The organism is Actinoallomurus sp. NPDC052274, from assembly GCF_040679475.1.
GTDB lineage: Bacteria > Actinomycetota > Actinomycetes > Streptosporangiales > Streptosporangiaceae > Actinoallomurus > Actinoallomurus liliacearum.
Window position 1 is genome coordinate 92,597 of the sequence record NZ_JBFAUT010000002.1, and the last position, 228,030, is coordinate 320,626.

A 228,030-nucleotide genomic window follows, 5' to 3' on the forward strand; every position below is an offset into this window, starting at 1 on the left:
GGCCACCCGGTTCGGCGCCGGTCCCGGCCTGGTGTCGTTGACCCTGCTGGTCTTCGGCGCCCTGGGCATGGTCGGCAACGCCGCCGGGGCCCGCGTCTACACCCGTCTGGGCGGCGGGCGCACCATCGCACTGGCGCTGGCCGGGCTGAGCGTCACCTTCCTGGCGCTGGCCGGCGTGCCCGCCCTGCCCGCGGCCGGTGTCACGGTGTTCGCCTTCTGGGCCTTCTTCAACACCTTGTTCATGGCCCCGCAGCAGGCCCGCCTGGTGGAGTTGCTGCCGGAGCAGCGCGGCATCCTGCTGGCCCTGAACGCCTCGGCCCTGTACCTGGGCATGAGCCTGGGCAGCCTGCTCGGCAGCGGCCTGCTGCCCGCCCTGGGCGGCCGCTGGCTCCCGGCCCTGGCGCTGCTGCCGCTGGCCCTGGCCGCCGGTGCGCACGCCGCCTCGCTGCGCCCGCGCCCCACCCGCGCGACGGCCCCGGCCGCCACCCCCGCCCCCGCACACCACTGACCTTCCACCGCCGGCGGCAACGGACCCCGCCCCACCCCTCTTCTCACGACCGAACTGCGAGGCCGAATCCCGTGACCACCCACGAACCGCACGACCGGACCATCCTGATCACCGGCGCCACCGACGGGCTCGGCCGCGCCCTGGCCCACCGCCTGGCCGCCCAGGGCGCCACCTTGATCCTGCACGGCCGCAACCCGGCCAAGGGCGAGGCACTGCTGACCGAACTACACGACCGGACCGGCAACGACCGGCTCACCTTCGAACAGGCCGACTTCGCCTCCATCGACCAGATCCGCGCCCTGGCCGACCGCCTGGCCGGCCGCGACCGGCTGGACGTACTGGTCAACAACGCCGGAATCGGCGTCGAGACGGCCCCCCAGCGCAGCGCCGACGGTCTGGAGCTGACCTTCCAGGTCGACTACCTGGCCACCTACATGCTCAGCTCCCTGCTCACCCCGCTACTGGCCCGCACCGCCGCCACGCGTTCGACCACCACCCACCCGGCCCCCGCCAGGATCGTCAACGTCAGCTCCGCAGGGCAGTCGCCCCTGGACTTCGACGACGTGCTGCTGGAGCGCCACTGGGACGGCGTGCAGGCCTACTGCCAGGCCAAACTCGCCCAGATCATGCTCACCTTCGACCACGCCGAACTCCTGCGCGACCACGGCGTCACCGTCAACGCCCTGCACCCCGCCTCCTACATGCCCACCAAGATCGTCACCCACCTGTTCACCGTGCAGAGCACCCTGGAGGAAGGCGTCACCCACACCGCCCGCCTGGTCACCGACCCCGCCCTGGCCGAGGTCACCGGCACCTACTTCAACCGGGCCCGCCCCGCCCGCGCCCACCACCAGGCCTACGACCCCGCTGCCCGCACCCGCCTGCGGGAGATCAGCCGGCGCCTCACCGGCGTGCCCTTCCCCACCACACCACTCCAGGCCGCCTGACCCTGCGCCCCCGCCGTCGGCGTCCGTGCTCCCCAGCGAGAACACGGACACCGGCGGCAGCACCACGTCCGGGATACCGATGAGGTGAGCGTCTTCCGCTGTTCCCGACCGTGGCACGTCTGACGTGGGTACCTGGCACAGATACGTAAATATCGCGGCAAGTGACCCATTGTTAGGGCCCTCTGCTCAATGGATATTTCCGAATCGATGGCCGAATAAGGCATCATCGATCAGACTGGGTAGTCGATGGCGAAGAGGTCGTTCACAGGAACGCTGCCCCGGAAAAGGCGATGGGGAGCAGTCCTATCGGACGACTCCCCTGCCTAAGCATCATGTGCTGCTGTGGCGCTCAGCTTAGGTTATTCCTGTTGACAAGCAATCCTGCTCGAGAGGTTCCGTATCAGATGGACGGCGAGGGCGCTCCGCAAGCCTCAGAGCTGCTAAGACCTCGTTTCATTTGGGGTGATCAGTAGGATCCTGCCGTGTCGATGGTGGAACGTCTGGTTCCTGATGAGTTGTGGGAGTTGTTCGAACGGGCCGTGCCGCCGAAGCCGACACGGCCCAGGGCGGTGGTCGGCGCCGGTACGACGATCGGCAGGTGCTGGCGGCGATCGTGTTCGTGGCGACCTCGGGCTGCACCTGGCGGCAGTTGCCGCCGGTCTTCGGGGCGTCGTGGCAGACGGTGTACCGGAGGTTCGCCGAGTGGAGCCGCGTCCGGGTGTGGGCGCATCATGGGGCGGGCAGCGGGACGCCGCCCGAGGTGATGCGACGCCTGCAGGGCCAGGACTGACCACCACGGTACAGGTGGCCGAGCGGCCAGTGGTTTACGGTCGCCTCGGTGTCCGCGTCGCCATCGCAGGCCGTCCCACTTGTTGAGTCGGACCCACCTCGTCTATTCACTGTCACAGATGTGACAGCCTTTCGGCCGGTGCCTATTCGCGCAGCCCGGCCATTGGTGGCGGAGACGGGAACGATCTCGGCCAATCGGCGACGATCATGAATAGCCGGGCTTCGGTCGGACATGTATGGATATGGCGCATCATAAGGAAGTCTTATGAGACAGCGTCTATTGATTGCTGTCGGATCGCTTTCCTGGAATGCCAAATCTGACATTGCCGGGTTTCGCCCTGTTGGTCGCAGGGGATCACATATCCGGACCATGCGACATGATCCATCAGTGGACCCACGAAGGGCTTCTGTTGGGCGTCGTGCGATCGAATCGGGATCTGGTTTCCATATGGACATTAACCATCATGTTCACTACTTGATGAAAGGGTATTTCATGAAGACGTCGAACTGCATGGCACTGACCTTGTCCGGCCTGACCCTCGCCAGTGCTGCTGCCATTACGGTGGGCGTGGCCACTCCTGCGGGCGCCGCCACGGTGGGCGTCGCATCGCAGCGGACCACCTCCCACTACGGCGATGACAATGACAGCGACAGCCGGTCCGAGGCCGAGGCGAAGCAGAAGTCGAAGAACGATAACGACAGCCGGTCCGAGGCCGAGGCGAAGCAGAAGTCGAAGAACGACAACGAGAACAAGAACAACAACTGGCAGAACCAGAAGGTCAAGATTAACAACAAGCAGAAGCAGAAGCAGGAGGCCGACTCAAAGAGCGACAATTGGAACTGGAGCTGGAACAAGAACAAGAACGAGAAGAAGGCGAAGCTCAAGGTCTGCGTCTTCTGGGGCAGTTGCAACTGGGATCCTCGGGTGGGTGTGCCGCCGGTCGTAGGGGCGCCGACTGGGCAGTGATCTGACTGTCGCCATGGGTGGTGGCGGCTCGAGCGGCCACACCGACATGAGTGCGGCCCGAGTGTCGCCTGACCATGAGCGGATCGCCGAGTGTGGGTTTCGGCTCACTCGCCTGTGCGTCGCCGCAGCCGGTCTTCGAGGATGGCGCACGATTGTGCGTCGGCCGCACCCTCGAAGCCGGCATCGAAGTTAGGCGGCCGCTTAGTAGTGCCTGAATCGTCGAGCATGAGTTGAGAAGGGTTGTTCTTCCATGGAGACATCGAAATATGTGGCAGCGGCCGTATCCGGCTTGACCCTCGCGGCCGCGGCGGCCACGGCGGTCGGTACCGCCATCCCGGCAAGTGCCACGACCGTGACGGCCACGTCTCAGCGGATGATCAGCGGAGGCGGTGGCGGCGGAGGCGGTGGTGGCGGCGGTGCGGCTGCTGCTGCCGCCGGTTGGGGCGCTGCCTCCGCGGCCGCCGCCGGCGGAGGCGGTGGTGGTGGCGGCGGCGGTGGTAGCCGCGACGGCCAACGGAAGCTCGTCATCATCGTGAAGCAAAAGCAGCAGCAGCAGTCGAGGAATGACAACGATAACGACAACAAGCAAAATCAGAAGAGCCACACGGAGAACCTGAACGCGCAGAGGCAGAAGGCAGATTCGAAGAGCAAAAACGACAACAAGAACGACAACAAGAACGAGAAGAGAAAGTCGTATTACGGCGGCGGGAGTAGTAGTAACGGGGTAGGGGCGCCGCAGGCGGAGGACGCCGATTAGAGTCGACGGCCTGGATGGCACTTTATGTGCGAGCGACATGAGGGGCCGGCATCGATCGTCGGTGCCGGCCCCTCATCGACCTTATCCGCCATCGCATGCGGCGCGGTGGGCGGTTCTGGAGCGTGCGGTCACGAAGCGGTGCCGCTGCGCTGCGCCTACTGCTTTGGGCTGCCGCCGTCTTCTTTCTTGGCGTTCCCGCCGTCGCCGTCGCCGTCGCCGTCGCCGGCGCCACCGCCACCTCCACCGCCGCCCCCGCCGGCTGCGCTGGAAGATGATGAGGAGACGCCGAATTTTTCGTCGTCAATTTTCTGGCGTTGCCTCTGATTGTTCTTCTGCTTCTGGTCTTGATCAGTCCACTGTCGCTGATTTTGATCGTTGTCGCTTTGACTGAAGTTGGAGATTCGGAATCTGTTGTTAATGATGATATTGTTTACGTGACGCTGTGGGTTGAAGTTGTGGTCAGTGTTCCAATTTCGGTTAGACCGGCAGCAATAGCTGTGAGTCGTCGTGGGCATCCGGACCGTTGATCCGGCGGTGGCCGGGTCTGCTGTGATCACTGCAAGAGCGGCACTCCCGGCAAGCGCCAGAGCGGGCATGGAGGCTTTCACTCCCCTACGAGTGGTCATGTTCCTCAATCTCCTTAGAAGGCATGAAGGCTGAATTAGTGACTCTCTTGGGGTGGGGTGGTGGTGGCGTATTTGAATCACCCGGTTTGTCATCCCCAGGGGAATACCGGTGAAACCAGCGGGTGTCAGAATTGGTGTCGAGTCGAGCTTCTCGACGGATATGCTTGAGGTCAAATCCTTCGATGGTATTCTTGCGCTTCCTTGCGCTGCTGTATGCAAATATGTCGGCATGCGCGTCGACTCTGAGCGGTCGCGCGGTCACAGAGCCAGAGGAGCGTGTCGGCTCGCGAAATCCTGGGCGGCCGATCCGGAGTCGGGCATCGGAGCCAGGCCCCGCCGACCGTCAGCGCCTCCTGTCGGTGCGTTATGACCTTCCCCGAGCGACTTCTGCCTGTGTGTGCGGATTCTCGATTTCCTGTTCCCGGCGCCGGCCCGCCGAAATCACCACCAGGGACCTTAGATCTCGTTTCATTTGGGGTGATCAGTAGGATCCTGCCGTGTTGATGGTGGAACGTCTGGTTCCTGATGAGTTGTGGGAGTTGTTCGAACGGGTCGTGCCGCCGAAGCCGACACGGCCCAGGGCGGTGGTCGGCGCCGGTACGACGATCGGCAGGCGCTGGCGGCGATCGTGTTCGTGGCGACCTCGGGCTGCACCTGGCGGCAGTTGCCGCCGGTCTTCGGGGCGTCCTGGCAGACGGTGTACCGGAGGTTCGCCGAGTGGAGCCGCGCCCGGGTGTGGGCGAAGCTGTATCGGGTGATCTTGGATGAACTCGGCGCCGGCGGGGACCTGGACTGGTCGCGGTGCGCGATCGACTCGGTCAGTGTCCGGGCCGCCAAAAAGGGGACCTGACGGGCCCGAATCCTGACGATCGCGGTAAGTATGGGTCGAAGATCCATGTGATCACTGAACGAGGCGGACTGCCGGTGGGTAGCGCACGTCGTCTCCTTCGCGTACGAAACCCCGATTTCGCCGTCGAGCCGGTGAGCGGATCTTCGGACGATCCGCCTGGAACGCTCGGCGGGAGAGTGGCATTATCGCGCCTCGTGTTGTTTTCGGGAGGTATGGGTGGTGCGGGTGCCGGCGGCCGGTGACGCTCGCCGGATCGGCCCGTACGCCGTGCTGACGGAGCTGGGCGCGGGCGGCATGGGACGCGTCCACCTGTGCCGGTCCGAGGGCGGTCGGTTGGTCGCCGTCAAGGTCGTACGGGAGGAGTTCGCCGACGACCCGGGCTTCCGGCGGCGGTTCCGGCGCGAGGTCGAGGCGGCCCGCGCGGTCAACGGCTTCTTCACCGCCCCGGTCGTCGACGCGGACGCCGACGGGCCGCTGCCCTGGCTGGCCACCGCGTACATCCCGGGTCCGTCGCTCGGGGACGCCGTCCGCGAGCACGGACCGCTGCCCGAGTCGGCCGTACGGGCACTGGGAGCCGGGCTGGCGGAGGCGCTCCTCGCCGTCCACGGCGCCGGGCTGGTCCACCGCGATCTGAAACCGGCGAACGTGCTGCTCGCCGCGGACGGTCCCCGCGTCATCGACTTCGGGATCAGTAAGGCCCTGGACGGCACGCAGCTGACCAGGACGGGAGGCCTGGTCGGCACGCCGGCGTACATGTCCCTTCTCGCTGGCGGGGTCCTGGTCTTCGCCGCGGCCGGAGCCGGGCCGTTCGGAGCGGGTGGCGCCCAGGACGTGCTCTACCGGGTCGTGTACGGGGAACCGGACCTGACCGGCGTTCCCGGCGGCCTGCGGGACGCCCTGGCCGAGTGTCTCGCCAGGGACCCTGCGGCGCGACCGACGCCCGAGGCGGTGCTCACCGCTCTGGCTCCGGCCGATCCGGCCGCCCTGGCCCTGCCGGCGCTGCGCGCGGACCAGGACCGACGTGCGGCCGAGGCGGCGGCCCTCTCCGCGACCACGCCCCCGTCGGACCCCTCGGACGCGACCGCCACGACGGTGCGGACACTGACCGGGCCACCGCCTCCCGGCCGGCGCCGCTTCCTCCGGCTGGCCGTCGGCACGGCGGGCGGGCTCGTCGTCGCCGGCGGTGTCACGGCGGCCGCCGCGTGGCCGACCGGCGGTCACGGGTCCCGCCGCCGACCCACCCCGCGCCGTACGCTCGCTGCGGCGCCCGCGCTGAGCTGGACGCTGCCCCGGTCGGGCGGCGCATTACCTCCGGCTCTTCGACGCTGCGACCGGCAAGCAGGCATGGGCGTGCCGGACGACCACCGAGGACGCGAGTCCGGACGTCTTCCAGGGCGACGCGTACTACCTCGACGCGGGCGTCGTCCACCGCGTCGACCTGCGAACCGGCCGGACCGCGGCGGTCACCGGAAGGCTGCCCGCCTCGTCGTACCTGAACTCGGTGACCAAGGATCTGCTCATCACCTCTGTGGTCGACGCGTCGGGAGGCACCGCCGGCCTCTACGCCTGGGGCCGTCGTTCGGGCGAGCAGGTCTGGCACCACCCGGCGACCACGGCGAACACCTCGGCGTTCTGGCGGATCGACACGATGGGGAGGTACCTCTTCGCCCGCTACGAACAGACCCTGCTCGCCTTCCACCTCCCCTGACCCGCGCCGACCGCGTCACACGGCCACTCGAGCCGTCAGCGGACGCACGTACCGGTCGAGACCGGGCGCGTACGGGTCCGGCCCGTCCTCGCGGAGGATTCCAGCTCCTCCGCTGTCAACGCATACCCGCCCATGGAATCCGCGCTGTTCGCGGCGAACACCATGCCGTAGACATCGCCGTCCGTAGCGAGGAGCGGAGCGCCCGGGACTCCCTGGGGAACCGCCGCGTCGATCGCGTAGACACGGCGGGTCACCCGGCCGTCGCCGTAGAGGTCCGGACCCTGCGCACGGAGTTCGGCGCGGATGCGGGCGTGTTCGGCCGACAGCGCGGTGCCGTTCCGTACGTAGCCGGCGACCACTGCGAGCTCGTCGTGAAAACCGATCGGCTGGAAGAAGTCCAGGGCTGGAGCGTCCAGGCCGGGAACGTCGAGAACGGCGAGGTCGCGGCGCGGGTCGTACAGGGTCACGGTGGCCCGGTGCCGTACCCCGTCCTCACCGATCGTGTCGAGTCCGCCTCGGACCCCAGAGACGTTGCGCGCCGTGGTGAGGACGTGTTCGGGCGCGTACACGAAACCGGTGCCCGCGATGGGCCGTCGGCACTTCGGTGCCGAGCCGACGATGCGCAAGATGCTGACCGATACCTTCTCCAGGACGAGAGACGTGGCGAAAGAGCCATCAGGCGAATCGGTCGGCGCGGCGGCCTGCGGTCGCCCCGTCGGCCGCGGCGGCCTGGCCGAGGTCTGCCGCCACAGGACGGACCCGAGTGCGGCGACCAAGAGGACGAAGGTCGACGACAGCGCGGCGAGCAGGAGCACGAGGCGCCGGGTCGGCCAGCCGGCGCCGGGCGAAGCGTCGTGCGCCCGTTCCGAGTGAGCCTCCGAGCCGTCGCCTCCCGACGGCTCGCCTTCCGGCCCGGGACCGTGGGTCACGGAGTGACGATAGCGCGTCGAAGAGGTGATCCAAAGGCTCGGTGACCGTCACCGAGGACCGGGAGGAATCCCACCAAGTCGCCTCCCGATCCCCGCCTTCACCGAGCGATCCGCCGGGCGTAGCCATCGCAGGGCTGCCGGCGTCAGCGCTGGGCCCGTCGCACCGGAGGCGACGGCGCAGACCCCGCTCACGCCGCCGTCGTCGTAGAGGTTGCCCCCGGTGACCAGCCCGTCCCCTTCGGATACGCCTTGGCGTACAACGCGTTGGAGTCGTCGCCGGTCGAGTACTGGCGAAGGAACATCGCGCAGGAATACGAACACCCGCGCGATCGGTCACAAGGAAGGTATTAGAGTTTTCCTCTCGTGCTCCTGATCGGCTCTGTGCGGGTTGCGCATTAATCCATCCGGATCTCGTAACCCGCATGGCGTCTCCGGGCGTCGGCGGGGGAGGCTCGGTGGGCGCGTACGAGGCTCGGCGCGGTTGTGGGCGTGTTCGGTCGACGGCGGGCATGGGGGGGCGAAGGCTGCCGGTAAGTGCGTTCGTCCACGTGTGGCCGGATCCGGACGTTCCCCGGAATGGACCGCGTCTACTCGGAACGCGCAACGGGCGTATGATCATCGGGCTCATCGAAGGAGTCCATTGCGCATTACTCCGCTATTCTCCAAGGCCGGTCTCGCCGTCGCTGCGGTGACACTCGCCATTCTTCCCGCTACCGCCGTCAACGCCGCCGGGAAGACACCATCCATCCTCACCTTGTCCGGCCTGCCGGCGACCATTGACTACGGACAATTCCAGCAGACGGTCCGTGGCACCCTGACGACCCGGGTTCCGGCCGGACAGACGCCAGAGCCGATCTCCGGCGCCACCATTCAGCTCTCGGAGGGACTGAATCAGGACGTGCTCCTGGGCACGGCCACGACCGACGAGAACGGTGACTTCTCGCTGCCGGTCACGTTGCCCGCGCCCGGTGTCGTACAGGCTTATTTCGCCGGCGACGACACCCATGCTCTGACGCGTTCGGGTTCCAAGGTCGCGCCGACCGCGACCCTGCCGACGAAGGTGACTCTCAGCGGCCCCGCCTCCGCCGAACCGAACGCGACCATCGACGTGACCGGACAGGTCACCGTCCACACGCCGGACGGCACCTGGGCTCCGGCGCCGTACGCGACGGTGAGTCCCTCGGGAACCGGCGTCGGCGGGTTCGTGAAGACCGGTGCCGACGGGCGGTTCTCGTTCACCGCGCAGGCGGCTCACGGTTACGCGCCGACGGCGCTCGTGTACACCGATGGAACGTTCGCCAGAATGACGCGTTCCGAGCCGCTGGTGACGCCGTACTCCTCTTACCCTGTGCAGATCAGGGGATTCGGCGGAAAGCAGGACCCGATGAATCCGGGGCACGTAGGCTTTTTCGCCGGCGTCTCTTACGAACCCGACGACGTGGGGACTGCGCCCTACCACGGGCCGGTGATCCTGCGGTATCTGCCGAAGGGTTCCAAGACCTGGATCCAAATGGCCACCCGCACCGCCACCGGGTCGTACGGTTCGGGGCAGGATTTTCAGGGCTCGGCGGATTTCGCGAATCTCTCGGGTTTCCTGCCCGGCGGCAAGGGTGTGCTCGCGGCCGGCGGAACCTGGGAGGTGCAGACGCCGGCGAACGGACCTTTCCTCGCCGGCACCAACCCCGACGGCGTATCCGCCACGCCGAGGATCTACGCGCCGACCTACGTCACCGGAAGTAAAGTGACCTCCCGTGCGGGGAAACGCTACCTGACTGGTTACCTCAACGACGATCACACCGTCGGACCGGTCCCGCGCATGAAGATCAAGGTGTATTACCAGAAGACGAAGTCGAGCACGCATAAATATCTCGGCTACGTCACCACGGGATCCGACGGCCGGTTCAGTTACAAGCTGACCGGTCACGCTCGCGGTTACTACCAGGCCGTCTTCGCGGGGGCCGCGATGCCCGGTGGAATGGACGTCGGTTACTTCTACTATTCGACCGGCGCACTCGTCTACTACCGGTGAGCCTGCGCGTTCGTTGCCAGTGAGAGTGGCCGCCGGCTCGTCCGGCGGCCACTCCGCCTGCCCATGTTCACCCTGTCCGCCGACGGGCGGGGGCGGCGGTGGTGGCGCGGAGGACGACTTCGCCGGGGACGCGCTCGACGCGGCTGCGGCGGGCGGGCTCGCGGATGGCGAGGTTCATGACGCGCTCGCCCATCTCCTCCAGGGGGAGGGCGACCGTGGTCAGGGGCGGAACGAGGTCGCGGACGATCGGGATGTCGTCGAAGCCGGCCAGCGAGACCTGGCCCGGCACGTCCACGCCGTGGTGGCGGAAGGCGGACAGCGCGCCGATCGCCATCACGTCGGTGAGGGCGAACACGCAGGTCGCCGTCAGGCCACGGCGGATCAGCTCGGTCGCGGCGGCGTATCCGCCGTCGCGGGTGAAGGACTCCTCGATGACGCGGTCGTCGGGTAGCGGCACGCCGGCCTCGGCCAGGGCGTCGCGGAAGCCGCCGAGCCGGTCGGCGACGGTCGTGAGCGTGCGCGGCCCGGTGAGCACCGCGAAGTCGCGATGGCCGAGGCCGAGCAGCGTACGGGCGAGGGCGGCGGCGCCCTCGCGGTTCTCCGGCTGCACGGTGTCGACGCGCAGGCTGCGGTGGCGGCTGAGGACGGCGACGCGGCCGCCGGCCCGCACGTACGGGTCGAGTTCGGCCCCCATCGAGCGCTCCCACGCGCGGTCCTCGAACCCGGATCCGATCAGTAGGATCGCCCGGGCCCGCTGGGCGCGGAGCATCGCGACGTAGTCGACCTCCCGGGCGGGGTCGCGGAACGTGCTGGCCAGCATGACGAGCAGCCCGTGCTCGGCGGCGGCGCGGGTCACGCCGCGGGCGATCGCCGCGAAGTACGGGTCGCTGACGTCGTGGCAGATCAGGCCGATGGCCTGGCTGGAGGCGCGGGCGAGCGCCTGGGCGTGCGCGTTCGGCGCGTAGGCGAGCTCGGACGCGGCGGCGAGCACGCGCTCCTTCAGGTCGGCGCGGACCTGGGTCGTGCCGTTGAGCACGCGGGAGGCGGTCGCGAGGGAGACCTCGGCGCGGCGGGCCACGTCCTGCAGCGTGACGTGCGCCCCTGTCGGGCTGCCCTCGTCCTCCGGTGTGTCGGTCTTCACCCGCGTGCGTCTGGTCGGCCGGTCCGGTCGGTGTTCCCCCATTTTTCGCCCTCCTGGCTCCAGCATGCCGTGAGCGTGCGACCCGGACGGCTGAAATCACCTCTTGACCGCACCGTACGCCGTCCCTACGGTAGCAGAAAGCGCTTTCAGAATGCGCTTTCTGAGAGCCCGAGCGCAGGGTCCGAGCACGGAGGAGCTCATGGTGAGTCAGAGCACCACACCCAGTGTTCCGGTGGCCGGAGTCGCCGAGCGTGACAGACCCGGGGCCGGCGAGCGGGTCCGCGACGCGGTCGTGCGGTCCTGGCGGCCGGTCGCGTTGCTTCTCGCCTGCCTGGTCGCCTGGTGGGCGATCACCGCGGCGAAGCTGATCGAGGCATACCTGGTGCCGTCGCCGGCCAAGACCTTGCAGGTCATGAGCGACAAGGCGGGCTACATCTGGCACCACACCTGGGTCACGACGTACGAGACGCTGCTGGGCTTCGTCATCGCGACGATCGTGGGCGTCCTCGCCGCCGTGATCATGGTGTACTCCTCGGCGGTCGAGCGGACGCTCTACCCGGTGCTGCTGTTCGCGCAGGTCATCCCGAAGGTCGCGATCGCGCCGCTGCTCGTCGTCTGGCTCGGTTTCGGCCTCGCGCCCAAGGTCGTCGTCGCCGTGCTCATCGCCTTCTTCCCCGTCGTCATCTCGATGGTCACCGGCCTGAAGGCGGTGGACCCGGAGATGGTCCAGCTGTCGGCGACGATGGGCGCCGGACCGCTTCAGACGTTCTCCAAGATCCGTTTTCCGGCCTCGCTGCCGCACCTGTTCTCCGGCCTGAAGGTCGCCGTGACGCTCGCCGTCACGGGCGCCGTCGTCGGCGAGTTCGTCGGGGCCAACGAAGGACTCGGGTACGTCATCCAGCAGGCCAACGGCAACCTCGACACCCCCATGCTCTTCGCCGGTCTGCTGGTGATGTCGCTGATCGGCGTCGTCCTGTTCGTGCTCGTGGAGTTCGCCGAGAAGCTTCTGCTGCCCTGGCACGCCAGCCGTCGCGGCACCGCCGTGACCACCACCTACTGACGGACGCCCCCCGGCTCCCCGACCGCCCCCCCGTCCCGCCGACCTGACGCGTACCTGACCTACCGACGGAGACGACATGAAACTGCGCAGCCTCGTCCTCACCCTGGTTCCGATCGTGGCGATCACCGCCGCGTGCGGGGGAGGGGGTGACAAGACCAGCAGTGCCTCGGGCAAGAAGCTGGACAAGGTCACGCTGACCCTGAACTGGTACCCCTACGGCGAGCACGCGCCGTTCTACTACGGCAAGAAGCAGGGCATCTTCGAGAAGCACGGCATCGACCTGGAGATCAAGGCGGGCCAGGGCTCGCAGAAGACGGTGCAGGCGACCGGCGCGGGCCAGACCGACTTCGGCTGGGCGGACACGCCGGCGCTGCTGGCGGGGGTGAGCCAGGGCCTGCCCGTCAAGAGCATCGGCGTCTACATGCAGACCACGCCGGCGGCCGTGCAGTTCTTCTCCGAGAAGGCGATCAAGACGCCGGCCGACCTGAAGGGCAAGCGCATCGCGGCCACCGCGGGTGACGCGCCGTCCCGGACGTTCCCGGCGTTCCTCAAGAAGAACGGCCTCGGCGAGTCGGATGTCCAGCTGCAGAACACCGACCCGGCGGGCAAGATGGCCGCGGTCATCTCCGGCAAGGTGGACGGCCTGATCGGCTACGCGAACGACCAGGGTCCGACGATGGCCGCCAAGGCCGGCAAACAGGTGTCCTACCTCAAGTTCGCCGACTTCGGGCTGAACTACTACTCCAACGGCCTGCTCGTCGGCGACCGCAAGCTCAAGAGCAGCGCGGACCTGGTCAAGCGCATGTCCGCGGCCACCAGCGAAGCGTGGGCGGCGGCCGAGAAGGACCCGGCGAACGCCGTCGCCGCCATGCAGGGCGCGTCCCAGCAGCTCCCGTCGCCGACGGTGCTGGCCGACCAGTTCAAGACGACGATGAGCCTCCTGCACACCGCCGCCACCCAGGGCAAGGCCCCGGGCATCAACACCGACGCCGACTGGCAGCAGACCATCAGCGTCTTCACGCAGAGCGGCCTGATCAGCAAGGCCGAGGCGCCGTCGGCGTACTGGGCCTCCTCCGCCGCGCCGCAGGGCTGACCGACCGGAAGGGGGACGACGATGGCCGGGCCCGGAAGCACACGGGAACGAGGACGAGTGACCGAGCGGAGCGAGGGAGCCGATAAGCAGAGCACCGTCGGTCGCGGGGCCGACGAAGGAGGTCCCGTGACCGAGCGAAGCGAGGGAACCGATAAGCACAGCGCCGTTGGTCACGGGGCCGACGGAGGAGGTCTCGTGACCGAACAGGAAGCCGGTCAGGGCGGGAGCGTCCGGCTGGAGGACGTGGCCGTACGGTTCCGTACGAAGAAGAAGGACGTCACGGCGCTGCGGGACGTGTCGCTCGACGTGGCCGCGGGCGAGTTCGTGGCCATCGTCGGCCCGTCGGGCTGCGGGAAGTCGACGCTGCTCAAGCTGGTCGCGGGGCTGCTCAAGCCGTCCTCCGGCGGCGTACGGCTGCGCGGCGAGCCGGTCACCGGCCCGCGCCACGACATCGGGTACGTCTTCCAGCGCGCCGCGCTGCTGGAGTGGCGCAGTGCCCGGCGCAACATCCTGCTCCAGGCGGAGATGCGCCGGATGCCCGCCGCCCGAGCCCGCGAGCGCACCGCGGAGCTCATCGCGATGACCGGGCTGACCGGGTTCGAGGACGCGTACCCGCACGAGCTGTCCGGCGGCATGCAGCAGCGGGTGGCGCTCTGCCGGGCGCTGCTGCACGAGCCGCCGGTCCTGCTGATGGACGAGCCGTTCGGCGCGCTCGACGCGCTCACTCGTGAGCAGCTGAACATCGAGTTGAACCGCATCTGGCGGGAGACGCGTACGACCGTCCTGCTGGTCACGCACTCGATCGCGGAGGCGGCCTACCTCGCCAACCGGATCGTCGTGATGACCGACCGGCCCGGCACGATCGCCGAGATCATCGACGTCGACCTGCCGGAGGAGCGGGACTACGCCGAGACCATGGCCCGTCCGGAGTTCGCCCGCGCCACCGGCCGGATCCGCGACCTGCTCGGCGCGGCCTCGGCCGCGGACTGACCCGTACGGCCGTCGACCGAACCCGCAGAGCCGTCGACCGAACGAGACCCGTAGAGGCGTCGGCTCGAACCGGTAGAGAGGAACACACAGGGATGGCACGCAGGTCCATCGGGATCGTCCTGAACGGCGTGACCGGCCGGATGGGGTACCGCCAGCACCTCGTCCGCTCGATTCTGGCGATCCGCGACCAGGGCGGGCTGACCACCGCCGACGGCACCGTGCTGTGGCCGGAACCGATCCTGGTCGGCCGCAGCGAGGTCAAGCTGCGCGCCATCGCCGAGCGGCACGGGCTGACGGAGTGGTCCACCGACCTCGGCGAGGCCCTCGCCCGGCCCGGCGTCGAGGTCTACTTCGACACCCAGATCACGGGTGCCCGTGCCGCGGCGGTCCGGACGGCGATCGAGGCGGGCAAGCACGTCTACACCGAGAAGCCGCTCGCCGAGGACGTCGAGGAGGCGCTCGAACTGGCCCGGCTCGCCGACGAGGCGGGCATCCGGCACGGCGTCGTACAGGACAAGCTCTTCCTGCCGGGCCTGCTCAAGCTCAAGCGGCTGGTCGACGGCGGTTTCTTCGGGCGGATCCTGTCGGTGCGCGGGGAGTTCGGCTACTGGGTGTTCGAGGGCGACTGGCAGGAGGCGCAGCGCCCGAGCTGGAACTACCGGGTGGAGGACGGCGGCGGGATCATCGCCGACATGTTCTGCCACTGGCGGTACGTCCTCGACAACGTCATCGCGCCGGTCCGCTCGGTGCAGGCGCTCGGCGCGATCCACATCCCCGAGCGGGTCGACGAGAACGGCAAGCCGTACGCCGCGACGGCGGACGACGCGGCGTACGGGATCTTCGAGCTCGAGGGCGGTGTCATCGCGCAGGTCAACTCCTCCTGGACGACGCGGGTGTTCCGCGACGAGCTGGTGGAGTTCCAGGTGGACGGCACCGAGGGCAGCGCGGTCGCCGGCCTGCGCCGCTGCCGGGTGCAGCACCGGTCGATGACGCCGAAGCCGGTCTGGAACCCGGACCTGCCCGCCACGGAGGACTTCCGCGCCCAGTGGCAGGAGGTGCCGGACAACACCGAGTTCGACAACGGGTTCAAGACGCAGTGGGAGCTGTTCCTGCGGCACGTCGCCGACGACGGCGCGTTCCCGTGGGACTTCTACGCGGGCGCGCGGGGCGTCCAGCTCGCCGAGCTGGGCCTGCGCTCCTGGAAGGAGGGCCGCCGCATCGAGGTCCCGGAGCTCGCCAAGTGAAGATCGACCTGCCCGAGGGCGGCTCGCTCGTCCCGTACACGCTGGGCGAGCCGCGCGCCTACCCGCCGCCGGCGGCGCCCGCCATGTCGCGCGTCGCGTACGCCGCCGGGCACGTCGTCGTCGACCCGCTCGCCGACCCGGAGGCCGTCGACTGGGAGACGACCCTGGCGTTCCGCCGGCACCTGTGGTCGTACGGGCTGGGCGTCGCGGAGGCGATGGACACCGCGCAGCGCGGCATGGGCCTCGACTGGCCGACGACGCGCGAACTCATCGCGCGCAGCGGCGCGGAGGCGCGGGCCTGCGGCGGGCGCATCGTCTGCGGCGCGGGCACCGACCAGCTCCCGCCCGGCCCGGCGCCCCTGGACCGGATCGTCGCGGCGTACGAGGAGCAGCTCGGCGTGATCGAGGCGGTCGGCGGGACGCCCGTCATCATGGCCAGCCGCCAGCTCGCCGCCTCGGCCACGGGGCCCGACGACTACGCCGAGGTGTACGGCCGGCTGCTCGGCCAGGTCGCGCGGCCCGCCGTGCTGCACTGGCTCGGCCCGATGTTCGACCCGGCCCTGGAGGGCTACTGGGGCTCGGCCGACCTGGACGCCGCCGCCGAGAGCGTGCTGGCGATCATCGCCGAGCACGCCGCCAGGGTCGACGGGATCAAGGTGTCGCTGCTGGACGCCGGCCGGGAGGTCGCGCTGCGCCGCCGCCTGCCCGCGGGCGTGCGGCTCTACACCGGCGACGATTTCAACTACCCGGAGCTGATCCGCGGCGACGACCACGGGCACAGCGACGCGCTGCTCGGCATCTTCGACCCGATCGCGCCCGTCGCGGCGGCCGCCCTCGGCGCGCTCGACGCCGGGGACCCGGAGGCGTACGAGCGGGTCTTCGCCCCGACCGTGCCGCTGGCCCGGCACATCTTCGCCGCCCCGACGTACTACTACAAGACGGGCGTCGTGTTCCTCGCCTGGCTCGCCGGGCACCAGGCGCACTTCCGCATGGTCGGCGGCCTGGAGAGCGCCCGCTCCGTCCCGCACATGGTCCGGCTGTTCACGCTGGCCGACCAGGCCGGCCTGCTGCCCGACCCGGACCTCGCGGTCGCCCGCATGCGCGCGTGGCTGACCGTCCAGGGGGTGACCTCATGAGTCCGGCGCGGTTCAGCCTGAACCAGTGGACGACGCGGTACTGGCCGTTGCCGGAGCTGGTCGCGGGGTGCGTCGCCGCCGGGGTGACCGGCGTCGGGCTCTGGCGCGAACCGGTCGCCGAGTACGGCCTGGCCCGTACGGCGAAGCTGGTCCGCGACGCCGGGCTGACCGTCACGTCGCTGTGCCGGGGCGGGTTCTTCCAGCTCCCCGACGCGATCGCGGAGAACCGGCGGGCCATCGAGGAGGCCGCCGAGCTGGGCGCCCCGGCGCTCGCGCTGGTCAGCGGCGGGCTGCCCGAGGGCTCGCGTGACCTCGACGGCGCGCGGCGGCGGGTGGCCGACGCGCTCGCCGAGCTGGCCCCGTACGCGGGGGAGTGCGGGGTACGGCTCGCCCTGGAGCCGCTGCACCCGATGTACTGCTCCGACCGCTGCGTGGTCTCGACGCTCGACCAGGCGCTCGACCTGGCCGCGCCGCACCCCGCCGCGCAGGTCGGCGTCATGGTCGACACCTACCACCTGTGGTGGGATCCGGGCGCGTACGCCGCCATCGCGCGGGCCGGGGCCGAGGACCGGATCGCGCTGTTCCAGGTGGCCGACTGGACGACGCCCCTTCCCGAGGGGGTCCTGACCGGGCGCGGGATGCTCGGTGACGGCTGCGTCGAGCTGCGCCGGTTCCGTACGGCCGTGGACGAGGCCGGCTACACGGGGCCGATCGAAGTCGAGATCTTCAACGACGACCTCTGGGCGATGCCGGGGGCGGAGGCGCTGTCGCTGTGCCTCGCCCGCTTCGCCGAGCACGTGACCTGAGCTCATCCGACCTGTCTGGAGCGCGCGAGCGCATCCTCCGCCGACCACACCCCCGAAGGAGGCCGCCGAATCCCTCTCTTGACCCTGTGACCGCCCTCACCTACGTTCGGGAAAGCGTTTGCAGAAAGCGCTTTCCGCCTATCGACCCCATGGGTGGCAGAATGACGAAGTTCAGATGGTGCCTTCTGACGACCGTCGCTCTACTCGCGGCTCTGTTCTCGGTGCCCCAGCAGGCCGCGCTCGCCGACGAAACTCCCGTCACCGACCCGATCCCCGAACGACCGATCACCTCCGACCTGGGGCTCGTCCTCCAGGAGTACGCGCAGTTCCCCAAGTCCGACCCGGTTCCCGCGCCCGTCGACGCCCGCCTCGTGCGCTGGGACCGGATCAACTACATCGGTGAGGTGCCGGACGGCTCCGGCCGCATGTACGTGCCGGACCTGAACGGCAACCTGTACATCGTCCGGAACGGCCAGCCGCACGTCTACCTCGACGTCAAGGCGCAGTTCGAGCAGTACTTCTTCTCCGGGCGCGGCCTCGGCCAGGGCTTCGGCATCGTCGCCTTCGACCCGGACTTCCGGACGAACGGGAAGTTCTACACCATCCACACGGAGCTGGCCTCCAGCACCACCAAGGTCCCCGACCTGACGCCGCAGGCGGGCACCATCTACCACGGTGTCATCGACGAGTGGACCGCCGACGATCCGAAGGCGGACACCTTCCACGGCACGCACCGTGAGGTCCTCCGGCTCGGCTTCGGCGGGCAGATCCACGGCATCCAGGAAATGGGTTTCAACCCGAACGCCAAGCGGGGCGACAAGGACTACGGCAAGCTCTACATCGCCGCCGGTGACGGCGGCATGGGCCAGGCCGCCGGCAACAACGACCCGCAGAACCTCGGCGTCCCGCAGGGCAAGCTCCTGCGGATCGACCCGCACGGGAACAACAGCGCGAACGGCAAGTACGGCATCCCGGCCGACAACCCGTTCGTCGGCAAGGCGGGCGCACTCGGGGAGATCTTCGCCCTCGGCTTCCGCGACCCGCACCGCTTCAGCTGGGACACCGGCGGCAGTCACCAGCTGTTCCTCGGCCACATCGGTGAGCACGCCATCGAGGGTGTCTGGGACATCCGCGCCGGCGACAACGCCGGCTGGCCGAACCGCGAGGGCCCGTACACCTTCGTGAAGAACGACCGCTGCGACCTGTACACGCTGCCCGAGGACGACGCGAAGTACGGCTACGACTACCCGGTGGCCGCCTACGACCACGACCCGCCGGCCGGCTGGAACTGCAGCAGCGACATCGGCAAGGCGATCTCCGGCGGGTACGTCTACCGCGGCCACAAGCTGCCCGAGCTGTACGGCAAGTACGTCTTCGGTGACCTGGTCGACGGCGCCGTCTACTACACCGAGCAGAGCCAGATGCGCCGCGGCGCCCCGCGGGCGGCGATCCACCAGCTCCAGACGTTCGACACGAACGGCAACCGGCTGACGATGCAGCAGTTCGCCGGCGACAAGCGCGTCGACCTGCGCTTCGGCCGCGACAGCAAGGGCGAGCTCTACCTGCTCTCCAAGGCGAACGGCAAGATCTGGAAGGTCGTCGGCACCCGGCACTTCGCCGCGGGTCCGGTCGGCCACACCCACGTGGGTGGCACGGCGGGCGCGAAGAACTGGGCGCCGGTCACCCCGTCGAAGTGGAAGTTCGCGGGGAACCAGGTGATCCTGGCCGAGGCCGGCACGGAGCGGCCCGGCCCGCGTCGCCCGTATGAGTACGCGGTGCTCGGCAAGGGGCCGAAGTTCGGCACCGAGCGGATCGACGCCGACGTGCGGATCGACACCCCGACGGACGTCACCAACCGCGATGTGATCATCGTGTTCGGCTATCAGTCGGACACGCAGTTCTACTACGCGCACCTGTCGCAGGACAATTCGATCTACCCGCACAACGGGATCTTCCTGGTCGACAACGCCGACCGGCTACGGATCGAGGACCAGTGGGACCCCCTGCGCTCGCGCGGCGCCGAGCCGTCGATCACCGACATGAAGTGGCATCACGTGACCGTGATCCGGCACGTGGACACCGGTGAGATCGCGGTGTACCTCGACCACTCCAAGGACCCGCGGATGACGGCGGTCGACAAGACCCTCGCGTCCGGCCGGGTCGGGTTCGGGTCGTTCGACAACACCGGCCGGGTCCGCAACTTCACGGTCACCGGCACGGCGGTCGGCGACTGACCGGGGGCCGGCCCGCCGCCCGCCGGTCCGGCGGCCGGGCGGCGGCCCGGGCCCCAGCGCACTCCCGGCGGTCACCGTCACCCCCCTGACGGTGGCCGCCGGGACCCCCAGACGCACGTGGAGGGAACGATGGGACATCTCAGCGCGGCCGTACGGTCCCGGCGCCTGGCGGCGGTCGCCGTCGCGGCCCTGGTCTGCGGGCCGCTCGCCGCGACCGCGGCCAAGGCGGACACCGGCGCGGCGCGGGGCCACGACCAGGCCCTGTCGAAGGTGCTGCCGAGCCTGCGCCCCAACCTGGTCTCGTACTACGACTTCGAGCACCCCGTGCCGGGCCACCCCGCGCAGGAGCGCGACCGCGGGTTCTCCGGCACGACCATCAACCTGATCAACGGCGGGGCCGCCATGCGCGTACGGGACAGCGCGTTCCCGGGCGGCGGCTACTCGATCCAGACGAAGCAGGTCAACCCGGCGGCCAAGGGCAACGACGACTGGAAGGCCGGGGTCTACTCGGCGACCGGCGTGCCGTCCCTGCACGCCTTCAGCGGCGCCAAGGAAGCCTCCATCATGGGCTGGTTCAAGATGACCGGCCCGAACCCGGCGCCCAACTCCGAGACGGCGAACCCGTCGGACTACTACAACGCGGTCGGGCTGGCGGGCCTGCTCAGCGGCGACTCGCAGGGCCATGACGTACGGGCGCTGCTCGAGGTGATCGACGTGTCGGGGACGATGCGCGTGGTCGCCCTCGGCCGCCGCATCGACGGCGGCAAGTCGCAGACGTTCGCCGCGAGCGAGGACTGGCAGAGCGTCCTGCCGATCGGCGAGTGGGTGTTCCTGGCGGCGTCGTACGACTACGACCACGGCACGATGAAGCTGTACAAGAACGGCAAGCCGCTGGACGGCTTCTACACGACGGCCGGCGACCCCTGGGAGGTCGGGACGCCGGGCAAGCACGTCACCTCGTCGGCCGACTCGCGCGGCATCAAGATCGGCGGGAGCTTCCCCCAGAACACCGCCGAGAAGAACGCCTGTGACTGCCGGCTCGACGGCCTGATGTTCCTCAACCGGGCCGTGACCGACAAGGAGGTCTGGCAGCAGTACCACCGGGCGGTGTCCGGCCGGCACTGATCATCCGAACCGCACCGAACCGCGCGGTGAGCCGCCCCCCGGCTCACCGCGCGTCGGCGTCGTCAGGGACGGCCGAAGCCGACGAGCTGGCCCTGCCAGTAGCCGGCGAGGGGGCTGACCATCACGTTCTCACCGGTGCGCGGGGCGTGGATGAAGTGACCGCTGTCGACCATCATCCCGACGTGCCCATTGCCGCTGAGGAAGACGAGGTCGCCGGGCTGCACGTCGCTCTGGGCGACGCGGTGGGTCGCGTTGTACTGGTCCGGGACGACGCGGGGGATGCTGACCCCGGCCGCGCGCCAGGACATCATCGTCAGCCCGGAGCAGTCATAGCCGTTCGGGCCGGTGCCGCCGTAGACGTACGGCTTGCCGAGCTGGGCGTAGGCGTAGTTCAGCGCGGTGCGCGCCGAGCCGGAGGCGGGACCGGTGTAGGTCCCACCGACCTTGCCGCCGGAGGCGGCCTTCGACTCGCCGGCCTGCTTGGACAGCTTCTGCTGCTTGGCGATCTGCTTCTCGAGCGACTGCTTCTGCGACTTGAGCTTCGCGGCCTTCTGCGAGATGTCCTGCACCGTGGCCTGCACCGCGGCGAGGTCGCGCCGGAGCCGCTGGGTGGAGGCGAGGAAGGCGGTCAGCTCCTGGCCCCGGTTGCTCGCCAGGTGCGTGAACGTCGACATCTGGTCGAGGGCCTGGTCGGGGTTCTTCGAGGCCAGCACGGCGGTGGCCGGGTCGGACTGGCCGGTCTTGTACTGGTTCGCAACGAGCTGTACGACGCGCGCGTGTAGCTGGTCGTACGTGGTCTGCTCGGCCTGCTTCTGCGCCTTCAGGACCTTGAGCCGCTTCTTGGCCGCGTCGAGCTCGGTCTTGGTCTTGTTGAACTGGTCGACCTTCTTGTCGAGCTGGGGATTGAGCTTGGCCAGCTCCTTCTTCGCGGCGGCCGCCGACGGTTTCGGGGCGGCGTCGGCGACGCCGGCCGTCGTCAGCGAAACGGTGATCGCCAGCGAGGCCGCGGCGCAGATCCGGAGCGATCGGCGGAACCGCGACCGGCCGGTGGCGCGCGTGGAGGTCATCGGGTTGGAGGGCGCCACAGAGTCCTACTCCTCTCCTTGCCGCCTACCGGGGCAGCGCGTCGGGCTCGGGCCGGAGCCGCCCGGCCGGAACCTCATTCGGCTCCGGACGCGCCTCGACAACTGATGATTCCCGGGTCCCAAGAGGGATTCGGCGGACGGCTGTGCTTCGTGTGAAGCCGGGGGCAGCCGGGCTTTCCGTAGTTTAGGGGTGATCGGGCGTCCTCTGCCAATCAACGTTTCGTTAACGTTTTACGGCGACGGCTCTTACTTTCCGCGAGAGTCGCGGTAGATCACGAATCGGACATATCGCGTCGGAACCGCTCAGGATCGGCCCGCCAGGGACCGGGGCTCCGCCGCCTCCGCCGCGGCGGATCCGGGCCGGCGGCCGCTCCGTACGAAGGTGAGGCGGACCAGGACCGGCGCGAGCGAGACGACGGCGAACAGCCGCAGGCTCTGCACGCTCGAGATCAGCCCGACGTCGGCGTTGGTCGCGACCGACGTCGCGAGCACCGCGTTGATGCCGCCGGGCGTCGTGGCGAGGTAGGCGTCGGCGAACGACAGCCGGGTCACCGCGGCGAGCAGCCACGCGAGCAGCGCGGAGGCGACGCTGACGGCGACCGTGCCGGCCACGATCCAGGGCAGTGCCCGGCGCGCGTGCCGGAGGGAGGGCCGGGTGAACCGCAGCCCGATCTCCAGCCCGATGCAGGCGAACACGAGCGTCTGCAGCAGGCCGGTCGGGCGGAACCCGTGCGCCGCGCCGGAGAACGTCGCCACCACGGTCACCAGCATCGGGCCGAGCACGACCGGCGCGGGCAGCCGCAGGCGCCGTCCCACCTGGACGCCGAGCACCGCGACGGCGCACAGCACCAGGAGGCCCGCCGGCTGGTCGGGCCCGCCGACCAGCCGCAGCATCTGCGGGCTCAGCGGCGAGCGCGGCTCACCGGCGCCCGACACCGCGGGCGCGGTCGGCCCGAGCAGCGGGACGACCAGCGGAGCGGTGGCCGCGACGATGCCGACTCGGGAGTACTGGGCGAGCGCCACCAGGCGGGTGTCCGCGCCGAGTTCGTCCGAGGCCGCGAGCATCGCGGCGGCGCCACCCGGCACCGTGGCCAGCGTCGCCGTCGGCCGGTCGAGGAGCCGGGACCGCTCCAGCAGCCGGGCCACCCCCACGCTCAGCAGGACGGTCGCCACGGTGACGACGACGAGGGGGAGCATCGACGGCGCGGCCGCGCGCAGCGCCGCCGGGTGGATGTACCCGCCCATCAGCACCCCGGCCAGCGCCTGCGACGCGCGGTACGCGGGCCGGGGGAGGGCGGTGGTGACCAGGCCCGACAGCGCGAGCGCGACACCGACCAGCAGTCCGGCGAGCAGGTACGGCGCCGGCACGCCGGCCGCGTGTGCCGCCGCCCCGGCCAGGAACGCGGCGCCGACGACGGCGCACCAGCCCCAGGCCGGACCGTGTCCCGCCGGCACGCCTGGCCGGCCGCCCGTGACCCGGGCGCGTACCCTCCCCATCGACGACACACGTTCAATCTGTCCGCCGATGCGGTCGTTGATGGTTATGCAGGCGAATGCAATGCCCCATGAATGCCGGGCCCGGTGGCGCGTCAGGCCAACGGCGGGTCGCTCAGCCCGCGCTCCCGGCAAAGTCCCGACGGAATGCCTGGTATTCAGTCATATCTAGCGTGATTCCGGAATTGCGGTGCTCGGGTCGGCGTGTCAAGCGCCGCATGTGATGCGGGCCGGGACCGCGGAACGAGGAGGGCACGGGGCGAGGCCGCTTGCGTCGGAATCTGCGTGCTTCGACGGCGACAGTCGCGGGACGGACTCCCCGCCGGGGCCGTTCCGGGCCCCGGCGTCGGGGGCCCGGAACGGGCTCGGCCGATCAAACTCGGCCGATTCTGCCGAGCGGTTCTCGCTCAGTGGGTGTTGCGGAGGATCACGTCGACCTTCGTGGTCTTTCCGACGTTCCCGGCCGCGTCGATGGCGCGGTACTCGATCGTGTGGTGGCCGTAACCGGGCGGCACGTTCTCCCAGGCCACCGCGCGAGCGGGCGTGCCGAGTTTGCCGTAGATGAGGTCGTCGACCTTGGTCCCCAGCGGCGTGAACCGGAACGGTGCGGTCGAGTCGGTCGGCCAGCCGAAGTAGCGGAACCAGCCGTCCCTGTCGACCTGGAACTCGGCCAGCGTGGCGCCGGTGGCGTCATCGGACGGGCTCAGCTTCATGGTGAACTCATTGTCGAAGACGTACTCCTTGCCCTGCTTGGCGGCCGGTGTGGAGAACACCGCGGAGACGGTCGGTCGCTGCGCGTCGACCGTCCAGGTGAGGGGCTCGGACGTGGCACCGGTGGCCGGGTCGACCGCACGGGCGGTGACCGTGTGCGTTCCGGAGGCGAGGTGCAACCGGCCCAGGTCGAGGTCGCGGTCGTTGCCCGGGGTCGTCACCTTCTTGCCGTCGAGGCTCCAGCGGACGGCGGGCACGGACGTCGCGGGGTGCGTCGTCTCGGCATAGATCACGTCGTTCGCGCCGACGGGGGCGCCGGTCGGCGTCGACTCGGTGAAGCCCGCCGCGGTGGTCTCCGTGGGGTTCGGCGCGGTCGTGTCGACCGTCCAGGTACGGGTCTGGGTGAGGGCGGCGGAGTCGCGGACGGCCGGGTCGCGGACGAAGTCGGTCGGGTCGACGATCTTGGCGGTCAGAGTGTGCGTGCCCGGCTTGATCGGTAGCCGCGACAGGTCGAGGTTGTGGTTGTCCCTGCCGCCCGCCACCTTCTTGCCGTCGAGGGCCCAGGTGATGTCGAGCGTGTGGTCGACGGGGTGCAGCGTCTCCAGCCAGACCACGCGGTCGGCGCCGATGGGGGCCGTGGTCGGGGTGTTGTCCTGGATCAGGTTGAGCTTGGCGGAGATCGCCTGGGTCATCCTCTCGCGCTCGACCTGGTCATAGGCGTATCCGAGGGTCTTCATCATCGAGTGCGCGCTGGGCCGCCAGACGCCCGTGGTGTCGTACATCCCGCCCTCGTAGCGGCCGATGGGCCCGCCCGACGTGCTCCGTTCGCCCAGCCAGCGGTACCACTTCGCCTTCTGCCGGCGCATCTGGTCCTCGGTGAGGAGGGTGTGGTGGATCGAGTCCGGCTCGCCGCCGGTGTAGGCCCCGCCGGGAACGCCTCGCTGGTAGTAGTTGTACTCGTCCTGGAGGCCGCCGAGCGAATGCCCGATCTCGTGCGGCATGATCAGCGACGACATGGCGTTGCTGCCCGACGCCGTGGCGTACGTCCCGCCCGCCCCGCCGTACGTGCCGCTGTTCGCCAGGGCCACGATCTGCCGGTTGGCGGCGCTGGTCCCGGTGACCATGTTCGCGTACTTCTGGGCGGCGGCGTTGTCCATCACCAGCAGCCGCTGGATGCCGGTGGACGAGCAGCCGCTCCAGAACTTCATGCTCAGCGGCGTGGTCCGCCTGGGCGCGTTCAGGTCGGGGTCGCAGCTCACTCCCGACTCGCCCGAGACGATCTCGACCCGGTAGACGTTGATGTAGCTGCGGTAGGACTTGAACGGCTCGAACGCGAACAGCGTGCTGATCTCCTGGTCGACGTCCTGCCGGTACTTCGGCATGTCGGCGTCGGTGTAGCCGTCGCCGAGGACCACGAGGTTGAACCGCTTCGCCGGAGCACCGGTGATCTGGACCGGTACGACTTCGGCCCTGCCGACGTCGGCGGCGCGAGCCTCTCGTACGTGCCCGGTGAGAGCCGGCGCGGCGAGCGCGATCATCGCTGTCGCCGCGACGACTGTACGCCTCAACATCAAGACCTCCCAAGGTGATCTTCACTCGTGGATCATGATGAATCACGAAGGAGGTCGAATGTCGTGTTTATGCGAAATTGGCCGGAAGTGGGGCTGGGGTCCCTTAGTGATGGTTTTCGGCCTCGGGGGAGCCGCCCATCATCTTCAGCATCGGGAGCCCGCCCGTACGGACGAACCGGACCAGCAGGACCGCCGCGAGGACGAGGAAGGCGATGTTCAGCCAGGTGGTGTAGTTCCAGGAGATCCCGTGCTCCATCACCGCGGCGTGCCGCTTCTCCGGGATCAGGCCGGTGACGCCGAAGAGCAGTTCGACCAGGTAGCCGGCGAGGACCATCGCCGCGTAGAAGGTCCCGGTGACGAACAGCGCCATCCGGGTGCCGTAGTACTTCCGGTAGATCAGGATGATCGGCAGGATGATCAGGTCGGCGAAGATGAAGGCGACCACGCCGCCGAAGCTGATCCCGCCCTTCCACAGCACCGCGGCCAGCGGGACGTTGCCGATCGAGCAGACGAAGCTGATCACCGCGACGAGCGGACCGACCAGCGGCCCCCACAGCTTCGCGGCGAGCGGATGGCCGACGAGGAAGAAGTGCCGCCAGAACGAGTCGGGCACCCACGCGGCGATCGCCCCGGCGATCAGCAGCCCGATGACCAGGTCCCGCAGGATCGCCGCCCACTCCATGACGAACACGTGCGCCACCGACGTGAAGCCCTCCCCGGACAGCAGCCGGCGCCGGAACGACCCCTGCCGCTGGACGGACATGTCCATCGCCGCGTGGCCCTCCATCGCGCCGGCGACGCCGCGCTCGGCCTGCTCGCGGGCGGCACGGAGCAGCCGCTCCCGGAGGAACAGCCGGAACAGCACCGCGAGGACCACGATCATGATCGGCCCGCCGACGAACTCCGCCGCGGTGAACCGCCAGCCCATCAGCAGCGCCAGGATGATGCCGAGTTCGACCACCAGGTTGGTCGAGGCGATCTCGAACGTCATCGCCGCGATGAAACTCGCGCCCTTGACGAACAGCGAGCGCGCCAGCGCGACCGCCGCGTACGAGCACGACGACGACGCCACGCCCAGCCCGGTGGCGGTCGCGAGCGTACGAGGCCGCCCGTCGCCGAGCAGCCGGACGATCGTCGATCGCCGCACCACCGCCTGGACGATCGCGGACAGCAGGAACCCCAGGATCAGCGCCCACAGGATCTCCCAGGTCATCGACCCGGTGATCGCCAGCGCGTGACCGATCGCGCTCATCGCCTTCCCTCCATCACCGAACGGTGGTGCCCCACCGAGGACACGCGGAACACGGGCGGATGAGGGGCGGCCGACCGTGATCGGCCGCCCCTACTGGTCACCTGTGCGTCAGCAGGTTCCGCATCATGGCGATCTCCGTGCTCTGCGAGCTGATGATCGAGCCGGCGAGGGCCTTGGCGTCGGCGTTCGAGCCCTGGGCCCGCTCGGTCCGGGCCATGGCGACGGCGCCCTGGTGATGTTTGATCATCATCTCCAGGAACGCCTGGTCGAAGGGTTTGCCGGACAGCGAGTCGAGCTTCTTCATGTCCCGCTCGGACATCATCCCCTCGCCCATGTGCATGCCGCCGGGCGAGGGCATGGCCGCTCCCCAGTCCTTCAGCCAGCCGGTCATCTTGTCGATCTCTGGCTGCTGGGCGTTCTCGATCTGGGCGGCGAGCCGCTTGACCTCGGGCGCGGACGCCTTCGTGGCGGCCTGCCGCGCCATGGTGACCGCCTGCCGGTGGTGCGGGATCATCATCTGCGCGAACATCACGTCCTGGGCGTCATGTCCGGCCGGGGCCGAGCTCATGCTCATGCCGGGCCCCATGGAGTGACCGTTCATGGAGTGGTGACCGGAGTCGTCGCCGTTGCCGCCGCACGCGGCGAGGGTGAGCGCGGCGGCCGGGATGACCAGCAGGAAGTGGACGCGTTTCATCGATCTTCTACCTTCCGTATTCGGACGTGCTGAGTGGGCGTGCGGGTCATCGGCGACCCGGACGCCTGTCACAGCCGGAGTACGGAGAGCTGGAAGATGGACGGTCGGGGCGGGGCCCGGCCCTGGGCCTCGTGTCCTCGTCCGAGCGGACGGCCCGGCGCACCGGACGCGTCGCGGCGCCCGACGAAGGCGGCGGCCAGGATCAGCAGCGTGGCCAGTACCAGCAGGGCCAGGCACATCTGGCCGCCGGGGTGGTCGTGCCGGCCGGACGGGGCGTGCGACGGCGCCGAGGCCGGGTGATGCCCGGCCTCGGCCTCCGGGTGATCCGTCCCGGACATGGCCATGAGGACGGCGGACGCGTGCGTGTCCGTCGGACCGGCCGTCGCCTGCAACCCGTGCATCGCGAACAGGCCGAGCAGCGTCAGAGCCAGGAGCAGCAGACCGCCCGGCGCCGAAGCGCCGGACCGGTGCTGCCCGCCGCCCAGGCCCCTGGCCCGCATCTCAGCGCGCCGCCTCGAAGCGGCGCAGCCGCAGGCTGTTGCTGACCACGAACACGCTGGAGAACGCCATCGCGGCACCGGCCAGCATCGGGTTGAGCAGGCCGGCGGCGGCCAGCGGCAGGGCGGCCACGTTGTAGGCGAAGGCCCAGAAGAGGTTGCCCTTGATCGTGCCCAGCGTCCGGCGGGACAGCCGGATGGCGTCCGCCGCGGCGCGCAGGTCGCCGCGCACCAGCGTGAGGTCGGCCGCCTCGATGGCCACGTCGGTGCCGGTGCCCATGGCCAGGCCCAGATCCGCCTGTGCCAGAGCCGCCGCGTCGTTGACACCGTCCCCGACCATCGCCACGACCTTACCCTCGCCCTGCAGCCGCTTGACGACGTCGACCTTGTCGGCGGGCAGCACCTCCGCGATCACCTCGTCGATGCCGGCCTCGACCGCGACCGCGCGGGCCGCCGCCTCGTTGTCGCCGGTCAGCAGGATCGGCGTCAGGCCGAGCCCGCGCAGCCGGGTGATCGCCTCGGCGCTGGTGTCCTTGATCGTGTCCGCGACGACCAGGACCGCGCGCGCCTCGCCGTCCCAGCCGACCGCGACGGCCGTCCGGCCCGCGGCCTCCGCCGCCGCCTTGGCGCGTTCGAGCTCGGCGGGCAGGTGCTGGGACCACTCCTCCAGCAGTCGCGTACGGCCGACCAGGACCGCGTGGCCGTCAACGACGCCCTGGACTCCGAGGCCCTCGACGTTGGCGAAGTCCTCCGGCCGGGGCAGCGCGCCGACCCGCTGCACGGCGCCCTTGGCGATCGCCTGGGCGATCGGGTGCTCGGAGGAGTCCTCCAGCGCACCGGCCAGCCGCAGCACCTCGTCGGCGTCCTGGCCCTCGGCGGTCACCACGTCGGTCAGCGTCATCCTGCCGGTCGTGACCGTGCCGGTCTTGTCCAGCACGATCGTGTCGAGCCGCCGGGTCGACTCCAGCACCTCGGGCCCCTTGATCAGGATGCCGAGCTGGGCGCCGCGCCCCGTACCGACCAGGAGGGCGGTCGGCGTGGCCAGGCCGAGCGCGCACGGGCAGGCGATGATGAGGACCGCGACCGCGGCGGTGAAGGCCGCCGCGACGCTGCCACCGGTGCCGAGCCAGAACCCGAGGGTGGCCACGGCGAGCGTGATGACGATCGGCACGAAGATCCCGGCGATCCGGTCGGCCAGGCGCTGCACCTGCGCCTTGCCGTTCTGCGCGTCCTCCACCAGCCGCGCCATCTGCGCGAGCTGCGTGTCGGAGCCGACCTTGGTCGCCTCGACGACGAGCCGGCCGCCCGCGTTCACGGTGGCGCCGACGACCGCGTCGCCGACCCCGACCTCGACGGGCACGGACTCGCCGGTGAGCATGCTCATGTCCACCGCGGAGCCGCCCTCGACCACGACGCCGTCCGTGGCGATCTTCTCGCCGGGCCGTACGACGAACCGGTCGCCGGTCTTGAGCTGCTCGACCGGGATCCGTTCCTCGCGGTCGCCGCGCAGGACGGCGACCTCCTTGGCGCCCATCTCCAGCAGCGCCCGCAGGGCGGCGCCGGCGCGGCGCTTCGACCGGGCCTCGAAGTAGCGCCCGGCCAGGATGAACACCGTCACCCCGGCGGCGACCTCCAGGTAGATGTTGCCGGCGCCGGAGGAGCGCTCGATCGTGAAGGTGAACGGGTGCCGCATGCCGGGCTCGCCGGCGTCACCGAAGAACAGCGCGTACAGCGACCAGCCGAACGCCGCGATCGTGCCCAGCGACACGAGCGTGTCCATCGTCGCCGTGCCGAGCTTGAGGTTCTTGTACGCCGCGCGGTGGAACGGCAGCGCGCCCCACACCAGCACCGGTGCCGCCAGGGTCAGCGACGCCCACTGCCAGTACCGGAACTGCAGCGCCGGGACCATCGCCAGCAGGATCACCGGGATCGCCAGCGCGGCGCTGATGACGAGCCGGTCGCGCAGCGCCCGTACGGGGGCGTCCTCGCTCGGCTCCTCCTCGGCCGGCTCCGCCGCGACGGGGAGGGCGGCGGTGTAGCCAGCCTTCTCCACCTGGGCGATCAGGTCCTCGGTGGTGAGATTCGGGCCGAAGCTGACACTGGCCTTCTCGGTGGCGTAGTTGACGGTCGCGGTGACGCCGTCGAGCTTGTTGAGGCGCTTCTCGACGCGGTTCGCGCACGAGGCACAGGTCATCCCGCCGATCGCCAGTTCGACTCGTTCGGGTGCCGTGCTCGTGGTGCTGCTCATCACCCCTCCTTGTCCGGGATGGTCGCGTTCTAGTGCTGGTGATCGCCGGAGGTCGTGTCGCTCGCGCCCGCCGTGACGGTGAACTCGGCGGTGTGCACCGTGCCCTCGTGCTGGAAGTCCAGGTAGAGACGGTAGGTGCCGACGGACGGTGCTTCGGCGTAGAAGGTGATGGCCGGCCCTGGCTTGGTCTTGCCGTCGCCGGGCTCGCCGTCCGGGTGGACGTGGAGGTAGGCCAGGTCGCCCTGCCGCAGCGCCACCAGATGTCCGTACGCGGCCAGGTAGGGCTGCAGATCGGTGACCGGCCGGCCGTCCCGGCTGATCGTCATGTCGAGCCGACTCGACCGGCCCGCGACCAGTGTCCCCGTCAGCGTCACGGTGTAACCGTCGACGGTGGCGGTGGTGGCCGGGGCGGGCAGCGGCCGGGGCGCGGCGTCGCCCGCGACGGTCTCGTCGATGCCGAGAGTCAGCGGATCGGCGCCGGTGGGTTTGAAATCGGCGAACGCGCGGTACGTGCCCGGCCCGCTCAGCGGGGAGGCGACCCGCCAGGTGCCGTCCGCGTCCATCGTCGGGTGCACGTGCCGGAAACCGGACAGGTCACGCCGAACGACGATGAGGTGCATCCGCTTGTCGTGCTGCGGGTCGAACGCCGTCACCGCCCGCCCGTTCGGCCCGACGATCCGGAAGGCGAACGTGTCCGTCGCGGCGGGCACCGTGGTGAGCGTGTAACCCCGGTCCGACACCAGCAGCCCGCCCGGCGCCATGCTCCCGTGACCGCCGTGCCCCGCTTCACCGTGTTCCATACCGCTGCTCTCCTTCATGCCGCCGTGTGCGGCGCTCGCTTTCGTCTCGGCCCCGACGGGGCCGGTCAGTCGACCGGCCCCCATCGCCGCGCCGAACACCACCGCCAGCCCGAGACCGAAGATTCCGAGCCTGGCCGGGACGTTCATCGCTGTTTCCTCCTCCGGCCGAGACTCAGGAATCGACGACTTCGTAGCCGGCCTCGTCCACCGCGTCCCGTACCGCCTTCTCGTCGAGCGGGGCGGCGCTGGAGACGGTGACCAGGCCCGAGGCCAGATCGACCTTGACGTCGGTGACGCCCTCGATGGAGCTGACCTCCTCCGTCACGCTCGAGACGCAGTGGCCGCACGTCATGCCCTTGACCTTGTACTCGGTGGTCGTCATCTCGTTCTCCTCACACGCTGTACGCCGTTCGTGACCGGATTTCCGGTCAGTCCTCAACTTATACCCACCCCCGGTAGGGCATGTCGGTGACCATAGCATACGGGCGGGGGGTATGCGCCAGTGTCGACGTACGGCCGACAGCGCCCCGGATCTCTGTCGCCAGAGCGACCAAAATCCGGGGCGAAGGATTCGCGATGGGGCTCAGCGGCGCCGCGGCGGAGCGTCACCGGGGGAGTGGGTCGATGCCTCGCGTGAACGTGCACCTTGACGTGGCCAAGATGCCGGCCGAGATCGAAGAGCAGCGCGTCGAGACGTGGGCGAGCGTGATGAGCCGCAGATCACGGCGCCGGCGCGACGCGTCACCTCCGTCAGACAGAATCGGCCCTCCGCACCGTTGCGGTGCGGAGGGCCGATCGAGTGGGCGTTCGCCCTTACAGAAGCGAGCGCAGCATGTCGACGTGCGCGGCGAACACCTTGCCGCCGTGGACGCGGTCGAGGTACTCGACGAGCTCGTCGTAGCTGTCGGCGGGCACCCAGACGGCCTGCTTGGCGTCGTCCTGGCCCTTCAGCGAAGGAAGCCGGTCGACGACACCCCCGTCCCCCACGCACGGCTTAGTGACCATCCACGACTCGTCGGATTCGCGGGGGTCGGGCACAGGGCGCGCCTCCGTCTCGGTCCACGAGGCGCCGGGAAGCTTCAGCCCCGTCTCCTCCCCCAGTTCGCGTACCGCGGTCTGGAGGGCGCTCTCGCCGGGATCGACGTAGCCGCCGGGCACCGCCCAGCCGTGGCCGTCGGCGCGTTCCACCATGACGATCCAGCGGCGGCCGTTCCGGTCGAACACGAACACCACCGCGTCGGCGGCCTTCGCCTCCCCCCAGTGCCCGAGCATGTACCGGCCCTGGCGCTTGCCGGTCGACTTGCCCGGCTTGACGGGGCGCCCGTTGATCACGTCGAAGTCGATCCAGGCGTCGAGCCGGCGCTTCACCCAGTCGATCTCGGTCACGTCCCTGGAGTCGGCCCAGCTCGCGCCGGCTTTGATGCCTTCGAGGACGCTCGGGTCTATGAAGGGCTCAGGAAGAATCATGATTGCCTCCTGGCAGTAGTCGGCAGGTAGCCGACATTCGGTGTCTTTTGGTTTCGTCTTGCCTCTGCCGCTCAAGTGCGACTAAGAGGACGGTCCGGTCTGCGCCGGTCTCTGCAACCCCCAACCGGTGCGCGGCCGAACCCCCTCGTGCCGAAACGTTGGCCTGGGGGGTGTGGATCGTTCGATTCGCAACACCCCCGGGCCAACGGGCTCCAGACCGCTCTTTCACCCCTCCCGGCGCGTTGAAGAACGTGGTGAGGAATCGGAGTCCCCGGACCGGCTCGGCCGCTTGTGGCGCACGTCACCGTCACAGGAAACGGGTGGCCGACATCTCTTGTTCGACCGGCTACCACAGCAAGGAGCACGCGATGACCGCTCGGTTGAACCTCTTCGGCAACCCGACCGCGACCGCGGCCAAGGCCGCGCAGCACTTCGGCTCGGCGAGCAAGACGATCCTCCAGGAGTCGACGCTGCCCGCCGCGACCCAGAAGCTGGTGCTGCTGCGCGCCAGCCAGATCAACGGCGACGGTTACGCCACCGATGTGTGGAGCAAGAACGCCGCGCACGCCGGGGAAGACGCGACCCGCGTCAACCTGGTCGCGGCCTGGCGTGAGTCCACGGTGTTCACCGAGGCCGAGCGCGCCGCCCTGGAACTGACCGAGCAGGGTACCCGCATCGCCGACGCGGCCGGTGGCGTCACCGACGAGGCCTGGGCGAACGCCGCCAAGCACCACGACGAGGACCAACTCGCGGATCTGGTGATGCTGATCGCCCTCATCAACGCCACCAACCGCATGGCCGTCATCGTCGGCCAGCGCGGCGGCGACTACCAGCCCGGCCACCTCGGGTGACCACGAGCACGGCCGCTTCATACGACGCCGCGCGAACCACCCGCACGATGCCCACCCCCCCAGAGTGAGGACCACGTCATGGAACCCCGTTTCGACCTGATGACCAATGAGCTCGGCGCCAAGATCGCCAAGCGGATCTACAACGTCGCCCTGGCGATCGTCCAGTCGCCGCTGCCCGAGGCCACCCAGAACCTGGTGATGCTGCGCGCCAGCCAGATCAACGGCTGCGGCTTCTGCGTCGACTACCACACCAAGGACGCCACCACCGCCGGAGAGGACTCGACCCGGCTGAACCTGGTCGCCGCCTGGCGCGAGTCGACGGTGTTCACCGAGGCCGAGCGCGCGGCGCTGGCGCTCACCGAGGAGGGCACCCGGATCGCCGACGCCCACCCCGGCGTGTCGGATGAGACCTGGGCGAAGGTGCGCGAGCACTACGACGACGATCAGATCGCCGCCCTGGTCTCCCTGATCGCCATGATCAACGCCAACAACCGGCTCAACGTGATCGTGCGCAACCCCGGCGGCTCCTACCAGCCCGGCCAGTTCGCTGGCATGGCCAACTGACCGGCAGACCGATCGCGGCCCGGCCCAGGATCACCCGATCCGGCCGGGCCGCACACCTCACGGGGTTGCCGAGATCGCCGACGAAAGAGCGGGGCGATGAGCGCCGACCGGGGTTACCGTCAGGGCATGCGAGCCGACGGGAATGACGCATGCGGGTCAGACCGCCGGGGGGGATCCTCGATCGAGTGTCGGTTCTCCACACGGTGTGGACGATGTCGAGGTGCTGGCCCCTTTCGCTCCCGACGCGGAGTGGCGGGCCGCGTTGAAGCGCGCGCCTCGTCGCTTCTTCATCCCCGACGCCGCGTTGGCGAGCGCCGATCGATGGATCGACAAGCGGGCCGATCCCCAGGCATGGGCGGCGGCGGTGGCGGACGACAGCCCCATCGTCACGCAGATCGACGACGGTGACACGCCACTGACCGCGGAGACCGCTCGGCGTGCGACGGAGCAGACCTGTGCGTGTTCGGCGCCCAGTGTGGTCTTCGCCGGTCTGGGGGCTCTCGACCTTCGTGCCCATCACCGGGTGCTGGAGGTCGGCACCGGAACGGGGTGGACGGCGGGTCTGCTCGCCGCACGTCTCGGCGACGCCGGTGTGACATCGATCGAAGTCGATCCCGCCCTGGCCGCGACCGCCGTCGCCAACCTGGACCGGGTCGGTTTGTCCCCCCGCCTGGTCGTCGGCGACGGTGCGGCGGGGTGGTCGGACGGCGCTCCGTTCGATCGAGTGCACGTCACCTGCGGGGTCCGGTCGGTTCCCGGCGCATGGATCGAACAGACCCGGCCGGGCGGCGTCATCGTGCTTCCCCTCGACGCCGAATTCGGGACCGGCCTCATCACCCGTCTTGACGTCCTCGACGACGGCACCGCGATCGGTCGGTTCGTCGGAGAAGCCTGGTACATGCGCATGCGCACGCAGCGTGACGTCCGGGCCGAGTGGCCGTGGAAGAACGAACTCGACGGTGAGATCTCCACGACCCGGTTGGACCCGCACACGATCGCCCCCGTCCACGGGGGAGCGGTCGGCGTGTGGCTGTCCGCGCGTCTTCGGAACGTGGATGCCCTGAGCTGGGCTCCCGATTCGGACGGTCTCATCGTGCACTGGCTGCTGGAGAGCGGCCCTCGCGCCGAGTCGTGGGCGGCCGTCGACTACAGGCCGGGAGCGGCACGGTTCGAGGTCGAGCAGTACGGTCCACGGCGGCTGTGGGATGAGGCAGAAGCGGCCTACCTCGGTTGGCTGCGCGCCGGACGTCCCGGTCTCGAACGTCTCGGCATCACCGTTACCGCCGGCGGAGACCAGCGGTTCTGGCTTGACTCACCTGACCGTCCGATCCGCTGATCGGCTCTCGGAGAGGCCACGCCAAAGGGTAGGCATCGCAAGGCGTGACACGTCCGCCGGCTGTGAGGGTGTCAGCCGAGGAGGTGGACGAGTCCGCCGGCCCAGGTGTTGAGGAAGCCGACGGCGCTGTGGGCGGCCCAGTGTTGGGTCAGGTACCCCACCGTCTCGACCAACGCGACCCACACGGCGACGACGAAGAGAGTCGAGCCCGTGGCGATGCCCCACGACTCGAGGTCCTCCTTGAGAGCGCTTCCTCCGACGTTGACGCCGAGCACGCCGAAGGCCGCGCCGCCGAGGACGGCTCCCGCGAAGAAGTCTCCGACGAGCGCTCCCACGAGCAATCCGGCCGGAAGGCCGACCACGAGCACGATCGCCTCGGTGAACAGCGGCAGCGCGACCACTCCCGCGCAGCGGGTGACCCTCATTCCGGCGACGGCCACGATGGCCGCGATGCCCAGGGGAAGCAGGAATGCTCCGGTGAGGTAGGACCCGCCCGCGGCGGGATGGGCGGTGCCCATTCCCAGGGTCAACGGCAGGAGGAACGCCAGCAGACCCAGCGTCGAGCGGACCATGAAAGGCCACCACCGCCGTGGCTCGGGGGCGTCCGCCGATCCGACATGCCCCGTCACTGCCAGGCGGTCCTCGCGGGTGTCGGCGGGAAGCTCCGGCGAGGTGGCCGATACGCCGGCCGCACCCTGCCCGGATGGGCTAACGTCCGTTGCCTCGCCGGGTCCGGCCTCGGTCGCGGGAGGCTGGGCCGGGACCGGCGTTCGCATGGCGTGGAGGCGGTCCAGGGCCTCCTCCGCCGAGGGGCGGTCGGTCGCGGCGGGCGCCAGGAGGTCTTCGATGAGCTCGGCCAGCGTCCCCGAAGCCGGTTCGAACAGCGGGCGCTCATAGAGCGTGGCGTGAACCGTCGCACCCGGATTGTCGCGGCGGAACGGCGCGTGTCCCCTGAGTCGATCAGGATGTTGCCCGGCTTGAGATCCCGGTGCAGTACGCCGTGGTCGTGCACGAACCGGAGAGCCGTGAGCAGTTGCTCCGCGAGTGCGGCGGTGCGTTCGTCGGTGAGCGGGCCGTCCCGGAAGACGGTCTCTTTGAGTGAGCGTCCCTCGATGAGGTCCATCACCAGCCAGGGGATGCCGTCGACGGTGATCAGGTCGCGTACGGACACGATGTTCGGATGCGCCGGCAGCCGGGCGAGCGTACGGCCCTCGCGGCGGGCGCGCGCCGCGGGCTCCTCAGGGATCTCCGCGGCGTCGGTCGCGGGGATGAGGAGTTGCTTCAGCGCGACGTCGATCTCCAGGTGCCGGTGGTGGGCGCGCCAGACCGTGCCCATCCCGCCGGAGCCGAGCTGTTCCTTGAGGACGAATCGGCCGTCGACCACATCTCCGGCGCGATACTCGCCTCCCACCCCGTACTCTCCTCCCGCCGCCCCGGACTCCGCCCCGCCGGAGTGCGTTACCGACCTTGCATCAGTGCGGTACCGCGCGCAAGGCCGTTGTCCGACGGCGAGCGGACCGTCATCGTTCCGCGACCTGTTCGGGTTCCGGTCGGTTCCCGGCGGGCACCGCCGCGACGAGCAGCAGAGGGACGGCGGCGAGGGCGAAGAGCGGGCCGGGGCCCGCCCAGGCGGAGCCGAGCGCGTAGGCGGAGTAGGTCAGCACCGCGACGACCTCCGATCCGAAGCCGGCGAGCGAGGTGACGGTCGCCCGGGACTCGTCGCCGATCTGGTCCTGCAGCCGCGCGTCGGCGTTGCTCATCGCCCACTCGAAGGCGCAGAAGGCGAGGGCGACGGGCGTCATCCCTGCCGTCCGGCCGCTCGCCGCGCCGAGGGCGAGGCATCCGGCGGCGAGGGCGAGGATGGGGGCGGTCCATCGCGTGCCGCGCCCGGCGAGCCAGCCGCCCGCCGTCATCCCGGTCATGACCAGCAGGACCAGCAGTGGCGCGACGGACGCGGGAGCGCCGGTCGACCGGGCGAGGAGGGGGACGTACTCGTCGAGGGCGCCGGCGACGCCCGTCAGCACCGAGACGATGAGCAGCGACCGGCGGACCGACGGCGCGCGGCGGACCTCGGCGAGGCCGTCCCGCACCACCTGCCGGTACTCCGGACCTCGCTCGGCGTGGCCCCGCGAGTCGGGCAGCGTGCGGGCGGCCGCCGCGCAGAGGAGGCAGGCGGCCACGCTCGCGACGCCCACGGCGGGGTATCCGCCGACGGCCAGGACCGGTCCGGCCAGCGCGGTCGCGGCCGACACCGCCAGCATGCCCATGGCGTGGGTCCGGCCGATGACGCGTGGATAGGCGTTCGACGCGCCGGACCGCGTCAGCTCCTCGTACACCAGGGCCTGGAGGGCGCCCGAGCGCAGTGCGCCGCCCGCGCCCCAGAGCACGAAGCCGAGCGCGAACGAGAGGTACGACGGGACGAACGTCCACAGCGCGAAGCCCGTGCCGGTGAGGAGCGGCGCGATCGTGAGCAGCGACCTGCGGGAGAAGAGATCCGCCCATATCCCCGTGGGGATCTCCAGCGCGAAGGAGTTCACCGACCAGATGACGAACAGCGACGAGATCGCGGCGGCGGACATCCCGGCCTTCGCGAACAGCACGGCGTAGACCGGGTACAGCAGGACGAAGTCCTCAAGGAACGCGTAGGCGTACAGCCTGCGCGCGAGTCTCGACGCAGTTGAAGATCAATGTCGTCGTCTCATGGCGGCAGCGTACGACCACGGCACCCCGGAGGAGAAGCCCTTTTCCCGCGATGATCGACTTTTCTGTCGGCGGGGCGGGCCACAATGCGAGGCATGCCCAGGAGCGCTACGCCGGTGACACCGCCGCCCGCGGCCTCTCCCACCGGTGAGACCAACCGCTACGTCGCGAAGGTCAAGACGTCCCTGACCCGGCGGTGGTCGCACACCCGGATGAAGGATCTGTACGAGCAGGCCGACTTGGCGAGGTACCTCTGGGCGCTGGAGCGGGAGACCGAGGCGCTGGAGATCCTGCGGTCCGTGACCTCGGCGGTGCCGGTGCCGGGCGCGTCGCCGAACTACAACGTCTGGTCGCCGGTCGTCACGATGGACGCGCTGGAGGCGCGGATCTGCCGGCTCGCGGGGGACGAGGCGGCGGCCGCGGTGCCGGTCGGGCGCATCCTGGCCGATCCCGGGCTCGCGCCGAACCGCGACTTCATCGTCGAGGAGATCGCCGACGCTCCGGCCGCGCTGGAGCGGGCGAACGCCGAGACGTCGGTGAAGTGGGCCTGCCACCGGCTGTCCCGGCACGTCGGTTCGCTCATCCACCTCCACGAGCTGGCCGTCGCCGGCCACCCGTACGGCGAGTGGTACGACGCCGCGGAGGTGGACCGGCTGATCGTCGAAGGACGGGCCCTCCTGGCCGCCCGGCTGTCGGCGGCCGCCTGACCCCCCGTCAGGCGGTGGCGGCGCCGCGCCGGGGGAGGTCGGGGACGCCGAGGCGCCGGTGCTCGATGTGGTTGATCGCCTCGTCCAGCAGCGTGGCGACGTGGTTGTCGTAGAGCTGGTAGACGATGCTGCGGCCGTGGCGGTCGCCGACGACCAGGCCGAGATGGCGCAGGTAGCGGAGCTGGTGGGAGACGGCGGAGCGCTCCATGTCGATGGCGTCGGCGAGCTCGCCGACGGAGCACGGGCCCTCCCGGAGGCGGCTGAGGATGCGCAGCCGGCTGGGGGTGGCCAGCGCCTGCATGGTCTCGGCGACGCTCTTGGCCAGGTCGGCGTCGATCGGCCCGGTCGGGGTCCTGTGTCCGTCAACGCCGTGTCCCATGTCGCCATGGTAACCACGGGGAATATGTGAACACCTATTCACGCGATCACTTATCATGGAGACGACCACGCGCCGGGAGAAGAGGAGCGGGCCACCGTGCCATCCGCCGTCGTCGAGCGTGACGAGGCCGCCGACCGGAGAGCGGCCAACCGGGCCATGGCCGTCTCGGCGGCCGGTCTGTCGGTGACCGCCCTCATCGAGATCGTCCTGGCCCTGGTCACCGGCTCGGTCGCGCTGCTCGGCGACGGCCTGCACAACCTGTCCGACGTGTCGACGTCGGCGGTGGTCTTCCTCGGCTTCTGGATCTCCCGGCGGCCCGCGACGGCCCGTTATCCGTACGGCTACGAGCGGGCGGAGGACCTGGCCGGGCTCGGTGTGGCGCTGGTGATCTGGGCGAGCGCGCTGTTCGCCGGGTACGAGAGCTACCACAAGCTCGTCGGCGGCACGGCGACGACCGACGCCGGGCTGGGCATGGTCGGTGCGGCGCTCGGCATCGTCGGCAACCAGATCGTCGCCCGGTACAAGCTGCGGGTCGGCCGCCGGATCCGGTCGGCGACGATGATCGCCGACGCCAAGCACTCCTGGCTCGACGCGATCTCCTCGCTGGGCGCGCTGGTCGGCCTCGCGCTCGTGGCCGCCGGGTACCGCTGGGGCGACCCCGTGGCCGGGCTGGCCGTCACGCTGTTCATCGGTCACGTCGGCGTGGAGGTCACCCGCGACCTCGTGCACCGCCTGATGGACGGCGTCGACCCCGACCACCTGGAGGCCGCGCGGACGGCCGCCGCCGGGGTTCCGGGCGTTGGCGCGGCCGAGGTCCGGGCGCGCTGGATGGGCCGGACCCTCGCCGTCGAGGTCGAGACCCGCCTCGACGACGGCCTCAGCCTCCTGGACGCCGACGGGATCAACGCCGAGGTGGAACGCGCGGTGCGCGTCGCCGTGCCCGACGCCGGTGACGTGCACGCCCACGCCCACGCCACCCGGTCGGCGGGCGTGGCCTGAGGGCGCCGGACGCCGTCCGAGATCGTCACTGGGTGTTTCCGCCTGGTTCGTGCGGGTACACGCAGCGCCGCGAAGGGGTGCAGGTAAAGACCCAGAAGGAGGCGAGTGATCGTGAGCGACACCGGCAAAGACCGCCCGCCGGAGCCCGACCGCGGCGTGGGCGCGCACTCCGGCCATGAGGCTCAGCCGCAGGAGCGCGTGGTCCCCGGCACGATGAGCGCGGGGGAGGGGTACGACACCGAGGCCGAGGGCACCCGGCAGGGCGATCCGCTGTCCGGCGTCGAGACCCGGCCCGGTACGGCCTCCCGCGAGGCGGGCCTGACCGACGAACACGCACCGGACACCAACCCCGACGGCACCCCGCGCCCCCGGGACTGAGGGGCCGCCCTCCGGGTGAACCCCGGGCCGCCGGCGGACGTCTTCTCTGCTGAAGCCACGGCGAGAGGCGGTTCGCATGGTGTCCAGACGTGCCTTCCTGTTCGGCGGCGCCGGGTTCGGCGCGGTGGCCGTCGCGGGAGGGGTCGGCGCCGTCCTCGTCGAGGAGGACGTGCTGCCGGGGAAGGTGTCCTTCGACCGGGCCCTCGGGCGCTGCGGGTCCCTGCCGTCCCCGCCGCGCACACCGGGCATCGTCCAGCAGCAGACCTTTCGCTCCCGCCGGCGCGGGACCGACGTCACGGCCGTCGTCGTGCTCCCCGCCGGCGTCCGGTCGCTGTGGCGCCTTCCGGTCGTGGTCGCCCTGCACGGCAACGGCGGCTCCGCGGTGTCGGCCGCGAACGGCCTCCGGCTCGACCGGTACCTGACCGACGTCGTGCGCACCCGCGCGGTCGCGCCGTTCGCGCTCGTCGCGGTGGACGGCGGCCCCGACACGTACTGGCACCGGAGGAAGAGCGGCGACGACCCGCTCGGCATGATCACTGAGGAACTGCTGCCCCGGCTGGGCCGGCAGGGCGCCTCGACGGACCGGTTCGGGGTGATCGGCTGGTCGATGGGCGGCTACGGCGCGCTCCTGCTGGCCGAGACGGTCGGCGCCCCCCGCATGGCCGCCGCCGTCGCCTCCTCACCGGCACTCTTCCCCTCCTACGACGACGCCCGCCGGACGAACCACCGGGCTTTCGACGACGCCGCCGACTTCGCGCGGAGTGACGTGTTCGCCGGACTCGGCCGGCTGAGGGGCGTGCCGACGCGAGTGGACTGCGGAACCAGCGACCCGTTCGCGCCGATGGTGCGCCGGTTCCGGAAGCGGCTGCGCCCCGAAGGGGGGATGAGCGGCGGGTGCCACGACGGCGCGTTCTGGCTGCGGCACCTGCCGGATCAGCTCGCCTTCCTCGGTGATCACCTCCGTTGAGAGACGTTCTCGGGACCCGAGCGTTCTCAGGACTCCAGCGTTCGGGTGACGGCGTAGGCGACCACCTCGGACAGGTCGCCGGTCCGCTGGTGAACGTCCCACTGCTGCTCGGAGCCGTTGCCCCGTTTGAGCACGCCGAGCAGGAGACCTTCGACCGTGATGAGGTCACCGGTCTCCGCCAGGACCGGCGCGGTGTGCTCGACCAGCGCCCGTACGACGGACTCGGCCGGCGCCGGACGGCCGGTGAGCGGGTGCACCAGGTCGTGCCGGAGCCCGGAGCGGGCCGCCCGCCAGGTGGCGAGCCTCAGCTGGGACGTGCGCACCGGCGGCGCCGGCTCACCGGCCCGCCAGGCCCGCGCGGCCGTCTCCACCAGCGCGCCGACCAGGGCGGCCACCAGCAGGGTGTCGTCCATCAGCAGGCAGACGTCGGCGACCCGGATCTCGACCGTGGGGTAGCGGCGGGACAGCCGGGCGTCGAAGTAGACCATCCCCTCGTCGAGGATCGCGCCGGTGTCCAGCATCTCCTCGACGGCCGACCGGTAGCACGCCGCCGTGCCGAACAGCTCGGTCGGGCCGGACGACGGCCAGCGCCCCATGACCTGCCGGCGGTAGCTGGCGTAACCGCTGTCCGTGCCCTGCCAGAACGGGGAGTTCGCGCTCAGCGCCAGCAGGGTCGGGAGCCAGGGACGGATCCGGTCGAGTACGGCGACGCCCTCCTCGGGGGACTCCACGGCGACGTGGACGTGGCACCCGCAGATCAGGTGCTCGGCGGCGGTGAGGGCGTACTCCCCGGCCATCCGCACGTAGCGCTCCTCGGGCGTGACCGTCGGCCGTACCGGCAGGGGGGAGGTTCCGAGCGCGGCGATCGCCACCCCCTGGTTCCGGGCGGCCGCCGCCGCGACGTGGCGTTGGACGCGGATCTGGTCGGCGAGTTCGGTCATGGACGAGCACGGGCGGGTGCCCGTCTCGAGTTGTTCGCTCTGCAACTCGTGCTGCAGCAGTCCCTCACCGCCGTGCGGCCCGCGCCGGAGTACGGCGTCGGCGGCGGCACGGGGCCTCCCACTGTTCGGGTCGACGAGGAGGAATTCCTCTTCCACCCCCACGGTTCGCGTATCCACTATGACCTACTGTGCTGTTTTCTGGCGGCAGAAAAGTAAAGCCATGGCATCTCCGTTTCTCCGGGTGCCAAAAAAGACATTCCCGTGATCATCGACCGGCCCCCTCCTCATGACGTCAGCGTAAATCGCGACAACGCTCCGCTAACCGGGTATCGACGGATTGGTGAGTTTGCCGGGGGATTCGGCCATTCACCGGTGATGTGAAGGCGTGACCGTTGAGGAACCTGAGCCGTGAGGGGCGGGACCCCGCGAACGCGGTTCACGATCGCGGCGTGCCCGGCACTCCCGGCCGACCGGGACAATCGACGGCATGCGGTTCGGCATCCTGGGTCCCCTGGAGGTACGGTCCGCCGACGGCGCGGCGATCCCCGTCGGCGGGCCCCGCCCGCGCGCGCTGCTGGTGCTGCTCCTCCTGCACGCGGGCCGGGTGGTCGGCATGGACCGGCTGGTCGACGGCCAGTACGGCGACGAGCCCCCGGCCGGCGCCGTCAACGCGGTCCAGGCGCAGGTGTCCCGGCTGCGGCGTCACCTGCCGCCGGGGACGCTGGAGTTCGACCGGACCGGCTACCGGCTGGCGGTCGACCCCGACGACGTGGACGCGCACCGTTTCGAGCGGCTGGCCCGCGACGGACGCGGACTCCTGAACGCGGGCACGTACGCGGACGCCGCCGCGGTCCTCAGCCGCGCGCTCGACCTGTGGCGCGGCCCGGCCCTGGCCGACCTGCCCCACGCGGACGCCGACCGGGCCCGGCTGGAGGAGCTGCGGCTCGCCACGGCGGAGGACCTCATCGAGGCCCAGCTCGCGCTGCCCGACCGCGCGCCGGTCGCCGAGCTGCGACGGCTGGTCGCCGAGCACCCGCTGCGGGAACGGCTCCGCGGGCAGCTGATGCGCGCCCTGCACGCGGCGGGACGGCCCGCCGAGGCCCTGGCGGTCTTCGAGGAGACCCGGCACCTGCTCGCCGACCAGCTCGGCGTCGACCCCTCCCCGGAGCTGTCGGCGATCCAGCTCGCCGTCCTGCGCGCGCAGCGGCCGGACCCGGTGCCGCGACGGCGGCCGACGGCACAGCTCACGAGCTTCGTCGGCCGCGACCGCGAGCTCACCCGGCTCGGCACGCTGCGCGACGCACGGCTGATCACCATCATCGGACCCGGCGGCGCCGGCAAGACCCGGCTGGCGATCGAGGCGACGGCCCGCGACGGGGCCGAGGTCGTCTTCGCCGACCTGTCCCCGGTGGAGGACGACGACCAGGTGCCGCACGCGGTCCTCGGCGCGCTCGGCCTGCGCGAGACGGGCCTGCAGTCGCTGGAGGCGCCGGACCCGGTCGGGCGCCTGGTCGCGGCGATCGGGGACCGGGAGCTGCTGCTGGTGCTCGACAACTGCGAGCAGGCCGTCACCGGCGCCGCCGCGCTGGCCCGCCGGGCGCTGGGCGAGTGCCCACGCCTGAGGGTCCTGGCGACGAGCCGCGAACCCCTCGGGATCACCGGTGAGACGCTCGTGCCGCTCGGGCCCCTGGACGTCCCGCCGCCGTCCTGCGCGCCCGCCGACGTGCCGGACTACCCGGCCGTCCGGCTGTTCGCCGACCGGGCGGCGGCCGTCCGGCCCGGCTTCGCGGTCGGGCCGGACAACGCGGAGGCGGTCGCGCGGATCTGCGCCGCGCTCGACGGGCTGCCGCTCGCCGTCGAGCTCGCGGCGGCCCGGCTGCGCACGTTCCCCGTCGAGGAGATCGCCCGCCGCCTCGCCGAGGACGACCGGTTCCGGCTGCTGTCGCGCGGCGACCGCACCGCGGCGGCCCGGCACCGGACGCTGCGCGCCGTGGTCGAGTGGAGCTGGGACCTGCTCACGCCGGACGAGCGGGCGGTGGCCCGGCGCTTCTCCGTCTTCTCGGGCGGCGCGTCACCGGACGCCGTCGAGGCGGTCTGCGGCGACGACGCCGCGGACACGCTGGCCGACCTGGTGGACAAGTCGTTCGTCGAGCCGGACGGCGTCCGCTACCGGATGTTCGAGACGATCGGCCTGTTCTGCGCCGAGCGCCTGGCCGAGACCGACGAACGGCAGCGGATCCGGGCCGCCCATGCCCGTCACTTCCTGGGCCTGGCCGAGCGCGCCGACCCCCACCTGCACCGCGCCGAACAGCTCGACTGGCTGGCCCGGCTCTCCGCCGACCACGAGAACCTGATGGCCGCCCTGCGCTGGTCCGTACGCCACGATCGGGAGACGGCCCTCCGGCTGGTCGCGGCCCTCGGGGCGTACGGCTGGCTGAGCGGGCGGCGTGGCGAGACGCGCAAGCTGGCCGCCGAGCTTCTCGAGACGCCGGTCGAGGGATTCGAGGAGGAGTACGTCGCCTGCGTCGTGCAGGCCGTGCCGCGGATCGATCCGGAGCACTGGAGACGGGCCGAGTCGATCGTACGGTCCTGGGACCGGCCGCTGCGGTATCCGTTCACCGTGGTCATGTGGGGGATGATCGCCGGCCCGCCCGGACCGTCCGGCGCGAGCGAGCGCATGCTCGGCGGCGACCCCTGGAACCGGGCGCTGGGCGGGTTCAGCCTCGCCCTGATCAAGGTGCTCGGCGGCGACCCGGCCGAGGGCGAACGCGGGCTCGAGGACGCGCTGGGCCGCTTCCGCTCGCTCGGCGAACGGTGGGGGACCGCGCAGGCGCTGGACTGGCTGGCCGTGATCGCGGCCCGCCGCGGCGAGTGGGCCCGCGCCCGCGACCTCTGGCAGGAGACGATCGCGCTGTTCGACGAGCTGGGCGCCGACGAGGAGGTCGTCGACGTCCTCGTCCACCGCGCCGAGGGGCTCACCCGGGAGGGCGACCTGCCCGCCGCCGTCGCCGACCTGGACCGCGCGGAGGAGCTGTCCCGCCGGGCGGGCCGGGCGGACGCGCCCGCGGCGGTGCACCTCGGCCGGGCGGAGGTCGCGCGGTTCCGCGGCGAGCTCACCGAGGCCCGCGGCCACCTCGACGAGGCCCTTCGCGTCGCCGGGAACGCCGGGTTCGGCATCGAGGCGACCCAGCCGTGGGCGTACACCGCGCTGGGCCGGCTCGCCGAGGCCGAGGGCGACGACGACGCGGCGCGGACCTGGCACCGGCGCGCCGTCGCGGCCGCGCGTGAATCCCCGATCGCCGTCGACCTCGCCGACGCCGTGACCGGCCTGGCCGGCCTCGCCGTACGGGACGGCGCGGGCGAACACGCAGCGGTCCTGCTCGGCGCGGCCGTCGCGCTGCGCGGAACGACCGTCGCCCGCGACCGGGACGCCGACCTGGCCGCCGCCCACGCCCGCGACCTCATCGGCGCGGACGCGTTCGCGGCGGCGTTCGCGCGCGGCGCCGCGATGTCCCGCGCGGAGGCGCTGACAGTCGTCGACGAGACTGTCAGCGGATAGCGGACGGGCTGTCAACGGGCCCCGCGAGAGTCGGGGACATGAAGAACACGACAGTCCTCATCTCCGGCGCGAGCATCGCCGGCCCCGCCCTCGCCTACTGGCTGGAGCGCTACGGCTGCACCGTCACGATCGTCGAGAAGGCGGCCGCGCTGCGCCCCGGCGGGCAGGCCGTCGACTTCAAGGGCCCGACCCACAAGAAGGTCCTGGCGCGCATGGGGATCCTCGACGAGGTGCGCCGCCGCCAGACCGGCGGGCACGACACCACCTTCATCGACGCGGACGGCCGGCCGCAGGCGGTCATGCCCGGCGAGTTCACCGGCGGTGAGATCGAGATCGGCCGCGGCGACCTGGCCGCCCTCCTGTACGAGCGGACCGCGGCGCGGTGCGAGTACGTCTTCGGCGACTCGATCACCTCGCTGACCGAGACGGCGTCCGGCGTCCACGTCACCTTCGAACGCGGCGCGCCCCGCACCTTCGACCTCGTGGTCGGCGCGGACGGCATCCACTCCAACGTCCGCCGCCTGGCCTTCGGCCCCGAGGAGGACTACGTGCGCTTCCTCGGCCACTACTACGCGCTCGCCGACGCCGCCGCGCCAGGCGCCCCGGAGCAGAGCGTGATGTACAACGAGCCGGGCCGCATGGTGTCGCTGTGGGGGAACAAGGCGCGGGCGTTCTTCGTCTTCGCCTCCGAGCAGCTGCGGTACGACCGCTGGAACACCGACGAGCAGAAGCGGCTCCTCGCCCGCGCCTACGAGGGCGCGCGGTGGAGGGTGCCCGAGATCGTCGCCGCGGCGTCCGGCGACCCGGAGTTCTACCTCGACTCGATCAGCAGGGTCGAGATCGACCACTACGCCAAGGGACGGGTCGTGCTGCTCGGCGACGCCGCGTACGGCAACACGCTGGGCGGCTTCGGCACCGGCCTGGCCATCGTCGGCGCGTACGTCCTGGCCGGGGAGCTGGCGGCGGCCGGCGGCGACCACCGGGTGGCGTTCCGCCGGTACGAGGAGGAGTTCCGCGGCTACGCCAAGATCGCGCGCAAGGGCAACGCCGGGCCGTTCCTCGCCCCGCCGACCCAGGGCCGGATCAGGATGCGCAACCAGATGTTCAAGCGCGGCGTCCTGCTCAAGTCGCTGTTGTGGATGACCGACAGGTTCGCCACCAACATCGACCTCAAGGACTACCCGCCGCCCGCCGACCGGCCGCACGGCCCGGCGACCGCGCGCCGCTGACCCACCTGGCTCGCCCGCCCCGGCGCCGGGCACCCCGAACCCGCGGCGTACCGAATGCTCGGCATCCGCGGCCCAGAACAAGGGCAAAGCCCGCATCTCACCACCACGGGCCGGGTTTTCCCGAGCATTCGGTACGACTCGGCCCTCGAACTCGCGGTGACCGTCCCGCTCAGCCGGGCCGGGCGGTCGGGGCCTCGTCGACGACGCGGTAGCCCACGCCCGGGGTGGTGACGATGACGGGCGGGCCGCCCAGCTTCCGGCGCAGCCGGCCGATGGTCACCGTGACCATCACCGGCGGCCTGCTGCTCCGGCTGCGCGACGCGTGAGGCGGTGGCCGTTCCGACGAGGACGCCGACCGGCGCACCGGCACGGGGTCCTCAGCGGCTCGACGGGTCCGCGCGGAAGACGACGGCGGCGATCGGCATGGCCGGGTTCCGCCGGCCGAGCAGCGACAGGGAGAAGCCGTGCTCGGGCACGCGGCCGCCGAGCACCTCCGGCTCGACCTGTACGCCGCCGGCCGTCAGGTCCGCGGTGACCTCGGCGTAGCCGCGGCCAAGGAGCTGCACGTCCTCGAACCAGGCGGTGCCCGACACGCCCACGAAGCTGATCACCAGCGTGGTGAGCCGGGAGTCCTCGTCGAAGGTGAGGATCAGGCCGTGGTCGAAGTACCAGTCCTGCGCCGTGCCGCCGTAGGGCGGGACGCTCTGCAGCGCCGGGCCGAGCAGGGCGCGCAGCTCCTGACGCGACTGCCCGAGCCGTACCGTCTCGGTGCCCTGGCCGGAGACCAGCCGGTGCTTCGTGATGGGCGCGACCTCGGGTTCGTCGGACATGTCGGGCTCGCCCCCGGGATCGCCGGCGAACACCCCAACCGAGCCGACCTCATCGTCTCCGTTCCGGGTCAGGGCGAAGCCGGCCTCGGGCACCCGGTGCCCCTCGTCGTCGCCCACCACCTCGAGGCCGTGGGCGGTCAGCTCCGCGACGACGTCGTCGTACGGGCGGCCGGTGAGCGCGATCCCGTCGAAGCCGACCGGGGCGCGGGAGCCCGGCTCGAGGTGGTACAGCCGGTCGTGGTCGTCGAAGAAGGCGATGAGGTCGCCCGCGAGGTAGTGGTCGCAGATCCCGACGTCCCAGGCGGCCTTGCGGAAAGGCCGGACCGCACCGAGGTCGTCGCCGAACCGCTCCGCGAAACCGGCGGCGACCTCGTCGCGGCGCGCGCCGAACCGGACGTCCACCCCGAACCCGCTGACGCCCGCGAAGGGCCTGATCTCCCACTGCAAAGCGTTCACCCGGCCAGTATTAGCAGCACCGTACGACTCTCACCCTGCTCGGTCGCGGCCTCCCGATCGGCCGGGGTGGTCCCGGCCGCGCGCCGCGTGACGGTGCGTCGGTCAGATGAACGGCAGGGCGACGAGGTTGTAGGTGAGCGCGACCTTCAGGAACGCCACCCCGGCCAGGGCGATCAGCGTGTACGAGAGCCGTCCGCCCCAGCCCCACCAGCCCTTCCACCAGGCCGCCACCGTGCCGACGAGGACGCCGGCGGCCGGGACGAACGCCACCGCCAGGACGACCGGCAGGACGGTCAGGGACGGCGAGCCCAGCATGATCTTTTCCTGGAGCGCGTTGGAGTCGGTCATCAGCGACGCGAACCCGGCCAGGAACGCCGTGCCGAGCGCGCCGGTGATCCAGGCGGTCAGCCAGGCGGCGCGGGAGGCACGCGAGCGGGCCGGGCGGTGGCGCAGGCGCCGTACGAGCGCCGCCACCGGGACGCCGAGGAAGCAGAGCAGGAGCATCAGGGCGCCCACCCCGAACATGGGCAGGTAGAGCGCCGGGGAGTCGGCCCACTCCAGCTTCTCGTACGCCTCGGCGGGCGTCGCCGACGCGGACAGGATGCCCTTGCCGTCGAAGGCGATCAGGTCCTGGCCGCCGCGCTCCTGGAACAGTCCCGGCCCGACCTGCGTCCAGTGCTGGGTCTCCTTGGCCGGGTCCGGGGTCAGCCCGGTGGTGGTCAGGGTCCCGGCGCCGTCGGCCGCGACGGATACCGGCGAGACGAGGGTGGAGACCTTCGTCAGGGCGCTGTGGCTGGTGCGGACCGACCGGTACGTCCCGGCGTACCGGGAGACGTCGCCGGTCCGTACGGCTCCGGGCGCGGCCGGGCTGCCGGGGAGGTACCGGTCGACGATACGGTCGATGAGGCTGACGCCGTCCCAGCCGGCGACCGCGTCCGTGCCGTCGCCGTTGAAGGCGACGTAGATGCCGATTCCCTCGTCGGGGAGCAGCGCCATCTGGTCGTGGAAGCCCGGCACGTCGCCGTCCTTGAACAGGAGCCGCCGGCCGTCGCGCGGGCGCTCCTCGAACATGTAGCCCATGCCGGGGACGCGCGGATCCTGCCTGAAGTGCCGCTGCTGCATCCGCTGGGCGACGTCCCGGCCGAGCCGGGGGTCGTTCTTCAGCTGGGCGAGCATGAACCGGCCCATGTCGGCGGGGGGCGAGACCGCCCCGGCGCCGGTCGGCGACCACGAACCGTACTGGCCCTTCTGGACGGTGTAGCCGGAGCCGGTGGGCCGGTAGCCGCGCGCCAGGGTGGCGTCGACCGCGGCCGGGTGCGGCTCGGCGAACGTCGTGGCGGTCATTCCCAGTGGCCGCAGGACGTGCTCGTCGACGTACCGCGCGAAGGGCTCCCCGGACGCGACCTCGACGAGGTACCCGGCCAGGGCCGTTCCGTAGTTGTCGTAGGAGACGGCGGTGCCCGGCGGGCGTACCCGCGCCGGCTGCCCCTCTGCCAGGGCCCGGCCGAGGGGTGCGAGGCCGGTGGGGTTCGCCCTGGCCTTGCCGACGATGTCGTCGTCGAAGCCGGCGGTGTGGGTGAGGAGGTTCTCCAGGGTGACGGGCCGACCGGGGTAGGTGTCGCGGATCTTAAAGCTCTTGAGGTACCGGTTGACGTCGGTGTGCAGGTCGAGCCGCCCTTGGTCGACCAGTCGCAGCGCGGCGGTCGCGGTGAACAGCTTGGCCATCGACCCCATCAAGAAGCCGGTGCGCTCGGCGTCCACGGGGCTGCGTGTGGCGACGTCGGCGACGCCGTACCCCTTGGCGAACACCGGCCGCCCGCCCGCCACCACGACGACCGCGGCGCCGGGGATCCGGTCCTTGGCCAGTTGAGCGGGCACGATCGCGTCCACCACCGCGCCGACGTCGCGCAGCGTGGGCGAGTGCCGTCGTGTCCGCTCGCCGGAGTGGCCCGTCGCCGCCCCCGCGGGGACCGCGGGCCCGACGATCAGCGCGCCGGCGAACAGCATCGCGACGATCTTCTTGAACATTCTCACTCCATCGAGATGTGCCGGGCGGCATGGGCTCCGGCGGACGCCGATGACGGTTCGGCTACAGCGACGAGAACCAGGTCACGATCTGTGGGATCGACCGGAACGCCGATCCGTTGTGGTCGGTGTCGCCGACGTCGATGAGCGGCGCGGCCACGCCGTGGGCGCGCAGGGCCCGGACGCAGTTCTGGGCGTTGCGGATGGTCACGTCCTTGTCCCCGCGCGCGGCGTACACGCGGACGGGAACGCGCGGCGTCCAGCTCCTGCAGGTGCCGTCGTTCTGCCGGAGCGCCCGGGCCAGGCCGCCCGTCGGGTGGTCGAACCTCTTGATGAACGCGGGCGTGAGGAGTTCCTGAGGCGTGGCCGGCAGGCCGGTGACGATCTCCGCCGGGGTGTGGTGGCCGTCGAAGAGCGTCTCGACCGTCGCGCTGTACGGCTGCTGGAAGGCCTCGGACGGAGAGGCGTAGAGGTGGTGCAGCCGATTCATCGACGTCAGCCAGTACCCGAGGTAGAAGGTGACCTCTCGAGGGTCGAGTGACGTCCCGTGCAGCCCTTCGGGGACCTCGGCGTGCTCGACGTCGTACGGGCCGCTGACCGGCGCGAGCGCGGCCAGCCGTCCCTTGGCCTGCAGGGCGCGGCCCAGGGCCGTCGCGGCCGCGCCCCCCTGGGAGAAGCCGGTGACCCGCACGCGCCGGTCCAGGGTGCGCCCGTGCCGGGCGGCGACCTTCTCCGCCGCGCGCAGCATGTCGAGGGAGGCGCTCGTCTCCGAGGCGTGGTCCATGTACGGGTGGCGGCCGGGACCGAGTCCGAGCCCGAGGTAGTCCGGCGCGACGGTACCGAACCCGGCCCCGGCGAACAGGATCGACCCGGCGCGGTCGTAACTGCCCGCGTTCACCGTCGCCGCGGCCTTCTTCGTCGGGTTGGTGCCGTGTTCGTACACGACGGTCCGCAGCCGGCGGTCCTTGCCACGCGGGAGGACGACCAGGCCGCTGGCGGTCGTCGGCCGGCCGTTCACGGCGACGGTCCGGTACACGACGCGGTACACCTCGACCCCGTACTTGGGCTTCGGCGAGCCGAAGTTCATCTTCGCGAGGTATTCCGCGGTGCGTGCCTTCGACATGCTCGCGATGCGGGTCGTGGAGACGACCTCGCCACGCGTCGGCGCGGTCGCGTGAGCGGACGGTACGGCGGCGAGCGCCAGGGCGGCGGCGCAGGCGGTGCCGACCGCGGCGCGGGCGGTACCACGTGCGATGCGAGAGGTCGCGATTGCGGTGCGGGCGGTTCCGAGAGGCGCTCTGTTCATGACATCGACGATCTCCGAACGGGCGCGTACGCCACCAGTGCCGGTCACCCCGACCTGGCATGTAGAACACACGATCCGGACAAATCACTAAAATCATGGCGTGGTGATCATCCTCGTCGTCCTGGTCGGTCTGGCCGTCGATCCGTGGCTGATCACACCGAGCGTTCCGGCGGTCCTGACGCTCGCGCTGCAGATCCTGCACTGCCTGCCCGCGACGAAACGGTTCCGGGGCCGATGGAGCCTGGCCGCCCAAGCCCTGCTCTTCCCCTGGGCGGGCCCGCCGGGCTTCCTCGCCGCCTCCGTCCTTCTGATCGTCACGGGGCGCATCCGCTGGGCGTTGTTCGGCGCCGTCGTGGCCGCCGCCGGCCTGCTGAACCTCGGCGACGTCTACACCTGCGTCAACGCCATGGGCAACGCCCTGGCGGTCGGAGTCACCGTCTACGGCCTCACCCGGCTCAGCGACCTGCGCGCCGAACTCCGTGCCACCCGCGGCGAATTGGCCACGGAGTCGGTCGCGGGCGAACGCGAAAGGTTCTCCCGCGACCTGGACGCCGCCCTCGGCTCGGCCCTCTCGGAGATCGCCGGCCTCGCCGCGCGCGGACAGGTCGAGCGGATCCTGACCCTCGCCCGGGAGAGCGCGGCGCGCGTCCGGGCCACGCCCGCCGCCCCGGTCGATCCGCCGCCCGCCGACCTGACACCGCGCCTGGCCCTGCCGATCGTCGTCGTCGCGCACCTCGAGTACCTGGCCATCGGCCTGATCTTCCTGTCGGACGCGTCTCCGCCCGCCCTCCTGTTCACTGCCGACGTGCTCGCCCTCGCCGTCATCATCGGGCTGTCCGTCTACCACTGCCTACCGCGCCCGCCCGGCGTACGGCCGCGTCATGCCGGCTGGACGGTCTCCGCCCAAACCGTGTTGGCCTGCCTGCCGCTCCTGACTCCCGGCGGTCCCGAACCCCAGATGGTCGGCTTCGCCGCGGCCTCGATCCTGATCGCCGTCGGCGGTCGCCTGGCGTGGCCGCTGTCCGGGGCCGTCGTGCTGAGCGTTCCCGTCGTCCTGCTCGTCCGGTCCGTCCCCGTGGGGGAGACCGCCTCCCTGACGGTCGACACGGTGACCATCGCACTGATCTTCTACGGGCTGGCCCTGCTCACCGGGCTCGTCCACGAGGTACGGGAGGCGCGCCTGGCGCTCGCCGCGATGGCCCTGGCGCGCGAACGGCGGCGGATCGCCAGGGACGTGCACGACCTGCTCGGGTACGGCCTGTCCGCCGTCATCGTCAAGGCCGAGCTGGCCGCGAGGGACCCCTCCCGGGCCGAACGCGAACTCGCCGACATCGGGCTGATCGCCCGGCGGTCCCTGGGCGACCTGCGCGCCATCCCGGGCGACGATCCGCGGATGTCCCTCCGCGCGGAGCTCGCCTCGGCGCGTGACGTGCTCACCGCCGCCGGGATCGCGGTGCGCGTCGACGCCTCGGCCGACGGTCTTCCCGGACCGGTCGACGCCCTGCTGGCGACCGTGCTGCGCGAGGCCGTCACCAATGTCCTCCGGCACAGTCGGGCCCGGACCTGCTCCGTGGAGGCGACGGTCGCCGACGGCACGGCCCGGTTGCGCGTCACCAACGACGGCGTCCCCGAAACCACGGCGCGGACGGCCGGGCAGGGCGTCGGCAACCTCACCGAACGCGTGGCCGCGCTGGGCGGCCGGCTCACGGCCGGGCCGCGTCCGGGGGAGGAGTACGAGCTCCTGGTGCTACAGCCAGCCGGCCTCGGTCGCGATGCGGACCGCGTCGATGCGGTTGCGGGCGTCCAGCTTGGTGACGATCGCCCCTAGGTAGTTGCGCACGGTGCCCTTGGTCAGGTGGAGCCGCGCGGCGATCTCGGAGAGCTCCGCGCCCTCCGCGGCCAGCCGCAGCACCCCCGCCTCCCGCTCCGTCAGCGGGTTCGGCCGGGCCGTGATCGCCGCCGCGGCCAGCTGTGGATCGATCACGAGCTCCCCGGCGGCCACCCGGCGGATCGCGCCGGCCAGCTCGGTGGGCGGGGAGTCCTTCAGCATGAAGCCCCGTACCTGGGCCGTCAGGGCCCGGCGCAGGGTCTCGGGGCGGCCGAGCGCCGTGAGGATGAGCGTGCGGCAGCCCGGCAGCCGGTCGGCGAGCGCCGTGGCCGCCGCGAGCCCGTCGATGCCCGGCATCTCGACGTCCAGCACCGCGACATCCGGCCGGTGCTCGAGCGCGGCGGGGAGCACGGCGTCGCCCGTGGCCACCTCGGCGACCACCTCGAGGTCGGGCTCCAGCGCCAGCAGCGCGATCAGGGCACCGCGGATGAGATGCATGTCCTCGGCCAGAAGTACCCGTATCACGCCCCGCTCCCCGATGTCCGCGCGAACCGTCCCGGAACGTCATCCTGCCAGGCGGTGGTCCGCACGGGGGTGCCCGCCCGATCTGCCCGCTGTACGTGTGCCCGGTGCCGGATCTCCCGGCACGCACCACTCTGGTCGCCGGACCCTGGGCCACCCAGGGCTCTGCGCAGCCTGGGTCCGGCAGGACCAGGCTGGACCGCACCACCCTCGGCCGCCTACGTTGCAGGCGTAGCGACGTGAAGCGAGGGACGACGTGCACATTGTCCGTTTCGTGCCGACCGCCGGTGACCGCCCGCTGGTGGGGTTCTCCGACGGGTCGACCGTCACCGAGCTGACCGGAGGCCTCGGCGAGTTGCTCCGGCTGCCCGCCGCGGAGCTGCGGGACCGTTGCCTCGCGGCGAAGGGCCCTGGGCACGACGTCACCGCCGTACGGGTGCTGCCGCCGGCGGACGGGCGGATGGAGGTCTGGGCGGCCGGCGTCACCTACCGGCGCTCCCGCGAGGCGCGGATGACCGAGAGCGAGCGGTCGGCCGACGTGTACGAGCAGGTGTACGACGCCGAACGCCCGGAGCTGTTCTTCAAGTCCGCGGCCTGGCGGGTGACCGGCGACGGCGAGCACGTCGCGATCCGCGCCGACTCCGCGATCGACGTGCCCGAACCCGAACTCGGGCTGGTGCTCAACCGGCACGCCGAGATCGTCGGGTACACCGTCGTGAACGACCTGAGCTCCCGCACCATCGAGGGCGAGAACCCGCTCTACCTGCCGCAGGCCAAGACCTACCTGGGCGGCTGTGCGGCCGGTCCCGCCGTACGGCCGGCCTGGGAGGTCCCCGACCCGTACGCCCTGGACATCGAGCTCACGATCCGGCGCGACGGCGACGTGACGTGGGCGGGCCGGGCGAGCACCGGGCAACTGCACCGGAGGCTCGACGACCTGGTCGGCTACCTGTTCCGCGCGGACGCGTTCCCGGACGGCGCCATCCTCGCCACCGGCACCTGCCTGGTCCCCGAGTTGCCGTTCACCCTGGCGGGCGGCGACGAGATCGCCATCACGATCGCCGAGATCGGCACGCTCACGAGCACGGTGGTCGTCGGCAAGGACCCGATGGCGTGGCTCGCCGAGGACGGCGCACGGCGCTGAGCCCGGGAGACCGGGGTTCCGTGTGATCGGAAGGTGGAAGACTGGGGAACCACGGCGGGGGCCGCGGATGACGTACGAGGGGGACGGTGTCACGATGGGCAAGCACAGCGCACCGCCGACCGGCAGGACGTGTCCGGTCTGCAGGGGCACCGGCAAGAACAGCGCGCAACAGGACTGCGGCTCGTGCGGAGGAAGGGGAACCACGTGAGCTATCCGCCGGCCGGCTGTGGCTACCAGGTCCTTTACATCGACCGCGCGGGGCGTCGCGCCGAGTCGCCGCTCTTCGGCGACGAGTACGCCCTGGGCGACTGGTTCCGGGCGAAGACGGACTCCGGCGAGATCGACCGGGAGTCCGAGGGCGACGGCCGCCCGGGCGGGTTCCGCGTCTACTGCGTGACCGAGGGCCGGCGCGTCGAGATCGACCACCTCCACCCGCGGCTCGTGCACGGGCGCCTGAACCGGCGGGCGCAACGGGCCTGACCCGGCTCCTCCCGTCTCCTCCTGTGACCCCTCAGCGTTCGCCGTACGCCGGGCCCACGCTCGGTCCGCGCCTGGCCCGGCTGATCGTCGCGGTCGTCCTCGCCGCGTTCGCCGGCGTGTACGTCCTCGCCGCGCCGTTCCGGGCGGGCGACGCGCCGCGCGCCGTCGGCACGGTGGCGATCACCCTGCTCCTGTTCGTGTCCCTGCTCGCCTGGGTCCTGCCCGGCGCGGCGAGATTCCGCGGCGTCGCGCTCGCGACGGCCCAGGTGCTCCTGGCGTGCCTCGACGTGCTCGTGTTCGGCACGTCCGTCGGAATCCTCGCGTTCGCCGCCGGGCCGCTGCTGCTGGCCTCGTACGCGCTGCCCGCCGCGGCGGTGCTCGCAGGGGGAGTGGTCGTCGCGGTCCTGCGGTTCCCGGACGCGGCCGCGGTGACCGACGCCGCGATCACGCCGGTGCTCGGCGCGCTGGTCGTGTACGGCCTCGTACGGCTGGCCGACCGGGTCACCGACCTGGCCGCCGCCCGCCCCGCGCTGACGATGGCGGCCGTCGCGCAGGAACGCCTCCGTATCGCCACCGAGCTGAACACCGGCATCGGGCGCGGCCTGGACGCGATCACGGCGGGCAGCCGCCGCGCCCTCGACGATCCCGGAGAGCTGGACGAGGTCCTCCGCGTGGCCCGCCGTTCGCTGGCCGACGCGCGGGCGGCGGCCGCCGACTTCCGCGCCAGGTCGCTCGCGCCCGAGGCCACGGCGGCGCGGGCGCTGCTGGCGGCCGCCGGGATCGAGGCGGAGGTCCGCACCGACCACGAGGAGCCGCTCGGCTCGGCGGGCGCGCTGCTGGCCACCGTGCTGCGCGAGGCCGTCACCGCGGTCGTACGCCAGGGCACGGCGACCCGGTGCGTCATCGAGACCGCCGAGCGGGACGGGAGGGTCCGGCTGCGGGTGAGCAACGACGGGCCTCCCACCGCGGCGCGCGGTGAGGAGGGTCTCGCCGCGGCCGCCGAGCGGGTCGAGGCGGCCGGCGGCACGCTCACCACGGGCCTCGGCGCGGACGGCCGGTTCACCGTCGAGGCGACGATCGCGGCCACCCCGCGCCCTGTCAGCGTGCCCGACCCCACGGCGTACGGCCTGTCGGTGACCCTCCTCGCGGTGGTGGTGGCGGGTTTCTGCGTCAAGGGTCTCCTGCACGTCCCCTGGGGCGCGGGCCTGCCCGGGGCCGTGCTCGGGATGGCGCTCCTCGCGGTCCTGCAACTGCGCTGGACCGCCGACGCCCCGCCGCGGCACCCGTACGCGGTCCTGGCCGGGCAGACGTTGCTCAGCCTCGTGCCGGTGCTCTGGTTCGGCACCGCCTGGCTCGGCGCGGCGGGCTTCCTCGCGGGCACCTTCCTCGTGGCCCTGCCCATCCGGGTCGGCGCGCCGCTCGTGGCGGCGGCGATGGCGGCCACCGGGGCGATGGCGGCCGCGCTGTCGCAGGGCCCGGCGCGGATCGTCAACTACACGGTGAGCGTGCTGGTCACGGGCCTCGTGGTGTACGGCCTGGTGCGCCTCGCCCGCCTCGTACGCGACCTGCGGGCGGCCGGCGCGGAGCTGGCCCGGGCGGCGACCGTACAGGAACGCCTCCGCGCCGCCCGCGACCTGCACGACCTGCTCGGGCACAGCCTCGCGGCGATGCTGCTGAAGTGCGAGCTGGCCCGGAGGCTCGCCGGGGCCGACCCGGCACGGGCCGAGGCGGAGCTGACCGCGGTCGTGGCGATGGCCGAGCGGGCCCGGGCGGACCTGCGCGCCGCCTCCGGCGCCGGGGAGCCGGAGATGTCGCTGGAGATCGAGGTCGAGTCCGCGCGCTCCGTGCTGACCGCCGCGGGGGTCGAGACCCGGGCCGACCTCGGTCACGGCCCGCTGCCCGCCCCGTCGGCGACGGTGCTGAGCGCGGTGCTGCGGGAGGCGGTGACCAACGTGCTGCGGCACAGCGCCGCCCGGCACTGCGCCATCGTCACGACGAACGAGGCGGGCGTCGTGACCCTCACGGTGGACAACGACGGCCTCGACCCGCGGGCCCGGCGCGACCCGCCCGGATCGGGGATCGGCAACCTCACGACCCGGCTGGCCGCCGTCGGCGGCAGCCTGACCGCCCGCGCCGACGGCGACGGCGGCTTCCGCCTCCAGGCCCGCCTGCGCCCCGACACCCCGGCCGACCCCTGAGCTCAGATCCAGCCCGCCTCTTGGGCGATGCGGACGGCGTCGGTGCGGTTCCGGGCGTTCAGCTTGTCGACGACGGCGGTCAGGTAGTTGCGCACGGTCCCGGCCGACAGGTGCAGCCGCTCGGCGATCTCGGGCGCCTCGGCGCCCTCCGCCGCCAGCCGCAGCACGTCCGTCTCGCGCGGGGTGAGCGGGTTGTCGGCGAGGTCCCAGGCCGTCAGCGCGAGGTTCGGGTCCAGTACGCGCCTCCCTGCGGCGACGCTCCGGATTCCCGCGATCAGGTCGTCGGGCGGCGCGGTCTTCAGCAGGAACCCACCCGCGTGCGCGGTGAGGGCGCGGCGCAGGTGACCGGGCTTGCCGTGCCCCGTGAGGATCAGCGTCCGGCACTCCGGAAGCCGCTCGTGCACGGCGGCCGCGGCGGTCAGGCCGTCGGCGCCGGGCATGTCGATGTCGAGCACCGCGACGTCCGGCCGGTGGTGAAGCACGGCGGGCAGCACCTGGTCGCCCGCGTCGACCTGGGCGACCACCTCCAGGTCCGGCTCCAGCGACAGCAGCGCGGCCAGGGCGCCGCGAACCACGTGGTGGTCATCGGCCAGCAACACTCTGATCACGGGTCATGTGTACCAGGGGCCTCGTCACGGTCCGGGCCATGACGAGGTCATGGTCGACTCGTGAGCACGTCTCTGGCCCGGGAAACCGCAGGTCAGCAGACTTATCCCCATGAATGACGTCGTGGTGATGAGCGCGGTGAGCAAGGTGTACGGCAAGGGCAGGAGCGCGGTGGCGGCACTGCGCGAGGTGACGACCGGCATCCCGCGCGGCCGGTTCACCGCCGTGATGGGGCCCTCCGGCTCGGGCAAGAGCACGTTCCTGCACTGCGCCGCCGGGCTGGACACACCGACGTCCGGCACCGTACGGCTCGGCGACACCGAACTGTCCGGGATGAACGAGACGCGGCTGACGGAGCTGCGCCGCCGGAAGGTCGGGTTCGTGTTCCAGGCGTTCAACCTCGTGCCGTCGCTGACGGTCGAGCAGAACATCACCCTTCCGTTGCGGCTGTCCCGGAGCCGCGTGGACCGCCGGTGGCTGAAGGAGATCGTCGCGCGCGTCGGGCTGGCCGAGCGCGTGGGCCACCGACCGGCCCAGTTGTCCGGCGGCCAGCAGCAGCGGGTCGCGATCGCCCGCGCCCTCGTGACCCGGCCCGAGGTCGTCTTCGGCGACGAGCCGACCGGCGCGCTGGACACGATGACCGCGCGGGAGGTGCTCGCCCTGCTGCGCGATACGGTCGACGGGATGGGCCAGACCGTCGTCATGGTCACCCACGACCCGGTGGCCGCGTCGTACGCCGACACGGTGCTGTTCCTCGCCGACGGTCGCATCGCCGACGCGATGGACGGCCCGACGAGCGACAAGGTCGCCGCCCGCATGACCCGGCTGGGAGCGTGGAACCGATGATCGGCCTGGTCCTGAACACCCTGCGGCACCGCAAGGCCGGGTTCGCCGGGGCGTTCCTCGCGCTGTTCTGCGCGGCGGCCCTCGTCTGCGCCTGCGGCATCCTCCTGGAGACGGGGCTGCGCGGCACCATCGCCCCCGAGCGGTACGCCGGCGCGCCCGTCCTCGTCACCGGCGACCAGTACGTCCACCACGACAAGGTGAAGAAGGGCAAGGTCAAGCACAAGGCCAAGGCGCTCGCCGAGCGGGCCTGGCTGCCCGCCTCGACGGTGGACCGGGTCCGCGCCGTGCCGGGCGTGCGCACGGTGGTCACCGAGGTCACGTTCCCGGCCGAGGTGCCGGGCGCCGCGCCGGGGAGCTCGTGGGGGCACGGCTGGGAGTCGGCGGCGCTGACCCCGTTCACCCTCACGGCCGGCCGGGCGCCGTCGGCGCCGGGCGAGGCGGTCGTCGACGCCGCCACCGCGCGTACGGCGCAGCTCCGCGTGGGCTCGCGCGTGCCCGTCTCCTCGGCCGTCTCGACCGGCACGTACCGCGTCGTGGGCGTGACCCGGCAGGCGCTCGCGCACCAGACCGCGGTCTTCTTCTCGACGGACGAGGCGCGGCGGCTCGCCGGGCGGGCGGGCGCGGTCAGCGCGATCGGCGTGTTCCCGGCTTCGGGGGACTCCGCGGTCGCGAAGCGGGTCGCCGCGGCCGTCCGGGGCACGTCCGCCACCGTGCACACCGGCGCCGACCGCGGGCGGTCCGAGTTCTGGGACGCGGAGAAGGCCCGGATCAAGCTGATCAGCATGGGCGGCGCGCTCGGCGGGACGGCGCTGCTCGTGGCGATCCTCGTCGTCGCCGGCACGTTCGCGCTGTCCATCCAGCAGCGGCAGCGGGAGATCGCGCTGCTGCGCGCCGTGGCCGCCACCCCTCGTCAGATCCGCCGGATGATCGGCCGGGAGGCGCTCATCGTCAGTCTCGGCGCCGGCGCCCTCGGCGCGGCCGCCGGTCCGTTCCTGGGCCTCTGGCTGCGCGACCGGTTCCGCACCCTCGGCGCCCTGCCGCCGACCCTGGACCTGGTGTTCAGCCCGTTCCCGCTGTTCGCGGCCGTGCTCGCCGCCGTCGTGGCGGCCTGGGCGGCGGCGCGCCTGTCCGCCCGCCGGTCGGCGCGGATCCGGCCCGTGGAGGCCCTCGGCGAGGCCGCGCTGAGCGGCCCGCGCACCGGGGCGTCCCGGATCGTGGCCGGCCTGGCGTTTCTCGCCGGCGGCGTCGTGCTGACCCTCGTCCTGTCGTCGCTGAACACCGAGGCGGCGTCCAGCCCGGTCACCATGCTCACCGCGATCGCCTGGACCACCGCCGTCGCCCTGCTCGCCCCGGTCGTCGCCCGCACGGCCGCCGCCCTGTGGGGCCCGCCGCTGCGGATCTCGCCGGTCGGCGGGCACCTCGCCGCCGCGAACCTGCGGAGCCGCTCCCGCCTGGTCGGCTCGGTCATCGCCCCGCTCACGCTCATGATCGGCCTGACCGGCACGATCCTGTTTGCACAGACGACCATGGGGCACGCCGCCACCGCCCAGGCCGACGCCGGCACCGTCGCCGGCAACGTCCTCGGTCCCAAGGTGCCCGCCGCGGCCGCCGCCGCGCTCCGCCGGACCCACGGCGTCACCACGGTCACCGAGGTCGTGCACAGCACCGTCCGCGTCGGACTGGAGAACTACGGTGTCCAGGGCGTCACGCCCGCCGGGCTCTCCCGCACCATGAACCTGGACGTGCGCTCCGGCTCCCTGAACGGGCTCGACGCGGGAACCATCGCCGTCAGCAGCACCGCCGCCGACCGGCTCGGCGTACGCGTCGGCGACACGGTCCGCATGACGCTCGGCGACGGCACGCCGTTCGCGCCCCGGGTCGTCGCGGTGTACGGCCGCGGCCTCGGCTTCGGCGACCTCACCGTCGCCCACGATCTGCTCGCCGCGCACGTCGACGACCCTCGCGCCGACACGGTGCTGGTCGCCGGCCCGGCCCGGGCGGAGGCCCTCCGGTCGGCCGTCCGGTCCTTCCCGGGCGTCACCGTCCTCGACCAGGCCACGCTGTCAGAGCGCAAGGCCGCCGCCGGGGCCGAGGTGAACTACGTCGCCATGGGCCTGATCATCGCCTTCACCGCGATCGCGGTCGTGAACACCCTCGCCATGGCCACCGCCGACCGCGCCCGCGAGCTCGCCCTGCTGCGGCTGGTCGGCACCACGCGCCGGCAGGTCATGCGGATGCTCCGCTGGGAGACCCTGACGGTCGTCGCGACGGCCGTGGTCCTCGGAACGGTCGTCACCCTCGTCACGCTGACGGCCTTCGCCACCGGGATGATCGGGTCCGCCGCGCCGTACGTCCCGCCGGTCATGTACCTGGCCGTCATCGGGACGGCCGCGGCGCTCGCCCTGATCGCGACGGTCCTGCCGGCCCGCCTCGCCCTCGCGGCCCGCCCCGCCGACGTCATCGGCACCCGCGATTAGCCGCGACCGACCCGCGGACCCGACCCGCCGACGCGCCGGCCGGTCAGAGCGGCCGCCCGCCCGCCGGGCGGGGCATTATTTCCAGTGGTGTCTACTCAGGCGAGACGATTCTCCTCTGAGTAGACGCCGGTGAAAGACGACGGGCGATCCGGACCTGAGACCTGCGGAGATCGTCCGTTATGTCCCTGGGATGGTCGTACAGGATGCTCGGCAAAGGCTTCGCCCGTGGTGCTGATATGGCTGGGCCGGTGGGGGTCAGTGCGTGAGCACGTCCGGGAAGTCGAACGCCGTGACCAGCGCGGGATCGTGGAACTTGATCACGCGGGAGACGCCGCCGACGGTGGGGGCCAGCACCACGGCGCCGTCGGCTCGGAGCACGCCGTCCGCATCCCGGTGGTACACGACGGCGGCGGGTTGGCCGTTGGCCACAGTGGCGATCATCCGCCAGTCGCCCGGTGTGCCCAGCACGTACGCGTCGAGCATGTGGATGCACATCGCCCGGCCCGCCTGCCATTCGCGGAACGGTGTCGCCTCCAGGGTGGCGTCCGTGCGCAGCACCTCTTCCAGCAGGCCGGCATCGGAGCGCTCGAAAGCCGCGATGTAGCCATCGAGAAGCGCACGTGCCCGTTGGTCGGTCGGTTCGAGCAGTTTCTCGGGTTCCGGCTCCAATTCGTCCAGCCGGGCGCGGGCGCGCTGCAGACCGCTCTTGATCGCCGCCGTGGTGGTGTCGAGGATCTCTGCGGTCTCGGCCGTCGAGAACGCCAGCACCTCGCGCAGGATGAGGATCGCACGTTGGCGGGAGGGCAGGTGCTGCAGGCTGGCGATGAGCGCGAGCCGCAGCGACTCGCGTTCGACCACCACTGCGGCCGGATCGTCGGCGGGCGGGGCGATCCATGCGTCCGGCAGCGGTTCCAGCCACGAGACCTCGCCCGGCGCAACGGGACTCGGCGGGCGATCCGGCCCGTCGTGCGGGCCTGCCAGACCTGAGGGCAGCATCCGGATCGAGCGCGGCTGCAACGCTTTCAGGCAGACGTTCGTAGCGATCTTGTAGAGCCAGGACCGAATCGACGCCCGGCCCTCGAACCCGGAGTAGGACCGCCACGCCCGCAGATAGCTCTCCTGCACCAGGTCCTCGGCGTCGTGCGCCGAGCCGACCATGCGGTAGCAGTGCGCCAGCAGCTCCCGGCGGAACGGCTCGGTCTCGGCGGTGAACCGGTCCTGGTCCGGCGCCGCCCGCAGATCCGATTTCACGCCGCGAGCCTAATACCGCACCAGGTCCGGGCGTGGTCCACGTGCGACGCCGCCGACGACGCCAGGCCCGCCTCAGCCGCTATTGACGACACAGGCGCCCTCGCGCAGCGGCGGCGTCCGCGATCAGAGCTCATCGAGCTGCAGGATCATGCCGCGGAAGGTCGCGTAGCGGGCCAGGTTCGCCGCGGCGTCCTCGGCGGTGCGCCGGCCGATCTCGGACCCGAGCGCGGCTTCCAGCGCGGCCATGTCGTCCCAGTCCAGCATCACGACCATGTAGCACGGATCGCCGATCACGGCTGCCGGCTCATGACTGCGCGTGTAACGACGCAGGCCCGGATACTGCTTCGCCAACGGGATGTGGACATCGTTGTAGTGACGTTCGAACGCGTCGACGTCGGAGGGGGTGTCGTACAACACGACGAATCGCGCCATCTGCTTAGCGGCTGGGTCCACGGTTGCGGTCATCTGTTCGGGGCTTTCTCAGGGCAGCAGGGCCAGCTTGCCGACGGTGGCCCTGGCTTCGAGTTCCGTCAGCGCTTTCGGGCCGTCGGCCAGTTCGTACACGGTCGGCAGGCTGGGGGCGAGCACGCCGGCCGCGATCAGCGCGAACAGCTCACCCATCAGCTCGCCGAAGATCTGCGGTGCGGCCTGGATCAGCACGCCGATATTGAGGCCGATGATGTGGACCTGGTGCTTGTACACCAGCTCCCAGTTGGTGATCGGGGCTTCGCCGCCCGCCAGTCCGTAGACGATGACCCGGCCGGTGACCCGCTTGGCCGCGGCCAGGCTGGCGGCGAAGGTGGCGCCGCCGGCCGACTCCAGAACCACATCGACGCCGGAACCGCCGGTCAGCTCCGTCACCTCGGCGGCGAGATCGTCGCTGAGAGAGTCCAGGACGTGGTCGGCTCCCAGCGCCAGCACTGTCTCGCGCTTGCCCGGCGAGGCGGTGGCGATGACCGTCGCACCGTAGTGCTTGGCCATTCTCACCGCGGCCTGGCCGGTCCCGCCCGCCGCGGCGTGGATCAGCACGGTCTGCCCGGCGATGCCGCCCAGTGGCTTGAGGGCGGCCAGCGCGGTGGGCCAGTTCACGACCAGACCCAGCGCCTGCTGCTCCGTCCAGCCCGCGGGCACCGGCAGCGCCGCAGGTGCGGGCAGAACCATGTACTCGGCGAAAGCGCCGGTTCCGACGCCGACAACGCGAGCACCCGGTTGCGGGTCGGTCACCGCCTCGCCCACCGCGACGACCTCGCCGGCGGCCTCGAAACCCGCCAGGTACGGTGGCCGCGGGCCGCCTGCGAACGTGCCGTGGGCCTTCGAGATGTCGGCGAAGTTGACGCCGGCGGCGGTGACGCGGACGAGGACCTCGCCCTGTCCGGGGCTCGGCACCGGCGCGTCGCTGATCAGGCGCATGTCCTGCGGGCCGTTGAGGGAAGTCTGCTGCAGCGCGCGCATGGTCGCGGGAATGCTCATTGGCGATCAGTCTTTCTTTCTCGGCGTCCATAAGAGAGACCGACCGGCACGTCACCCGGGCCGCGCCTCTCACCATGTAGATCCCGGCCACCACGAAAAGGAATCGCCCGCGGTCCCTCCACTACCGCTGTCGTCCGTACGGGCCGCCAAGCGCACCGCCGGGGCGGGACCATCGTGTCCCGCCCCGGCAGCGTCGGCGCGCCTGCTCTCGGTCAGAGCTTCACGAGGGCGTCGCGGCGCATCCAGCCGATGCCGTCCTCCGCGCTGTCGGTGGCGACGGCGAGGTAGGTGTGGCCTTCGGTCGTGTTGTCGTACGTCCAGTCGCAGTACCCGCCGACGACGTCGCCGGCGCGCTTGTCCTTCAGCAGCGTCGAGGCGTTGGTCGGCTGCTCGTACACCCCGGCGACCGGCCAGGTCACCTTGTACTGGCAGCTCGCCGCGACGACATGCGACGCCGGGAGGTTCGCGCCGGAGGCGGCGGCGGACGCCGGGGCCGCGGTGGCTGCGGCGGCGGGCGCGGCGGTGGCGGGCGCGGCGGTGGCCGTGCCGCACGGCTTCGTGGACAGGTACTTCGCGTAGACGCGCCCGGCCTTGTGGACCTGCCCGTAGGCGTACCCGATCGCGATCCGGCCGTTGTCCTTCTTCATCTTCCGCGTCTTGCCGTACTGCGTGAACCGGTCACCGTGGTAGAGCCGCCCGATGACCCGCTGCTGGTGGTCCCGTACGTACAGCGTCTGCTGGCCGCACATGTACCGGGTGTGCTTGGCGACGCCGGTGGACAGGTGCTCGGTGAGCCGTCCGCCGACCGCGTGCTTGGGCTTGCCGAGGCAGGAACGGTTCATGAAGCCCCAGACCGCGCCCGAGCCCCACGTGGAGACGACCGCGTAGTGGGTGTCCCAGTTGTAGCGGTAGTTGACGGTCCGGCCGTTGCCCTTCGCCACCGTGACGGAGTGCCCGGGGGTCTTGTCCATCGCGCGGTGCGGCGTGTAGTTGAACCACAGGGTGCAGCTCTTCTTGAGCGGCGCCGGATTGGTCGGGGCCTGCGCCGCCTCCGCGCCGCCGGCGCCGCCGATCAGCAGCGCCGCGCTCGCCAGTGAGACGGCCGCCAGGGTGACGCCACGACGCGGGGTCTTGTTCGAAGCCATTCCCGGTGTTCCTCCAAGGGGGTGCGCTGTCCGCATGCGGACGGCGGGTTCTCGGACTTCCGCCCGACTGCTCCGGACGCAGCGGGCAAGATCGATCCTGCGGTCCGGACGCGCGGAATCGCCACGAATCGGCCGAGGACGGGACGGGCGGGATATCCCACGTCGCTGACCAGGCCGAACGTCGAGCACGAGACGACAACGGGACAGGAGACGACGTGGCGGAGCGCCGCAAGCCTCTTCAGCCGCTGCCGGCGGAGCTGCCCGAACCGGTCCGGCGGTGCACGGAGGAGATCCGCCTGCTGTACGACCGCGTCGGATCGACGCTCGCGCGGCTCGGGAGGGATCTCAACGTCTCGGACTCCTCGCTCTCGCGGTACCTCAACGCCCAGACGCCGATCCCGGCGGACGTGCTGGCCCGGCTCTGCGAGCTCGCCGGCGTTCCCGCCGACGAGCGGACGCACCTGGAGGACCTGCGCGCGGCGGCGCTGGCCGCCCGCGCGGCGGGCACCGGCGACCGAGGTTCCGGCTCTCCGACGTCGGCCGACGGTGACCGAGGTTCCGACTCTCCGACGTCGGGCGACGGCGAGCGGGAGTTCCTGGAGGCCGGTGCGGCGGAGGAGGAAGCCGCCCTGGCCGGACCCGTACGGCGCGGACGTGGCCGGCTGCTCGCGCTGGTCGCCCTCACGGCGCTGGTCGCGGGCGCGGCGGCCGTCGCCGTCATCATGGCCGTCACCGGAGACGATCGGCCGTCGGCCACTCACTCGGCGGCGCGACCGAGCGGCTGCCGGCAGCGTCCGCAGTATCGGGTCGTCCAGCGGGGCAACGTCGTGGACGCGCACGGCGCCGTCGTCGGGACCGTGTGGCCGGGCGACCTGTTCACCCGTCACGACGGTCCGGGGAACCCCGACCGGCCGTACCGCTACTACGGGGTGGTGACCAAGAACGGCCTGGCCGGATACGTGCTGGAAGAGCGGCTCGACTACTACCGCGCGGTCTGCGGCTGAGTCCCACCGCCCGGCCGGGGCTCGTGTCGCGTCAGCAGTACGGGCCGAGGGCCTTCTTGATCGACGCCGGGGCGGTGCGCATGGCGGGGTTGTCGCACAGGCCGTCGGTGCCGTAGGTGACCAGGCGCCAGTGGCCGCCCGTGCTCCGGAGCACGGCCCAGACCGGGTCGGTGAACCCGGCGCTCTGCTTCATGTAGGCGGCCGCCCAGCCGTGGTCGCAGGTGATCCGCCCGTCGACCCGCATCCCGGTCGAGCCGCCGACGGCGATCGCCTTGACGAAGTCCGACGCCGACGCGCAGGGCTGCGACGGCGCGGCCGGGGCGGAGGAGGTCGCGCTCCGGGGCTTCGGTTCGGCCGTGGACTTACAGGCCGCGAGGCCGGCGGCGCAGGCGAGCACCATGAGGGGGATCAACGGCCGGAACACCGTGCCTCCTGTAAGGGGGTTCGGGTCAGCCGACCGCGGGCACGCGGCGGCTCGGGACCAGCAGGTCCAGGTCGGCGCGGGTCACCCCGGCCCGGTCGGCCAGCTCGTCGCGGCCGGTGCCGGAGTCGGCGACCAGCTCGACCGCCCGGGTGAGCATCGTGGGGCGTTCGAGGGGCTTGGCCGGGCCCGGCTCGCTGCGCCGCCAGCCGCGGGCGCTCATCACGCTCATCGCGTTGCGGTACGTGCTCTCCTTCATGATGCCGAGGGTGCGCGCCCGATAGAGCAGGGCGGAGATGCTGACGCCCCAGGTCGACTTCAGCTCGGCGAGGTACGCCCAGTCGGCGGCGCTCGGGAGCCGGTCGGCGATGGCCGCCTCGGGCATCAGGAACTCGGCGGCGAAACGGTGCGCCTGGTCCTCGATGATCTTGCTGCCGGGCTCCGCGTCGGCGTGCATGACGAGATGGCCGAGCTCGTGCGCGCCGTCGAAGCGGTTGCGCCAGTAGTCGCCCTTGGCCGGGTTGAACAGCACCATCGGGCGCGGGTGGGCGCCGATGCTGAACGCGTCCACCCGCTCGGTCGACGGGGGCAGGATCAGCACGATCACGCCGTGCTTCTCGAGCAGCCGTACGAGGTGCGGGATGGGGCCCGCGTCGCCGACCATGGCCTCGCGCGCCAGCCGGGCGGCCTCCACCGGCCCGCGTCCCGCGATCTCCTCCGGCGACACCGGCCGTTCGGGCAGCTCCGCGCGCGGGAGCTCGACGAGCTCTTCCAGCGCGGTCACGATGTCCGCCGCGATCCGGCCGTGGGCGAGGGCCTGGTCGCGTTCGATCTGCGTCGTGGACCGCAGCGACCGGAAGTGCGCGGTGTCCAGGGAGACGGGGCCGCGCCCGGCGCGGAAGAACTCGACCGGCACGCCCAGCGCGAACGCCAGCCGGGACAGCGTCTTCTCCGACGGCCGGTGCACGCCGGCCTCGTACTGGCCGATGGCGGTCGGCGTGGTGCCGACGGCCTGGGCCAGCTGGTTCTTACGCATGCCGCGCAGCCGGCGCGCGAGGGTCAGCCGGTCGGCGTCGAACAGCAGCCGCGCCTCGGCTAGCCGCCGCGCGGCCTGCTCGGCACGCCCGTCGGTGGTGTGGTCGTTCACTGTGCCGTTTCGATGCTCGTTTCTGCGCCGCCCGCGCGCCGACCGTGCAGCCGCAGCGGAACATCGGCCTCGTCGTCGGCCCACAGGGGCAGCGTGGAGGGCACGAGCCTACGCCGTCGATCGGCGCCGAGAGTGTCATCGGTCAGGTGCCGGAGCCAGTGCCAGGCCGGGCCGCCGTCGGCGTTCAGCCGGGGACGGCCGAGGAACAGCTCCATCTCCAGCGGTTCCTCGGTCGCGCTGTGCGCGAGCACGAGCGTCACGACGTCGTCCGTTTCGCGTACGGGACCGAGCCCGAAGTCGAGGCTCAGCTGCGGGTCGTCGGGGAACTCCTGGCGCGCGACCACCTGCTTGGTGAAGCTCTCCCGGTCCCAGCGGATGGCCCGGACCGCACCGAACCGGTGCCGCTTGAGCAGGATCCGGTAGCGGCCGTACCGCCAGCCGGGCGAGCCGTTGAGGTCGTGGCGGGTCACCATCGCCGCGAGCGGATCGGCCTCGGCCTCGGCCGGGTCCGGCGCGAAGTCGCCCAGGTGGAACACCCGGTCGAGCTGGGTCTCCAGCACGTCGAAGGCGCCGGTGCCGAACGACCGCTCCTTGAACCCGGCGGCCCGGCTCATCGCGCCGAACACGGCCAGCGTCGCCTCCGTGTGCGCCTCGCGCAGCGCGTGCAGGAATCCGGCTTCGAGCAGGGTCTCCCAGGCTTCCCGATCCTCCGACATGCGTTGGACTATAGATGTTCCCAGCGGCTCACGCGCGAAAATGAAGTGCCCGGCGCGTCGCTCAAAGGTTCGAGGTCCCGCTCCCAGCGGACCCTGGACATGATCCACATCGCGGTTGCATGCTGAGGCGGGCGCCGAGGGGGATCGCGATGAGCACTGCCGAGCACGACGAGACCGCGACGCCGACCTTCCCGATGGCGCGGACCTGCCCGTTCGCTCCGCCGCCCGAGTACGCGCGGATGCGCGCGAGCGCGCCGGTCGTCCGCGCCACCCTGCCGAACGGCGCGCCGGTCTGGGCGGTCACCCGGCACGCCGAGGCGCGGCAGATCCTCAGCCACCCGCGGATCAGCTCGGACACCGGCCGCCCCGAGCGGCCGCGCGGCCCCGACGACGACCGCCCCGACGACGGCTTCTTCATCGACATGGATCCGCCGGAGCACAGCCGGTACCGGCGGATGCTGCTGTCGGAGCTGGGCGCCCGCCCGGTGGCCGCCATGCGGCCGCGCATCCAGCGGATCGTCGACACGGCGATCGACGAGGTGCTGGCGACCGGGTCGCCCGCCGACCTCGTCGAGTCGTTCGCGCGCCCGGTCCCGGCGCGCGTCGTCTGCGAGCTCCTCGGAGTTCCGGCCCGCGACCACGGGTTCTTCGAGTCCCGGCTCCGGATGCTGAGCGTGATGGACCTCGACCCGCGGGCACCCCAGGCGTCCCGCGACCTCCGCGACCACCTGCGCGAACTCATCGGCCGCGCAGAACGCGAGCCGCAGGACGGCCTCATCGGGCGGCTGGCCGCACGGTACCTGCCGACCGGCGAGCTGACCGTCGACGCTCTGATCAATGTCGGCTTCCTGCTGCTGCTCGCGGGCTACGAGTCGCCGGCGAACACGATCGCGCTGGGCGTGGTGACGCTGCTGGCGCATCCGGAGCAGCTCGCGGCGTTGCGCGCCGATCCGGGTCTGCTGCCGGGCGCGACCGACGAGCTGCTGCGGTTCCACTCGGTACAGGACTGGGTGAGCTTCGACCGGGCGGCGGCGGACGACCTCGAGATCGGCGGGGTGCGGATCCGCGCCGGTGACCGCCTGACGGTGCTCGCCGCGTCCGCCAACCGCGACGAGCGGGCGTTCGAGGATCCCGACGAGTTCGACGTCCGCCGATCCGCGCACCACCACCTCGCCTTCGGCCATGGGGTGCACCAGTGCGTCGGCCACAACCTCGCCCGTGCCGAACTGGAGATCGCCTACGGCTCCCTGCTGGCCCGGATGCCGACGCTGCGCCTGGCGACCGCGCTGGAGGACCTGCCGTTCGCCTACGACGCCGGGCTCTTCGGGCTGCACGCCCTGCCCGTCGCCTGGTGACCCACCGCTGCGCGAGTACCAGGTGACGTTTCGATCACTCTGCCGGAATGCCGGGTTTTCCGCGAACCCGAATAGCTCTCCAGGCATCTGACGGACAGCGAGGCCAGGTACCGCCGTGCCTGACGTCGAGCGCCCGACCTTCTGCCGGAATTCGCAGCACATCCTGGAGCCCCCTCGAATGAAACTCACCCATCTGGCCGCCGCGGTGACCCTCGTCGCCGTGGCGGGTTGTTCTGCCGGCAAGGCCGCCACCGACGGCAGCGACGGCACCGCCGGGGACGCGACGGTGCGGATCAGCGCCGCGGGCAACGACGTTCGCCCGGACCAGGGCGTCACGGTCACCGTGTCCGGCGGCACGCTGGAGACGGTCACCGGCGTCGCCGGCGCCTTCAACGCCGACCGTACGTCCTGGAAGACCGGCTGGACCCTCAAGCCCGGCACGTCCTACAAGGTCACGGTCACGGCGAAGAACCTCAAGGGCAAGGTCACCACGGTCACCGGCGCGTTCCGTACGGCCAAGGCGAAGCAGACCATCGGGATCGCGGACGTGACGCCGATGCCGGGGGAGAAGGTCGGCGTCGGAATGCCGATCATCGTCGACTTCACCGGGCCGGTCGCCAACCGGGCGAATGTCGAGAAGGCGTTGGAGGTCAAGAGCGACAAGCGTGACGAAGGCGCCTGGAGCTGGGTCACGGACCGGCGGGTCGTGTACCGGACGAAGAAGTACTGGCACGCCCACCAGAAGGTCTCCTTCACCGCGCACCTGGCCGGTGTGCGGGCCGCCCGCGACACCTACGGAGTCCGGGACGTCTCCCGGTCCTTCAGCATCGGCGACTCCAACGTCACCGTGGCGAACGCGAAGACCCACTACATGACGGTGAACCACGACGGCACGGTCCGCAAATTCAAGATCAGCACTGGGAAGGGCGACCTGCGGTCCACCATCACGACCGGCGGGATCCATCTCACGCGGGAGAAGGCCCAGGTCGTGCATATGACGGCGACCTGCCACGGCCAGCCCGGCTGCGATGACTATGTGGGCGAGACGGTCCACCTGGCGGTGCGGATCACCGTGGGCGGGGAGTACGTGCACCAGAGCGTCGGGGAGTACCAGTACCTGGGCGTGCAGAACGCCAGCCACGGCTGCGTCCGCACGACTCCGGAAGGCGCCAGGTACTTCTACGACATCTCCCAGCGCGGCGACATCGTGGACGTGACCGGCACGACCCGCCCGTTCGCCGACGAGCCGTACGCCGACGACTGGAAGTACTGGACGGTCTCCTGGAACCGATGGCTCACCGGCAGCGCCCTGCACTGACGCCGCCCGGACGTCCGTGCCCCGAACGTCAGCCCGAACGTCAGCCCGAACGTCAGCCCGAACGTCAGCCCGAACGTCAGCCCGAAGGTCAGCCCGAGCGTCAGCGTGCGCGCCCAGGGGGCGTCGAGGTCCGTCGTCTCCATCGCCATCCCTGATCCCGTCGGCGGCTTCCACCGCGTACCTCGACCTGGCAGTCTTCTGGGCATGTATCCCGGTTCTGCGCTCGGTGAGTTTCTTCGGTCCCGACGGGCCCGGCTCCGGCCCGAGGACGTGGGGTTGAGCGCGGGGGTCAGGCACCGGCGGGTGGCCGGGTTGCGCAGGGAGGAGCTGGCGCCGCTGGCCGGGGTCAGCGTCGGCTACTACACGCGGCTGGAGCAGGGGCAGAGCCCGAACGTCTCCGACGAGGTCCTGGACGCCGTCGCCCGCGTCCTGCGGCTGGACGACGACGAGGTGGCCCACCTGCACCGGCTGGCGCGGGTCGCGCGGACCAGAGAGAAGGTGCGGCCGGAGAAACTGCGCCCCGGCATCAGGCTGATGGTGGACTCGTTCACCGAGGCGCCCGCCATCGCGGTGGGCAGGCGGGGCGACATTCTGGCCTGGAACCGGTTGGCGCACGCCCTGCTGGCTCCGCACTGGCCCTTCGACGGTGCGGAGAAGCCGAACTTCGTCCGCGTCGACTTCCTTGAGCCGGCGTTCTCCCGGGGGCTGTACGTCGACTGGGAGCAGAAGGCACGCGACGACATCGCCTATCTCGAAGGGGCGCTGAGCAGGTTCCCCGGGGACGAGGGGCTGACCGCGCTGATCGAGGAGCTCCTGGCGCTCAGCCCGGAGTTCCGCGCCATGTGGACCGAGCACCCGGTGAGCAACTGCGCGTCCATCTCGCGTGACTACCGGCACCCGGAGGTGGGCGTCATGACCCTGACCGCCGAACTCCTGCGCACCCCCGACGACGAGGGGCAGGGGGTCACGATCTTCCAGGCGGAGGAGGGCACGCCGTCGGAGGAACGGTTGCGGCGGCTCGCCGAGCTGGTCACCGCCACCGCCGGGTAGACCGCGACGCGCCCCGGTCCGGCACGGCATCGTCCGCGCCGGGCCGGGGCGCCGACCCGTCCAGGGGCCGGTCAGGCGGCCAGGGAACGCTCGGCCGGCCGACCGGTGGAGTGCTCGGCCGCTCGGCCGGTGTTCGCCCGGCGGAGCAGGGTCCCGCCGGCGACGGCGCCGAGCAGCGCGACCCCACCGGCCACCAGGAAGGCGGTGTGCAGTCCGCCCAGAGTGGCCAGCGCCTCGGTGGTGGCCGGGGCGAGTGCCTCCGTACGGGCGGCGACGATCGCGGTGAGCCCGGCCACGCCCACCGCGCCGATGAAGGTGGGCATCTGGGCCAGGCTGCCGGCGACGCCCTGGTCGGCCTCGTCCAGCCCGGAGGTGATCGTCGTGATGGCGGCCACCACCGTCAGGACGTGCCCGAAGCCCATCGTGGCCGAGGTGGCCAGCAGGAGGACCGGGCCGCCCTCGGCGGGCAGGAACACCATCGCGGCGGTGCCCAGCGCCTGCACGGTCAGGCCGGTCACGACGGTCGTCACCGTGCCCCGTGCACCGATCAGCCGGGCCGCGAGGGTTCCGGCGAGCAGTGCCGCGACGCCCTCGCCGAGGAAGCCGAGACCGGTCTCCAGCGGCGAGTACCCCAGGACGTCCTGCATGTAGATGCTGAGCAGCAGGGTCGCACCGCCGCACATCCCGAAGGTGACGAGGGCGACCGTCATGCCCCACTTCACGGTCGGACGGCGCAGGAGGCGCAGCGGGATGAGCGGGGCCGCGTGCCGGGCCTCGACGGCCAGGAACGCCCCGAGGAGAGCCGCGGCGGCCAGCAACGTCGCGAGGGTCGGCGCGCTGCCCCAGCCCGCCCGGTCACCGGTGGAGATGCCGTAGACCAGGGCGAAGAGCCCGCCGCTCGCCAGGATCGCGCCGGGGACGTCCAGCCTGGTCCGGCCGCGGCCGGCCGACTCACGGACCACGGTGATCGCGCCGAGCAGGACCAGCAGGCCGATGCCGAACAGCATGAGCATGGTCCAGCGCCAGTTCAGCCCGCTGGTGATCAGCCCGCCGCCGATCGTCCCGATGACGAACCCCAGCGACAGCAGGGCGCCGTTGACCCCGAGGGCCCTGGTGCGCTGCGGCCCCTCGGGGAACGCGGCGGTCATCAGCGCCAGCGCCGTCGGACCGATCATGGCCGCCGCGACGCCCTGCCCGACGCGCGCCGCGACCAGCAGCCCCGGGCTCGGCGCCAGCCCGGCCAGCAGCGAGAACACGGTGAAGGTCACCACACCGACGATGAACAGCCGGCGCCTGCCGATCATGTCGGACGCCCGCCCGAACAGCGGCATCAACGCGGCCGTCGGCAGCAGGCACGCGGTGGCCACCCACTGCAGCGCCGACGCGCTGGAGAAGCCCAGATCCCGGCCGATCTCCGGCAGCGCCACCGTGATGATCGAGTAGTCCAGTCCGGTCATGAACGTCGCGCCGCACAGCGTGATGAGGATGAGCCAGCCGCGCGGCCCCAGCCGCGCGGCGCTCCGATGAGTCTCCGTCGTCATGCCGCCAGACTGCGGCCGGCGGAGAGGAGTAACCAGCGCTCCGCTGAGGGTACCCCTGTCAGGTGCAGGCTCCTCAGCGCAGGGACGCGATCGGGCCGCCAGGAGAGTCGTGCCGGGCGGCGACGACCGCCTCGGCGACCGAGCGGACCTCCTCCTCGGGCAGGCGGCGGTACCCGTCGTCGGTGACGACCGCGACGGTCGGGAAGATGCGGCGGGCCAGGTCCGGGCCGCCGGTGGCCGAGTCGTCGTCCGCCGCGTCGTACAGCGCCTGGACGGCCGCGACGAGGGCGTCCTCCTGGGACATCCCGCGCCGGTACAGCTTCTTCAGCGCGCCCCGCGCGTACGGCGAGCCGGAGCCGTCGGCGTGGAAGTCCTTCATCTCGTACGGGCCGCCGGTGACGTCGAAGGAGTAGATCCGGCCGGCCCCCCGGTCGAGGTCGTAACCCGCGAAGAGGGGCACGACCACCAGCCCCTGCATGGCCGCGCCGAGGTTGCCCTGGACGAGCGCGGCCAGCCGGCGGGCCTTGCCGTCGAGCGACAGCCGCCGACCCTCGATCTTCTCGTAGTGCGCCAGCTCGAACTGGAAGAGACGGACCATCTCGATCGCGAGGCCGACCGTGCCGGCGAAGGCGACCACGGAGTACTCGTCGGCGTAGCTCACCTTCTCCAGGTCGCGCTGCGCGATGAGGTTGCCCATGGTGGCCCGGCGGTCACCGGCCATCAGCACGCCGCCCTCGAAGGTCAACGCCAGCACCGTGGTCCCGTGCGGAAGGTCGAGCCCGGCGGCCGACTCCCGGACGGCGCCGGTGGGCAGCGCGTCGGGCGCGACCTCCGCCAGCAACTCCCGGAACGACGCGTTGGTGCTGCTCAGGAACGCCGGAGGGAGACCCTGCGAGAAATCGACCATCTGCGCCCGCTTCCGATCAAGGACAGTGCCTCGCTTATCGTACGATCTTCGCCTTCGCCCGCCACCTAGACTTGGTCCATGACGTGGCGTGGCCGCTACTACGAGGACTTCACGCTCGGCGACGTGTACTACCACCCGCTCGGCCGGACGGTGACGACGACCGACAACATGTGGTTCACCCTGCTCACGCAGAACACCGCGATGGTGCACGTCGACCACCATTACGCCGCGCGGACCGAGTTCGGGCGCCCGCTCGTCGACTCGACGTTCACCCTCGCCCTCATCACCGGCCAGTCCGTCACCGACGTCTCGCAGAACGTCATGGCGAACCTCGGCTGGGACGACGTACGGCTCCCGGCCCCCGTCTTCGAGGGCGACACGCTCTACTCGCGGTCGAAGGTCATCGCGCTCCGCGAGTCCCGCTCCCGGCCGAACGTCGGCGTCGTCACCGTGGCCACCGAGGGTTTCAACCAGAACGGCGTCGTCGTCTGCTCGTTCAAGCGCACGTTGCTGGTCTACAAGCGCGACCACGCGCCGCACCCGCCGGTTCCGCGCCCTCCCGAGGACTCCCTCCCGCCGGTGCAGGAGTAACCGAGATGGACGTGTTGCCGCTGCGGGGGGTCACCGTGGTCGCGCTCGAGCAGGCCGTCGCCGCGCCCTTCGCCACGCGGCAGCTCGCCGACCTCGGGGCGCGCGTCATCAAGATCGAACGCCCCGGCGCCGGGGACTTCGCCCGCGGGTACGACGAGACCGTACGCGGGATGTCGAGCCACTTCGTCTGGCTGAACCGCGGCAAGGAGTCGGTGGTCCTCGACGTCAAGGACCCGGCGGGCCGGGCGACCCTGCACCGGATCGTCGACCGGGCGGACGTCCTCGTCCAGAACCTCGCCCCCGGCGCCGCCGAGCGCCTCGGCCTGATCCCCGATGAGCTGCGCCGCCGCAACCCCCGGCTGATCACCTGTGGCATCTCCGGCTACGGCGACGCCGGCCCGTACCGCGCGAAGAAGGCGTACGACCTGCTCGTCCAGTGCGAGGCCGGCGTCCTGTCCGTGACCGGAACCCCCGAGGAGCCGGTGAAGGTCGGGATCTCCGTCGCCGACATCGCCGCCGGGATGTACGCCTACAGCGGCATCCTCACCGCCCTGTACGAGCGGGAGCACACCGGGCGGGGCACGGATCTGTCGGTCGCCATGCTCGAGGCGCTGGGCGAGTGGATGGGATACCCGTACTACTACGCGGCGTACGGCGGTACGCCGCCGGCGCGTACGGGTGCGGAGCACGCGACGATCGCGCCGTACGGACCGCACCGGACGGGGGACGGCCACCAGGTCTTCATCGGGCTGCAGAACGAACGCGAGTGGGCCGCGCTGTGCGAGCACGTCCTGCGCCGGCCCGAACTCGCGCGGGACGCGCGCTTCGCCCGCAACTCGCTCCGCGTCGAGCACCGCGCGGAGCTGACCGCCCTCATCGAGGACGCGTTCGCCGACGCGACCGCCGACGAGGCGGTCCGCCGTCTCGACGAGGCCGGCATCGCCAACGCCCGGCTGCGGTCGATGGAAGAGTTCGCCGGGCATCCGCAGCTCGCCGCGCGGGACCGGTGGCGGCAGGTCGGGTCTCCCGTGGGACCCGTGGACGCTCTCCTCCCGCCGGTGACCGTGGCCGGGCGCGAGCCGCGCATGGGGGCGGTCCCGGCCCTCGGCGAGCACACCGCCGCCGTCCTCGCCGAGTTCGGCGAGCCCTGACGAGCGCTCGCCGGGCGGCGACCGCGCTCGGTCAGCGGGTGATTGCGAGATCAGGGCCGGCGGAGGGGGTCGGCGAGGTCGGTCAGGTGGCGGGCGACCGGGCCGACCGTGAGCAGGCCGCTGCCCGCCCCGGCCAGTTCCGCCGCCGCCGGAGACAGCGCGGCGTACGCCCGCTCCATCACCGGCCGGTCGCCCAGGGCGACGGCCGCCCGGGCGGTCAGGCACCACAGGGCCTCCAGCAGCAGGTCGCGCGGCGGGTCCGGGACCGCGCGCAGCGCGGCGGCGGCCGCCTCGCGACGATCCTCGGCCAGGAGCAGCAAGGGCCGGACCCAGGGCTCGTACGGCCCCCAGTCGGCCGGCTCGTCAGGCCGGGCGGGCAGACCGTGCCGTACGCGCAGGCACAGCAGCGCGAGCGGCGGCAGGCCCCGCTCCAGCCCCGGCATGCCCGAGTCGGGCAGGCAGGTCGCGGCGTCCCGGTACGCCGCCTCGGCCTCGGCCGCCGAACCGGTCTCGGCCAGCCGCAGCGCGGCGTACCACCGGGTGAAGACGTCCACGAGCGGCCGCTCGTGGCGTTCGGCCAGGCGGCCGGCCGCCGCCGCGTGCTCGTCCGCGCCGGCGAAGTCCGCGAGGGCGCTCCGGGCCTGGACGCGGATGAGATGACCGAGGATCCCGAACGCCGGCAGGCCGTGCCGGGCGGACAACGCCACCAGCTCGGCGCCGATCGCGTCGCGGCGCGGCGCCAGACCGGCCCGCTCGAAGCTCTGCATGAACACGGCGTTCAGGGCGAACGCCAGCAGCGTCGGGTCGTCCAGGCCCCGGGCCAGCTCCTCCGCCTGCCGGGCGGCCTCGGGACCGCGCTCCGCGCGGGTGCCGCGCGACTCGAGGGCGACGGTGGCCAGCAGCCGGGCGCGTGCCGCGTCCTGCCCGGTGCGCGGCAGGGCGGCCAAAGCCCGCTCGGCCGCCGCGACCACCCGGGCGGCCTGCCCGGGGTCGTCGACCCGCGTCCAGATCGCGGGGACGTCGTACGCGCCGATCACCCGCGCGGTCAGCTCCGCGTCGCCCAGCTCCTCGGCCGCCTCGATCGCCGCCACGCGGTGCCGGCGGGACTCCGTCAGCCCGCTCCCTCCGGTCATCGCCAGGTCGCGCAGCAGGCCGACCGTCGACTCCAGCCGGGCCCGCGCCCCGGACGGCACGGCGCGGTCGTACGCGGCGGCCGTCTCCGCCCAGACCCGCCCCGCCGTACCGCCCGGCGCCGGGTCGAGGCGGGCGGCGTGGGCGAGGATGTCCGCCTCCAGGTCGCGTAGGGCCGGACCGGGGTCCAGCCCCAGATCCTCGACGAGCAGCGTGCGCGCCCGGCGCAGCACCGCGAGCGCGTCACCCTGCCGGCCGGTGCGGTACAGCGCCAGGGCCAGCAGCCGCCAGGCGTGCTCCCGCCAGGGGTGCTCGGTCACGTGCGCGTCCAGATCCGGCACCGCCTCGGCGGCCCGCCCCAGGTCCAGCCGCGCCTCCGCCCGGCGCTCCAGCGCGTGCAGCCGCAGCTCCGCGAGGCGGGAGCGCTCCGCGTGCGCCCACGGCTCGTCGGCGAACTCCGCGTAGGCGGGGCCGCGCCACCACCCCAGCGCCTCGTCCAGCCGGGGGAGCGCGTCCCCGGGCGGCAGTGTCGCGGCGGCGGTGACCGCCCGCTCGAACCGCCAGGCGTCCACCGCGTCCGGGTCGGCGCGCAGCGCGTAGCCCGGGCCCTCGGTGACGAGCAGCCGGGCCGGGGCGCGCGGCGGCCGGTCCGGCTCCACGGCGCGGCGCAGGGCGGCCACGAACGTACGGACCGCGCCGACGGCGTCGGCGGGCGGGTCATCCGCCCATAGATCGTCGGCCAGCCGGGTGACGGGGACGACATGGCCGCGGGCCGTGATCAGCCGGGCCAGCACCGCCCGGTGCCGTGGCCCCCTCAGGTCGATCGCGTCCTCGGCGGGACCCCAGGCCGTGACCGGCCCCAGCACCCCGAACACGACGCCCACCCCGGGCCTCCTTCCTCCTCGTCACGTTAGCGCGCTCATCGGATGCTCATCCGTGCCCGGCAGGCTGGACGCATCCGAGCCTGAGACGCATCCGACCCTGAGGAGAAGACCATGGCGCCGGCCATTCCCGGATTCGAGTACGAGCGCGTGCCCGTCGCCGACGGCGTGTCCCTGAACACGGCCGTCGGCGGCTCGGGACCCGCGATCGTGCTGCTGCACGGTTTCCCGCAGACCCATCTGATGTGGCGGCACGTCGCCGCCGACCTCGCCGCCGACCACACGGTCATCTGCCCCGACCTGCGCGGGTACGGCGCCAGCGACAAGCCCGCCGAGACCGACGGCGACACGTACTCCAAGCGGACGATGGCCGCCGACACCGTCGCCCTGGCCCGCGCGCTGGGGCACGAGCGGTTCGCGCTGGCCGGGCACGACCGCGGCGCGCTGGTCGCCTTCCGCGCCGGCCTGGACCACCCGGAGACGATCACCCACCTGGCGTGCCTGGACGTGCTGCCGACCCTGGACATGTGGGACGTGATGCACGGCGTCACCGCCGCCGTCGGCTTCCACCTGTACCTGATGGCCCAGCCGCCCGGCCTGCCCGAGCAACTGATCGCCGGGAGCCCGGACGCGTTCTTCGGCCACTTCCTCGATCTGTGGGCCAATGACCCGGAGGCGATCCCCGCCGAGGTCCGCGCCGCCTACCTGGCGGCCTGCCGGGACGCGGTGCCCTCCATCGTGGCCGACTACCGCGCCTCCGCCGGCGTCGATGTCGAGCACGACCAGGCCGACCGCGCCGCCGGCCGCCGCCTGACGATGCCGGTGACCGTGCTGCAGCAGGACTGGGGCGCCGCCCTCGGCTACGACGCCGCCGCGGTGTGGCGCGCCTGGGCGGCCGACCTGCACCACGCGACGGTCACCTGCGGCCACTTCATGGCCGAGGAGGCCCCGGCGGACATCGCCAAGGCCCTCCGCGACCTCCTCACCCGATGACCGGCGAGCCGCCTCAGATCCGGTCGGCGGCGATCAACAGGTACTGGAAGCTGCCGCCGGTGTAGGCGTCGAGGAACGCGTTCTCGATGCCGGTGGCCAGGCTGGACCGGGCGCGCAGCCGCCAGTACGGGACGGTCGTGGCGGTGAGGTCGACCACGCTGACCGGGACGAGGCGGTTCGCGGCCATCTCCTTGAAATAGGTGCTGCGCGGGTGGATGTCGCAGATGTAGTGCGCGTTGATCTGGCTGACGGCCCGGGACGGCAGCCCGTACGCGTCGTTGTAGCAGCCGGTGATGGTGACGTACCGGCCGCCGCGCCGGAGCAGCCGGGAGTGCTCGGCGAACAGCGAGCCGAGCTCGACGTACATCGTGGACTCGTTGTTCCAGATCGCCTGGAACGCGCCGGTGGGGAAGCCGGTGTCGAGCATGTTGCGCAGGTGGAAGCGCACCGAGCCGTCGACGCCGCGCCGCTTCGCCTGCTCGTTCGCGAAGTCGACCTGCGCCTGGGAGATCGAGATGCCGTCGACCCGGCACCCGAACCGTGCCGCGGCCACCAGGCTGGACCCGCCTCGCCCGCAGCCGGCGTCCAGCACCCGGTCCTCGGGCCCGACGGTGCCGAGGTGGTCGAGGAGGAAGTCGGCCTGGGCGGATTCCAGGCGGTGCAGCTCCTCGACGACCCGCTCCTCACGGACCTCCGGCGGGCTCTGCAGCACCGACCAGTCCACGTCGCCGATCCCGTAATGGTGGTGGTAGATGCCGTCCACCTCGCCCAGCCGCAGGTTGACCGGGTTGCGTTCGGCGTTCCAGTACTCGGCGACCGCGCGCTGGTAGGGGCTGGCGACGACTGCGGAGTCGTCGAGGGCAGGGTCGTGGACGGACGTCATGCCGGCCTCCTCATTACTCATGGTCGGGGGGTGCCGGGCCGGCGCGCCGGTGGCTCGCCGGCCCGGAGTCGCCGCGTGATCCGGGGCAGCGGTCCCCGGATCACGCGGCTGGATCAGCGGTAGCGGCTACTCGTGCTGTGCCATTCGAAGCCGCCGCCCATCCATGCCTGCGCGCCGCGCAGGAACCGTTGCAACTCGACCGACGGCACGGCGGCGAGCCGCTCCTGCGCGGACTGGAAGTCCCGGACGAGTCCGTTGTGCAGGCGGACGCAGGTCTCGATCGCCTCACGCAGCGAGCAGTTCTCCTCGGCGGCGACCAGCAGGACGAGGTTGTCCGACTGGTCGTCCGCCGCCTCCCTGGCGACCGAGTGCAGGTCGTTGACGATGACGGATGCCGTGCCCGCCTGCATCACGGCGCGGTGCACCTCCGGCGCGTAGAACAGCTCGCTCGGAAGCCGGTAACCGCCGACGACATCGATCAACGTCATGGACGTGTAGAAACTGTCGTGCTGCCGGGCGGCGAGGTAACGCCAGGCGGGCGGGAGCCCGCCGCCGTAGCGCCAGGCCGCGTACGCCGTCCAGCTCACGTACATCTGGAACGTCGTGTTGCAGACCCGCATGACCTGGTCCGGAGTGGCGTGCCGGCGCAGGTGGGCGGCGGCCGAGGCCAGCGCCACCAGCACCGGATCGGCCTGGATCGCCCCCTCCAGCGGACCGGTGAACTCGCCCGCGGGCGGCGGCGGGTCCATGGCCGACATCACCAGTGCCAGACGTGGGGGCAGCTCGATCGGAGTGGCCCCCAGCTCGCTCTCGTCGGCGTAGTAGTCGTCGCACGCCCACCACGCGGCGTTCATCTGCGCGGCGAGCAGCAGTCGGTCCGGGTCGTCGGTGTCGGGATGGGCGAGCATGGCGAGCCGGCCGAACCCGGTGCTGCGGAACGCCTCCAGCCGATCGGCGTAGATGCCCGTCTCCTCGGCCCAGGCGACGAGGGCCTCGTTCACCAGGTGCCCGAGGGCCTCGTCGACGCGAACCGTCTCCGGGCAGTACAGCGGCGGGTACGAGCCGTCGCCCCACTGCCGTTCGGCGTATCCCGGTACGACGTCCCGGAGCCCCTCGCCCGGGCAGGGGAGCGCGGACCGCTCCGGCGGATCGGCGGACGGCGCCGCGGCCCCCTCCGCGGTGCTCGGCGGGTCCACGAGGAGGGGTGGCACCTCGCGGACCGCCGACCGAAGCGCGCCCGCCAGCTGGGCCGCGGACGTACCCAGCCCGGTCGGGCGGATCGGCAGGTCGTGTGACACGTGCGCTCCTGGGAGATCTCGGACGTACGGGCCGGCGGCGGTGACCGCCCGGATCACGAGCCCGGCGCCGCGACCTCGACGTTCTCCAGCACGCCGAGCGCGTCCGGAACCAGCACCGCGGCCGAGAAGTAGGCGCTGACCAGGTACGACGTGATGGCCTTCTCGTCGATGCCCATGAAGCGGACGTTCAGCCCCGGCTCGTACTCGTCCGGGATCCCCGTCTGGCGCAGGCCGACCACGCCCTGGTCGTCCTCCCCGGTGCGCATGGCCAGGATGGAGGAGGTGTGCCCGTCGACGACCGGGATCTTGTTGCACGGGAAGATCGGAATGCCCCGCCAGCCCGGGATCCGGCCGCCCTCCCAGTCGACGGGGTCCGGGTAGAGCCCGCGTCGGCTGCACTCGCGCAGGAACGCCGCGATGCCCTTCGGATGGGCGAGGAAGAACCGGGTGCTGCGGCGGCGGGACAGCAGCTCGTCCAGGTCGTCGGGGGTGGGGGGACCCGACCGGGTCTGCATCCGCTGGGAGTAGTCGACGTTGTGCAGCAGCCCGAAGTCCCGGTTGTTGACCATCTCGTGTTCCTGCCGCTCGCGCAGCGCCTCGACGGTCAGCCGGAGCTGCTGCTCCAACTGGTTCATCGGCTCGTTGAACAGGTCGGTGACCCGGGTGTGCACCTTCAGCACGGTCTGGGCGACGCCCAGCTCGTACTCGCGCGGGGCGAGCTCGTAGTCGGCGTACGTCGTCGGAACGTCCTGCTCGCCCGCGTGCCCGGAGAGCAGCGCGATCTCCGCCTCGCCCTTGCGGTTCTGCGGCGCGCGCAGCGCCGCCTGGTACCGCTCGACGTGCGCGGCCAGCGCCTCGGACCGGTCGAGCATGGCCTGGAAGTCCTGGCGGGAGAGCACCAGCAGCGAGCACGTCGTCATGGCGACGACCGTGTGGTCCCACGTGAAGTCCGGGTCCGTCAGCGCTCCGGGGAAGAGGTAGCCGCCGTCACCGACCGGGGCATGCGAGGCCGGCGTATCGAACGGCCCCGTGGCCAGCCGGTCCACCTTTCCGTGCGCGACCACGAACAGCCGATCGCCGGGCTGGCCGCGCTCGACGAGCGTCTCACCGGCCGCCGCCTCCCGCAGCATGAACCGGCCGGCCAGCTCCGCCAGCACCTCCTCGTCCGCGAACCCGCCCAGCAGCGGGATCTCCCGCAGGCTGGGCGGGAGGATCTGGGCTCGGTTCTCGCTGCCCGTGACGGCGACCCGGCCGCCGCCCACCTTGTAGGTCAGCCGCCGGTTGACCCGGTAGTGACCGCCGGACACCTCGACCCACGGCAGGACCCGCAGCAGCCAGCGCGAGCTGATCGCCTGCATCTGCGGCGGGGTCTTGGTCGTCGTCGTAAGGTTCCGTGCCGCCGCGGTGCTGAGGCTCCGCTGGTACTGCTCTTCCGCAGTCTCGTCGGTGGACACCGGCTCCTGCCACGAGGATGACGTCAAACCGAGACCTCCCTTTTTCCGCGCGCGACAGTGCGCTGGGACGGAGAATTGACCTCGCTCGGACCTTCACTTTAGGTGATCGATCCGATACGGATCGTATGGTCGGCCTTTCCGGCGGGACACCCCCCGCGTGCGGCAGCCTTCTCTTACCTCCGCCGCACGCGAATGTCGCCGACCGTTATCGGCCAGGCGCTTACGGTCATCGATCTCGGGGGTGTCGCGGCTGGGAATGTCTTGCGGAGCGGGACGTGCCGAGTGCTCGGAGAAACCCCGCCCGTGATGCCGCTCTGTGGGCTTTCGTCCGGTTCCTATACCGCGATTGACGAGCGTTCCGTACGCGGCGCGCGGCCGGGGCTCGGTCAGGCGGGCATCGGGCGGGTGGCGCGGCGGTAGCGGCCGGGGGTGATGCCGTACCAGCGGACGAACCAGCGGGTCAGGTGGCTCTGGTCGGCGAAGCCGGTGCGCGCCGCGACGTCGGCGAGCGGCCGGCCGAGCGCGATCAGCCGCCGCGCCTCTCGGAGCCGTAGCTGCCGCTGATAGTCGCTGGGCGCCATCCCGTACACCGCCCGGAACGCCCGGTAGACCCCGAACCGGGTGTGTCCCGCCGCGGCGGCCAGCTCGTCGGCGGTGAGATCCTCCAGGTAGGAGTCGTGGAGCCGCGCGCGGGCGCGTTCGGCGACGAGGGTCGCGCCGGTCGGCGCGGCGGCGGGCCGGCCACCGGACGCGGCCGCCCGCCGTACGACCGAGGCGACCGTCGCGGTCAGCAGCTCTGCGCGTCGCAGGGCGCTCGCCCCGCCGAGCAGCGCGGAGTGCAGGGCCCGCAGGTTCCGCGCGAGGACCGCGTCGTCGACGACCGGCTCGCGGAACAGCGGCAGACCGGCTCGTCCGCCGGTGACGTCGGCGAGCACGCCGGTGACCAGCTCGGGGCCGAGGTGCACCATCCGGTAGGTGAAGCCGAGCTCGTCGGCGGCCCGGCCGTCGTGCGGATCCTCCGGGTTGAACGCCATCACCATCCCGGCGGCACTGGTGTGCGCCCCGCCCCGGCAGGAGAACGCCTGGGCGCCCTCGTCGGTGACTCCGAAGGAGTACCCCTCGTGACCGTGCCGGTGGTAGACGTGCCGTACGAAGTGCGCGTGCATGGCCTCCAGCGGCTCGTCGGCCGAGTGCCAGTAGCGGGACCAGTCGCGCGTCATACCCCGATTCTGGCCCGGCCGCCGCACGAGCGTTCAAGACGGGTCGCGGACCCGTACGCCATCCTGGGGGCCATGCGTTTCGACACCAAGATCGGCATCGTCGTACGGGACGACCTCGCGGCCTGGCAGCGGCTCAACGTCACGGCCTTCCTGGCGGGCGGGGTGGCCGCCGGCTTCCCCGAGCTGATCGGCGAGCCGTACGAGGACGGTTCCGGCAACGCCTACCTGCCGACCTTCCGACAGCCGGTGCTCGTCTACGCCGCCGACGCGGAGGGCCTCGCCCGCGTTCACGGCCGCGCGCTCGCCCGCGACCTTCGCGTCGGCGTCTACACGGAGGACATGTTCAAGACCGGCCACGACGAGGACAACCGCGCCGTCGTACGGGAGCGCGCCGCCGACGACCTGCCCCTCGTGGGCCTGGCGCTGCACGGCCCGAAGAACGCCGTCGACAAGATCCTCAAGGGTCTGTCCCTCCACCCCTGACGTCCGCGCATCGCCGGCCGGGGCAGGGCTCCGGCCGACGGTGCGAGCACCGCGCCGCGGTCAGTCGCGGGCGAGCAGTTCGAGCGTGTCGACGACGCGGTTGGAGAAGCCCCACTCGTTGTCGTACCAGGCCACCACCTTGACGTGCCTGCCGTCGACGCGGGTGAGGGCGGCGTCGAAGATGGACGACGCCGGCTGACCGGCGATGTCGCTGGAGACCAGCGGCTCGTCGGCGTACTCGAGGACGCCCTTCAGCGTGCTGTCGGCGGCGGCGCGGTAGGCGGCGAGCACCTCGTCGCGGGTGACCTCCCGGGAGACCGTGGTGTTCAGCTCCACGATCGAGCCCACCGGGACCGGAACGCGGATCGAGTCGCCCGACAGCTTGCCGTCGAGGTTCGGCAGGACCCGGCCGATGGCCTTGGCGGCCCCGGTGGTGGTGGGCGCGATGTTCACGCCGGCGGCGCGGGCGCGGCGCAGGTCGCGGTGCGGGCCGTCCTGCAGGTTCTGTTCCTGGGTGTAGGCGTGCACCGTGGTCATGAAGCCGTGCTCGATGCCGGCCAGGTCGTCCAGCACGGACGCCAGCGGAGCCAGCGCGTTCGTGGTGCAGGAGGCGCTCGAGATGATCACATGCTCCCCGGGGACGTAGACCTCGGTGTTCACGCCGTAGGCGAGCGTGACGTCGGCGCCGTCGGCGGGGGCGCTCACCAGTACACGCTTGGCGCCGGCCCGGATGTGGGCGCGGGCGGCGTCCGCCTTGGTGAAGCGGCCGGTGGACTCGAGCACGATGTCGACGCCGAGGTCGGCCCAGGGCAGGTCGGCGGGTTCGCGTTCGGAGAGCACCTTGATGCGGCGGCCGTCGACCACGAGGTCGGTCCCGTCGACCTCGACGGGGCGGCCGAGGCGGCCGAGCGTGCTGTCGTACTTGAGCAGGTGCGCGAGGGTCTCGGGGGCGGTGAGGTCGTTGACGGCCACCACTTCGAGGTCGCTTCCACGCTCCAGCAGGGCGCGGAGTGCGCTGCGCCCGATGCGGCCGAATCCGTTGACGGCGATGCGGGTCAATGAAGGCTCCTTTCGTCCCGCCCCCATGGTCGGCACCTGACGGCGAGACCGACAGTGGCCTGATGGACAACGTGCGCAAGGATCACGCCACGTGTTTCGCCACCGACCGCAAGGATCTCGCCAACTCCGGCTCAGGCCGAAAAGGTGTGGCGGTACTCCGTCGGAGAGGTGCCCAGGATGCGCTGGAAGTGCAGGCGGAGGTTCGCCCCGGTGCCGAGCCCGACGCGGTCGGCGATCTCCTCCACGCCCAGGTCGGTGCGCTCGAGCAGTTCCCGTGCCAGGTCGACCCGCGCCCGGAGCACCCACTGCATCGGCGTGTAGCCGGTGTCCTCGACGAACCGCCGCGAGAAGGTGCGCGCCGACACCCGCGCGTTGCGGGCGAGCTCCTCCAGGGTCAGCGGTTCGGAGAGGTGCGCCAGGGCCCACTCGCGCGTGCTCGCGAACAGGTCGCCGAGCGGCTCGGGCAGGCTCCGGGGAACGTACTGCGCCTGCCCGCCGCTGCGGTACGGCGCGGCCACCAGCCGTCTCGCCACGTGGTTGGAGAGCGCGACACCGTGGTCGCGCCGTACCAGGTGCAGGCACAGGTCGATGCCGGACGCCGCGCCCGCCGAGGTGAGCACGTCGCCCTCGTCCACGAACAGCACGTTCTCGTCCACCCGTACGAGCGGATGCCGCTCGGCGAGGGCCTTCGTGTAGTGCCAGTGGGTCGTCGCCCGCTTGCCGCTCAGCAGGCCCGTCGCCGCCAGCGCGAACGCCCCGGTCGAGATGGCCGCGAGCCGCGTCCCGCGCTCGTGGGCGGCCAGGAGCGCGCCGACGACCGCCGCCGGCGGTTCCGTGGTCGCCGGCTCCCGGTAGCCGGGGATGAAGACGGTGTCGGCGTGCTTCAGGGCCTCAAGGCCCTCGGCCACGTGATACGAGAGGCCGTCGCCGCCGGTCACCAGGCCAGGCGCGGCGCCGCAGACCCGCACCTCGTACGGCATGTTCGGCCGGTTGGAGAACACCTGCGCGGGGATGCCGACGTCGAGCGGCTTCGCTCCCTCGAGCACGAGCACGGCGATCTGGTGGTTCCTCCGGCTCATCGGGCCCTCCTTCGACCGCTCGCCCAGTGGCGTGGATGACGGCTGTCGCAAGCATCCTGCCACTGGTCGAGCGGACGTCGGAGCGCGCCTAGTTCCGTAGGTGGCGGGCCGCGACGCGTTCCTTGAGGAGGCCGACGAGGATGTGGTTGATCGACAGCATCAGGTCCTCGAAATGGAAGTTGTTGTCGTTCTTGCCGACCTGGCCGGGGAACCGGGACGTGCCGGGCACGACCAGGCACACCTCGGCCAGGTCCTTACACCGGCCGCCGTCGCCCTTGGTCATGGCGAACGTTCCGGCCCCCGCGGCGGCCGCCACCTCGAGGGCCTTGGTCACGTTCGCGGAGTTCCCGCTGCCGGAGTAGGCCATCACCAGGTCGTTCGCGGTGACGACGGGGGCCAGGGCCGCGGCGAACATGTCCTCGAAGCCGATGTCGTTGACGAGTCCGGTCAGCTCGGCGGCCGACCCGCACAGGTTGACGAAGGACAGGCGCCGGACGTCGGCCGGGAGCGGCCGGGTCTTGTCCTCCGTCACGAACGGGTGGTGCTTGAAATCGCAGTAGAAGTGGTCGAGGGTGCCGGCGTTCCCGCCGTTGGCCATGGCGTAGACGGCGCCGCCCCGGTCGTAGGTCGCGAACAGCATCTCGGCGGCGCGTTCCAGCACCGCGACGGGGAAGGCGTCGAGGATCCGGCGCTTCTCGGTGAGGTACAGCTCGATCGTCTCGGTGAGGCTCACGACCGGCCGCCCGCGTGCTCGGCGTCGATCCGGCCGTGGCCGCGCCCGGCGTCGTCCTGCCACCGGATGACGTCGTCCAGCTCGGGGGTGGAGATCTCGATGGAGGTGTAGTCGGTTCGCGCGATCACCCGGTGCAGCTCGCCCGGTGGGTTGGTCCAGCCGGATCGTGGACCGTGGACGGTCGTCGTCAGGGACCCGACGTCGATCACCGCGGTCAGGTCCGCGGGGGCCATCGCTCCGCTCAGCACCGTGGCCGCTCCCTCGATGACGTAGTTCGTCTCCAGCTTCTGCTCGTGGGACTGCAGCGACGACTGGTGCCCCTCGGTCATCCGGATGCGCTTCAGCGCGTACGGGAGGTCGGGGAGGTTCTGGGTGTACCAGACCTCACTGCCCCAGGGCTTGTCCACCGTGTAGTCCGAGACGTCCGGGCAGGGGCGGGCCACCGCGTCCGGGAACGCCGGGCCGGTCGCCTCCTCTGTCTCGCCCAGTACGGATCCGGCCTCGATGAGGATCGCCGGTTCCCCATCGGGGTTCGCGATTCGGTAGACGCAGCCCGGGAGGGCGTGCCAGCCGTCCAGGTACTCGTAGATCGCCGACTCGGTTCCGCGGTCGCGCGCGGTCTCCAGCCTGACCCGGCCCTGGATGACGACGAACGTCCGGTGGTCGCGGGGATGGATCCGGAAGGGGGTGGCCTGTCCGGGCTCGATCGTGTGCTCCGCGAACAGGTAGGCACCGGCGGCCGCCTGGTCGGCCAGCCGGCCGATTCGTCCGTATCGCGTGGTGACCTCGGTCGTCTTCACCGTTCAACTCCCATCATCCGCTTCAGCCAGTCGGTCGCGTCCTGGTCGCGCAGCAGCCGTCGTGCCGCCGCCCGCCCCGCCGGGTCCGTACCGCGCGTCATCGCCTCGCGCAGTGCCGAGGCGGTCGCCTCGACGTCGAACGGGTGCACCGGCGTCACGTGCTCGGCGAGCCCTTCGTAGGCGCCCGCGTTGACCGACAGCAGCAGTCGTCCGCGTTCGCCGAGGTAGAGGGCCTCCTTGGCCACCAGGTTCATGCCGTCGAACGTCGGGTTCACCAGCGTGAGGTCGGCCTCCGACAGGGCCGCCACCACGCAGTTCCGCGTGGTCGCCAGATCCGGGTAGACCAGCGAGACGGCCGGTCGGCCGGGCGCGCCGAACCGCTCGTCGAGGTCGGCGACGAGGCCCTCGCATTCGCGCTGGAGGTCGCGGGTGCGTTCGGTGGGGCGGCCCGGCGGGGTGGCCACCGCGCAGAACCACCAGTCCCGGGCGAGCCCGGGTTCGCGCTCGAGCAGGCTCCGGTACGCGGCGAAGCCGCGTGGCAGGTTCTTCCACAGGTCGATGCGGTCGGCTCGGACGATCATCCGTCGGCCGGCGGCGTCCCGGCCGAGCCGCGCCCGCCAGTCGGCGGTGGCGGGCTCGTCGCGCAGCCGCTCCACCATCGCGACGTCCAGCGGGAACGGCGCGACGGTCACGCGTGTCCGGTGGCCGTCGAACGTCGCGCCGTCGTCGTCGACCGCGCAGCCGGGCAGGAACCGCGCGCAGCAGCCCAGGAAGGCCCGCGCCCACCGGGTGCAGTGGAAGCCGATCACGTCCGCGCACAGCAGGCTCGTGAGGACGCGGTCGCGGATGTACGCGGGGAGCACGCCGAAGTAGTCGGGCTCGCACCAGGGCAGGCCCTGGAAGAACGCGACCCGGCCCCGGCGTTCCGCGCGCCGCCCGAGCATCTCCGGCACGAGGAACAGGTGGTGGTCGTTGACCAGCACGAACTCCTCCGCTGACCCCGTCAGCAGCGCCGCCACCCGGTCGGCGTACGCCCGGTTGACCGCTTCGTACGCCGACCACGCCTCCGCGAGCCGTCCGTCCGGCTGCCGCGCCGTGTCGAGCAGGTAGTGGAACAGCCACAGCAGCAGGCGCACGCCGATCGTCTCGTAGTGCTGGTCGACCATCGCCGGGGGCAGGCGCAGCCGGTGCAGCGTCACGTTGCCGGGCAGCCGCGTCACCTCGACGGGCTCCGCACCGGGCGGGCCGTCGGCGGGCATCGTGCAGACCCAGTCGCCGCCGTGCTCGCCCAGCAGCGTGGCCAGCAGCGGGACCAGGCCGCCGGGGGAGCGGGGCAGCAGCCCCACGTCCTCCTGCCACCGCGGCGCGCTGTTGCTGCAGACGATCAGTCTCACTCCGGTCGCCATCCTCGGGTCGGCGGCTGTCTCGGGCGGCCTCACCGCGGAGCGTCCTGGAGGAGCGCGGCGACGCGGTCCGCGATCCCCGGCGCGTCCAGGCGGTACCGGCGGTAGAGATCCTCGGGCGGGCCGGCCTGCCCGTAGTCGGGTACGGCCAGGACGTCGAAGCGGGGCCGGTCGGGAAGGCCCAGCACGATCCGGCCCAGCTCGTCGGCGAGCCCGCCCACGGCGTAGTGGTCCTCGACGACGAGCACCTGCCGGTGCCCGCCGACGAGGCGCTCGACCGTCGCCCGGTCCACCGGCAGCGACGCCACGTTCACCACGGTCGGCGCGATCCCGCGTACGGCGAGCCGGCCGGCCGCCTCGACGGCGACCGGCACCGTGCCGCCCATCGCGAAGACGACCACCTCGGCGCCCGCGCGGACCACGTGCGGGATCCCGAACCGGAACCGGTACCCGTCGGCGTGCACCTCCGGCAGCGACTGCCGGCACAGCCGCAGGTAGCTCGGGCGCCGGTCGGTCGCCAGGTGGGCCGTCATCTGCCAGGTCTCGGCGCCGTCGGCGGGCTGGAACACGCGGACGTTCGGCAGGGTGCGCATCAGCGCGAGGTCCCGTAGCCCCATCTGGGTCGGTCCGTCCCGCCCGATCGCCAGCCCGGCGTGGGTGCCGACCAGGACGACGCCCGCGTCGTTGAGCCCGACCGTCTGGAAGATCTCCAGGAACTTCCCGGTCAGGAAGTGACCGAAGCTCGCGACGAACGGCCGGAACCCCTCCTGCGCCAGCCCCGCGGCCACGCCGATGGCGTTGGCCTCCGCGATGCCGCACTCGAAGAACCGGTCCGGGAACTCCTCCTTGAACGGCAGCGTCCGGGTGGCCTTGGCGAGGTCGCAGTTCACCACCACGACGTGGTCGTACTCGCGGGCGATCTCGACCAGCGCGGTCCCGAACCAGTCCCGGGTCGAACTCATGAGTCTCGCTCCAGGAGGGTCTCCAGGTAGTCGACCGCGGCCGCGTACTCCGCCGCCGACGGCAGGTCGCTGTGGCTGCCGCCCAGCAGGACGCGGTCGGGGCCGAGCCGTCCCTTACGGGTGTGCGCGACGATCACCGAGGGCCGCTCGCGGTCACGCCGGCGGAGCACGTCGCGCAGCGCGCCGTGGTCGTGGCCGTCCACCTCGTCGACGTGCCAGCCGAACGCGCGCAGCTTGTCCGGCAGCGGGCGCAGCGGCAGGATGTCGGCGACCGCGCCGTCACTCTGGCCGCCGTTGTGGTCGATGATCGCCACCAGGCCGGGCACCCGGTGCGCGCCGGCGTACAGGAACGCCTCCCACACCTGGCCCTCCTGGCACTCACCGTCGCCGAGCAGGCAGTACACGGTGGAGTCCCGGCCGTGCAGCCGCCGGGCCAGCGCCCGGCCGACCGCCACCGACAGGCCCTGGCCGAGCGCGCCGGTGCTGACGTCCACCAGCCCGAGCCGCGTACGGTCCGGATGTCCCTGCAACCGGCTGTCCAGGGCCCGCAGCGTGCCGACCTCCTCGGCGGGCAGGTCGCCGTCGACGATCAGCGCGGCGTACCACGCCGGTGCCGCGTGGCCCTTCGACAGGACGAACACGTCGCCCGCCGACCGGTCCGCGCGCCGGTCCATCTGGTCGAACTTCAGCACGCCGATGATGTCCGTACAGGACAGCGACGAGCCGGCGTGCCCGGACCCCGCCCGGTGGATCATCTCCAGCAGGACGAGCCGGCATCGGGTCGAGAGCCGCGCGATCCGCGCCGCGTCGGCCCGCGCCGCGTCGGCCCGTTCGGCTCGCGCCGCGTCGGCCCGTTCGGCCGGGCCGGCGACCGTTCGCTCACCCCGCATCGGCGCTCCCGTTCGGGGCGGCCACCAGACCGGCGATGTAGTCGGAGACCGCGACGATGGTCGGCTGCCGCCACAGCAGAGTGGTCGGCAGCGAGCACCGGAACCGCTTCTCCAGCCGACGGCGGACGACGACCGTCAGCACCGAGTCCAGGCCCTGTTCGACCAGCGGACGGTGCGGCGACAGGTCGGCGGGGTCCAGCCGCATCTCCTTGGCGATCTGCGCGCCGACCTCCTGGATCAGAAAGGCGCGCAGCTCCTCCGGCGCCAGCTCGGCGAACGACTCGGTCGGTCCCGTCCCGTCGGCGCCGTTCTCCCGCGCGGCCGGTGCGTCGATCACCGGGTACCGCAGCCCGTCCAGCCGGCCGACGACGGCGCCGGCGGGGTCGGTCACCCGTACCCGCACCGTGTCGGCGCGATCGGGGTCGAGCCAGATTTCGATGTGCACCGTGTCCGGTGGCTTCCCGACCGCGACGAGCCGGTCGACGTGCGTCACCATCCGCAGCAGCGGGTCGCCGGGGAACGCGCTCGGCGCCACCGACATCACCGCGTCCAGGACGGGCGCCCAGGTGTCGGACGGCCCGCACCGGACGCGGGCGCGCAGTACGCCGTCGCCGCGCAGGAGTTCCTCGACGGTCCAGTCGAACCCGGTGCCGGGTACGCCGACGGCGGCGAGCCGCTGCGTGACCGAGCCCGGATCGGCCGGGGCGAGCGGCCGATCCGGTGGGGCCGGCGCGTCTCCCGGTTCGGCGATGGCCGTGGCGTCGGCCGTGACCGTGGCTGTGGCGGTGTCCGTGGCGGTGCCCGTGACGTTGGCGGTGCTTGCGGCGATGTCCGTGGCGGTGGCTGTGGCGGTGGCTGTGGCGATCAGTTGCCAGGGGGCGTCCGGTTCGCCGGCCGTGCGGGCGGCCAGCCGCAGCTTCGCGCCCTGCCGTACGACCTGGACCTCGCGGCGGTCGGCGGTCAGCAGCGGCGCGGACATCGTCACCTCGTCGAGCGCCTGGCCGCCCGAGGCGGCGAAGAACGTCACCGCCAGCACGGCGGCCGGGACGATCTCCACGCCCTCGATGGCGTGGCTGCCGGGGTAGGGCCGAGTGTGGTCGTCCAGGGCGGTCCGCCAGAGCCGGACGTCGGTCCCCGCCAGTTCGACGCCGTCGCCGAGCAGCGTGTGCGCGTCCGGGTCGTGGCCCCGGCCGCCGGTGTCGGGAGCCGACGGCGCGCGCCAGTGCCTGCGGTGCTGCCAGGGATAAGTGGGGAGCGCGACCGGCCCGCCGGCGGGCTGCAGCCGCCGCCAGTCGACGTCCAGGCCGGCGCAGTGCGCGGCGGCCACGCCCGTCAGGAGGGTGTCGCGGGCCGGGCGGTTCCGGCGCAACGACGCGCCGACGAAGACGTCCTCGTGCCCGGTCACGCTCAGCGTCTCCAGTACGGAGTGGGTGACCACCGGGTGTGGGGAGATCTCCACGAACGCCCGGTAGCCGTCGGCGGCCGCCGCGCTCACCGCGTCGGCCAGGCGCACCGGCCGGCGCAGGTTGGTCGCCCAGTACGCGCCGTCGAAGCCCGGCGCCGCACGCGGGTCGTCCAGCGCCGTCGAGTAGACCCGCAGGTCCGGGACTCGGGGCGTCAGGTCGGCCGCGGCGGCGGTCAGCTCGGCCAGCAGCGGGTCCATCTGCGGTCCGTGGAACGCCACGTCCGAGGCGACCCGGCGCGCCGGGACGCCCTCCTCCAGCCAGCCGGACAGCACCTCGGCCACGGCGTCCGGCTCACCGGAGACGACCGTCGAGCCGGGGGAGGACGCGATCGCGGCGACGACGTCGGCGCGGCCCGCCAGCCGGGCGGCCGCGTCGGCGAACGGAAGCTGCACCATGGCCATCGCGCCCCGACCGGCGACCCGCCGCAGCAGCCGGGACCGCCGGCAGATCAGCCGGGCGCCGTCCAGGCGGCTCAGCGCCCCGGCCGTCACGGCCGCGGCGATCTCGCCGACGGAGTGGCCGATCACCGCGTGCGGGCGCACGCCGTACCCGCGCCACAGTTCGACCAGGCCGAGCTGCATCGCGAAGATCATGGTCTGGACCCGGTCGACCTCGGTGAGCCCGCCGTCCGTCAGCACCTCCCGTGGCGAGAAGCCGATCTCGGCGGCGAACACCGGCTCCAGCTCGTCGATCACCGCGGCGAACGCCGGTTCGGTCGCCAGCAGCTCCCGGCCCATGCCGACCCACTGCGAGCCATGCCCGGAGAACACGAACACGGGCCCGGGGCCGGGGTCGGTGAGCACCCGCCCGGTGGTGACGGCGGCGTGCGGGGTGCCGGCGGCCAGGGCGCGCAGCCCGCCGGCCAGCGCGGCGACGTCGTCCGCCGCGACCACGGCGCGTTCCGCCAGGTGCGCCCGGCGCAGCGCGAGCGTGTGCCCGACGCCGGCCGCCGGCCGGTCACCGGCGGCGTCGGCCAGCCTTCCGGCGGCCTGCCGCAGCGCCGTCCGCGACGCGGCGGACACCGGGAACAGCCGGCCCGCCGCCGCCTCCTCGTCGGCCGGCCGCTCCGGCGGCGCCTCTTCGAGGACCACGTGGGCGACGGTCCCGCCGTAGCCGAAGGCGGAGACCGCGGCCCGGCGCGGGTGCGCGGAGTCCGGCCACGGCGTCGGCGCGCCGACCACGCGCAGCCCGGCGCCCGCCCAGTCGACGGCCGGGGTGGGCGTGTCGAGCCGGCTCGGCGGGAGCTCGCCGCGCTCCAGGGCCAGGACGGCCTTGACCAGGCCGGCGATGCCGGCGGCGCCCTCGAGGTGGCCGATGTTCGACTTGGCCGAGCCGATCAGGCACGGCCGATCCGCCGGGCGGCCGGCCCCGTACACGGCGCCCAGCGCGGCGGCTTCCAGAGGGTCGCCGACCGCGGTGCCGGTGCCGTGCGCCTCGACGTAGCCGACCGTGCCCGGCTCGACGCCCGCCTGCCGCAGCGCCCGGCGCATGACGTGCTCCTGCGCCTGGCCGCACGGCGCCATGATGCCGACGGTGCGGCCGTCCTGGTTGACCGCGCTGCCGCGGACGACCGCGAGGATCCGGTCCCCGTCCGCCACGGCCTCGGAGAGCCGCTTGAGCACCACCACGGCCGCGCCCTCGCCGCGCCCGTAGCCGTCGGCGGCGGCGTCGAAGGACTTGCTGCGCCCGTCCGGCGCGAGCGTGCCGGCGGCGTCCAGGGTGAGCGTCTCGCCGGGGGACAGGATGAGGTTGACCCCGCCGGCCAGCGCCACGTCCGTCTCTCCTGCGCGCAGCGCCTGCACGGCCAAGTGCACCACGACCAGCGACGCCGAGCACGCGGTGTCCACCGCCAGGCTCGGGCCGCGCAGGTCCAGGGCGTACGACACGCGGTTGGCCACCGCGCACGTGGCCGCGCCGATCCCGGTCCACGCCTCGATGTCGGGCAGGTCCTCCAGCAGCCGGTGCCCGTAGTCGCCGGTGCAGACGCCGACGTACACGCCCGCGTCCGTGCCGGCCAGCGCGTCCGGCGACACGCCCGCGTGCTCGAGGGCCTCCCACGCGGTCTCCATCACGAGACGCTGCTGCGGGTCCATCAGCTCCGCTTCACGCGGCGAGAGCCCGAAGAACTCCGCGTCGAAGTCCGCGGCGCCCTCCAGGAAGCTGCCGCGCGGGACGGTGCGGCGGACCGCCGCCGCGTACGACGGGCCGCGGTCGGCGTAGTCCCGCCAGCGGTCCGCGGGCGCCGGTCCGCTGGCGTCCCGTCCCTCGCGCAGCAGTTCCCAGTACGCGTCCGGCGAGCCGGCGCCGCCGGGCAGGCGGCAGCCGATCCCGATCACCGCGATCGCCTCGACCGGTCGGTCCATCAGGCATCGCCTCCCCGTGTCCGCGCCCAGATGGGCGACTCGAGTACCTCCACGACGGCGGCCGAGATGGTCACGCCGGGTCCGAAGCCGAACATCAGCAGGTGGTCGCCGGGACCCAGGCCGCCGGTGCGGACCAGGTGCTCCAGCGCGAGGACCTGGTCGCTGGCCCCGCAGTGGCCGATGGTCCGGCCGAACTCCCACGCCGAGCGGGACGCGGGCACGCCCAGCCGCATCTCGCAGACCTGGTCGGCGATCTCCCGGGAGGTGTTCATGCACGACACCCGCGTCACGTCGTCCGGTTTGACACCGGCCTCCGCCAGCGCCTGGTCGATCACCTCGGCCATCCGCTCGTCGAGCGTGACCAGCACGCGCGTGCCGTCGCCCTCGACAACGGCTCGCCTGCGGAACTCGTCGTTGTGCGCGGCGAAGTCGACCGCACGGCCCTCGAGGATGCCGGGCGGGAACAGCGGCTCGGCGCAGCGGTGCATCTCCTCGGCCTGCGACACCGACACCGAGCACACCGACGCCAGCCGGGCGAACCCCGGCTCGGTGTCGAGCACCACGGCGCTGCCCGCGTCCCCGGCGACGGCCCCGGGCAGCATCCGCCACCGGTCGACCAGCGGGGTGCCGTAGTTGTCGGCGGCGACCAGCAGCGCGGCCCGGCGGCCGGGCGCCGCCCGCAGGAAGGAGGCGGCCAGCTCGAAGGCTGTGAGCATGCCGTTGCAGCCCTGCTTAAGCTGGGTGGACAGGACTCCGTCGCCGACGAGGTGGCGTTGCACGTACGCCTGCGGCGGCCAGCCCTCCGGGCCCTGGTGCCAGGTGGAGGTGTACAGCAGCAGGTCGAGGTCGGTCGGGGACCGCCCGCTGCGGGCCACCGCGCTGCGCGCCGCGCGCAACGCCATCTCCGGCGCCGGGACGTCACCGGCCACCGCGACCGAGGCGAGCCCGTGCAGCTCGACCTCCTCGCCGGTGTACCGGCCCGCCGCCACGGCGTCGTCGACGCTCACCGTCGCGGGGACGTACGACCCGACCCCGCTGATGTACATGTCCGCCGTCTCCATGCCGCCTCCCCGTCGTGTCCCTGCCGTCTTCCGGCGCTCAGGCCGGTCCGCCGGACCGGTACTCCGGCGGGATGTCGAGGATCCGCAGCACGGCGCAGGCCATGGTGGTTCCGGCGCCGAGCCCGACGAGCAGCACGTGGTCGCCGGCGGCCAGCGCCCCGGTCGTCAGGAGGTGGTCGAGGGCCACGAACTGGTCGCCGACCCCCAGGTGCCCGATCCGCGCCCCGTAGTCCCAGGTGGTGTCGGCCAACGTGAGCCCGAGCCAGTTGACGCCCCGGTGCTCGAGGTCGTCCCAGCGCCCGTGGGGGAAGGCCACGCGCGCCACCTCGTCGAGCGTGACGTCCGCCTCCTGGAGGGTCCGGTCGACCAGCTCCAGCAGCGTCTTCTGGATCGCGAGCATGACGTCGGCGCCGTTCCCGCCGATCAGCCGCTTGCGGAACTCCCGGTTGCGCGCGGCGAAGTCCAGCGGCCGCCCCACGGTCGCGTCCGGCGGGAACATCGGCACGCCGCCGTCGTTGACCGCCTCGGCCTCCGGCAGTACGACCACGTTCACCGACCGCAGTTCGGCGAACCCGCCCTCGGTCGTGACCAGCAGCGCGCACCCGCCGTCGCCCATCACGGCGCCCTCGATCATCCGCCACCGGTCGACCAGCGGGGTGCCGTGGTTGTCGGCGCCGACCAGCAGCGCGGTGCCGCCGTCCGGCCGCAGGTACCCGGCGGTGAGCTGCAGCGCGCTGAACATCCCGCAGCACCCGTGCCGCATCTCCACGGCGAGGACGTCGCCGCCCACCAGGTGCTGCTGCAGGTAGTACTGCGGCTCCCAGCCCTCCGGCCCCTGATGCCAGACGTCGGAGTACAGCATGAGGTCCAGGTCGCGCGGGGAGAGCCCGCCGGAGCGCTCGAACGCGTGGCGGGCGGCGCGCAGCGCCAGTTCCGGGGCCGGCACGTCACCGGCCACCGCGGCCCCGCCGAGCCGGAAGTACTCCACCTCGTCGGCCGGGTAGCGGCCCTCGGCGACGGCCGTCTCGATGGTGACCACCGGTGGCAGATGGACGCCGATGCTGCGCAGGTACACGTCGGGTGTGCGCATCTGTCCCTCCTTCAGCGCGTGGGTCCGCCGCGGCACGGGGCGGAGTGAAAGCGGAGACCGCCGGGTCTCACCGGGGATCGGGCGCCGAGGCGGGTGTCGCCGCCTCGTCGCGGAGCAGCAGCATCGGATCGCTCAGCTCGTAGAGCCCGCACATCGGCGGGCACGCCTCGTAGCCGAGGAGCCGCTGGATGTCCTCGGGGTAGCCGCGGACCAGGTCCAGCGGCACGGACAGGTACTGGTTCTCCTCCTGGCGGAGGTTGCCGAGGTCGTAGGCGTACGACAGGCCGGTGCGGGGCGCGTCGGAGGTGTTCACCCCGGCCCCGTGGTACGTGCTGCCGAGCCAGAGCAGCGCGGAGCCGGTCCGCATCTCGGCGGGCACCGCCTCGTCGTCGCGGGGCGCCCGCTCGTCGTCCCAGCGGTGGCTGCCGGGGATCACCCGGGTCGCGCCCGTGCGCGCGGTGAACTCGCTCGCGGCCACCATGACCTGCACCCGGCTCTCCGGGCCCGGGTGGGTGCGCAGGTGGGCCGTGTCGTCCCGGTGCAGCGCCTGGATCGGCACGCCGGGCGAGGTCTGGATCGCCCGGGAGATGCCGAGCTGGATCGTCGGGACGAACTCGACCCGCTGCTCACCGAGCCACGCCTTCACCGGGCGCTGCAGGAAGTGCCGCGCGAGGCCGAGGAAGTGCGGCTGCCGCATGACGGCCGTCGAGTGCCGGGTCCGGCGGACCAGACCGGGGAGGATGCGGGTCTTCTCGCCCACGAGCCGCCCGTCGCCGTCAGCCTGGCGTTCGAGGGCCGGTCCGAGGTCGGCCCACAGCCCGCGGAGCGTCTCGGCGTCCAGGAAGTCCTCGATGATCACTGCTCCGTCACGGTCGACCACCTCGATCGCCTTGTCGACCGAGGTGGACGCGGGCAGCGTGGTCAGCCTGGAATCACTCACTCCGGCCTCCGATCACGGGCGGCGGCGGTCTCTGTCAGGGGTTCGAGGCGCACGTCAGGCGGTGGTGGCGGGCGGGCCGAACCACCGGGCGAGGGCGGCCGGCAGCGTCGCCGGGCCGGCGGGGGTGCTCCAGGCTACGAAGCCGTCCGGGCGGATCAGCAGGGCGTCCGCCGGAGGTTCGGCGCATTCGGCGGTCACCACGTCGACCCGGTCGGACCAGGGTTCGGCGAGGGCGCGCAAGGCCGGGTCGGAGCGCAGGTCGAGCAGCAGCGCCCGGCCGTTCCGTTGCAGCTCCGCGACCCGTACCGTCCCGTCGGCGCCCCGTAGGCGCAGGTCGGGGCTGTACCGGCCGACCAGCGGACTCGTCAGTGCCGGGTCGCCCATGTCGTAGGAGATGTGCAGGTCGTCGACCAGGGCGGTGAGCTGCCGGTTCGCCTCGTCGCGCAGTAGCAGTTCCCGGAGCAGCCGGCGCAGCGCGTCGACGTGCGGGCCGGGTCGCATCAGCGCGATCGAGGCCCGTTGGATCTCCAGCGTCTGCGCGCCGATCGGATGCCGCTCGGAGGTGTAGGTGTCGAGCAGGTCCGCGTCGCACCAGCCGCGCGCGACGGCGGCGAGCTTCCAGCCGACGTTGACGGCGTCGCCCAGTCCGAGCCGCAGCCCTGGACCGCTCCAATGCGAGTGGACGTGCGCCGCGTCGCCCACCAGCAGCACCCGCCCGCTGCGGTAGGTCTCCGCCTGCCGCGCGTTGTCGGTGAACCGGGTGATCTTCGTGATCCCGGTGACCGTCACCTTGGTGCCGCTGAGCCGGCGCAGCGCGCCCTGGAACTCCTCGAGCGTGATCGGCGCGTCCCGGTTCACCGGTGGTCCGTCGAACTCCAGCGTGATGAACCGGGGCGGCCCCTCCTCGTACACCAGGAGCCCGCCGTCCTTGCGGAACCAGCCGGGCAGGTGGAAGTCGGGGTCGTCGATGTCGGCGAAGGCGCGGTACCCGGTCGTGACCCCGTCCGTGCCCGGGAACGCGACGCCGGACAGCTTGCGGATCGTGCTGCGGCCGCCGTCGCAGCCGGCCAGCCACTCCGCCGCCAGCTCGTACGGCCCGTCCGGACCCTCGACCTCGAGACTTACGCCGTCGTCGTCCTGGGCGAACCCGGTGACGGTGTGACCGCGCCGTACCTCGACGCCCAGCTCCGTCGCGCGCCGCGCCAGGTCCTCCTCCAGCAACTGCTGCGGCACCAGCAGGTCCGGCGACTCGGGGCGGAGCAGGAACATGCCGGCGAAGTGCCGCGCGCGGGGGAACTCCTTGGGCAGCAGGCTGTCCGGCCGTCGCTCACCGGCGGCGACGCGGGCCTGCTGCTCGGCCGTCGGCGGCGTCGTGGGGGTCTCGGTCACCCCGAGCATCAGGCCGCGGCGGTCCATGATGTCGACAGCCCGGCCGGTGATCCCCTCGGCCTTCGGGCGCCATTCGATCTCGGGCAGTCGTTCGAGCACGACCACCGGCACGTCGTGGAGGGCCACCTCGCAGGCGAGCATGAGCCCCACCGGTCCACCGCCGACGACCGCGACTTGAGCATGCCGAACCGTCATTAACACCTCTAAGGGGATGACAGTGAGGGTGAGGAAGGAGACGCCGGGTCACCGATCACGGACCGGCGACATTTGCGACGGCCCGTTCGCCCAACGTGTTTGACAGATGTGTCCGTTCGGTCAGCGCCGATGCTAATCGGACGGTCCGGAAATGACTAGTGGTGTGTTTTTTCGGACTTGTCATGCATAATCAGCCGCTGATGATCATGCTCCGGGCCGACGGCTGCCCGGAGCCGGCCCGGAGGTGGTCGGATGACCGATGGCCGGACGGCCCGTCCGCTGGAGACCGATCGACCCACCCCCTTCGACCCGCCCGCCGAGCTGCGGCGACGCCCCCCGCTCAGCCGGCTGGCCTACCCGGACGGGCACCTCGGCTGGGTGGCCACCGGCTACGCCGTCACCCGGGCCATCCTCGCCGATCCGCGCTTCAGCACCCGGCGTGAGCTGCTCCATCAGCCGGTGGGCCGCGAGCGCGCGCACGAGCGGCCGGCCCCCGCGGAGCCGGGCATCTTCCCGCACATGGACCCGCCCGAGCACACCCGGTACCGCCGCCTGCTCAGCCGCCACTTCGGTCCTCGGCGCGTCGCGGAGCTGACCCCGGCGATCCGGCGGTACACAGAACGGGCCCTCGACGCGATGGCGGCCGGCGGGTCGCCCGCCGACCTCGTCACGTCGTTCGCCGTGCCGGTCCCGGCCCTGGTCATCTGCGAACTCCTGGGCGTGCCGGCGGAGGACCGGCACGCGATCCAGGCGGCGACCGCGGTGATGAACGACCTGGACTCCACCCCCGAGCGCGCGGTCGAGGCGGTGATGTCGATCACCGGGACGGTGCGCGGCCTCATCGGACGGCTGCGTAGGGGCGCGGGCGGCCCGGACGAGGAGGGGCTGCTGGCGCACGCCGTCGCGACCGGCGACCTGACCGACGAGGAGCTCACCAACCTCGGCATGGTGCTGCTGGCCACCGGGCACCTGCCGACGTCGAGCATGCTCGCCCTCGGGACGTTCGTGCTGCTCACGGACGAGACCCGGCGCACCCGTCCGAGCGAGGACGCCGACGTCGCCGAGCGCGCGGTCGAGGAGCTGCTGCGGTACCTGTCGATCCTGCAGTTCGACGTACGGCGCACCGCGCTCGCCGACGTCGAGATCGACGGCCAGGTCATCGCGGCCGGTGAGACGGTCGTGCTCGCGCTGCCGGTCGCCAACCGGGACCCCGAGCGCTTCCCCCATCCGGACGACCTCGACCTGGGTCGACCCGCGACCGGGCACCTCGCCTTCGGCCATGGGATCCACCAGTGCCTCGGACAGCACCTCGCGCGGGCCGAGCTGCGCATCGCGCTGACCGCGCTCTTCGACCGCCTCCCCGACCTGCGCCTCGCCGTCCCGGCGGCCGAGGTGCCGACCCGCGAGCGGTCGGCGGTGTACGGCGTGGACCGGCTGCCGGTCGCCTGGGGCACGCCATCGGCCGGCCATTCGGCACGCGACGCCGACGAGGCCGCCATTAGATGAATCATCAACCAATGATGTGAGTATTGCGATACAGAGCAATTACCGAGCGTGTGAATAGCGCCACTGTCGGCGCGGTTTTCCGGCGCGGATAACCGAATAATGAGCGATATGCGGACCGGAGTGTTCTCGTCGGCGGCGAGGTTCCCGGGCGGAGCGACGGCGCGGAGGCCCTGCCTCGCCTGCGCGGCCGGTAGTCGGTGGCGGCCCGCGGGTACTCCTCGTTAGGGGACGATCGGCGCGCCGGTCCACGCCGTCGCGGCCTCGGGCGCGACCGGCTTCCGCCCAGAGCGCGCGGGTCGCCGCCCAAGGCGTCCGGACAGGCGGGAGGTGCGGCATGATCGGACACCGGTATCGCGACGTCATCGCCGTGGCGGCCGCGCTGGCCGGTCCGCTGCTGGTCGCGCTCGTCCTGCTGCCGTTCCGTACCGGCGTGTCGAGGACCAACCTGGCTCTGATCCTGGTGGTGGTCGTCGTGGCGGTCGCCGCCCTCGGCAGCCGGCCGGCCGGTGCGCTCGCCGCCCTGTCGGCCGCCGCGTGGTTCGACTTCTTCCTCACCCCGCCCTACCAGAGTCTCCTCATCCACCGGGCCGCCGACGTCCAGACCGCGGTGCTGCTGCTGGCGGTCGGCCTCGCGGTCTCCCAACTGGCCGCCCGCGCCCGGCGCCTCAAGGTGATCACCGTCACGGACGCCGGCTACCTCGCCCGGATCCATGACACCGCCCGGCTGGCGCAGGGGGCGACCTCCGCCGACGCGGTCGTCGACCACGTCCGGAGAGAGCTCGGCGACCTGCTGCACCTGCGTGCGTGCCGGTTCGAGTACGGCTCGCTGCTCGGCCATCCGCCGCGGCTGGAACAGGACGGCGGCCTGGTCGTCGGCCGCCGGCGCTGGGAGGTGGAACGGCGCGGCTGGCCGGAGGAGGATGTCGAGTTGCGGGCCTTCGGCAACGGTCACTTCCAGGGCCGGTTCATGCTGAGTCCCGTGCCGGGGGAGCGGCCGTCGCTGCAGGCCCGTCTGGTCGCCGTCACGCTCGCCGACCAGGCGGGCGTCGCCCTGGACACGGCCGGACCGGCGAGACGGGAACAGTAGGGCGCCGCCCCGGGCGTCCAGGCGCTCCGTCATCCGGCCGTGTTCACAAGGCCGTGATCACCCAGTGCCGGTCAGCCGGTGCCGGTCAGCCGGTGTCGGTCACCCGGCCGTGGTCACCCGGACGAAGTCGAGCACCTGGGGCCAGGAGATGTCGAACGCCTCGGCGTTGATCGGATCGTCTCGGCGACTGCGGGCGCTGAACCCGTGCGCGGCGTTCGGGTAGACGTGCACGATGCTCGCGCCGGATTCGCGCGACTGCAGGGCGGACTGCAGGCGCTGGAAGCTGCGGAGGGGAACCAGGGCGTCCGCGCCCGGATAGAGCATCATGACCGGCGCCTTGATCCGGGCGGTGTGCTCGACCGCGTCGACGGTGTGGTTCGGGGCCGGAGTGCCCGGGACGGTCGGGTGGTAGGCGACCACGTTGGCGAGCCGCTCGTCGCGGCCGCCGAGGATCAGGGCGAACCGGCCGCCCAGGCACCAGCCGATCACGCCGGCCCTGCCGCAACCGAGTTCGCCCAGCAGATGATCGAGCAGCCGCCGCTGTTCCGTCAGCACGACCTCGTCGTCGAGCCGGTCCATCCGCGCCCGCAGCTCACCGATCGGAGTGTCGTCGCTGCTCACGCCGTGCCACGGGTCCCAGCTCAGCGCGGTCACGCCGGCCCGGGCGAGGTCGTCGGCGAACTCCCGGACCTGCTCGCCGATCCCTGTGATCATGGGAAGCAGGAGCATGCCGGCGGCGGAACCACCCTCCGGGCGCGCCAGGTAGGCGTTCAGGCCGTCCACCGTGAGGTACGACGTCTCGATCATCAGTGACCCTCCTCGCGAGTTCCTCAGAGGCTTCATACCACCGGCCCACAGGCGAATGCCGCCTGCTACTCGCACAGGGCGGCGTCGACGGCCGCGTTCAGGTGGCCGATCTGGGCCAGGTCCGTGGGCAGCTCGGTGACGGCGATGGTGACGGCGCGGCCGTCCTCGGTGGCGGCGTTGCTCGTGGAGTACCCGGGGATGTCGCCCCCGTGGCCCCAGGCGACGCCACCGCAGCTCAGCGGCGTGCTCATGAGGCCGAGCCCGTATCGGACGCCCTTCCCCATCTCCGGCGCGGCGACGGTCGTGCGCATCTCCTTGAGCTGCGCCGGCGCGAGCAGCCGACCGGCGAGGAGCGCGGTGAAGAAGCGGTCCACGTCGCTCGGGGTGGAGATCATCTGGCCGGCCGCCCAGCCCATGGACGGGTCCGACTCGGTCACGTCGGTGAGCGGCGCCTTCGGATCGTCCTTGGCGTACCCCTCCGGGTGGGGCCGGCGGATCGTCTGGTCGCCGACGCCCGGGAAGTAGGTGTGCCGTAGGCCGATGCGCGTGATGACGCGATCGGTGATCTGCTCGGCCATCGGGCGCCCGGTGATCTTCTCGACCAGCAGCCCGGCGACGACGTAGTTGGTGTTGCTGTACTCCCACTTCGTGCCCGGAGGGAAGTCCGCCTTCTTGGCGAGGGCCAGGTCGAGCAGTTCGCGGGGCTCGAAGTAGCGGTGCTGGTAGGGCAGGAAGCCGTTCGCGAAGAGGGACGTGTAGTTCGGCAGGCCGCTCGTGTGCTGCAGCAACTGCCGTACCGTGATGTGGCGGCCGTCGATGCCGTCGCCGCGGATCAGGCCCGGCAGGTAGGTCTCGATCGGCTCGTCCAACCGGATCCTGCCCTCGCCGACCAGTTGCAGGACGACGACGGCGGTGAAGGTCTTGGTGTTGCTGCCGATGCGCACGTACCCGTCGGCCGGCACCCTGCCCTTGGTCCTCAGGTCGCCGACGCCGGCGGTGTAGTGGCGGAAGTCCCCGTCGTGACCGCGCACGGACGCCAGGGCGGCGGGGAATCCGTCGTCGCGTACGAGGTGGTTCAGCCGCTGCTGGACGACGCCTCCGGTCCGGCCGGTGCGTGCGGCGAGCGCGCCGCTCGGCGCGGTGGCGGCGCCGAGGATGCCGAGGCAGGTCAGCGCGACGATGGTGGTGAGACGCCTGCGGTTACCGAAACGATGATCGCTCATGGCGGTCACGTTACGTACGGGGCAGGTGACGGATCGATCCCGCTGGCGGTACTTCGAAGGTACCTCTGGCCCTACCATCGCCCGGGGGTCACGCGCCGGGGGGCGGCCTCAGGAGAACCGAACCGGCCGCGACGACACGTCCGGCACGGCCCGCCCCGGGCTCCCCAGGGCGGGCCGTCACGAGGAATCAGACTGGTGGGGCCGCCGTTCTGCCGTTCACCCCGCTAGCAGCAGCAGCCGCACCCGCTCCACCAGTACCAGTAGGAAGTGCGCTTGTAGTAGGAGTACGAGTAACTCGTCGTGCCGCTCGTCCGCCAGTACCGTACGGGCGCACGCCCGTACCGTCTGTGCCGCAGGAACGCGCGCCCGTGCCGGTGCCGAGTGACGCGGGAGTAACTCGCGGCGACGGAGTGCTGCGGGGTGATCGTCGCCGTCTGCGCGTTCGCCGGCCCGGCTGCGCCGAGCGTCGCGACCGTTGCCCCCGCGAAGGCCAGGCCAGAGACCGCTACTCCCATCCGGCGCGAAATACCCATGGAAGATACCTCCTTCGGTACGGCTCGCGCGCGACGATTCGGCAGCCACGCGCGTCATTTGAGAACATTTAGATGTATGTCCCGATATCAGGTGACATCACAGTGACTTCGAAAGTCAACGGTTCATTGTGGTGATGAGTGAAACTTGAAGGCCGCTTAGCATTCTCTTGCCGATGCCCGCCCGCCGGATCGTTGCGGCATGGGCGGTGAAAGGGCGGGTAATGTTCTGACCGCGTCGGGGGCAGGTGACGGGATCATGTCGTGCGCGGGGTATAGAAGCCGACGTCCCGGTTGTCCACCGAGCGCGCCCAGCGAAGGGCGCAAGAAGCCAGGTGTGCCACGAATGGTTCGTCGCCGTGATGAGAGGTCCATTGCCCGGCTGCCCGGCAACGGGCGCATCCTCGCACTCGCCGTCCTCCTTTGCGGCGTTTCCGGGGTGCTCGCGCCGGCGCAGGCGCGCGCGAGCCAGGCGGCGATCGGGCGGGTCGAGCGGATGGGCGTCCTGCCCCGAGGCGACGGCCATGGCAAATGGGTGCGCGTCGCCATGCACGTCGGGAACGGGAAGTTCAACAAGAACTACACGACCGTGCTCAGCCCCACCGTCAATCGCGGCCTGCAGCAGGTGTCGAACACCAACGTGAGCGGACGGACCAATACCCAAGTGGCCTTCTGCCGGAAGAGGCACAGAATCTGCAGGATCTCCCAGCGGATGGGCGCCCGCTGGGGCTGGTGACGCCCATCCCCGCCCGAGCCTCCGCCGCGGCGCCGTTCAGGCCCCTCGAGGGCGTTGCCCGATCGGCGCGAGGTGGTCGAGGAACCACTCCCGGGCCAACTCCGCGACCGTCTCGAGGGCGCCGGGCTCCTCGAACAGATGGGTGGCGCCCGGAACGATCTCAAGCCGGCTCTCGCAGCGCATGAGGGCCTGGGCCTGGCGGTTCAGCTCGATGACGACCTCGTCCCGGCCTCCGACGATCAGCAGCGTGGGCGCGGTCACCTGCCGGAGGCGGGCGGCGGCGAGGTCGGGCCGGCCGCCACGGGAGACGACCGCGGCGACGTCCGTCCGGGATTCGGCGGCGGCCCACAGCGCGGCGGCCGCTCCGGTGCTGGCGCCGAAGTAGCCGACGCGCCGCCCGCTCGCCTCGGGGCGGGCGCACAGCCAGGCGGTGGTGTCCACCAGGCGCCGGGCCAGCAGCTCGATGTCGAACACCTTGGCGCGGTCGGCCTCCTCCGCCGCGGTGAGCAGGTCGAACAGCAGCGTCCCGAGCCCCACCTGGTTCAACGCGGTGGCCACGAAGCGGTTGCGCGGGCTCCGGCGGCTGCTGCCGCTGCCGTGGGCGAACATGACGAACCCGAGCGGCGGTCCGGGGACGACCAGGGTGCCGGCCAGCCGGATCGGTCCGGCCTGTATCTCGACTTCTTCCTCGCGCGGGCGGTCATCGCCGCTTCGGTTGATGAAGGCCATGGCTCTTTCCCCCTCGCTTCCACGATTCACCGGGACACCGATGCGGGCCAGAGGCGATGGTCCCGCGGAAACGAGTAACACCAGTCACATCGTTAACAAATGCCACGTGAATAACTTCCGTATACAGCTCGCAGTCCCGACCTCTGGCATTGCGTGCGACAAGTGACCCACATCACGTAAACTCACTATTTGAGTGAGTGTTTTGTCCTGCTATGTTCCAATAACTCTCGCGGCGCTCCCCACGCGTCGCCCGCATATCCGTCGGCCATGGCCGGCCTGCCGACCCAGGCGATAGGGCGTTCACAAGACGCCTGCCCGAGCGCGGCCCGACCCAGCCGGTTCATATCCAAATCGCGCTGCTACCGCCGAGCACTCCGCGGAGTGCGTACGCGAGAGCGGCAACGCCGAGTCCGTGACCTCACGGAGCCGGGGACCCACCGCATCATCGGGGTGAATCGGCACATCCCCCGTGCCGTAGGGCGACTTCCACGCTCGAACCCGTCAGCTAACCCGGTAGGCGTCTGGAAGTAAGGAGTAGAACCTTGCCCGCGCCCATCCCCTGATCCCATCCGCCGCCATCGTGATGGCGGCCGCCCGGCAGTCTCTTGTATAAGCCGCCCGAATTCGGGCGATCCGCTGAATCCACACCACTGTGGAACCGGGGACCCAAACGTATTACTGGGGTGAATCGGCACTCCCCTCGTGCCGTAGGGCAGCTTCCACGCCCGAACCCGTCAGCTAACCCGGTAAGCGGCATGGAAGCAAGGAGTACCCCGTGTCCGCTGCCCCTCGACTCGAACGATCCGGAGCACGCATCACCGCAGCCCTGTCGGGCATCACGACGGCCGGCCTGGCCGCGTTCATCTTCGCCGCCGCCGCCGCCGGCCCGGCCGAGGCGTCTTCGCTCCCCGCGCAGGCCGGTCGCGCGCCGGCGGGCGTCCCGTCCACCCAGGGACATCAGGTGACACAGGTTTCCGGCAGAGGACTGGACGCCGATCCCCGAGGTTCGGACAAGGGCCGGCAGCAGGTGCCGACCGCGGCCGACGCGCTGAAGATCGCCCTGTCCCAGGTCGGCACCACCGAGGACCCCGCCGGCGGCAGCAAGTTCAACCAGTGGTTCATGGCCTCGCCGTACGCCAAGCTCGGAGTCGCGCGCGACGGCGGGTCGATCAGCGACTACGCCGCCGCGTCCTGGTGCGACATGTTCGTCACCTGGGTCGGCGCCCAGGCGGGGGTCAAGGGCCTCGGCGGCGACGCGTTCACCCCCGCGCACGCCCAGTGGTTCCACGACCAGGGTCGCTGGGGCAGTGCGCCGAAGCCGGGCGCGGTCGTGTTCTTCTCCTGGAACGGCGGCAAGGACATCGACAGCATCGACCACGTCGGCCTGGTCATCAAGGACAACGGCGACGGCACGATCCAGACCGTCGAGGGAAACACCGACGACGCCGTGAAGGTCCGCACCCGCAGCAAGGACTACGTCGTCGGCTACGGCTACCCCGAGTACGCCCAGTAGCCGCGATCTCTCCCGCCGCCCGCGCGCCGAATCCGCTGGTTCGGGGCGTGGGCGGTCGGCATGCGTGGATGGTTTACTGACGCGATCATCCCGGTCCTGGGGTAAGGAAGGTCAATGGCCCGTTTTGCGCCGCTTGCCCGGCTGCCGCGTCCGGCCCGCTGGGCGGTCCGCATCCTGGCCGTGCTCCTGGCCCTCGCGCTCGTGCTCACGCTGTACGGGTGGTGGACGGTCCGGCGGTCGTACCCACAGGTCGGCGGGCGCGTCACCGTCCCCGGCCTGGGCGCGGACGTCACCGTGTTCCGGGACCGGTGGGGCGTCCCGCAGATCTACGCCGACAACGCCGAGGACCTGATGCGGGCGCAGGGCTACGTGCACGCGCAGGACCGGTTCTGGGAGATGGACTTCCGGCGGCACATCACGGCCGGACGGCTGTCGGAACTGTTCGGCAAGACCACCCTCGACACCGACAAGGTCGTCCGTACGCTCGGCTGGCGGCGGGTCGCCGAGCAGGAGCTGCCGCTGCTGCGGCCCGACACCCGGCGTTACCTCGACGCGTACGCGCAGGGCGTGAACGCCTGGCTGGCCCGGCACCGGAACACCGCCACGCAGAGCCTGGAGTACTCCGTGCTGGGCCTGCGGCGCAGCGGCTACCACCCCGAGCCGTGGACGGCCGTCGACTCGCTGTCCTGGCTGAAGGCGATGGCCTGGGACCTGCGCAGCAACATGGACGAGGAGCTGGGCCGCGCGATCGCCGCGACCAAGGTCGCCCCGGCCCGCGTCGACCAGCTGTACCCCGACTATCCGTACGACCGGAACCCGGTGATCGTCCCCGGCGGTGGGGATTCGGGCGGGCGTACGGGTCCGGCGCCGCGGGCCCGCGCGCTGTCGCCGGCGCTGACCCGCGTCGCCGCCGCCATCCACGCCATGCCGACCATGCTCGGCAACGGCGCCCCGGGCCTGGGCTCCAACTCCTGGGTCGTGTCGGGCGCGCGGACGAACACCGGCAGGCCGCTGCTCGCCAACGACCCGCACCTCGCGCCGCAGATGCCGTCGCTCTGGTACCAGGCCGGACTGCACTGCCGCACCGCGTCGGCCGCCTGCCCCTTCGACGTCACCGGGTTCACGTTCTCCGGCGTCCCCGGCGTGATCATCGGGCACAACGCCCGGATCGCCTGGGGCTTCACGAACCTCGGCCCGGACGTCACCGACCTGTACCTGGAACGGGTCACCGGCTCGACGTACGAGTACAAGGGCCGTCAGGAGCCCCTCGCCGTCCGGACCGAACAGATCAAGGTGGCCGGCGGCAGGCCCGTCACCCTCACCGTACGGGCGACGCGGCACGGGCCGCTGCTGTCCGACGTGATGGACACGGTCCGCACGGCCGGGAACGGCACGGCGGTCGCGCTGCGGTGGACCGCGCTGGACCCGGGCCGGACCGCCGACGCCATCGTGTCGCTGGACACCGCCGGCGACTGGCAGCGGTTCCGCGACGCGGCCCGGCTCTTCGAGGTGCCCGCGCAGAACCTCCTGTACGCCGACGTCGACGGGCACATCGGCTACCAGGCGCCCGGCCGCATCCCGATCCGGTCGAGCGGCGACGGGCGCTGGCCCGCGCAGGGCTGGACCGGCAAGGAGGAGTGGACGGGCTACATCCCGTTCGACGACCTGCCCCGTACGTACGACCCGCCGCAGGGCTACATCGTCACCGCCAACAACGCGGCCGTCGGGCCCGGCTACCCGAGGATGCTGACCCGGGACTGGGCGTACGGCTACCGCGCGGCGCGCATCGCCGAACTGGTGGGGCGGACGCCGAAGATGGACGCGGCGACGATGGGGCGGATCCAGCTGGACGACCGCAACGGCTTCGCGCCGACGCTGGTGCCGCACCTGCTGCGCGTCGGCTCCGGGCCCGCCGTGGCGCTGCTGCGCGGCTGGGACTTCACCCAGCCCGCCGACTCGGCACCGGCGGCCTTCTACAACGCCGTCTACCGCCACCTGCTGCTGCGGACGTTCAACGACGAACTGCCCGACGGCGCCCGCCCCGACGGCGGCGACCGCTGGTTCGAGGTGCTGCGGAACCTCCTGAACCGCCCGGACGACCCCTGGTGGGACGACGTGCGCACGCCGGCCAGGGAGACCCGCGACGACATGCTCCGCCTCGCGGTGAAAGACGCGGACCAGGAGCTGCGCAAGCGCCTCGGCGGCGACCCGAAGAAGTGGCGCTGGGGCGACCTGCACACGCTCACGATCACCAACCAGACGTTCGGCACCTCCGGCATCGGGCCGATCGAGTGGCTGTTCAACCGGGGGCCGCTGAAGCTGTCCGGCGGCGACTCGCTCGTCGACGCGACCGGCTGGAATCCGCAGGAGGGGTACCAGGTCGACTGGGTGCCGTCGATGCGCATGATCGCCGACCTCGCCGACCTGGACCGCTCCCGCTGGGTCAACCTCACCGGCGCGTCCGGCCACGCCTTCGCGGACCACTACTGGGACCAGGCGCGACTGTGGGCGCGCGGCGACACGATCCCGATGCGGTCCGCTCCGGACACCGTACGCCGCGAGGCCGCGCACATCCTGACGCTGCAACCCCGGCACGGCTGACTTCTACTGTTTTGGACCAATTTGGCCATTCGTCTGCGAGGCGACCGATGGCGGCGGGACGCTGAAGGCGCGGAACACCTTTTGTAGGGGATAGTCGCTTGCGCAGCGATTAATGCCCTTTGTGTGCTGACGTCGCATGGCCCGGCTGAGGACGGGTAACGCGGACGGGACGGTGATCGTCCGGGGGCTTCCACCGATCCGAGTTCCGGCCATCGAGGAGGTAACCCATGCCCGACGCATTCACCCCGCCACCCGACGGCGAGCCGATTCCGACACCCGGTCCGAGCGACGCCGCCGCCCCGCGCCTCCCGGACCCGCCCGACGACGGCCGGATCTACGTCGATCCGGCGGCGCCCATCACGGCGCACAGCGCCGCCGCGGCGCCGACGGGCGAGCAGTTGGTCGCGTACGCGATGACCCTGCGCGGCACGGCGCGAGGTCGCGTCCGTGAGAACGTCAACGACTTCACCCAGTGGTACTACGGCGACAACACCGCCGCGTCCTGGTGCCTGATCTTCGTGTGCTGGTGCTTCAACCACTTCGGCGCGTTGCGCCTGCTGGGCGGAAAGATCGCTTACGTGCCGAGCCTGAAGAGCCGCGTGGGATCGAAATGGCACACGGACCGAAAGCTGATCGCCAGGGGCGACCCGGTCACCTTCGATTTCAACCACAGTGGCGAGCCGGAGCACGTCGGGCTCTTCATCAAGTGGCTGGATTCGGGGCACACGACGTTCGAGTCGATCGAGGGCAACACCGGCAACGACCAGGTCGCCACCCGTACGAGGTACTGGAGCGACGTGTACGGCTTCGTGAAGCCGGGCCTGGCCGCCTCCGACCCGAGCCGGTACCCCGGCGTGATCTACCGGTACGTTTCGGGCGCGATGATGCACGACGCGCACGTCAAGTGGATCCAGCAGCGGCTCGGCGCACACCAGCACGCGGTGACCGTCGACTCGTACTACGGCCCGGCGACGGCCGCCGCGGTCACCGCCTTCCAGAAGGGCGCGCACCTGTCCGCCGACGGCGAGGTGGGTCCCAAGACCTGGGCCGCCCTGGCCGGCTGACCCGCGCACCCGCGTGCGACCCACGGCACCGGACCGCCATGGCCGATCCGCGCCGGCGGTCCGGGCCGTCCCGGTCCCGGCCCCATCTCGTGACGGCACCGGGCCGCCCTTCGCCCGAGCGCGGAATCGGCGCCGGCCAGGCCGGGCCTGGAGGTCACAGCGGCGAGGTGTCGATCGAGTCCGGTTCGGGTTTGGTGTAGAGCACCTCGCGGGCCTGGTTCGCGGCGCGGGTGATGCTCTCGGTGACGAAGTCGAGGAAGCGGGCGATGTTCTCGAGGCGGGCGGCGGCCGGGGTGCCGGGGCCGAGGACGCCGATGCCCTGTCGTGCGGTCTCGGCGACCTGGGCGGTGCCACGGGCGCTGGCGATCATCGATTGGTACCAGACGTCGTCGTCGACGATGTAGCGCTCCCGGCGGCGCTCGTCGCGTTCCCGGCGGACCATGCCCTGACTCTCCAGGAACGTGACCGCCTTGGAGATGGACGCCGGGCTGACCTGGAGGCGCTGGACGAGTTCGGACGCGGTGAGGCTGCCCGCGTCGTTGGTGCAGAGGCAGGCCATCACCCGGGCCATCATCTTGGGCGTGCCTGACGCCATGAAGACGGTGGTGAGCGTTTCTTCGTACTCGCGCACCGCCTCGGCGTCGCGTCCGTGTGGCTGCGGGGGTGCCTCCGACCCTCGGGAGGAGGCAGGCCGGCGCCGGTGGGCGCGGCGTTCGGTGGCGCGGTGGGCCAACTCGGCGCGGTAGCCGGTGGGGCCGCCGTTCCGCATCACCTCGCGCGTGATCGTCGAGGTCGGACGGTCGAGGCGTCTGGCTATCTCCGCATAGGCGAGGCCGTCCGCCAGCCCCGATGCGATCTGCTGGCGGTCCTGCTGAGTGAGCCGGCCTCCCGGCATCGCGACCTCCTTGGCGCTCCCTGATGCCCCCACCATAGCGTTCACGGGCAATCCATCGCAACGAGTGCGCTCCGCGATGTTGCGTTATCTTCAGATCTGTTGCAACGATTCCACGGCTCTGAGCTGCATGAATATCGTCAACGCGCAACGAGCTTGTTGAAGGAATCTGGAAAGCAACGTAGCGTTTGCGGCGTTGGAAACGACGAGCCGCAAGGAGAGCATCATGCAGAAGTTCGACACCCCCGCCCCGATCACCGCCGTCCTGAACATCCCCGCCGGACGCGTCCGGTTCATCGCCGCCGACCGCACCGACACCACGGTCGAGGTGCTGCCCGCGAACGCCTCCAAGAGCCGCGACGTGAAGGCCGCCGAGCAGACCACCGTCGCCTACGCCGACGGCGTCCTGCGGATCGAGGCCCCGGCCAAGAACGACTACTTCGGCCCGTCCGGCTCCGTTGAGGTCACCGTTCAGCTGCCCGCCGGTTCCCAGGTCGAGGCCGAGACCGCCAGTTGTGAGCTGCGCGGCGTCGGACGGCTCGGCGACGTCGCCTTCGACGGCGCGTACCGCCAGATCAAGATCGACGAGGCCGCGAGCCTGCGCCTCACCGCGGTCGACGGCGACGTCGAGGTCGGCCGCCTCGGCGGTCCTGCGCAGATCAGCACCGCACGGGGCGACATCCGGATCGCCGAGGCCGCAGGCGGCAAGGTCGTGCTGGCCACTCAGTCCGGTGACATCTCGGTCGGTGCCGCCGCCGGAGTCTCCGCCTCCCTGGACGCCGGCACCTCCCACGGCCGCGTCAGCAACGCGCTGAAGAACGACGGCACCGCCGGCCTGACCATCACCGCGACGACCTCCAACGGCGACATCACCGCCCGCAGCCTGTGACCCGCTGCCACTAAAGGAGCCTCACCATGACGAACCTGGCCATCGCGGCGACCGGGCTGCGCAAGTCCTACCCCGGCAAGGACGGCGACAAGGTCGTGCTCGACGGCATCGACCTTGCCGTGCCCGAGGGGACGGTCTTCTCCCTGCTCGGCCCGAACGGCGCCGGCAAGACCACCACCGTGCAGATCCTGTCCACCCTGACCCGCGCCGACGACGGCACCGCGTCCGTCGCGGGATACGACCTGAACCGTCAGGCCGATGACGTGCGCGGCGCGATCGGGGTGACCGGGCAGTACTCGGCCGTCGACAAGCTGCTGACCGGCGAGGAGAACCTGCTCCTCATGGCCGACCTGAAACACCTGTCCCGCAGGGACGGCAAGCGTAAGGCCGCCGAACTGCTCGACCGCTTCGACCTGGTCGACGCGGCGCGCAAACCGGCCGGAACCTACTCCGGTGGCATGCAACGCCGGCTGGACCTGGCGATGACCCTGGTCGGCGACCCCCGCCTGATCTTCCTGGACGAGCCCACCACCGGTCTGGACCCCCGCAGTCGCCGCTCCATGTGGGGCATCGTCCGTGAACTGGTCGCGAGCGGCGTCACGATCTTCCTGACCACCCAGTACCTGGAGGAGGCCGACGAACTCGCCGACCGCATCGCCCTGCTCGACCATGGACGCCTGATCGCCGAAGGCACCGCCGAAGAACTCAAACGGCTCATTCCCGGCGGCCACATCGAGCTCACGTTCGCCGAGACGCACCTGCTCGAGGCGGCCCGTCACCTCATCGAGGCCGGAGTCGCCGACCCCGAGGCGCTCACCCTGCAGGTCCCCAGTGACGGCAGCGTCCGCGCCATCCGCGAACTGCTCGCCGTCCTGGACGAACGCTCGATCGACGTCGCCGAGATGAGCGTGCACACCCCCGACCTCGACGACGTCTTCCTCACCCTCACCGGCCAGCAGCAGAAAGAGACCACCCGATGAGCACCATCGCCCTCGCCGCCCGCGATTCCTCCACCATGGTCCGCCGCCAGCTCAAACGCCTGATCCGCTACCCCTCCATGACCATCCAGCTCATCATCACCCCCGTCATCCTGCTGCTGTTGTTCGTCTACGTCTTCGGCGGCACCCTCGGCAAGGGGCTCGGCGGCGGCCGCGACGTCTACGTCAACTACGTCCTCCCCGGCATCCTGCTCATGGCCGCCGCCACCGCCGCCACCGGAACCGCCGTCATGGTCGCCACCGACATGACCGAAGGCATCATCGCCCGCTTCCGCACCATGCGGATCTCCCGAGCCTCTGTCCTGACCGGCCACGTCGTCGGCAGTGTCATCCAACAACTCCTCGGCATGGCCGCCCTGATCGGCATCGCCCTCGCGATCGGCTTCCGTCCCAACGCCACCCCGGTCGAATGGCTCGCCGCCGCCGGCATGCTCACCCTGTTCATCCTGGCCATCACCTGGCTGTCGGTCGCACTCGGCCTCAAATCCTCGACCCCCGAGGCCGCCGGCAACGCCCCCATGCCCCTGATCGTGCTGCCCTTTCTCGGCAGCGGCTTCGTCCCCACCGACTCCATGCCCACCGTCCTGCGCTGGTTCGCCGAATACCAGCCCTTCACCCCGATCATGGAGACAGTCCGCGGCCTTCTGCTGGGCACCCCGATCGGCAACAGTGCCACCATCGCCACCGCCTGGTGCGTCGGCATCGCCGCCCTCTCCTACCTCTGGGCCAGGAACACCTTCAACAAGGCCTGACATGAACCGGCCGAACGGGGCCGTCAGACCACCAGGTCTGACGGCCCTGAATCTTTTGCTGGGACGCCATCGGACGCAGTGGGGCGGCGCGTATTCCGGCCACGCCCCTCGGGGCTCGTCGCCGCTAGGACGTGTACCGAATGCTCGGCGACCGCAGCCCAGAACGAGGGCAATGGCCCACATGTCACCACCACGGGTGGGACCTTTCCCGAGCATCCGGCACGACCCCTCGCCGTCACAGATCGACCACCACGTACGCCCTAGGCCGGCTCGCCGCCCGCGAAGAATTCGAGCAGGCCGTACGGGGCGTCGTCGCCGAACATGAGTTCGTGGAGGTGGGCGGCGTCGGCGGCCTCCGCGGCGCTGCGGGGGAACAGGGCCTGTTCGTATTCGGCGAGCGCGGCCTCGACGTCGTCGGGGTTCGCGGCGAGGGCCTTGCCGAGTTCCGCGCCGTCGTACATGGCCAGGTTGGCGCCTTCGCCGGACGGGGGCATGAGGTGGGCGGCGTCGCCGAGCAGGGTCACCCCCGGCACCCGATCCCACCGGTGCGCGGCGGGCAGGGTGTTGAGGGGGCGCAGGACCGGTGCGGTGTCACAGTCGGTGATCAGCGCGGTGAGCTCCGGTGCCCAGCCGTCGAACTCCTGCGCGATCCGTGCGGTGGCCGCGGGTGAATCGGTGAAATCGATGCCGGCGAACCAGTCCTGCGGTTTGCGGAGCGCCACGTAGGTGTGGAGGGTCCCGCCCGTCTCCCGGTGAGCCTGGATCGCCTTCCCCGGCGCCAGCGCGTACATCGCCCCGCCGCCGACCGCCTTCGCGCCGGCCGGGTGCCGGGTGTCGGCGTCGAACAGGTAGGTCTCGACGAACGACATGCCGACGTACTCGGGAGTGGCGTCGGAGAGCAGCGGCCGGACCCGTGACCACGCGCCGTCCGCGCCGACCAGCAGGCTCGTGACGACGGAGGTGCCGTCGGCGAAGGTCACCTCGTGGCGGCCGTCGCCGAGGGCGCGGGCGCCGCTGACCTTGTGGCCCCACCGGACGGTGCCGGCCGGGAGAGAGTCGATCAGCATCCGGCGCAGTTCGCCGCGCATCACCTCGGGGCGTCCACCCGTGCCGTCGTCGGGTTCGTCGAGCAGAACGGTTCCGTCCGGGGCGAGGGCCCGTGCCGCCTGGCGGCCCTCCAGGACGAGGCCGCGGAACTCCTCGATGAGGTCGGCCGCCTGAAGAGCCGGTTGGCCGTTGTGATCGTGGATGTCGAGCATCCCGCCCTGTGCGCGCGCCGTCGGGGAGGGCTCCGCCTCGTAGACGGTGGCCACGATGCCTTGGACGTGCAGGACGCGGGCGAGCGTGAGGCCGCCGAGGCCGGCGCCGATGATCGTGACAGGCGTGCGCATGGTGTTCCTCCAGTTCGCTGCACGGCCGGAGCGCCGGGCGCCTGCCCGGGGACCCTTATGGAACGAAGTTCCATAAACAATATGGAGCAGCGTTCCACGATGTGTCAAAATGGGGGACATGCCACGGACGCGAGGAAGAGCGCCTGCCGGGGGGCGTGCCGACGCCCTCTCACCAGAGGTCGTCGTCGGCGCCGCCATCGCGTTGCTCGACGAGCGCGGCGAACGAGGCCTCACCTTCCGGCTGCTGGCCGAACGGCTGAACACCGGCTCCGGGGCCCTGTACTGGCACGTGGCGAACAAGGACGAGCTCGTCGCCCTGGCCGCCGATCAGGTGCTCGGCGACGCCCTCGCCGCGGCCCCGGAGCCCGCGGGCGGCGCCCGCGCCGGGCTGCGGGCGCTCGCCATCGCCGTCTTCGACGCCCTCGACCGGCACCAGTGGGCGGCCTCCCACGTCACCGCGCCTCCCACGCTGGCCAACGCGCTGCGCCTGCTGGACAGGATCGGCACCCTTGTCGCGCGAACCGGGCTGCCCGCCGAGCGGCACTTCGCGGTCGCCACCGCGATCTGCTACTACATCACCGGCGTCAGCGCCCAGATCATCGCCCCCGGCACCGTCGTCGGCGCGACCACCAGCCGCGACGCCTTCCTCGCCCGGACCGCCGAGCAGTGGGAGAGGCTCGACCCCGCCGACTACCCCTTCTTGACGCGCGCCACCGCGGACCTGCGCGACCACGACGACCGCGACCAGTTCATCATCGGCCTCGACCTGCTCCTGGACGGCCTGAACTGAGCGGTTCCAGCCGACGATGAGCCGGTCGAGCAGCTCGAAGGTGTCGTACGGCTGGTCGTGGTCGCCGAAGTGCCCGTCGTCGCGGACGATCTGCGTACCGCCGAGCCGGTCGAACATCGCCCGGCCCTGCCGGTCGTCGCAGCCGTAGGGGTCGACGCGGGAGTTGATGGAGTACGGGTCGCGGACGTGGGCCCTGATCGCGGCCCAGTCGTAGGTCTCCTGGAGGACGGGCTCCTCACCGGTGTCGGGCCTCGTGGAGTATCCGGCGACGAGGATCGCCTGCGCCACCGTCACGTCGATGTGCTCCAGGAGCGCGAGGAGCAGCGCGGCGCCTCCCGAATACCCGATGAGCACCGTGTGCTCGTCGAACCGGTGGTCCGCCGGTCGATCACCTGCGGACGGATCTGATCGAGGAGGTGCTGCGCCGTCATCCCCAGGGTGTGGACGCGGTGGTGAACCCGGCGCCGAAGGGGGAGGACGTGATCGCGGCGACCTGCACGCCGCCCGACGCGGTGACCCGCGCGTACCCGCTGAGCGGCGCGGTGCGCGCCCACCAGGACCTGGCGGGTTCCCACACCCGCGGCGAGCTGGTCGTCGTCGCGGACGCGGAGGCGGCCCGATGACGCGCGCGGTGGCGGGTCAGGCCGGTGGGACGGTGCGGAGGGCGAGCAGGGCGACGTCGTCGGCGCCGTGGGCGCCGAGTCCGATGAGCAGGTCGTCGCAGAAGGCGTCGAGGGGGGCGCGCGCCAGGGCGGCGGTGTGCTGCCGAAGCCTGGTCAGGGAGTCGTCGAGGGACTCCCCGCGGCGTTCGATCAGGCCGTCGGTGAACAGCAGCAGGGTGGAGTGGGCCGGCAGCGGATCGCACGCGGACGGGCGCGGCAGGTCCGGGTCCATGCCGATCAGCAGCCCGGCGCCTTCCTCGAGGTAGCGGGTGTCGCCCTCGGCGGTGGTCAGCAGCGGCGGCAGGTGCCCGGCGGACGCGTGGTGCAGGTACCACGGGCCGCCCGTGGGGCCCTTGACCAGGGCGTAGATGCAGGTCGCGGTGGCGCGCCGGTACAGGGTCTGACTCGCCAGATCCAGGCGGCGCAGAACGTCCCCTGGCGGTTGCCGGCGGTCGACCGCGATACCGCGGAGCATGTTCCGCAGGGCGCTCATGGCGACGGCCGCCCGCAGGTCGTGGCCGGTGACGTCGCCGATCACCAGCACGGTGTCGCCGCCCGGCAGGACGAACGCGTCGTACCAGTCCCCGCCGACCTGGGCGGTGGTGGTGGAGGGCGCGTAGCGGGCGGCCAGCCGAAGGTGCTCGATGCGCGGCAGGTCCGGCAGCAGGGAGCGCTGGAGGCGTTCGGCGGTGTGCCGGGTCTCCTGGTACAGGCGGGCGTTGTCCACGCCCAGCGCGATGCCGCGGACCAGGTCGGAGACCAGGGGGAGGTCCGCTTCGGTGAAGGGGTGCTCGGCATTGGTACGGACCACGGTCAGGGCCCCGAGGACCTCCCTGCGGGCCCGCAGCGGCGCGATGATGGCGCTGTTCCCGCCCAGTTGCTCGAACAGCTCCAGTTTGCGGGCGTCCAGGGGACTCGCCGCCCGGCTCGGCGGGGGGAAGTCGGTGAGCAGCAGCGGACCCGCGCCGCGCAGCACCCGGGGGAGGGGGCCCCGCGAGGCTTCGGACACCGGTGGGAGGCGGCCCATGTACACCCCGGAGGCCAGCGCCGTCGGGTCGCGGTGGACGACGCAGACGCGGTCCACGTGGCCGTGCTCGGCCAGCAGGTCCACCACGCACCAGTCGGCCAGCCGCTGAGCCAGGACCTTGCACACCCGGAGCAGCCCCTCCTTGAGATTCAGGGTGCTGCTCAGCGCGCTTCCGGTGTCGGCCAGCAGGGACAGCCGCTCCATCGCCGCTCTGCCCGTCTCGTCATCGCCGGTTCGGTCCGCCCGCTTCGAAACGGTCGACACGTAACGCGCGCCGAACTCCGGTCGCGCCGTGTGCCGGTGTTCCCGCGGAGCGCGTGGCGCGGCCGGTACGGCCGTCCTCGGGGTGAGCTGGGCGACGAACACGGTGCGGCCGTCGACCGCCTCCTGGGTCTGGATGTTGAGGCGGATGGGGATCAGCCGGCCGTCGCGGTGCAGCGCCGGGAGCGGTATGGAGTGGCCCAGGACGCGAGGCTGGCCGGTGAGCAGCAGCGAACTGAACGCCCGGATATGGCGCTCCCGCAGGTGCTCGGGGATCAGTACGGTGATCCGCCGCCCGACGAGATCGTCCGCCTGCCAGCCCAGCAGGTCCGCCGCGGGACCGTTGACCGCGATGATCCGGTTCCCGTCGTCGGCCGCGATCGTGGGGACGGCGCTGGTCTGCAGGTCGCTCACGTCCCACGGAGCCAGCTCGAGGGGCCTGCCACTCGGCGTGCCGGGGGCCAGCGTCCACGCGGTGGGGTGCTCACCCGCGACCTGGTCGGCGATCTGATCGAGCAGCCACCGCCGGAAGGCGCGGATCTGTGGGAGGGCCGGGAGCGTGAGCAGACTCTCCTGCTGGGCCGCGCCGTCGGCGATCTCGAGTACTCGGCGCAAGACGACCAGATCCCCGGCGGAGTCCGCCGGGATCGCCACGAGGACGGAGATCGTGTCGGCGTCGGAGAGCCTCCTGCCCACCGCGGCGCCCATGCCCGCGCTGATCGCGTTGCTCATGTCGTGCGCGGCGAGAAGGTCGTCCGCCCGTACGGGCACCCCGATCGGATCTCCGGCGGAGCCGATGAGCAGCAGTTCACGCAGGAGCGCGTCCCGGTGCTGCCGTGCCGCCGAGTACAGCGCGTGCGGCAGGTCGATCAGCCGCACGGTCACCGTCGGGCCGGCGCACGACGTGGTGTCCCATTCGGAGGTCGGTGGTGGCGGGGTCTCGGGCCACAGTTCGAACCAGACCGTCTTGCGGTCCTCCCCGATCTGCACGCCGTGACTGGAGGCCAGACTCTCGACCAGTGCCAGGCCCCATCCGGTGCCGGCGTACGGATGGCGCTGGTGCGGCACCAGCCCGCGGCTCGGCCGGTGATCGCTGACCCACACCTGGACCCGGTCCGCGATGCTGCGGGCCCGCACCTCGATCTCGGTCCGCGCGTGCATGACCGCGTTGGTCACCAGCTCGCTGACCAGCAGTTGCGCGGTGTCCACCAGATCCGGCGCGACACCGTGCAGCGCCGACCGCACGAATCGTCGGGCCATCGCGGCGCTTTCCGGCCGAGGGGGTAGTCGTCGCGACGGCACCCCCGGCGAACTGGGGCTGCCCATACCCCCACCATGCCAAAGGCCGGGCGGAGGGCCGAGGGTGCGGTCGATGTACTACGGCTTGTAGTTATTGTGAAGTCGTGCGCCCTCCAGCATGGTTCCGTCTGATGCGCGCCGGGGTCTTCGCCGCGGTGTGCGTCATGCTGTCCGTGGCGGCGCACGGGCTGATGCATCCGCGGCCGCTGCCCGCGTACGCCGGCGCGGGCGCCTTCGCGGTGCTGACCGGCGTCGGGTACTTCCTGGCCGACCGGCGGCGATCGGTGTGGTGGCTCCTGCTCGCGGTCGAGGTCGTCCAGGGCGGCCTGCACCTGTGGTTCAGCGCGGTCTCGGCCGGACCCGCCGCGGAGTGGGACACCTCGCGGACGCACATGCCGGGCATGCACCACCTCGCTCCCGGACCCGGCCGGTCGGCCACGGCCCACGGCGGCTGGGGAATGCTGATCGCGCACCTCTTGGCCGGTGTGCTGGTCGCGGTCTGGCTGTCGGCCGGTGAGCGGGCCGCGTGGCGCGCGCTCACCGCGATGACCCGGCTGCTGCTCGCCCCCGCCCTCCGGGTGCTCGCCCTGCTCCTGGGCGTCTCGATCACCCCGCGGCCCGGCGGAGCGCAGGCCGGCGACGGCTCTCGAACGGGCCCACGGCCGCAGATCGGCGCCCTGCGTCACACCGTGGTGCGCCGGGGGCCGCCCGCGTACGAGCGTCGTGAACCCACCCGTCTCGCTGTGACCGCGGCGGGTTGACGCCGGCTTGGAGATCGCTCGGAGGCGGAACACGCAGCCGACATCGGCCGAGGCCGGGGATCGAACCCACCGATCCGGACCGCCTGAGCGGCGTTCCGGACCTGCCGTTCCGGACCGCTTGAGCGGTGTTCCGGGCCTGCCGTTCCGGGCCGCCTGAGCGGCGTTCCGGGTCCGCCGTGGTCCCAGAGCCGATCTCGTCCGCCCTTCCCGAGGACCTGTCATGCCGTTTTCTGCCTTCACCCGGCGCAGTGCGCGACCGCGCCGCGCCAACGCCCGTACCCGACCCTTCGCCCGTCCCTCCCGGCTGATCGCCGCGTCCCTCGTCCTGGCCGCGGCGGCCACCGGGTGCGCCGGAGCGTCGGGCGACCGGTCGTCACCGCCGGTCCGGATCTCCACACCCGCCTCCGACCTGCACGCCGCGACGCTCGGCACCGCGCTGCGCGAGCCCGACGTGACCCTCACCGGCGTCTCCGGGGCGCCCGTGAACCTGAAGGAGGCCACCAAGGGCAAGCTGACCTTGGTGTACTTCGGCTACACCCACTGCCCCGACGTGTGCCCGACCACGATGGCCGACCTCGCCGGCGCGCTGCGGCTCCTCACCCCCGCGCAGCAGGCCCGCATCGCCGTCGTGTTCATCAGCACGGACCCGTGGCGGGACACCCCGAAGGTCCTGCGGTCCTGGCTGGCCTCCTTCAACTCGTCCTTCATCGGCCTGACCGGCGACTACGCCAAGATCCAGGCGGCGGCGAAGTCGGTGGGGATCGCCATCGAACAGCCCAAGCGGACCGGCGCGGACTACGAGGTCGGCCACGGCGCGGAGGTGCTGCCGTTCGGGACCGACCACCTCGCCCACGTCGTGTGGACGGCGGGCGTGTCCTCCCGCGACTTCGCCGCGGACCTGACCAAGTTGCTGGCCCGCATGCCGGCCGCGACCGCCCAGGGCGGCGGGGCGTGACCGCCGGTCCACGCGCCGCGGCGTTCCTGCTGCTGACGGCCGTCACGGTGGCCGCCTGCTCGTCGGAGCCCGGCGGGCCCCGGCTGAAGGTCACCGGCGCGTACGTGCCCCGGCCGGCCTCACCGGACGTCGCCGCCGCGTACTTCACCGTCACCGACTCCGGGGACACCGGCGACGAGCTCACCGGCGTCACCGCGGACGTCTCCGCCGAGGCGATGATGCACCAGAGCACCGGGCAGACGATGCGGATGGTCGACCGGGTGCCCGTCCCCGCCCACGGACGCCTGACGTTCGCGCCCGGCGGGTACCACGTGATGCTCGAGCACCCGGTGCGGACGCTGCGGGAGGGCGACCACGTACGGCTCACGCTGCGGTTCCGCCGGTCCCCGTCGATCACCGTCGAGGCTCCGGTCGAGCCGGTGGGCCACCGGCCGGAGGCGGCGCGGTGACGGGCTCACCCGACCGGCCCGGCAACGTCGGCGCGGACCGTACGGTGAGCCGGCGCCGGCTGCTCACGGTGACCTCGCTGGTCGGCGCCGCCGCCGCGGCCACCGTGGGCGCCGGCGCCGCCGCGGCGGTCGCGGGGGAGCCCGCCCGGGAACGGGGCGAGCGCCGGATCCCGTTCGACGGCGACCACCAGGCCGGCATCCTCGCCCCGTACGCGGCGCACGGCTGGTTCGCCGCCTTCGACGTCGAGCCGAAGGTGCGCGCGGCCGGCCTGACCGCCCTGCTGCGTGCCTGGACCGACGCGGCCAGGCGGCTGACCGCCGGCCGGCCGGCGCCCGGCGATGACGCGATGACGACCGGCTACGGGCCCGCCTCGCTGACCGTCACGGTCGGGTTCGGCGCGTCCCTGCTCCGCCGCCTCGGCGCGCCGGTGCCCGCCGCGCTCGCCCCGCTGCCGTCGTTCCCCCGGGACGAGATCGACGAGGGACGCAGCGGCGGTGACCTCGGCGTCCTCTTCACCGCCGACGACGCGATCGTCGTCGCGCACGCCCTGCGGACCTTCACCCGGCTGGCGCGAGGGGCCGCGCACGTTCGCTGGCAGATGAGCGGGTTCAGCACGAGCGACGGTGTGGTGACCGGCCGGGCCGCCACCCCGCGCAACCTCATGGGCCAGCTCGACGGCAGCGGGAACCCCCGGCCGGGCGACGCCGGGTTCGACCGGAACATCTTCGTGGGCCCGGCCGGCGACCCGGCGTGGATGCGCGGCGGCAGCTACCTGGTCTTCCGCCGCATCCGCATGCTGCTCGACGAGTGGGACACGCTCTCCCGGAGCCGGCAGGAGCAGATCGTCGGGCGGCGGAAGGACACCGGGGCGCCCCTGTCGGGCGGGTCGGAGTTCACGCCGCTCGACCTGGCCGCGCAGCATCCCGACGGCGGGCTCGCCATCGGGCCCGGCGCCCACGTACGGCAGGCGGCTCCGGAGTCGAACGACGGCGCCGTCATCCTGCGCAAGGGGTTCTCCTACTTCGACGGCGTGCTACCGGACGGGAGTCCGGACGCGGGACTCCTGTTCATGGCGTTCCAGTCCGACCCCGGAATGGGCTTCACCCGGATCCAGCAGCGTCTCGCGCTCGCCGACGACCTCAGCCGGTTCATCCGGCACACCTCCAGCGCCCTGTTCGCGGTCCCGCGCGGCTGCCGGCCGGGGCGCCACCTCGGCCAGGACCTCATGGAGTCACTCTGATGAACGGCATGAACGGCATGCACGACATGCTGGCGCCCCTCACGTGGGCGCGAGCCCTGACCACCTGGCGGTTCGCGCCCGTCACCGCCGTCCTCGTGGCGGCGGCCCTGGCCCTCTACCTCACCGGGGTGCTCGCGGCACGGCGGAACGGCAGGGCGTGGCCCGTGGCCCGTACCGCGGCGTTCACCGCCAGCCTGGCCGTGGCCGTCGCCGCCCTCATGGGCAGTCCCGCCGTGTACGGCGACGGGGGACTGTTCTGGGTGCACATGATCCAGCACCTCATGCTGATCATGGTGGTGCCGTGGCTGCTGTGCCTGGGGCACCCGCTGAGCCTGCTGCGGGCGGCCACCCGTGGCCGCGCCCACGAGCGCGTCGAGCGGATCCGCGAGTCGAAGGCCGCGGCGTTCCTGACCTCACCGCTCACCGGACTCGTCGTCTACGCGGGCGTGCTGTTCGGTGTGCACCTGTCGGGGTTCATGGACGCGATGATGAGCTCGCCCGCCCTGATGGCGCTCGAGCACGTGCTGTACGTCGGCGGCGGGTACCTCTACTTCTCCCAGTTGCTGACCCAGGACGCGCCGCCCCGCGAGCTGTCCTACCCACTGCGGTTGTTCGCCCTGTTCATGGGCATGTCGGCCGACACGATCGTCGGCATCGTCCTGCTGCAGGCGACCGAACCGCCCTTCCCCGCGTACGCCCGGATGCACCCGTCCTGGGGACCGGGCCCGCTCGCCGACATCCACGGCGGCGGCGCGGCCATGTGGATCGGCGGCGACGGCCTGATGTTCGTCATGACGATCATCGTGATGTGCCGCTGGCTGTTCGACCGGTCCCCGGAGGCGGCCAAGGCGGGCCGGTTCTTCGAGTCCGTCCGGCAGGCCACCCTCGCCGCCACCGGAGACGAGGCCGCGCCCGGTACGGGCGAGGCCGACCGGGCCCGCCTGCGGGCCAGCGCGGACGTCGACGAGGACGACGCGGCCCTCCAGGCGTACAACGCGCTCCTGTCCCGGCTCAACGCCCCGGAGGCCGGCCGGCCGCGTACGGGATGAGGCGCGACTCAGGACCGCCGTAGCGCGGCGGCCGCCGAACCGGCGAGGCCGGTCGCCATCGAGCACAGCCTCGTGGTGGAGGGGCTCCCCTCCACCACGAGGTACACCATCTCGATCATTCACCGGTCGTCGTTGTCGGGGTGGTCCCGGTAGAGACCCGGACCAGGCAGGTGTCGTTCTCGTCTCCGTGCGGCGTGATGAAGGCGCGGTAGCCACTGAGCGTCGTCACGCGTCACCCGTCGGCGAGGCGCTGGATGGTGGCGCTCAGCCAGGCCTGGAGCTGAGCGGGGTCGCCGAGTTCGGAACGCAGGACCCGGCGGCGGGTCGAGACGCCGAGCACGAAGGCGTCGATCGCCGCGGCTCGGCTGTGGGCGTCCGCGTCGTCCAGGCCGCTGTCGCGCAGGTAGCGGCGCAGCGGCTCCAGCGAGTTGGTGTCGAGGAAGGCGGCCAGCGCCTCCGCCGCCTCCGGGCGTTCGCCGGACGCGCGTTGCAGCACGAGCAGCGGATCCTCCCCGGGTGCGCCGAACCAGCGCTGGACGATGCTCGCCGCGAGGCGCGAACCCAGCGTGGAACGGTCGCCGTCGAAGGAGGTCGACACCGGGATCTCCACCCGGGTCGCCGCCAGGAACAGGCCGTCCTTGCCGCCGAAATAGCGCGTGATGAGGTTGGGCGACACGCCTGCGGCGTCGGCCACGCCTTTGACGGTGCTCGCCGCGTATCCGTGCCGGGCGAACTGGCTGCGCGCGTGTTCCAGGATCCGCTGCCTGGTGGCGGCCGCGTTGCGCGAGGGCATGTGTACGAGCATACACATCATGTGTACGCTGATACACATGAACGAGGACCTGCGGGAACGACTCCGGCGGACGCGGCGCGTCACGACCCCGTGGATTGACGACGGGACGCGCGGCATCAGCGGCACTCGCCTCGGCGAACTGCTCGAACGCTGGGCGAACGGGTACGACTGGGGCGTTCACGAGCGCCGCATCGGTGAGTTCCCCTGGGTGACGGTTCAGGCGGGCGACACCGACCTGCGTGTGATCCACCAGCGGTCCGCGGATCCCGGCGCTCCGGTCGTCGTGCTGCTGCATGGCTGGCCGGACTCGGTGTTGCGCTTCGAACGCGTCCTGCCTCTGCTCGCGGACCTGCATGTGGTGGTTCCCGCTCTGCCGGGCTTCCCGTTCGCGGCCCCGCTCACCAGTCCCGGTATGTCGGTCAACCGGATCGCCGGGATCGTCGCGGCCGCTCTCGAAGAGCTCGGTTACCCCAGGTACACGGTGTCCGGCGGCGACGTGGGTGGCGCCGTCGCGGAGATCCTCGCGGCCGAGCACCCGGACAGGGTGGCCGCCCTGCACCTCACGAACATCGCCCCGCAGCGTGCGCTCACGGCGGACCCGGCGAAGCTCGCGCCCGACGCGGCGGCCTACCTCGGCCGGGCGGCGCAGTGGTTCCGGACCGAGGGCGGGTACATCGCGGAGCAGTCGACGCGGCCGAACACGCTCGCCGTCGCCCTCGGCGACTCACCCGCCGGCCTCGCGGCGTGGATCGTCGAGAAACTGGAATCCTGGTCCGACGAGGCCGCCTTCACCACGGACGAGCTCCTCACCTGGGTCACCGCCTACTGGATCACCGGCACGATCGGCACCTCTTTCGCCACCTATGCCGAACCGGTCGCCCTCCCCGATCACCGGATCGACACGCCGACCGTGCTCTCGGTGTTCCCACGCGACATCAAGCCGGAGCCGCGAAGCTACGCCGAGGCGTTCCTGAACGTTCGCGATCACGTGGAACACCGTGCCGGAGGCCACTTCGCCGCATGGGAGCAGCCCGAGGCCTACGCCGGCGACGTACGCCGCGCGGTCGAGCTGGGCGGCTGAAGGCCGAGATCAACGCAGGAGACAGGGGCTAGATGACGACCCTGCGCGAGATGACGCCGTGGCCCACCTTGTGGTGCTCCCACAGCTCGAAGTGCTCGCCGGGCGTCAGGAACTCCATCGCCTCTTCGTCGGTCACCGTCAGGGTGACCAGGTGATAGGTGTCGCCCGGCCGTAGCGGCTCCTGATCCTCCGTGGAGACCATCGCGTTGAAGGACCGGAGCCGTTCCGGCTCGTGCTGATGGGCGCGTACGGCGAGCGGCCGGGTCGGGCTCTCCCGATCCCATTCCTCTTCGGCGGACGGATCGATGGTGACGAGCGCCCGGAACTTGAGCGACCTCATGGCCTCACCCCCCTAACCCGGCGTTCCCCGGAAATCCGGCCGATATCAGTGCCCGGTTCCACGACCGATCTCAGGAGTCACATCGATAACAGCGGTTTCATTTTCCTCTTTGTTATGGCGAGAAACAGGGTTCACCGATATCGCGGTCGGGCTTGCTATCTTGCAATATGCGTTTTGGCGTGCCGGGTGCGGCGCGCCATTCGTCGGCCAAGGCGCCCGCGGACGGACGAACCGTGTCGCCTGAGGTGGAAGCCGCAAGGAGTTATCCCGTGTCCCCAGCCCCTCGATGCGGACGCATCCCTTTCCGAGGACGTCTCGTCAACCCTCTCGCAGGCGTCGCGGCGGTCGCCATGGCCGTGATCATTCTGCTCGCGGCGGTCCTGATCGGCCTTCGGCTGCACAGGTCGGCCACCGCCGACGACGCGCTGAAGGTCGCCCTGTCCCAGGTCGGCACCACCGAGAACGCCGCCGGCGGCAGCAAGTTCAACCAGTGGTTCATGGCCTCGCCGTACGCCAAGGCCGGGGTGGCGCGCGACGGCGGGTCGATCAGTGACTACGCCAATGCGTCCTGGTGCGACATGTTCGTCACCTGGGTCGGCGCCAAGGCGGGCGTCAAGGGCATCGGCGGCGACGCGTTCACCCCCGCGCACGCCAGGTGGTTCAAGGATCAGGGCCGTTGGGGCGACGTTCCCAAGCCCGGCGCCGTCGTGTTCTTCTCCTGGAACGGCGGCAAGGACACCGGCAGCATCGACCACGTCGGCCTGGTCATCAAGGACGACCACGACGGCACGATCCAGACCGTCGAGGGAAACACCGACGACGCCGTGAAGATCCGGACCCGCAGCAAGGACTACGTCGTCGGCTACGGCTACCCGCAGTACGGCCACTAGCCGTGTACGCCCCAAGGTAAACCGGTTCTTAACTCAAAGCGTCCCCTCTCTGCCGCGCGTTCTCTCCGCCGCGGCGGTTCTTAGGAGGCTCTTTGAGAACTGGTGTCACGCGTGCCCTGGCGGTGTCCGCCATCACGGCGATCGGAGCCGGGCTGGCCGGCGTCGCCCACGCGTCTCCCCTCCCCAGGGCGGCAGCGCCCCTCAAGGTCGTCCGGCCGTACGACTTCAACGGCGACGGCTATCCCGATCTCGCGCTCGGCAACCCTTACGGCACGGTCAGCGGCCACGCCGGCGCCGGCTTCGTCACCATCGTGTACGGCTCATCGGCCGGCCTGAACACGGGCAAGAAGCAGGTCTTCAGCCAGAACAGCAGCGGGGTGCCCGGCGCCGCCGAGGCCGGCGACCACTTCGGCTACTCGGTCGCGTCGCTGGACTACGATCACGACGGCTACGCCGATCTCCTCATCGGAGCGCCCGACGAGGACACCTCCGCGGGCGCGAACGCCGGCTCGGAGACGATCCTCTGGGGCTCGAAGTCCGGGCTCACCGGATCGGGTTCGGACGCGATCTCCGAGCCGTCGGGGTACGCCGGGGCGAATCACCGCTTCGGGTACGCGCTGGCGGCGGGCGACCTCGACGGCGACGGCGACACCGACTGGGTCGACACGGCTCCCGGCGACGGCTACTTCTGGACCTACAGCTCCGCCTCGACGACCGCGCAGGTCAAGGCGCAGCGCTTCAGCCCGTCCGGCAGGCCGCACCAGGTCCAAGCGGGGAAGAAGGGCGCCGCCTCCGCGGCGGCGGCGCGCAGCTTCACCGCGCTGATCCCGGCCATCGGCGACGTCAACGGCGACAACAAGGCCGAGCTGGCCCTGGGCTGGATCGCCACCGCCGCCCCCACGTCCGGCTTCGATCTGTGGAACTTCACGACGACGGACATCTCGCTCGCCGGCTCGGCCACCACCCGGGTGGACAGCCTCGCCGTGGCCGACTTCGACGGCGACGGTTACGCGGACATCGCCACGGGCGGCGCCGACGAGAGCGCCGGCAAGGGCGGCCACGTCACCGTCTACAAGGGCGACGCGAACGCCACCCTGTCGAGCACCACCACGATCACCCAGAGCACCTCGGGCGTGCCGGGCGCGGCGGTGGCCGGCGACCGGTTCGGCTACTCGCTGTCGGCGGGCGACGTGAACAAGGACGGCAAGTACGACCTCGCGGTCGGCGTGCCGTACCGCACCGTCAGCTCTCAGGCGCACGCCGGCGAGGCGGTCGTGTTGTACGGCTCCGCGTCCGGGCTCACCGGCACCGGCGCGCAGGCCGTGTCGCAGAGCTTCCCCGGCGTGCCCGGCGCCGCGGAGAAGAACGACGCGTTCGGCTGGACGGTCACCATGCTGAACGTCAACACCGACGGCTACGCCGACCTGATCGCCGGCGCGCCGAAGGAGAACGGCACCGACGGCGCGGTGAGCCTGCTGAAGGGCACCGCGAGCGGTGTCACCGGAACGGGCTCGGCGACCATCGGGGCCTCGACCCTCGGAGTGGGCGGCAAGGACGCGCAGGTGGGCGTCCGCCTCGGCCGCGTCGGCTGACCCATGCGGTGAACGGACCGGCCGCCGGACTCCCGGCGGCCGGTCCGGCGTTTCGGGCCCCGCTCAGGGTCGGGGCCAGGGACGGCCGCTGAGGCGTTCGATGCCGGTGTTGAAGCGGCGGAGGTACGCGGCGAAGGCGGCGATGTCCTCGTCCGACCAGTCCGACATGACCTTGTCCAGGCCGCCGACGAGGCTCTCGCGCTCCTCGTTGAGCATCTGCTCGCCCTTGTCGGTGATGCGGAACTTGCGGGCCATGCCGCCTTCGGGGTCGGGGATGCGTTCCACCAGGCCGGCGCGCATGGCCGCGGTGGTCTGTCGTTGCAGGGTCGAGAAATCGAGCCCGAAGGCGTCGCTCAGCTGACTGATCGACATCGGCCCCTGCACACGGATGCGGCTGAGCAGGACGTAGGCGCTGCGGTCCAGCGCGCCGGCGCGGTGCTGGCGGAGCCCGTGCCGGCTGAGCAGCATCTGCTCGTACTCGACGTCGTATGTGGGCCTGCTCATCTGCCTCCGCTCCTGGTCCATGCCCCGGCCGCTCGGCGCGCCACCTCCGGAGAGCGGCCCGTCACCATCCTCTCACAGTGACTTGCGCCATACACATCGTGTGTATCATGCAAGCCATGTGCATGATGCACATCGATGACGAGTGAACTTTGAGGAGCCCCCTTGGACGCCTCCCAGCCCGCGGGCCGCCCCGCGGTCGATACCCACGCGGCCCACGCGGGCGGCGTGGTCACCACGCTGGCCCTGGCCGGCATCACGGCAGCGATCATGCAGACGCTGGTCACGCCGCTCATCCAGGACCTGCCGAAGATCCTGCACACCACCTCCTCGAACGCCGCATGGGTGATCACTGTCACGCTGCTGGCGGGGGCCGTCTGCGTGCCGGTCTTCGGCCGCCTGGGCGACCTGGTGGGCAAGCGCCCGATGCTCCTGGTGTGCTCGGTGCCGCTGGTCGCGGGCTCGGTGGTGTGCGCGCTGTCCTCCTCGGTCGTCCCGATGATCGTCGGGCGCGGCCTCCAGGGCATGGGCATGGGCATGGTGCCGCTCGGCATCGCGCTGCTGCGCGACGTGGTCCCGCGCGAGAAGCTCAGCTCCTCCATCGCGCTGGTCAGCGCGTCCATGGGGATCGGCGGCGGTCTGGGCCTGCCGATCGCCGCCGCCGTCGCCGAGTACGCCAGTTGGCGCGTGCTGTTCTGGGCCTCGGCCGCGCTGGCCGCGCTCGTCGCGATCCTGATCTGGTTCCTGATCCCGAACGTGCCGGCCGGCGCCAAGGGTCAGCACTTCGACGCCCCCGGCGCCATCGGACTCGGCATCGGGCTGGTCTGCCTGCTGCTGGCGGTCTCCAAGGGCGCCGACTGGGGCTGGACGTCCGGCACCACCCTCGGCCTGTTCGCCGCCGCCGTCGTGGTCCTGCTCGCCTGGGGGGTGTGGGAGGTGCGCAGCCGGGAGCCGCTCGTCGACCTGCGCACGACGGCCCGCCCCCGGGTGCTGCTCACGAACCTGGCCTCGATCTTCGTCGGCTTCGGCATGTACGCGTCGATGCTGGTCGTGCCGCAGTTGCTGCAGTTCCCGAAGGCCACCGGCTACGGTCTGGGCCAGTCGATGCTCGCGGCCGGTCTGTGGCTGGCGCCCGGCGGCATCATGATGATGATCGTGTCCCCGCTGGGCGGAAAGCTCACGAACGCCCGTGGTCCCAAGTTCACCCTGATCAGCGGCGTCCTCGTGCTGGCCATCGGGTACGGCGTGTCGCTCCTGCTGATGGGCTCGGCCTGGAGCCTCATGCTCGCCATGATGATCATCAACAGCGGTGTCGGCCTCGCGTACGGCGCGATGCCCGCCCTGATCATGAGCTCGGTCCCGCTCAACGAGACCGCCGCGGCCAACGGCTTCAACACCCTCATGCGGTCGCTGGGCACCTCGGTCGGCGCCGCCGTGATGGGCGTGGTCCTGTCCCAGCTGACCGTCACCATGGGCGGCTACACCTTCACCTCCGAGAACGGGTTCCGCGGCGGCCTGGCGATCGGCGGTGGCGTCGCCCTCGTGGCCGCGCTCGTCGCCGCCGCCATCCCGGCCGCCCGCACCGCCGGCCCTCGGCACGCGGCCCCCGACACGGTGACCGACCGCCGCCCAGCCGAGATCGACAACTGAATCCGTGACCTCCACGCGCGAACCGCTCGAGCCTGCGGTTCGCGCGCGGACGCATACCGGCACACAGGGTGCGCCGTGCGCTCGCCTCCCGAGGAGATCAGGTCAGCGCGGCGGCCGGCAGGCGGCGGATCGCAGTGGCGCGGGACTCCTCGTCCAGGGCGTGCGCGGTGGATCACGTGCTGGTCGGTCTGTGTTGGCGAGGGGCGCGTGCCGCGCCGGCCGGGTGGGGCGTCGTTTCTGGTGGTGTCCACTCAGAGGAGACGATTCTCCGCTGGGTAGACACCGGTGAAAGAAGCCGGGCGACCCAGGTTCGCGATCTGTGGAGATCGTCCGTTATCTCCTTGGCGCGGTCGTGCGGGGCCTTGCCGGATGCTCGGCAAAGGCTCTACCCATGGTGCGGACATGCGGGCTTTGTCCCCGTCTTGGACCGCGGTCGCCGAGCGTTCGGTACGCCGTGGGCGGCCATCGCGGGCGGGGCGATGCCGCCATCGCCGCGCGGGCCCGATGCCCGAGCCAGGGCCGATCGAAGTCGTCGGCCTTGTCGGCGGCGGCCTCAGCCGATTCCGCCGGTGGGGCGGGTTCTTCGGCGAGTTCGGAGTCAGGCCGCCTCGACGCGGTGTCGTGCCCATACCCGGGCGACAGCGGTCAGCTGCGCCGAGTGCGGCCGGGCCGCCGCCGACCGCGTCTTGTGCGCCCACAGGCCCAGCACCGTGGCCGCGAATGCCGTCACCGCGGTCGTCGGCGCCTCCCGCCAGGCGGGAATCTGGGACGCCCACGACTCGGCGCTCCCGGGCGAATGGCCGGCGGCCATCAGCCTGATCACCATGAACGCCGGGTCCACCCACGCCGCGCCCCGCGATGCCCATGCCCAGTCGATGACCGTCACCTCTCCGTCCTCGATGAGGAAGTTCCCCGGCTGTAGGTCGGTGTGCAGCAGCGCATTCCCGTCGACCAGCTCGTGCGCCGCCGCCTCCATCTCGACGAGCCGCGGCAGGTGCTCGGCCTCCCATGGGTCCAGATCGGGCGGAGGGGCCTGGGCGTACTGCCGCCACACCGGCAGGCGGGACCAGCGCGCCGAGATACTGCGATTCGGCACAGCGGACGAGGGCAACCGCTGGAACGCCGCCACCGTCTCCGCAACGGGCGCCAGGTCGTCCGAGTCAGGCGAGAGATCCGGGTGCCGTCCGGCGGCGTGCTCGAAGCCGAGCATCAGCCATCCGTCGACCTCCAGATGCCACAGCAGCCGCGGCGCCAGGCCGCGGGGCAGCAGAGGGTTCACGGCCGCCTCGTTGCGGTGCATCCACGCCGCCGCGTTGTCGGCTCGGATTCCCTTGCAGAACACCCGGCCGTGCTGCAGCTGAAGCGTGGCAGAGAACTCCGAACTGCATCCCATCTCGGGTATCTCCGCCTTGAGCACCAGCCCGCACTGCTGCTCGACGGCCGTGCGGACGCTTTGCGGCAGGGCGTCCCATTCGTGTCTCATGACCGTTCCTCGCTGAATAGGGGCGACCCCAGGTCGCCGAGCATATGACCTGGGGCCGCATGAGCGGTGGATGTCACGGGCTGTCGGTGCAGCCCTGGTGGCACTGCGAACAGGCGCCCGCGTGCGCCTGCCACAGCTCGTCATCGACCGGGATGCCGGCCGCGCGCATCGCGGCGAGCGTCGTGGCGATCGGACCGCCCTCCCCGGGCGAGACGTCGCCCGTGCAGGCGCCGTTGCACTTGTGGTCGTCGGTCGGGACGTGATGGATGAAGCGCCCCGCGACCCGCTGGCAGAACTCGGCGTAGTCCTTCGTGTGAAGGACGAACGTGTGCCAACCGATGTCGACCCTCGGCGAGGGCGACAGACCGGCGCCGGGGTTGAGGGCGCACGCCTGCAGGAACCCGAGCGCCTGGGCCATGATGCGCTCGGCCGTCGGCTGTTCGATCTGCTCGTCCTTGACGATGCGCCGGACGAGCCGGTCGAACAGCTCGGGCGAGATGAGGTCCTGGGGCGCGACGGCCACGGCCGTCCTGTCGAGGATTAAGGTCATCTGGCTCCTCCCTAGAGCCTTGGGATACGGCTCGGTCGCCGTACCGGTTTCCTCCGACCGATCAGCCGGGGAGCCTGGGGCCGCCGGGCGGGGGTGCTCAGTCCCCGCCCGGCGTCCGGGCCGCTCGGGGAGCGCGCTCTCCCCGCGAGACGCATCGCGTTTCAACTTTGCGGCCCCTTCCCATGCGGCCTCGGGGGGGGGTGCTCTGGCCGCACGGAGTTCGGGTGGACGCGCGGCGGCGAGCTGAGGCGAAATTTCATCTACGTGCCGCGCGCCCACGTCTATGTCGACTGCGCAGGCGGGCCGCGGTCTCGTCGTAGTGCCTCAGCGACTCGCGTGCCTGCTCCGGGTACCGCTCGATCAGCTGCGCGAGCTGCAGCAGCTCCTGATCGCGGGACATGTGGCCGACCGGAACCCACTCGTCCATGGCCTTCCGGAATCCGCGCAGCTCCTCGTCGTAGCTCACGCCACCACCGCCAGCTCCGCCGCGCGGCAGGCGAACACCAGCCGCTGCGGGTCCGCGTCGAACAGGATCGGCGTCGCGGTGTCGAACCGGGCGATGGCCATGTACTCCCGCCGGTACCAGCACCACATCACTAACCACCGCGAGCACCGGTCCTGCAGCTCGGCGAGCTGCTGGGGGCTCGGGTCGGCGGGACAGGGCGGGATGTCGGTGGCCGTGTCGGCGACCACTACACGGCGACGCGGGGTGGGCCGGAACAGCAGCCAGGCCAGCAGCGCGATGAACCGGCGGCTCACTGCTCGGCCCCGGCGACCTCGGCCACATGGAGGACATTCGCGAGGCGGCGGGCCGCTTCAGCGACGTCTTCGGCGGGCACCATCGGCTCGTACTCGGGCGGCGATTCGCGGGTTGGTCCGGGCCACTTCCAGTGCCACCACAGGCCGCCCTGGTGCTGGCGGAGTATGAGGGACTGTCGCGCCCGCGAGTCGCCGGGCTTGTGGGCCTCGACGATGCCGTCCCGGCTGACGGCGAGGTTCAGCCCTTGGCGTTCGAGCAGCGGGGCGAGTCGCAGGGCCACCGTCTTCACGGTGCCGATCGGTGGTGAGGTGTTCGCGTCCTGTGCGTGCATCTGCCACTCCCTGAGGTGTGCGGCGTCGACGTGCTGAGCACGCTAGAAGCGTCGACGTGGACGTAGAAGTGACAGAGTGTCCTGGCTTCATCGCGGTGAGTGCCTATCGGGGTGGGACGTGCTGTCCTACTCTGAAGCCATGGGTGACGGGCTGACCATAGGTGAGCGGGTAGCGAAGGTGCGCCGACAACGGCACCAGACCCAACAGGAGCTTGCCGACCGGGCAGGCGTTAGCGTCGATCTGATCCGCAAGCTCGAGCAAAACCAGCGGCGACAGACCAGGCTTGCCACCTTGCAGGCCATCGCCGGAGCACTCGACGTGCAGGTGTCGGCGCTGCTCGACGGGCCGACCGCCAACGATGCGAGGAACGCCGGGGCGGGGATCGGTGAGCTACGCCGGGCGCTCACGCCGGCCGGCCGCTCTCCACTCGTCGAACTCCCGACCGAGGCGGAAGTGCGGCTGAGCGCTGACGAGGCATGGCGGCTGCACCAGCGCGGCGACTACGTCATGCTGGCGCGGATTCTGCCCGGCCTCGTCGACGGCGCCCGTATCCGCGCCCAGGAAGACCCAGGAGACGACGCCTATCGGTTGCTCGCCGAGGCGTATCAGCTCGCGGCCATGCTGCTGCTCGGAATCCGCTCCGAAGATTTGGCGTGTGTGGCAGCGGACCGGCTACAAGCCGCGACGGAGAACGTGGGCGACCCTGCGACGGTCGCCCGTGCGGCCGACACCTGGGCGTGGATTTACAGCCGTCAGGGCCGCCACGACGACGCCGAGGACGTCACCGTCAAGGCCGCAGATGAGGTCGAACCTGCCCGATTCGCCTCGGCGTCGCCGGAGGAGCTATCGGTGTGGTGCGGGCTGCTGCAGCGCGGCGTGATGGTGGCCTCCCGGAAGGACGACGCGCCCATGGTGGACGATCTGATCAGTCTCGCCAGTGCGGTCGGCCGGCGGATCGGGGAGGACCGGATCGACCAGTGGACGGTATCTGGCCCGACGAACGTCGCGATGCACGCCGTGCGGTCCGCCGTGGAGCTGGGGGACCCGCGCAAGGCACTGCGGCTCGCTGATGAGGTTCCGCGTTCGGCGTCGCTGCCGACCGCGTGGTGGAACCGGCATCTGCTCGACGTGGCGCACGCCCAGTACGCCCTCAAGCGCGACGAGGACGCCGTGTCGACGCTGCTGCGGATCGATCGCCGGGCGCCCGGCTGGCTGCCTTATCAGGGCATGGCGCGGGAGATCGTCACGGAGATGCGCCGGCGGGAACCACCCTCACGGATTCGAGGTCTTCGACAACTCGTCGAGGCGATCGGCATCGACGACTAGGGGGCGCGGTCTACGTTGCTCGTGCATGCATCAAGACGCCCCGCCAGGCCTGACCCGGCGGGGCGTGGCATTCGAGGCGTTACCGGACGAGGTAGAGATGCCGGAGGCCTTGGCGTGGTCGCCCTACCGGACGGTGAGGACTGCGTGGAGGTGACCACGGCGGCACATGTCGGGCAGAACCCACGCCGCCCCGCAGGTACGCGACATGCCATGCGACGCCGCGTCGTCGCGGTCCAGGACCTGCGCGCATGGCCACCACTGGCCGACGAAAGGTATGTAATCGGCCTTACGCCGGATAACGGACTAGACGGACAATTAGTCCTGGGGAGGACGATCTTGTTCGGCTTGATCGGGAGGACGGAGGTACGAATGTGACCATGGAGAACGCGCCCCCCGGTCCGCGCGGGTAACCGGCGTCACCGCATGGGTGAGCGACACCTGGACGGCCGCCCCGTCGAAGATCGTCATTACTTCCGAGACTTCGACGCCGTACCTTCGGCGCGCGACTCGCCGGCCGCAGGCGATCCTCGCCCGCGGCCCCGCCGGCCGAGGACCGGCCCCTTGCCCGCCTGCCCGAGCTGTGGAGCGTCCCTGCGGCCCGAACTGCCACAGCCGCTGGCCGCGGCGCTGCTGCTGACGCGGACGCTCACACCCCGGGAGCGCACGGTCTTCCGGTTGCTCGGCCTGGGGTACGACAACCGGTCGATCGCCCGCGAGCTGAAGATCAGCGAACGCACCGTCAAGCGGTACGTCACCGCCATCCTCACGAAGCTGAAACTCCGGTCACGGCTGCAGGCCGGCCTGTCCGCTCTGATCTTCTCGTGGGCCACTGCCACGGACGCCTCCTGGCCCGAAGGTCTCATGGATTCGGCCCGAGCCGCAGGTGACGATGTGGCCGCATACGACACAGGAGGGGACCATGACCTTTGACGCGCTCGCCGCCCTCCGGCAGGCCGGGAACCCGGTCGACCTGCTGACCACCGCCCAACGCGATGTCCTCGCCGGGCTCACCGAACAGGAAGTGGCCGTCCTCAACTCCGTCAAACAGCGCTTGGACGCCGTCTCGGACGTCGAAGTCGAAGGACACTCCCTCGTCATCAAGATCGCTTGAGATGGGCCCCCGCTTCGGGATTCTCGGCTCCCTGCGGGTGCTGGAGAACGACCGCCCCGTCGATCTCGGATCGCGGAAACAGCAGATCGTATTAGCCGCTCTGCTCTGCCACGCGAACTCACTGGTGTCGTTCGACTCTCTGGTGGAGGCGCTCTGGGACGACGCGCCACCGCGGACGGCCCGCAAGAACATCCAGGTGTACGTCTCCGCGCTGCGCCGGCTCGTCGGCGGGGGCGCCGAGCGCATCAGTTTCCGCAACGGCGGATACGTGTTCCACGCGACCCCCGCCGAACTCGACTCACTCGGCTTCGAACAGCAGGCCCGGGCGGGCGCCCTGGCCGACGCCCTCGCCCTGTGGCACGGGCCGGTCCTCGACGGGTTCCGCGGGGTGCCGCTCATCGAGGCCGCCGCGCACCGGCTGGAGCAGCGTTTCCTCGCCGTCTTCGAGGACTGGGCGGAGCGGGAGATCGCCGCGGGTGGCGGAGCGAAGGTGATCGAGCACGTCAGCGAGGTCGCGCAGCGCCATCCGCTCCGCGAGCGGCTGCGGATGACCCAGATGACCGCGCTGTGCCAGGCGGGACGGCGCTCGGAGGCGCTGGCGGTCTACGACGAGCTCCGCCAGTCGCTGGCGCGCGAGCTCGGGCTCTCCCCGAGCCCGGCGCTGGCCGGCTTCTACCAGTCGCTGCTGCGGGAGCAGGGCCCGGCCGCGTCACCGCCGGCCGCACCTCCGGCGCGCCGTACGGTGCCACCGAGCCTGCTGCCGTGGGACCTGCCGACGTTCACCGGCCGGGCGGCGGCCACCGGGCAACTGGCGGACGCGCTGACCAGCGGGGGGAACCGGCTGGCCGTCGTGACCGGGCCGCTCGGCGCGGGCAAGACCGCCATCGCGGTGCACGTCGCCCACCGGCTCGGTGACCACTTTCCGGACGGCCGCGTGTTCGTCCGGCTGCGCGGTGAGGACGGGAGCCCGCGCCCGCTCGAGGACGTGGTGTCCCGGCTCCTGCCGACGGCTCCGCCCGGATCGCCGTCGGAGGCGCGGCGCGCCTGGCAGCTCTGGCTGGCCGGTCGCCGAGCGCTGGTGATCGTCGACGACGCCCGGCGGGAGTCCGAGGTCCGGCCGCTGCTGCCGGAGGCGGGGGACAGCGCGGTGATCGTGACCGCCCGGTCCCGGCTCGCCGGCCTGGACGCCGCCTACCGGCTCTGGATCTCGTCCTTCGCCGTGAACGAGGCGGTCGGCCTCCTGGGACGGCTGATCGGCGCGGAGCGGGTCACCGCGGACCGGCCCTCCGCGGAGCTGATCGTCACGGCGGCCGGCTCGCTGCCACTCGGAGTCCGGCTCGTCGCCGAGCGCCTGGCGCTGCTGCACCACGTGCCGCTGCGGGAGTACGCCGCGCGGATGGCCGGCACCCGGGCCCTGCTGGACGAGCTGACCGCGGGCGACGTGGCGATCCGGGCGCGGCTGGCCGAGGCCATCGGGGAACTGCCCGAGCCGGCGCACCGCGCGGTGCCGCGGCTCGGCATGCTCCCCGAACCGGTCTTCACCCTGAAGCAGGCCGCCGCCGTGCTGGGCGCCGACGAGGACACGGCGGTACGGGTGCTGGAGAGCCTGCTGGAGGCCAGCATCATCACCGTTCCCCGCGTGGAGCGGCTCGCGCACACCGTCCGTTATGAGATTCCGGTCCTGCCGTACGCCTACGCGCGCGAGATGGCCGCACGCGCGACGCCCATTTAACCGTTGTCGAACCGGCGCCCGGTCGATCTCATACCGGCCATCCATAACCTTTCCTTAAATGGCGTGAAGGGCGCCAATGCCGCAAGGGAGGACCCCATGCCCGAGCCCGACGAGACCACCCAGGCCCCCGCCGAGACCGAGCCCGAAGAGGTCGAGGTCGTCGCGCACGAGGAGTCCAGCACGGACCCCAGCGCGGGCTGCGTCATCAACTGACCTCGCCTCGCGTACCTGACGACGGGCGGGACGTCCGGGCCTTCCGGTGAATCCGGAGGCCGGGCGCCCCGCCCGTCACTTACGCCCGGCGATCTCCGCGCCTCCGGTGCGCGAGGAATCCGCCGTTTACCGTTATCGAACCGGCCCCCAGCCATTCTCATACCGCCCCTTCCTACCTTCGGAATGGTCCGGGCGTAATGGGCGCCAGGCAGCGCAAGGAGGAACAGCATGCTCGAGCCAGAGGACAACGCCCCGGAGTCCGAGGACATCGAGGTCGTCGCGCACGGTGACGAGGACGAAGAGTTCGCCGGCTGCGTCATCAACAACAGCAACCAGCTCTGACGACTCCATGCCGTGACGGCGGGCGGGACCTCCGGCCTCTCCGGCGCCGTCCGCGCCGGCCGGAGACCGGACCGGCCGCCCGCCGTTCACGGATCCGCGTCGTTCCCGGACCCGTCACCGCGTCGTTCCCGGACCCGTCCTTGCCGGGCCCGCGTTCGTCCTCGGACCCGCCACCAGGAGGCCCGCCATCACGGAGGAGTCATTGGAAGCCGCCGTCAGGCCATCGCGTCGCCGGTATCCGGACGCCCCCCGCGAGGACGTGGTGCAGGAGCTCCACGGACGGCGGATCCCCGACCCGTACCGCCGGCTGGAGGACGCCGCGGATCCACGGACGGTGCGCTGGAGCGCCGGGCAGGACGCCCTCTACCAGGCGGACCGCGACACCTGGCCCGACCTGGACCGCTGGACGGCGGAGGTCGCGGCGCTCACCGCGACCGACCGGGTGCTGACGCCGAAGGTCCGCGGCGGCCGGACGTTCTGGCCGCGGCAACGCCCGGACCAGGAACACCCGGTTCTCCTCGTCGCCGACGGCGCGGCGGGCGAGCGCGTGCTGCTGGACCCGGCCGCCCTGGACCCGACCGGGCGTACCGTGCTGGACGCCTGGGAGCCGTCCGTCGACGGCGGCCTGCTCGCGTACCAGATCTCCCGCGACGGCACCGAGGACTCGCTCCTGTGGGTGCTCGACGTGGCCACCGGGTCGGTCGTCGACGGGCCGATCGATCGGGTGCGGCGCTCCTCGATCGGCTGGCTGCCCGACGGCGCGATGTTCTACTACGTCAGGCACCTCGGCGGGCGTTCCGGTGAGGAGCGCTACCACCGCCGGGTCTGCCTGCACCGCGTCGGGGCGGACCCGGATACGGACGTCGTGGTGTTCGGCGAGGGACGGGACAAGACCCGCTTCTACAGCGTGGCCGTCACGGCGGACGGCCGCTGGCTGGCCGTCACCGCCACCACCGGCACCGGCCGGGGGACCGACGTCCACCTGGCCGACCTGTCCGCCGCGCCGCCGGAGCGCCCGCGGCTGCGGCCGGTCCAGGAGGGGACGCGGGACCGCACCCGGCTGCACGTCGCGCCCGGCACCGGCCCGTACGACACGGTGTGGCTGCGCACCGACCACGGCGCCCCGCGCGGTCGCGTCGTCGCGTGCCGCCCCGCGGACCTCGACCGTGGCGCGGACGCCTGGCGGGAGGTGGTCGCCGAACGTCCCGACGCCGTGCTCACCGACCTCGCCGTCCTGACCGGCCCGGAGCTGCCTCATCCCATCGGGCTGGTCGCCTGGGTCCGCCACGCGACGGCGGAGGTGACCGTCCACGACCTGACCGACGGCCGCCAGGTGGGCGTCGTCCCGCTGCCCGGCGCCGGCTCGATCGGCGCCTTCTCGGTACGGCCGGGCGGGGGCCACGAGGCGTGGTTCGCCTACACCGACTTCGCCACGCCGCCGTACGTGCTGCACTACGACCGGCGAAGCGGTCAGGTCGCGCCCTGGACGCCGGACGGGCACGCGCCGGGACCGGGGGCCGACGGCGTGGCGTCCCGGCAGGTGGCCTTCCTGTCCCGCGACGGGACCACGGTACGGATGTTCGTGATCTCCCCGACCGGGCGGCCGGACGCCCCGCGACCCACCCTGCTCACCGGGTACGGGGGGTTCGCCACGTCGATGTCACCCCGGTACACGCCGCAGGTCCTCGCCTGGGTCAGGGCCGGCGGGGTGTTCGCCTGGCCGTGCCTGCGCGGCGGCGGCGAGGAGGGCGAGCAGTGGCATCGCGCCGGCAGCCGGGAGCACAAGCAGAACACGTTCGACGACTTCGCCGCGGCGGCCGACCACCTGGTCGCGGCCGGCTGGACCCGGCCCGACCGACTGGCGATCATGGGCGGCTCCAACGGCGGCCTGCTGGTCGGCGCCGCGCTGACCCAGCACCCGGACAAGTACGCCGCCGCCGTCTGCATGTCGCCGCTGCTGGACATGGTCCGCTACGAGCTGTCCGGGATGGGGCCGAGCTGGGTGCCCGAGTACGGCAGTGCGAGCGACCCGGCCCAGTTGCGCGTCCTGCTCGGCTACTCCCCCTACCATCGCGTCACGCCCGGCACCCCGTACCCGGCCGTGCTGTTCACCGTCTCCGACGGGGACACCCGAACGGACCCGCTGCACGCGCGCAAGATGTGCGCCGCCCTGCAGCACGCCTCGTCCGGCGGCCCGGTGCTGCTCCGGCTCGAGCGCGGCGTGGGTCACGGCGTCCGCGCCACCTCCCGCGCGGTGGCGCTGCACGCGGAGTGCCTGGCCTTCCTCGCCGGCCACGTGGGTCTGAAGCCATGAAGATCCTGCTCTGCCCGCTCAGCGACGGCGGCTACCTGTACCCGGCGATCGCGGCCGGCCTGGAGCTGCGCCGCCGGGGGCACGTCGTCGGCGTGCTGGGCCGGCGAACGGCGGCCCCGATCGTGGCCGTGGCCGGGCTGCCGTTCGCGGCGGCGGAGGACTTCGGCGAGCGGCGCGGGTTCTCCGCGACCTGGTGGGGTCCCACCGGCCTGGCGCAGTACCGGGCGACGCTGCGCGCCGCCACGCAGACGGGGGCCGATCTGCTGGTCACCTCGGTGCTGTGCAACGGCGTGCTGCTCGCCGCCGAGGTCTTGGACCTCCCGGTGGCGGTGGTCGGGCTGTCGGTGCACCTGTGGACGTACCGGGCCGGCGGCGCGGGCGAGCCGCCGCTGGGCCGGACCCGCGACGACCGTACCCGCGAGTCGCTGCGGCTGTACGCCGCCCTGCGGGAGGAGGCCGGTCTGAGCCGGCGCAGCCCCAGGGACGATCCGTTGCTGGGCGACGCGTTCCTGCTCCGCGGCGATCCCACGCTGGAGTACCCGGGCGCGGTGCTGCCCGAGCGGGTGCACCACGTCGGGCCGCTGGCCTGGGAGCCGGCGGCGGACCCGGCCGAGCTCGCGGCGATCGACGCGCGCCTGCGCCGGTCCGCCAAACCCGTCGTCTACGTGCACCTGGGCCGCACCTTCGGCGGGACCGACCTGTGGCCGGTGCTGAACGCCGCCTTCACCGGCGGCCCGTTCCAGGGCGTGGTCGAGCGGGGCCGGTCGACGGATCCGCACCCCGATCCCGACGCGGACCTCCTGGTCGTACGGAAGCCGTGGATGGGGCCGCTCATCGACCGGGCCGGGCTGGTGCTGACCAGCGGCACGTCGGCGCCGGTGCTGTCGGCGCTGCTGCGCGGCCGGCCGCTCGGCGTCGCGCCCAACGGCTCCGAGCAGCCGCTGCTGGCGGGCGCGTGCGTCCGGGCCGGCGTGGCGGTACGGGTCCCGAGCGTGCCGACGCCGGAGCCGTCGACACTGCTGGCGTCGGCCTGGCGGGACGGCGGGCTGCGCCGGCGCGCCGGCGAGCTCGGCCGCAGGCTGGCCGCGGTGGACAGCGCCGCCCGCGCGGCCGACGTCATCGAGCGGGCGGCGCACGGAGCCGAGAGGCGAGGCCATGGACACGCGAACGGCCGACCTGGACACGCTGTCGGCGAACGCCTTGCGGTGGGTCCGGGTCAACGCGGGCTACCTCGACTCCGCGTCGGCGTCCGCGGAGCTGCCGGTGACCCCGCGGGCGAAGGCGCTCCTGCAACTGGCGCAGCTGCGTCACTACTGGGCGAAGGTCCGGCCGGCGGACCCGGGCCTGGGTGAGGTGACCGCTCTCGTCGAACGCGTCTGGCGGCGTCCGGACTTCGCCCGGCGCCTCGCGGCCGATCGGCGCTACGCGCGGCCGTTCCTGCTGATGTACGGCGCGCTGGCGCCCACCCCCGACGGCCCGCACCGGACCGCGCTGGCCCGGCTGGCGGCCGACGGCTACCTCGCGCCGCGCGGCAAGTCGCCGTACCTCCGCCTGGAGACGCGGTACTACGCCGATCTCGCCGGCGTGGCGCACCGCATCGAGTCCTACGGGGAGCTGTACGAGTCCAGCGAGCTGGCCCGGCGGACGCTTTCCGCGGCCGAGCTGGAACCCTGCAACGTCGCGCACACCGTCTTCTACCTCGGCGACTTCGGCTTCCGGGATCCCGGGCTGACACCGGAGGCGCGGCGGCGGGCGCTGCGCGTCGTGGAGGAGCTGACCGAGCGCGGCGTACGACGCGGGGAGTGGGACCTCGTCGGCAAACTCCTGCTGACGCAGTTCTGCCTCGGCGCGGATCCGGCGCGTACGCCGTCGGGCGCGGCCGGCGTACGGCTGCTCGCGCGGGCGCAGCGGCCCGACGGCGCGATCCCCGGCCGCTCGCATGCCGACCGGGCGGACGGGTCCGCGACGCCGGTCGCGTTCTTCCGGAAGGCCTATCAGGCGACGCTCGTGACCGCGCTGGCGTCACTGATCATCACGGCGTCGCCGGACTGACGGCTCTTCAGCAGGGGCACGAACGGCTCGGCGAGCCGCCGGAGCTCGGGGAGGTCGGGGATGCCCCGGTCCCAGGCGTGTCGCGCCAGGTCGCCGGGGTCGCAGCCCCACTGCCGGGCGATGACCTGGTCGGCGACCTCGGCGCGGAACCGCCGGCGCGGCGCTCCGTCGGGCACGGGCCCGAGCAGCCGTTCACGGCACCGGCGCGCGGCGACGACCACCTCGCGGCCCCAGTCCATCGCCGCCGGGGTCCGCAGCCGCGGGGGCAGGTCCCACCTCGACCACGACCTGACGTGCGTCATCCCGCACGCGCGTACCAGGAGGGTCACGAGCGCCTCGTCCGCCGGCCCGGCCAGGTCCCGTTCGGTGAGCCAGCCGTCCGTGCCCGACGCGTCGAGGCCCTTGGCGCGGGCGACGGCGACGGCCTGCTCGGCGAGCGCCGGATGGTCGGGGTCGAGGCCGGTGACCCGGGACAGGACCTGCCGGCGGTGCAGGTCCGGGAACGCGGGGTGGATCAGGCGGAGCGCGGCGGTGGCGTCGACGTCGGCGACCCACGCGTCGCCGTGCTCGGCGCCGTGGAAGCGGTGCTCCCACATGTCGAACGTCCACGTGTGCACGTTGCGGACCGGCCGGTCGCCGGGGCCGGCGGGGCGCAGCTCGGGATCGCCGGCCGCGGCGGCCGCCAGCAGCAGCCGGGCGTCGACCGCCTTGGCGTCCGTGTCGTGCGCCGACCGCCACGACCGGAACGCCTCGAGTACCCGAGCCGGGACGTGCGCGCGGGCGACCGTCTCCAGCGCGCGAAAGCCGCGGGACCGGAACGGCAGCGCGATGGCCAGGTCGAGCAGCAGACGCGCGTCGTCCGCGCCGATGGCACCGGCCGCCGCCGCGTCGCGGAGCGCGATCCGGATGCCGACCAGCGGGTCGCTGTAGGCGCGGTAGCCGTCCTCGGCCGTGCCGTGCACGATCGCCACCTCGTCGTCCCCGTCGATCTCCCCGTCTCGATAGAGCCGGAAGATCTCCCCGAAGCCGCGCATGCCGTACGGCCACAGCTCGGCCGCGCGCAGCGCGCCCATGCTGGAACTGCCGGCCACGGTGACGCCCCGCTGCAGCAGGTAGGTGATCTCGCGGTGCCGGACCGCGGCGGTCTGGAGGAACAGCCCGTCGATGATCAGTACGACGTCCCCGGCGCCGACGTCCAGGCGCAGGAGGTCGCCGTGGCGTACCGGCGGCCGGATCTCCGCGCCCGGCAGGAGCGCGGCGGCCTCCGCCTGCGGCAGCGTCGGCCCGACGAACACGAGGTGCCGTCTCATGAGCGCGCCTCCGCCCCGGCGTGCGTCCCGCCGATCCCGGGGGCGATGACCTTCACGGCGGGGATGCCGATGTCCTCGTGGTCCAGCCGGACCACGAACGGCTCGAAGCCGGTGACCGCGGCCACCCGGGACGCGCAGTGCCGGATCACCGAGGTCAGGTCGCCGTCGTCGGTCCAGCCGACGTCGGCCGGGACGGGGACCGGATCGACGGGTTCGGGCGGCGCGGACATCTCGCGGTACGCCCCGCCGTCGATGTCGTCGCGCGCCCCCGAGATCACGGCCAGCCGGGTCAGCACGGCCTCCGCCATCGCCCGGCCCACCGCGATCGCCGGGTCCACGTGGCACGCGAACCCCGCGCACCGGATGGGGACGTCCTGGGACCACACGGTCGCGGCGTAGCACGGCAGCGCCGCCGGCCCGGTGATGTCGCTGACCAGGACGGAACAGGACGCCGCGCGCAACGCGTCGAGGATCCGCCGGGTCACCGGGTCGGCGCAGCCGTCCGGATCCACGTGACGGCGCAGCGCGAGGGGCCGGTCGCGGAGGGCGGCCGCGCTCGCCCGCTCGACGAGCTCGTGCAGGGCGTGCAGCACGGCCTCGGCCTCGGTGTTCCCGGTCGCGAGACCTCCGCTGGTCGGCCAGAAGAACGCCGCGGCCCAGTCATGCCACCGGGTGCCGTCCAGCCGGATGCAGTCGACGGGGGCCAGGATCTCGCGGCCGGTCAGCAGGCCGCGCCCGCTGACCCAGTCCAGCACGACGTCCGAGGTCAGCGGGGACCGGGGCGCCAGGTTCAGCGCCCGGACGTCATAGCCCAGGTCGAGCGCCGAGGCGGGGGCGCGGGCGGCCGTCGGCAGGACGATGTTCTCCGCGTGCCAGGTCTCGATGCTCTCCATGACGGCGCTGACCCGGGACTGCGCGGCCGTGTCACCGGTGCCGATGCTGACCGCGTAGGTGAGGCCGGTGGGCCGGTACGCGACGTGGACCGGCAGCCCGATGTCGTCCAGCCGGGTGATGTCGGCCACGCGGGTGATGCCGAAGCGCGGCAGCCTCCGCCGTACCCGCTCCCAGGTCTCCTCGGGATCGGCGGTCCGGTAGGTGCCGGTCCGATAGGCGATGGTGTCCGGCATCATCACTCCTCGTCAGCCGGGACCCATGGTCACCTGCCGTTCGGAACGGCTCCATGCGACCTTCGGGCCAGCGCCGCACCCCCGCGCGCGCCCTCCTGCGGTTTTACCGGAATCCAACCGGTGGCCAATCGTCCTCATACCGCGAATTCGTACTTTTCGGATCACCGGGCACGACGAACGCCCTGTCCGGCGATGGGGAGGGTGCGGTGGACCTGGACGAGGCCGGCCGGTCGAGCGGCGCGCGGCTCCTCAAGGGAGAGCGGAACTGGTGGTTCCTCGGCCCGGGCGGGGTGGCCCGCCTGCGCGCCGGACACCTGACCCCCGACGGAGCGCTGCGGTCGGGGACGGAGCGCCGGCTGGACGAGCACGGCCTGCTGGCCGCCGCGCCGAAGATCGCCTTCTCACTGACCGTACTGACGAGCACCGACTGCAACCTGGGCTGCGGCTACTGCTTCCAGAACGTCGGTCAGGACACGGCGGGCGGCACCCGCCCGCCGCGGATCACCCACGCGCGGCTGACCTCGGAGACCATCACGTCGATCCTGGAGTTCGCCGGCCGGCGGATGGCGGCGGCCGAGCTGGAGAAGCTCACGATCCTGCTCTTCGGCGGGGAACCCCTGCTGAACGCGCGCGGCTGCCTCGAACTGCTGGCCCGGGCCGCGGACTACGGCCTGTCGCGCGCCTGGATGATCTCCAACGCGACCCTCCTGACCCCGCGCCTGGCCCGGGAGCTGTCCGACCTCGGCCTCGACACGATCCAGGTCACCTTCGACGGCGACCGCGCCGACCACGACCGGATCCGCGTACGGCGGTCGCACGGCGGGACCTTCGACACCATCGTCCGCAACATCGCCCGCGCGTCCGAGGCGTCGACGGTCCGGTGGCTCCTGCGGGTCAACGTCTCCCACCACAACCATCGGGGGATCGACGCGCTGATCGGACGTCTCGCGGCGGCGCTCGACCCCACCCGGTGCACGATCTACTTCGCCCGGGTCGGGGACGTCGGCGTCGGATACGGGAACGACCTGCTGCACACGGGCGAGCTGGCGGCGTCCTTCACCCGGTGGCACCGCCGGGCCCTCGAGCTGGGCTTCACCGTGACCCGCCCGCAGGCGCGCCGGCAGTGCAACACCTGCGGTCACGCGGGCCGGTACGGCGCGGTGGTGAGCGCGGACGGGACGCTGTCGAGCTGCTGGGAGACCGCGGGCAAGCCCGACTGGAAGGTCGGCACGGTCACCGAGGGCTACCTGCCGGACGCGGTGACCCGCGAACGCTGGATCGCCTGCGAGGACCTGTACCGGTACGGCGAGGACGAACGGATCCTCGCCGACTTCCACGACACCGTGGACGCGGCCCTGCTCGACTGCCTGGACGAGATGGGGCGCCTGTAGCCATGCCGTCGTCCCTGGACCGGCTGACCGAGGGAACGCTCCACTGGCTGGGGCGCAACCTGGAGTTCTTCGATCCCTACTCCGAAAGCGCCCGGACGGCCGCGCACCGGCCGGTGAAGGCCGCGCTGGAACTGGCCCTGCTGTGCCACTGCCAGGGGCGGCTGGACGGCGGGGACGACCGGCTGCGCGAGGCGACCACGCTCATCCGGACGCTCTGGCAGCTCCCGGACTTCGAGCGGCTCATCGCCACCCAGCCCGACTGGGCACCCCAGTACGCGCTGATCTACGCGGCGCTGGCGCCATCCGGGATCGACGACCGGCTGTGCCGGGCGGCGCTGGCGCGGCTGGCCGCCGACGGCTACTTCTCTCCGGCGGGCAAGTCGCCGTACCTGCGCCTGGAGACCCGGTACTACGCGGACAAGGCCGGCGTCGAGCACGGCATCGAGCCGTACGAGGAACTCGTCGCGCTGAGCCCGCTGGTCGCGCTGGTCGCCACCGCGGCCACGGAGGGCGCGCCGCTCGAGACCCAGGACGCCTACGCCCTCACGCACTCGGCCTTCTTCCTCAGCGACTTCGGGCGCGCCAAGCCGGGGCCGGGCTACGCGCTGGAGCGGACGGACGACCTCGCCCGCCGGATGCTGGACCACTGCGTCGAGCACGACCGGTGGGACCTGGTCGCCGAACTCGTCATGACGCGGTTCTGCCTGGGCCACGACCCGCTGGACACGCCATCGGGCGTCGCCGCCGTCGAGTGCCTCGCCCGCGCCCAGCGGCCCGACGGGGCGATCCCCGCCCGGTCGGCGGCGCTCATGGCGACGGACCCCGTCTCGGCGGCCGAGTTCTTCGGGAAGGCGTACCACACGACGCTCGTCACGGCCCTCATGTCGTTGCTCCTCGCATCGGCGCGATCCTGATGGCCCGTCGGCTCACGCTGATCAACCCCGCCTACACCCGGCTGTGGATCGGGCAGGCGGTCTCGTCCGTGGGGGACGCCGTCTTCAGCACCACCCTGGTGCTGTGGATGGCGGTCGTCCTGGCCAAGGGGCGGCCGTGGGCCCCGGAGGCGGTCAGCGGCGTCCTGGTCGCGACCGGCGGCGCGGTGCTGCTCGTCGGCCCGCTCGCGGGGGTGTTCGTCGACCGGTGGAGCAGGCGCGGCGTCATGCTCCGTACGGAGGTGGTCCGCGGCGCGCTGGTGGCGCTGCTGACCGTCGTATCGTTCCTGCCGGCGCACGCCCTCCCGGCCGGGGCGTGGCTCGGCCTCATCTACACGACCGTGTTCGCGCTGAACGCCGCCGGGCAGTTCTTCACGCCGGCGCGGTTCGCGGTCATCGGGGACCACGTCACCGGAGAGGCCGACCTCGCCCGCGCGGCCGGCATCGCCCAGGCGACCGGGCAGACCGCCTGGATCCTCGGGCCGCCGCTCGCCGCGCCGCTGCTGTTCACGGTCGGCCTGCAGTGGGCCCTGCTGTTCAACGCGCTCTCGTACGCCGTGTCGTACGTCGCCATCCGGTCGGTCCCGCCGGGGCCGGACGACGTGGTGCGGACGACCGGACAACCCGGACGGAGCGGCCTGCGGCAGGAGTTCACGGCCGGGCTGCGCTACTTCGCCGGCAACCGGTTCCTGGTGGCGCTCCTGGCGCTCGCCGTGATCGGCCAGTGCGGGGCCGGCTCCCTCAACACACTGAACGTCTTCTTCGTGACCAAGAACCTGCACGCCTCCGCCCACCTGTACGGCTACCTCGGCATGGCCATGGGCCTCGGCGGCATCACCGGCGCGCTGTGCTCCGGCCGGATGGTGCAGTGGATCGGGGCGCGCCGGACCACCTGGGGCGGTCTCCTGGTCAGCGGGGTGCTGCTGGTGGCCTACTCCCGGCAGGCCGACTTCGCCGCCGGTGTCGCCCTGCTCTTCGTCTTCGCGGTCCCGCTCACCATGCTGAACACCGCGATGTCGCCGTTGCTGCTCGCCGCGGCGCCCCGCGAGTACACGGGCCGGGTGATGGCCGTGTTCTACCCGGTCACGCGGCTGGCGTCGATGCTGGGCGCGCTGGCGGCCGGCTGGCTCGCCGGCTCCGGCCTGCGGAACTTCACGGGCTCGGCGGCCGGACTGCGGTTCGGCCCCATCGACACGATCTTCGCGGCGGCCGGAGTGCTGGTCATGCTCGCCGGCGTCTGCGCGGGCGTCGCCCTCCCCACCACGGACCCCGAATCACCCCCCGCCCCCGACACGGCACTCGCCCCCGACGCGGCATCCGCTCCGGAGGCGGCATCCGCTCCGGAGGCGGCGCCCGCTCCGGAGGGAGCGCCCACTCGGGAGGGAGCGCCCACTTCAGACGCGGCGTCCGGTCCGGATGCGGCGTCCGGTGCGGACGGTGCGCCCGCCTCGGACGCGGCGCCCGCCGCCCGGACTCCGGGCGGGGCCCGATGAGCTGCCCGGCCTGCGGACGGCACACCGGCGAGGCGGATCGGTTCTGCGCGGGCTGCGGCGCCCCGCTGGCGGCCGGGACGGCGCAGCAGGAGACCCGCAAGAAGGTGTCCATGCTGTTCCTGGACATCGTCGGCTCCACCGCGCTCGCGGAACGGCTGGACCCCGAGCCGTTGCGGCAGATCATGGACCGCTACTTCGCGGCCTGCGGAGCGTGCATCGCCGAGCACGGCGGGGCGGTGGAGAAGTTCATCGGCGACGCGATCCTCGCCGCCTTCGGCGCCACCGTCGCCCACGAGGACGACGCGGTCCGCGCGGCACGCGCCGCCGCCGGGGCGCTCGCGGCGCTGGAGGACCTCAGCGCCGAGCTGAGCGCTCACTACCAGGTGAGGCTGGAGGCGCGGGCCGGGATCTGCACCGGGGACGTCGTGGTGATCACGATGCCCGGCGAGGACTTCCGCGTCATCGGCGACTCGGTCAACACCGCGAGCCGACTGCAGACCGCCGCCCAGCCGGGGGAGATCCTGCTCTGCGCCGACACCGCCGCCATGGTCCGCGGCCGGGTCGGCATCGATCCCGTCGCGCCGCTGCGGCTGAAGGGCAAGGCCCGCCCGGTTCCGGCCTGGCGGGTCACCGATGCGGTCCCACGCGAGGACCGGCCCGCGCCGGCGACGCCGTTCATCGGCCGCGACGACGAACTGGACGAGCTGCGGCACGTCTTCCGGCGGGCCAGGCAGAGACGGCAGGTCTGCCTGGCCACGGTGCTCGGCGTGCCCGGGATCGGCAAGTCGCGGCTGGTCCAGGAGTTCCTCGCCACGCTGCCGGACGACGAGGTGACCGTGCTGTTCGGGCGCTGCTCGGCGTACGGCCGGGGCATCACGTACAAGCCGCTGGCGGAGATGCTCGGCTCGTACCCCGGTGGCTGGCCGGCGATCACCCGGCTCCTCGACGGGGCCGCCGATCCGGCGGCCCGGAGGGCACACCGCTTGGCGGCGCGGACCCTGACCACGGTCGTGGGCCAGGACGCGGGCCCCGGCCAGGACGAGAGCCCGGGCCAGGACGAGAGCCCGGGCCAGGACGAGGAGACCGGCCGCGGCGGGGACGCGGTCCGGGACGGGGTCCGCAGCGGGGACGCGCTCAGGGAAGGGGGCGACCAGTGGGCCGCGGACGACGGCCGGGACGAGGAGGCCGGCCGGGGCGGGGACACCGGTCAGGTCGGGGTCGAGGACATCGCCTGGGCGGTACGGCACCTGCTCGACGTCCTCAGCCGGGAACGCCCCGTGGTCCTGGTCTGGGAGGATCTGCACTGGGCGGAGGCGACCCTCCTGGACCTCATCGACGAGATCACGACCTGGCTGGACGACGTTCCCGTCCTGCTGCTGTGCGTCGCCCGTACCGAGCTGCTGGACGCCCGCCCGGCCTGGGGCGGCGGGAAGCCGTGCGCGATGACGCTGGAGCTCGGCGAGCTGACCTACGAGCAGAGCGCGGAGCTGGTCGGCCGCCTGATCCTGCAGAGCGACGTGTACCCGCAGGAGTACCAGGACGTGTACGGCCGCGTCGCCGCGCAGTGCGACGGGAATCCGCTGTTCGCCGAGCTGCTGGTGGACGTCCTGGCCGAGACCGCCCCCGGCGCCCAGACGCCGCCCACGATCCAGGCGATGCTGGGCGCGCGGCTGGACCGGCTGCCCGCCACCGAACGCAGGCTGCTGGAGGTCGCCGCGGTCATCGGGCGGGAGTTCACCCGGGACCTGCTCCAGGTGATGGCCGACGCGGACGGGATCGGCGCGGCCGTGACCGACGAGCTGCTGGCGCGGCTGGTCCGGCGTCGGGTCTTCCAGCGCGGCCCGGCCGGCACGTTCCGGTTCGCCCAGACGCTGTTGCGCGAGACCGCGTACGAGTTCACTCCCAAGACGCGGCGCGCGCACTGGCACGACCTCCTGGCCGAATGGCTGTCCGGACGGCGACCGCAGGACGCGATGGCCCTGGCGTACCACGTCGAGGCCGCCTGCCGGTTGCGCCGGGAGCTACGGCCGGGCAGTCCGAGCCTGCCGCCGCTGGCGGAGACGGCGGCGAACACCCTGATCGCGGAGGGCATGAACGCGCTGAACCGCAAGGACCTGCCGGCGGCGGTCCAACTGCTGGAGCGCGGCCGCGACCTGCTCCCGGCCGGCGACGCGAGGCACACCCCGCTCGCGCTGCACATCTGCGACGCCGGGCTGTGGCTGTGGGACGAGGCACGGTGCCTGAGCGCGCTGGCCGCCGCCGAGGCCGCGCTGCCGGACGATCGGCGCAACACGGCCACGTGCGCGATCCAGCGCGGCATCGTCATGCTCCGCCTCGGCCGGGCGCCGGCGGAGACGGTCACCGCGGACGCGGCCCTGCTCACCGCCGTCCTGGAGGACGACCCCGAGGACCACCTCAGCTGGTGCCGGCTGCGGCAGCTCCTCGCCTACCTGGACCTGCTGACCGAACGGGCCGCGTCGGCGGAGGCGTCGCTGCGGCTCGGGCTGATCCAGGCGCGCGCCATGGGGGACCGGTACGAGGAGGACCGGCTGCTGTGCGCCATCTGCGAACTGGCGCAGTGGACGCGGACCCCGGCCGTTCCGGGACTGGACCTGTGCGCCATGCTGACCGACCGGTTCGCCGCCAACCGCGCCCTGCTCGTCCCGGTCCTGGTGACCCGGGCGCACCTGGAGGCGCTCACCGGCGACATCGACGGCGCGCGGCGTACGCTCGCGGACGCGTTGGCGTACTCCCGCGACCTGCACGTCGACCTCGCCGCCGCGGCGGTCATGGACGCGCACGGCTTCGTCGAGTCGCTGGCCGGCGCGCACGACGCGGCCGAGGCGCGGTACCGCCAGAGCCTGAGCGTGCTGCGCGCGACCCGGAACACCGTCGACGCCCAGAACACCGAGGTCGCGATCGCCCGGGAGCTCTTCCACCAGAACCAGTTCGCCGCCGCCGCGTCCGCGCTGGACCGGGTCGAGCGGGAGGGCGGGCTCACGAGCCTGCGCGCGCGGATCGGCTCGGCCGCGCTGCGCGGCCGGATCGCGTCCGCGCAGGGGCGGCACGGTGAGGCGGTGACGGCGGCGACGGCTGCCCGGGACCTCAGCGTCGACGCCGACGACCTCTGCCTCGCCGGGGAGACGCTCCTCGACCTCGCGATCGTGCTCAGAGCGGCCGGTCTGACCGACCAGGCGATGATCGAGGGCACCGCGGCCCTGCGCAGGTTCGAGACGAAGGGCGTCACGCTGCCGGCCGACCGGGTGCGCGCCTGGCTGCGAGCCGGCGAACCGGGGGATGCCCCATGACCGAGCGAAGCGAGGGAGTCAAGAGGCAGAGCACCTTGGTCATGGGGCCGGCGAAGGAGGTCCCATGACCGAGCGAAGCGAGGGAGTCAAGAGGCAGAGCACCTTGGTCATGGGGCCGACGAAGGAGGTCCCATGACCGATCTTCCGCCGTGGCGGAGGCCGCCGCGGGACCACTTTCCCGGCGTGCCGGCCTGGAGCATGCCGGCGTCCGCCGTGCCCGAGGAACGCTTCGAGGTCAGCCCGATCGGGTCCGTGACCCGGGAGTGGGCCTGGGGGGACGCCGACGGCTCCGGGGTCCGGGTGTGCGTGCTCGACAGCGGGGTGGACGCGTCGCATCCCCTCGTCGGCGGGCTGGACCGTGCCATGGACGTGGTCCCCGGAGAGGACGGCCCGGTCGTCGTGCCGACCGAACCCGGCGACGAGGCGGGTCACGGCACGGCGTGCGCGAGCGTGATCCGGTCCATCGCCCCCGCCGTGTCGCTCACCTCCGTGCGCGTCCTGGCGGGCGGCAAACACGGCACGGGCGCCGCCCTCCTGGCGGGGCTAGGCTGGGCGATCGACGAGGGCTACGACATCATCAACATGAGCCTGTCGACGACGAAGCCGCAGTTCTGCGACGCGCTGCGCGAGCTGTCGGACCGCGCGTACTTCCGGCGTTGTGTCATCGTCGCGTCCGCCCACAACATGCCGGTACGCAGCTATCCGTGGCCGTTCGCGGCGGTCATCTCGGTGGCCAGCCACGATGGACCGGACCCGATGACCTACTACTACAACCCGTCGCCGCCGGTCGAGTTCTACGCGCGCGGCGTGCGGGTACGCGTGGCCTGGAGCGGCGGCCGGGAGATCCTCAGCACCGGAAACAGCTTCGCGACCCCGCACATCGCGGGCATCAGCGCGCTCATCCTCAGCAAGCACCGCTCGCTCACCCCGTTCCAGCTCAAGTCCGTCCTCTACTCGGCCGCCGAGAACGTCGCCGAACCCACTGGAGGCGCGCATGTCGACTGACCTGCCGGAGAGCGCCGACCTGACGCAGCAGCGGCTGCTCCAGTCCTTCGTGGAAGTGGCCCGCAGCATCTTCGGCGCCGCCGCCACGTCCGTGCTGCTGGTGGACCAGGCGACCGGAGAGCTGGTCTTCGAGGCGGTCGCGGGCGAGGGCGACGAGCACCTGCCGGGGACCCGCTTCCCGGCCGGCACGGGAATCGCCGGCTGGGCGGTGATGGGCGGCCAGCCGCTCGTCGTCGACGACGTGTCGGAGAACCCGATGTTCGCCCGGGGCGCCGCCGAGTCCACCGGCTACGTGCCGCGCAGCATCATGGCCGCGCCGCTGATCGCGGACGGTGAGTGCATCGGCGTGCTGGAGGTGCTGGACCGCGACAGCCGACCGCGCTGCGACCTCGGCGACATGAACTCGCTCGGCCTCCTGGCGACCGAGATGGCCAGCGTTCTGGAACTGCTCGTCCGGGTACGGGACACGGCGCCGCCCGCGCGGAGCCCGGAGTTCGACCTGCCGTTGCTGCGCCGCGTGGCCGAACGGCTCCCCACGGCGCCCGAGCACGTGACCGCCACGGTGACCAAGCTCCTGGTCATGGCCGACGAACTGTTGGCCGACGGCGATGCCTGACGGCGTCGCGGCCTTCTTCGACCAGCTCTCCGCTCCCGCCCGCGTCCTCGACGTCCGGCCGCGGCCCGTCCCCTGCGTCCTGCTCCTCAGCCGCTCCTGCGACGCCGACCTGGACGCGGTGCAGGGCCTGCTCGCCGGCGCGGGGGTCCGCGCGCTCCGCCTGAACTCCGACGAGCTGTCCGCCGCCGCCCTGGTGGTCGACACGGACGGCGGCGCCGCCTGCGTGCGGGGCCGCTGGATCGTCCCGACCGTGACCTGGACCAGGCACTTCGCGGTACGCGCGATCGAGGACGGCGGCGACCCGGCGCACCGGGTGTTCCTCCAGGAGTCCTGGCAGGCCGCGGCCGAGCAGCTCGCGGCGATCTCCCCGACGAGCATCGGCCCGTACGGGCCGGGACCGCTGTCCCAATTGCGCCTCGCCCGCCGCCACGAGGTCGCGGTGCCGCGGACGATGCTGACCACCGACCCGTCCCGCGCGCGGGACGCGTTCACGTGCCGGCGGCTGGTCGTGAAGGCCGTCCACCGGCACTTCGTCGAGGCGGCGCCGGGGCGGCTGAGCGGGATCTTCCCCACGATCGTCGAGCGGACCGCCCTGCCCGGCCGCCCCTGCCCCGGCCCACCCGTCCTCGTGCAGGAGTACGTCGAGCACGAGGCCGAGTGGCGGGTCTACTACGTGGCCGGGCAGGTGCACGGATTCGAGGTCGGCAAGGAGTCGCCCGCCGATCCGTGGACCGCGGCGGACCGGGTCGAGATCCGGTCCGCCGAACCGCCCGCGGCGGTGCTGTCCGCGACCACGCGTCTCGCCGCCGCGATGTCACTCCGCTACGGCGCGTTCGACTTCCTCCTCCGTGACGGCGTCCCGGTCTTCCTGGAGGCCAACCCGGACGGCGACTGGCGCTGGGCGGAGGAGAGGGCCGGGGTCACCGCGGTCACGACCGCGGTGACCCGCATGCTCACCGGCCTGCACCGCGAAGCGCCGGCCGGATCCTTCGACCTGCTGGGCTTCCTCGCCCGCCCGACCCCCGCCCGGTGACGCGGCGTACCGGGTCGTACCGAGTCGAGATACGGACGCCGGCTTCGAGACCGACCCACGCCCGGCCGGGGCGCGCGTGCGAACCGGAGGCCGTGGTCCGGCGGATTGATACGGTCGGGAGGCGACCGATGATCAGACGAAGACCGGCCGGAGCGGTGTCCATGACCTCACACTCGACCACTCGTCCGGCGCGGCCGGCCTCCGCGGCCGGCAGGGGGACGCGCGTGCGGGGCACGCGGCAGGCCGAGGCGCTGGGTCAGGTGCTGGCCGACCTGCCGGGATTCCGCAGCGCCCAGGACATCCACGCCGAGCTGCGGAACCGCGGCGAGCGCATCGGGCTGACCACCGTCTACCGGCAGCTCCAGGTCCTCAGCGCGGACGGCGCGGTCGACACCCTCCGCGACGAGAGCGGTGAGACGCTCTACCGCCGTTGTGAGACCAGCGCCCACCATCACCACGTGACCTGCCGCTCGTGCGGCCGCAGCGTCGAGGTCGAAGGACGCGCGATCGAGCGCTGGGCCGCACGCGTCGCCGCCGAAGCGGGCTTCACCGACGTCGACCACACCGTGGAGATCTTCGGCCGGTGCCCCGACTGCGCAGCCGAAGACGGCTGACGTGCGGGCCACCGACGTGGCATGGGACGAGCGGGCGGACCTCCCCCCGGCCGACTGGGGCCGGCGACCGCCGATGGCGGCGGGGCGGCGCGCGCTGCCGCGTCGCGGCGCCTTGGCGGTACCGGTCGACGGCGTCGCCGGTGCCCTGCTGTCCGGCTGCGAATGCGCGTCGGTTCCGGTCGCGGGCGGGCTGATGGCCCGGGGCATGACGCCCGCCGCCGCGCCGGCCTTCCTGCTCCCGCGCCGCGTCCTGGCACTTGGACGCGGGTCACCGGTACGTGGTCACCGACCTGGGCGCACCTCGACGGCGTCGCCCTGCCCCGGCTGACCGCGACCGAGCAGCGGCGCGTCGCCGAACCCGCCGACCCCTACGAGTAGGCCCGGACCATGGCGGATCCGTCATAGGCGCGGCCCGCGTTCGGCCGCTCACCCGACGGCCTTGAGGAATCGCGCCGCGATGGGGGCGGCGGCTTCGGCACCCGTCCCGCCGCCCTCGACGATCACGGCGAACGCCAGGTCGCCGCGGTAGCCGATGAACCAGGCATGGGTGGGCGGGTCGTCGCCCTCTCCGTACTCCGCCGTGCCGGTCTTGCCCGCCGTTCCGGACGGGAAGCGGACGCCCGCCGCGGTGCCCTCGCTGACGACGGCGGGCATGAGGGAGTGCAGCGCCCGCTCCACCGCGGGTTGCAGCCTGTGCGGCGGCTCGGCCTTGCGCGCCTTGGCGTCCACGGCCTGGGAGACCAGCGCGGCGTCGACCAGACGGGGTGAGCGCCACACTCCGGCGGCGGCCGCCGCCGCGACGCTCGCCATGTTCAGCGGGCTGGTGAGGACCTGGTCCTGCCCGAACGCGGCCGCGGCGAGGGAGGCGTCGTCCTTGGTGTCCGGGAACGAGGCCCGGACGGCGGGGAGCCCCGCGACGATCGGGGCGTTGAACCCGAACTGGGCGGCGACCTGACCCAGCCGCCGCTCGCCGAGTCGGTCCACGGCGAGCCGCGCGAACGTGGTGTTGCACGAATGCGCGAACGCCTCGCGGAGCGGCACCGTCCCGAAGTCCTCGTGCTGGAAGTTGTGCAACGAGCGGCCGCCGACCGTGTCGGTGGCCGGGCAGCCGACGCCGGTCGCCGCGTTCATGCCGCCCGCGACCAGCGCCGCCGCCGTGACCACCTTGAACGTCGAACCGGGCGGGTACTGGCCCATCAGCGCCCGGTTGTAGCCGCCGGGCTTGTTCGCCACGGCGAGGATCTCCCCGGTGGACGGCCGCAGCGCGACCAGCGACGCGGGCTTGGTCACGTCGCCGAGGGCCGCTCCCGCGGCGCGCTGCACCTTCGGGTCGAGCGTCGTCCGCAAGGGCCTGCCCTCGGTGCCGCCGAACCGCTGGAGGGTGCGCACCGGCTTGCCGTCCGCGCCGATGATCTGGACGGCGAGGGCGGGCGTACCGGCGAGGCGACGCTCGTACTGCCGCTGGAGACCGTCCACTCCGATCGTGTCACCCGCGCGGTACGGGGCGCCGAGTCGCTTCGCCGTGTCGGCGGACGCGGGACCGAGCGGACCGACGATCTGCTGGACGGACCCGGACGCCGAGCCGCTCAGGCTGCTGCCGTCCGCCGCCTGGACGTCCGCCCGGGTGAGCCGGATCCGCGCGGCGCGAAGGCGCTGCCCCTCCTTGAGAGCCGGGTGCATGACCTGCGGTGACCATGCCACGCGCCACCGGCCGTCTCGCTTGACGAACGGCAGTGTGCCGCCGTACGTCCAGACCCGTCCGCCCGACAGCGTCAGCTCGGCGCGGTACGAGCCGGTCGCCGTGCCGTCCTTGGGCCGTCCGACCGAGGCGACCTCGTATCGCTGCCGCGTGACGCCCAGGTCGTCGCGCATGCGAGCGAACCGTTCCTCGAGATCGGCGGGTGGACGGTCGGTCAGGGCACGCATCGCGGCGAACCCGCCGCCGCTCCAGGCGGCCAGGTAACGCTTCGCCGTCTGCTGCGGCCCCTCGTCATCGTGCAGGAACCACACCGCTCCCGCCCCCACGAGCACGGCCACGGCCGCGATCACGGCGGCGGCGACCATGCGGGATCGGCGCACCATCGGACTCCTCTCCGTCGGCAACCTTCGTCGGAGGCCTTAGGACAGCAGGAGACCAGCGAAAAGTCCAAGATTGATATTGATGTGAGTGGCATATGACGATTGATATCGTTGCTGGTCGTGAACCTGGTGAGTCACCTGAACTGCTTCGTCGCCGTCGCCGAAGAACTCCACTTCGGCCGTGCGGCGGCACGCCTCGGCATGGCCCAGCCGCCGCTGAGCCAGCGGATTCAGCGGCTGGAGAAGGAACTCGGCGTGCGGCTGTTCGAGCGGTCGAGCCGGAAGGTCGAGCTCACCCAGCCGGGGCGGCTGCTGCTGGAGGAGGCCCGTGAGATCCTCGTCCGTGTGGACCGCGTCTCCTCCCTTGCCGAACGGGCCCGCCTCGGCGAGGTCGGCGCGGTGCGGGCCGGCCTGCCGAGCGACCTGGGCGCCCCGATCGTCGCGGCGCTGATCGCCGCGTTCCGGGAGCGCCGCCCGGACCTGCGCCTCGACCTCCGCGAGATCCCGACGGCCGAGCAGATCCGCCTGCTGACGGAGGGCGCGCTCGACGCCGGCATCGTGCGGCACCCGTGCGACACGCGAGATCTCGAACTCGGCCCGATGCTGGGCCAGCCGGTCGGCGTGCTGCTGCCCGCGGACTCCGCCCTCGCCTCGTCCTCCGAGATCCATCTCGCCGACCTCGCCGGACATGACCTGGTCGTCTTCCCGCGCGAGGAGGCACCCGGGACCTATGACGAGTCACTCGCCACGTGCCGTCGCCACGGGTACGCGCCGCCCGCCGTCCAGGAGGCGCGGCATCCGCAGTTCGCGCTGGGCCTCGTCCTCGCGGGTACGGCCGTGGCCCTGGTCCCGCGCACCGACGACGCCGCCGGGGCGACCTGGCGCGCGCTGCTCGGCGAGCCGCTCACCTGGCGGACGTCCTGCGCGTGGCGACGCGCCCGAGACCCCGAGCAGGCCCGGGCCATCACCGACTTCACCGCGGTCGCGACCGCCGTCCTCCGCCGCGAGGCGGGCATGACGCCGCTGGACGGCGCGCCCACCCGCCGGGTCGTCCAGCGGCCGGCGTCCGGGTTCCTGGCATGAGCGATGTGCGTACCCGGATCGAAGCGGCGTTCCGCGACGCCGGCGTGACGGGATTCCTCCATGTCACCGATATCGACACCGGGCGGGAGGTCGCGGTCGGCGCGGACGAGCCGGTCGTGCTCGCCTCCGTTTTCAAGGTGCCGCTGCTCGTCGCGTTCCACCGGCAGGCGGCCGATGGTCTGCTCGACCCCACCGAACGGCTGACGCTGCGTCCTCAGGACCGCACTACCGGGCCGACCGGCGTGTCCGTGCTGCTGGACGAGGTACGCATGTCTCTGCGCGACCTCGCCAGTCTCATGATCACGGTGAGTGACAACACGTCCGCCGACGCGGTGCTGGACCAGGTCGGACTGACCGCGGTCAACGCGACCGCCGCCGCCCTCGGCCTGTCCGGCACCGCGGTGGCGGAGAGCGGTCACGACCTGTTCGACACCATGCTCGCCGACGCCGGGGTCACGACGCTCGGGGAGCTGTGGTCCCGGCTGGACGAGCCCGGCATGCTCGGCCGCCTGCGCGCCCTCGACCCGTACCGGACGAGCCGCAGCACCCCCCGCGACATGACCCGGCTGCTCGGCCTGATCTGGCGGGACGAGGCGGCGCCTCCCGCCGAGTGCGCCGCCATGCGCCGCCTGTTCGGTCTCCAGGTCTGGCCGCACCGGCTGTCGTCCGGCTTCCCGTACGACGACGTGGTGGTCAGCGGCAAGACCGGGACGCTGCTGACGATCCGCAACGAGGTCGGCGTCGTGGAGTACCCGGACGGCGGCCGGTACGCGGCGGCGGTCTTCACCCGCTCGCTGCTGCCGATCGCCGTCCTACCGCAGGCCGACGCCGTGATCGGGACGACCGCCCGGCTCGCCGTGGAGTGGCTGCGTCGTCCCTGATCGCTGCGTTCTAGGCGAGGCGCAGGAGCCGCTTGAGGAGGGACGGTGGGTTCAGCCCCCGGTCGGCGACGAGGGGAGTGACCGCGGCGCCCGCCTTCACCGCGCCGACGCGCGCGCCGGCGGAGGCGCGGCGCGGCGAGTCGCCGGTGACGCGGACCGGAACGGTGAGCCCGCCCCAGCCGACCACCGTGACGGGGGCGGTGGCCCGCAGCGGCGTGTGTCCGCCGAGACCGTCGTCGACCAGCGCGACCTCCGCACCCGTACGGGCCAGCGTGACCGAGGTCAGCGCCTTCTCCGCGGCGATGATCAGCGGCTGCGCGGCCTCGATCGCGCCCATCGCGCTGGGCGACCGCTGCCCCATGACCGCACCGACGATCGTCGTCGTCACGTTCCCCTTCCGCTTGCGGATGGCGAAGACGAAGTTGCCGCCCGCCGCGTCGGTGTAGCCGGTCTTGCCGCCGACCACCCCGTAGCGCCCGAGCAGGGCGTTGCCGGCGGTACGCGACGGACGCCCGTCGTTGGGCACGTAGGTGTGGTGGTTCACCACCTCCGCGAACGCCGGGATCCGCATCGCGGCGGACAGCAGTTTGACCTGGTCGGCGGCCGTGCTGACGGTGCTCGAGTCGTACCCGCTCGGATCGGTGTAGGTGGTGCCGGTCATCCCCAGCGACCGCGCGGTCGCGTTCATCTTCGCGACGTACGCCTGCTCGTCGCCCACGTCCCAGCGGGCCAGTTCATGCGCGATGTTGTTCGCCGACACGAGCAGCAGCGCCTCCAGCGCCTTGCGCTCGGTGAACGCCTGTCCCGCGACGACCTCGACGAGCGACTCGCCCCGCTGCTTGCGCGCCGGCAGTTGGGCGGCCTCCTCGCTGGAGATCCGGTACGTGGGACCGTCCGTGCCCGACGCCAGCGGATGGTCGTTCAGGAAGACGTACGCGGTCATCACCTTGGCCACGCTGGCGGTGGGGATCGGCGTCTGACCGCCGAACGACCCCATCGTTCCCAGCCCGTCGACGGACAAGGTCGCCTGCCCCTGCTGCGGCCAGGGCAGGTCGGGGGCGGCGCCGCCGAAGGTGTGCCGGGTGGCCGACAGGGTGAGACGCAGCGTGGGCCGGGGCGTCGGCCGTACCAACTGGCCGGTCACGGCCAACGCCAGCAGCACCAGCACGGCCACGGTGACGATCCAACCGGTGCGCCGCCGCTTGCGTCGCGGCTCCGCCTCGGGGGCCTGGGCGGGCGCCTCGGTGACGGGCGGCCTTACGGCCCGCGGCGGAGCCGCCGCCGGGGACGGCAGCGCCAGCGGCGGGAGCTGCGCGTACGCCGCGGTGGGTGCCGGAGCAGGAGCGGGCGCGGGGGCTGGAGCAGGGGCGGGCGCGGGTGGGCCCGCCGCGGCGGCCGGAAGCCGGGTGGGCATGGGCACGCCGTCCCGCCGGGTCGTGTCCGCGAGACTCCCACGGGTGGGCGGGCGGCGGACGGAAAGCGGCTCCTCGACCGTCCGGGGAGCCGTGGGGGAGGCGTAGGAGGAGGGACCCTGCGCGGGCGTGAACCACCCGGGCGTCTCGGTGTTCGGCGCTGGTCCTTCGCGGTCCGGAGCGGGACGGGTGCGCGCGGTGTTCGCGTCCCGGTCACGCGGCGGCGCGGCCGGCCCCGTCTCATCGCGAGCGACTCCCGAACTCGGCCGAGGGGCCGGTTCGAAGGCGGAACGTTCCGGTCGCGGCCGTTGCCGCGAAATCGCCGGGCGAGGCATGTCCATGACCGTGAGATCGCTGGACACGGCGGGCACCCGCACCGCGCGCGGTAGCTGGAACTCGGCGCTCGGCGTCCTCCCCTCCTCCGGGTCCGCCCCGCCTCCCTCGCCGACGGAAGGCCCGTGCCCAGGCTCGGGTTCGGGCTCGTCTCCAGGCTCGTCTTCGCGGTCGGGCTCGTCTTCGGACTCGGCCTCGGGTTCGTCCTCGTGCTCGTGTTCGTGCTCGGGCTCGTCGCCGGGCTCGGGCTCCTCGGGCGCGGATTCCTCGGGCTCGTCCGCCCGCTCGGACCGCGCGTCAGCGGAGACCGCCGTATCGTCGTCGGCCTCGGCCTCGAGCGGTTCGTCCTCGTCGGCCGCGGGCTGTTCGCCGGCCTCGGCGTCACCGGGTTCGGCGGATTCGGCGGACGGCTCCGGTGCCTCTTCGTCGTCCCGCTGCTCGGCCACGGCGTCGGCGTCCGTCTCGTCCCTCTCCGCCGTCTCGCCGCTGAACGCCGTGGCCCGCCGGGCGAGCTCGGCCGTCGCTTCGGACTCCGGATCGGACACGCGTGCGGGTTCTGCGGAGTCCTCCTGGCCGGAGGCGGGCGCGTCGGACTCGGCGTCGGCGTCCGCGACGCCTGCTGAGCCGGTGTCCGGCTCCTCTCGCGCTTCGGCGCCGGGGTCGGGATCCTCCCGTGGCGGCGTCCCAGCGGCCTCGTTCCGTGCGTCGTCGGGCTCACGGGACACAGCGCGACCTCCTCGGCTCCATGACCAGGCCGACGGGTAAGGCGACCGGTGGGCGGGCGCGATGATCTTCACCGTCGTGCCTGGTAAAGACGCGCGGCCCGGCCAAAAGGTTCGCGTCCGGGGCGATAGTGAATCTTCGCATTCCACCACGCCTGACCCAGGACCGGCGTGTCCGGAGGCGCACGAGCCGGAGCGGCCTTTCTCGCCGGGCCGGTCGTGCCGACCCGGGGCTATCCTCCCAAGAGACCCCTGTGACCTGCGTCGATGTGATCGCGTTGTGCATCGCAAAATTCTGTGTTGCAGATCTGGCGCGCGCGGCGCCTTCGCTCCTAACGTCGCCTGCCAAGCGAACAGGCGTCGCTTATAAGGGGTTCTGCGAAGTATGGGGGTGAATCATGGCCGACGTGGTGATCCGTGGCGGATGGGTGGTCGACGGGACCGGCGCGCCCGCCTTCCGGGCCGACGTCGCGATCTCCGGTGACCGGATCACCGAGGTCGGCCCGCTGCCCGGGGCGAGCGCGGCGACCGAGATCGACGCGACCGGCCGGTACGTCATGCCCGGCTTCATCGACACCCATGTCCACGCCGACGCGGCCGTCTTCGACCCCGAGGTTCAGCTCGCCGCGCTCCGCCAGGGCGTCACCACCTTCGTGCTCGGCCAGGACGGCGTCTCCTTCGCCCCGGCCGACCCGGCGACGCTGGCGTACGTCTCGCGGTACTTCGCCCCGGTCAACGGGCGGCATCCCGGACTCGACGACGGCCCGGTGACCGTCGCCGGGCTGCTCGCCGGCTACGACCGCCGCATTCCCCTCCACACCGTCTACCTGCTCCCGCACGGGACGATCCGGCGCAACGCGCTCGGCGCCGCTCGCCGCGCGCCCGACGCCGACGAGCTGGCCGCCATGCTCCGCCAGGTCGAGCGCGGCCTGGAAGAGGGCGCGGCGGGCCTGTCCACCGGCCTGGAGTACTTCCCCGGCGCGTACGCCGAGGCCGACGAGCTGGCCGCGCTCTGCGCGCCGGTCGCCGCCGCCGGCCTGCCGTACGTGACGCACATGCGGGGGTATGAGGCCAAGGCCGGCGACGGGATGGCCGAGGTGCTCCGGATCGCGCGGGTCAGCGGGGTCGCGCCGCACGTCTCGCACTATCACGGCCCCCGCGAACGCCTGATCGCGATGGTGGACGACGCGCGGGCCGAGGGCGTCGACCTGACCTTCGACAACTACCCCTACCTGCGCGGATCCAGCACGCTCACGCTCGTCACCCTGCCCGGCTGGCTTCCCGTCGCCGACCTGGACGCGACTCTAGAGGCGCTGGCCGACCCCGCCGTACGCCGGCGGCTGGAGAGCGAGTGGACGGCCGACCTGTGGCCGCGCATCACGCTGTCGCACGTGCCGGCCGACGACCTGCGCTGGACCGAGGGCCTGACGCTGCCCGAGGCCGCCGAGCGGGCGGGCCGCTCCCCGGGCGAGTTCTGCTGCGACCTGCTCGTGGCGACCCGCCTGGAGGCCGGCTGCGTGTTCGGGCAGCCGCCGACCAACACCGAGGAGTCGGTGCGGGCCCTGCTGCGCCACCCGGCGCAGACCACCGGCTCCGACGCCATCTACCAGGGCGGGCATCCGCATCCGCGCGGCTGGGGGGCCTTCGCCCGGCTCCTGGCCCGGCACGTGCGCGAGCTCGGCGACTGGACCTGGGAGCAGGCGGCGGTCCACATGTCCGCGCACGCCGCGCGGCGGTTCCGCCTGTTGGACCGGGGCGTCGTCCGCCGGGGGTTCGCGGCCGACCTCGTCGTCCTCGACCCTCATGCGGTCACCGACCGCTCGACCTACGAGTCCCCGCGTACGCCCGCCGACGGCGTCGACCACGTCCTGGTGGGCGGAGTGCCCGTGCTGGCCGGGGGAGCCCTGACCGGCGCGCTGCCCGGCCGCGCCCTCACCCCCAACTGATCCGCGCGCCGTCCCGCGCCCTCACCCCGAACCACCGGCGCGCTCTCCCGCGCCCTCACCACGAACCGACCGCGCCGCGTCCGCGAGGCGCCCACGACTCACATCGGACCGGTGGTCACCGGATCCGCACCAGACCCTCACCGGCTCCCCGGCCGGAGTCGCTCATGAAGGAGACTGCCATGTTCGCCAAACTCAAAGGAGCCGTCCTGGCCGTCGCCGCCCTCAGCACGGTCACCGCCGTGTCGGCCTGTGGCGTCAAGGACGGCGGAAGCACGACCGGCGGCAAGGCGGGCGTGACCAAGGCGCTCAAGGTCGGCTGGTCGACGATCTACCTGACGCCCTCCTGGATGCAGGAGACGGCGAAGATGATGCAGGACGACGTCAACAAGCTGAAGCAGTCCGGGAAGATCTCGTCGTACCAGACCTTCAACGCCAACGGCGACACGTCCCAGCAGATCGCGCAGATCCGCGCGATGATCCAGCAGAAATACGACGTGATCATCGTGGACGCCGGCTCCTCGACGGCGCTGAACCCGGCGCTGGAGCAGGCCGCGAACGCCGGCATCACCGTCGTGAACTTCGACAGCCTCGTCACCAGCGACAAGGTCATCAAGGTCGGCACGGACCAGGTCGAGTGGGGCCGGATGACCGCCCAGTGGCTGGCCGACAAGCTCGGCGGCAAGGGCCAGATCATCGCCTTCAACGGCCCGGCCGGCGTCGCGGTCAGCGAGGACCGCTGGAAGGGCGCCCAGGAGGCGCTGAAGAAGTACCCGGGCATCAAGGTCGTGGCGAACGTGCACAGCGAGTACAACCTCGCGCCCGCCGCCCAGGCGTTCGCGTCGGCGTACTCCGCCCACTCGTCGATCAACGGGGTCTTCTCCCAGGGCGGCGCGCTGTCGGCCGCCGCGCTGCAGACGCTCGTCAAGCAGAACAAGAAGCTCGTGCCGATCACCGGCGAGAACTACAACGGCTTCCTGAAGCTGTGGCAGAGCAAGCAGAAGCAGGGCTTCTCCTCGATGTCGACCGCCCAGCCGAACTACCTCGGCGTGATCGCGATCGAGGCGGCCGTCGCCAAGCGTGACGGGGTGAACGTCCCGAACAACGTGACGGTCCCGCTGCCCAAGATCACCGACGACAACCTGGCGCAGTACGTCAAGACCGACCAGTCGGACGACTACTACCCGATCCAGCCGATCGCGCAGTCCGACATCGACAAGCTGATCGGAAAGTGATGCTGAGCGTCGAGGGGGTCTGCAAGTCCTTCGCGGGCAACCGGGTCCTGGACGAGGTGAGCTTCGACGTCCGCGCCGGCGAGGTGCTGGCGCTCGTCGGGGAGAACGGCGCGGGCAAGAGCACGGTGCTCTCCCTGATCACCGGCCTGCAGACGCCCGACTCCGGGCGGATCCTCCTGGACGGCGAGCCGGTCCGGGGCTGGTCGCCGCAGCGCGCCCGGGACGCCGGCATCGGGTCGGTGCACCAGGAGCTCAGCCTCAACCCGCACCAGACCGTCGCCGAGAACATCTTCCTCGGCGCGTGGCCGACGCGCGGCGGCCTGGTCCTGGGCCGGCACCTGGCGGAGCGCGCCCGCCCCCTGCTGGAGCGGGTCGGCCTGGACGTCGACCCGCGGTCCAAGGCGGGCCGCCTGCCGCTGGGGCAGCAGCAGCTCGTCGAGCTGGCCAAGGCGCTGGCGAGCGGGCCGCGGCTGCTGATCCTGGACGAGGCCACCTCGGCGCTCGACGACGACCAGGTCCAGGCGGTGTTCCGCGTCGTGCGGGAACTGCGGGAGGCGAACAGCTCGGTGATCATGGTGAGTCACCGCATGGGCGAGCTGTTCGCCATGGCCGACCGGCTCACGGTGCTGCGGGACGGCCAGGTGACGGCGACCCGCGAACGGGCCGAGACCGACCACGACGACATCGTCCGGCTGATGATCGGCCGGGAGCTGTCGAACCTGTTCCCGGACCGGCCCGCCGCGACCGAGACCGGGCCCCGGCTCGTCGCCCGCGGCCTGACGGTGCCCGGCGCCTGTCACGGCGTCGACCTCGAGCTGGCGCCTGGCCGGATCATCGGCCTCGGCGGGCTGCAGGGCCAGGGCCAGCGCGAGGTGCTGCGCGCGCTGGCCGGGCTGGCCCGGCACACCGGCTCGGTGGAACTGGACGGCCGGCCGTGCCGGTCCCGGTCCCCGCGCGACGCGATCCGGCGCGGCATCGCGTACGTCCCGGAGGACCGGAAGATCGAGGGCGTGCACGTGGCGCAGAGCGTCCGGGCCAACCTTGCGCTGCCGAACCTGCGCGAACTGGCCCCGGCGTCCCGCCTGGCCACGGTCGCGCGCGGCGCGGAGAACCGCCTCGTCGAGGAGCTGATCGGACGGCTGCGGGTCAAGACGTCCTCGCCGGCCCAGCAGGTACGGCGGCTGTCCGGCGGCAACCAGCAGAAGGTCGCGCTGGCCAAGTGGCTGCCGACCCGGCCGGGCGTCCTGCTGCTGGCCGAACCGACCCGCGGCATCGACGTGGGCACCAAGAAGGAGATCTACCACCTGCTCCGGGAGCTGGCCGACGGGGGGATGGCGGTGCTCGTCACCTCGGGGGACACGATGGAGCTGGTCGGCCTGTGCGACGAGGTGGCGGTGATGTACGAAGGAACGGTCGTCGACCGGCTCAGCGGCCCCGACCTGACGGAGGAGCGCCTGGTCCGGGCCTCGGTGACGGGGAGCGTGGCCCATGCGTGAGCGGATCTCCGACCACCTGGAGACGGTGGGGCTGGGCGTCCTGCTCGTCGTCCTGCTCATCGCCTACCAGGCGTACGACCCGTCCCTGCTGACGCCCGCGTCGATCACGATCCTGTCGGCGCAGTTCCTGCCGCTGATCCTGGCCGCGATGGGTCAGACGACGGTCATGCTGACCGGCGGCATCGACCTGTCGCTCGGGCCGGTCCTCGCGCTGGCGATGGCGGTGTTCGCGCTGCGCGCCGACCACGGCGTCGTGCTCGCGGCCGTGCTCGCGTTGCTCGCCGCGGCGGCCGCCGGCGCGGTGAACGGCGCGATGGTGGCCTACGCCGGCCTGCCGCCGATCATCGTGACGCTCGCGGCGTCCTTCCTGTGGGGCGGCGTCACCCTCGCGGTGCTGCCGCAGCCGGGCGGGCACGTGCCGGGCGGCCTCGTGCGGGCGTACAACAACGGCTGGAACGGCATCGCCCTCCCGGCGGTGGCGATCCTCGTGGTCATCGCCCTGTGGAAGCTGGGGAAACTGACCCGGTTCGGAACCGCGCTGTACGCCGTCGGCGGCAACGAGCACGGCGCGTACGCGGGCGGTCTGAACACCCGCGCGATCAAGATCGGCGGATACGCCATGGCCGGGATCTTCGTCGGCCTGGCGGGGATCGGCCTGGCGATCCAGACGGGTTCGGCCGACGCCACCATCGGCACGCCCTACACCCTCAACTCCATCGCGGCGTCGGTGCTCGGCGGGGTGAGCTTCTTCGGCGGGGTCGGCGCGATGCGGGGCACCATCCTCGGCGCGCTCATCATCGGCCTGCTGACGAACCTGCTGCTGTTCACCGGGATGTCGCCGTTCTACCAGCTCATCCTGCAGGGCGTGATCCTCATCGCGGCGATCGCCCTCAAGACCCTCGCGACCGATCGGAGGAGGACGGCGTGACCACGACGACATCCACCACCGCGCGCCCGCTCGCGGCGCTGCGCGACAACCGCGCCGCCTGGGCGTTCGGCGTGCTCGTCGTGACCTGGATCGCGGCGATCCTGTTCGCGCAGGGCTTCGACAGCGTCTCCAGCGTCCGGTACCTCGTCCAGACGGCGTCGTTCCTCGGCCTCGTCGCGATCGGCCAGACCCTCGTCGTGATGATGAGCGGCATCGACCTGTCGGTGTCCGGGGTGGTCGCGCTGTCCGCGGTCGTCTGCGCGCAGACCGCGGCGGGCCACGGCTCGGCCGCCGGGATCGTCGCGGCGCTCGTCCTCAGCGCCCTGGTCGGCGTGGTCAACGCCGCCGGGATCACCTGGCTGCGGGTGCCGCCGATGGTGATGACGCTCGCCACCGGAACGATCATCTCCGGCGCACTGCTCGTCTACACCAACGGCGCGCCCAAGTCGGCCCGCGTCGGACTGCTCGACTCGCTCGCCAACGACCGCGTCGTCGGGGTGCCATTGGCGTTCGTGCTGTGGCTCGTGGTCGCGGCCGGGGCGTACTGGCTGCTGCACCGGTCCCGGACCGGGCGGTACGTCTTCGCCGTCGGCACCAGCGAGCCGGCCTCGCGCGCCTCCGGCGTGCCGCTGACCGCCACCGCCTTCACCGTGTACGCGGTGTGCTCGCTGCTGGCGGGCGTGGCCGGGCTGGTGCTGCTCGGCTTCACCGGGACCAGCTCGCTGACCATGGGCAATCCGTACCAGCTGCTGTCGATCGCCTCGGTGGTGCTCGGGGGTACGTCGATCCTCGGCGGGCGGGGCCACCTGCTCGGCACGATCGCGGGCGCGCTCCTGCTCACCCTGATCACGGCGCTGCTGGCCGCCTGGAACCTGTCGGAGGGCATCCGCCAGGTCTGCCAGGGCCTGCTCATCATCCTGTTGCTCCTGGCCTACGCACGAGAACGGCGGAACTGATGACGATCTCGGGGGAGAACGTGGAGACGCTGGTGCGCGGCCTGGTGGCCGTGCCGAGCGTCAACCCGCGCGACGGGGACGGGCCCGGCGAGGCCGCCGTCGCCGCGTACGCGCGGGACTGGCTCGCCGCGCGCGGGATCACCGCGGAGGTCCGCGAGGTCCTGCCGGGCCGGCCGAACGTCGTCGCCGTCGTGCCGGGCCGCGGGCCGCGCGCCGTCCTGCTGGAGTCCCACCTCGACACGGTGGAGACCGATGGGATGACGATCGACCCGTACGCCGGAGAGGTGCGCGACGGCCGGCTGTACGGGCGCGGCGCCTGCGACGCCAAGGGCCCACTCGCCGCGTTCATGCTGGCCGCCGCCGAGCTCGCGGCCGGGGAGCCGCCGCCGTGCACGGTCGTCCTGGCCGGGGTGGCCGACGAGGAGCACCGCTACCGCGGCGTACTGGAGCTGCTGAAGGATGAGGCCGGCCGCGACTTCGCCGGCGCGATCGTGGGCGAGCCCACGGACCTGGCCCCGGTCACCGCGCACAAGGGCTGCGTCCGGTACACCGTGCGCACCCTCGGCCGGGCCGGGCACAGCTCGCGCCCCCACGAGGCCGTCAACGCCGTGTCGCTGATGGGCCCGGTGCTGGCCCACCTGGACGCCACCGCCCCGGACGTGCCGGACCACCCGCTCCTGGGCGCGGCGACGCGCGTCGTCACCCGGGTCCGGGGCGGCACCGGCCCGAACACGATCCCGGGGACCTGCGAGATCGACGTCGACCGGCGCACCCTCCCGGGCGAGGACCCGTACGCGGTGTGGCGGCGTGAGGGGGCGGAGCTGGCCGCGCTCGGGCCGATCGAGGTGGACGAGCCGTTCACCGTGGACCTGGCCCTCGACACCCCGGCCGGCAGCCCGGTCGTCGCCACGCTCTGCGGCGCGCTGACCGCGCGCGGCCGGGACGCCGAGGTGCGCGGCATGCCGTTCGGCACCGACGCCAGCAAGATCGCCGATGCCGGGATCCCGGCCGTGGTGTTCGGCCCCGGCTCGGTCGGCGACGCGCACTCGGCCGCCGAGTCGGTCGCCCTGGCCGACGTGGCGCTGGCCGCCGAGATCGTCATCGAGGTCATGCGGAGGATGCCGTGCGCCTGACCGAGCACGTGACCCTGGTGGCCAGCGGAGCGGCGGGCTTCGACCTGACCGACCCGCTCGACTGCCACGTCTACCTGGTCACCGGCGCGACCGGCAGCGTGCTGATCGACGCGGGCGCGGGCCGGTCGGTGCCGGAGATCCTGCGCCACGGCCGCCCCGACCGGGTGCTGCTCACCCACGGGCACGCCGACCACTCCGGCGGCGCGGCCGGGCTGGCCCGCCACGGCGTCCCGGTGCACGCCGGCGCGCCGATCGGCGACTGGCTGGCCGCCGGGGACGAGGCGGCGCTGAGCGTCGACCGGGGCCGCGCGGCGGGCGTCTACCCGCCCGAGTACGCCTTCCCGGCCTGTCCCGGCGTACAGGCCGTGCGCGACGGCGACGAGTTCGACCTGGGCGGCGGCGTGTCGGTACGGGCGGTCGCCACGCCCGGCCACGCCGACGGCCACACCTGCTACCTGCTGCGGACGCCGCACCACCAGGCGCTGTTCTCCGGCGACTGCGTGTTCCACGGCGGCCGCATCTCGCTGCAGAACCTGCACGACTGCCGGGTCCCCGAGTACGCCGCCAGCCTGGAGGCGCTCGCCCGGCTGGAGGTCGACGCGCTGTTCCCCGGCCACCACGAGATCTCCCTGACCCGGGCGGGCCGGCACCTCACCGCGGCGCGCGACGTGCTGGCGCGCGGCCTGCTCCCCAGGAGCACGACATGACGACCCCATCGCGTGAGCGGAACCAGTCCTCCTCGCTGCGCCGCGCCCTCGCCGTGCTGGCGTACCTGCGGGACAACGCGGGACGGCCCGTCCCGCTGACCCGGATCGCCGAGGACCTCGGCATCAGCAAGAGCACGGTGCTGCGGCTCGCCGCGCCGCTGCTGGAGGAGGACCTGCTCGCCCGCGACCACGAGACCGGCTGGTTCCGGCTGGGGCACGGCTCGCTGCGGCTCGGTCAGGCGTACCTGTCCTCCATCGACGTTCGGAACGTCGCCGCCGAGCCGCTGCGCCGGCTGCAGCGCGCCGTCCGCGAGACCTGCCACCTGGTCCTGTACGACGCGCCCAACGTCGTCTACATCGACAAGGTGGAGAACGAGCACAACGTCCGGATGGCCTCCCGGGTCGGCAGCCGGGCCCCGGCCTACTGCACCGCCGTCGGCAAGGCCATCCTCGCCTGGCTCGACGAGGACGCGGTCCGGCTGGTGGCCGACGCCGGCATGCCGGCGATCACCGAGCGGACCGTGACCGACCCGGCGGCGCTGCGGGCCGAGCTCGACCGGATCCGCCGGCGCGGCTACTCCGTCGACGACCGAGAGAACGAACCCGAGGTCCGCTGCGTCGCCGCGGCCGTGTTCGACCACACCGACCAGGCCGTCGCGGCGCTGAGCGTCTCGGGCCTGACCTCGCGGATGACTCCGGCGCGGGTCCGTGAGGTGGGTCCCATGGTGGTCCGCACGGCCGGGGAGATCTCCCGCGTCCTCGGATCCACACGACACGGCGCCGCAGAGGGGAACGTCCAGTGAGCGAACACGGCATCGACGAGGCGACCGGCGACCTGACGGCAGGGGCCGGGGTGCGCCTCGCCGTTCCGGCCGCGCGGGTCGACGCACTGACCAAGGGGCTGTGGCATCCGGGGCCGCCCGAACCACTCGAGGACTTCGCCGCCGCCCGGCACCACCTGTTCGGCGGGGCCTTCACCTGGCCGGTCATGGTGGCCCGCCGCTCGGCGATCGAGCACAACCTCGCCCGGCTCGCGGCGTTCTGCGCGGAGCACGGACTGGAGTTCGCGCCGCATGGCAAGACCACGATGGCGCCGTCGCTGTTCCAGGCCCAGTTCGACGCCGGAGCGTGGGGGATCACCGCCGCCACCGCGAACCAGGTGCTGGCCTACCGGGCGTTCGGCGTGCCCCGGGTGCTGCTGGCCAACGAACTGCTCGACCCGGTGGCGCTGCGCTGGATCGCCGGGGAGATCGACCGCGGGTTCGAGTTCCTGTGCTACGTCGACTCGGTCGCCGGGGTGGAGACGATCGCGTCGGTGCCCGGCTCCTTCCGGGTCCTGGTCGAGCTCGGGCACGCCGGCGGGCGTACCGGCTGCCGCACCGCCGCCGCGCTGGCCGAGGTCGCCCGCGCCGTCGCCGCCGCTCCGAACCTCGAACCGGCGGGCGTGGCGGCGTACGAGGGCGGCCTGCCGGACGTGCCGGCCGTCACCGCGTACCTGGACGACGTGCGCGCGGCGACGCTGGAGCTGTCCAGGGCCGGGCTGCTGCCCGAGACCGTGATCGTAACGGCCGGCGGCAGCGCCTACTTCGACGTCGTCGCCGACCGGCTCGGCGGGGACTGGCTGCCCGGCCACCGGCTGCGCACGATCCTGCGCAGCGGCGCGTACGTCAGCCACGACGACGGCGTCTACACCCGCAAGACGCCCTACACCCGGATCGAGGGCTCGCTCGACGCGGCGCTGGAGGTCTGGGCCCAGGTCACCTCCACACCGGAGGACGGCCTCGCCATCGTCGGCATGGGCAAGCGCGAGGCGCCGTACGACGAGGGCCTGCCCGTGCCGCGTCTGATCCGTCGCCGCGACGGTTCGGAGGAACCCGCCGACGGCCTCGTCGTCGAGCGGATGAACGACCACCACGCCTACCTCACCGGCGACGTCCGGCTCACCCCCGGCGACCTGGTCTGCTTCGGGATCTCCCACCCCTGCACGGCCTTCGACAAGTGGCAGGTCATCCCCGTGATCGACGAGGATCGCACGGTCGTCGACCTGATCCGCACCTACTTCTGACCTGTCCACCTCCTCCGTGGAAGGAAAACTCATGACCACCAGAGTCAGCCCCGGCCCCGTGCTGCTCGCCGGCGGCGTCGTCGCCATCGTGCGGGGCACCAGCGGGGACCGGACGGACGCGGTGCTCGACACGCTCGCCGCCGGCGGCGTGCGCTGCCTGGAGGTGACCCTCAACACCCCCGGAGCGCTGGACTCCCTTCGCGCCGCGCGCCGCCGGCTGCCCGACGACGTCGAGCTCGGCGCGGGCACCGTGCTCACCGCCGCGCAGGTCGACGCGGCCGCCGACGCCGGCGCGTCGTTCGTCGTCGCGCCGGACACCCGCCCGGTCGTCGCCGAGCGCGCCGCCGCGCGCGGTCTCGGCTACTATCCGGGCGCCCTCACGCCCACCGAGATCGGCGCGGCCTGGGAGCTCGGCGCGTCCGCCGTGAAGGTCTTCCCGGCGGGCGCGCTCGGCCCCGGCTACCTGCGCGACGTGCGCGGGCCGTTCCGCGACGTGCCGCTCCTGCCCACCGGCGGCATCGGCATCGACGTGGCCGGCGACTACATCAGGGCCGGCGCCATCGCGGTCGGCGTCGGCGGACCCCTCCTCGGCGACGCGCTCGACGGCGGGTCGCTGGACGCCCTGGCCGACCGTGCCCGCCGCCTCGTCGCGGCCGTCGCGGGGGCACGCGGGTGAGCGCCCTGTCGGAGGACGATCGGCAGCCGGCCGGGAACCGACCGGACCCGGCGGGGGACGAACGGCTCCTGGCCGGGAACGGGCCGGACCCGGTGGGGGAGGGGCCGCACCTGGTCACCATCGGTGAGTCGCTGGCCCGGCTGGAGGGTCCCGCGGTCGGGCCGCTGCGCCACGCCCGCACCCTGGACCTGGGCGTCGCCGGCGCCGAGTCCAACGTCGCCATCGGCTTCCGCCGGCTCGGCGGCGGCGCCGCGTGGGCCGGGCGGGTCGGCGACGACGAGTTCGGCCGGCTGATCCAGATGACCCTGGCCGGCCAGGGCGTCGACGTCGGCCGCGTCATCGTCGACCCCGTCGCCCCCACCGCGTTGCTGATCAAGGAACGCCGGACCGGCCGGCTCACGCGGGTCCAGTACTACCGTTCCGGCAGCGCCGGATCGCGGCTGTCCCCGCAGGACGTCCCCGAGGACCTGATCCGGCGGGCCCGCGTCCTGCACGTCACCGGGATCACCGCCGCGCTCAGCGACGACGCGCACGCGGCGGTGCACGCCGCCGTCGACACGGCGCGCGCCGCCGGCGTCCCGGTCTCGCTCGACCTGAACTTCCGCCGGGCACTGTGGACCCCGGCGGAGGCCGGGGCGCGGCTGCGCCCCCTCGTCATGCGGTCGGACGTCGTCTTCGCCACCGAGGTGGAGGCCCGCCTCGTCACCGGCGGGGCGGACGCGTCCGCGCTCGCGGCCGGCCTGGCCGCCCTCGGCCCGCGTGAGGCGATCGTCAAACGCGGCGTGCTCGGCGCCGTCGCCTGCTGCGACGGCGACCTGTACGACGAACCGGCCGTGCCGGTGGAGACGGTCGACCCGGTCGGGGCCGGGGACGCGTTCGCCGCGGCGTACCTCGCCGAGCGGGTGCTCGGCCGCCCGATCCCCGAACGCCTGTCGGCCGGTGCGTCCGCGGGCGCGTTCGCCGTGACCGTCCAGGGAGACTGGGAGGGCCTGCCCTCCCGGGAAGATCTGATTCTCATGCGCGCCACGGACGACGTGGTGCGCTGACCAGCGATTGGAGAAGACCATTTCCAAGAAGCGTGTCCAGCCCGACAACGTCCCCGCGCCGGGCGGGACCTACTCGCACGGGATCGTCGCCGGCGACTTCGTCTACACCGCCGGGATGGGACCGATCGACCCGGAGACCGGCCAGGTCGTCGGCGACGACGTGGCCACCCAGACCCGGCAGGTGCTGAAGAACCTGGCCGCCGTCCTCGCCGCCGAGGGCCTGACCTTCGACGACGTCGTCAAGTCGACCGTGCACCTGCAGGACCTGCACCGCGACTTCGCCGCCTACGACGAGGTCTACCGCGAGCACTTCAACGAGCCGTACCCGGTGCGCACGACGGTCGGCTCGGACCTGATGAACATCCTGGTCGAGATCGACTTCGTGGCGTACAAGGGCTGATGGACTCCACCGTCTACACCTTCGTCGAGGACCTGCGCGGGGAGGGCGCCGCGCCGGTCCTCGACCGGGTCCTCGGCTACGGCTGCACCGGGCTGACCGTCGCGGCGGCCTACCACCGGGCCCGTGACGTCACCCCGCACGGCGCGTCCCGGGTGACCTTCCGGCACGACGGCGTGCACTTCCCGCTCGGCGACCTGTTCGGGCGGCTGGCGCCGCCGGTGCGGGCCGGCGCGGAGGACGACCCGCTCCGATCGCTGCGGGCGCTGACCCGCTCTCGCGGCGCGTCCCTGTACGCGTGGGGCGTCTTCCTGCACAACACCACGATCGGCCTGGCGCACCCCGACGTGACGCAGGAGAACTGCTTCGGTGACCGCGCGGCCCCGGCGGACCTGTGCCCGTCGAACCCCGACGTCCGCGCGTACGCCGTGGCGCTGGCCCGCTCCATGGCCCGGTACGGCGTCGACGCCGTCGTCGCGGAGTCGCTGCACTTCGGGTTCTTCGGGCACGGCTACCACCACGAACGGTCCTTCGTCGAACTCGGCCCGGTCGCCGAGTACGCCCTCGGTCTGTGCTTCTGCCCGGACTGCCGGCGCGTCGAGGGCGCCGAGGCGGCGCGGGCGGAGGCCACGCGCCTGGTGGAGGAGGCGTTCGAGGGCGGCGGCGCGCGGCAGGCGGAGACCGGCCTGCCGGCGGCGATCGTGGAGTTCGCGATGGCCCGCCGGGCGACGGTCACCTCGCTCGCCGCCGAGGTCGCCGAGGCCGTCGCCGCGGAGGGATCCCGCCTGATCTTCCTTGACCTCACGGGCGCGGTGAAGGGGTACGCGGACGGCCGGCCGGCGGGCGGCCCCTCGGCGTCCGACGCGTGGCGGATCGGCATCGACCCGGCCGCCGTCGCGGGTGTCGCCCACGGCTACGCCGTCACCGCGTACGCGCGCGACACCGGTCGCGTCGCCACCGACCTGGAGGCCTACCGCGCCGCCCTCGGACCGGACCGGGAACTGCGCGCGCTGCTGCGCCCGGGCCCGCCGGACACCACCTCGGCGGCCGACCTGGCCACCAAGATCGACGCAGTCGCGTCGGTGGCCGACGCGGTCGACTTCTACGCCTACGGGCTGCAGCCGTACGGCGTCCTGGACCGCCTGTCGGTCCTGCGCTGAGCCGCGTGGCGCGCCGCCCGGCCTGGCGGCGCGCCACCACCGAGGCGGGGTGCCCCCCACATCGGTCGCGCCCGAACGGACGATCAGGCGCGCCGCCGGTAGTCCTCGAGCCTCGTGACCGGGTCGTAAGGGCGCGCCGAGAGGCCCTTGGACGCGTCGAAGACCCGGACCCACGCGGAACGCACCGGGTGCGAGGTGCGCGGCAGCATCAGCCGGCAGAACGCCTTCGGGTCGATGCCGTCGTAGTCGTGCCGTACGACGCAGCGGTGCACGTCGTCGGAGACCACGAGCACCATCGGGGCGTCACTGCCGCCCAGTATCCGCTTCACCGGGCCGGCGTTCAGGAGCCGGAACGCGACGTCGAGGGCTTCGCCGAAGCACCCGTTGTCGTCGAAGGTCACCTCCCCGGCGTGCACGACCACGCGCAGCCGGAACCGCCGCTCGGGGTGACGCCGGTTGTGGTGGGCGAGAAGGGTGGCCAGGGTCGGGACGACGGTGTCGAGTAGCACCGTCTTAGGAGCCTGGTCGACGGGGTGAATCAGCGCGAGCAGGCCGTCGCCCCGGTCGAGGAAGGCGTCACGGTACGGCTCCGTGAGCCCGCCCGCGGCCAGGGCGTGCTCGAAGAGGTCGTACATCGACCTGCGCAGGTACCCCTTGGCCGGGTCGGTCAGACGGGTCGATCCTTCGGCGTCGATCGCGATGATGCTTCGGTGGAGGGGGTGTATCACAAGATCCTCTCGACTTGATCTGAATCAAATTGAATCACCGTCACCCGGCGGGGAGCATCCGACGGAGGGTGATCGACGAGCAGGTTATACCGAGAGGGCCGGACTGTTCGCGCGTTGACGGGATCCCGGTTGGGTGGTTGACTCTCCCGCGAGCATCTAGGGCATCCCTGGCTTGCTAGGACATATTCCGCATCGTCCTGAATCTGCGTCGAACCCCGGGTTGAGGTGATGGCCGTGGCCGGTGACAGACGTGACCCGGTGTACGACAAGCGACGACGACTGGCCGGAGAGCTGCGCGTCCTGCGCGACATGAGCGGGGTCAGCGGAAGGGATCTGGCGAAGCGGATCGGCATCAGCCAGTCCAAGGTGTCGCGGATCGAGGCCGGCACCGCACAGCCGTCCGCCGCGGAGATCACCGCCTGGGCCCGTGCGGTCGGCGCGCCCGACGAGACCGAGCGACTGATCGCCGCCCTCGACGAGGTCGCTCGCACCGGGGTGGAATCCTGGCGGGCGGCGCTCGAGGGTCGACCCCATCTTCAGGACGAGATACGCGGGCGTGAGGAGACGGCACGGCGCATACGCAATTTCCAGCCGGCGTTCGTTCCCGGCCTGCTGCAGACGCCCGGTTACGCGCAGCGGGTGTTCGCGATGTTGAAGTCGAGCGTTCCGGAGACGAGCGTCGCCGCCTCGGTGGCCGCCAGGCTGGACCGCCAGCTCGCTCTGTATGAAGACGACAAGCGATTCGAGTTCCTCATCACCGAGGCGGCACTTCGGTGGCGCCCCGGTCCGCCGCGGCTCGCGGTCGCACAACTGGATCGGGTCGCGACGGTGAGCACGCTGGACAACGTCTCGGTCGGGCTGATCCCCCTGTCGGCCGAGGCGGAGGCGCCGTACCTCCAGGGATTCTCGATCCTCGACGACGGGGACGCCGGCGACGACGCCCTGGTCCTGATCGAACTCGACCACGCCCCTCTTACCGTCACCGACGCCGACGACGTGGCGATCTACCAGAACCGCTGGTCGACACTGTGGAAGACCGCGGTGTTCGGCGATGAGGCGCGGACGCTGCTGCGTGAGCTGACGGCCGAGATGCGGACCCTCGAGGGCTGAGCATGGTCCCGACCGTTCAGACCCGGGTGCGGACGCCGGGGATCGTCGGCGTCCGCGCCCGGGTTCCGACCGCGCGCGCGTCAGCCGACGCTGAATCGGCCGGCCTTCACCGCGGCCACGAAGGCCTCCCACTCCGAGCGGCTGAACCACAGAACCGGCCCGTCCTGCCCGGCCTTCGAGTCACGGACCGCCACCACCTCGGTGATGGCGACCTCCACGCACGCGCCGTAGTCGCAGGCGCTCTGAAACTCGGCCGGCTCCGGCATCATCCCCTGCATGGCCTCGCTCATCGGGCCCCCTTTCTCATCGAGGCGATCCCTCACCGCCTCGCGAGTCGACCGTCGGACACCCCGCTGGCAGGAAACGGGGTGGAAATCTGGCCGCGAACCGGTGATGTGGCGACGGGAAGACACCCGGTAAGGCCTGTTGACCAAGGTTGGACAGCGATCCCCCTGTTTCATGTAAGAGGAGGAGGAAAAAGTAAATGTCACAGGGGAAGAAACGCGTGGGGGGTTCCGGTGGAATTCCGGATGCTCGGGCCAATCGAATTCTGGTTGACCGGAATTCGGGTGGATCTCGGGACTGCCAAGGAGCGTCTGCTCCTCGCCGCTCTCTTGCTCGCCGAGGGGCGCCCGGTCTCCGTGGAGACCTTGATCGATCGCGTGTGGGGACGGAATCCACCGGCTGAAGTACGGCAGAGCCTGCAGACCGATCTGTCGCGTCTGCGCAGGAGGTTCAAGAAGTACGGCGTCGCCGAGACCGTCCGCCTGGCCGCGACGCCCGGAGCGTACGCGTTGGAGGTGCCTCCCGAGCACGTCGACCTCTTCCGCTCTCGGATGCTCCACGACCAGGCCATTTCCAGGCGTCAAAGCGGCAACACACGAGACGCGATCAAACTGCTCCGCGAAGGCGTGAACCTGTGGCGGGCGGAACCGCTGACCGGTATTTCCGGTGAGTGGGTCGACCAGATGCGGGTGAGTCTCGACGGAGACTATCGGGCGATGACCCGGGAACTGGTCGAGATGGAGCTCGCCACCGGGAACCACGCCGAGATCGTCGGTTCCCTGGTGAACTTGATCGGAAGATATCCGCTGGACGAATCCTTCGTCGGGCAGTTGATGATCGCCTATTACCGCTGTGGTCGGCAGGCCGACGCGCTCAGGCTCTACCACACCACCGCCCGGCGGCTACGCGACGACGCCGGTGCGGCACCGTCACCTCGCCTTCAGGCTCTGTTCCGCAGCATCCGGCAGCACGATTCGGCGGTCGCCGCGCCCCAGCGCGCGGCGCCGGAGCCGATCCCGGGGCTCGACCAGTTGCCGCCACCGGTGCCGGAGTTCACCGGCCGCGCCGAAGAACTCGCCGCGCTGGCCGCCCGCACCGGCACGGCGGACGAGGTCGTACTGATCGAAGGCATGCCCAGCGTCGGGAAGACGGCCCTCGCGGTCAGGGCCGCCCACGACCTCGCCCAGCACTTCCCCGACGGGTGCTTCTTCCTGCCGCTGCACGGTCACGACGCGCACCACCTACCGGAGAGCCCGGCCGCCGCACTGTCCAAACTTCTCCAGTTGGCCGGCATCGCGCCCACGAGCATTCCGCAGGACACGGCCGCACGAGTCAGGCTGTGGCGTGACGTGATGGAGGGGCGCCGGGCCATGGTCGTACTCGATGACGCCGTCAGCGAGGACCAGGTGCGATCACTCCTGCCCGGCACCTCCGACTGCCGAGTGATCATCACCAGCCGCCGTCACCTGGCCGGGATCGACGGCCGCCACCATCGGCTCGGCGTGCTGCCGATGGCGGACGCCATCGCCCTGTTCACGCGGATCGCGGAACCGGAGGCCGTCGTCGCGCCCGACTCGGTCGCCGGCGCGGTCCGGCTGTGCGGCGGACTGCCGCTGGCGATCCGCCTGGCCGCGACTCGGTGGCGCGATCGGCAGGTCTCCTCGATCGAGACTCTGGCCGAGGACCTGCGCGGGCCGCACGAGAACATCGCCGACCTGCAGGATCCGGCACTGGCGGCCACCTTCGCGCTCTCCTACCGCGACCTGTCGGTCACGCGACGGCGAATCTTTCGGCGCATGGGCATCAGTCCGGTTGCCGAGTTGACCGCTGATGCCGTCGCCGTCCTCGCAGGCATACCGGTTGGTGAGGCCGAGCGAAGCCTCGCCGATTTCGCCGACCACTACCTGATCGAGGAGACCTCTGCGGGCAGGTTCCAGCTCCACGATCTGGTCCGACAGTACGCCACGGCCCTTCCCGCCCGAGAAGATCCAGAGTTCGACGTTCGGCGTGGTGTCGGGCGAGTGCTCGACTACTACCTGCTCAAGGCCGACATGGCCGACGGCACGCTGTTTCCGCACCACATCCGTGCCGGGGTGACCGCCGCCGACCGGTCCGTGTCGGTCGAGCCGTTCGCGGACGAGGAGGCGGCGACGAACTGGCTGTCGGCCGAGCGGAGGAACCTGGTCCGCCTGATTCAGTACGCCGCTGATCACGCCTGGAACGCTCACGCCATCGACTATGCCAAGACGGTGGCCCGCTACTTCGACTCCGCCTCCCTGTGGGAGGAGGCGGAGATGATCCACCGACGTGCGCTGAACGTCGCCCTCGAACTCGAACTCCCCAAGGCCACCGCCCAGGCGCAGTTCGACCTGGCGGTCGTGCAGTGGAGGCTGGGAAGGATGGAAGAGGCGCTCGCGAACGCCACCAAGGCCGAGCGGATCGCGCGCCGTGCGGGCGAGGCGGCCCTCAGAGCCGCCGCACTGGACCAGATAGGCCTGGTGGCGTGGTCGTCGTCGAATTACCGGGAGGCGCTCGCCTATTTCGGCGAGTCCCTCGATATCTATCGCGACGCCGAGTACCCCCGCGGGAAGGGGGAATGCCGCAATCACCTCGGAATGATGCTGGCGCAGGTCGGGCGGCATCAGGAAGCGCTGCGCAGCTTCCATGACGCGCTTGAGAGCTTCCGCTCCATCGGCGATGTGCGAGGCGAGGCGACGACGCTGAGCAACCTCGCCCATACCCATCTGCTGCTCGGGTACCACCGCGACGCTTATGAGCTGTATCAGAAGTCGCGGGACATCTATCGGACTCTCACGGGGCGGCGCAACAAGGCGATCCTGGACAACAATCTCGGCGACGTGGCACGCTATCGCGGCCGCCATGACACCGCCCTGAAGTACTACAGCGAGGCCCTCGCCGAGTTCTCGGCAACCGGGGACCGGATCAATGAGTCGAACGTTCTGAACAATATGGGGCTCGCGCTCACCGGCCTGGAGCAGTACAACGAGGCGCTGGTCCGCCACCGCTCCGCGGTGGCCGTGGCCAGGACGATCAACAACACGAGCGAGAAGATCCGGGGGACGCTCGGCATCGCGGACGTGCGCGTCTGCACGGGCCAGTACCCGGTCGCCACCGATGACTATCGAGCCGCGCGCCGCCTCGCCCAGCAGATAGGCGACCCCTATCTCGAGGCTCAGGCGCTGAATGGGCTCGGCCACGTGACGAGCCTGACCAAGGGGCATGACGCCGCGCGCATCTACTGGCGCCAGGCTTACGACTTGTTCTTACAGCTGAACATCGTTCCAGAGATCGAAGCGGTGAAGATTCGCCTGGACATCATCGACCTGGCCGACTGACAAGCGTATTCACTCCGCCTCGCCGCCGTATGCGGTGAGGCTATTCGCTGTGGCAGAACACCCTGGTGGACGACATATTTCGGTCTGATCTTTTTCCTATTTTCGCTCCTCATGTTCCGCGTGATCGTCTAGGGTTGAGGACAGTTCGATCGAAGGACGATCGAATCAGCAGAACAGAGGTTTTTGCATGATCAAGCATCACAAGATATTCAATGCCGTTCTGGTCACCGCCACCGTGCTGTGGGCTCTGCAATGGATGCCGCATTAGTTCTACGGACAGGTGTGCGGTTGTAGAGAGGATCGGCTCGTGAGGGGTTCCGGCGAAGTGGCGCCGGAACCCCTCACGCTTGTACGTCCCCGTCTGTGGTTGTGAGCGAGGCGGGGCGGCCGCTCAGCGCGCGGCCTGCGCGGTGACGCGCTGGACGGCCTGGACGGCGACATCGGGCACCGTGCTTGATCCCCTGCACCGGGGTGTTCCCGGCGGAGCGCACCTTCTCCATCGCCCCGTCCGGGCCGTCCTCCGAGAAGAGAGCGGCGTGCGAAGCGCCGCGGCGATGTCGAAAACGCTATGGATTCGCCGGCTCGGAATCGTCACCGCGCGGTGGACACTCGCGCGTGGCTCACACGGGGGACAGCGCGCCGTGTCCCCCATGCGAGCTACCGGCGAATGTCCACCGCGCGGTGACGATCCGCAGGCCACTGAATCCGTAGCGTTCTCGCCATCGCCGCGGCGCTCCGGCCGCGGAATCTCGAAATGGAGTCATCATGCGACTGTTGAAGCAGCTCCTGGCCGTCGCGGCCGTCGCCTTCGTCGGCGGCCAGGCCGCGGCGGCGGTAGACGGGAACGCGCTTCTCACCCTCATCATCGGCGTCGTGACGGCCGTGCTCGCGGTGCTGGTCTACGCCCGGGTGGTGCGGTGGTCCGAGCGCCGCGCGCCGGTGGAGGTGGCCAGGGACGGTGCCGGCGCCGCCCTCGGCCGGGGCCTGCTGATCGGCGTCGGGATGTTCGCGGCCGTGATCGTGAACCTCGTGTTCCTGGGCGACTACCGGGTCGACGGCATGGGCTCGGTCATGGGCGCGGTCGGGCTGTTCGGCTTCATGGCCGCCGCCGCCGTGACGGAGGAACTGCTGTTCCGCGGCGTCCTGTTCCGGATCGTCGAGGAACGCATCGGCACGTGGCTGGCGCTGACGCTGACCGGCCTGCTGTTCGGCCTGTCGCACCTGCTGAACAAGGACGCCAGCCTGTGGGGCGCGATCGCCATCGCCATCGAGGCCGGCGGCATGCTCGCCGCCTGCTACGCCGCCACCCGCAACCTGTGGGTGCCGATCGGCCTGCACTTCGGCTGGAACTTCGCCGAGGGCGGCATCTTCGGCACCGAGGTCTCCGGCAACGGCAGCACCAAGGGGCTGCTGCACGGTGTGACGTCGGGCCCGGCCCTGCTCAACGGCGGTAAGTTCGGACCGGAGGCGAGCGTGTACTCGGTTCTGTTCGGCGCGCTGCTGATGATCGTGTTCATGTGGCTGGCCCACCGGCGCGGCAACCTGGTCCCTCTCCGGCGCCGCGCCCGGGCCGCCGCGACCGCTACGCTCGCCCAGTGATCGATCTCCGGCGGGTCCCGGACCTGTGGAGGCGGTGTGACGTCACGGTCCGGGATCTCCCGTACGCGCTGCTGCTGATCGTCGCGTCGTTCCTGCCGACGTTCCACGATCACGGGACGCAGGTCGGGAACCTGCCGGCCCGCCCCTTCGACGCGCTGGCCGTCGTGGTGATCGCGCTCGAGAGCCTCCCGCTCGCCGTGCGCCGGCGGTGGCCGGCCGCCTGTCTCACCCTGGTGTCGCTCGGCTTCGCCATCGACCAGATCCGCGCGTACCACACGGTCGCGAGCACCGCGCTGGTCGTCGCGCTGCTGAGCGCCGGCGCCCACCTGGAACGCCACCGGCGCGTCGCCGCGGTCCTCCTCTCCGCGGCGTACGTGCCGCTGGCGGTCGCGCTCGACCGGCTCGGCGGGGCCGAGAGGCCGGACGGGTACGTGACGGTCTACCTGGGGCTGGTCGCCGCCTGGGGGATCGGGGCCTGGCTGCGCTCCTCCCGGGCCGCCGAGGCCGAGCGCCGCAGCCGCGTCGCCGAGGCCACCCGCGCCGCCGAACGCACCCGCATCGCCCGCGAACTCCACGACGTCGTGACCCATCACGTGACGGCGATGGTCGTGCAGGCCGAGGCGGCGCGCTATCTGACCGCCGCGCCGGATCGCCTCGACGCGACCCTGAGCGCCGTCACCGACACCGGCCGGCGGGCCATCAGCGACCTGCGGCACCTGCTCGACCTGCTCAACCCCGACCACGACACCGACGGCAGGACACCGCCCGTCGGCGAACTGCACACGCTCGTGGAGCAGACGCGCAGTGCGGGCCAGCCGGTGGAGTTCACCGAGGAGGGCAGGCCGGCGGCGTCGGCCGGCAGCGCCGAGTTCGTGGCCTACCGGGTCGTGCAGGAGGCTCTGACGAACGCCCTGAAGTACGCCCACGGGAGCCGTACCGGCGTCCATGTCCGCTATGGCGAAAGAGAGATCACCGTGCAGGTCGGCAACGATGGTTCCGGCTCGCGGACCGGCTCTCCCGGCGGGAGCGGGCGGGGCCTCGCCGGTCTCCGCGAGCGGGTCGACGCCCTGGGCGGTGAGTTCAGCGCGGACCGGCGGGCGGGCGGCGGCTTCGTCGTGCGGGCGCGCATTCCCGCGGGGAGCCCGTCGTGACCGCGCCGGTCCGGGTCCTGGTCTGCGACGACCAGGCGCTGATCCGCACGGGATTCGCGACGATCATCGATGCGCAGCCCGACCTGGAGGTGGTGGGCGAGTGCGGGGACGGGCGCGCCGCGGTCGACCTCGCCCGCCGGCTGGACCCGGACATGGTGGTGATGGACGTACGGATGCCGGTGCTCGACGGCATCGAGGCGACCCGCCTGCTGGCCGGTCCCGGGGTGGCGCATCCCACCAAGGTGCTCGTGGTGACGACGTTCAACCTGGACGAGTACGTGTACGAGGCGCTGCGCGCGGGGGCGAGCGGGTTCCTGCTCAAGGACGCCCCACCGGCGCAACTGCTGCACGGCATCCGCACCGTCGCGACCGGCGCCGCGCTCCTGGCGCCCGAGGTGACGCGGCAGCTCGTCGGCAGGTACGCGGCACGGATCCGTCCCGCCGAGGGCACGCCGGACGGTGTTCCGCTGACCCGACGCGAACTGGAGGTACTGCGTCTCATCGCCAACGGTCTGTCCAACAGCGAGATCGCCACGACGTTGGTGATCAGCCAGGAGACCGTCAAGACGTACGTGTCGCGCATCCTCACCAAACTCGACCTGCGGGACCGCGTGCAGGCGGTGGTCTACGCCTACCGCAACGGCCTGGTGACCTGATCACCGGGTCTTCGTACGGGGTCAGCCGTGTGCCACGGTCAGGGCGTAGAACTTCACCTTCGCGCCCTTGCTGGTGCTGTCCGACGCGGACTGGTTGTAGTCGCCGGCCTTGAAATACTGGTGGTAGGAGTCGAAGCCGGAGGCGATCGGGTAGGTGGTCGTGCTGCCGTTGACGGTGATCTGGATCCGGCCGCCGACGATCGCGATGACGTAGCTCCACTGGGTGCCGAGCGCCACGTTGGCCAGGGTGTGGAGGGTCTGCCCGCCGTCGGGGGAGTTCTCCAGGCCGAGGACGATGTCCCCGTTGGCGCGGTAGTAGAGCTCGAGCAGCGGTTTGGTCGAGGAGCCGCCGCTGCCGAGGTGGATCTGCCCGACGCAGACGTTCGAGGTCACCGAGACGATCCGCAGCCGCGCCGACAGCCGGTGGGTGCCGGACAGCGACCAGTCTGCGGCGCTGCCGTCGGCGTTCATCTCACGGAGCTCGGAGCGCGGGTAGCTGGAGTTCGGCGTGGTGACTCCGGACTCGGGGTCCCAGAAGGTCATCGAGCCGTCGTTCTTGTCGGTCCAGAAGTACGCGGGGTTCGTGTACCCGTTGGGGCCCTTCAACTGCGAGGGCGGGATCGTGGTCGGAGAGCCGGGCGACCCGATCGGGAGCTGGAGCTCCCACACCGACAGGTCGAAGTTGCCGCCCGGGGAGACGGTCGGATCGAGGGCGGCGCTGCTGGAGGAGGCCGCCGCGGTGCCGGCCGTCGCCGTGCCGACGACCCCGGACGCGGCCATTGCGATCACCATGGCGCCGGCCGTCGCCCTCACCGGCTTCTTTCCTTTGATAGGCCACATGACGCAATGGTAAGTATGATGTCAGATTTCGTAAAGGTAGTTAACAGTAACCCTGTCGGGCGGATCGGTTGGTACGGCCTGGTCCGTCGCGAGCGGCCGTTTGTGGTCACCGATCCGGCGCATTCCGAACATTCGCGATGATCTTCGTGGCTGTAGGATTTCGCCCTCTTCTCCCCCTGGACCGAAGGCCGTACATGCTTCGTACTCTGGCCGCCCTTGCCGCGTCGAGCGCCGTCCTGATGGCGTCCGCACTTCCCGCAGGGGCTTCCACCACCCAGCCGACCTCCATCGTCGGCTTCGCGAGCTCGGTGACCACGGCCGCCTAGCGGCAGCCGGTGACCTTCACCGGCGAACTCACCGAAGGCCGTACCCACGACCCGTGGCCGGTGAGCCGGTGCGGATCGAGCTCAGGCCGCCCGGCGAGAGCGCGTACGTTCCGGTGGCCACCGGAACGACCGGCTCCGACGGGCACTTCACGATCACGACGACGCTGCCGAGCGGCGGCTATGTCTCGGCGGTGTTCGCCGGTGACGCCGACCTGGCCCCCAGCCGCAGCACGGGCTGGACACTGCTGCAGGCCGCACACCTGCCGAGCAGATTCGTGCTGGACCCGGCCCCCGCCTCCGTACCCGCCGGAACCCCGGTGACCTTCTCCGGCACGATGCAGGTGCGGGTCGACGGTGACTGGCAGCCGTTCGCGGGTGCTCCGCTGACGCTCACGATGGAGCCGGGCACCTCGAGCGAGCCGGCCGTCACGTACGCCACGACCAGCGGAGACGACGGCCGGTTCAGCCTGACCGAGCCCGTGGGCGAGACCTACGTGGAGCGTCGCCAACAGGCCGCGTCCGTCCACCGCACGTCGTCCAAGAGTTCCATCGAGGGCCGGGTCACCGACTGGTACGACGGGCAGGTCTCCTTCTCGTCCCTGCGCGGCCTGAAGGTCCGCCTGTACTACCGCGCGCGGGGTTCCAAGACCTGGCACGCCTACCGGACGGCGACCCTCGGCAGGGACGGCGCCTTCTCCTTCTCCGCGGCCAAGGGGAAGAAGTACTACTTCAAGGTCGTCTTCCCGACCCAGGGCGCCTACCGGACGTCCACCAGCCGCACGCTGTGAGCCGTCGCCCCTCGGCCGACGCCGAGGGGCGTCCGGCCGACCCTCCCGGGCCCGCCGGCGCCAACCTGACGGGGCTCTGTACCAGGGCGAAATGTCGTACCCGGCTCGTACGTTCGGGCTGTCGACGCGGAAGGCGACACTTATTCGCCTTCTCCTGCCCCCGTCTCCCGAGCCCTTTTTGGAAGGCCCGATGTCCGTGGAAACGACCCAAGAGACCACCTACCTCGAACTCTCCGAAGAGGGCGGTGGAGCGCACAAGTTCTATGAGGTCACGGTCGACGGCACGACGATGACCATTCGGTACGGCCGGATCGGCGACGACGGGCAGCGCAAGACCACCACGTTCCCGGACGCGGCGAAAGCGAAGGCGACGGCCGCGAAGAAGATCGGGGAGAAGGTCCGTAAGGGCTATGCCCCCGCCGTACCCGGCGTCCGCAAGAAGCGGGGCTTCTCCCGTCGCCAGGCCATGAGCGCCCACGCCGGCGGCGCGTCGGCCCCCGTCGGCCGCCCGGCGACGCGGCGGGCTCCGGTCCTGTGGCGCTACGCCTCGGGTTCCGCCGCGTTCGGCATCTTCATCGACGACCGGCTGTGCATGGTGGGCAACGAGGCCGGCGTGATCACGTCGCTGACGCATGACGCCCAGGTGGTCCAGCAGGTCCGGCTGCCCGACGGAGTGAAGTGCATCGTCGCCGACGACGCCTGGCTCTACGCGGGCTGCGACGACGGCAACGTCTATGACCTGTCCGGAAAGGTGCCCAGGCTGGCGTACCAGATCTCCCCGGACATCGACATCTACTGGCTCGACATCCACGACGGCATCCTCGGCGTGTCCGACGCCGGCGGCGGCGTCGTCGCGATCGACCACGAGGACGAGTTCCTGTGGCGCAGGCAGGGCCGCGGGACGGCGGGCTGGATGGTGCGCTGTGACGCCGCCGCCGTGCACCACGGTCACAGCGGCGGCGTCACCGGCTATGACTGGCGTACCGGCAAGGAGCTGTGGCACCAGTCCACCGGGCCGGTGCTCTTCGGCTGGCAGGAGCGGTCGACGGTCTACGCGGGCACCTCGACCCGTACGGTGGTGCGGCTGCGCAAGGACGGCGGCCGGGAGCGGACCTACCACTGCGACGCCCCGGTCTTCTCGTGCGCGACCGCGGAGGACGGCCGGTACGTCTTCGCCGGGGACAACCACGCGTCGATCTACTGCTTCGACGAGGCCGGCACGCGCCTGTGGAAGCTCGCCACCGGCTGCGGCGCGGCCTACTCCATGCAGTACCACGACCAGCGCCTGTACATCGTGACCACGGACGGCTCGCTCGCCTGCGTCGACGCGAGCGAGGAGGCCATCAGGTCGGCGGAGCAGGGCTCGGTCCCCGACGTCGTCGACGTCAAGGCGCCGACCGTGGTCGAGACGGTCACCCCGTCGACCACCGTCGACGTCGTCGCCGACAGCAGTGGGGGCGTCGTCGTGGAGTGCTTCGAAGAGCACGGCCACCTTCGGGTCCGCGTGGTCTCTCCCGGATTCGACCAGAGCTGGCGGGTCCAGTTCCCGAAGGGAATCCGCGAGCGCGGCGCCCGGTACGTCGTCAGCGAGGTGCGCGAGTCCGGCCGCGGCGGTTTCTACCGCGCCTACGGCGACATCCACCGCCTCGTCTGACGGCGCCCGGTCGGCGAGGGGCGTGCGCCGGTCACCGACGGCCCTCCACGGGACCCGCGTGCCCGGCGGCCGTCACGGAGTGCGGAACCCGCGGAAGGTCACATGCTTTCGGGCCTCGAAGCCGAGCCGCTCGTAGAGCGCGATCGCACGGGTGTTCGCCGCGGCCACGTGGAGGAAGGGGCGTTCGTTCCGCGACAGGACGCGCGCCACGAGCGTACGTACCAGGCGGGCGGCGTGGCCGCGCCCGCGTGCCTCGGGGGCGGTGCAGACGGCGCTGATCTCCGTCCATCCCGGAGGCCGGAGCCGTTCGCCCGCCATCGCCACCAACGTGCCGTTGTCGCGGACGCCGACATAGGCGCCGAGTTCGTGGGTGCGCGGCCAGAACGGCCCCGGCTGGGCCCGCGCGACGAGGTCGAGCATCTCGGGCACGCTGTCCGCGCCCAGTTCGACGACGCCGTTCTCGGTCTCGGCGGGAGGACGATCGGGGCGGCCGCCGCCGGGCCAGATCAGCTGGAGACCTTCGAGGACGAAGACCGGCTCCCAGCCCGGCGGCGGAATCACCGGACAGCTGAACATGTCGGCGAGTTCACCTCGACCGAGCAGCCGGGCGAGGTCGGCCCACTCCGCCGGGTCCGGGTCGGTGGACACCGCGGAGAAGGTCGCGACTCCCGGCAGATAGGTGGCAGCCCGGCCGAGCCGGCGGGCGAGGTGTGCGTGGTGACCCCGGAGCGACTCGCCCACCGGGTCGTCGAGTGCCACGGCGTCGCGGTCCGCCATCGTGCTGTACCTCTCGGGTCCTGCGGGGGAGGCTCAACGGTCCTGAGTCGCCGCCCAGGCGCCGCCGACCTTATCGCCTCGGCCGGAAGGGCACAGAAAAGTGCCGCCGGGTACGCCGACGTACGCGTCTCGGCACTTGGCCGAGTCTGGCTCCCCCGGACTGGTAGCTTCGTGCGGCGCGCGACAGGACGCGCGGTCGGATAGGGGGATCTGGGTGGCTCAGGCGCGGTGGCGGGATCGGGCGCGGTACGCCTTCGACAACACGATGTCGAGGGGCACGTCGGCGCTGATCGGATGGCTCGGTCTGGCCTCGGCGATCTTGATCATCGTGTTCGCCTCCCTGACGGTGGCGCTCGCGCCGACCGACGCCGACCACAACGGGCACTGGCCGGGGATGGTCTGGCGGACCCTGATGCGTGCCATCGACCCCGGCACCGTGGCCGGGGACACCGGCACCCCGATGTTCCTGGGGCTGATGCTGGCCGTCACGGTGGGCGGCATCTTCATCGTGAGCGCCCTGATCGGTGTCCTGACCACCGGCCTGGAATCGAAGATCACCGATCTCCGTAAGGGCCACTCGAAGATCATCGAGCGGAACCACACCGTGTTGCTGGGCTGGTCGGACCAGGTCTTCACGGTGGTGTCCGAGCTGGTCAAGGCCAACCAGAGCCAGCGTCGCTCCTGCGTGGCGATCCTCGCCGACCAGGACAAGGTCGACATGGAGGAGGCGATCCGCCACCGCCTCGGCGACACCGGCAACACCCGGGTGGTCTGCCGCCGCGGCGACCCCCTCAAGCCCGCCGACCTGGAGCTGGTCAGCCCCGGAACCTCCCGGTCCATCATGGTGATCGCGCCGCCCGCCGACGATCCCGACACGCACGTGATCAAGGTGCTGCTCTCGCTCGGAGCGCGGGAGTGGGGGGCGCACCGGCCGCCGGTCGTGGCGGCCGTCACCAATTCGGCCAACCTGCCCGCGGCGCGGCTCGCGGGCGGCCCGGCCGCGCATGTCGTCGACGCCGACGACATCGGGGTCCGGCTCGTCGTGCAGTCACACCGTCAATCGGGGCTGTCGACCGTCTGCACCGACCTGCTGGACTTCTCCGGCAACGAGTTCTATCTGCGAACCGAACCGTCTCTGGCGGGCAGGACGTACGGCGACGCCCTCGACGCGTACGGACTCGGCATCCCGACCGGCCTTCGACGGGCGGACGGGACCGTCCTGGTGAATCCGCCCATGGACACCGTCATCCAGGCCGACGACGAGATCATCGTGCTGGCCGAGGACGACCTGCTGATCCGGCTCGACGACGATCCGCCGCCGGTCGCCGCCGAAGCGCTCAGCACCACTGAGCCCCAGCCCGCCAAAGCGGGGCGTACGCTGCTGGTCGGCTGGAACCACCGGGCACCGAAGATCATCGGGCTGCTGGACGCGTTCGCGCAGCCGGGATCGGTCCTCGACATCGCCGCTCTCCATGACGACCCCCGTGGGCGACTGGCGGTTCTCCAGAACCTCACGATGGGCTTCACCCGCTGTGACCCGACCGACCGGGCCACGCTGGAGACCCTCGACGTGGGCTCCTACCAGCACGTCATCGTGCTGTCCGACGACACCTACGCGCCACAGCACGCCGACGCGCGCACGCTCGTCACCCTGCTGCACCTGCGGGACATGGAAGAGCGCATCGGGGATCCGTACTCGATCGTCAGCGAGATCAACGACGAGAGCAACCGCGAGGTCGCCCAGGTCACCAAGGCCGACGACTTCGTCGTCAGCGCCCGGCTCATCAGCCTGCTGCTCACCCAGCTCACCGAGAACCACCACCTGCGGGAGGTGTTCGCCAACCTCCTGGATCCGACCGGGTCGGAGATCTACCTCAAGCCGGCCGGCGACTACCTGCTGCCCGGAGCGTCCGCGAACTTCGCGACCGTCATCGAAGCCGCCCGAAGGCGCGGGCAGACGGCGCTGGGATACCGGCGCCGTGATGGGTTCCACCGGCCGCCCGGCTATGGCGTGGTGCTCAACCCCGACAAGGCCGCCCCGCTCACTCTGTCCGCCGAGGACCGCGTCATCGTCCTGGCCGAAGAATGAGGGTCTACGGAAGGTCGTACGGACACGTTCTGACGCTGCGCGGAGGACGGCTCACAGGCGCGCTGTGATCAACGTCCTGTCGAGAACGTCGTATATGACGAGAAAGGCGCTGAACGCCCAGAACGTGGCGGCCGACCACAGGTTCCGTTGTCTGGCCATGGCGGATCGCCATGCCGGCGACGGCCGTAGTCCGTCATCGCGATCGTACGGATCACGCAGGTGAGTGCCCGAGGACACGAACACCCGCCCCCTTCCGCAGTGTTCCGAGAATGAGCGCCCTGTCGTACGCCTTCGTTATATCTGTCACTTGTTCAAGTCTGCAAGTATGGTGGTGCCAGGAGCCTGGTCGTGGACGCGCTGTCCTCGACCTGGCGAGGTCGTGCGGCAAGGAGGGCGACGATGGGGGAGTTGTCCCCGTGGCACTGGTTGATCGTCGCGGTGGTCGTGCTCGTGCTGTTCGGATCGAAGAAGCTCCCGGAGGCGGCCCGTTCGCTGGGCCGCTCGCTGAGGATCTTCAAATCCGAGGTCGGCGGGTTGCGCTCCGACGATGAGGGCCCGCCGCCGGTCGCGGCTGCCGCACCTCAGGCGTCCATCGACGCCGCTCCGGGCTCCGCCGGCCCCACGGGAGCGGGTCGGGCCGAAGCGTCGGCCGAGACCGTCCGGTCGGGCGGGGATGATCGGTGATGCCTGCGGCGGGCATCGCGGCGGGGGTGAGCGGGAGAGGCGATGTTCGACATCGGAATCGAGAAGTTCGCGTTGCTCCTGGTTCTCGCGGTGATCATATTCGGGCCCGACCAGTTGCCTCGGGTCGCTCGCCAGGTGGGCCAGACGCTGCGTCAACTCCGCCGGCTGGCCGCGGACGCCACCGGCGACCTCAAGGAGGGACTCGGTCCCGAATACGCCGACCTGGACCTCGCCGACCTCAACCCGCGTCGCTTCATCCAGAAACACCTGCTCGATGACCTCGATGAGCCGCGCCAGGTCGAGCGGCTCGACGCGGGGCTCCATGGCGGCGGTCGCGCGCCGTACGACACCGAGGCGACCTGAGCGCGTCGGCCGTGACCGAGGCCCGCTCGGTGCCGGCGCCGCCATCTTCGGTGGAATGTCGCGTGTGACCGCCGGTTTTTCCGCAATCGGTTGAGGGCTTTGTCCGCATCTGATATTTGTACAACTCAGCAACTGTCGGATCGTGACTGATGGATCCGACCATGCCGCAGCCCGTATGACGGAGTGACTTCGGGCTCAGGACGCTTGACCTCGTGTCGGCGATCGGCAGATCGGGAGACTGCATGGCTCTGCGTCAGGTCGACCGGCGCGTGGTCTCGAGCCGCCAACCGGTTCCGGTGGCGGGATTGTGGCGGGCGCTGGGCCTCACGCTGGCCTCGGCGTTCGTGTGGGGCGTGGCGCATCTGCGGGCCCGTCGCCATCTGGCCGGCTTCGCCCTGATGGGGTTGTACGCGGCGCTGGTGGTGGCCACGGTGACGGCCGGGCTGGCGTTTCAGGAGAAGCTGAAGCAGATCGCGGTCCAGCACACCTGGCTCGGCGCGATCACGGTCGGTCTCCTCGTCCTCGCCCTGGTCTGGGCGGGCGTCGTCATCCGCTCCTACCAGGTGGTCCGCCCGGTCGGTCTGCCGTTCGCGATGCGGGCCGTGGCGGGTTCCCTGGTCATGGTGATGACCCTGTTGGTCTGCTCGCCGCTGGTGTACGCGGCCAACAGTGTCTACGTCCTGGGGAACACGCTGTCCAACATCTTCCCCGGAGACGACCACTCCGGTCAGCAGGTGAACGCCGCGAACCCGTGGAAGAACCTGCCCCGGCTCAACGTGCTGCTGCTGGGCGGTGACGGCGGTAAGGACCGCACCGGGATCCGGACCGACAGCATGACGGTCGCCAGCATCGACACCAAGACCGGCGACACGGTGCTGTTCGGCCTGCCCAGGAGTCTGCAGAAGTTCCCGATGCCGCCTCGGCTGCGTTCCCGGTGGCCGAACGGCTATACCGGGGATCCCGGCGACCAGGGGCTGCTGAACGAGCTGTACATCATGGGGGAGCGGCACCCCGAACTCGAGCCCGGCTACAAGAAGGGGCAGCGCGGTCCGCATCTGCTCGAAGACGTGATCGGGTACCTGCTCGGCCTGAAGATCAACTATTACGTCCTCGTCAACCTCGGCGGTTTCAAGGACATCGTCAACGCCATGGGCGGCGTCCGCGTGCACATCGACAAACGGCTCCCGATCGGCGGTGAACCCGAGCGAGGCATCCCGCCGTCCGGCTACCTCGAACCCGGCTGGCACAAGCTCGATGGCGAGAAGGCGCTGTGGTACGGCCGCAGCCGGCATGCCGACGATGACTTCCACCGGATGGATCGGCAGAAGTGCCTGCTGAAGGACATCGCCGACCAGGCCGATCCGCAGACGGTCGTCACCCATTTCGAACAACTCGCCAAGGCGGCGCAGAACACGATCTTCACCAACCTCCCGTCGGCGCTGCTGCCGGCCCTGGTGAAGCTGTCCGGCTCGGTGAAGCACGGAGCCGACATCAAGAACATGGCCTACAACCCGTACAAGATCCCCGGATTTCACGTCTACCAGCCCAACGTGGCCGTGATGCGCCGGGTGGCCGCCAACGCGATCGCGGGCGGCGGGAACCCGCAGCCGTCGGGCACGCCGACCTCCGCCGCGAAGAGGAAGAAGACGGTGACCACCCCGACGGCCTCGCCGAGCTCCGGCGGTGGTGCCGTCTCGCTGAAGAACGTCTGCGGCTGAATCCGGAGCCCGGGGTAGATGCCGAGGCTCGAAAGATCTCGCGGACCAGGCCGGACGTGGCGGGGCCGGTTGCACATCCGAGGCCTTCTCCGAGAGGCTGGCGTCGGGACAGGCGGTCGCGGAGCAGACGTGGAGGGTTCATGACGGATACCGGTGCCGGCGAGCCGGAACATCTGTCGCCCGAACTGCTCCAGGACATGGCGGGCACCTTCGGGCTGCTCGCCTCGACGATGCGTCTGCACATCATGTGGGTACTGGCGCACGGCGCCTGCGATGTCGGGACGATCGCCGGGCACGTCGGCGGGAGCGTCCCGACCGTCAGTCACCACCTGGCCAAGCTCAAGCTCGCCGGCCTGGTGCGGTCCCGCAGGGAAGGCCGGCGGCAGATCTACCTGGTCGACGACCCGCACATCGTGACGATCGTGCGGCAGATGGTCGACCGCATGCGAGACCGGTCCATCGGCTTGGGACGCCGCCGTGGCGTGGGCGCCTGAATCCGCCTCCGCCCTCCCCGAACCGCGGCCTGACGCGGCCGACGAACCCCGGCTTCCCGACGTACGCGGCCGGCTCGCCGAATACGCCTCCATGCCGGTGCTACAGGTGCTCCGGCGACTGGACAGCGGACCGCGTGGGCTGGAGGAGGACAGGGCCCAGACGCTGCTGGCGCGGCACGGCGAGAACGCCATCGCCGGTCCCACGGCATCGCGCCGGGGCGCCCGTCTCCGGCACGCGCTGACCAACCCGTTCGTCGGGACCCTGCTGGTGCTCGGCGGGGTGTCGGCGGCCCTCGGCGCGTTCGGCGCGGCCGCGGTGATCGGCGTGATGGTGCTGATCAGTTGCTGGCTGCAGGTCCGCCAGGAGCAGCGGTTCGATCGGGTCGCCGACACCCTGCGGGCGATGGTGGTCGCGACGACGACCGTCGTACGCCGTGCGACCACCGACGCGCCCCCCACGAGCCGCGAGGTGCCACTCGACCAGCTCGTCCCCGGCGACATCGTGACCCTGAGCCCCGGCGACATGATCCCCGCCGACGTACGGCTGCTGCGGTCGGCGGGCCTGACCGTGGACCAGGCCGTGCTGACGGGGGAGGCGCTCCCGGTCGCCAAGCGGGCCACTCCCGAGGACACCGTCCCGGACGTGTCGGCCGTCGGCGGGTCGGCCGGTGATCTGGCGACGATCGACTGCCCGTGGCTGTGCTTCATGGGCAGCACGGTCACCGCCGGCACCGGTACGGCAGTGGTCCTCGCCACCGGCACCGCGACCTACTTCGGTGCCATGCACGCGCACCTGGCGCCCCGACGCGCCGAGACCGCCTTCGACCGCGGCGTCAAAGGCGTGTCCCGGGCGCTCATCGGCCTCATGCTCGTGTGCGCCCCCCTGGTGTTCGTCGTCAACGCCGCGGTGCACGGCATCCGGTTCGCCGCCATGTGGTTCGGCATATCCGTCGCGGTCGGCCTGACCCCGGAGATGCTGCCGGTCATGGTGAGCACCGCGCTGGCCCGAGGGGCGCGAGCCTCCGTCCGCCACAACGTGGTCATCAAGCGGCTGCCCGCCATCCACAATCTCGGCGCGATGGACGTGCTGTGCACGGACAAGACCGGCACCCTCACCCAGGACCAGGTGGGCGTCGACTGTCACATCGATCCCGACGGCCGATCCGACCCGCAGGTCCTTCGCTGGGCGGCGCTCAACAGCGCCGTCGCGGCGGACGGCGACGCGATCGTCCTGTTCAACGAGCTCGACGAGGCGTTGCTGGCCTATGCCGACCAGATGAGCGTTCCGGTCGACGACGTCACCGCCGTCGAGGTGCTCCCGTTCGACTCCACGCGCCGGCGCGGCAGCGTCATCGTACGAGCGGCGGGTCGCCCGGGGACCGACATCATGATCACCAAAGGCGCCGTGGAGCAGGTCCTGGAATGCTGTACCCGGCTGCGCCGTCAGGACGGCGACGTCCCGCTCACCCCCGCGGACCGGCAACGGCTCGGCGACGTCGGCGACCGGTATGCCGCCGACGGGGTACGGCTGCTGGCCGTCGCCATCGCCGACCAGCCGGTACGCCCGCGCGCTTACGGCCCGGGGGACGAACGAGACCTCACCCTGATCGGGTTCGTCGGCTTCCGCGACCGTCCGCGCGAATCCGCGGCCGCCGCGGTGCGGTCCCTCGCGGCGCGCGGCGTCGCCGTGAAGGTCCTCACCGGAGACCATCCGCTGGTCGCCGCGCGCGTCTGCCGGGACGCCGGCATCGACCCCGGGCGGATCGTGCTCGGGGACGACATCGAGGCGCTCGGCGACGCCGAGATCGGTGACCTCGCCGACCGGACCACCGTGTTCGCGCGGATCGACCCGGAGCAGAAGGCGCGGATCGTCCGGGTCCTGCGATCGACCGGCCGTACGGTGGGGTTCCTCGGCGACGGCGTGAACGACTCACCCGCGCTCCGGGACGCCGATGTGGGGATCACCGTGGACGGCGCGGTCGCCATCGCGCGCGAATCCGCCGACGTCGTCCTGCTGCGTGGTGACCTGCTGTCGGTGGCCGAGGCCGTCACCGAAGGGCGGCGGACCTTCACGAACATCAAGAAGTACCTGGAGATCACCATCTCCTCGAACTTCGGCAACGTCCTGTCGATGCTGGCGGCCAGCGTCCTGCTGCCGTTCCTGCCGATGCTGCCCCTGCAGATCCTCGTCCAGAACCTCTGCTTCGACCTGTGCCTGCTGCCGCTCGCCTTCGACCACGTCGACCAGCGCGCGCTGCGCCGACCGCAGACGTTCGACTCGGCCCGGCTGACCCGATTCGTCCTGTGGCTCGGACCGGTCAACACCCTGGCCGACCTCACCGCGTTCGGCATCCTGCTCCACATCACCGGCCACCATCCCGGACCGGCCGCCCAGGCGATCTTTCACACCGGCTGGTTCGTCGAGAACCTGCTCACCCAGGCGGCCGCGGTCCACCTCCTGCGCAGCCGCCGACGGCCCTCGCCGCGCGACCACGCCGCGTTTCCGGTCCTGCTCGGTACGGCGGCGATCGTGACCATCGCCCTGGTCCTGCCGTGGTCCCCCCTGGCCGCTCCGCTGGGCATGACGGCCCTACCCGCGGTCTGCCTGCTGGCACTGGTCCTCGTGCTCGCCCTCTACTGCCTTCTGATCGGCGCGGCCAAGACCGCCTGGCAGAAGATCGAAGGACGTACGTCACGCCCGACCCGACAGGGGACGCGGTCACAAGCGCCGCGGTGAAGATCACTGACCGGCATCAAGGGCTGGTCGCTGTGAAGGGCCGGGCACGGCGGCGCGTCCGGTGGTCGGTGTTCCGATCAGCGCGACCGCTCAGCGTCCGGCGCACCGGCCGTCCGCGCCCGGCGTTCGGCACGGCGTTCGACGTATCGGGAGGCCGTCGTCTCCAGGCGTTCCATGAAGTCCGCCAGTTCTTGGCGGGCCTTGTCCCCTTCGGCGCCCAGGCCTTCGAGTTCGAAGATTCGCCACTGCCGCAGGACCGGGGACAGGACATCGTCGAGATGGATGCGCAGATCGTAGATTTCCGCGTTGGCGATGGCGGCCGACTTCCGCAGGAAGCCGTCGATGGTGTGGCCGGGCATCTGGAAGTTGGTCACGACGTCGGTGACGGCGCGCATCGTCTCGTCGGGGGACAGTTCGAAGGCCGCGGCGAGCAGGTTGCGGTAGAAGAGCATGTGGAGGTTCTCGTCGGCGGCCACTCGCGCCAGCAGCCGCTCGCATACCGGGTCGCCCGAGGCCTTGCCGGTGTTGCGGTGAGAGACGCGCGTCGCCAGTTCCTGGAACGAGACGTAGGCGAGGCCGTGGAGCATTTTGTCGCCATGGTCGGCCTGGTAACCGCTCTGCATGTGCGTCATGCGGGCCCGTTCGAGCGCGACCGGGTCCACGGCCCGGGTGACCGTGAGGTAGTCGCGGATGACGATGCCGTGGCGATTCTCCTCGGCCGTCCAGCGGTCCACCCAGGTGCCCCACGCGCCGTCCCGCCCGAAGATGGCGGAGATCTCGCGGTGGTAGCCCGGCAGATTGTCCTCGGTGAGAAGGTTGACGACCAGCGCCTCCCGCGCTGCGGGCGAGACCGTTGAGTCCTCGGGTGACCATGGTTCGCCGTCCAGCGGACCGTCGAAGTCACGGCCCCGGCTCCACGGCACGTACTGGTGCGGGAACCATTCCTTCGCCGTGGACAGGTGACGGTCGAGCTCGGCGGCGACGACGGGCTCGAGCTCGATGAGCAGCTCGGACGTCGTCTTGGGCCTGGATGTGAACGGCACTTGATCTCCCCGAAGAGACATGGCAGGAACACCGCCGACCGATCGGCGCTGATGATCTGTCAGACGTGATCGAAGGTTACGCCGCGACGCGGTGATCGGTACGCACGTGGCCGAGCTGGGCGTCGGCGAGGGTGGGGCGGACGACGAAGGCGCGGTCGAGGCCGGTGATGCGCAGCAACTTGGCCACGTTCGGGCGGGGCGCGGCGAAAGTGATGGCGAGCCCGTGCAGCCGTGCGCGGCGCTGGGTGCCGACGAGCAGGGCCAGGCCGGAGGCGTCGCAGAAGGACACGGCGGACAGGTCGATGACGACCGGCGTGGTGGTGTCCGCGAGGATGGACAGGATCCGGGTGCGGAGTGCCGCGGTGGTCGCGATGTCGAGTTCTCCGCGTATCGCGATGACCGTACGGCCGGGTAGGCGCCGGCTGAAGAGCCTGGCGCGGACGGTGCTGTGATGCATGGGTAAGTCTCCGGTTCGAGATGACGCGGCCGAGTGCGGCCGCGGTCAGCATGGAGGTCGAGGCGCGTCCGTCTCCGACTGAGAACGGGTGCCCCATCGGGTAACGCGCCGACCGTGCTGGAAATTGCTAGATCACGGCGATCGGAGGCCGCTCGGGAGCCGGCTCGGTCCATGGAGCACGGCACCTCCGCACTGTCGGCATGGACCGACATGCGGGGGTAGGGGGCTTAATGATCGCCCGACCCGTCTTGGCCTGCGACTGAAGGCCGCGCTAGTGAAAAGCCGGTGAGGCGTCGGCTCGACTGCCGACGCGGAAGCTCCTCGGTCACCATTGAGCATACTCCTCCGGTAGCAGGTCAGGGCGGTCGCCGCTCTCGTGCGGCCCGATATCCGGGGACCGGTTGGGAGTTCTCGCGGGCTTTGATCAGCGAACATGGCCTACTGTTGCGTAATGAGACGCTCCCATGCCGCCACTCGGCGTCACTTGCCCACCAGCCCCTTCAAGGCCCCGGTCGTCGCGCCGGTCGAGGAGTTCGCCCTGCGGGACCAGGTGAGCCATGACCGGTACGGCCTCGGCGTGGTCACCGGTGTCGAGGAAGGCATCGCCGTGATCGTGGATTTCGGTTCGCAGACGGAACGAATCCCGGCGCCCTACCCCAAACTCGTCAAGCTGTGAGACGGCAACCGTAGCGCTGCGCCGACGCTCCTCCTGCCGTTGCGGGCATGCCCGCGACGGCGTCAGGCGTACCGGGTGGTCGTCGGATCGGCCGCGACCACCGTGGCGGCGTTCGGCTCTCTACGGCGATAGGCCGTCATCGCGCTGTGGGTGTGCCGCCAGGTGATGTGGTGGACGCTGGAACCGATCGGCGTCCATTCTCGGGCGAGCAGCCGAAAGAAGTCGTCGTCGGCGCAGCGGCCGCCCGCACCTTGCCCGATGTAAATCACTAGGTCGCCGGGGTAGGCGTGGAGGGCTTCGCTCGCCCACGGGTCGCCGTGAGATGGCCAGCACAGCAGCAGGGCTCGGTCGGGGTGGCGCCGGGCGGCGGTCGGGCCGTCTCGCCGGACGGCGGAGTATTCGGTGCCGTCGGTGTAGGTGTTGGTGGCGGAGCTGACGGGCTCGTAGGCGATGGCGTCGATGCCGGCTTGTTCCGCCTGCCACACCCAGTAGCCCGAGCCCGCACCGATCTCGACCAGGCCGCGACCGCCCAGGATCTGGGTGAGCCAGGCGATGTCGCCAGGTGAGGGGATCGCCCATGAGTAGCGCTTGGTCAGCAGGTGATGCCCGACGGGAAGTCCGCGGGCGAAGCCGTCGGGACAGACCCCCTGCCCGGCTTCGCGCACGGACGGCAACTGCCGGACGATCTCCCAGTACGGGTTCTCGACACCGGCGGGGGTGACCTGGTCATAGGCGCTGCCGGCGATCCGGAAGGCCGTCGCGGGGCCCGTGAGGCCGGATCGTTGCGCCCACCACTGGTGGATCTCGGCGAGCTCTGCTGACACGGTCACCGTGACCTCCTTGGCAGACTTCTCGGACGATATACACCCGACTGCGGACGAAGGAACGGCGCTCAGGGTCGGAAGCCGGTACGAGACGGTTGTCACCGTCGTGTTCGCGAGCCGCTTCGGACCTACCGTCGCATGGGCGGCGGCCGGGTCCGGAGGCCGCCCGGTGGCGGATAGCGTTGGCGTTCTATGACAGCAACCCTTGTCGCGAAGGACGTCGCCGCCGGGCACGGTGACCGTGTCCTGTTCTCCGGGCTCGACCTGGTCGTCTCCCCTGGAGAGGTCATCGGGCTGGTCGGGGTCAACGGCGCGGGGAAGTCCACCCTGCTGCGGACCCTTGGGGGACTGCTCACCCCCGAGGGCGGTTCTGTGACGCTCAGCCCGTCGTCGGCGGCCGTCGGCTACCTGCCACAGGAGCGGGAGCGGCGCGACGGCGAGACGGTGATCGGCTTCCTCGCCCGGCGTACGGGGGTGGCGCGGGCTCAGCGGGAGCTGGACGCCGCGACCGAGGGTCTCGTCGGTGGGCGTGAGGGGGCCGAGGACGAATACGCCTCCGCCTTGGAACGGTGGCTGGCCCTGGGCGGCGCCGATCTCGAGGACCGGGCCGGGGAGGTGGCCGCCGAGCTGGGGCTGGCGGCCGGGCTCGATCAGCGGATGACCTCGTTGTCCGGCGGGCAGGCGGCCCGGGCGGGGATGGCGTCGCTGCTGCTCAGCCGCTATGACATCTTCCTGCTCGACGAGCCCACCAACGATCTGGACCTGGACGGGCTGGAGCGGCTGGAGCGGTTCGTCACGAGCCTGCGGGCCGGCACGGTGCTGGTCAGCCATGACCGCGAGTTCCTGGACCGGACGGTCACCCGGGTGGTGGAGCTCGACCTGGCCCAGCAGCAGGTGAAAGTCTACGGCGGCGGTTACGCCGCGTACCTCGCCGAGCGTGAGGTCGCCCGCGGGCACGCCCGCGCCGACTACGAGGAGTACGCGAGCAAGGTCGCCACGCTGGAGCAGCGGGGCCGGACGCAACGGGACTGGGCCGCCAAGGGCGTCAGGAACGCCAGAAAGAAGGCCCGGGGCGCCAACGGAGGGGACAACGACAAGGTCGGCCGGAACTTCCGCGCCGACGCGAGTGAGAAGCAGGCCGCCAAGGTCCGCCAGACCGAGCGTGCGCTCGAACGCCTCGACGTGGTCGAGGAGCCCCGCAAGGAGTGGGAGCTGCGGATGGAGATCGCCGTCGCGCCACGCGCCGGTGCCGTGGTGGCGACCCTGCGCTCCGCGGTGCTGCGGCTCGGAGACTTCACTCTGGGACCCGTCGACCTGGAGATCGGCTGGGCCGAACGGGTGGCGATCACCGGTGCCAACGGGGCGGGCAAGTCGACGCTCCTGTCGGCGCTGCTGGGCCGGACCCCGCTCACCGAAGGCCACGCCGCGCTCGGGCCGGGCGTGGTCATGGGCGAGGTCGACCAGGCGCGAGCGCTGTTCCTCGGCGAAAGCGCCCTTCTGGCCGCCTTCGGCGCGGAGGTTCCCGAGTTGCCGCCGGCGGAGATCCGTACCCTCCTGGCGAAGTTCGGCCTGCGCGCCGCGCATGTGACCCGCCCCGCGGGGACGTTGTCGCCGGGCGAGCGCACCCGGGCGGCCCTGGCGTTGCTTCAAGCGCGGGGCGTGAACCTGCTCGTTCTGGACGAGCCGACCAACCATCTCGACCTGCCGGCGATCGAACAGCTGGAGTCCGCGCTCGACTCCTATCCCGGCACCCTGCTGCTGGTGACCCACGACCGCCGGATGATCAACGCGGTGCACACCACCCGCCGTCTGCACCTGCGCGACGGCCGGGTCACCGAGATGGACCCCGTCTGAGACCGGACCCGGCTGGTCACGCCGTTCTCGCGCATGCACTGCGCGTACTTCACCGCTCGTTCCAAAGTGGGGTTCGAAGACGAAAGACTGTTGCGGTCGCGTATGCGGTTTTCGATACGCCCGCGATATCGGTGATCGCGACAGCCCACCAGCTGAATCACTGACGACCGAGATCAGTCGTTGATCGGACGGACCCCGGGAAGTCGGATGGTGACGACGAGGCCGCCGGTGGGGCGGGGGGTGAGGTCGAGGGTGCCGTCGTGTGCTCGGACGATGCTGTGCACGATGGCGAGCCCGAGGCCGACCCCGGCGTGCTCGTCGGTGCGTATGCGTTGTGTTCCGCGTTGGAAGGGTTCGGTGAGGGTGGGTACCAGTTCTCCTGGGACCGGCCGGCCGGTGTTCTCGACCCGCAGCACGCTCGTGTCGTGCTGCGGGTCGGTGTGGATGGTCACGGTGCCGCCGGTGGGGAGGTTGTGGACGATGGCGTTCTGGACGAGGTTCGTCACCATCCGCAGGAGGAGCGCCGCGGAGCCGAGGGCCTGTGCCTTTTCGCCGGTGACATCGAGGGCGATCTGGCGCTTTTCGGCGAGGGGAAGCAGTGTTTCGGTGGCTTCTTCGGCGATGAGGGACAGGTCGACGGGCTCGCGGGTGAAGCCCTTGCGGTCGGCGCGGCTGAGCAGCAGGAGGGCCTCGGTGAGGTCGATCGCCCGCGTGTTGACGATGTGAAGGCGTTCGATGAGTTCGCCGTGGTCCCGCGTGGGGTCGTTGCGGGCGGTGTCGAGGAGTGTTCGGGAGATCGCCAGTGGGGTGCGCAGCTCGTGGGAGGCGTTCGCGGCGAACCGTTGCTGTTCGGCGACGTGGGATTCGAGTTGTTCGAGCATGGTGTCGAACACATCGGCGAGTTCGCGGAATTCGTCTTCGGGCCCTTCCAAACGGATCCGGTGGGACAGCGATCCGTTGGAGGCCAATCGTGCCGCGTCGGCGATCCGTGTCAGTGGCGCGAGCATCCGACCGGCCAGGAACCATCCTCCCAGGAGGCCGAACACGAGGAGGAAGGCCAGCGTCGCAGCCGCGGCGGGGGCGAAGCCGCGCAGGAGTTCGGTGCGGTTGATACCCACAACGATCACGCCGCCGAACTTCCGCCGGATGGATCTGGGGTCGTCGTCGGGTAGGTGGCGCAGCACGAACACCCACACCACGGCCAGCAGGAGAACGCCGGCGAGGAGGAGGAATCCGGCGTAGCTGATGGTGAGTTTCAGGCGGGCGCTGAACCCTGGCCGCCTGCTCATGAGTCCATGCCGGTGTCGATTCGGTAGCCGACGCCGGGCACCGTGGCGATGAGCCATGGTTCGCCGAGTCGTTTGCGCAGGGCTGAGACGGTGATGCGGACGGCGTTGGTGAAGGGGTCGGCGTTGGCGTCCCAGGCCCGCTCCAGCAACTGTTCGGCACTGACGACACCGCCTTCGGCGGCGACGAGCACTTCGAGCACGGCGAACTGCTTACGGGTCAGCGCGACGTAGCGCCCGTCGCGGAAGACCTCCCGGCGGAAGGGATCCAGCCGCAGACCCGCGATCTCGGTGACCGGGGGCCGGGCGTGCGCGCGTCTGCGGTCGAGCGCCCGCAGCCGCAGGACGAGCTCTCGAAACTCGAACGGTTTGGTGAGGTAGTCGTCGGCACCGAGCTCGAATCCGGAAGCCTTGTCGTCGATCCGGTCGGCGGCGGTGAGCATGAGGATCGGGATGCCGCTGCCGGAGGCGACGATCCGTCGGGCGATCTCGTCGCCGGAGGGGCCGGGGACGTCGCGGTCCAGGACCGCCAGGTCGTAGGAGTTGACGCTGAGCAGTTCCAGGGCGGAGTCGCCGTCGCCGGCGATATCGGCGGCGATCGCCTCCAGCCGCAGACCGTCACGGACGGCTTCGGCCAGGTAGGGCTCGTCCTCCACGATCAGCACGCGCATCCTTAGACCCTAAGCAGCACGACATATCGCCGACATATGCAAACCGGACACGCCCCGGCACGGTGACGTGATCTCCTCCGCAAGCGGCCCACCACCGGTGAACGCTCCCACTACGGACCGGGGTATATGCCCCCGTCTACGGCGCAGCCGGCAGGTAGGGCTGGACATACCTCAGGTCGGTGGAGCGCCGTGATGTGGTGCGGGTCGTCGCGGCGGTGGGATCGGATCATGACCTTCGAACTCACCACCCGAGCGATCAAGATCTCGCTCGCCGGTGTCGCGGGCGCGGCGCTGGTCGGCGGCGGCCTTGCGCAGACGGCCATCTCGTCGACGCCCACGAGCGCGTCCGACCCGATCGGAAGCTGGTCCGAGAGCTGGGGCGCCGCCATGCAGCGGCCGACTCCAGGCACCGAGGACAACGGCCCCAACTGGTCGATGAAGGGGTTCGCCGACCAGTCCGTACGCCAGGTGATCAGGCTGAGCGGGGGAGGGGACCGGGTCCGGATCCGGCTGTCCAACGTCTACGGCATCAAGCCGCTGAAGATCGCCGGGGCCGCCGTCGGCACGTCGGCGGGCGGCGCCAAGGTGTGGCCGGGAACGACCAAGACGCTGAAGTTCCACGGCGCCGCGTCCACTGTCGTCAAGCCCGGTGCCGAACTGGCCAGCGACCCGGTCGCACTGCCCACCAGGCCGCTGCAGAAGCTGGCCGTCACGCTGCGTTTCACCGAGCCGACCGGGCCCGCCACCTTCCACCGCTTCACCACGCAGGAGGCCTACCGCGCGAGCGGCGACCACCTGACCGAGCCCGTCTCGGCCGCCTACGCCGAGAGCACCAACTCCTGGTACTACCTGACCGGCGTCGACGTGGCCGGTGGCACCGGCACCCAGGGCACGGTCGTGACGTTCGGGGACTCCCTCATCGACGGCGTCGGCTCCACCGGCGACGAGCGGATGGCGGACGGTCTGGCCGAACGCCTGGCCGCCCAAGGCCGCCCGACCACCGTGATCAACGCCGGGATCGGCGGCAACCGGATTCTGAGTGACACGTCCTGCTATGGGGACAAGGCCCCCACGCGGTTCCGCCGTGACGTGCTCGACCGGCCCGGCGTACGGTCGGTGATCATCCATCTCGGTGCGAACGACATCGCCGCCGCCAAGATCGAAGATCCCTGCCTGCCGAAGGGCGGCACACTGCCGACCGCGCGCCGGCTCATCGAGGGCCACCGGGCGCTCATCCGCGCCGCCCACGCCCGGGGCATCAAGGCCATCGGCGCGACCATCCTGCCGCTCAAGGGCGCGCTCTTCCCGATCTGGAGTCCGGAGGCGGAGAAGGTCCGAGACGAGGTCAACCACTGGATCCGTACGAGCGGCGAGTACGACGCGGTGCTGGACGTCGACCGCGTCATGGCGGACCGGACCGACCCGGACCGGCCCTGGCTCGGCTACGTCTTCGAGGACGGGCTGCACCCGAACGACGCGGGATACCAGGCGATCGTCCGGGCGGTCCCCCTCGGAGCCCTCTGACGGCGCCTCCGGCGAGCGGCCCGGCGGCGGCGGTGTAGGGGTTTCCATGGAGTACGGGACGGGCGCCGCCCGCGTACGGGCCCTCGACGAGGTCGCCCCGTAGGCGGAGCACCGGACGGCGGACATGTTTCACGAGTTCTGCGGATCCCCGTGGCGGCGGGCGTCCTCGTACGGTGTTCCCGCGTCGGCGTAGGGGCTGATCGATCGGCGGGCGACGAGGGCGGCGTTGATGTGCGGCAGGTCCGCCGCGCGGGCCGGGGACAGGCCGATGAGCTGGGTGATGCGACGGATGCGGTAGTCGACCGTGTTGGGGTGGGCGTGCAGTGCGGTGGCGGTGCGCCGCCGGTCGAGGTTCTGCTGGAGGTAGGTCTCGAGTGTCTGGAGGAGCTCCGGCTTGGGCTCCAACGGCCGCAGGAGACAGGCGAGGGCGGTCAGTGCCTCGCCCGGTCGGCTGAGCTGGTAATCGAGCAGCACGTCGGCGAGCCGGTACAGGCCGGGCGCCCGGCCCGTCCGCACCACCAGTTCCACGATCTCGGTGTTCTGCGCGACCGCGGCCGGCACGCCTGCCGGGTCGACCACGGACGCCGCAGCCGTTACGGGCACGTCGGCCGTACGCGCGGCACGGGCGACGAGTGCGCACAGGTCATCCCACGCAGGCGGGGCGCCGACGGGCAGCAGGGCGGTGCCCCCCGAGCCGTCCAGCGCGGTCAGGGCGGGTTCGCCGGCGAAGCGGTCGAACGTCGACTGCACCCGGCGGATCTTCCGCCGGGCGGCCACCCGGGTGCGCGGTCCCGGGCGGCTCTCGTCCGGGTGCCGGCCCAGCGTGAGCGTCATCACCACGTAGAGCGGCGATGGCCGCGACCCGGCCGGATACGAGGGCGGCGGGTCGCCCGACAGCAGAGCCGCCATTAGTGAATGCCGGTCGCGATGCTGCTGGACGTCCAGCACCTGGCGCGTTTCCAGGTATGCCGCGGTGACCTCCGACACGAGCCGCCGCTGGAAAGCCAGCATATGCGACAGCGTCTCCTGTAGATCGGCCAGATCAGGCGGTTGCGCCCCAGCCGAAATCTCATTCCAGCCCATTTCCGCGCCGAGAAGGTAGGCACTGAGGATGGCGTCCAGTGGGATGCCCTCCTCAGCCCGCTGCGCCGCCGAATCGCGTTGCACGGCGAACCGGTCGTCGCCGGCCTCGGTGCGGTGCTCGATGACATCGGCGAACAGCCGCAGATTGTGCTGGACGATATCCGCGATATCGCCGGTGACCTCCTCGGCGGGCAGTTCGGCGTAGACGGGAAGCTCGGCCCGGAGCCGGTCGACCACCCGACGTGTCAGCGATGGAACACGGGCCCGCAGGTAGCCGGCCACGGGTCGGCCGGCGATGCGCAGCGGCGCGATCCCCACCTTGTGATCCGTCACAACAGCTCCCGCGGAAGTCTGCCTTACTCGCCAGTTAAAGGATCCGTTGTGAGTCTGCATGATGATCGCAAAACATTCCATGACAGCCGGGAGCCGCCATGTCCTCGCCCTCCGCCCACGGCATTCGTCGCATTCTCACCGGTGCTCTGGGCGCCGCGGCCGCGGTCGCGGTGACCGTTGGACTCGCCGCGCCGCCCGCCTCCGCGGCCGACCCGGAGTACGTGGCGCTGGGCGATTCGATGGCCTCGGGACCACTCATTCCCAACATCACGGGAAATGTGGGCTGCGGGCGTTCCACGCACAACTACGCGCACGAACTGGCGACCCGGCTCGGCGCCGAACTGCACGACGTGACCTGCAGCGGGGCCGAGACGAAGCACATGACCGCGTCCCAGTCCCTCAGCGTGGCCGGCGTGTCCACCGGCACCGCCCCGCCGCAGTTCGACGCGTTGACCGCGGACACCACCCTGGTGACCCTGACGATCGGCGGGAACGACGCCGGACTCGTCGGAATCGCCCAGGACTGCGCCAACCTCGACCCGACCGCGACCCCGTGCAAGGACCGGTACACCGAGGGCGGCGTGGACCAGGTCGCCCAGCGCGTCGACGCGGTCGGGCCACGGCTCGCCGCCGTGCTGGACGGCATCCATCAGCGGTCCCCGAAGGCGCGCGTGCTGGTGACCGGATACGGTCTCTACGTCAAGCCGGGCGGCTGCTGGCCGCTCCAGCCCGTGTTGCCGGTGGACGCCGACTACCTCCAGGGCAACGTGCACCGGCTGAACGGCGTCATCGCGGCGCAGGCCAGGGCGCACAACGCCGAGTACGTTGATGTGGAGACCCCGAGCGCCGGCCACGACGCCTGCCAGTCGGCCACGGTGAAGTGGGTGGAGGGGTACGTGCCGGTCAACCCGGCCGCGCCGCTGCACCCGAACCAGCGAGGCGAGGCGAACTACGCCCGGATCATCGCCGACCACCTCGGCTGACCGCACGAGCCGTCCGGCCGGCTGACGCCGCACCTCATTCCACGACCTGCTCCGCGAGCACACCCGCGTTACGGTCGAGACGCATGAAGGTGGCGATGACCCGATCGCCACCTTCATCCGCTCGGCCTACTGGTACCTCCGCCAAGCCGGCCGTGATCCCCGGCCGCTGCCCCGACTGTGCGGCGCGATGTTCACATCGCACCACGCTGTCATTTCGAGGAAGGCCGTCCGGTCGATTGGACGGCCGACCCGTGCAGCCGTAGGTCGCGCAGTTGCCGGCGGGAGGTGAGGCCGAGCTTGCTGAAGATGTTGCGCAGGTGCGCCTCGACGGTGCGCGGGCTGATGAACAATTGACCCGCCGCCTCCTTCGATGTCGCGCCCTGGGCGACGAGCAGGGCGATCTGACGCTCCTGCGCGGTGAGCCCGTCGAGTGGATCGCCCGTCGGCTTGCGCGGACGGTCGCCGCAGGCGGCCATCTCACGTGCGGCCCTCGCCGCGAAGCCGTCCGCGCCCATGGCGCTCAGCTCCTCGAAGGCGATGCGGAGCTGGCTCCGGGCGTCGGCCCGCCTGGCCTGGCGGCGCAGCCACTCTCCGTAGATCAGGTGCGCCCGGGCGAGGTGAGGCTTGAGCCGGGTGCGCCTCAACCGGTCGATCGCCTCCTGGTAGAGCCCTTCCGCCTCGGGGCCCTCGCTGAGCAGGGCGCGTGAGCGGAGCTGTACGCCGAGCGCCCAGTCGGTGCCGACCGCGTCGGTCCGCTCGATGAGCCGTTCCAGCGTCGGTTCGGCGAGCCTGGGATGTCCGGCGCGGGCGGCCGCCTCTATCAGTTCGGGCGCGATGAGGGAGTGGAAGGCGAACATCTCATGCCGGTACGCCGTCCGGGCCGCCTGGAGAGCGGCGTCGTACCGGCCGATGCCGTTGTTCAGCACCGCGGTCGCGTAGTCGGCGACCGTGAGCAGGATGCCCAGGGGGTACTCACGTGCCAGGCGGGCGATCGTCTCGATCAGCGAGGACACCTGTTCCGTATCGCCGCGCCACGCCGGGAGGAGCGGCTTGAGCCAGGAGTCCATGAGGTTATGCTCCGGGATCGCGTCCGCCTCATCGAGCAGCGCCGCGGCCTGATGGAAGTCCCCGGTGTGGGCCCGTACGAGCGCCAGGTTGCGCAGCGCGCTCGGGAGTACGAGCAGCGCTCCCCACCGACGGGCCTGCCGCACCTGCCGCTCGGTGATCGCGAGCCACTCCTCGTCATCGCAGAGATCGATCGCCACACCGCATGCCAGCCAGAGCCAGTGGGCGTCGCGCTCCTGTTCACTGGTGTCGTCGAGGAAGGACCTGACCGCTCTTCTCAGCGACGGCAGAGCCGCCGCGTAGCCGTCGATCGCCTGGGTGCTCAGAGCCTCCAAGAGAAGGTCGAGAGGGCGTGGAGGCTCTGGGCCCGCCGCGGCCAGCGCGGCTCGGGAGATCTTCGGCAGGAGTCCCCCCTCGCCGAGGCGGCCGGCGCGAAGGGTGGCCGCGATCGCCTCCAGATAGGCCTGGCGAGCCAGCGGCCGGTCGTATGTCTCGAGTCTCCTCGCGGCCTCCAGCAGCCGGGAGGCAGCCCTACCCTCGCGCCGGCCGTGGTCGGCGATCTGCGCGGACAGCAGCTCGGCGAGGGCGTGCCGCTCTCCGTCCAGCGGGCCGGCCAGCGCGGTGGCGAGCAGGCCGGTCGCCGCCTCGGCGTCGCCCGCCCGATGTTTGAACCGCGCCGCAGCCAAGGCGCGTGCCGCCCGGCGAGGCGGGTCCGGGGTCAGGGCCACCGCGCGTTCTAGGAAGCGGGCGGCGGCGGCCACACCGCCACGGGCACAAGCCCGGTCCGCAGAACGTTCCAGGTCTTCGGCGATGGCCTCGTCGGGCACCAGCACCGACATCGCGCGATGCCAGGCCCGGCGGTCGGGGTCGACCAGCGGATCGGTGACGTCGGCCAGCGCACGGTGCACGGCGCGGCGGTCGCCCGGCGACGCCGCGCGGTAGACGGCCGACCGCACCAGCGGATGACGGAAGCGCACCCGTACCCCGAGGTCGAGAAGCCCGTCGGCCTCCGCCGGCGCCGCGGCGTCGGCGTGGATGCCGAGCCGCTCGGCCGCGCGCCAGAGCAGCGTCGGTTCACCGAGCGATTCGGCCGCCGCGATCAGCAGCAGTGTGCGCGTCTCCGCCGGGAAGCCGGCCAGCCGCCCGCGGTAACCGGCCTCGATACGCTCCGGTACCGGCACCGCGTCCGGCAGGCCGAACCCGCCCGCGAGCGCCGCCGGTTCCGCGAGCCGGGGCAGCTCCAGCAGCGCGAGGGGATTGCCGCGTGCCTCGGCGATGATCTGGTCGCGGACGCGCCGGTCGAGCGGGGTGTGGAGCAGGGAGCCCAGCAGCGCGAGCGCGTCGTCATTGCCGAGACCGCCGAGCAACTGCGCGGGGAACCCTTCGAGCGCCTTGCATCCGCTCGGGTCCTCGCGCATTGTGATCAGGAACGCGACCGGTTCCCTCTCGACGCGGCGCGCGACGAACGTCAGGATCTCGGCCGACGCCTGGTCGACCCACTGCGCGTCGTCGACGACACAGACGATCGGCTGCTCGCGCGCGGCGTCGGACAGCAGACCGAGCACGGCGAGGCCGACCCGGACGGTATCGGGCGCCGTACCGTCGCGGAGCGCCAGGGCCACCTCCAAGGCGGCCCGTTGCGGATCCGGCAGTGCTTCCAGTCGCGTCAACATCGGCCTGCAGAGCTCATGCAGCGCCGTGAACGGCAGTTCGGCCTCGAACTGGCGGCCGGTGACGCGGATCTGGTCCAGGCCCGGCACCGTGGTCAGGGCGTGCTCCAGCAGCTCGGTCTTGCCGATGCCGGCCTCCCCGTAGATCACGAGCGTTCCGCCCCGGCCGGCCTGTGTCGCACGCAGCAGGCGCTGCACGGCCGAGAGCTCGGCCTTGCGTGAGACGAACTCGTACCGGCTTGTGGAGCGGGGCCGCTCAGTCATGGTCTCCCAGCGCATCTGTGGCTCACATGAACTCATGGTCGTATCGGGTGGGCGGTGGCCGCACTCCCCAGGTGTCGAGCCTGAGGGGTCGAACCAACAAGACCTCAACCAAAAACGATCGTTCGGGCATTACACCAAAAGGTGACGCAGTGCGACGAGTGAAGGTTCGCCGGCGGCGACGTGTCGCTCACAGCGGGCGGAGCGGCGTCCCTGGCGGGGGCTCCAACGGATGTAGGTGATTTCTACCGATACGCAGGCGGCTTGAGTGGCTGAAGAATCAGGAGTGGTGTGGATTGCCACCACCGGTCGAGCGCCGACCGCGGCGGGCCGGGGAGAGGTCGGCTGACCTGCGAGCAGCCGAATCCCGAAAACCGATCTTTCGAGGAAGGCGGCCGCGATGGCGAACGATCCGTCTGTGACCGTGGGCGGTGTGACCTATCGGGTCACCCCCGAGTACCTGGCCAATGCCGCGACGGACACGAGGAACACCGCCTCGGAGATCCAGTCGGAGCTGGCTGAGATCAAGACGTACGTCAACAGCCTGGAGGCGGTGTGGGGCGGCGTGGCGCACGACCGCTTCGTCGCGTTGATGGCCGAGTACGACATTCTCGCCCGGATGCTGCACGACGCGCTGACGGGCATCGCCGACGGCCTGCACGGCAACTACGTCAACTACCGCGACTCCGAGCAGCAGAACCTCACCAATCTGGCCAACATCGAGTCGGGCCTGCCGGGCGGTGGCGCCGCCGCGAACCTGGTCTGAGCAACGAGCGACCGGTAACCGAGAGGGAGACGTCATGTCGAATGTCGACGGTACGCAGATCTACGTCGGTGAGGGACTCGGCGCCGCGGGGGGCTGGCTCAACGGCCGCGCCGCCGAGATCGCGGGCCAGCTGGAGTCGCTGAAGGGCAAGCTCGCGCCGCTACAGGAGGCGTGGACGCAGAGCCAGGCGGCGTCCTACTACGAGGGCCTGCAGCAGGAGTGGAACGTCGCCGCCGAAGGGCTGTTCGGCCCGGACGGCGTGCTCGGCCAGATCGCCCGGGCGATGAACGTCAACTGGGGCAACTACACCGACGCCGAATGGTCGAACATCCAGACCTGGAAGCACTGACCATGGCCGACCGCCCGAGGAAGCGAGGACGCTCCGGTGGCCGATGAGCGGTGCCGGATCACGGTCGTCGGCGAGCGCGGGCAGGTGGATCTGGCCGTGCCCGCGCACGCCCCGATCGCCGAGTACGTCCCCATGGTGGCCGGCCTGTGCGGGCAGCCCGATTCGGACGTGATGCCGTCCGCCTGGTCGCTCGCGCCGGCAGGGGCACAGCCCTTCGATCCGGGCGCTTCGCTGGAGTCCGTCGGCGTGCTCGACGGTGAGACGCTCTACCTCCGTGACGTCCTCGCCGGCGAACTCGACGGGCCCGTCGTCGCCGAGATCGATGAGCAGATCGCCGAGCTCGGCGATGACGGCACGATGTGGCAGGCACGCGCGCGAGCGCACACCACGCTGGGCATCGGCCTGCTGATCCTGTTCGCGGCCGCCGGCGCGCTCTGCGCCGACAGCGGGGCGACCGGCGCCGTCGTGGCGGGCGTGCCGCTGTTCGCTGCGGGCCTGGTCGGGGCGTTGCTCGCGTGGACCGCCGGCCGTAAGAGCTGGCCGGTGCCGACGGCGCTGCGTCTCGCGATGGCCGCCGCGGCGTGTCCGCTGCTCGCCGGCGCGGTCATGACCCTGCCGGTGCCGGGCCTGGCGACCCGGCTGGTCGTGGCCGCGTTCGCCGCCTCGCTCGGCGCGTTCGCCGCGTATCTCGCGGCCCCGTCCACGGCCACGATGACGCTGCAGCTGCTCTGCGGGCTGGTCCTGGTCCTCTGCGTGGTCTGCGCCGTGCTGCGGGTCGACCTGGTGGAGGGCGCGGCGATCGTCGCGGTCGTGGCCTTCCTGATCCTCGGCACGCTGCCGCGGATCGCCGCGCAGGCCGCCGTGATGCCCCCGGGGCCCGCGGAGATGGAGAACGTCGAGCGGACGGTGCGGCGGGTTCAAGGGCTGCTCGTCTTCCTCAACGGCGTGTGCTGCCTGGTGATCGCCGCGAGCCTGGTCGTGCTGAGCACCTCAGGCGACTGGTTCGCGCTCGGGCTGGCGCTGTGCCTGAGTCTCGCGCTGCTGTGCCGCGCCGGTTCGTCGCGGCTGACGGCGATCGTCGCGACGGTCCTGCTGAGCGGCACCGCCGGTCTGGTCGCGCTGGCCCTGCGGGCGCCCGGCCGGCTCCTCGGCGCGGACGCTCCGGGTTGGTCCGGACCGCTGGCGCTCATCGTCGTCGGCGTCGTCGTGGTCTGGTCCGGCCTGGCGCTGTGCTTCCGCAGCTCTCTCCAGCAGGTCGACTTCGGTGAGAGGTGGCGCTGGCCGGGGCCGCTCGCCGGTTTCCTGGGAGCGCTGAGCGTGCCGCTGGCCGCCGGTGTCTTCGGTGTCTTCGGGGCCCTGATGCGGGCGGGCGGGCGGATGTGACGCCGTGCTGACGAAGAAGTCCTCGTGGGAACGGGTCGGATCGGGCTGGGGCGCGCACAGCACGATCGGCGCCGCCGTGCGCGCGGCCGCCGAGGGCTCGACCGTCTCAGTCCAGCCCGGGACGTACCGGGAGAGCGTCGTCCTGGACCGGGACGTCACGCTCGTGGCGGAGAAGGGGCCCGGCACCGTGCGGATCGTCGCCGCCCGCGGCCCCGCCGTCACCGTGCACGGCGGTAAGCCCGTCCTCCGCGACCTGACCGTGGAGGGCACCGCGCCGGCCGAGGCGGCGATCCTCGTACGCGGCGGAGCGCCGGCCGCGCAGGGCTGTGAGATCACCGGCGGCCGGGTCGAGGTCACCGGCGACGCCATGGTCACGCTGAAGGGCTGCTCCATCACCGGCGCCGACGCGGTGGCCGTACGCCTGACCGGCACGAGCCGTACGGTGCTGGAGGACTGTTCGGTGCTGTCCGCCGACGGCGACGGCATCGCCGCGGACGACGACGCGCGGGTCGAGTGCACCGGAGCGCTCATCGACGGCGCGGGCGTACGCGGCGTCCACCTGACCGGCACCGCGCACGGCCGGTTCACCCGATGCGAGGTGCGCAACACCCGCGCCGCCGCCGTCCACGCCGAAGGCCGGTCCGCGCTCGTGCTGAACGAGTGCCGCCTGTACGACACGGGCGCGCAGGGCGTACGGCTGAGCGGCACGGCGGGGCGGCGCGCGGCCGCACGCGGCGACGCGGAGCTGCGGAGGGACGCGGCGTCGGCCCAGGAGCCACGGACCTCCAGCTCGCACGCGATCCTCCTCGACCGGTGCGAGATCTTCCGTACGGCGGGGACCGGCGTGCTCGCCGAGGACGAGGCGGCGGCGGTCCTGGACAAGTGCCACATCCACGACACGAAGCGAGCGGCGATCTTCGCGTCCGGCGCCGGGACGCTGGAGCTGGAGGGCGTACGGGTCGTCGACGTCGCGGACAGCGGTCTCGCGGTCGCCGGTGACGCCACGGTCCGCGCCCGGGGCGCCACGTTCGCCCGTACCGCCGCGAACGGCCTGTACGCCACCGGCCAGGCGCAGGTGACGTTCACCGACTGCGAGATCTCCGACAGCGCGTACACCGCGGTCCACCTGGGCGGCGGAGCGCGCGCGACGCTGACCGAGTGCCGGGTCAAGGACACCCCCGAGTACGGGATCCGCGTGTGCGAGCAGGCCGAGCTGACCGCGGAGGACACCCGCGTCCAGGACGCCGGAATGACGGGCGTCTTCGTGGACGGCGGCGACGCGTCCCTTCGCGACTGCCGCGTCGAGCGCGCCCAGACCGGGATCAGCCTGCGCACGACCCACCGGCCGCTGGTGGCCGACTGCGAGATCTCCGCCGTCGCCGAGGTCGGCCTGGAGGTCGGCCCCGGCAGCGGCGCCGTCATCGACGGCCTGCGCGTCCAGCGCACCCGCTCGACCGGCGTCTTCCTCGACGCCGGCGCCACCGCCCGGATCGACGACTGCACGATGACCGACGTCGAGGGCAGCGGTCTGTACGTCGGAAAGGGCACCCGGCCGCGCGTGCGGGGGCTGACCGTCGAACGGGTCGCCCGCAACGGCGTCTTCCTGGCCGAAGAGGCCGCCGGGGTCTTCGAGGACTGCCGGATCTCCGACGCCGGATTCCCCGCGATCTACGTCGAGGCGGCCGCCACCCCGGTGCTGCGCCGGTGCTTCGTGACCGGCGGCGACCACGACCTCGTCGTCTGCGAGGGCGCCGAGCCGGTCATCGAGGACTGCCGCTCGGACGGCGTACGCGAGGCGACGCTGCCGCAGGGCGGCGCCCCCACCGCGGCCCTCGGCGCGGTGGTGTCCGTACGCACGCCCGGCGCAGGCGGGACCACCGCCGCCGGCGCGGACGAGGACGCGGCGGTGAGTCCCGAGGAACGCCTCGCCGAACTGCGCGCCGAGCTGGACCGGCTGGTCGGCCTGGACGGCGTCAAGCGCGACGTCGTCGGCCTCACCAAACTGATGCAGATGGTGAAGGTCCGCAAGGAGGCGGGGCTTCCCCCGCCGCCGCTCAGCCGTCACCTCGTCTTCGCCGGCAACCCCGGCACCGGCAAGACGACCGTCGCCCGGCTGTACGGCGGGTTCCTGCACGCGCTCGGCCTGCTCCAGCGCGGCCATCTCGTCGAGGCCGACCGCGGCGCCCTGGTCGGCGAGTACGTCGGACACACCGCGCCCAAGACGCAGGCGGTCTTCCGCCGGGCGCTCGGCGGTGTGCTGTTCATCGACGAGGCGTACTCCCTCGTACCGCACGCCCAGCCGAACGACTTCGGGCAGGAGGCGATCTCCACCCTGGTGAAGCTGATGGAGGACCACCGCGACGACATCGTGGTGATCGTCGCCGGTTATCCCGGGGAGATGCGGCGCTTCCTCGCGTCCAACGCCGGTCTGGGCTCGCGTTTCAGCCGCACGCTCACGTTCGAGGACTACCGGCCCGACGAACTCGTACGGATCGTGGAGTACCACGCCGACACCCACCAGTACGCCTGCACTCCGGAGACCGTCGACGCGCTGCACCGCTTCTTCGAGGAACTGCCCAGGGGGGAGCAGTTCGGCAACGGGCGGACCGCGCGGCAGGTGTTCCAGCTGATGACCGAGCGGCAGGCGCAGCGAATCGCCGACGACCTGGACGCGGCCGCCGCCGGCGATCTGACGACGCTTCTACCGGCGGATCTGCCGCCGGTAGAAGCGGTGTGAGCAAGGAGGGCACATGACCGACCCGATCAAATCGAAGTACGACGAGAACCCCTACGACCCGGACGCGCCGAGCCAGGACAGCGACTACAAGCCGGGTAGGGGAGATCAGGCCTCCCCGGACCTCAAGGTCGCCTGGGCCGCCCACCCGTCCTTCAACGTGAACCCGAAGGACATCGATGAGGACTCGGGCGGCTCTCCCGGCGGGGATGCGTCGGGGGGTGACGCGGGGGATTTCAAGGTCGGCTATGAGGCGCTCGGCACTCAGGTCAACGAGATGCTGGACAGGGCTCGCAAACTGGTCGACCAATACGAAAAACTGCGATCGAAGGTCCAGTCTACCGAAGGAAGCATTTTCGGGCAGAACTCAACGGTAAAGCACGATGGAATGAACTTCAATTACTCTGACGGAACATGGGGCGGAACCGGGGAGGACTGGACTTCGCCGTCGGATTTCGCTGAGCCGGCGAAACAGTACGCGGACCAGATGAATCCCATCCAGCACGCGACGCTCCACCAGGTCGGCGGATCACTCGAACTCGTCGGCGAGTACATCGCCCTCGTGAACCACTCGGGTCAGGTCTACGCCGCCGCCGATCGGCATTCGGCGTTCCCCCCGCCGCCGCCGAACAAGGTCACCGGCTGACGCGTCGACGCACGGACTGGTCTTCGGTACGAGAGAACGGACAGCGAACTGATGTCGGGACAGGCGACCGCCGACGGCGGACAGATCTCAGACGACGGGACGACGTACGTCTCGCCCTCCGGCGTGGTCGAACACGGCATCACGGATCCGACGACCGGTCGGTTCCTGGTGAACGGTGAGGTCCGTACCGTCGACGGTCGGCAGGTCTACGGCAGCGTCCAGAACGGTGTCTTCTTCTCGGAGGACGGGTCGATCGAGGTCCGGGCCGATGGCACGGTCGAGCACGGGCGTCTCGATGATCAGGGGCGGTTTCATTCGCAGCGTACGGTCGATGGTCAGGTGCTTTATGGCTCTGACACGACCGATGGTGGCTGGATCTCCGACGACGGGAAGATCGCCCTCGACAAGGACGGTGTCGTTCAGCATGGGCTGACCGATCCGGGCACCAAGCAGTTCCTGCCGAACGGTGAGGTGCGCACCGTCGATGGCCGGCAGGTCTACGGCAGCGTCCAGGACGGTGTGTTCTATTCGGAGGACGGGTCGCTGGCGGTCCGGTCCGATGGCACGGTCGAGCACGGGCATGTCGACGATCGGGGACAGTTTCATTCGCAGCGTACGGTCGATGGTCAGGTGCTTTATGGCTCTGACACGACCGATGGCGGGTGGATCTCCGACGACGGGAAGATCGCCCTCGACAAGGACGGGAAGGTCGAGCACGGCATCAGCACGCCGGACGGCCAATTCGTGGCGGGCGGCACGACGCACACCCTGCCCGACGGCACCACCGTGTACGGCCTGCAGATGGGTGGCGACTTCTACTCCGCGGACGGCAGCACCATCGCGCTGTCGGACGGCACCGTGCTCCACGGCTCCACCGACACGAGCACCGGCATCTTCACGCCGAACAACGGCGACGGCGTCTACGTCGTATCCAATGATGGGATCGTCCACGGAAGTTATGACCCGAAGGACGGCTCGATCGCGCTTTCCGACGGCTCGCGCTATATGACGCCTCAGGCGTGGCGTGTCGACCTGCCGGAGCTGTTGAACGCCATCGCCACCATAAAACGGGAGAAGGACAACATCTCCACCACGCTCGATCTGATCGATTCGAAGATACGGCCGGAGAAACTGTCCGCCTTCTGGCGTGGTCCCGCCAAGAATACCTTCGACCCCGTCCGCGACTGGTACAAGGACGCCTCGTCCGACCTGATGGACATCCTCGACGAGATGATCGACCGGATGCAGAAGTCCTACGACAACTACTACCAGGCCGAATCCCAGAACCTGCAGAACATGACTCCCAGCGGGCGCCAGAGCCAGAAGGTGGTGCCTTCGGTGGCGGCGGGCTCTGGTTCGCCGGGGTCCTCGGGCGGTGACGCGGGGGCGGCGATGGCGCGGCATCGGGTTGAGGCGGCGATGGCGCGTCATCAGGTGGAGTACGCGAAGCCTCATTCGCAGGGCTCGTGATGACGAAGACGAGGCCGAATGCGGTCGGGAACTGTGGTTCGACCGTACCAACACGATCTCACCACTGAATTGCGGATCTGAAGGAGGATGTACCGGAGATGGCTATTTCCCCGTCGCAGGCCGCTGAGGTGGCTTATATCCTAACGAGTCCAACTCACACTGACTATGATCACGCCGAAGAGACGTATGTCTCTCCGTCGGGACTGCACGACACGGCGCAGCAGCTCCACGATCTGGCCAACGCTGTCGCGGACTACGTCGGACGGATCAGCGACACGCTCAAGTCGCTGAACTTGAACTGGCAGGGCGAAACCCAGAAGGAAGCGGACGACTTCAGCAGCCGATGGACCGCGGTCATGGGTGAGGTGTTCGGCAGCGAGGACAGGCCGGAGGACGGCGTACTGAACGCCATGGCCCAGGGAATCGCCACGGCCGTCAACAATTACAACAAGGCCGAGTTCGGGATCATCAGCGCCTGGTCGAAGTTCGCCGGCAGCCTCCCGACCGATGGTCAGGGCGGATCCAGCAAGCCTTCGGACGACATTCCCCCGGACGTGATGGACACGAACAAGACCGCCATCACGGCCGACTACCCGAACAACTGATCGCGATCGCCGAAACGGCGGCGGACAGGCCGCGTCCCCGTCCGCCGCCGCGACGATCTCACCTTGAGGCAGCACAACCGATGAGCAGGATCGCTTTCCACCGTCCCGCCCGGGTGGCACCGCCGCCCGTGCCGGAGGACAAGGTCGCCGTCGCGGCGCCGCCGCAGTCGCCCCAGCCGGCCGGTATGTCGACCATGCTCTCGCTGCTGCTGCCGTTGCTGACCAGCATCAGCATGGCCGCGTATCTCATCTCGACCGGCCGGCAGTGGATGATCATGCTGGGCATCCTGTTCGTCATCACGTCGGCGGGCCTGAGCATCGCCATGCGGATGCAGATGCGCGGTAGGACCCGCCAGGCCAAGCAGCACCAGCGCGAGCGTTACCTGGACTACCTGGCGGGGATCCGCCGGCAGGCGCGGGAGGTGGCTCAGGTGCAGCGGTTCGCCGCGGCCTGGGTGTACCCGAGTCCGGAGCGGCTGTGGGCGATCGCGATCCGGCGGCGCCGCGTCTGGGAGCGGCGACCGGAGGATTCCGACTTTCTCCACCTGCGCATCGGCACGGGGGAAGGGCCGCTGGCCATCACCCTCACGACCACCAGGCGATCCGATCCGACGGTGGAGTACGACCCCCGCTCTCTGCACGCCGCCGAGGAACTGGTGCAGTCCCACGCCACGGTCGACCGGCAGCCGGCGTGGGTCGACGTCGGGCGGGCCGGTGTGGTGAGCCTGCTGGGTCCGGCGGCGGAGACCGAGGCGGCGGCCACCGCGCTGCTGTGTCAACTCGCCACGCTCCACGCACCGGACGACGTGCAGGTGGCGGTCGTCACCTCCGGCGACGCACGGTGGGAGTGGGTCAAGTGGCTTCCGCACACCCATGAACCGGACACGCGGGAGCGCGGAGTCGAGGTCGTCCCGCTGGTCGCAGAGGACCTGGTCGGCTTGGCGGACTACCTCGAGGGCGAACTCGACCGGGCCATGGCGGCCCGCGCGGAGCGCGGAACGCGGCTGGTGTCCATGGCCACCCAGGAAGGGCCGCGGCGGCGGCTCGTCGTCGTGTTGACCGACTACGATCCGCGCGCGCCCTGGAGCCGGTCATCCCTCGCCCAGCGTCTGATCGCGGAGGCGGGCCCGAACCTGGGCATCACGGTGGTGTGCCTGGTCACGGCCGAGGAACACGAGCCGGGGCGGGTGGACGTACGGGTCCGTCTCGACGCACGGGGCCACCTCAGACTGGAGGGCGCGAACGCCGGGCTGTACAGCAGCGTGCGGGACGCGGCCGTGGACCGGGTCGCGCCCGTGCTACGGTCCCGGATCGCCCGTTCGCTCGCGCCGCTGCGGCTCACGGGCGAGCAGGAGCAGGTTCTCTCCCAGTCCGTGTCGCTGCCGGGCATGCTCGGCATCGACGTCACGTCGCTGGACCCGACGGCGGCCTGGCGCGCACCCGACGATGAAGAACTCTTGCGGATCCCGGTCGGCGTGACCGCCAGCGGGGACGCGCTCGTCCTGGATCTGAAGGAGTCGGCGCAGGGCGGTATCGGGCCGCATGGGCTGGTGGTGGGTGCGACCGGTTCGGGCAAGAGCGAGCTGCTGCGGACGCTGGTCACCGGCTTGTCGCTGACTCATTCGCCGGAGCACCTGGGTTTCGTGCTGGTGGATTTCAAGGGCGGTGCGACGTTCGCGGGCCTGACGAGGTTGCCGCATGTGGCGGGTCTCATCACGAACCTGGCCGACGACCTGTCCCTGGTCGAGCGCGTACGGGTCGCGCTGATGGGTGAGCAGCAGCGGCGGCAGCGGCTGCTGCGGCAGGCGGGCAACATCGACTCGATCCGTGACTATCAGCTCAAACAGGCGGCCGGCGGTACGGACGTGGACGGGGTGCCGCTGCCGCCGCTGCCGTACCTCGTGATCATCGTCGATGAGTTCGGTGAGCTGCTGTCGCAGCGGTCGGACTTCATCGACCTGTTCGTGCAGATCGGCCGGGTCGGCCGGTCCTTGGGCATGCACCTGCTGCTGGCCACCCAGCGGCTGGAGGAGGGCCGGCTGCGCGGCCTGGAGTCCCACCTGTCCTACCGCATCGCCCTGCGCACCTTCAGCGCGGCCGAGAGCCGTACGGTGATCGGCACGGCGGACGCCTACAAACTGCCGCCCATCCCCGGCTCCGCCTACCTGAAGGTCGACGAGTCGATCTACGAACGGTTCCGGGTCGCGCACGTCTCCCGGCTCTATGAGGACCCCGCCGCGGAGAAGGACCGCAGGCAGCCGATCGCACCGGTCCCGTTCGGGCTGCGTACGCCGCCCGGTCCGGAGGACACGGCGCTCGAGCCCGCGGTCACCCCCGTCCCTGGATCCGGGACGACCGAGCTGCAGGTCGTCGTCGAACAACTCGCGGCGAGCAGCGCGCCGACGCACCAGGTGTGGCTCCCGCCGCTGCCGGCGCACTTCCCGCTCGACGCGCTGCTCGCCCCGCTCACCCGGATGCCCGGACGCGGTCTGCAGAGTGCGGCGTGGTCGATGGGCGGGGAGCTGAAGTTCCCCGTCGCGGTCGCGGACCTGCCCGCCCGGCAGGAGCAGCGTCCCGTCGTGCTGGACCTGGCCGGAATCCACGGGCACCTGGCCCTGGTCGGCGCGCCGCAGAGCGGCAAGAGCATGTTCCTGCGCACGGCGCTGATCAGCGCGATGCTCACCCACACCCCTGATGAGCTGCAGTTCTACTGCATCGACCACGGCGGCGGCGCGCTGCACGCCCTGCAAGGCGCCCCGCATGTGTCCGGGGTGGCCGGGCGGCGGGACACCGAACGGGTCCAGCGCGTGCTGGCCGAGGTGAACCGCCTGATCGCGGTACGGGAGCGGATGTTCCAGGACCTGGGCATCCAGTCGGCCGCCGACTTCCGGCGGCGGCGCGACAACGGCGAGCTGCCGCCGGGGGTGCGCGCCGCCGACATCGTCCTCGTCATCGACAACTGGGGTGCGCTGCATGCGGAGTGGGAAGACGCGAGCGCGATCGCTGTCGACATCGCCACGCGCGGTCTGGGCGTCGGGGTGCACCTGATGCTGACCGCCAACCGCTGGGCCGAGATCCGCCTGGCGCTGCGCGACAGCATCGGCGGCCGTCTCGAACTCCGGATGAACGACCCGGCTGAATCGGAGATCAACCGTCAGGAGGCCCGGCGGCTGGGCCGGGTGCCGGCCGGTCGTGGCCTGATGCCGCCCGGGCTCTCCTTCCACGTGGCCCTTCCCCGGCTCGACGGCGGCGACGGTCTCGACGACCTCGCCGAGGCCCAGCGGAACCTCCTGGCCGCGATCACCACCGCCGCGGAGGTACCGGCGGCACCGCCGCTGAAGGTGCTGCCGGAGCGGCTCACCGTCACCGAACTCGACGCGATCGCCGCCGCCGGCCGTACCACGAACCCCTGGGAGGGGGACGGGGCCGGGCTGTCCGACAGCGAGGTGCCCATCGGCCTGGCGCAGACGGATCTGCACCCGGTGGGCCTGGATCTCACCCACGGCCAGCCGCACTTCCTCCTCTTCGGCGACTCCGGCGCGGGCAAGACCTCGTTCCTGCGCGCCTGGATGCGGGGGATGGCCCGCCGTTACTCCCCGTGGGACATCCGCTTCATCGTCCTCGACTACCGCCGCAGCCTCCTGGACGTCGTGCCCGAGCCGTACGTCGGCGCGTACGCCGCCAACCCGGACCTGGCCGCCGCATTCGTCAAGCAGGTGGCCGACAAGCTGAAGGAACGGATGCCGCCGGCCGGTCTGACCGCGAGCCGGCTCCGTGACCGTGACTGGTGGGAGGGGCCGGAGTTCTACCTGATCGCCGACGACTACGACCTGGTGGCGAACGGCCCGGACCGCGGCCCGCTCGCGCCGCTCTCCGGCTTCGTCACCCAGGGCGAGGAACTCGGCTTCCACGTCATGCTCGCCCGCCGCGTCGGTGGAGCCGCACGGTCCCTGATGTCCGATCCGCTGCTGGGACGGCTGCGCGAGTTCGGCACGGACGGGCTGATCCTGTCCGGTGACCCGCGCGAAGGGGCCCTGCTGGGGGACCATCGCGCCGCGCAGCGCGTCCCCGGGCGGGGCGTGCTGGTCCGCAGAAGGCAGGAACCGATTCTGATCCATACCGCGATCGACGAGGAGACCGAGCCGCTGACGTACGAGCCCCGGCCGGCCGAGTCCGCGGAGCAGGTGCGGTCATGAGCGACGGCCACGGGCTCGCCAGCTGGACCGACTATGTCGGTGACCTGGATGTGAACGCGATCTACGATCTGGGCAATCAGTGGATCGAAATGGGCGACAGCCTGTACGCCGAGCAGCTGAACTTCACCGACGAGATCGGTGCCCTGGCGTGGAAGGGCGACGCCTTCACCAAGGCCCAGGACGTCTGGGTCAACCAGATGTCGGTCATGCTGAGCGACGCGGCCGACGCGGCGTGGAAGACCGGCGAGGCCATCAACGCCTACGCCGACAACATCAAAAAAGAAGCCGAGAAGATGGCCAAGGACGACAACACGGCGTTCTTCGCTCAGATCTTCGGCTTCGTTCTCACCATCGTCGCGCTGCCCGTGGGGGCCGCGCTGGGGGCTGCCGCCAGCGTTCTGACCCGCGTTCTCTCCAGCCTCGTGAGCGTCTTGACCCAGATCGCCGAGAGGCTGGGGCCCGTGGCGACGACGGCACTCGAATTCACCGCAGGCGCGGCCGCCGGAGCCGCCGCCTCGTTCGTTTTCGACATGGCCGACCTGGGCCTGGCCTCCGCTGCCGCGCACAACGACTTCACGATCAACGGGACGAGCGAGGGGATCAACATCGGGCTGGGCGCCGCTCTCGGCGGAATCCTGGCCACCAATTTCGGCCGCCTCTCCAACCCGGGTTTCAGGGGTGGTGCCGGGCATCTGTCGGGGACTCCTCCGATGCCCAAGCCCGGCCCCCATGGCACCGCTCCGAGCAACCCCAGCAGCGCGGGGAACCCCCATGCGAACAACTCCAGGATCCCGGAATCGGTCACGCCGCATGACGTGAGCCTGAATGCCGGAGACGCGAGAGGAAACGCCCCCGCTGGAGGCGGCAGCATCGCCGACAGTCACCCCACGCCGACCACGAGCACGCCGGAGACCGCGTCCGCGGGCGAAAGACTCACCTCCAGCGGCCCGCACTCGGGCGCGGAGGCACGTCCGACGTCCCATCCGCCGGCCGTGGCCGGCCCGCACGGCGCCCCGGCCACCGCTCCGCCGCGTCCGGGTGAAGTGCTCGGCGGGCATTCGCAGGTCGCCGAGAGCGCGCCGCCTCCGGCGCCGGGTGCGCCGCGTCCGGGCAGGCCGGTGGACGTGCGGCCGCAGGGCCCGACAGGCTCTTCGGGCGGCCCGGCCAAGCCGGGCCCGACCGCGAACGGTGAGGGGTCGGTCGCGCAGCCCAAGGGGGCGGGGAACGGGTACGGCGACCCGACTGCCGCGCCGAGCGACACGGGGCGCGATGGCACCGTGCCGCCGAGCAACCTGGAGAAGGAGCCTGCGTCGCCGACGACGTCGGGGTCGGCCAGACCACCTACGGCGGGTGATGTCCGGCCGTCCGGTGGAGAATCCGGGCATCAGGAGATTCCCCCGGCGAGCGCTCACAGTGGTCCTTCCGGTCTGCGGTCGGGACCGGCGGAGTCTCCCGAGACACCGATCACGAGTGCCCCGACGGCCGGTCACGATCAGTCGGCTCCGGCCCTGAACGGTGGGCGGGACAACCTCACTCCCGCCGGTCGAGGGAGCGAGCACCAAGACGCTCCGACCACCTCGGGCCCCACCTCCACACATCCGGGCGGTCAGGCGCCGAAGACGGGCGGCGTCCAGGATTCGACCGGTTCGCCGGGGTCCCCCAATGAATCGGCGGTCGTGCACAGGCCGGAGCCGCAGGCAGCACCGACGCCTCCGCCGTCCAATCCCGGGCATGCGATGCCGGGCGCGGAGGCGCCCCGGACCGGCGCTCCGGGTGAAGGCGGCGCGTCTCCTTCGGTGAGTCGCCCGGCGGCTCAGCGGCCCGGTGATTCTTCGCCGGGTGAGATTCCGTCGTCGAAGGTGTCGTCGGGTGCGACCTCGATGCCTTCGGGCGGCCAGGCGCCGAAGACAGGTGGCGAGCAGGGTTCGATCGGTTCTCATGGTCCTGGCGACGAGCCGGGTTCGAGCGCGCAGGTCGCACCTCCGCCGTCCGGTTCCGGGCATGGGGTACCCGGCGGGGAGACGCCGTCGCGGAACGTTGCTCCGGGTGAAGGCGGTGCGTCTCCTTCGGTGAGTCGCCCGGCGGCTCAGCGGCCCGGTGATTCTTCGCCGGGCGAGGCTCCGCCGTCGAATGCGTCGTCGGGTCGTCAGGACCAACCGAATCCGGCGCCTGGTGGTCAGCGGGGTAAGGACGGCGTCGGTAGAGACGGGCAGGGCACGCCGCCGGAATCGTTGAAGCCGTCGACGTCAGGTGACGGTGGGCCGTCCAGTGACCGGTCCGGGCACCGGAACGGTACGGCGTCGACGCCTCCCGAGCAGATGCCGAAGGAGTCGGGATCTCATGGGGACGGTCACACGTCCTCGGGGCCGGTGGCCTCGTCTCCGGGCGGTCGGGCACCGAAGTTCGAAAGCGGGTCGGGTGGTGAGGCGCCGGGTTCTGGGGTCGGTGGTCGTGCTGAGAAGAAGGCGTTGAATTTTGGTCTGTCTTCTTCTGAGGCGAGGGAGTGGGGGGAGAG

The 228,030-nt window shown here is 71.7% G+C and carries 193 protein-coding genes, 6 pseudogenes and 3 riboswitches (1 of these 202 running past the window's edge); of the genes and pseudogenes, 119 read left to right on the plus strand and 80 right to left on the minus strand.

Going from position 1 to position 228,030, the window contains the following annotated elements; translation table 11 throughout:
- The 5 genes and pseudogenes from AB0K82_RS02290 to AB0K82_RS02310 form a co-directional block, all read left to right on the plus strand.
- A protein-coding gene (locus tag AB0K82_RS02290) for an MFS transporter (protein ID WP_364391711.1) crosses the window boundary here: on the plus strand, positions 1-508 show its 3' end. 692 nt of this gene lie to the left of the window's left edge; the window shows 508 of its 1,200 coding nt (coding positions 693-1,200); its start codon lies off the left edge, out of view; it ends in the stop codon at positions 506-508.
- Positions 509-579: 71 nt separating this feature from the next.
- The gene (locus AB0K82_RS02295; RefSeq protein WP_364391713.1) at positions 580-1,455 is read left to right on the plus strand and encodes an SDR family NAD(P)-dependent oxidoreductase; all 876 of its coding nucleotides are present in this window, start codon (positions 580-582) and stop codon (positions 1,453-1,455) included.
- Positions 1,456-1,937: 482 nt separating this feature from the next.
- A pseudogene (locus tag AB0K82_RS02300) lies at positions 1,938-2,182 on the plus strand (transposase); the annotation flags it as partial.
- A 555-nt stretch (positions 2,183-2,737) separates the two neighbouring features.
- Entirely contained in the window at positions 2,738-3,211 is a 474-nt protein-coding gene (locus AB0K82_RS02305; RefSeq protein ID WP_364391715.1) for a hypothetical protein, read from the plus strand.
- 250 nt (positions 3,212-3,461) lie between these two features.
- Complete coding sequence (locus tag AB0K82_RS02310) at positions 3,462-3,968, plus strand: hypothetical protein (protein WP_364391717.1); 507 nt, start codon at positions 3,462-3,464, stop codon at positions 3,966-3,968.
- 155 nt (positions 3,969-4,123) lie between these two features.
- Here the strand turns inward: AB0K82_RS02310 and AB0K82_RS02315 are convergent, their stop codons facing one another.
- Complete coding sequence (locus tag AB0K82_RS02315) at positions 4,124-4,594, minus strand: hypothetical protein (protein ID WP_364391720.1); 471 nt, start codon at positions 4,592-4,594, stop codon at positions 4,124-4,126.
- Positions 4,595-5,091: 497 nt separating this feature from the next.
- On the opposite strand from AB0K82_RS02315, the pseudogene AB0K82_RS02320 reads away from it, so the two are divergent.
- The 3 genes and pseudogenes from AB0K82_RS02320 to AB0K82_RS02330 all read left to right on the plus strand — a co-directional run.
- A pseudogene (locus tag AB0K82_RS02320) lies at positions 5,092-5,521 on the plus strand (IS5 family transposase); the annotation flags it as partial.
- A gap of 190 nt (positions 5,522-5,711) precedes the next feature.
- Positions 5,712-6,191: pseudogene (locus tag AB0K82_RS02325) on the plus strand (serine/threonine-protein kinase); the annotation flags it as partial.
- Positions 6,192-6,945: 754 nt separating this feature from the next.
- On the plus strand, positions 6,946-7,152 hold the full coding sequence (locus AB0K82_RS02330) for a hypothetical protein (RefSeq protein ID WP_364391723.1): 207 nt from the start codon (positions 6,946-6,948) through the stop codon (positions 7,150-7,152).
- Positions 7,153-7,187: 35 nt separating this feature from the next.
- On the opposite strand, the gene AB0K82_RS02335 is transcribed toward AB0K82_RS02330, so the two are convergent.
- On the minus strand, positions 7,188-8,081 hold the full coding sequence (locus tag AB0K82_RS02335) for a serine protease (RefSeq protein WP_364391725.1): 894 nt from the start codon (positions 8,079-8,081) through the stop codon (positions 7,188-7,190).
- Between the two features lie 640 nt (positions 8,082-8,721).
- On the opposite strand from AB0K82_RS02335, the gene AB0K82_RS02340 reads away from it, so the two are divergent.
- Complete coding sequence (locus AB0K82_RS02340; protein ID WP_364391727.1) at positions 8,722-10,110, plus strand: hypothetical protein; 1,389 nt, start codon at positions 8,722-8,724, stop codon at positions 10,108-10,110.
- A gap of 67 nt (positions 10,111-10,177) precedes the next feature.
- On the opposite strand, the gene AB0K82_RS02345 is transcribed toward AB0K82_RS02340, so the two are convergent.
- Entirely contained in the window at positions 10,178-11,293 is a 1,116-nt protein-coding gene (locus AB0K82_RS02345) for a LacI family DNA-binding transcriptional regulator (protein WP_364391729.1), read from the minus strand.
- Positions 11,294-11,450: 157 nt separating this feature from the next.
- On the opposite strand from AB0K82_RS02345, the gene AB0K82_RS02350 reads away from it, so the two are divergent.
- The 8 genes from AB0K82_RS02350 (at position 11,451) to AB0K82_RS02385 (ending at position 20,939) form a co-directional block, all read left to right on the plus strand.
- Complete coding sequence (locus AB0K82_RS02350; RefSeq protein ID WP_364391732.1) at positions 11,451-12,311, plus strand: ABC transporter permease; 861 nt, start codon at positions 11,451-11,453, stop codon at positions 12,309-12,311.
- Positions 12,312-12,387: 76 nt separating this feature from the next.
- Positions 12,388-13,404 carry an ABC transporter substrate-binding protein gene (locus AB0K82_RS02355; RefSeq protein ID WP_364391735.1) on the plus strand — a complete coding sequence of 339 codons (1,017 nt, stop codon included), beginning with the start codon at positions 12,388-12,390 and terminating at the stop codon, positions 13,402-13,404.
- A gap of 195 nt (positions 13,405-13,599) precedes the next feature.
- Positions 13,600-14,394, plus strand: coding sequence for an ABC transporter ATP-binding protein (locus AB0K82_RS02360; protein WP_364391738.1), 795 nt, complete (start codon positions 13,600-13,602; stop codon positions 14,392-14,394).
- A gap of 92 nt (positions 14,395-14,486) precedes the next feature.
- Positions 14,487-15,638 (plus strand): Gfo/Idh/MocA family oxidoreductase, encoded by a 1,152-nt coding sequence (locus AB0K82_RS02365; protein ID WP_364391739.1) that lies wholly within the window; start codon positions 14,487-14,489, stop codon positions 15,636-15,638.
- A gap of 41 nt (positions 15,639-15,679) precedes the next feature.
- On the plus strand, positions 15,680-16,774 hold the full coding sequence (locus tag AB0K82_RS02370) for a dihydrodipicolinate synthase family protein (protein ID WP_364392139.1): 1,095 nt from the start codon (positions 15,680-15,682) through the stop codon (positions 16,772-16,774).
- A complete protein-coding gene (locus AB0K82_RS02375) occupies positions 16,771-17,580 on the plus strand; it encodes a sugar phosphate isomerase/epimerase family protein (protein WP_364391741.1) in 810 nt (269 codons plus the stop codon). Before AB0K82_RS02370 ends, AB0K82_RS02375 begins: the two co-directional genes overlap by 4 nt.
- A gap of 161 nt (positions 17,581-17,741) precedes the next feature.
- Positions 17,742-19,814 (plus strand): PQQ-dependent sugar dehydrogenase, encoded by a 2,073-nt coding sequence (locus AB0K82_RS02380; protein ID WP_364391743.1) that lies wholly within the window; start codon positions 17,742-17,744, stop codon positions 19,812-19,814.
- Between the two features lie 129 nt (positions 19,815-19,943).
- Positions 19,944-20,939 carry a hypothetical protein gene (locus tag AB0K82_RS02385; protein WP_364391745.1) on the plus strand — a complete coding sequence of 332 codons (996 nt, stop codon included), beginning with the start codon at positions 19,944-19,946 and terminating at the stop codon, positions 20,937-20,939.
- 62 nt (positions 20,940-21,001) lie between these two features.
- Here AB0K82_RS02385 and AB0K82_RS02390 read toward each other — a convergent pair whose 3' ends face one another.
- The 10 genes from AB0K82_RS02390 to AB0K82_RS02435 form a co-directional block, all read right to left on the minus strand.
- Positions 21,002-22,024: an NlpC/P60 family protein gene (locus AB0K82_RS02390; RefSeq protein ID WP_364391747.1), complete on the minus strand. Its 1,023-nt coding sequence runs from the start codon at positions 22,022-22,024 to the stop codon at positions 21,002-21,004.
- A gap of 7 nt (positions 22,025-22,031) precedes the next feature.
- Positions 22,032-22,170: riboswitch (cyclic di-AMP (ydaO/yuaA leader) on the minus strand.
- Positions 22,171-22,327: 157 nt separating this feature from the next.
- The gene (locus tag AB0K82_RS02395; RefSeq protein ID WP_364391749.1) at positions 22,328-23,521 is read right to left on the minus strand and encodes an AbrB family transcriptional regulator; all 1,194 of its coding nucleotides are present in this window, start codon (positions 23,519-23,521) and stop codon (positions 22,328-22,330) included.
- A 404-nt stretch (positions 23,522-23,925) separates the two neighbouring features.
- Positions 23,926-25,800: a M64 family metallopeptidase gene (locus tag AB0K82_RS02400; protein WP_364391751.1), complete on the minus strand. Its 1,875-nt coding sequence runs from the start codon at positions 25,798-25,800 to the stop codon at positions 23,926-23,928.
- Positions 25,801-25,903: 103 nt separating this feature from the next.
- Positions 25,904-27,052: a permease gene (locus AB0K82_RS02405; protein WP_364391753.1), complete on the minus strand. Its 1,149-nt coding sequence runs from the start codon at positions 27,050-27,052 to the stop codon at positions 25,904-25,906.
- 97 nt (positions 27,053-27,149) lie between these two features.
- Positions 27,150-27,746: a DUF305 domain-containing protein gene (locus AB0K82_RS02410; protein ID WP_364391755.1), complete on the minus strand. Its 597-nt coding sequence runs from the start codon at positions 27,744-27,746 to the stop codon at positions 27,150-27,152.
- A 68-nt stretch (positions 27,747-27,814) separates the two neighbouring features.
- On the minus strand, positions 27,815-28,246 hold the full coding sequence (locus AB0K82_RS02415) for a DUF6153 family protein (RefSeq protein ID WP_364391757.1): 432 nt from the start codon (positions 28,244-28,246) through the stop codon (positions 27,815-27,817).
- Position 28,247: 1 nt separating this feature from the next.
- Positions 28,248-30,491 carry a heavy metal translocating P-type ATPase gene (locus AB0K82_RS02420; RefSeq protein WP_364391759.1) on the minus strand — a complete coding sequence of 748 codons (2,244 nt, stop codon included), beginning with the start codon at positions 30,489-30,491 and terminating at the stop codon, positions 28,248-28,250.
- Between the two features lie 29 nt (positions 30,492-30,520).
- The gene (locus tag AB0K82_RS02425; protein ID WP_364391761.1) at positions 30,521-31,438 is read right to left on the minus strand and encodes a hypothetical protein; all 918 of its coding nucleotides are present in this window, start codon (positions 31,436-31,438) and stop codon (positions 30,521-30,523) included.
- Between the two features lie 25 nt (positions 31,439-31,463).
- Positions 31,464-31,673, minus strand: a complete 210-nt coding sequence (locus AB0K82_RS02430; protein WP_364391764.1) for a heavy-metal-associated domain-containing protein — start codon at positions 31,671-31,673, stop codon at positions 31,464-31,466.
- Between the two features lie 431 nt (positions 31,674-32,104).
- Positions 32,105-32,758, minus strand: coding sequence for an NUDIX domain-containing protein (locus AB0K82_RS02435; RefSeq protein ID WP_364391766.1), 654 nt, complete (start codon positions 32,756-32,758; stop codon positions 32,105-32,107).
- Positions 32,759-33,126: 368 nt separating this feature from the next.
- On the opposite strand from AB0K82_RS02435, the gene AB0K82_RS02440 reads away from it, so the two are divergent.
- The 3 genes from AB0K82_RS02440 (at position 33,127) to AB0K82_RS02450 (ending at position 35,509) form a co-directional block, all read left to right on the plus strand.
- Positions 33,127-33,609, plus strand: coding sequence for a carboxymuconolactone decarboxylase family protein (locus AB0K82_RS02440; RefSeq protein WP_364391769.1), 483 nt, complete (start codon positions 33,127-33,129; stop codon positions 33,607-33,609).
- A 78-nt stretch (positions 33,610-33,687) separates the two neighbouring features.
- Entirely contained in the window at positions 33,688-34,173 is a 486-nt protein-coding gene (locus AB0K82_RS02445; RefSeq protein WP_364391771.1) for a carboxymuconolactone decarboxylase family protein, read from the plus strand.
- A gap of 220 nt (positions 34,174-34,393) precedes the next feature.
- The gene (locus AB0K82_RS02450) at positions 34,394-35,509 is read left to right on the plus strand and encodes a methyltransferase domain-containing protein (RefSeq protein ID WP_364391773.1); all 1,116 of its coding nucleotides are present in this window, start codon (positions 34,394-34,396) and stop codon (positions 35,507-35,509) included.
- 71 nt (positions 35,510-35,580) lie between these two features.
- Here AB0K82_RS02450 and AB0K82_RS02455 read toward each other — a convergent pair whose 3' ends face one another.
- The 3 genes from AB0K82_RS02455 to AB0K82_RS02465 all read right to left on the minus strand — a co-directional run bounded on the left by AB0K82_RS02455 (position 35,581) and on the right by AB0K82_RS02465 (position 38,163).
- Positions 35,581-36,081, minus strand: coding sequence for a hypothetical protein (locus tag AB0K82_RS02455; RefSeq protein ID WP_364391775.1), 501 nt, complete (start codon positions 36,079-36,081; stop codon positions 35,581-35,583).
- 53 nt (positions 36,082-36,134) lie between these two features.
- Positions 36,135-36,920, minus strand: coding sequence for a serine/threonine-protein kinase (locus tag AB0K82_RS02460; protein WP_364391777.1), 786 nt, complete (start codon positions 36,918-36,920; stop codon positions 36,135-36,137).
- A gap of 109 nt (positions 36,921-37,029) precedes the next feature.
- A complete protein-coding gene (locus tag AB0K82_RS02465) occupies positions 37,030-38,163 on the minus strand; it encodes an MFS transporter (RefSeq protein WP_364392141.1) in 1,134 nt (377 codons plus the stop codon).
- 141 nt (positions 38,164-38,304) lie between these two features.
- Between AB0K82_RS02465 and AB0K82_RS02470 the strand changes: the two genes are divergently transcribed.
- Positions 38,305-38,916, plus strand: coding sequence for a hypothetical protein (locus AB0K82_RS02470; RefSeq protein WP_364391779.1), 612 nt, complete (start codon positions 38,305-38,307; stop codon positions 38,914-38,916).
- A 7-nt stretch (positions 38,917-38,923) separates the two neighbouring features.
- Here the strand turns inward: AB0K82_RS02470 and AB0K82_RS02475 are convergent, their stop codons facing one another.
- The gene (locus AB0K82_RS02475; protein ID WP_364391782.1) at positions 38,924-39,295 is read right to left on the minus strand and encodes a metalloregulator ArsR/SmtB family transcription factor; all 372 of its coding nucleotides are present in this window, start codon (positions 39,293-39,295) and stop codon (positions 38,924-38,926) included.
- Positions 39,296-39,391: 96 nt separating this feature from the next.
- Here AB0K82_RS02475 and AB0K82_RS02480 point away from each other — a divergent pair, with 96 nt between their 5' ends.
- The 3 genes from AB0K82_RS02480 to AB0K82_RS02490 all read left to right on the plus strand — a co-directional run bounded on the left by AB0K82_RS02480 (position 39,392) and on the right by AB0K82_RS02490 (position 41,639).
- Entirely contained in the window at positions 39,392-40,294 is a 903-nt protein-coding gene (locus AB0K82_RS02480) for a cation diffusion facilitator family transporter (RefSeq protein WP_364391784.1), read from the plus strand.
- Between the two features lie 111 nt (positions 40,295-40,405).
- Positions 40,406-40,672, plus strand: coding sequence for a hypothetical protein (locus AB0K82_RS02485; RefSeq protein WP_364391785.1), 267 nt, complete (start codon positions 40,406-40,408; stop codon positions 40,670-40,672).
- 76 nt (positions 40,673-40,748) lie between these two features.
- Positions 40,749-41,639, plus strand: a complete 891-nt coding sequence (locus AB0K82_RS02490) for an alpha/beta hydrolase-fold protein (protein ID WP_364391786.1) — start codon at positions 40,749-40,751, stop codon at positions 41,637-41,639.
- A gap of 26 nt (positions 41,640-41,665) precedes the next feature.
- On the opposite strand, the gene AB0K82_RS02495 is transcribed toward AB0K82_RS02490, so the two are convergent.
- A complete protein-coding gene (locus AB0K82_RS02495; protein ID WP_364391787.1) occupies positions 41,666-42,757 on the minus strand; it encodes a glutamate--cysteine ligase in 1,092 nt (363 codons plus the stop codon).
- Between the two features lie 310 nt (positions 42,758-43,067).
- On the opposite strand from AB0K82_RS02495, the gene AB0K82_RS02500 reads away from it, so the two are divergent.
- The gene (locus AB0K82_RS02500) at positions 43,068-46,139 is read left to right on the plus strand and encodes a BTAD domain-containing putative transcriptional regulator (RefSeq protein WP_364391789.1); all 3,072 of its coding nucleotides are present in this window, start codon (positions 43,068-43,070) and stop codon (positions 46,137-46,139) included.
- A gap of 38 nt (positions 46,140-46,177) precedes the next feature.
- Positions 46,178-47,368, plus strand: a complete 1,191-nt coding sequence (locus tag AB0K82_RS02505; RefSeq protein WP_364391791.1) for an FAD-dependent monooxygenase — start codon at positions 46,178-46,180, stop codon at positions 47,366-47,368.
- A gap of 169 nt (positions 47,369-47,537) precedes the next feature.
- On the opposite strand, the pseudogene AB0K82_RS02510 reads toward AB0K82_RS02505, so the two are convergent.
- The 4 genes and pseudogenes from AB0K82_RS02510 to AB0K82_RS02525 form a co-directional block, all read right to left on the minus strand.
- Positions 47,538-47,657, minus strand: a pseudogene (locus AB0K82_RS02510) (winged helix-turn-helix domain-containing protein); the annotation flags it as partial.
- An 88-nt stretch (positions 47,658-47,745) separates the two neighbouring features.
- Positions 47,746-48,654 carry a hypothetical protein gene (locus tag AB0K82_RS02515; RefSeq protein WP_364391793.1) on the minus strand — a complete coding sequence of 303 codons (909 nt, stop codon included), beginning with the start codon at positions 48,652-48,654 and terminating at the stop codon, positions 47,746-47,748.
- A 102-nt stretch (positions 48,655-48,756) separates the two neighbouring features.
- Positions 48,757-50,682, minus strand: coding sequence for a serine hydrolase domain-containing protein (locus AB0K82_RS02520; RefSeq protein WP_364391795.1), 1,926 nt, complete (start codon positions 50,680-50,682; stop codon positions 48,757-48,759).
- A 61-nt stretch (positions 50,683-50,743) separates the two neighbouring features.
- Positions 50,744-51,985, minus strand: a complete 1,242-nt coding sequence (locus tag AB0K82_RS02525) for a hypothetical protein (RefSeq protein WP_364391798.1) — start codon at positions 51,983-51,985, stop codon at positions 50,744-50,746.
- Between the two features lie 100 nt (positions 51,986-52,085).
- Between AB0K82_RS02525 and AB0K82_RS02530 the strand changes: the two genes are divergently transcribed.
- On the plus strand, positions 52,086-53,813 hold the full coding sequence (locus AB0K82_RS02530; RefSeq protein WP_364391799.1) for a histidine kinase: 1,728 nt from the start codon (positions 52,086-52,088) through the stop codon (positions 53,811-53,813).
- On the opposite strand, the gene AB0K82_RS02535 is transcribed toward AB0K82_RS02530, so the two are convergent.
- On the minus strand, positions 53,733-54,338 hold the full coding sequence (locus AB0K82_RS02535) for a response regulator transcription factor (RefSeq protein ID WP_364391802.1): 606 nt from the start codon (positions 54,336-54,338) through the stop codon (positions 53,733-53,735). The genes AB0K82_RS02530 and AB0K82_RS02535 overlap by 81 nt on opposite strands.
- 253 nt (positions 54,339-54,591) lie before the next feature.
- Here AB0K82_RS02535 and AB0K82_RS02540 point away from each other — a divergent pair, with 253 nt between their 5' ends.
- The 3 genes from AB0K82_RS02540 to AB0K82_RS02550 all read left to right on the plus strand — a co-directional run bounded on the left by AB0K82_RS02540 (position 54,592) and on the right by AB0K82_RS02550 (position 58,157).
- Positions 54,592-55,479: a fumarylacetoacetate hydrolase family protein gene (locus AB0K82_RS02540; RefSeq protein ID WP_364391804.1), complete on the plus strand. Its 888-nt coding sequence runs from the start codon at positions 54,592-54,594 to the stop codon at positions 55,477-55,479.
- A 204-nt stretch (positions 55,480-55,683) separates the two neighbouring features.
- Positions 55,684-55,959, plus strand: a complete 276-nt coding sequence (locus AB0K82_RS02545; protein WP_364391807.1) for a hypothetical protein — start codon at positions 55,684-55,686, stop codon at positions 55,957-55,959.
- Between the two features lie 23 nt (positions 55,960-55,982).
- Positions 55,983-58,157: a histidine kinase gene (locus AB0K82_RS02550; protein WP_364391809.1), complete on the plus strand. Its 2,175-nt coding sequence runs from the start codon at positions 55,983-55,985 to the stop codon at positions 58,155-58,157.
- Positions 58,158-58,159: 2 nt separating this feature from the next.
- On the opposite strand, the gene AB0K82_RS02555 is transcribed toward AB0K82_RS02550, so the two are convergent.
- Complete coding sequence (locus AB0K82_RS02555; protein WP_364391811.1) at positions 58,160-58,765, minus strand: response regulator transcription factor; 606 nt, start codon at positions 58,763-58,765, stop codon at positions 58,160-58,162.
- A 109-nt stretch (positions 58,766-58,874) separates the two neighbouring features.
- Here AB0K82_RS02555 and AB0K82_RS02560 point away from each other — a divergent pair, with 109 nt between their 5' ends.
- Both AB0K82_RS02560 and AB0K82_RS02565 read left to right on the plus strand, forming a co-directional pair.
- Complete coding sequence (locus tag AB0K82_RS02560; RefSeq protein WP_364391813.1) at positions 58,875-59,609, plus strand: ABC transporter ATP-binding protein; 735 nt, start codon at positions 58,875-58,877, stop codon at positions 59,607-59,609.
- A complete protein-coding gene (locus AB0K82_RS02565; protein WP_364391815.1) occupies positions 59,606-62,086 on the plus strand; it encodes an FtsX-like permease family protein in 2,481 nt (826 codons plus the stop codon). Before AB0K82_RS02560 ends, AB0K82_RS02565 begins: the two co-directional genes overlap by 4 nt.
- Before the next feature lie 255 nt (positions 62,087-62,341).
- On the opposite strand, the gene AB0K82_RS02570 is transcribed toward AB0K82_RS02565, so the two are convergent.
- The 4 genes from AB0K82_RS02570 to AB0K82_RS02585 form a co-directional block, all read right to left on the minus strand.
- Positions 62,342-63,337 (minus strand): RNA polymerase subunit sigma-70, encoded by a 996-nt coding sequence (locus AB0K82_RS02570; RefSeq protein WP_364391818.1) that lies wholly within the window; start codon positions 63,335-63,337, stop codon positions 62,342-62,344.
- Positions 63,338-63,460: 123 nt separating this feature from the next.
- Positions 63,461-63,802 (minus strand): EthD family reductase, encoded by a 342-nt coding sequence (locus AB0K82_RS02575; protein WP_364391820.1) that lies wholly within the window; start codon positions 63,800-63,802, stop codon positions 63,461-63,463.
- A gap of 15 nt (positions 63,803-63,817) precedes the next feature.
- A complete protein-coding gene (locus AB0K82_RS02580; RefSeq protein ID WP_364391823.1) occupies positions 63,818-64,807 on the minus strand; it encodes a zinc-binding dehydrogenase in 990 nt (329 codons plus the stop codon).
- Between the two features lie 212 nt (positions 64,808-65,019).
- Positions 65,020-65,952 carry a hypothetical protein gene (locus AB0K82_RS02585; protein WP_364391824.1) on the minus strand — a complete coding sequence of 311 codons (933 nt, stop codon included), beginning with the start codon at positions 65,950-65,952 and terminating at the stop codon, positions 65,020-65,022.
- A gap of 215 nt (positions 65,953-66,167) precedes the next feature.
- Between AB0K82_RS02585 and AB0K82_RS02590 the strand changes: the two genes are divergently transcribed.
- Positions 66,168-66,956 (plus strand): helix-turn-helix transcriptional regulator, encoded by a 789-nt coding sequence (locus AB0K82_RS02590; RefSeq protein ID WP_364391826.1) that lies wholly within the window; start codon positions 66,168-66,170, stop codon positions 66,954-66,956.
- A gap of 31 nt (positions 66,957-66,987) precedes the next feature.
- Here the strand turns inward: AB0K82_RS02590 and AB0K82_RS02595 are convergent, their stop codons facing one another.
- From AB0K82_RS02595 to AB0K82_RS02605, 3 genes are read right to left on the minus strand one after another with little or no spacing between them, the layout of a single operon-like run.
- Entirely contained in the window at positions 66,988-67,380 is a 393-nt protein-coding gene (locus AB0K82_RS02595; protein WP_364391829.1) for a hypothetical protein, read from the minus strand.
- Between the two features lie 25 nt (positions 67,381-67,405).
- Positions 67,406-68,524, minus strand: coding sequence for an ImmA/IrrE family metallo-endopeptidase (locus tag AB0K82_RS02600; protein WP_364391831.1), 1,119 nt, complete (start codon positions 68,522-68,524; stop codon positions 67,406-67,408).
- Entirely contained in the window at positions 68,521-69,240 is a 720-nt protein-coding gene (locus AB0K82_RS02605; RefSeq protein WP_364391833.1) for a hypothetical protein, read from the minus strand. Before AB0K82_RS02605 ends, AB0K82_RS02600 begins: the two co-directional genes overlap by 4 nt.
- Positions 69,241-69,389: 149 nt before the next feature.
- Here AB0K82_RS02605 and AB0K82_RS02610 point away from each other — a divergent pair, with 149 nt between their 5' ends.
- The 3 genes from AB0K82_RS02610 (at position 69,390) to AB0K82_RS02620 (ending at position 72,963) form a co-directional block, all read left to right on the plus strand.
- A complete protein-coding gene (locus AB0K82_RS02610) occupies positions 69,390-70,595 on the plus strand; it encodes a cytochrome P450 (RefSeq protein WP_364391836.1) in 1,206 nt (401 codons plus the stop codon).
- Between the two features lie 178 nt (positions 70,596-70,773).
- Positions 70,774-71,913 carry an Ig-like domain-containing protein gene (locus AB0K82_RS02615; protein WP_364391838.1) on the plus strand — a complete coding sequence of 380 codons (1,140 nt, stop codon included), beginning with the start codon at positions 70,774-70,776 and terminating at the stop codon, positions 71,911-71,913.
- A gap of 204 nt (positions 71,914-72,117) precedes the next feature.
- Positions 72,118-72,963 carry a helix-turn-helix transcriptional regulator gene (locus AB0K82_RS02620; RefSeq protein ID WP_364391840.1) on the plus strand — a complete coding sequence of 282 codons (846 nt, stop codon included), beginning with the start codon at positions 72,118-72,120 and terminating at the stop codon, positions 72,961-72,963.
- 71 nt (positions 72,964-73,034) lie between these two features.
- Here AB0K82_RS02620 and AB0K82_RS02625 read toward each other — a convergent pair whose 3' ends face one another.
- On the minus strand, positions 73,035-74,504 hold the full coding sequence (locus tag AB0K82_RS02625; protein WP_364391842.1) for an MFS transporter: 1,470 nt from the start codon (positions 74,502-74,504) through the stop codon (positions 73,035-73,037).
- A gap of 73 nt (positions 74,505-74,577) precedes the next feature.
- Positions 74,578-75,411, minus strand: coding sequence for a proteasome subunit beta (gene prcB, locus AB0K82_RS02630; protein WP_364391845.1), 834 nt, complete (start codon positions 75,409-75,411; stop codon positions 74,578-74,580).
- A gap of 78 nt (positions 75,412-75,489) precedes the next feature.
- Here prcB and AB0K82_RS02635 point away from each other — a divergent pair, with 78 nt between their 5' ends.
- Positions 75,490-76,002 carry a MaoC family dehydratase gene (locus AB0K82_RS02635; RefSeq protein WP_345351110.1) on the plus strand — a complete coding sequence of 171 codons (513 nt, stop codon included), beginning with the start codon at positions 75,490-75,492 and terminating at the stop codon, positions 76,000-76,002.
- A gap of 5 nt (positions 76,003-76,007) precedes the next feature.
- Positions 76,008-77,153 carry a CaiB/BaiF CoA-transferase family protein gene (locus tag AB0K82_RS02640; protein WP_364391848.1) on the plus strand — a complete coding sequence of 382 codons (1,146 nt, stop codon included), beginning with the start codon at positions 76,008-76,010 and terminating at the stop codon, positions 77,151-77,153.
- 50 nt (positions 77,154-77,203) lie between these two features.
- On the opposite strand, the gene AB0K82_RS02645 is transcribed toward AB0K82_RS02640, so the two are convergent.
- Positions 77,204-79,168, minus strand: coding sequence for a BTAD domain-containing putative transcriptional regulator (locus AB0K82_RS02645; RefSeq protein ID WP_364391850.1), 1,965 nt, complete (start codon positions 79,166-79,168; stop codon positions 77,204-77,206).
- Positions 79,169-79,279: 111 nt separating this feature from the next.
- Between AB0K82_RS02645 and AB0K82_RS02650 the strand changes: the two genes are divergently transcribed.
- The gene (locus AB0K82_RS02650) at positions 79,280-80,158 is read left to right on the plus strand and encodes an alpha/beta hydrolase (protein ID WP_364391853.1); all 879 of its coding nucleotides are present in this window, start codon (positions 79,280-79,282) and stop codon (positions 80,156-80,158) included.
- Between the two features lie 13 nt (positions 80,159-80,171).
- Here AB0K82_RS02650 and AB0K82_RS02655 read toward each other — a convergent pair whose 3' ends face one another.
- From AB0K82_RS02655 to AB0K82_RS02670, 4 genes are all read right to left on the minus strand, one after another.
- Positions 80,172-81,041 (minus strand): geranyl diphosphate 2-C-methyltransferase, encoded by an 870-nt coding sequence (locus tag AB0K82_RS02655; protein ID WP_364391856.1) that lies wholly within the window; start codon positions 81,039-81,041, stop codon positions 80,172-80,174.
- Between the two features lie 113 nt (positions 81,042-81,154).
- Positions 81,155-82,339 carry a family 2 encapsulin nanocompartment cargo protein terpene cyclase gene (locus AB0K82_RS02660; protein WP_364391859.1) on the minus strand — a complete coding sequence of 395 codons (1,185 nt, stop codon included), beginning with the start codon at positions 82,337-82,339 and terminating at the stop codon, positions 81,155-81,157.
- Positions 82,340-82,392: 53 nt separating this feature from the next.
- A complete protein-coding gene (locus AB0K82_RS02665; RefSeq protein WP_364391862.1) occupies positions 82,393-83,820 on the minus strand; it encodes a family 2B encapsulin nanocompartment shell protein in 1,428 nt (475 codons plus the stop codon).
- A gap of 359 nt (positions 83,821-84,179) precedes the next feature.
- On the minus strand, positions 84,180-85,013 hold the full coding sequence (locus tag AB0K82_RS02670) for an AraC family transcriptional regulator (RefSeq protein WP_364391864.1): 834 nt from the start codon (positions 85,011-85,013) through the stop codon (positions 84,180-84,182).
- Positions 85,014-85,085: 72 nt separating this feature from the next.
- Between AB0K82_RS02670 and AB0K82_RS02675 the strand changes: the two genes are divergently transcribed.
- Entirely contained in the window at positions 85,086-85,496 is a 411-nt protein-coding gene (locus tag AB0K82_RS02675) for a DUF2000 family protein (RefSeq protein ID WP_364391866.1), read from the plus strand.
- 60 nt (positions 85,497-85,556) lie between these two features.
- Here the strand turns inward: AB0K82_RS02675 and gap are convergent, their stop codons facing one another.
- From gap to AB0K82_RS02735, 12 genes are all read right to left on the minus strand, one after another.
- Positions 85,557-86,555: a type I glyceraldehyde-3-phosphate dehydrogenase gene (gap, locus tag AB0K82_RS02680; RefSeq protein WP_364391869.1), complete on the minus strand. Its 999-nt coding sequence runs from the start codon at positions 86,553-86,555 to the stop codon at positions 85,557-85,559.
- 131 nt (positions 86,556-86,686) lie between these two features.
- Positions 86,687-87,634, minus strand: coding sequence for a helix-turn-helix domain-containing protein (locus tag AB0K82_RS02685; protein WP_364391872.1), 948 nt, complete (start codon positions 87,632-87,634; stop codon positions 86,687-86,689).
- Between the two features lie 88 nt (positions 87,635-87,722).
- Positions 87,723-88,367: an SIS domain-containing protein gene (locus tag AB0K82_RS02690; protein WP_364391874.1), complete on the minus strand. Its 645-nt coding sequence runs from the start codon at positions 88,365-88,367 to the stop codon at positions 87,723-87,725.
- Positions 88,364-89,167 (minus strand): hypothetical protein, encoded by an 804-nt coding sequence (locus AB0K82_RS02695; RefSeq protein ID WP_364391876.1) that lies wholly within the window; start codon positions 89,165-89,167, stop codon positions 88,364-88,366. The genes AB0K82_RS02690 and AB0K82_RS02695 overlap by 4 nt, the downstream gene beginning before the upstream one ends.
- On the minus strand, positions 89,164-90,561 hold the full coding sequence (locus AB0K82_RS02700; protein WP_364391878.1) for a trehalose-6-phosphate synthase: 1,398 nt from the start codon (positions 90,559-90,561) through the stop codon (positions 89,164-89,166). The genes AB0K82_RS02695 and AB0K82_RS02700 overlap by 4 nt, the downstream gene beginning before the upstream one ends.
- A 41-nt stretch (positions 90,562-90,602) precedes the next feature.
- Positions 90,603-91,532 carry a transketolase C-terminal domain-containing protein gene (locus AB0K82_RS02705; protein ID WP_364391880.1) on the minus strand — a complete coding sequence of 310 codons (930 nt, stop codon included), beginning with the start codon at positions 91,530-91,532 and terminating at the stop codon, positions 90,603-90,605.
- A complete protein-coding gene (locus AB0K82_RS02710) occupies positions 91,529-92,422 on the minus strand; it encodes a transketolase (protein WP_364391882.1) in 894 nt (297 codons plus the stop codon). Before AB0K82_RS02710 ends, AB0K82_RS02705 begins: the two co-directional genes overlap by 4 nt.
- The gene (locus AB0K82_RS02715; protein ID WP_364391884.1) at positions 92,412-96,251 is read right to left on the minus strand and encodes a beta-ketoacyl synthase N-terminal-like domain-containing protein; all 3,840 of its coding nucleotides are present in this window, start codon (positions 96,249-96,251) and stop codon (positions 92,412-92,414) included. Before AB0K82_RS02715 ends, AB0K82_RS02710 begins: the two co-directional genes overlap by 11 nt.
- Positions 96,251-97,312 (minus strand): ketoacyl-ACP synthase III family protein, encoded by a 1,062-nt coding sequence (locus AB0K82_RS02720; RefSeq protein WP_364391887.1) that lies wholly within the window; start codon positions 97,310-97,312, stop codon positions 96,251-96,253. The genes AB0K82_RS02715 and AB0K82_RS02720 overlap by 1 nt, the downstream gene beginning before the upstream one ends.
- A 37-nt stretch (positions 97,313-97,349) precedes the next feature.
- Positions 97,350-98,402, minus strand: coding sequence for a ketoacyl-ACP synthase III family protein (locus AB0K82_RS02725; protein ID WP_364391889.1), 1,053 nt, complete (start codon positions 98,400-98,402; stop codon positions 97,350-97,352).
- A 67-nt stretch (positions 98,403-98,469) separates the two neighbouring features.
- Positions 98,470-99,342, minus strand: a complete 873-nt coding sequence (locus tag AB0K82_RS02730; protein WP_364391892.1) for a phytanoyl-CoA dioxygenase family protein — start codon at positions 99,340-99,342, stop codon at positions 98,470-98,472.
- Between the two features lie 54 nt (positions 99,343-99,396).
- Positions 99,397-100,926 (minus strand): FAD-dependent monooxygenase, encoded by a 1,530-nt coding sequence (locus AB0K82_RS02735; RefSeq protein ID WP_364391894.1) that lies wholly within the window; start codon positions 100,924-100,926, stop codon positions 99,397-99,399.
- A 252-nt stretch (positions 100,927-101,178) separates the two neighbouring features.
- Between AB0K82_RS02735 and AB0K82_RS02740 the strand changes: the two genes are divergently transcribed.
- Entirely contained in the window at positions 101,179-102,432 is a 1,254-nt protein-coding gene (locus tag AB0K82_RS02740; RefSeq protein WP_364391896.1) for a cytochrome P450, read from the plus strand.
- A 334-nt stretch (positions 102,433-102,766) separates the two neighbouring features.
- Entirely contained in the window at positions 102,767-103,519 is a 753-nt protein-coding gene (locus AB0K82_RS02745; protein WP_364391899.1) for a DUF4118 domain-containing protein, read from the plus strand.
- Positions 103,520-103,618: 99 nt separating this feature from the next.
- On the opposite strand, the gene AB0K82_RS02750 is transcribed toward AB0K82_RS02745, so the two are convergent.
- The 3 genes from AB0K82_RS02750 to AB0K82_RS02760 all read right to left on the minus strand — a co-directional run bounded on the left by AB0K82_RS02750 (position 103,619) and on the right by AB0K82_RS02760 (position 106,082).
- Positions 103,619-104,326, minus strand: a complete 708-nt coding sequence (locus tag AB0K82_RS02750) for a dienelactone hydrolase family protein (RefSeq protein WP_364391901.1) — start codon at positions 104,324-104,326, stop codon at positions 103,619-103,621.
- Between the two features lie 65 nt (positions 104,327-104,391).
- Positions 104,392-105,549, minus strand: coding sequence for a serine hydrolase domain-containing protein (locus AB0K82_RS02755; RefSeq protein WP_364391904.1), 1,158 nt, complete (start codon positions 105,547-105,549; stop codon positions 104,392-104,394).
- A 224-nt stretch (positions 105,550-105,773) separates the two neighbouring features.
- Entirely contained in the window at positions 105,774-106,082 is a 309-nt protein-coding gene (locus AB0K82_RS02760; RefSeq protein ID WP_364391906.1) for a hypothetical protein, read from the minus strand.
- A gap of 343 nt (positions 106,083-106,425) precedes the next feature.
- On the opposite strand from AB0K82_RS02760, the gene AB0K82_RS02765 reads away from it, so the two are divergent.
- Positions 106,426-106,815, plus strand: coding sequence for a hypothetical protein (locus tag AB0K82_RS02765; RefSeq protein ID WP_364391909.1), 390 nt, complete (start codon positions 106,426-106,428; stop codon positions 106,813-106,815).
- A 36-nt stretch (positions 106,816-106,851) separates the two neighbouring features.
- On the opposite strand, the gene AB0K82_RS02770 is transcribed toward AB0K82_RS02765, so the two are convergent.
- Positions 106,852-107,544 carry an alpha/beta family hydrolase gene (locus tag AB0K82_RS02770; protein WP_364391911.1) on the minus strand — a complete coding sequence of 231 codons (693 nt, stop codon included), beginning with the start codon at positions 107,542-107,544 and terminating at the stop codon, positions 106,852-106,854.
- Between the two features lie 392 nt (positions 107,545-107,936).
- Positions 107,937-108,081, plus strand: a riboswitch (cyclic di-AMP (ydaO/yuaA leader).
- A gap of 87 nt (positions 108,082-108,168) precedes the next feature.
- A riboswitch (cyclic di-AMP (ydaO/yuaA leader) is annotated at positions 108,169-108,312 on the plus strand.
- A gap of 7 nt (positions 108,313-108,319) precedes the next feature.
- Here AB0K82_RS02770 and AB0K82_RS02775 point away from each other — a divergent pair.
- The 3 genes from AB0K82_RS02775 (at position 108,320) to AB0K82_RS02785 (ending at position 112,722) form a co-directional block, all read left to right on the plus strand.
- Positions 108,320-109,057 (plus strand): CHAP domain-containing protein, encoded by a 738-nt coding sequence (locus AB0K82_RS02775; protein ID WP_364391914.1) that lies wholly within the window; start codon positions 108,320-108,322, stop codon positions 109,055-109,057.
- A gap of 114 nt (positions 109,058-109,171) precedes the next feature.
- Entirely contained in the window at positions 109,172-111,658 is a 2,487-nt protein-coding gene (locus AB0K82_RS02780) for a penicillin acylase family protein (protein ID WP_364391916.1), read from the plus strand.
- A gap of 227 nt (positions 111,659-111,885) precedes the next feature.
- Positions 111,886-112,722, plus strand: a complete 837-nt coding sequence (locus tag AB0K82_RS02785) for a peptidoglycan-binding protein (protein ID WP_364391918.1) — start codon at positions 111,886-111,888, stop codon at positions 112,720-112,722.
- A 154-nt stretch (positions 112,723-112,876) separates the two neighbouring features.
- Here the strand turns inward: AB0K82_RS02785 and AB0K82_RS02790 are convergent, their stop codons facing one another.
- Positions 112,877-113,617, minus strand: coding sequence for a helix-turn-helix domain-containing protein (locus AB0K82_RS02790; protein ID WP_364392143.1), 741 nt, complete (start codon positions 113,615-113,617; stop codon positions 112,877-112,879).
- Positions 113,618-113,840: 223 nt separating this feature from the next.
- On the opposite strand from AB0K82_RS02790, the gene AB0K82_RS02795 reads away from it, so the two are divergent.
- Genes AB0K82_RS02795 through AB0K82_RS02805 form a run of 3 tightly spaced genes read left to right on the plus strand, consistent with a single transcriptional unit; the run spans position 113,841 to position 116,253 of the window.
- Entirely contained in the window at positions 113,841-114,503 is a 663-nt protein-coding gene (locus tag AB0K82_RS02795) for a DUF4097 family beta strand repeat-containing protein (RefSeq protein WP_364391920.1), read from the plus strand.
- Between the two features lie 26 nt (positions 114,504-114,529).
- The gene (locus AB0K82_RS02800; RefSeq protein WP_364391922.1) at positions 114,530-115,483 is read left to right on the plus strand and encodes an ATP-binding cassette domain-containing protein; all 954 of its coding nucleotides are present in this window, start codon (positions 114,530-114,532) and stop codon (positions 115,481-115,483) included.
- Positions 115,480-116,253, plus strand: a complete 774-nt coding sequence (locus AB0K82_RS02805; protein ID WP_364391925.1) for an ABC transporter permease — start codon at positions 115,480-115,482, stop codon at positions 116,251-116,253. Before AB0K82_RS02800 ends, AB0K82_RS02805 begins: the two co-directional genes overlap by 4 nt.
- Before the next feature lie 260 nt (positions 116,254-116,513).
- On the opposite strand, the gene AB0K82_RS02810 is transcribed toward AB0K82_RS02805, so the two are convergent.
- Entirely contained in the window at positions 116,514-117,644 is a 1,131-nt protein-coding gene (locus AB0K82_RS02810) for an NAD(P)/FAD-dependent oxidoreductase (protein WP_364391927.1), read from the minus strand.
- A 118-nt stretch (positions 117,645-117,762) separates the two neighbouring features.
- Between AB0K82_RS02810 and AB0K82_RS02815 the strand changes: the two genes are divergently transcribed.
- From AB0K82_RS02815 to AB0K82_RS02825, 3 genes are read left to right on the plus strand one after another with little or no spacing between them, the layout of a single operon-like run.
- Positions 117,763-118,434 carry a TetR/AcrR family transcriptional regulator C-terminal domain-containing protein gene (locus AB0K82_RS02815; RefSeq protein ID WP_364391930.1) on the plus strand — a complete coding sequence of 224 codons (672 nt, stop codon included), beginning with the start codon at positions 117,763-117,765 and terminating at the stop codon, positions 118,432-118,434.
- 57 nt (positions 118,435-118,491) lie between these two features.
- Positions 118,492-118,842 (plus strand): hypothetical protein, encoded by a 351-nt coding sequence (locus AB0K82_RS02820; RefSeq protein ID WP_364391932.1) that lies wholly within the window; start codon positions 118,492-118,494, stop codon positions 118,840-118,842.
- An 8-nt stretch (positions 118,843-118,850) separates the two neighbouring features.
- Positions 118,851-119,057, plus strand: coding sequence for a hypothetical protein (locus AB0K82_RS02825; protein WP_364391935.1), 207 nt, complete (start codon positions 118,851-118,853; stop codon positions 119,055-119,057).
- 16 nt (positions 119,058-119,073) lie between these two features.
- Here the strand turns inward: AB0K82_RS02825 and AB0K82_RS02830 are convergent, their stop codons facing one another.
- A complete protein-coding gene (locus tag AB0K82_RS02830) occupies positions 119,074-121,710 on the minus strand; it encodes a SpoIIE family protein phosphatase (protein ID WP_364391937.1) in 2,637 nt (878 codons plus the stop codon).
- A gap of 77 nt (positions 121,711-121,787) precedes the next feature.
- On the opposite strand from AB0K82_RS02830, the gene AB0K82_RS02835 reads away from it, so the two are divergent.
- The 5 genes from AB0K82_RS02835 to AB0K82_RS02855 all read left to right on the plus strand — a co-directional run bounded on the left by AB0K82_RS02835 (position 121,788) and on the right by AB0K82_RS02855 (position 126,138).
- Positions 121,788-122,444 (plus strand): hypothetical protein, encoded by a 657-nt coding sequence (locus AB0K82_RS02835; protein ID WP_364391939.1) that lies wholly within the window; start codon positions 121,788-121,790, stop codon positions 122,442-122,444.
- Positions 122,445-122,664: 220 nt separating this feature from the next.
- Entirely contained in the window at positions 122,665-123,399 is a 735-nt protein-coding gene (locus AB0K82_RS02840; protein WP_364391941.1) for an SCO family protein, read from the plus strand.
- A complete protein-coding gene (locus AB0K82_RS02845; RefSeq protein WP_364391943.1) occupies positions 123,396-123,848 on the plus strand; it encodes a copper chaperone PCu(A)C in 453 nt (150 codons plus the stop codon). The genes AB0K82_RS02840 and AB0K82_RS02845 overlap by 4 nt, the downstream gene beginning before the upstream one ends.
- The gene (locus AB0K82_RS02850) at positions 123,845-125,089 is read left to right on the plus strand and encodes a Dyp-type peroxidase (protein ID WP_364391945.1); all 1,245 of its coding nucleotides are present in this window, start codon (positions 123,845-123,847) and stop codon (positions 125,087-125,089) included. The genes AB0K82_RS02845 and AB0K82_RS02850 overlap by 4 nt, the downstream gene beginning before the upstream one ends.
- Positions 125,089-126,138, plus strand: a complete 1,050-nt coding sequence (locus AB0K82_RS02855) for a cytochrome c oxidase assembly protein (RefSeq protein WP_364391947.1) — start codon at positions 125,089-125,091, stop codon at positions 126,136-126,138. The genes AB0K82_RS02850 and AB0K82_RS02855 overlap by 1 nt, the downstream gene beginning before the upstream one ends.
- A 232-nt stretch (positions 126,139-126,370) precedes the next feature.
- On the opposite strand, the gene AB0K82_RS02860 is transcribed toward AB0K82_RS02855, so the two are convergent.
- Positions 126,371-126,931, minus strand: a complete 561-nt coding sequence (locus AB0K82_RS02860; RefSeq protein WP_364391949.1) for a TetR family transcriptional regulator — start codon at positions 126,929-126,931, stop codon at positions 126,371-126,373.
- A 37-nt stretch (positions 126,932-126,968) separates the two neighbouring features.
- Here AB0K82_RS02860 and AB0K82_RS02865 point away from each other — a divergent pair, with 37 nt between their 5' ends.
- The gene (locus AB0K82_RS02865; RefSeq protein ID WP_364391952.1) at positions 126,969-128,012 is read left to right on the plus strand and encodes an epoxide hydrolase family protein; all 1,044 of its coding nucleotides are present in this window, start codon (positions 126,969-126,971) and stop codon (positions 128,010-128,012) included.
- A 28-nt stretch (positions 128,013-128,040) separates the two neighbouring features.
- Here the strand turns inward: AB0K82_RS02865 and AB0K82_RS02870 are convergent, their stop codons facing one another.
- A complete protein-coding gene (locus AB0K82_RS02870) occupies positions 128,041-128,352 on the minus strand; it encodes a hypothetical protein (RefSeq protein WP_364391954.1) in 312 nt (103 codons plus the stop codon).
- Positions 128,353-128,702: 350 nt separating this feature from the next.
- Here AB0K82_RS02870 and AB0K82_RS02875 point away from each other — a divergent pair, with 350 nt between their 5' ends.
- A complete protein-coding gene (locus tag AB0K82_RS02875) occupies positions 128,703-129,242 on the plus strand; it encodes a CHAP domain-containing protein (protein WP_364391957.1) in 540 nt (179 codons plus the stop codon).
- 92 nt (positions 129,243-129,334) lie between these two features.
- On the plus strand, positions 129,335-130,834 hold the full coding sequence (locus AB0K82_RS02880) for a hypothetical protein (RefSeq protein WP_364391958.1): 1,500 nt from the start codon (positions 129,335-129,337) through the stop codon (positions 130,832-130,834).
- Positions 130,835-130,897: 63 nt separating this feature from the next.
- Here the strand turns inward: AB0K82_RS02880 and AB0K82_RS02885 are convergent, their stop codons facing one another.
- Complete coding sequence (locus AB0K82_RS02885; RefSeq protein ID WP_364391959.1) at positions 130,898-131,338, minus strand: MarR family transcriptional regulator; 441 nt, start codon at positions 131,336-131,338, stop codon at positions 130,898-130,900.
- A 162-nt stretch (positions 131,339-131,500) separates the two neighbouring features.
- Between AB0K82_RS02885 and AB0K82_RS02890 the strand changes: the two genes are divergently transcribed.
- Positions 131,501-132,985, plus strand: coding sequence for an MFS transporter (locus AB0K82_RS02890; RefSeq protein ID WP_364391960.1), 1,485 nt, complete (start codon positions 131,501-131,503; stop codon positions 132,983-132,985).
- Between the two features lie 598 nt (positions 132,986-133,583).
- On the opposite strand, the gene AB0K82_RS02895 is transcribed toward AB0K82_RS02890, so the two are convergent.
- From AB0K82_RS02895 to AB0K82_RS02915, 5 genes are all read right to left on the minus strand, one after another.
- Positions 133,584-134,468, minus strand: a complete 885-nt coding sequence (locus tag AB0K82_RS02895; RefSeq protein WP_364391962.1) for a phosphotransferase — start codon at positions 134,466-134,468, stop codon at positions 133,584-133,586.
- Between the two features lie 73 nt (positions 134,469-134,541).
- Positions 134,542-135,018, minus strand: coding sequence for a hypothetical protein (locus tag AB0K82_RS02900; protein ID WP_364391964.1), 477 nt, complete (start codon positions 135,016-135,018; stop codon positions 134,542-134,544).
- Between the two features lie 256 nt (positions 135,019-135,274).
- Positions 135,275-135,484: a hypothetical protein gene (locus tag AB0K82_RS02905; protein WP_364391966.1), complete on the minus strand. Its 210-nt coding sequence runs from the start codon at positions 135,482-135,484 to the stop codon at positions 135,275-135,277.
- Positions 135,481-135,777 carry a hypothetical protein gene (locus tag AB0K82_RS02910; protein WP_364391969.1) on the minus strand — a complete coding sequence of 99 codons (297 nt, stop codon included), beginning with the start codon at positions 135,775-135,777 and terminating at the stop codon, positions 135,481-135,483. Before AB0K82_RS02910 ends, AB0K82_RS02905 begins: the two co-directional genes overlap by 4 nt.
- Positions 135,774-136,109 carry a hypothetical protein gene (locus tag AB0K82_RS02915; RefSeq protein ID WP_364391971.1) on the minus strand — a complete coding sequence of 112 codons (336 nt, stop codon included), beginning with the start codon at positions 136,107-136,109 and terminating at the stop codon, positions 135,774-135,776. The genes AB0K82_RS02910 and AB0K82_RS02915 overlap by 4 nt, the downstream gene beginning before the upstream one ends.
- A 139-nt stretch (positions 136,110-136,248) precedes the next feature.
- Between AB0K82_RS02915 and AB0K82_RS02920 the strand changes: the two genes are divergently transcribed.
- From AB0K82_RS02920 to AB0K82_RS02950, 7 genes are all read left to right on the plus strand, one after another.
- Entirely contained in the window at positions 136,249-137,436 is a 1,188-nt protein-coding gene (locus tag AB0K82_RS02920; protein ID WP_364391973.1) for a helix-turn-helix domain-containing protein, read from the plus strand.
- 561 nt (positions 137,437-137,997) lie between these two features.
- Positions 137,998-138,366: a helix-turn-helix transcriptional regulator gene (locus tag AB0K82_RS02925; protein ID WP_364391975.1), complete on the plus strand. Its 369-nt coding sequence runs from the start codon at positions 137,998-138,000 to the stop codon at positions 138,364-138,366.
- Positions 138,356-138,547, plus strand: coding sequence for an aroma-sacti cluster domain-containing protein (locus AB0K82_RS02930; RefSeq protein ID WP_364391977.1), 192 nt, complete (start codon positions 138,356-138,358; stop codon positions 138,545-138,547). The genes AB0K82_RS02925 and AB0K82_RS02930 overlap by 11 nt, the downstream gene beginning before the upstream one ends.
- A gap of 1 nt (position 138,548) precedes the next feature.
- Positions 138,549-140,279: a BTAD domain-containing putative transcriptional regulator gene (locus AB0K82_RS02935; protein WP_364391979.1), complete on the plus strand. Its 1,731-nt coding sequence runs from the start codon at positions 138,549-138,551 to the stop codon at positions 140,277-140,279.
- 757 nt (positions 140,280-141,036) lie between these two features.
- A complete protein-coding gene (locus AB0K82_RS02940) occupies positions 141,037-143,148 on the plus strand; it encodes a prolyl oligopeptidase family serine peptidase (protein ID WP_364391981.1) in 2,112 nt (703 codons plus the stop codon).
- On the plus strand, positions 143,145-144,500 hold the full coding sequence (locus tag AB0K82_RS02945) for a hypothetical protein (RefSeq protein ID WP_364391984.1): 1,356 nt from the start codon (positions 143,145-143,147) through the stop codon (positions 144,498-144,500). The genes AB0K82_RS02940 and AB0K82_RS02945 overlap by 4 nt, the downstream gene beginning before the upstream one ends.
- Complete coding sequence (locus AB0K82_RS02950; protein WP_364391986.1) at positions 144,412-145,200, plus strand: hypothetical protein; 789 nt, start codon at positions 144,412-144,414, stop codon at positions 145,198-145,200. The genes AB0K82_RS02945 and AB0K82_RS02950 overlap by 89 nt, the downstream gene beginning before the upstream one ends.
- Here AB0K82_RS02950 and AB0K82_RS02955 read toward each other — a convergent pair.
- Together AB0K82_RS02955 and AB0K82_RS02960 are read right to left on the minus strand one after the other, a co-directional pair.
- A complete protein-coding gene (locus tag AB0K82_RS02955) occupies positions 145,143-146,510 on the minus strand; it encodes a TfuA-like protein (RefSeq protein WP_364391989.1) in 1,368 nt (455 codons plus the stop codon). The genes AB0K82_RS02950 and AB0K82_RS02955 overlap by 58 nt on opposite strands.
- Entirely contained in the window at positions 146,507-147,637 is a 1,131-nt protein-coding gene (locus AB0K82_RS02960; RefSeq protein ID WP_364391991.1) for a YcaO-like family protein, read from the minus strand. The genes AB0K82_RS02955 and AB0K82_RS02960 overlap by 4 nt, the downstream gene beginning before the upstream one ends.
- A gap of 206 nt (positions 147,638-147,843) precedes the next feature.
- On the opposite strand from AB0K82_RS02960, the gene AB0K82_RS02965 reads away from it, so the two are divergent.
- The 9 genes and pseudogenes from AB0K82_RS02965 to AB0K82_RS03005 all read left to right on the plus strand — a co-directional run.
- On the plus strand, positions 147,844-149,028 hold the full coding sequence (locus AB0K82_RS02965) for a radical SAM protein (protein WP_364391994.1): 1,185 nt from the start codon (positions 147,844-147,846) through the stop codon (positions 149,026-149,028).
- 2 nt (positions 149,029-149,030) lie between these two features.
- A complete protein-coding gene (locus AB0K82_RS02970; RefSeq protein WP_364391996.1) occupies positions 149,031-149,942 on the plus strand; it encodes a hypothetical protein in 912 nt (303 codons plus the stop codon).
- Positions 149,942-151,453: an MFS transporter gene (locus AB0K82_RS02975; RefSeq protein WP_364391999.1), complete on the plus strand. Its 1,512-nt coding sequence runs from the start codon at positions 149,942-149,944 to the stop codon at positions 151,451-151,453. The genes AB0K82_RS02970 and AB0K82_RS02975 overlap by 1 nt, the downstream gene beginning before the upstream one ends.
- The gene (locus tag AB0K82_RS02980; protein ID WP_364392002.1) at positions 151,450-154,761 is read left to right on the plus strand and encodes an adenylate/guanylate cyclase domain-containing protein; all 3,312 of its coding nucleotides are present in this window, start codon (positions 151,450-151,452) and stop codon (positions 154,759-154,761) included. The genes AB0K82_RS02975 and AB0K82_RS02980 overlap by 4 nt, the downstream gene beginning before the upstream one ends.
- A 132-nt stretch (positions 154,762-154,893) precedes the next feature.
- The gene (locus AB0K82_RS02985; protein WP_364392004.1) at positions 154,894-155,766 is read left to right on the plus strand and encodes a S8 family serine peptidase; all 873 of its coding nucleotides are present in this window, start codon (positions 154,894-154,896) and stop codon (positions 155,764-155,766) included.
- Entirely contained in the window at positions 155,756-156,382 is a 627-nt protein-coding gene (locus tag AB0K82_RS02990; RefSeq protein ID WP_364392006.1) for a GAF domain-containing protein, read from the plus strand. The genes AB0K82_RS02985 and AB0K82_RS02990 overlap by 11 nt, the downstream gene beginning before the upstream one ends.
- Positions 156,375-157,415 carry a hypothetical protein gene (locus AB0K82_RS02995; RefSeq protein WP_364392008.1) on the plus strand — a complete coding sequence of 347 codons (1,041 nt, stop codon included), beginning with the start codon at positions 156,375-156,377 and terminating at the stop codon, positions 157,413-157,415. The genes AB0K82_RS02990 and AB0K82_RS02995 overlap by 8 nt, the downstream gene beginning before the upstream one ends.
- 224 nt (positions 157,416-157,639) lie before the next feature.
- Positions 157,640-158,029, plus strand: coding sequence for a Fur family transcriptional regulator (locus tag AB0K82_RS03000; RefSeq protein WP_364392010.1), 390 nt, complete (start codon positions 157,640-157,642; stop codon positions 158,027-158,029).
- A gap of 1 nt (position 158,030) precedes the next feature.
- A pseudogene (locus tag AB0K82_RS03005) lies at positions 158,031-158,267 on the plus strand (permease); the annotation flags it as partial.
- Between the two features lie 188 nt (positions 158,268-158,455).
- Here AB0K82_RS03005 and AB0K82_RS03010 read toward each other — a convergent pair.
- Positions 158,456-160,111, minus strand: coding sequence for a penicillin-binding transpeptidase domain-containing protein (locus AB0K82_RS03010; RefSeq protein WP_364392012.1), 1,656 nt, complete (start codon positions 160,109-160,111; stop codon positions 158,456-158,458).
- 117 nt (positions 160,112-160,228) lie between these two features.
- Here AB0K82_RS03010 and AB0K82_RS03015 point away from each other — a divergent pair, with 117 nt between their 5' ends.
- Both AB0K82_RS03015 and AB0K82_RS03020 read left to right on the plus strand, forming a co-directional pair.
- Complete coding sequence (locus AB0K82_RS03015; protein WP_364392014.1) at positions 160,229-161,191, plus strand: LysR family transcriptional regulator; 963 nt, start codon at positions 160,229-160,231, stop codon at positions 161,189-161,191.
- The gene (locus AB0K82_RS03020) at positions 161,188-162,072 is read left to right on the plus strand and encodes a serine hydrolase (protein WP_364392016.1); all 885 of its coding nucleotides are present in this window, start codon (positions 161,188-161,190) and stop codon (positions 162,070-162,072) included. Before AB0K82_RS03015 ends, AB0K82_RS03020 begins: the two co-directional genes overlap by 4 nt.
- A 10-nt stretch (positions 162,073-162,082) precedes the next feature.
- Here the strand turns inward: AB0K82_RS03020 and AB0K82_RS03025 are convergent, their stop codons facing one another.
- The gene (locus AB0K82_RS03025) at positions 162,083-163,486 is read right to left on the minus strand and encodes a D-alanyl-D-alanine carboxypeptidase (protein ID WP_364392018.1); all 1,404 of its coding nucleotides are present in this window, start codon (positions 163,484-163,486) and stop codon (positions 162,083-162,085) included.
- Positions 163,487-163,942: 456 nt separating this feature from the next.
- On the opposite strand from AB0K82_RS03025, the gene AB0K82_RS03030 reads away from it, so the two are divergent.
- The 14 genes from AB0K82_RS03030 to AB0K82_RS03095 all read left to right on the plus strand — a co-directional run bounded on the left by AB0K82_RS03030 (position 163,943) and on the right by AB0K82_RS03095 (position 178,281).
- Positions 163,943-164,440 carry a hypothetical protein gene (locus tag AB0K82_RS03030; RefSeq protein ID WP_364392020.1) on the plus strand — a complete coding sequence of 166 codons (498 nt, stop codon included), beginning with the start codon at positions 163,943-163,945 and terminating at the stop codon, positions 164,438-164,440.
- Between the two features lie 497 nt (positions 164,441-164,937).
- Positions 164,938-166,485, plus strand: a complete 1,548-nt coding sequence (locus tag AB0K82_RS03035) for a D-aminoacylase (protein ID WP_364392022.1) — start codon at positions 164,938-164,940, stop codon at positions 166,483-166,485.
- Between the two features lie 179 nt (positions 166,486-166,664).
- Positions 166,665-167,717: an ABC transporter substrate-binding protein gene (locus tag AB0K82_RS03040; protein WP_364392025.1), complete on the plus strand. Its 1,053-nt coding sequence runs from the start codon at positions 166,665-166,667 to the stop codon at positions 167,715-167,717.
- Positions 167,717-169,213, plus strand: a complete 1,497-nt coding sequence (locus tag AB0K82_RS03045; RefSeq protein WP_364392027.1) for a sugar ABC transporter ATP-binding protein — start codon at positions 167,717-167,719, stop codon at positions 169,211-169,213. The genes AB0K82_RS03040 and AB0K82_RS03045 overlap by 1 nt, the downstream gene beginning before the upstream one ends.
- Positions 169,206-170,141: an ABC transporter permease gene (locus tag AB0K82_RS03050; RefSeq protein WP_364392029.1), complete on the plus strand. Its 936-nt coding sequence runs from the start codon at positions 169,206-169,208 to the stop codon at positions 170,139-170,141. Before AB0K82_RS03045 ends, AB0K82_RS03050 begins: the two co-directional genes overlap by 8 nt.
- Complete coding sequence (locus AB0K82_RS03055) at positions 170,138-171,097, plus strand: ABC transporter permease (RefSeq protein WP_364392031.1); 960 nt, start codon at positions 170,138-170,140, stop codon at positions 171,095-171,097. Before AB0K82_RS03050 ends, AB0K82_RS03055 begins: the two co-directional genes overlap by 4 nt.
- Entirely contained in the window at positions 171,097-172,230 is a 1,134-nt protein-coding gene (locus tag AB0K82_RS03060) for a M20/M25/M40 family metallo-hydrolase (protein ID WP_364392033.1), read from the plus strand. The genes AB0K82_RS03055 and AB0K82_RS03060 overlap by 1 nt, the downstream gene beginning before the upstream one ends.
- Positions 172,221-172,937 carry an MBL fold metallo-hydrolase gene (locus AB0K82_RS03065; protein ID WP_364392035.1) on the plus strand — a complete coding sequence of 239 codons (717 nt, stop codon included), beginning with the start codon at positions 172,221-172,223 and terminating at the stop codon, positions 172,935-172,937. The genes AB0K82_RS03060 and AB0K82_RS03065 overlap by 10 nt, the downstream gene beginning before the upstream one ends.
- Complete coding sequence (locus tag AB0K82_RS03070; protein ID WP_364392037.1) at positions 172,934-173,740, plus strand: IclR family transcriptional regulator; 807 nt, start codon at positions 172,934-172,936, stop codon at positions 173,738-173,740. Before AB0K82_RS03065 ends, AB0K82_RS03070 begins: the two co-directional genes overlap by 4 nt.
- On the plus strand, positions 173,737-175,002 hold the full coding sequence (locus AB0K82_RS03075) for an alanine racemase (protein WP_364392039.1): 1,266 nt from the start codon (positions 173,737-173,739) through the stop codon (positions 175,000-175,002). The genes AB0K82_RS03070 and AB0K82_RS03075 overlap by 4 nt, the downstream gene beginning before the upstream one ends.
- A 31-nt stretch (positions 175,003-175,033) precedes the next feature.
- Entirely contained in the window at positions 175,034-175,678 is a 645-nt protein-coding gene (locus tag AB0K82_RS03080) for a bifunctional 4-hydroxy-2-oxoglutarate aldolase/2-dehydro-3-deoxy-phosphogluconate aldolase (RefSeq protein WP_364392041.1), read from the plus strand.
- Positions 175,675-176,724: a sugar kinase gene (locus tag AB0K82_RS03085; protein WP_364392043.1), complete on the plus strand. Its 1,050-nt coding sequence runs from the start codon at positions 175,675-175,677 to the stop codon at positions 176,722-176,724. The genes AB0K82_RS03080 and AB0K82_RS03085 overlap by 4 nt, the downstream gene beginning before the upstream one ends.
- A 19-nt stretch (positions 176,725-176,743) precedes the next feature.
- Positions 176,744-177,124, plus strand: coding sequence for a Rid family detoxifying hydrolase (locus AB0K82_RS03090; protein WP_364392146.1), 381 nt, complete (start codon positions 176,744-176,746; stop codon positions 177,122-177,124).
- Positions 177,124-178,281: a hypothetical protein gene (locus AB0K82_RS03095; RefSeq protein ID WP_364392045.1), complete on the plus strand. Its 1,158-nt coding sequence runs from the start codon at positions 177,124-177,126 to the stop codon at positions 178,279-178,281. Before AB0K82_RS03090 ends, AB0K82_RS03095 begins: the two co-directional genes overlap by 1 nt.
- Before the next feature lie 83 nt (positions 178,282-178,364).
- On the opposite strand, the gene AB0K82_RS03100 is transcribed toward AB0K82_RS03095, so the two are convergent.
- Complete coding sequence (locus AB0K82_RS03100; RefSeq protein ID WP_364392047.1) at positions 178,365-179,009, minus strand: hypothetical protein; 645 nt, start codon at positions 179,007-179,009, stop codon at positions 178,365-178,367.
- Positions 179,010-179,243: 234 nt separating this feature from the next.
- Between AB0K82_RS03100 and AB0K82_RS03105 the strand changes: the two genes are divergently transcribed.
- A complete protein-coding gene (locus AB0K82_RS03105) occupies positions 179,244-180,119 on the plus strand; it encodes a helix-turn-helix transcriptional regulator (protein WP_364392049.1) in 876 nt (291 codons plus the stop codon).
- Positions 180,120-180,199: 80 nt separating this feature from the next.
- On the opposite strand, the gene AB0K82_RS03110 is transcribed toward AB0K82_RS03105, so the two are convergent.
- On the minus strand, positions 180,200-180,409 hold the full coding sequence (locus AB0K82_RS03110) for a DUF397 domain-containing protein (RefSeq protein WP_364392051.1): 210 nt from the start codon (positions 180,407-180,409) through the stop codon (positions 180,200-180,202).
- 228 nt (positions 180,410-180,637) lie between these two features.
- Here AB0K82_RS03110 and AB0K82_RS03115 point away from each other — a divergent pair, with 228 nt between their 5' ends.
- The 4 genes from AB0K82_RS03115 (at position 180,638) to AB0K82_RS03130 (ending at position 187,166) form a co-directional block, all read left to right on the plus strand.
- Positions 180,638-183,760 (plus strand): tetratricopeptide repeat protein, encoded by a 3,123-nt coding sequence (locus tag AB0K82_RS03115; protein ID WP_364392054.1) that lies wholly within the window; start codon positions 180,638-180,640, stop codon positions 183,758-183,760.
- A gap of 765 nt (positions 183,761-184,525) precedes the next feature.
- Complete coding sequence (locus AB0K82_RS03120; RefSeq protein ID WP_364392056.1) at positions 184,526-185,359, plus strand: CPBP family intramembrane glutamic endopeptidase; 834 nt, start codon at positions 184,526-184,528, stop codon at positions 185,357-185,359.
- A complete protein-coding gene (locus AB0K82_RS03125; RefSeq protein WP_364392059.1) occupies positions 185,356-186,510 on the plus strand; it encodes a histidine kinase in 1,155 nt (384 codons plus the stop codon). The genes AB0K82_RS03120 and AB0K82_RS03125 overlap by 4 nt, the downstream gene beginning before the upstream one ends.
- The gene (locus AB0K82_RS03130) at positions 186,507-187,166 is read left to right on the plus strand and encodes a response regulator transcription factor (RefSeq protein WP_364392061.1); all 660 of its coding nucleotides are present in this window, start codon (positions 186,507-186,509) and stop codon (positions 187,164-187,166) included. The genes AB0K82_RS03125 and AB0K82_RS03130 overlap by 4 nt, the downstream gene beginning before the upstream one ends.
- A 21-nt stretch (positions 187,167-187,187) precedes the next feature.
- Here AB0K82_RS03130 and AB0K82_RS03135 read toward each other — a convergent pair whose 3' ends face one another.
- Positions 187,188-187,979, minus strand: coding sequence for a polysaccharide lyase family 7 protein (locus AB0K82_RS03135; protein ID WP_364392062.1), 792 nt, complete (start codon positions 187,977-187,979; stop codon positions 187,188-187,190).
- Between the two features lie 406 nt (positions 187,980-188,385).
- On the opposite strand from AB0K82_RS03135, the gene AB0K82_RS03140 reads away from it, so the two are divergent.
- Together AB0K82_RS03140 and AB0K82_RS03145 are read left to right on the plus strand one after the other, a co-directional pair.
- Positions 188,386-189,120, plus strand: a complete 735-nt coding sequence (locus AB0K82_RS03140) for a hypothetical protein (protein WP_364392064.1) — start codon at positions 188,386-188,388, stop codon at positions 189,118-189,120.
- Positions 189,121-189,310: 190 nt separating this feature from the next.
- The gene (locus AB0K82_RS03145; RefSeq protein WP_364392066.1) at positions 189,311-190,774 is read left to right on the plus strand and encodes a WGR domain-containing protein; all 1,464 of its coding nucleotides are present in this window, start codon (positions 189,311-189,313) and stop codon (positions 190,772-190,774) included.
- Positions 190,775-190,846: 72 nt separating this feature from the next.
- On the opposite strand, the gene AB0K82_RS03150 is transcribed toward AB0K82_RS03145, so the two are convergent.
- On the minus strand, positions 190,847-191,551 hold the full coding sequence (locus AB0K82_RS03150; RefSeq protein ID WP_364392068.1) for a GNAT family N-acetyltransferase: 705 nt from the start codon (positions 191,549-191,551) through the stop codon (positions 190,847-190,849).
- A gap of 214 nt (positions 191,552-191,765) precedes the next feature.
- Between AB0K82_RS03150 and AB0K82_RS03155 the strand changes: the two genes are divergently transcribed.
- The 6 genes from AB0K82_RS03155 to mgtA all read left to right on the plus strand — a co-directional run bounded on the left by AB0K82_RS03155 (position 191,766) and on the right by mgtA (position 199,636).
- Positions 191,766-193,640, plus strand: a complete 1,875-nt coding sequence (locus AB0K82_RS03155) for a potassium transporter TrkA (RefSeq protein WP_364392070.1) — start codon at positions 191,766-191,768, stop codon at positions 193,638-193,640.
- A 399-nt stretch (positions 193,641-194,039) separates the two neighbouring features.
- Positions 194,040-194,324, plus strand: coding sequence for a Sec-independent protein translocase subunit TatA (tatA, locus tag AB0K82_RS03160; protein WP_364392073.1), 285 nt, complete (start codon positions 194,040-194,042; stop codon positions 194,322-194,324).
- A gap of 42 nt (positions 194,325-194,366) precedes the next feature.
- On the plus strand, positions 194,367-194,687 hold the full coding sequence (locus tag AB0K82_RS03165) for a sec-independent translocase (RefSeq protein ID WP_364392076.1): 321 nt from the start codon (positions 194,367-194,369) through the stop codon (positions 194,685-194,687).
- A gap of 242 nt (positions 194,688-194,929) precedes the next feature.
- Positions 194,930-196,405 carry an LCP family protein gene (locus tag AB0K82_RS03170; RefSeq protein WP_364392079.1) on the plus strand — a complete coding sequence of 492 codons (1,476 nt, stop codon included), beginning with the start codon at positions 194,930-194,932 and terminating at the stop codon, positions 196,403-196,405.
- Positions 196,406-196,545: 140 nt separating this feature from the next.
- Positions 196,546-196,899: a metalloregulator ArsR/SmtB family transcription factor gene (locus tag AB0K82_RS03175; RefSeq protein ID WP_364392081.1), complete on the plus strand. Its 354-nt coding sequence runs from the start codon at positions 196,546-196,548 to the stop codon at positions 196,897-196,899.
- A complete protein-coding gene (gene mgtA / locus AB0K82_RS03180; RefSeq protein ID WP_364392084.1) occupies positions 196,883-199,636 on the plus strand; it encodes a magnesium-translocating P-type ATPase in 2,754 nt (917 codons plus the stop codon). The genes AB0K82_RS03175 and mgtA overlap by 17 nt, the downstream gene beginning before the upstream one ends.
- A 77-nt stretch (positions 199,637-199,713) precedes the next feature.
- Here mgtA and AB0K82_RS03185 read toward each other — a convergent pair whose 3' ends face one another.
- Together AB0K82_RS03185 and AB0K82_RS03190 are read right to left on the minus strand one after the other, a co-directional pair.
- Entirely contained in the window at positions 199,714-200,679 is a 966-nt protein-coding gene (locus AB0K82_RS03185; protein WP_364392086.1) for an acyl-ACP desaturase, read from the minus strand.
- A 76-nt stretch (positions 200,680-200,755) separates the two neighbouring features.
- On the minus strand, positions 200,756-201,136 hold the full coding sequence (locus AB0K82_RS03190) for an STAS domain-containing protein (RefSeq protein ID WP_364392088.1): 381 nt from the start codon (positions 201,134-201,136) through the stop codon (positions 200,756-200,758).
- A gap of 451 nt (positions 201,137-201,587) precedes the next feature.
- On the opposite strand from AB0K82_RS03190, the gene AB0K82_RS03195 reads away from it, so the two are divergent.
- A complete protein-coding gene (locus tag AB0K82_RS03195) occupies positions 201,588-201,812 on the plus strand; it encodes a hypothetical protein (protein ID WP_364392091.1) in 225 nt (74 codons plus the stop codon).
- A 62-nt stretch (positions 201,813-201,874) separates the two neighbouring features.
- Here the strand turns inward: AB0K82_RS03195 and AB0K82_RS03200 are convergent, their stop codons facing one another.
- Positions 201,875-202,642: a hypothetical protein gene (locus tag AB0K82_RS03200; RefSeq protein WP_364392093.1), complete on the minus strand. Its 768-nt coding sequence runs from the start codon at positions 202,640-202,642 to the stop codon at positions 201,875-201,877.
- A 186-nt stretch (positions 202,643-202,828) separates the two neighbouring features.
- Here AB0K82_RS03200 and AB0K82_RS03205 point away from each other — a divergent pair, with 186 nt between their 5' ends.
- The gene (locus tag AB0K82_RS03205) at positions 202,829-204,490 is read left to right on the plus strand and encodes an ABC-F family ATP-binding cassette domain-containing protein (RefSeq protein WP_364392096.1); all 1,662 of its coding nucleotides are present in this window, start codon (positions 202,829-202,831) and stop codon (positions 204,488-204,490) included.
- A gap of 173 nt (positions 204,491-204,663) precedes the next feature.
- Here the strand turns inward: AB0K82_RS03205 and AB0K82_RS03210 are convergent, their stop codons facing one another.
- Positions 204,664-205,779: a HAMP domain-containing sensor histidine kinase gene (locus AB0K82_RS03210; protein WP_364392099.1), complete on the minus strand. Its 1,116-nt coding sequence runs from the start codon at positions 205,777-205,779 to the stop codon at positions 204,664-204,666.
- Positions 205,776-206,447, minus strand: coding sequence for a response regulator transcription factor (locus AB0K82_RS03215; RefSeq protein WP_364392102.1), 672 nt, complete (start codon positions 206,445-206,447; stop codon positions 205,776-205,778). Before AB0K82_RS03215 ends, AB0K82_RS03210 begins: the two co-directional genes overlap by 4 nt.
- A 228-nt stretch (positions 206,448-206,675) precedes the next feature.
- Here AB0K82_RS03215 and AB0K82_RS03220 point away from each other — a divergent pair, with 228 nt between their 5' ends.
- Positions 206,676-207,971: an SGNH/GDSL hydrolase family protein gene (locus AB0K82_RS03220; protein ID WP_364392105.1), complete on the plus strand. Its 1,296-nt coding sequence runs from the start codon at positions 206,676-206,678 to the stop codon at positions 207,969-207,971.
- A 129-nt stretch (positions 207,972-208,100) separates the two neighbouring features.
- On the opposite strand, the gene AB0K82_RS03225 is transcribed toward AB0K82_RS03220, so the two are convergent.
- Positions 208,101-209,387, minus strand: a complete 1,287-nt coding sequence (locus AB0K82_RS03225; RefSeq protein WP_364392107.1) for a helix-turn-helix domain-containing protein — start codon at positions 209,385-209,387, stop codon at positions 208,101-208,103.
- A 98-nt stretch (positions 209,388-209,485) separates the two neighbouring features.
- Here AB0K82_RS03225 and AB0K82_RS03230 point away from each other — a divergent pair, with 98 nt between their 5' ends.
- A complete protein-coding gene (locus tag AB0K82_RS03230) occupies positions 209,486-210,370 on the plus strand; it encodes an SGNH/GDSL hydrolase family protein (RefSeq protein WP_364392110.1) in 885 nt (294 codons plus the stop codon).
- Between the two features lie 209 nt (positions 210,371-210,579).
- Here AB0K82_RS03230 and AB0K82_RS03235 read toward each other — a convergent pair whose 3' ends face one another.
- Complete coding sequence (locus AB0K82_RS03235; protein ID WP_364392112.1) at positions 210,580-213,369, minus strand: AAA family ATPase; 2,790 nt, start codon at positions 213,367-213,369, stop codon at positions 210,580-210,582.
- Between the two features lie 397 nt (positions 213,370-213,766).
- Between AB0K82_RS03235 and AB0K82_RS03240 the strand changes: the two genes are divergently transcribed.
- From AB0K82_RS03240 to AB0K82_RS03280, 9 genes and pseudogenes are all read left to right on the plus strand, one after another.
- Positions 213,767-214,132 carry a WXG100 family type VII secretion target gene (locus tag AB0K82_RS03240; RefSeq protein ID WP_364392114.1) on the plus strand — a complete coding sequence of 122 codons (366 nt, stop codon included), beginning with the start codon at positions 213,767-213,769 and terminating at the stop codon, positions 214,130-214,132.
- 34 nt (positions 214,133-214,166) lie between these two features.
- Positions 214,167-214,481: a hypothetical protein gene (locus tag AB0K82_RS03245; RefSeq protein ID WP_364392117.1), complete on the plus strand. Its 315-nt coding sequence runs from the start codon at positions 214,167-214,169 to the stop codon at positions 214,479-214,481.
- A gap of 36 nt (positions 214,482-214,517) precedes the next feature.
- Positions 214,518-215,864: an EsaB/YukD family protein gene (locus tag AB0K82_RS03250; protein WP_364392119.1), complete on the plus strand. Its 1,347-nt coding sequence runs from the start codon at positions 214,518-214,520 to the stop codon at positions 215,862-215,864.
- A gap of 4 nt (positions 215,865-215,868) precedes the next feature.
- Positions 215,869-218,601 carry a right-handed parallel beta-helix repeat-containing protein gene (locus AB0K82_RS03255; protein ID WP_364392121.1) on the plus strand — a complete coding sequence of 911 codons (2,733 nt, stop codon included), beginning with the start codon at positions 215,869-215,871 and terminating at the stop codon, positions 218,599-218,601.
- Positions 218,602-218,614: 13 nt separating this feature from the next.
- Positions 218,615-219,244 (plus strand): hypothetical protein, encoded by a 630-nt coding sequence (locus AB0K82_RS03260; protein ID WP_364392123.1) that lies wholly within the window; start codon positions 218,615-218,617, stop codon positions 219,242-219,244.
- A gap of 123 nt (positions 219,245-219,367) precedes the next feature.
- The gene (locus AB0K82_RS03265; RefSeq protein WP_364392125.1) at positions 219,368-220,714 is read left to right on the plus strand and encodes a WXG100 family type VII secretion target; all 1,347 of its coding nucleotides are present in this window, start codon (positions 219,368-219,370) and stop codon (positions 220,712-220,714) included.
- A gap of 98 nt (positions 220,715-220,812) precedes the next feature.
- Positions 220,813-221,319, plus strand: coding sequence for a hypothetical protein (locus AB0K82_RS03270; RefSeq protein WP_364392126.1), 507 nt, complete (start codon positions 220,813-220,815; stop codon positions 221,317-221,319).
- Between the two features lie 80 nt (positions 221,320-221,399).
- Positions 221,400-225,515: a type VII secretion protein EccCa gene (gene eccCa, locus AB0K82_RS03275; protein ID WP_364392128.1), complete on the plus strand. Its 4,116-nt coding sequence runs from the start codon at positions 221,400-221,402 to the stop codon at positions 225,513-225,515.
- Positions 225,512-228,030, plus strand: a pseudogene (locus AB0K82_RS03280) (hypothetical protein); the annotation flags it as partial. The gene eccCa and the pseudogene AB0K82_RS03280, both read left to right, overlap by 4 nt.

Bases quoted from the DNA above. Each gene is read 5' to 3' on its own strand.
- AB0K82_RS03245 (WP_364392117.1), top strand. From the start codon at position 214,167: ATGTCGAATGTCGACGGTACGCAGATCTACGTCGGTGAGGGACTCGGC.
- AB0K82_RS02380 (WP_364391743.1), top strand. From the start codon at position 17,742: ATGACGAAGTTCAGATGGTGCCTTCTGACGACCGTCGCTCTACTCGCG.
- AB0K82_RS02745 (WP_364391899.1), top strand. From the start codon at position 102,767: ATGATCGGACACCGGTATCGCGACGTCATCGCCGTGGCGGCCGCGCTG.
- AB0K82_RS02960 (WP_364391991.1), bottom strand. From the start codon at position 147,637: ATGCCGGACACCATCGCCTATCGGACCGGCACCTACCGGACCGCCGAT.
- AB0K82_RS02995 (WP_364392008.1), top strand. From the start codon at position 156,375: ATGCCTGACGGCGTCGCGGCCTTCTTCGACCAGCTCTCCGCTCCCGCC.
- AB0K82_RS02670 (WP_364391864.1), bottom strand. From the start codon at position 85,013: ATGACGCGCGACTGGTCCCGCTACTGGCACTCGGCCGACGAGCCGCTG.
- AB0K82_RS03260 (WP_364392123.1), top strand. From the start codon at position 218,615: ATGACCGACCCGATCAAATCGAAGTACGACGAGAACCCCTACGACCCG.
- AB0K82_RS02605 (WP_364391833.1), bottom strand. From the start codon at position 69,240: ATGTCGGAGGATCGGGAAGCCTGGGAGACCCTGCTCGAAGCCGGATTC.
- AB0K82_RS02470 (WP_364391779.1), top strand. From the start codon at position 38,305: ATGCCCAGGAGCGCTACGCCGGTGACACCGCCGCCCGCGGCCTCTCCC.
- AB0K82_RS03145 (WP_364392066.1), top strand. From the start codon at position 189,311: ATGTCCGTGGAAACGACCCAAGAGACCACCTACCTCGAACTCTCCGAA.
- AB0K82_RS03060 (WP_364392033.1), top strand. From the start codon at position 171,097: ATGACGATCTCGGGGGAGAACGTGGAGACGCTGGTGCGCGGCCTGGTG.
- AB0K82_RS03040 (WP_364392025.1), top strand. From the start codon at position 166,665: ATGTTCGCCAAACTCAAAGGAGCCGTCCTGGCCGTCGCCGCCCTCAGC.
- AB0K82_RS02750 (WP_364391901.1), bottom strand. From the start codon at position 104,326: ATGATCGAGACGTCGTACCTCACGGTGGACGGCCTGAACGCCTACCTG.
- AB0K82_RS02475 (WP_364391782.1), bottom strand. From the start codon at position 39,295: ATGGGACACGGCGTTGACGGACACAGGACCCCGACCGGGCCGATCGAC.
- AB0K82_RS02810 (WP_364391927.1), bottom strand. From the start codon at position 117,644: ATGCGCACGCCTGTCACGATCATCGGCGCCGGCCTCGGCGGCCTCACG.
- AB0K82_RS03175 (WP_364392081.1), top strand. From the start codon at position 196,546: ATGACGGATACCGGTGCCGGCGAGCCGGAACATCTGTCGCCCGAACTG.
- AB0K82_RS02435 (WP_364391766.1), bottom strand. From the start codon at position 32,758: ATGATTCTTCCTGAGCCCTTCATAGACCCGAGCGTCCTCGAAGGCATC.
- AB0K82_RS03215 (WP_364392102.1), bottom strand. From the start codon at position 206,447: ATGCGCGTGCTGATCGTGGAGGACGAGCCCTACCTGGCCGAAGCCGTC.
- AB0K82_RS02870 (WP_364391954.1), bottom strand. From the start codon at position 128,352: ATGAGGTCGCTCAAGTTCCGGGCGCTCGTCACCATCGATCCGTCCGCC.
- AB0K82_RS02620 (WP_364391840.1), top strand. From the start codon at position 72,118: ATGTATCCCGGTTCTGCGCTCGGTGAGTTTCTTCGGTCCCGACGGGCC.
- AB0K82_RS02765 (WP_364391909.1), top strand. From the start codon at position 106,426: ATGGTTCGTCGCCGTGATGAGAGGTCCATTGCCCGGCTGCCCGGCAAC.
- AB0K82_RS03270 (WP_364392126.1), top strand. From the start codon at position 220,813: ATGGCTATTTCCCCGTCGCAGGCCGCTGAGGTGGCTTATATCCTAACG.
- AB0K82_RS02885 (WP_364391959.1), bottom strand. From the start codon at position 131,338: ATGAGCAGGCCCACATACGACGTCGAGTACGAGCAGATGCTGCTCAGC.
- AB0K82_RS02720 (WP_364391887.1), bottom strand. From the start codon at position 97,312: ATGGAGACGGCGGACATGTACATCAGCGGGGTCGGGTCGTACGTCCCC.
- AB0K82_RS02945 (WP_364391984.1), top strand. From the start codon at position 143,145: ATGAAGATCCTGCTCTGCCCGCTCAGCGACGGCGGCTACCTGTACCCG.
- AB0K82_RS02500 (WP_364391789.1), top strand. From the start codon at position 43,068: ATGCGGTTCGGCATCCTGGGTCCCCTGGAGGTACGGTCCGCCGACGGC.
- AB0K82_RS02755 (WP_364391904.1), bottom strand. From the start codon at position 105,549: ATGAGCGATCATCGTTTCGGTAACCGCAGGCGTCTCACCACCATCGTC.
- AB0K82_RS02405 (WP_364391753.1), bottom strand. From the start codon at position 27,052: ATGAGCGCGATCGGTCACGCGCTGGCGATCACCGGGTCGATGACCTGG.
- AB0K82_RS03025 (WP_364392018.1), bottom strand. From the start codon at position 163,486: ATGCCCACCCGGCTTCCGGCCGCCGCGGCGGGCCCACCCGCGCCCGCC.
- AB0K82_RS02930 (WP_364391977.1), top strand. From the start codon at position 138,356: ATGACCTTTGACGCGCTCGCCGCCCTCCGGCAGGCCGGGAACCCGGTC.
- AB0K82_RS03070 (WP_364392037.1), top strand. From the start codon at position 172,934: ATGACGACCCCATCGCGTGAGCGGAACCAGTCCTCCTCGCTGCGCCGC.
- AB0K82_RS03045 (WP_364392027.1), top strand. From the start codon at position 167,717: ATGCTGAGCGTCGAGGGGGTCTGCAAGTCCTTCGCGGGCAACCGGGTC.
- prcB (WP_364391845.1), bottom strand. From the start codon at position 75,411: ATGGTCGATTTCTCGCAGGGTCTCCCTCCGGCGTTCCTGAGCAGCACC.
- AB0K82_RS03240 (WP_364392114.1), top strand. From the start codon at position 213,767: ATGGCGAACGATCCGTCTGTGACCGTGGGCGGTGTGACCTATCGGGTC.
- AB0K82_RS03235 (WP_364392112.1), bottom strand. From the start codon at position 213,369: ATGACTGAGCGGCCCCGCTCCACAAGCCGGTACGAGTTCGTCTCACGC.
- eccCa (WP_364392128.1), top strand. From the start codon at position 221,400: ATGAGCAGGATCGCTTTCCACCGTCCCGCCCGGGTGGCACCGCCGCCC.
- AB0K82_RS02385 (WP_364391745.1), top strand. From the start codon at position 19,944: ATGGGACATCTCAGCGCGGCCGTACGGTCCCGGCGCCTGGCGGCGGTC.
- AB0K82_RS02985 (WP_364392004.1), top strand. From the start codon at position 154,894: ATGACCGATCTTCCGCCGTGGCGGAGGCCGCCGCGGGACCACTTTCCC.
- AB0K82_RS02440 (WP_364391769.1), top strand. From the start codon at position 33,127: ATGACCGCTCGGTTGAACCTCTTCGGCAACCCGACCGCGACCGCGGCC.
- AB0K82_RS02900 (WP_364391964.1), bottom strand. From the start codon at position 135,018: ATGACCTTAATCCTCGACAGGACGGCCGTGGCCGTCGCGCCCCAGGAC.
- AB0K82_RS02915 (WP_364391971.1), bottom strand. From the start codon at position 136,109: ATGCACGCACAGGACGCGAACACCTCACCACCGATCGGCACCGTGAAG.
- AB0K82_RS02410 (WP_364391755.1), bottom strand. From the start codon at position 27,746: ATGAAACGCGTCCACTTCCTGCTGGTCATCCCGGCCGCCGCGCTCACC.
- tatA (WP_364392073.1), top strand. From the start codon at position 194,040: ATGGGGGAGTTGTCCCCGTGGCACTGGTTGATCGTCGCGGTGGTCGTG.
- AB0K82_RS02740 (WP_364391896.1), top strand. From the start codon at position 101,179: ATGACCGATGGCCGGACGGCCCGTCCGCTGGAGACCGATCGACCCACC.
- AB0K82_RS02800 (WP_364391922.1), top strand. From the start codon at position 114,530: ATGACGAACCTGGCCATCGCGGCGACCGGGCTGCGCAAGTCCTACCCC.
- AB0K82_RS02785 (WP_364391918.1), top strand. From the start codon at position 111,886: ATGCCCGACGCATTCACCCCGCCACCCGACGGCGAGCCGATTCCGACA.
- AB0K82_RS02525 (WP_364391798.1), bottom strand. From the start codon at position 51,985: ATGAACAGAGCGCCTCTCGGAACCGCCCGCACCGCAATCGCGACCTCT.
- AB0K82_RS02735 (WP_364391894.1), bottom strand. From the start codon at position 100,926: ATGACGGTTCGGCATGCTCAAGTCGCGGTCGTCGGCGGTGGACCGGTG.
- AB0K82_RS02970 (WP_364391996.1), top strand. From the start codon at position 149,031: ATGCCGTCGTCCCTGGACCGGCTGACCGAGGGAACGCTCCACTGGCTG.
- AB0K82_RS03120 (WP_364392056.1), top strand. From the start codon at position 184,526: ATGCGACTGTTGAAGCAGCTCCTGGCCGTCGCGGCCGTCGCCTTCGTC.
- AB0K82_RS02640 (WP_364391848.1), top strand. From the start codon at position 76,008: ATGGACGTGTTGCCGCTGCGGGGGGTCACCGTGGTCGCGCTCGAGCAG.
- AB0K82_RS02830 (WP_364391937.1), bottom strand. From the start codon at position 121,710: ATGGGCAGCCCCAGTTCGCCGGGGGTGCCGTCGCGACGACTACCCCCT.
- AB0K82_RS02725 (WP_364391889.1), bottom strand. From the start codon at position 98,402: ATGCGCACACCCGACGTGTACCTGCGCAGCATCGGCGTCCATCTGCCA.
- AB0K82_RS03205 (WP_364392096.1), top strand. From the start codon at position 202,829: ATGACAGCAACCCTTGTCGCGAAGGACGTCGCCGCCGGGCACGGTGAC.
- AB0K82_RS03010 (WP_364392012.1), bottom strand. From the start codon at position 160,111: ATGGTGCGCCGATCCCGCATGGTCGCCGCCGCCGTGATCGCGGCCGTG.
- AB0K82_RS02375 (WP_364391741.1), top strand. From the start codon at position 16,771: ATGAGTCCGGCGCGGTTCAGCCTGAACCAGTGGACGACGCGGTACTGG.
- AB0K82_RS02715 (WP_364391884.1), bottom strand. From the start codon at position 96,251: ATGGACCGACCGGTCGAGGCGATCGCGGTGATCGGGATCGGCTGCCGC.
- AB0K82_RS02865 (WP_364391952.1), top strand. From the start codon at position 126,969: ATGAACGAGGACCTGCGGGAACGACTCCGGCGGACGCGGCGCGTCACG.
- AB0K82_RS02575 (WP_364391820.1), bottom strand. From the start codon at position 63,802: ATGACCGCAACCGTGGACCCAGCCGCTAAGCAGATGGCGCGATTCGTC.
- AB0K82_RS02710 (WP_364391882.1), bottom strand. From the start codon at position 92,422: ATGCGGGGTGAGCGAACGGTCGCCGGCCCGGCCGAACGGGCCGACGCG.
- AB0K82_RS02305 (WP_364391715.1), top strand. From the start codon at position 2,738: ATGAAGACGTCGAACTGCATGGCACTGACCTTGTCCGGCCTGACCCTC.
- AB0K82_RS03165 (WP_364392076.1), top strand. From the start codon at position 194,367: ATGTTCGACATCGGAATCGAGAAGTTCGCGTTGCTCCTGGTTCTCGCG.
- AB0K82_RS03230 (WP_364392110.1), top strand. From the start codon at position 209,486: ATGTCCTCGCCCTCCGCCCACGGCATTCGTCGCATTCTCACCGGTGCT.
- AB0K82_RS02875 (WP_364391957.1), top strand. From the start codon at position 128,703: ATGGCCGTGATCATTCTGCTCGCGGCGGTCCTGATCGGCCTTCGGCTG.
- AB0K82_RS02625 (WP_364391842.1), bottom strand. From the start codon at position 74,504: ATGACGACGGAGACTCATCGGAGCGCCGCGCGGCTGGGGCCGCGCGGC.
- AB0K82_RS02415 (WP_364391757.1), bottom strand. From the start codon at position 28,246: ATGCGGGCCAGGGGCCTGGGCGGCGGGCAGCACCGGTCCGGCGCTTCG.
- AB0K82_RS02895 (WP_364391962.1), bottom strand. From the start codon at position 134,468: ATGAGACACGAATGGGACGCCCTGCCGCAAAGCGTCCGCACGGCCGTC.
- AB0K82_RS02345 (WP_364391729.1), bottom strand. From the start codon at position 11,293: ATGGGGGAACACCGACCGGACCGGCCGACCAGACGCACGCGGGTGAAG.
- AB0K82_RS02580 (WP_364391823.1), bottom strand. From the start codon at position 64,807: ATGAGCATTCCCGCGACCATGCGCGCGCTGCAGCAGACTTCCCTCAAC.
- AB0K82_RS02855 (WP_364391947.1), top strand. From the start codon at position 125,089: ATGAACGGCATGAACGGCATGCACGACATGCTGGCGCCCCTCACGTGG.
- AB0K82_RS03080 (WP_364392041.1), top strand. From the start codon at position 175,034: ATGACCACCAGAGTCAGCCCCGGCCCCGTGCTGCTCGCCGGCGGCGTC.
- AB0K82_RS02790 (WP_364392143.1), bottom strand. From the start codon at position 113,617: ATGCCGGGAGGCCGGCTCACTCAGCAGGACCGCCAGCAGATCGCATCG.
- AB0K82_RS02770 (WP_364391911.1), bottom strand. From the start codon at position 107,544: ATGGCCTTCATCAACCGAAGCGGCGATGACCGCCCGCGCGAGGAAGAA.
- AB0K82_RS02425 (WP_364391761.1), bottom strand. From the start codon at position 31,438: ATGAACGTCCCGGCCAGGCTCGGAATCTTCGGTCTCGGGCTGGCGGTG.
- AB0K82_RS02315 (WP_364391720.1), bottom strand. From the start codon at position 4,594: ATGACCACTCGTAGGGGAGTGAAAGCCTCCATGCCCGCTCTGGCGCTT.
- AB0K82_RS02585 (WP_364391824.1), bottom strand. From the start codon at position 65,952: ATGGCTTCGAACAAGACCCCGCGTCGTGGCGTCACCCTGGCGGCCGTC.
- AB0K82_RS02860 (WP_364391949.1), bottom strand. From the start codon at position 126,931: ATGCCCTCGCGCAACGCGGCCGCCACCAGGCAGCGGATCCTGGAACAC.
- AB0K82_RS02310 (WP_364391717.1), top strand. From the start codon at position 3,462: ATGGAGACATCGAAATATGTGGCAGCGGCCGTATCCGGCTTGACCCTC.
- AB0K82_RS02975 (WP_364391999.1), top strand. From the start codon at position 149,942: ATGGCCCGTCGGCTCACGCTGATCAACCCCGCCTACACCCGGCTGTGG.
- AB0K82_RS02805 (WP_364391925.1), top strand. From the start codon at position 115,480: ATGAGCACCATCGCCCTCGCCGCCCGCGATTCCTCCACCATGGTCCGC.
- AB0K82_RS02505 (WP_364391791.1), top strand. From the start codon at position 46,178: ATGAAGAACACGACAGTCCTCATCTCCGGCGCGAGCATCGCCGGCCCC.
- AB0K82_RS02350 (WP_364391732.1), top strand. From the start codon at position 11,451: ATGGTGAGTCAGAGCACCACACCCAGTGTTCCGGTGGCCGGAGTCGCC.
- AB0K82_RS03195 (WP_364392091.1), top strand. From the start codon at position 201,588: ATGAGACGCTCCCATGCCGCCACTCGGCGTCACTTGCCCACCAGCCCC.
- AB0K82_RS03020 (WP_364392016.1), top strand. From the start codon at position 161,188: ATGAGCGATGTGCGTACCCGGATCGAAGCGGCGTTCCGCGACGCCGGC.
- AB0K82_RS02685 (WP_364391872.1), bottom strand. From the start codon at position 87,634: ATGAGCCGGAGGAACCACCAGATCGCCGTGCTCGTGCTCGAGGGAGCG.
- AB0K82_RS02980 (WP_364392002.1), top strand. From the start codon at position 151,450: ATGAGCTGCCCGGCCTGCGGACGGCACACCGGCGAGGCGGATCGGTTC.
- AB0K82_RS02565 (WP_364391815.1), top strand. From the start codon at position 59,606: ATGATCGGCCTGGTCCTGAACACCCTGCGGCACCGCAAGGCCGGGTTC.
- AB0K82_RS02760 (WP_364391906.1), bottom strand. From the start codon at position 106,082: ATGGGTATTTCGCGCCGGATGGGAGTAGCGGTCTCTGGCCTGGCCTTC.
- AB0K82_RS03095 (WP_364392045.1), top strand. From the start codon at position 177,124: ATGGACTCCACCGTCTACACCTTCGTCGAGGACCTGCGCGGGGAGGGC.
- AB0K82_RS02795 (WP_364391920.1), top strand. From the start codon at position 113,841: ATGCAGAAGTTCGACACCCCCGCCCCGATCACCGCCGTCCTGAACATC.
- AB0K82_RS02430 (WP_364391764.1), bottom strand. From the start codon at position 31,673: ATGACGACCACCGAGTACAAGGTCAAGGGCATGACGTGCGGCCACTGC.
- AB0K82_RS03170 (WP_364392079.1), top strand. From the start codon at position 194,930: ATGGCTCTGCGTCAGGTCGACCGGCGCGTGGTCTCGAGCCGCCAACCG.
- AB0K82_RS03190 (WP_364392088.1), bottom strand. From the start codon at position 201,136: ATGCATCACAGCACCGTCCGCGCCAGGCTCTTCAGCCGGCGCCTACCC.
- AB0K82_RS02610 (WP_364391836.1), top strand. From the start codon at position 69,390: ATGAGCACTGCCGAGCACGACGAGACCGCGACGCCGACCTTCCCGATG.
- AB0K82_RS02395 (WP_364391749.1), bottom strand. From the start codon at position 23,521: ATGGGGAGGGTACGCGCCCGGGTCACGGGCGGCCGGCCAGGCGTGCCG.
- AB0K82_RS02815 (WP_364391930.1), top strand. From the start codon at position 117,763: ATGCCACGGACGCGAGGAAGAGCGCCTGCCGGGGGGCGTGCCGACGCC.
- AB0K82_RS02520 (WP_364391795.1), bottom strand. From the start codon at position 50,682: ATGTTCAAGAAGATCGTCGCGATGCTGTTCGCCGGCGCGCTGATCGTC.
- AB0K82_RS03150 (WP_364392068.1), bottom strand. From the start codon at position 191,551: ATGGCGGACCGCGACGCCGTGGCACTCGACGACCCGGTGGGCGAGTCG.
- AB0K82_RS02705 (WP_364391880.1), bottom strand. From the start codon at position 91,532: ATGAGTTCGACCCGGGACTGGTTCGGGACCGCGCTGGTCGAGATCGCC.
- AB0K82_RS02400 (WP_364391751.1), bottom strand. From the start codon at position 25,800: ATGTTGAGGCGTACAGTCGTCGCGGCGACAGCGATGATCGCGCTCGCC.
- AB0K82_RS02840 (WP_364391941.1), top strand. From the start codon at position 122,665: ATGCCGTTTTCTGCCTTCACCCGGCGCAGTGCGCGACCGCGCCGCGCC.
- AB0K82_RS02615 (WP_364391838.1), top strand. From the start codon at position 70,774: ATGAAACTCACCCATCTGGCCGCCGCGGTGACCCTCGTCGCCGTGGCG.
- AB0K82_RS03050 (WP_364392029.1), top strand. From the start codon at position 169,206: ATGCGTGAGCGGATCTCCGACCACCTGGAGACGGTGGGGCTGGGCGTC.
- AB0K82_RS02420 (WP_364391759.1), bottom strand. From the start codon at position 30,491: ATGAGCAGCACCACGAGCACGGCACCCGAACGAGTCGAACTGGCGATC.
- AB0K82_RS02445 (WP_364391771.1), top strand. From the start codon at position 33,688: ATGGAACCCCGTTTCGACCTGATGACCAATGAGCTCGGCGCCAAGATC.
- AB0K82_RS02490 (WP_364391786.1), top strand. From the start codon at position 40,749: ATGGTGTCCAGACGTGCCTTCCTGTTCGGCGGCGCCGGGTTCGGCGCG.
- AB0K82_RS02955 (WP_364391989.1), bottom strand. From the start codon at position 146,510: ATGAGACGGCACCTCGTGTTCGTCGGGCCGACGCTGCCGCAGGCGGAG.
- AB0K82_RS02990 (WP_364392006.1), top strand. From the start codon at position 155,756: ATGTCGACTGACCTGCCGGAGAGCGCCGACCTGACGCAGCAGCGGCTG.
- AB0K82_RS02675 (WP_364391866.1), top strand. From the start codon at position 85,086: ATGCGTTTCGACACCAAGATCGGCATCGTCGTACGGGACGACCTCGCG.
- AB0K82_RS03110 (WP_364392051.1), bottom strand. From the start codon at position 180,409: ATGAGCGAGGCCATGCAGGGGATGATGCCGGAGCCGGCCGAGTTTCAG.
- AB0K82_RS02355 (WP_364391735.1), top strand. From the start codon at position 12,388: ATGAAACTGCGCAGCCTCGTCCTCACCCTGGTTCCGATCGTGGCGATC.
- AB0K82_RS02560 (WP_364391813.1), top strand. From the start codon at position 58,875: ATGAATGACGTCGTGGTGATGAGCGCGGTGAGCAAGGTGTACGGCAAG.
- AB0K82_RS02935 (WP_364391979.1), top strand. From the start codon at position 138,549: ATGGGCCCCCGCTTCGGGATTCTCGGCTCCCTGCGGGTGCTGGAGAAC.
- AB0K82_RS03035 (WP_364392022.1), top strand. From the start codon at position 164,938: ATGGCCGACGTGGTGATCCGTGGCGGATGGGTGGTCGACGGGACCGGC.
- AB0K82_RS02635 (WP_345351110.1), top strand. From the start codon at position 75,490: ATGACGTGGCGTGGCCGCTACTACGAGGACTTCACGCTCGGCGACGTG.
- AB0K82_RS03210 (WP_364392099.1), bottom strand. From the start codon at position 205,779: ATGAGCAGGCGGCCAGGGTTCAGCGCCCGCCTGAAACTCACCATCAGC.
- AB0K82_RS02650 (WP_364391853.1), top strand. From the start codon at position 79,280: ATGGCGCCGGCCATTCCCGGATTCGAGTACGAGCGCGTGCCCGTCGCC.
- AB0K82_RS02455 (WP_364391775.1), bottom strand. From the start codon at position 36,081: ATGGTCCGCTCGACGCTGGGTCTGCTGGCGTTCCTCCTGCCGTTGACC.
- AB0K82_RS02920 (WP_364391973.1), top strand. From the start codon at position 136,249: ATGGGTGACGGGCTGACCATAGGTGAGCGGGTAGCGAAGGTGCGCCGA.
- AB0K82_RS02365 (WP_364391739.1), top strand. From the start codon at position 14,487: ATGGCACGCAGGTCCATCGGGATCGTCCTGAACGGCGTGACCGGCCGG.
- AB0K82_RS02780 (WP_364391916.1), top strand. From the start codon at position 109,172: ATGGCCCGTTTTGCGCCGCTTGCCCGGCTGCCGCGTCCGGCCCGCTGG.
- AB0K82_RS02655 (WP_364391856.1), bottom strand. From the start codon at position 81,041: ATGACGTCCGTCCACGACCCTGCCCTCGACGACTCCGCAGTCGTCGCC.
- AB0K82_RS03220 (WP_364392105.1), top strand. From the start codon at position 206,676: ATGACCTTCGAACTCACCACCCGAGCGATCAAGATCTCGCTCGCCGGT.